Here is a 175,249-nt window from a genome sequence, read left to right as displayed (position 1 = left end):
ATATACCCAAAAAAAAGATACGTAACGACTACTATGTCCTTTCACCATTACAGGAAATGGCCTGATATGATCAATCGTACAAGCCCCATCATGGCCGAACAGGTATGGGTAAGCGACATTACTTATCTAAGAACAGGTAAAGGGTTTATCTATCTTTTCCTGATCACAGATGCCTATTCAAGGAAAATTGTAGGCTATCACCTTAGCCAATCCCTAAAAGCCTCTGGATGCATTTCTGCGCTAAAAAAGGCAATTGGGGCAAGAAAATATAAAAAGAGGCCTTTGATACATCACTCCGACCGTGGAATACAGTATTGTTGTGATGAGTATGTGCAGATCTTACAAAGAAACCACATTGCTATTAGCATGACCCAGTCGGGATCCCCATATGATAATGCAGTCGCCGAAAGGGTAAATGGCATCTTAAAAACAGAATTTGGCCTGTATGATACATTCCAATCTTATTCCAAGGCGGTGGGACCGGTCTGCAAGGCAATAGAAAAATATAACAACGTAAGACCCCACATGAGCTGTGAAATGATGACACCCGACAAAAGACACAACCAGGAATTTAGCCAATACCAAAAAAACAGTGTAAGGGCATATCTGTATGATGAAAATTTGATGTAAGGATATATCAGTATATCTTTTTATAATTGTAAGGATTTAACCGTTTAACTATCCGCTTTTTGTAAGGACAATTCAGTATAAGACAACTCGATCTTCGTTTGATCTGACACCTTTTCAGCTTCGGACCAGCTTCGGGCCAGCTTCGGCTCAGGTTCGGACCACGTTCGGAAAAACCCGTCTGTGAGCCGTCGCTGGCCCGATGGTTGTTGGTTGCCCATCCGCAGGCAGAACCTACACAGATGGAAGACAAATAGAAAACCAATAGAAATTATGGCACGGAAAAATTATCGCTTTGCTGCAGGAGTTTCCTGAGGTATGGAAAGCGCATCGGGACGAAATGAGAAAATTGGCTTTACCTTAACCTTGGTCTTTTCGTTTTTACGTCCTTACTAACCTTCGCATATTTAGTAGGCTTAACAATTTTAACAGGCACCTCTTCTGCGATTTTAACAGTAAGGGTATTCCCTCTGAAAGTAATGTCATTCAATTCTGCTACAGCCTTTTCTGCTTCAAGCTGATTGGTCATTTCTAGAAATGCATATCCCTTAGATTTTGCAGTAGCTTTGTCGCGCACTAACTTCACCGTGCGGACTTCAGCATAAATACTGACGAAGACTACCAAATCCATTTCCGAGACCTCCGGTGATAAACCGCCTACAAAGATTTTAATCATATAATAAGTTAGGATCATAAAATTAAAACAATTTGACCTTATTCGAGTATTTATTTAGAATTAATCTACAAAATATCAAACAATTCCTTGTCTTTACTTACCGCCAGATAGCTTATAGACCTTGCCCATGGTATTTCCAGGTCCTGTATCCGGATTGGTCAGTACGTAGATTTCACCTGCCTGGTCTTCCCCAAAGCCAGTTATTTTGGAGCCTTCAGCGATGTTTTGCAAGGTCACTTTTCCTCTCTGCCATACCGCACCCGCTTTTTGCAAATAAAATACAGGGCCTGTCCAGTCTGCAAACAAATATTTACCTTTTAGTGCAGGTATCTGCCGGCCGTTGTAAACATAGCCGGCCGTAACGGACACGCCTTCTCTATGATTGTATTCGGCGATGGGCATCGTAATCCCGTTCACATCACAGTCTTTAGCGGGATTGTAGCAATGTGTTCCTTCTGTTATCCTCCACCCATAGTTTCCGCCTTTCTTAACAATGTCAATCTCTTCCCATAGGTCCTGACCTACATCTCCGGCAAACAATTGCCCAGAGGCTTTGTCAAAGGAAAACCGGTATGGATTACGGAAGCCATATGCCCATATCTCAGGTTTAGTATTTGCTCTGCCAACAAAAGGATTGTCTTTAGGCACTGCATAAGCGGAATCTGCATTGATGTCAACGCGCAATATTTTACCAAGCCAGGTATTTAAATTTTGTCCGTTGCCAATTTCTCCATGCTTGTCACCTTGTCCGCCGCCATCTCCAAAAGATATGTATAAAAAGCCATCCTTGCCAAACTGCAAGCAGCCTCCATTGTGGTTTCCGTCAGGTTTATCGGCTGCAAGAATGATCCTGCCACTGTTGGGATCGGCTTTGTCAGCACTGGCCAGCTTGTATTCTGCCACCACATCTGTATGGTTAAATTTTCCGCTTGATGGTGTACTGTAAAACACGTAGAATTTTTTATTGACACTAAATTTTGGGTGGAGTGCAATTCCCAGCAGACCGCGTTCTTCGTAACTATTGTTTATTTTCGGCAGTTTGCTTTGCAGGTCAAGCACTGCTGAAGGACTCAGTTTCCCATTCCTGATCAGTCGGATCTTTCCTGTTTGTTCCGTTACCCAAATATCGCCATTGCCCGGGAAAACGATTGCAGTAGGCGCCTGCAGGTTGCCTGCGACCTGTCGTACTTTTAAAGTAATCGGTGCCGGCTCTTTAGCCGGATTAATTTTCCGAATCGCATAGGAAGAAAATAGTACAGCGGTGATGCTCAATCCAAACAATAGCGTCTTGTTCATTTTATGGTTGTATTTGTGTATTTGTTTTAATGTCTTAACTGTTAAGTTCTCACTGAAAATCAAACCATAAGGTACCGCTGACAGGCTCACCACTGGCTTTCACCTTCTGGCTTTGAGGACCCATTTGGGTGGCCGACTGAAACTTGTTACCAATGGCACTTATTGCATTAAGGAAACCAATACTACCTTCCGGAAAAGCAGGCTCTACATTGTTATTTTTCAATGCGGCTTTCTCTCTTTCAGGATGCAGCATTTGAAAAAACAGGTTTTTATCTTCCGTGTACACGGTAAATCCAGCTTCCTTATTTTGTATGGTCACCCAGTTTACTTCTGCATGGTATCCTTTGAACTCAGGATAACCAAAGGTTTCGCCCGTAATGGCGTTGTTGTAAGCTTTATGCCATACGCCGATCTGCTGTCCTTTGAGCCTGTTTTGCCATACCTTGTAAGGGCCTCGACCCAGCCATTTCATACCGGTGATCTTTTCTTCCGGATAATTGAACGTAATGCCCATAAAATCGAAATCGCCTTGCTGACTGTATTTGTATTCTAGTTTAACCCTGCTACCTGGTGTAAAAGTCCATTTTATATGTAAAGAGCCAAGGCCCTGGTAGTCGGCTTCTACAACATGCTGGCCGCTGTTCTTATGGTGCTTAAACTGTTTTAGCTCCGTGTTTATCCCCGCCAGTACAGGTCCGTTTGACAGTGATATGGTAGCCGATGGTTTCACCACCTTTTGGATATAGCCAGTCAGCTTGTCAAAATGGTAGCTGATGCCATCGCAGGTTACGATCAGGTTTTGTTCGGTTTCTTCAACTTTTTGGATCGTCTCACTGATCTTCACCGATCCTCTGACAGGTCTGGGTAACGCTATTTTCGCAATCGATGCCGGGGTACTGACGGCCCAGCTCCACGTAAAAATCTCCTTTTTATCAGGCCCGTATGCTGTTAGGTAGAGGGCATCGCTTTGCGCCCAGGATGCAGGTAGCTTTAAGTTGAGCGTTCCTTTCTCGCCTGGTTTGAGGCTGAGCGCGGCAGGAGTGCCGGTTGCCTTTGTAGTAAGTGCGGTGCTTTTGTCTTTTGCAGTAGGAAACTTAACCAGCTTCCATTTGAAAGTACATTGGTTGAGGTTGGTAAAAGAGTACCTGTTCTCCACAGGAATCTGACCTTTGAAAGCAGCATCAATGGGCTGCGGTTCTATATATACCGGCGACCAGACCTCTTTAATGGTATAGTAGCTGGCTTCTTTTTCGCGGTGCGGGCCGACAATGCCGTCTGCACCGTGGTTGCCATCTGAATCGTAAATACCGTTTTTATCGGTACGGATCACAGCCTCGTCAATAAAGGCCCAGATGAAGCCCCCTGCAAAATGAGGATGTTTGAGCATCAACCGCCAGAAATAATCCAATGCTGCACCAGCACCTCCATCATACAAGCCGTGCATAAATTCTGTAGGAAAATAAACTTCCTGGCCGGTAGCCACAGTCTTTTCTACTGCTTTATAATCCTGATAATGCTTTGTATCGGTACCGTTAAACTTCTCCCATGGGTGGATGACGGTACGTTTTTGAGGATCATATAAAGCATAGTCATTGTCAAGCTCGGTGTTCCAGCCACCCTCATTACCATTGTCCCAAAATACTATAGATGGATGGTTTACGTCTCGTATTACGAGTTCCTTAACCAGTTTACGACCCACTTCGGTATCATATTTTGCCTGCCAGCCGGTAAGCTCGTCCAGTACATAAAGCCCCAGGGAATCACATACATCCAGAAAGTCCACATCTGGCGGATAGTGTGACATCCTTACTGAATTCATATTCATTTCCTTCATCAGTTGCGCATCAAGAACGTGAACTTCATGGCTTAAGGTACGGCCTGTTTCCGGCCAAAAGCTATGGCGGTTGGAGCCTTTCATGATTACTCTGGCTCCATTTACATAGAAACCGTCATTAAGTCGAAGTTCGACGGTGCGGAAGCCGAACTTCTCCTTAATCTTATGAACTGTTCCTTGCTTATTTTTTATGGTTAGGACTACCTGGTAACGATTAGGAAATTCGGCACTCCATAAAAGTGGGTTTGTAAAATTGGCTTTTAGTTGCATCATCCCCTCTCCCGCGCTTGCGGGAACAGCAAAGGGTTTACCTACATTTTCACCGTTCAGCTTTTGCACCTGCCCTTCAATGGTTTCATCGCCCTTTAGTTGCTGTGTGTATACGTCTATCTGAAATGAGCCGTCGGCTTTGGCGTTTACAGCTGTCCGCTCAATGAAAGTATTGGGGACAATCTCCAGGTATACAGGCCTGAAAATCCCTCCGAACACCCAAAAATCGCTCTTGCGCTCGGCAGTATTGACAGAGGTATTGGTAGACATTTTGGATACAGTAACCTCCAGCAGGTTCTTACCGCTTGGCTTCAATAAATCAGTAATATCATATTTAAAACGGTAAAAGCTGCCCTGATGTATTGGGCCGGCCTCTTTGCCGTTAATCATCACCTTGGTATCGGTCATGGACCCTTCAAATACAATAAACACCCTTTTGTTTGTCCAGTTTTCTGAAAGAAACTCGTGTTTGTAAAGACCCTGTTCGGCTGCCTTGTCTTTGTCATGGCCATAATTATAACTTCCGAAGCCTTGCAGCTCCCAGTTGGATGGCACAGCAATCTTTGTCCATTCACCACTTTTTCTGCCTGCGGTACAGTAAAAATCCCATTGTACAGTATGGTCTTTATCTGTTCCTGAAAGGTATTTAATAACTGTTCCCTGCGAGAATGCACTGAAGCAGGCCAGCGATAACAATAATTGTAGTACTATTTTTTTCATCCGTATATTTGGTTTTATTGATGAGGGCTATGACAATAAATTCATCTGCATCCAGGACAAGATTAATTACTCCTGATGGACAAAAAAAGAATAAGCTCAACTAAAACTACGCAATCGTTGCCGAAAATGTATTGTCAGACGATTTTTTATTATACTTGTTTATGTTCCAAGCTGCAACCATTAAGCAAATTGCCGAGGCATTGTCCATCTCCCCTTCTACTGTTTCCAGGGCATTGCGAAACAGTCATGAAATCAGCGCCGAAACAAAAAAACGCGTGATTGAATATGCTAAAAAAATAAACTATCAATCCAATCCCATCGCGGTAAGCTTAAGAAACCGCCGGAGCAATTCAATTGGCGTACTGGTGGCCGATGTTGCAAATAGTTTTTTCTCGCAGACGATCAATGGGATAGAATCTATCGCCTATGAAGCTGGTTATCATGTGATCATCACGCAGAGCCATGACTCTTATGAACGGGAGGTAATCAATATTGGACACCTGGCCAACCGCTCAGTAGACGGAATTTTGATCTCTATGTCTTCACACACCACCGATTACAGGCATATTACCCAATTACATGAAAGGGGGCTTCCCATTGTGTTTTTTGACAGGATCATAGAAGAGATACAAACCTTTAAAGTTACTACCGATAATTTTAAATCCGCTTATGAAGCTACGGCACTGTTGATCGAAAAAGGATTTAAAAAGATCGGGCACCTGGCCAATGCACCGCAGCTTTCGATCACCGTGGAACGCCTGCAGGGTTACCTTTCCGCTCTGGCCGATCACCATATTGAATTTGATGAAAGATTGATAAAATACTGCCATGAAGGAGGCAGAAGCCAACTGGAGATAGAAGAAGCCTTAAACCACTTTTTATCAGATTCGATTGGAGCCGAAGCGCTGTTCATTGCCAGCGACCGGCTAAGTACAGTAACCATGCGCATCTTAAACAATGATCCTGATAAAGCAGAAAAGCTGATGATCATCGGATTTTCAAATTCAGACGTAATTGATATTTTGTCGCCGCGCATTTCTTATATACGGCAAAGCGCATTTGAAATGGGGCAAATTGCCGCTCAAATGCTGATTAAACTGATAGAAAGCAAATATCCGGTATATGAATTTGAAACCAGATTGCTTGAAGGACAGCTGCACTGGAGGGGAAATCCTAAAGGCTAATCCTATTACATGTCGTTTACTGAAAAAATTCATAAATTACCTCCCTTTAAGGAAGTATGGCAGACTATGGATTTCTTACTGACGCGGAACTTGTGGATTTACTCGAATCTGGGGACCGGAGTGCTTTTTCAGAAATCTATAACCGTTATAAATTTGTGCTGCACAACCATGCATGGAATAAAGTAAGAAATAAAGAAGAAGCCCAGGATACCATCCAGGAGGTTTTTACTATGTTGTGGTTAAAGCGGGAAAGCATCAGCATAGGGAACAACCTGCCGGGATATCTGTATAGTTGTGTGCGTAACCACATCCTCAATGTGATTGTTCGCAAAGATGTACAGAATAAATACATTTCTTCCATACAGCAATTTTCCGAATCGGCACCCGTGGTAACAGACCACCGGGTAAGGGAAAGCATGCTGAAAGCACTTATAGACAAAGAAATAGCCGGTTTGCCTCCCCGAATGAGAGAAGTCTTTGAGCTGAGCCGAAACCAGCACCTCAGCCATAAAGAAATTGCTGCCATCATGGGCACTACTGAGCAAACGGTAAAAAAACAGGTCACCAAGGCTTTGAAAATATTGCGGACAAAGCTTGGTCTTTGCCTGATGCTTTCTGTCTTTTAATAGCAATAGGGGCGTCCCAATCATTTTTTCTTTTTTTAAAATCTGCGTACCTCCTTGGCATACGTTGTCTTGTCTTACTATCAGACTAAACAAAAAAAATGAATAAAAGTATAGTAAAGATTGAGCACCTCTCTCATCGCTATCATAAAGACTGGGCAATCAGGGACATCAGTTTTGAGGTGGGTCAGCATGGAATTCTGGGCTTGCTGGGTTCAAACGGTGCAGGCAAATCTACCACCATGAACATTTTGTGCGGCGTTCTGAACCAAACCGAAGGAAATGTCTTTATTGATGGGATCAATATCCGCACAGAAGCAGAAAAGGCAAAAAGAAAATTAGGCTTTCTACCGCAGCATGCACCCCTGCACCTCGATCTTAATGTAGATGAGTATCTGAATTACTGTGCTGCGATACGCGATATCCCTGCCAGAGAGATCCGCTTCGCAGTGGCAGCGGTAAAAGAAAAATGCGGGATTGCGCATTTTAGCAAAAGGCTGCTTAGTAACCTTTCCGGCGGTTACCGTCAGCGGGTGGGCATTGCACAGGCCATTATACACAATCCCATGCTGGTGGTACTTGATGAACCAACAAATGGTCTTGATCCTAACCAAATCCTGGAGGTCCGAAAACTCATCCGCGAGATAGCTGAAGAACGGTCTGTCATCTTCTCTACACACATTCTGTCAGAAGTTCAGGCCACGTGTCAGGATATCAGAATGATTGAAGGCGGAAGAATGGTATTTGCTGATACAATGCAGGCATTTAACAATTACATCATGCCTAATTCGGTCCTCTTGTCGATGAAAAGGCCCCCTGCCCTGGAGGTACTTGCGGCGTTGCCCAACATCAAACGTGCGGAAAATGCCAATGAAGGAAACATCAGGCTACATTTTACAGCGTCGGAAGATATTTCAAAGATGATCATTGAAACCAGTATGAACCAGGGTTGGGAACTGACGGAGATCATGCTGGAAAAAAGCTCGCTTGACGAAATATTTGCACAACTCTCCAATCATAAAAAGCCGGAACAAACGAAATGAGAAAAACCTTAACGATAGCCAGACTTGAACTCAGCATCTTATTTTATTCACCAGTAGCATGGCTGGTGCTCATCATTTTCATCGTACAGAGCGGCACCCGTTTTTTGGGCATGTTTGGCGGTTACCGGGAAGCAATTGCTATGGGCAATAACGTAAATGATCTGACTTTTGCCTTATTTCCGGGTACGGGCGGTTTATTTGAGCAGACACTGCAGCACATCTACCTGTACATACCTTTACTTACAATGGGATTGATGAGCAGGGAGACGAGCAGTGGTTCGATAAAGTTACTATTGTCCTCACCAGTGAAGATAAAAGAGATCATTACAGGAAAATACTTGGCCATCACCACTTATGGATTTCTGCTCATCCTTGTGCTTGGAGCTTATGCCATTGCAGGTATGATGGTGATCAAAAATGCAGATGCCGGACTGATCATCTCCGGATTGACGGGCCTATTTCTGCTTACCTGCACCTATGCTGCTATTGGCTTATTTATGTCCAGCCTTACTCCCTATCAGGTAGTAGCTGCCATCAGTACACTTGCAGTTTTCGCAGGTCTGCAATATGTGGGCACTATCGGTCAGGAAATGGCCTTTATACGGGACATTACTTATTTTTTATCGATAGCGGGGAGAACTGACGACTTGTTGAAAGGTTTGCTGAACAGCAGGGATGTGCTTTATTTTCTCATTATCATCGCATTATTTCTATCGCTTTGCATCCTGCGTTTGGAAGCCGCCCGTTCAGCAAAGCGATGGACGCAGCAGATACCCCGATATGCAGTCGTTGTGACAGCTGCACTCCTGCTGGTATATTTCTCGTCAAGACCCAGATTCATAATTTATAAAGATCTGACAGCCAATAAATCCCAAAGCCTTACCCCGAATAGTCAGTTGGTAGCCAGAAAGATAGACGGGCCACTTACCATTACTACCTACGTCAACCTCTTAGACCAGAATGTTTATACAGGGCTTCCGGCCTCGAGGAATTTGGACCTGTCGCGTTTTGATCAATACCGGCGGTATATCCCCGGTCTTGAAATGAAGTATGTATATTATTATGACATCACCGACTTAAAGAACAATAGAAATATGATCTATCAGGGCGATCTGACAGGACTGAGCATGAAACAAATTGCAGAAAAGGTAGCGGACAATATGGGGGTCGATATGGGCGACTTTATGTCTCCTGCAGAAATACGTAAACTGATCAACCTGCAAACGGAGGACAATAACCTGGTGCGGATACTGGAGTATAAGGGTAAGAAAAGTACGTTAAGGCTTTATGATGAAATCGATGCCTTCCCTTCAGAAGCCGAGGTAACGGCAGCTATAAAGCAGTTGCTGGTACCGGCTTCAAAGATCGCGTTTGTAACCGGCCACAATGAACGGAGCAGCAGTAAAACAGGTGAGCGCAACTACCAGCTAATCACCAATGCAAAAAAAACAAGAAAGTCGCTGATCAACCAGGGATTCGAGGTGGCAGATGTAGATTTAAGCAGCCCCGATAAACTGAAGGATGTTGCTGTATTGCTGCTGGCAGATCCTGCAGAGCACCTGAGCAATGCTGAATTGGATATCTTGAAAAAATACATAGATAGCGGAGGAAATGTGATGGTGACTACTGAACCCGGACATCAATCTGTAATAAACCCCGTACTGGAACTGTTTGGCATGCGACTGAAAGAAGGCACATTGGTCATGCCCAGCAAAGACAATGCACCCACGCAGTTGACGATGAACAATCCTAAAGAAGGAATGCCGGTAGCGATGAGCGGTGCATCTGCTTTAATATACCGCTTTGAGGGTGGATTTAAGGCCGACACATTGCTGCTGAGTCCGCCTACCGGCTGGAACAAATACGGAAACATCGATGCCGCTGCGTCTGAATTGAGCTTTGATCCTTCATCGGGCGACACAAAGGGGAGCTATCCGGCTGCTGTGATTTTAAGCAGATCGATAAAGGGAAAATGGCAAAAGATCTTTATAGCGGGGGATGCTGATTTTATGTCGAACGCCGAACTTTCAAAGGCGATGAACAGCCGCTTTGCAACTGAGATATTTAAATGGCTTAGTAACGGTGAATTTCCGGTCGATACCAGCAGACCTGCTTCAAAAGACGACGATATTCAACTGAAAAAGAAAGAGATTTCAAATTTAAAAATGATATTTCTGGGTTTGGCCCCTATTTTAGTGGCATTATTTGGGGCATACATACTAATCAGCAGAAAAAGAAAATAATTTTTATAAATGGATACCTCCTTACCTGTCCCCAGCTTGTCTAACTGTTAACAAACATCCTATAAGTAATCATGACCGAACTGGAAGTCAGAAACATACTAAAGAAATACAGCGAAGGAACAGCCTCAGAAAGCGAAAAGGCCCTTTTGGAAAGCTGGTACCTGGAGTACAATAGTAGTCAACAGGCCGAGCTGCCGCTCTATGAGCGAATGGCCGCATTGGACGAAGTATGGTCAAAATTGGAATCAGCAAACCCGCGTACAAAAAAAATCAGGCTCTGGCCAAAAATCGCGATTGCCGGTTCTTTGCTGTTTATATTGAGTTTTGGGGGATATCTTCTGCTGCAGCAGCAAGGACACTCAGACATTGACCTGCTGGTTAAAAATGATATCCCCGCAGGGAAGAATGCCGCAACGTTAACCCTTGCCAATGGCAAAAAAATATTGCTGGATCAAACGAAGGAAGGACTGGTAGGTACGGAATCGGGAATAGGCATTAGTAAAAGTAGTGCAGGCAAACTGACTTATGCTGCCGAGCTGATAAATGGGGATAATAGCGAACCCAAATACAATACGCTGGAAACGGCGAAAGGTCAGCAATACCAGGTGGTTCTTCCGGACGGCTCTACGATTTGGCTAAACGCGGCATCATCTGTTTCCTACCCAGTGATATTCAGTAAAAAAGAGCGTTCTGTTGAAATCACCGGGGAAGCATATTTTGAGGTAAAGAAAGACCAAACCAGGCCGTTTATAGTAAAGAGCAAAGGACAGCAGGTAGAGGTGCTGGGCACGCATTTTAATGTCAGCACTTATGCTGACGATCCTGCAATAAAGACGACCTTGCTGGAAGGATCGGTAAGGGTATCAACCAATGGGACCAGACAGACCGCAGTGCTTTTACCAGGACAGCAAGCCAGTTTAAACAACGGAAAACTGGCCATCAGCAGACCAGAAACTGAAGAGGTTATCGCTTGGAAAAATGGTTATTTCATGTTTGAAAGCGAGGATATCCAGTCAATCATGAGAAAGATATCCAGATGGTATAACATCGAGGTGACTTATGAAGGAGAAATACCGCAGGACACTTTTAGCGGCACAGTAGACCGATATGCTAAAGTTTCTCAGATATTAAAGAAGCTGCAGCTTACTGATAAAGTACGTTTTAAAATTGAAGAAAGGAGGATTATCGTAACGAAATAAACCCGATCATACGATGACCCAATGATAAGGGCCAGAAGTGCTTGCTACACAACCGGCCCGGTGACTGGATCATATTCATACAATTTGCGATTCTATTCAACAAACCAGACAAACAAACTTAGGCAATATTGCGGAGTATAGCAATATTGAAGGCCCTTCATCGGCTGCCTCTGTCTTTGTCATAAACCAGATGAAATGTATAAAAACCAATTTGATAAACTATTGCTCATTATGCGATTGACTACTTTAATTTTAATAGCCACCATGATGCAGGTCAGCGCCACAGGCCTTGCCCAAAAGATCACGCTGTCTAAAAAAAATGTAAGCCTGAAAACGCTGTTTAAAGATATCCGCAAACAAAGCGGCTACAATTTTTTGTATACGGACGGTCAGCTTACAGCTACCAAGCCTATCACCATCCAGGTGGCGGAACAAGACCTGGAAGAAGTACTGACCCTGATTTTTAAGAACCAACCACTCACCTATACCATAGACGAAAACACGGTTGTGGTAAAGGAACGCAAAAAATCTTTGCTGGACCAGCTGAGTGATTACCTGCAAGCCATTGATATTACCGGTCAGGTTTTGAACGAGGTCGGGTACCCCATGCTCGGTGCAGTAGTGCGCGTAGAGGGAACGAGAAAAAGTACGGCAACAGATGTTACCGGAAAATTTGCATTTACAAACCTTGATCCTGGCGGCCGACTGATCATTTCATATGTTGGCTATAGAACAGATACAGTGGCGATTAGCGGAAAAAGAGACTTTCTGATTAAAATGGAACCCCAGATCAGTCAAATTCAAGAGGTTAGTATAGTATCAACAGGTTATCAGGACCTGCCAAAGGAAAGGGCAACCGGATCGTTTGAAGTGGTCAGCAAGGAGCAATTACAGCACAGTACCGACCCAAATCTTGTAAGGAGACTGGAGGGCATTACCACATCAATGGATTTCAGGAATGACCTGAGACCTGTCAATTCCAGTAATCCGAATGCACAGCGATCGCCCTTGGTAAACCTGACAATCAGAGGTAAAAATACGCTGAATGAAAATGCCAATGCTGACCTGAACGGAAATTACAGCGGACAGGTACTGGTAGTAATAGACGGGATAGCCACGCCCTATTCTATAGATAAGGTCAACCCAAATGATGTAGAGAGCATTACGATACTCAAAGATGCCGCAGCAAGTTCCATCTGGGGCTCCAGAGCTGCAAATGGCGTAATCGTGATAAAAACTAAAAAAGGCGGCTACAACAGCAAGCTGCGTATTTCATTCAACAGCAATGTAAGCGTTTCAGAAAAAGTAGATCTTTTTTACAATAAGACCATGAGTGTTTCTGAATTGATAGATGCACAAAAATCGCAGTTTTTAAACGCGAACAGGCCATTACCGGCTGTTAGCATTACTACTTTGTATGGACAGGAAACCATTTCACCGGTAGCAGAGATTTTGGATGCCTGGAAGTTTAAGGGTACGCTTACTGAGGCACAGGCCAATGCACAACTGGATGTGCTGAGGGGAAATGACATCAGACGTGATTATACTAATTATTTTCTGCGTAACGGAGTAACTCAGAGCTATTCACTTGGACTGGATGGAGGAACAAACGCATTTAACTACCGGCTCTCAGGAGGGTATGACAGGACAGTAAACAATACCCAGAATTCCGGACTGGACAGAGTGGTACTTACTTACAGCGCTGCAGCCAGACCTCTTAAAAACCTCGAATTGCAGGGAAACATCAGCTACAACGTTCAGAACAATAACGAACAGGCAGAGCAAAACAGGATCACCGGAATCTCTAACGGAACATTCTTTCCCTACTCGCGTCTGAAAGATGAACAGGGAAATGCGCTGGAACTCACGAAAACCTACCGTCCCGGATTTATAGACCTCTTTGAGCAAACGTATGACAAAGGTCAGTTCCTGAGCTGGAGGTACAAACCGCTAGAGGACATCAATGAAGGGTACAACAACCTGAAATCACAAAACCTTAACCTTAATTTTAGCAGTAATTATAAAATTATTGACGGCTTGTCGGTACAGGCTACCTATAACTATAATACAGGAAGAAATGAAGACAATTCGCTTTACCGGCAGAATTCGTTTTACATGCGAAACCTGATCAACTATTTTACCACCTCGCTGGTATCTACCAATCCCATGACGGGCAATTCGGTAACACCGTATGTAAAGCAGTTGCCACCAGGCGGTCAGTACACTACGGGACTTACTAAATCCAGCAACCAGACACTGAGAGGCCAGCTGAACTTTGACAAGAACTGGGCGGAAAAGCACCAGGTATCTGCAATAGCAGGTATGGATGTAGCACAAAATTACAGCATCTCCAAGACAGATGGCTATTATGGCTATGATGAAAATACGCTTAGGAGCAATAATAAACTGGATTATAAAACAATGATCCCAATTGTGTTTCAGGAAGATTTTAGTGGCTACAACGGAGAATACATTCCTAATTTATCCACTGGATTCGTAGACAACAAAATACGGACCTTTAGTTCTTATGCGAATGCGGCCTATACCTACGACCGGAAATATACACTTTCGGCCAGCATACGTAAGGATATATCCAGTGAATTTGGCCGTGGCACCAATGAAAAGGGAACACCTTATTATTCTGTAGGTGGTAGCTGGAATATTGCCAATGAGCCTTTTTACCATTCAGATCTGTTCCCGGTATTGATCTTTAAATCAACATTCGGATACAATGGAAATGTAAACCCATCAGTGCTGGCGCGTCCGCTGATCACGTATTCAGACTTCAATGGCGTAAATGACTTGCCATATGCATATACCAGTTTCGGTACTGGCATCTCCAACAGTAAGCTTCGTCCTGAAAAAACCGGTATATGGAATATCGGGCTGGACTTTGGATTGCGCGGCAATCGTCTTTCAGGAAGTTTACAATATTATAATAAGCAGACTACAGACTTATTGTCGAATGGGGCACTCGATCCAAGTACCGGCTATACCAATATCACTTACAATACAGGCAACCTGAGGGGCCATGGTATCGACTTCAACCTGAACTCCCTGAATGTGCAGGCCGGATCATTCAGATGGAACAGCAATTTTCTTTTTAGCTATAACAAAGTTAAAGTCACTAAACTGTATGCCAACGCTGCCAGTGCAGCGGGAAGTGTGGTAACGAACAGCACAGGTTCGTTTAACGAGGGGTATGATCTATCCAGATTGTTTGGCTATAAATGGGCAGGTCTGGATCCTCAGACAGGTGATCCGAGAGGATACGCAGACGGGGAAATTGTCACAATTGCTAACAATGCCGCCGGAAATACTGCTTACCAAAATATACAAAACGCACCGATTGGCTCATTGAAATATTTTGGTTCAGCAGTTCCTGTATATTTTGGTGCTTTCAGGAATACCTTTAGCTACGGGGACTTCTCTGTTTCCGCTAACCTGATGTACAAGCTTGGGTATTACTTCAGAAGGCCTGCATCGCAGGTAGTCAATTATAGCCAACTGAACAGCACCATACCGGCAATACAGGGGGTAGAATATCAGGATAGGTGGCAAAAACCAGGTGATGAGCAGCGAACAAATGTTCCCTCTGCCATATTTACTTCCAATAACCAGAACAGGGACAATTTTTACCGGTATTCGGAGATTAATGTACTGAAGGGAGACCACATCAGGTTACAGGAGATCAATCTCTCTTATACAATTAAAACAATGGGCAACAGGTTTATCAAGAATCCACGGATTTACGCCAATGTAAATAACCTGGGAATTATCTGGAAAGCAAATGATCAGGGAATAGACCCTGAGGTATTTGATTATCCGAACCCAAGATCGTATAGTTTTGGTTTATCCGCTAACTTTTAACATCTGCATATTATGAAATTACATCAATACATAACGTTATTAATCACACTTTGTCTGGTGTCCTGCCAGAAGTATGTAGACATCAAAAAAAGCGGCTCACAGTCTTTTTTGGAAACGGCGAATGACTGTCAGCTGATCCTGGACAATTATGACCTGTTTAACACAAATTATCCCATTGACGGAGAAATTTCAGCAGATGACTATCGCCTGAATGAAGAAAGGTTTGATTCAGACCAGATCAGCATTGAAGACCGCAATCTGTATTCCTGGAAAGCAGATGCCATACGCGCGGCAGGTCAGCAATGGGTAAGTTCTTACAACAAAATTTACCACACCAACCTGGTATTGGAGACGGTGGGGGATCTGGAAGGAAAAGAAGCAGCAAGCGTGCTGAATCCCATTAAAGGTGCTGCGTTATTTTTACGGGCCTATGCTTTATGGAACCTGGCTCAGTTGTATGCGAAACCGTATAATACAGCTACTGCCCCGCAAGATGCCGGTCTGCCGGTACATTTGATGTCAGACATCAATGACACACCGGGAAGAGGCACCGTAAAGGATACATACGATAGTATTGTCAAAGACCTGATTGAAGCCGCGGACTTAATGAACCCGACTTCTACGGTGGCATCACGTCCCAACCGTGTGGCTGCTCATGCCATGCTGGCAAGGGTATACTTGTCGATGGGAGACTATCCAAATGCGCTGATCAGCGCAAATGCGGCTTTGGAACTTAAAAGCACCCTGATTGATTTTAACACCCTGGACAAACAAAGCTTTGCACCATTCAGGAGATTTAATGCTGAAGTAATTTTTCATTCCACTGTCTTCCATCAAAACGGGACTTTAGAGCCCGGGTACGGATACGAAGACCTGGCGATAATAACACCTGAAATTATTGCAGAATATGCAAACAATGACCTTCGTAAAATTATCCTTGTAAAGGAGAATCTGGACGTTCCGGTTCCTTCTGGCACTTACCGTTTTATTGGAAACTATGAAGGCGCGGTCGGTTCGGCAAAGCTGTTTAACGGCCTGGCTGTAGATGAGCTGTACCTGATTCGTGCGGAATGTAATGCCCGGACCGGCAATGCAGCGACGGCGATGGAAGCCCTGAATACGCTCCTCAGAACGAGATGGTTAAACGGGACTTATGTTAACATCACCATAGCAGATGCAAATGATGCGCTCTCATTAATCCTTAAAGAGAGGAGAAAAGAGCTGTTGATGAGAGGGCTGCGATGGACTGATCTGCGCAGATTAAACCGTGATCCACAGTTTGCGAAAGTGCTGAGCCGTAAAGGCGGCACGGCTACCTATACCCTTCCTCCTAACGACATCAGGTATACTTTACTTATTCCGCAGGAAGTAATCACCAATTCAACACTGATTCAAAACGGACGTTAAGTAAATTAATTTAAGGGGGTCTCTGCTTTAAGTGCCCCCTTAAATTAATAAATTGTGCTGCTTTAATCTTTATGACATCGGAATACGAAACTTCCTTAGCTTTCTTATCTTTGCGATGAATACTGGGGCGTTTATATCCCGGTTACATTAAAAACAGCATTCATACAAGGAAATAACCATGTCAGACGAAAAGATAATTTTCTCAATGGCGGGAGTGAATAAGATTTACCCTCCCCAAAAACAAGTTTTAAAGAATATATATCTGTCCTTTTTTTACGGCGCGAAAATCGGTGTGATTGGATTGAACGGATCAGGAAAATCATCACTACTAAAGATCATTGCCGGACTTGACAAATCATTTCAGGGTGAAGTAGTTTTTTCTCCGGGATATACAGTGGGTTATCTGGCTCAGGAACCAGTGCTGGATGAAAGTAAAACGGTAAGGGAAGTAGTGGAAGAAGGTGTTGCTGAAATTACTGCCATCCTTAAAGAATACGAAGAAGTTAATGAAGCATTCGGTCTGGAAGAAAATTATTCAGATGCTGATAAGATGGACAAACTGATGGCCCGCCAGGGAGAATTACAGGATAAGATCGACGCTGTTAACGCCTGGGAACTGGATGCCAAACTGGAAAGGGCGATGGATGCGCTGCGCTGCCCTGATCCGGAAACCAAAATAGCTGTGCTATCAGGAGGTGAACGCAGACGTGTGGCAATGTGCCGCTTATTGCTGCAGGAACCAGATGTGCTATTGTTGGATGAGCCTACGAATCACCTGGACGCAGAAAGTATTGATTGGCTGGAACAGTTTTTAAAGAACTATAAAGGGACGGTTATAGCGGTAACGCACGACAGGTATTTCCTTGATAACGTAGCGGGATGGATCCTTGAACTTGACCGTGGTGAAGGTATTCCATGGAAAGGGAATTATTCTTCCTGGTTAGACCAAAAGGCAAAACGCCTGTCGCAGGAAGAAAAGACGGAAAGTAAGCGACAGAAAACATTGGAGCGTGAGCTGGAATGGGTGCGCATGGCACCAAAAGCAAGGCATGCAAAATCTAAAGCCCGTTTGGCAAATTACGACAAACTGGCTTCTGAAGATGGTAAAGAACGCGAAGACAAGCTGGAATTGTTTATCCCTGCAGGTCCCCGGCTAGGCAATGTGGTCATCGAAGCCAATGAGGTGACCAAAGCCTATGGTGATAAGCTATTGTTTGAAAACCTGAGTTTTTCATTGCCTCCAGCTGGAATAGTAGGAATTATAGGCCCGAACGGTGCAGGTAAAACTACTTTATTCCGTTTGATAACAGGACAGGAGACACCGGATACAGGAACGTTCAGGGTTGGAGATACGGTAGCCCTTGGTTATGTAGACCAGATGCACAATGACCTGGATAGCGACAAAACTGTTTATGAAAACATTACTGATGGATTAGACAATATACAACTTGGAAACAAAGCAGTAAACGGCAGGGCGTATGTGTCTAAGTTTAACTTTAACGGTGGCGATCAGCAGAAAAAAGTTGGCATTCTATCTGGTGGTGAGCGCAACCGGGTACATCTGGCCATTACCTTGAAAAAAGGCGCCAATGTATTGTTACTGGATGAGCCCACGAATGATATTGACGTAAATACGCTGAGGGCACTGGAAGAAGCGTTGGAAAACTTTGGCGGCTGTGCGGTAGTAATCAGTCACGACCGCTGGTTCCTTGACAGAATCTGTACGCACATCCTTGCTTTTGAGGGAAATTCACAGGTTTATTTCTTTGAAGGGAACTACAGTGATTATGAAGAGAACCGTAAGAAAAGACTGGGTGATGTGACACCGCACAGGATTAAATATAAAAAGCTGAGCTAAATTTTCAAGATCCATAAGCGAGTTATTCATCTTGACCCTGTTCAAGATGAATAACTTATATCCAGCCCTTCGTGATTGCCTGGGCAATAACTTCTGAGGTAGACTTGGATGCTGTTTTATGAAGGATGTTTTTCCGGTGGGAATCAACCGTCGATCTGGCAATAAATAACTCATCAGCAATTTTTTGGCTGCTGTATCCCTTTGCCAGGAGCGTAACGATCTCCTTTTCCCGCTTACTAATTCTTTCCTTACTGATATTAAGCACAGGCTGATGGCCTATATCTATATAAGATGGCTCCCCTTCTAGTCCAATAAAAGAAAGGAGGGGAGTTCCGCTTGGCTTTAGGTAGGTGATGTCTGTATGCACACAGAAACTGTGCACGGGCATACCGCTTTCGTCGGGGATTATGGTCAGCATCTGATGCAATAAGCGCATATATTCACCATTTCCTTTTTTCACCCTGTAATCGTAACGTACTTTATATTTACCAATTTTTTCGTTTGGTAAGTTGTTAAAGAATTGAACCACCTGGCTTTCAAAACTCATAAAATAAGGAATATCGTCAGGATGGATAATACTTAAAAAGAAAGGCATGCTGATCATTTCCATTGGATAGTCCAATATTCCTGGCATTTCTGGGCTTATAAAGGCAAACTCCATCTTCCTAACGTTAAAAAGATAATGGTAAAAATCGCCTGTATGAAAGATGTTGAGCAGCTTTTGGTGCAATTCAAGTTCTTTTATGAATCCTTTAAGCTGTGGCTCTGCAGAAATTCCTTTCCAGATCTTTTCGGCCTCTTTATAAACTTCCAGTCTATTTTCGATTTTTAGCATTGATTTCATATCACAATTAGAAACTGATAAAATACCTAATTATAGGTATTTTATTGTGATTTAACGCATTGTATTTTTGCATTAAACTAATAAATTACCTAAAAAATGAAAATTATTTCCAATTTTAAAGCGGCACCCTTTTTATTTCTCTTCCTTGTTTTGTTCTCATGCAAAAAAGATAAAGACAAAGAAGAAGCAGTTCCGACTGTTGTTGCCAAGTGGAATCTCAGCACTCGTATTTATCAGGATTTAAACACGCCGGTGGAAACCGAAGACTTTACCGGTAAGGGATATTATCTGGATTTGAAAGACAATCGTTCTTATAGCGTACTTTTTGACGGCGAAAATGGTTCGGGTACCTACGTATTAAATAATAATACAATCGCCTTTACTATTGTCTCCGGCGATGACGACATAACAGATGAAGATACCTATACAATAAAAACATTGACTAACACAGAACTCATCCTGGAAGCAACAGCTGCAACCAGCTCTCACCAACTTCGGTTTAAAAAGTAGCACGCCAGATGCATGAAGTATGCCCGGTTTTGCGAAAAAGGGCTGTATTAGTTATCCTGATACAGCCCCTTTTTACCCATACCAATGTGGTATATTTATTCTCTAAAATTACTTATACTGCGCTAATACACGCTCCAGCAATACCTTGGTCTTCCTGATTCCTTCTTCTTCAGAAAGGCTATCGCCTTCCCATTCTATTCCTACAATACCTTTAAAGCCGGCATCATGGATAATCTTGAACATCCTGGTATAGTCAATATCTGGTTCTTCGCCCTTTTCGTCGAACTTAAAAGTCTTGGCACTGATTCCTTTGGCAAAAGGCATCAGGTCTTTTACTCCCTGATACATGTCATAAGAGCGTTCATTGCTGATCTTGAAGTTACCAAAGTCCGGCAAGGTGCCGCAGTAAGGGCTGTTCACACCTTTCATTACGTCTGACAGCCATTTTCCATCAGAAGAATAACTACCATGATTTTCTACAACCACATTGATCTTGTTTTTCTTTCCATATTCAGTAAGTCTACCTAAACCATCAATTACTGCAGTTTTAACATCACTTTCAGAGCCCTGACCAAATGCATTTACGCGGATAGTAAGACATCCCAGTGTTTTGGCAGCATCCACCCATTTATAATGGTTCTCTATTGCTTTGGTTCTTTTCTTTTCGTCCAGGTCGCCCAGGTCTCCTTCCCCATCTATCATGATCAGGTGATTTTGTATGCCTTCATTTTTGGTGATCGTAAGCAGTTCTTTTAAATAAGCTTTATCGGTCTCCTTCTTATTAAAGAAAGGGCTCACGTATTCAACGATATTTATTCCGAAATCATTTTTAGCTTTTAGCGGAAATTCCAGATTAGTCATCTTACCACCAAACAGCGCCTTGTTGAAAGACCATTCGGCCAGTGAAATCTTAAAAAATTCTTTCTTTGCCATGGACATTACATCAAAAGGAATTAAAGAAGAAACGCCTGCAGCGGCGGTTAACATTCCCAGGTCCCTGATAAAACTTCTGCGGTCTTTTGTTTTCATAAAATGTATAGTACTAATTTAATTTCTGATCTATTTTTCTAAAATAGTTAATAATTTGATCAGAATATAATTTGTCTGTTATTTGTTATGCAGGAGCCGATAAAGAGGACTAATCTCTTTGAAAGACGAGGAAATGCTGTATGGGCATAAACTGACCATTTTGAATTAAATGATAGCCGTTGGCCTTGAGCTCTTTGCTGACCTGCTTAACGCTCATTTTATGTTCCTCCTTTATGGCAACCTCGGGGTCTTCCTGTTTATATTCTATCAGCAGTAACTTGCCTTTTGGTTTTAAAGCACGCTTAATGGCCTGCAAAAATTCATGGGGGTACATCAATTCATGATATACATCGACCATGATGGCCAGATCTATGGAACCATCAGGTAGGTTTGGTGATTGTTCCGCACCTTTGATAACCATCACATTTTTTGTATTAAGTTCCCTCGCTTTTTTCTGCAGGTAGGTTATGGCATCATCCTGGATCTCTACCGCATAAACCTTGCCTTCTGATACTTTAGGAGCAATCCGAAAGGTATAAAAACCAGAACCAGCACCGATATCGGCAACCACACTATTCTTGGCAACAGGCAATTTTGAGATGGCGAGATCAGTATTTTCTTCCTTTGACCGGGTATTGCGCTCCAGCCAGGACACACCCTCAAAACTCATGATTTCGGCAATTTCTCTGCCCATATACACCTTTCCTGTCCCATTGGCAGAGGGTTTTTTGTTGGTGTATATGGCATTAGGTTTCTGTGCTGTGGCAGTTACAGCAACGATAAGCAGGCATGACACAGCAATCCATTTAAAACGCTTCATACCTAAAGATAACGAATACCCGCTAAAGTTTTGTTATTTCTTACCGAAGAAGTTGCTAAAATACATGAACTGATAGCCAACAGCATTGCCCCAATACTCCCAGTTGTGTACTCCTGGCCTGATGATAAAATCGTGTGGAATATTACCGTACAACAATTTTTCGTGCAGCTGCATATTGACGTTATAGAAGAAATCATCTCTTCCGCAATCTATAATCAGCGCTAGCTTATTGGGAATCAGCAAATGAGTAAGTTCAATAACAGAATTTGCCTCCCATCTTTCAGGATACTTGTCTTTGGCTCCCAGTCTTTTTGCAATATCCCAGTTTAATGGAAAAGGCTGGATATCCACCCCGCCACTCATACTGCCTGCTGCACCAAATGTATCCTGATGCTTAAAAGCCAGGTATAAAGCACCGTGTCCGCCCATGCTAAGGCCAGTAATGGCCCTGCCCTTTCTGTCCTTAATGGTTTTATATTTTTGATCTACCCAGTTTACCAGCTCAGTACTCACATAAGTTTCGTATTTCCAGGCAGGATCTTCCGGGCTGTCAAAGTACCAGCTGGTTACATTACCATCAGGGCAAACAACGATCATCTGCCGCTCATCAGCATATTTTTTTATCGCGGGAACTTTATTTACCCATTCAGAATAATTACCCCCTGCACCATGCAGAATATAAACAGCAGGATAGGCAGCACCCTTTTCATAATTATCAGGAGTGATGACCACAGCCTTGATATTCTTTTTCATGGAGGCGCTGTAGGTGAGAACGGTGTCTACTTTTGCAGCAAGGGCTACCAGCGAGTATATACATAGGAAAACAATGGTAATTAAATACTTCTTCATAGTGCTTAAATTGGCATAAAGATAATATTCTATATCCAGGTACAAGCCGCACCTACCAGCGCTGCATCTTCCCACATTTCAGTTCTCCTGATCACTACAGACTTGTTAATAATCTTTTCTTCCAGTTGGTCGATGAAATAATCCCATGTTTTTGCAATATTGCCTCCGATGATCAGCACCTCTGGCTGCTCATCTGCAATAAAATCATTTAAAAAGGAAGCCAGATTAGTAGCAAACTCTTCAAACAGCTTATTTTTAGTGTCATTGCATTCAGTACCCAGGAGTTCTTCCACATTCCTGATCTCCTTGCCGGTCAATTCTTTATACCGCTTTAAAAACCATCTTGTTGAGATATACTCTTCGGCTATACTGTCCAGAAAAGGTACAAAAGCACGGTTTACATCGATGGTCTCTCCCTTGCAATTGCTGGTAGAACCCAGTCCTGTGCCAAGTGTAACACCAATGGCCTTATCATAATCTGCCGCCGCTCCGGAAGCAAGTTCACCACGAAGGAAAGCTTCCGCATCGTTGATAAAGATGATGTGCTCACGTGGTATCCCCAGTTTGTCCGAAAGTACTGTACGGATATTCATGCCATACAATGCGTCATATTTCTGCATTCCCTTCATCAGGGAAATCCCTTCTTTGTAATCAAACGGACCGGGCATCGCTATGCCAATCCTTGAGGAATCTTCACCAGACTTCTGTACCAGCGAGGAAAGTGCCGACACCCATGAATTGATAATGACGTCAGCTTCGTCCATAGAAGACACACGCTCACGTTTCATGCTGTCTTCTATTAATGTATGTGTGGTGCAATCAACATGCGCTGCAGTAATATGGGAGCCACCTATGTCAACCCCAATAAAGGGAAGTTCAGCCGATTTTTGGTTCATTGTGGTTTAATTTGATAAAAATAGAATCATTCGATTCTACTAGTCAAATTAAAGTGATTTAAACCGTTTTAGCAAAATATATTTGTAATAATTTATAAACTTTTTTTTACGTGGAACCAAGGGCTTCTTTTATCTATTTTTCGGAGGTCTTGGTCCGCGTTTGTAGATCACCAGTCCATTCAGAAAATTCCTTAAAATCTGGTCTCCGCAAGGTTTAAAATTAGGGTGGTCATCGCTCCTGAATATATCACCAAGCTCGGCTTTTGTCACCTTTAAACCAACCAGTTCTGTAATTTTTATGATATCATCTGTAGTCAGTTCCAGTGCTACCCGCAGTTTCTTAAGTATGTCGTTATTACTCATGTTACATTGCTATTTCTATTTTTACTTTTTTATTTTTTATACGCTCGTTCGCAAGTGCAGAAAGCACCTTGTCTACCAGGGTACGTTTTACTGCAACATAAGAGGTCTGGTCCTTGACTTCAATCATTCCCACCTCTTCTTTTTGCAGTCCGCCTTTTTTGATTAAAAGCCCTACAATATCAATTTTGTTTATTTTGTCCTTTTTACCTGCAGCAATGTATAAAGTTTGCCATTCGCTGTCCTTTGGCAAGTCAAAATTACCTTTAAGGTTCTCTTCAGCAATGTTTTCTTTTAAGAACGGATATTTTTCATCATCAGCTATGACCAGATAAGCTGTGCCTTTAGCGTTCATCCTGGCCGTGCGCCCGTTGCGATGGAGGAATGCGTCTTCGGTGTAGGGCAACTGATAGTGTATGATGCATTCAACTTCAGGGATGTCCAATCCTCTTGAGGCAAGATCGGTAGTAATCAAAATCTTAATGCTACCATTTCTGAATTTCAGTAATGCACGTTCCCTTTCGTCCTGTTCCATACCGCCATGGAAAATATCATGGGCAAGGTCTTTATCTATTAACAGATCACTGATGCGGTCTACCGTTTCCCTGTGGTTGCAAAAAATCAGTGTAGTTTTATACCCAATTTTGCAAATGAGCTGGAATAAGGTATCTAATTTATCAGCTGCGGTAGTGAGTACTTTTTTGAGCTGTAGGTCTGGTTTTACTTTGATGTCTTTCAGAAAATCAATCTCCACCGCATTATTTATTCCTGTAAATTCCGGTATTTCTTGCATTGAAGTGGCAGAAGTAAGGATGCGCTGCCTGAGGGATAAAAGCTGACGTATGATATATGACATATCTTCCTGAAAGCCAAACTCAAGTGCTTTGTCAAATTCATCCAGGACCAGTGTGGTAATCCCGGATTCGTCAAAATTCTGATGACGGAGGTGGTATGCGATACGACCAGGAGTACCTATCAGCACTGCAGGGGCTTGCCCAAAGTTATTGCGTTCTATCTTTACTGGGTGACCACCATAGCAGCAGTTGACCTTATACCCGGTACCCATTTGCTTAAAAACCTGTTCAATCTGCAATGCTAGTTCACGCGACGGAACCAATACCAATGCCTGTACACCTTTTATATCTGCGTTAAGGCTATTCAGTACCGGTATTAAAAAACCTATTGTTTTACCAGATCCTGTAGGTGCCAGTAAAACCACGTCGCTCCCCTTTTTTGCTGCCGCAATGGCTGATTGCTGCATTTCATTTAAGGAAGTGATCTTTAATTTCTCCAGTATTGTATCTACCATCATGGGGTCAAAGATAAGGTAATGTGTTGACAACTAATTAATTGTTAGCAATTAAACAATCTATAATTAACACTACTTTAATTTTATACACTTATTTTTAAGCAAGCTGAATATCAGTTTCTTAGAACCAATATTGTATGATATGGAAAAAATTTAGTGGAGAAGTAATCGGCTCTTCCATTCTCGAAGAAGTAGAAAAAGCGATCATCAGGGAAACTGAAAAAGGCTATCGTCTGAAAGTATGTATTGGTACAGATTCACAGGTAAAAGGTGGTATTATTGATTTTGCGACGGTAATTGTTCTATTACGGGAACACCATGGTGGCTTTATGTATATCCATCAGGAAAAAAATCCTCAACGAATGAGCATCAAAGAGCGTATGCTAGTGGAGGTACAGAAATCTATAGAAACCGCTTATGCCATATGTGACCTGCTGGACCTGTACGATGTGGATCTCGAAGTTCATGCAGACATCAATACCAACCCTATGTTTAAATCAAACAAAGCATTAAACGAGGCGATGGGTTACATCCTTAGCATGGGCTTTATTTTCAAAGCCAAGCCCGAAGCTTTCGCAAGCAGTACTTGCGCAGACAAGATGGTGCATTAAACGATAGATATTACCATTTTGTAGTTGAGACGGCAGCGGGTTTTTCTGCTTCTGGCTTGGAAATAGCTTGAGTAGTGTTCATTGCAGTCTTCAATTTGGCTGAAAGCTTACCGGATTCGGTTATGATATACTTCATATTACCCTCCCATTCACCACGGTTTAGTTTTCCTGGTTTATCCTCAAGCCGGTATTTAGTAGTTGAGGGCACAAAATTTGCATAACGGTCGCGTTCGTAAGGAGTAACAATATAATCAGTAAGGATTAGCCTGTATTTGTTTTCTCTAAGCTCCACTAAAATATTGTAATTTACTTCAGCAGTGGGATGTCCTATACCAGCTGTGCTTTTGGTCAGGATCATCTTGCCTGTTCCTGTAAAAGCTGTATCCCCTTTTGAGGAGCGTAATTTTAATGCTTTGGCATTGCTTTTGAAAAAATGCTTAACATTGGCAGGCATTGTTTCTTTTTTTGCCGCACCGAGTTCTGATATCTCCAAAAAAGTATGTACGCCACGCTCATCTACAGGTAAAGAAGCCGTTTGAGCCGATATTTGCATTGCAAATAACCACAAAGGGAAAAGAAAAATTAGTCTCATCATAGAAAGTAAAAAAACCGTCAGAAATATTTCTGACGGTTCGAATTTAATGAATAATAGTTAAAATCTCTTAGAATGCATAAACAGCGGCTAACGAGAATTGCGCAGCTGATTTAGTTGCGGCACCATTGCTTTTCATAAAGCTCTGGCTTAAATCTTCATCGCTGTCGAAACGGATCTCAGGAATGAACGTTAAGCCACCGGCTTTAAGATTTCCTGAAACAGTGATAGCAGTTAAACTTGCGTCTGCTGCACCTCCGGCACCTTTAATATTAAAATACTCTCCTCTAAGACCAAGCGCAACAGCTGGACTAAACGCATACTGAGGATAGATAGCCGCACCGCTATAACCGCCATTGTCGTTGGCAATTGAATAATCAGCAGCGTTTAAACCCAACTTAAATTTTTCAGTTACCTGATAAGCTGTAGTAAGGTCAATAATGGTACCCGTACCAGGAGAACCAGCAGAAGAACCTGAAAGGAAGTTAATATAAGCTGACCATCCTTCTACCGGAGCAAGCATTAACTGCGCACCGATATGAGAAACACCATTAAGGTCCTGGTAAGCATTCCAGTCGTTGAATAAGCCCACCATTAAGCTGGCTTTACCAGAGAAAGCATATGTTCCTTTAATACCCGCATTCTGAAACGGACCGTAACCAAAAAGATAAGATGTAGAGTAGTTGAAATTCGCTACAGGGGAGATCACTTCATAGCCGACAAATGTACCCATGTAACCTGCCGTCATAGTAAACTTATCTGAAAATGCATAGTTTACATACAGGTTTTGAATATGGAATGATTCACCGTCAGCGCTAGGCGCGATAGATTGCGCCTGACCCCTTGGACCGAAAGACAACTCTCCAACGAATGATGCTTTTCCTGTGGTCTTTTTTAAAGCAAGATCGATCATACCTAAAGAAACAGAGTTGTGCTCGTTTGCAAAATAGGTTTTGATGTTTGGTGCCTTTTCAAAATCGTACTTGAAATAGGTGTCAACAGAGCCTGAGATCTGAAGTGCTTCTGAAGCTTCTTGTCCGTAGGTAAGTGATGCGATCGAGATAGCTGCTATGGTTAATATAGATTTTAATTTCATAATTTGTTTATGGTTTAGGTTGAAATTTATACAATTGAATACGCTCGTTTAACAACTGATTAGATTCTTCCTTAAAAAGTATTTTCTATCTCTGCACCTGTAGAAGCTACAATCAGTGTGCCCTGAGAATATTTTTCATTATGTTGACTAGCATCTAATCCTTCTTCTTCTTCTTCTTCAGATACACGGATAGGCTGTACAAGATTGATCAGTTTGAAAATAATGAATGACATTACAAAACTGAATACTACAACAATCACCACACCTTTTAACTGAGTAATAAAAAATTCAGGGTTTCCGTAGAACAAACCGTCAACACCAGCACCATTTACGGTTTTAGTAGCGAAAACACCAGTTAACAACATACCAACGATACCACCTACACCATGGCAAGGAAATACGTCCAATGTATCATCAAGACTTGTTTTTTGTTTCCATGAAACCACTAGATTAGAAATAACCGCAGCGATAGCACCTATGAATATACTTGAAGGGATACTTACAAATCCGGCACCTGGCGTAATGGCTACCAAACCAACTACTGCACCTATACAAAAACCTAAAACAGAAGGTTTTTTACCTCTTGCTACATCAAAGAACATCCATGCCAGTCCTGCAGCACCCGCAGCTGTATTAGTAGTTAGGAAAGCTGAAACCGCTAAACTATTGGCTCCCAGGGCAGATCCTGCATTGAAACCAAACCATCCAAACCAAAGTAAACCAGTACCGATTAGCACATAAGGAATGTTAGCAGGTGGCACTTCTTTATGTTCAATATGTGATTTTCTGCGTTTCAACACCAAAGCACCAGCTAAAGCAGCCATACCAGCAGAAATGTGTACTACAGTACCACCAGCAAAGTCAAGGACACCCATTTTGAACAGGATTCCTTCCGGATGCCATGACCAGTGTGCAAGCGGTGAATAAACCAGCAGTGCAAACAACAAAATGAATAGAATATAAGAAGTGAAGCGGATACGCTCAGCAACTGCTCCAACAACAAGTCCCGGAGTAATAATCGCGAACATCAGTTGGAAAACAGCAAACAATGAAAGTGGAATAGTTGCCGCCAGGCTCCATGAAGGACTGGAGTTTACCCCCTGGAAGAAAAGAAAGGTCTTAGGATTTCCAATCAACCCGCCGATAGATTCTCCAAAAGCCAAACTAAAGCCACACACAACCCAAAGAACTGTGATTACACCAGCCGCTACCACGCTTTTGATCATTGTAGAAAGAATATTTTTACGGTGAACCATACCACCATAAAAAAATGCAAGCCCTGGAGTCATAATAAATACCAAAGCAGCAGAAATTAATACAAACGCGATATCTGGTCCGCTGTATTTTCCCTCATCAAAATTAGGGAGCAATGGAATAAAGAGCGCTGAAATTGCAATTATCATTAAAACTGCAAATGGGCCCCACTGTTTGAATAAAACTTTTGCCATAATGTTAGATTTACTTGTTTTTAATTATGTGTTATTTGATTTTTTTATAAAACTAGCAATTAATTTCAACTTTTGTCATTTTTTATAAAACATTTTTAAAAATTTAGTGTTTTTCTAGTCGATTTTTGTCTTCAAACATGAATTTATAACAAAATAGCGGTTCATTTTTTGATATTTTATAATAATTAGCAATTAAAAGCCTAGTTTTTTTGTTAAAAAAATAAAAATGAAGTGTTTTCAAAGAAAATCACCTGAACACCGAATAAATCCAAGTAGCGATCGCAAAATGTTTTTACTCGTAACAATCCTGCATGTTTAGCTGTATCTTTATATATATAGTATATATACATGAAATCATATCACCTGACTTTTAATCAAAAAATCCCGCTGCCTCTTTTAAAAACCTGGGATTTTTTCTCTTCACCGGCAAATCTTGCTATAATAACTCCACCATATATGGCTTTTAAGGTTACCTCAGATCCAGGTATATTAAATAAAATGTACCCGGGTATGATCATTACGTATAAAGTATCTCCGATAAAGGGCATAAAATTAGATTGGATGACGGAAATCACCCAAATCGCTCCGGAAAAGTACTTTATTGATGAACAAAGATTTGGGCCATATAAGTTCTGGCACCATCAGCATCATTTTAAAGAAATCGAGGGAGGTACTGAAATGATTGATATATTGACTTATGGGTTACCAATGGGAATATTTGGCAGACTGGCAAACAGTATATTTGTCGATGAGAAACTGCAACAAATTTTTGAATACCGAAAGCAAAAAGTAATTGAATTGTTTGGACCTTATATTGAAGAAGCTAAATAAGCGGATCCTTGTACTACTCCCCTGCGCTCTATTTCTTTATCTATATAAGTTTGTATTGAAGACTTATTCAAGCCCCAGTTGGGCGCTATCAATAAATCCCAGTCAGAAATACCAAACAATCTTTGAATAACAATGTCTGGCCTAAGCAATGGGATCAATTTGCAGAGTAAATCTGTATATTCTTCTAATGAGAACAACTTAAAAGGCTGCTTTTTATACTTAGCACCCATTATTGAACCTTCTACGATATGAAGATGATGAAATTTCACGAATTTAATCTGTGGAAAACGATTGATTTCATGAATATAACCCAGCATCATTGCTTCGGTTTCCCATGGAAAGCCAAAAATGGTGTGAACGCAAAGATCCAGTTTGCTATTTTCTAATAATTTTACAGCTTCTACAAATTCCCCATGGCTGCAGCCCCTATTGATCTGATTGAGTGTTTCGTCATAAATAGATTCCATACCCATTTCAAGATCTACATCAAAACGGTCGCAATAGCTTTCCAACAGCGCAACTTTTTCAGCATCAATGCAATCTGGGCGTGTACCGACTGAAAAGCCAACTACATCTTGAGGATTGATAGAAAGTGCTTCGTCATACATCATTTTTAAATAATGTACAGGCGCATAAGTATTGGTATTTGGCTGAAAATATACAATGAACTTGTCTGCTTTATAAAATCCTTTCCCCCGTTCCATACCCTGCTCCAACTGCTCACGTATGGTGGGAAGCTTGCGGGATAACTCAGGGGTAAATGAATCCACATTGCAATAGGTGCAACCTCCATAACCTTTACTACCATCGCGGTTAGGACAGGTAAAACCACCATCAACAATTACTTTAAATACCCGCTGACCCTTATATTTTTCTTTAAGGTGCGTGCCATAATTGTTATATCCTTTGATTCCCTGATCCAGTAAAGTTCCCATAATGGCTACAAAGATACAGATTTTTATGAGCTATGGCATCTCGGCCTGATCAAAGGAAAGCCGGTAATTGCCAGCGCTAAGTTCAAACAGCTTAAAGCCATCTTTTACTCCCTTAGCTTTTACATACTTCGTATCGCCCGACATCGCTCCCGCTTCTGCAATAGGGATCTGTAGTGTTGCCAAAGAGTTTGGCGGAACCGAAATTGAATAGCTGAGGTTACCCATATCACGTTTCCACATTGCTTTAATCCTACCTGACGGAGAATTCATATCTGCCTTAGCCCACTTCATCTGTGCAGCACTTAAAGATGGCGGGCGTAAAATAAAGCGATAATAACCAGGATAATCCAAATCGCTCTTGATACCTGCCAATCCGTCTATATACCAGGCACCAGGATAAAGATAGGAACTATGTAACAACGAATGTCCGGGAAGATCTTTCTCCCACATTTCCCAGATAGTGGTGGCGTCATTTTCTTTCATATAGCCCCAGCTTGGATAGGTGGTCTGTGAGGTCATAGAATAGATCAAGTCGTCACGTCCAGCATCTCTAAGCACTTTGAACAACATCGCACCACCAGTAATGCCTACGTGGATGTGGCCCTTTCTCACATTAAAAATTTCTTTTTCAAGACGTTGCATAACGGTACGCTTTAAATTTTCAGGCATGATATCACCCAGTAAAGCAGCTGCCAGGTTTCCCATAGACTTGTCTGAATAACTAAAATCCTCCGCATTATAATATTTAGCATGAAGGGCCGCACTGGATAGCTCGGCCTGTCGCTGCCATTTTGCAGCAGCGTCAGGTTTGCCGATTATTTTTGCAATTTTTACTGCTGTACGCAGGTTAAATACCCTGTATGCATTGTTGAGAAAAACTGTCTGTGGCTTATTGTTATTCATACCTTCAGCAGTCGCTCCCGGCCATAACCAATCGCCAAGAAAATCCCAGTCGCCGCCATACCTGACAAGCATATTGTCCTGAGTATGGGTATCAAGAAATTCCAGCCAATCGATCATCATTGGAAAATTTTTCTCCAGTATGGTCTTATCTCCATATTGCTGATAAAAGAGCCATGGCAGGATTACATTAATGCCTCCCCATGCCGGGCCACCACCACCCATATAGGTAGGGGCGGTATGAGGTAATATACCAGGATGCAGGGGTCTGCCGCTCATTATTCCATTACGCGCCCATTTTTGATCATGCATATTGCCTACTATCGTCTCAGTACCTTTCACATCTCTCCAATCCTCCATCCATTTGGTGTAAAATGCACCCAGTTCATAGTTAAGCATACCTGTCTCACAGGTAGCGTGGGCGTCACCTCCATACCCCAGGCGCTCCCGCTGCGGACAGTCTACGACATATCCACCCAATGAGAGATTCTCAAAAGTCCAGTTCACGGTATGGTATATCCAGTTCTGCAAAGGATCAGAACTTTCGAATTTAGTAGCAGTGGAAAAATTAGTCCGCACCATCCAACCTTTTATATTGCTCAACGCCGGTTTAGTTTTTAAGCCCTTGATGGTGATCCACCTTCCGGAACTATAATTGAAACGGTTTTTAAATGTCCCCTTACCTCCTTTACCCAGAATAAAAGCACTATGAAGGGAAAACGTCATGTCATCCTGTGCCCTTTCTGAATATAGGAAGTCAATTCTATCTCCGGGTTTTCCACTTACATTTACAGATGTCCATCCGGCAAAATTAACCCCCATGTCTACTCTGTAACTTCCATCTGATCTTGATTCAATCGAAACTGCCTTAATTTCTTCAAACAACCGGTTTGGTTCTACCTGCTGGGCTGACAATATTAGCTTAGGTTTATAAACTACTGCTTGTGTCCAGGACTTTTCGTCGCAGTCTATTGTATTCCAATTATCCATTTCTTTCCTTGCATCCCAAAGTTCACCGCCCATTTTTCCGAAATCCCATACACCCAAAAGTTTATTGGGGCTATCGTGTGTCTTCCAGGTTTCATCAGTTGCTATAATATTTCCGTTTATTGCTCCTTGTCCAATCACAATAGGGGTGTTTGGTCTGTCTTTTATAATATATGGCCCAAAGATAGACCATGAAGTTCCCAGCCAAATTGCAATCACATTCTTCCCTGGTTTTAGTTCGGGAGCAATGTTGTAAGCCACATATCTTGCACGCTTGCTGTGGTCAGTAACACTTGGCGACAAAACATCGTTACCAATTTTTTTACCGTTTACGTACACCTCATGATAACCAACCGAGGCAACAAAAAATGTAGCACGTGCGGGTTTAGTTTTAATCGTAAAGGATTTCCTTAACCAGGGGTCATTGATATTGCAATCTGGTTGTCCAGGGTCAAATATCTGAGCTGTACCTATCCATTTCGCTTTCCATTCAGCCTGACTGAAAAGACCAGTTGTCCAATATACTGGCTTACTCCAACGTGAAATCTGTCCTTTTTCATCTTTTACTGCTAACTTCCAAAAATAGGTGCGATCAGATAGCAGTTTTTTTCCATTATAGTTAATGAGCTGCATTTGCGATGACTTCTGCCATCCTGAATCCCAAACATCACCTTTATTTACTTTTAAATTTGACGAACTACTCGACACCAAAATCCGATAAGCTGATTGCTTTTGCCCGAATGATGCAGTATCTGTTGCGGCTAATGTCCAGCTTAATCGAGGAAGTGACTCATCAAGTCCTACAGGATTTTCCAGATACTCACATCTCATTTGAACTGGGACGACACTTGCCTTTTGTCCGGAAACATGCAGCGCTGCTGTAATCAACGTCAGGAACAATAGGCACCTACAGATGGCTTTATAATTCATAGTTTGGTTTATTTAGATAAGTCCAAGATAATGACTTTTTATTAAGGGACTGTCCTGTCCCTTCCTGCATGGTTTAAAATCTGCCCGGCCATCTTGCGGTTTCCCCAGTATAAAAAATTTTATACCGATTTATGGATTTTAATTATATTTATCAAATTATCATCCTATAGGTTTGCATTTTGCGACATCTTGTAGCATGTAGGCCGATAAATCCTTTTAAATTTGAAAACTGAAAAATTAACGTTATGAAAAAAGCTCTATTGATCCTGTTTATCGCTTTCAGTGCAGGATTTATTTCCTGTACCAAAAGTCCAATTCCTGTTGATGAGGTGAAAGAACCCGAGCCAGTTATTAAAGCTATTGAATTTGATGTTACCAAGCTTTATGGAAAATGGAAAGCTACAGAAAGCCTTATCGACGCCGGAGACGGAAAGGGAGTATGGAAACCGATAGCAGGCGACTCTTTATACATCAAATTCAACTCAGATGGTACCATAGAAGGGAATGGTTTTAGGGATGACCCCATCAGCTACAAAGTACTGCCAAATTCACGTCTGGAGGTCACGATCAAAGGAAATATCAGTTATACTTTTGGCATAAGTATTTCCGGACAAACGCTGAATCTCAGGCCGAATTGCATTGAAGGCTGCGGCACCCGCTTTGTTAAAGTTGAGTAAGCAGTAAGCTGCGACTATTTCCATAGCGGGTTTCATCAGATGGTAATATGTTGGCATTTAAAATAACTATCTGAGGAAAAACAAACATCATTCACCAACTTTTGTTATTAAAATTATACACCTTTATATTATATTCAGTTATAATTTTAATACCATAAGTAATCAATGACTACAAAACCTACAATTTGGAAACGATTGGGAATTCAGGATTGGTTTTTGTCCGACAACGGCGTAGCAGCCTCGGCCAAACCGAAGCCACTAACACCTAATATTGTATATAAATATATCATCGACAAATTCCGCGAGTCAATAGCTGAATTGTCATTTGCCGAACGCATTGTATTTTATCATGAATTTATTATTTGTCTGAACGCGGAAGATTATCGCGAGTTTTTGGATAATAAAAAAGGAATTTTGGGACTGATTTCACAGGAATCCGTAAAGAATTTTTACGACATACTGAACCAGGAAATTGCGAAGGGTAGAAAAGCAGAACCATCTAGTAATAAATGGGTATTCAGGTTTGTTTCTCACCCGGACTACCGGCCAGGCGACTTGAGCTTTATCGGTAAATTATTGCCTGATAGTGTTCAGAAGGAAGAAAACCTCAGAGTTACTTTTATACCAAGGCAGACAGGAATGGCCCAAACGTTTGATATCAACAATGACATCTTAAAAGACTTTATTTTTTACAGCGAAGGTTATTATGAGATCCCCTATGTAGATAATTTAAAGTATGAAAACAAACCCTTAAAAGACTTGCAAAATGCTGTTCTGGCCCGGTTTGAGACCACCCTTCCAGATCAGGCATACGCGGGAAAAAAAGTAGAGTACTTAATGAAAACTGAAGACATCATCGTCTCCGGAAATGAAGAAACGAGGGAGGAGAAGAATATTTTTAAGGTCCCGTCAGAATGGGTAAATACCCCTCACCTAAAAATAAGGTATGATAAGGATAAAGACAAATTCTATTTGGCATCGTTTGGGGAAAAGACCATAGTAAATGAGATCCTAATTGAAAGAAGCGATATAAACGGGCCAAAATGGTTTGAACTGCCGGTGAATTCAAGAATTATACTAAACGGCATTATTGGTATCAATATATTTAAATCCTGACCTTATGTCGAATGCTTTATCTATCGCGCTATTCGTTATATGTGTGATTCTTTTGATCGCTCATTTTAAAGACATTAAAAATCCAACCAAGTAGCATGGAGAAAAATTATTTTGGAATTACTGATACAGGACGAGTTAGAGACAACAATGAAGACACCTTCATTGCCGAAAAGACAAGTGGCGATCAGTATATCATTGCATGTGTAATAGATGGCGTAGGTGGATATTCTGGCGGTGAGATCGCAGCAGATATTGCTAGAAAATCAATTTTGCAGCACCTAAATGAGCCATCTGGAGATCTCATTTCCCTGATGAGACGGGCAATCGTTGATGCAGACGGAAGGATCATGCTTGAAAAGCAAACAGTAAAGGCTCATGAGAATATGGCCTGTGTAATTACACTTGCATTAATAGACCTAAACAGAAATCAATTCTATTATGCACATGTAGGCGATACCAGATTGTATTTACTACGCGACAATTCTCTGGTAAAAATATCCAAAGACCAATCTTTTGTTGGCTTTATGGAAGATAGCGGCCGCATTACGGAAGATCAGGCGATGCGTCATCCTAAACGAAACGAGATTAATAAAGCCCTTGGATTTGGCGTCAACCTTACCGCTCAGGATGATTATATAGAGACTGGCCAGTCTCCATTTCTACCGGGTGATATGCTGCTATTGTGTAGCGACGGGCTCTCAGACATGTTGAATAAACAGGATATTACTAATATTTTAGTGAAGGAGACTTTATTGGAGAAAAAGGGAGATGAACTAATTGCGGCAGCTAATAAAAACGGGGGGCTTGACAATATAACGGTTGTTTTGGTAACCAATAACAACCCCGCTCTAAAACAAGAAGCATTAAAACCCGCTACGGTTACGCACAGTAAAGTTAGTCCGGTAAGTACATTTGAAAAAGTGTCAGCACCTAAATCAAATGAAACGCCAATAATTGAAAACCACACCATACCAGTTCCGGTTAAATCTGGTAAAGGAACCGGATTAATGATACTTGGGACATTGTGTTTCTTGCTAGTCTGCGCATGCATCTATCTGATCTGGTTGAATAACAAAAATGTAAATCAGGAGAAACAGGAAAAGTTAAGCCCATTTAAGAATCCGCGAAATGCACAGGAGAAAAGACTTCAGGACACCCTGAATAATTTGAAAGGGAATACATTGATACTGACCGATTCTTTATTTCAGTCGCCCATTACCATAAGCGAACCACTACAATTAAATAGGGATACCTTGTTTATCATTGCAAAAAACAACCTGGTCTTTAAAAGTGACACCTTATTTAAAGGAAAGGCCATTGAGATACAGACTGCCTGTAAATATATTTTCCTGGAAAATCTGACCTTTGAAGATTTCAATACCGTAATATCTTCACAAAACAATGCACTACTGTTTAAGAATGTAAGTTTTATTAACAGTCCTAATGCGATAGAAAGCATATATCATTTTCCTCTTAAAAAACACATCAGCGGAAAAATACCAAACAGCAGTTTTAAAACGGACTCTTTACCAACCACATCGAATGATTAAGAAGCATTTTTTTATTATTCTGATAACCGTAGTATTAGGCGCATTATTTTGCACGCTTTATAATACTTTGCAGCGCAATTTCACCGATGTAGCAACCAGGCTTGAAAATGGGACTATGGTAAACATGAACCATAAAAATCCTGGTAACCTTATCAAAACATTGTTAGAAAAGGGGTATTATTTTGAAGATAAAAAAGATATCAGGCTGATAGAAAATACGGTAAGCATTGGGATCAAATCATTTGAAAGGCCGATAGACAATATCGGAGAGCTAAATAAGAGTAAATTCTTTGTTGACGCAGATTATGCCTTCACAAATGGTGGCAAAGATTTTCAAAAACGAGCTGCTGACTCAAGGAAATTGTTGGGCTACACAGGCGAAGACGCGCCACGTTTTGCACAGGAAAGAAGTAATCCTCCCCCCATACCTGCTGAAATCGATCTTGGATTGGGTGAACATAATATTGGCGGAAGGATTGTCGGAAAGGACGAAAAAGCTGCCGCAGGAGTACTCGTACGACTCCAAATGATCCTCCCTCAGGACAGTGCGTATACGGAGGTTGAAAACAATGATGAAGAGGCCGCTATAAAAAAAAGAGGGTTAATTGCGTATACACGTACAGACGCAGACGGAAGTTATCTGTTTAAGCGACTACCAGCTGATAAAGCATTTGCTGTATTGCCTTTGAAACCCGGATTTCAATATGGAAGGTCGCAAGGTGTCCAGGAACTAAGTGACGACGCGGAACTAAATTTTAGACAATCTCCACACACGATCAGGCTCTTTTCTGCCAGGGACTTCAAGATCCTCAAAAAAGAAAAGTCTCTTATTGTGCGTAGTCCGCAAGAGTTTAACCAATGGTTTATCATCATTGCAGGGAGTTTCTTTGCAGGATTTATAGCGCTTCATCTTCTGCTGACGTATAAATATCCTCATGCGGATAAATTGATACTTCCTGTGATTATGTTAATGACGGGATTATCTTTCATTGCTTTGCTGAGCCTCCAGGATCCATTGAGGGACCGCTTCCTGGCTCGGGACACTTTGATGTTTTTTGCAATAGGTATTTTGGGTATGTGTTTTTTACTGACTATAAAGTTTAGAAAATTCACCGTAGATTCCAGCCTGTACCGAATGTTTGTCCTCAACAGCAGTAACGGCAAAGCCAATGGATGGCAATGGGCAGTAATGGCACTGGCCTTGCTGGCATTGACAATCGTTTTTGGCAGCGGACCAGAAGGCAGCGGTGTGAAGGTAAATTTATTTGGGATACAGCCAAGCGAAATTGTCAAGTATGCAATCATATTATTTCTGGCAGGATTTTTTGCAAGCAATGAAAGGTTCATTACAGAATACCGGAGCTGGCACAAACGCTGGTATTTCTTTTCTTTCGCATTGGCGGCGATGATTATTGCTATTTTAATGTACCTGGTACTGGGTGATCTTGGACCTGCCATGGTGGTTTGCTTTACTTTTATCATTCTCTTTTCATTTTCACGAGGAGATTTTATGATGATGCTCATAGCCATAATTATTTATACATTGGCGGTTTGGTTCTTAAATATCTGGATTGCAACGCTGGTTACTGTGGCATTAATTGCGCTTGCAATGCTGCTTAATAAAAAGCAAACCAGCGAATCGGCCATTATGGTAGTGATGGTTATGGCGGGTTTTCTATTGATCGATCAGGTTCCTTATTTGGACAGACTCATACCTGGCCCGGTAAACAGGCTTGCTGAACGTAAATCGATATGGCAGGATCCATGGAACAATGAAGTTTATGGCGGCGATCAGGTGGCCAACGGGATATGGGCCATTTCAGGAGGAGGTGTCAGCGGTCAGGGTGTTGGTGAAGGTTTTGCAAAGAACATTCCTGAGGCACATACAGATATGATATTGCCCGCGATCGGAGAAGAGTTAGGATGGACCGGAATTGTCGGGATATTCATTTTATTTCTCGTTTTCCTAAACAGAGCAATTATTATAGGCCGGCAAACGGGGACACCTTTTTTATTTTATTTATGTGCAGGCATTGGGATAAGTATGTTTGTTCAGTTCCTGCTCATTGCCGGAGGATCGACGGGGGCCCTGCCCCTGTCAGGTGTTGCCCTCCCGTTTATTAGTTACGGGGGATCATCATTAGTAGCAAATATGGTGGCAGCAGGTATCTTGCTTTCAATTTCGACAATCCGGGGCACGCCCCTACAAATGGAGTTTATCACCAAACAGCAGGATAAAAATCTCGTACCGGCATTGTTATCGGCAAGTATCGCAGTTTTGCTGCTTACCTTTACTGTGTCAAAATATATCATCGACAATGACAAATGGGTGGTAAACCCGGCCCTGGTAGCAGATCGAAGCGGTCTGCGTATGTTTAGCTATAATCCCCGTATTGGGATCCTGATGAACAAACTGGAAGCAGGTCAATTGTTTGACAGAAAAGGACGAATATTGGCCACAAGTGACCCAGATCTGATAAGAAGACAAAAAAATACACTTAATATTTCCGGAATAACTTATAATCTGGATTCAGCTGTGCATAAACGCGTGGATCGTTATTATCCATTTGAAGCGCATACTTTCTTCTGGACAGGAGATCAAAATACGGGTGTCTTCAATGGCAGTACCAACGGTTATTTTGCGGAATATGAACATGCTGCTGAACTAAGGGGCTTTTACACGCCTACCCTTTCCTTAACTACCAAAGCAAATAAATACAGTGAAGACCGTTTTCTCCCGAGAGGCGTGAAAGAAATGACAGTCAGCAAAAGGGATTATGCTGCATTGGCCCCATTACTTTTAAAAGGTATAAATAGTTCGGCAGTTGATGCCTTTAAAAAACGAAACAGAGATGTTAAACTAACTATTGACGCCCGCCTGCAAAGTACCATACAACATTCAATGGCACTGGATGATTCACTTAAGAATAGCCGGGTATCCGTAGTGATTATGGATGACGGTACAGGAGACGTGCTTACTTCTGCAGTATATCCCTTGCCTCAGATAAACGACTGGGAAATGCTGACCATGACTACTGCTGAACAAAATAAACTGACCGGCTGGTATACCAATGCAGATCTGGGATTTACTTACGCCACCCAACCCGGTTCTACAGCCAAGATCCTTACTGCAATGGCTGCATTCAATAAAATGGGGGTAGCTGCCGCCAAAAAAACGTTTCATGTAAGCATGGCAGAGAGGATCCGAACCAAGGGTATAGAGCCGGATGAAACCGGAACAATAGGTATGGAGCGTGCAGTGGTCAATTCAAACAATGTGTATTTCATTAAACTGGCAAACGAAGAACAGCTACAGGAAGACATGGCTTCATTATATTTAAAGACAGGTATGTTCCTCAGGGGTGTTGGCGGCTACTATTTTGAAAGTGATACTGCAAACATAAAGCAGGAAAATAAATGGCGTGAACTTTGGCGTAAGACTGAGTTTAATACCAAACCCAAGTATGACCCTACAAGAATACGGAGGACCCGGGCAAAAGGAATATCAGGCATGGCCTGGGGACAAGGTGAACTGATTGCTACCCCCGCCGCAATAGCGAGACTGGCATCTGGTGTCGCCAATAAAGGAGTATTGGTTCCAAACAGGTATGTGTTAAAGATAAGTGATTCTACAACCACGGTGAGGTCAGGAATTAAATTGACCAGTGATCCGCAGTATGCTGCGCTGCTAAAAGATTATATGATCAAACAAAGTGTAAATAAGTCGTATGCATTGAAGTTAAAAGTAGCCGGTAAAACAGGAACACCGGAAAGAATTTGGAAGGGGGAGCGGATAAATGATGGTTGGTACGTTTTTTTCACACCAAATAAATCTGGCAAGGGAAATGTAGTAGTCTGTATAAGAATTGAATCGACAAAGGGATCAAGCAAAGCGGTATTGTTGGCAGGCCAACATGTTGTACCAGCTTTAAAGGCCCTCGGTTATGTGACAAATGAAATAGCTAATTGATATGAGCATGTTTAACCTATTTAATAAAAGTAATGAAGACAATAAACCTCAGGATGTAAAGGCCATCAGAGAGGCTATACTTGGTTTTATTAAACAAGAACTGCAGAAGTTGGAAGGCGGAGAAGGAAAGCATATAAAGGGAGTCCAGCTTTACATTGCCTGCTTGCCGGCTGAACGTTTTATGTACGACTCTGCCATATTCTTTGAAGATGAAAGCCGGTTCAAAAATGAAGTGCAAAGGATCGCAGACGACTTTGCAATAGACCTTCCGGAAAAGTGGGTATTGGAAACGTTTTTTGTAGAAGAACTTCCCGCAACTGGTATCAGAATGGCAAATTTAAATGTTTCACTGGGTATCAGAACTCCCGAACACGCGGTAGTAAACAAATCAAGTACTGCTTATATCAGGATACTTAACGGAGAAGCGGAACAGGCAACCTATACCATCAATTCCACAGATGGTAAAATCAATTTAGGAAGAGAAAGAAAAGCCCAGGATGGAGAAGGATTCATGCGGGAAAATCAAATTGCATTTCCTGATGGCAGCGGCAATGCGGCCAATAAATATATAAGCAGACAACATGCACACATCGAATGGAACAAGGATTCGGCATCGTTTATTCTATTTGCAGATGATGGCGGTGTTCCTCCAAGAAATAAAGTAAAGGTCAGGTCAATCACAGATCACAATCCTGTTAAGCTTACCTTTACAGAGCTTGGTCATATCCTCCATGAGGGTGATCAGATCATTTTGGGTGAGTCGGCAGTTTTAGAGTTTAGTTACCATATGAAATAATCAGAAATGGCAAAGGTATTTACAATAACTGAAGGACTCGAAAATATGGGCGCGCTGCGCACCGGTGGGCAGGGATCTGTTTATAAAGGAAAAAGGATGGGTTTCATCATTTCTGCTGTAAAGTTATTGCCAACACCCATCCATACTGAAAACAAGGATGATAAGAATTTCAGGGATTTTCAGAACGAGGTAGAAAAATTAAAAAAGGTAAATGAAGACCCTAGCCCAAATGTAGTTAAAATACTAAACTCAGGCCTTACAGAGAGTGGCTCTTTTCCATTTATTGAAATGGAATACATAGAAGGCCCAGATCTGGAGGAGCTGCTAAAGCCGCCGCATTCAGCAGTTTTTTCAATACGTGAAGCGATTAAACTGGCAGATCAATTATCAGGTGCCCTTGCGCATTGTCATAAGGTGGGTGTGAAACATGGTGATATTAAAAGCAACAATATAAAGTTCAACCAGTTTACGGGTAACTATGTCTTGCTGGATTTTGGCCTGTCCGTAATGTCAGACGAGCAGCGGCGTACCAGTTTACGTCATGCAGGGGCAGTAGAATTTATGTCCCCGGAACAACATGAGGGAGAGATGCTTTTTCAGAGTGACATCTATAGTTTCGGAATTATTCTCTACGAATTGTTAGCGGGTACGGTTCCCTTTCCATTAATCAATAAGTCTGAAAGTTCACGCAATACAGTGATGTTATCGCATATAGAAAAAGCTTTGCCTGACCTACTTGAACTGCGAAAAGCTCATCTTCCATCAGGCTGGACCGAAGAGAAGAAGGCGCAGGAGATGCTGGCGCCAGCATGGCTGTTGCAAATTATCAGCAAATGTCTGGAGAAAAACCCTGGAAACAGGTTTGCAAATGGAATGGAACTGCATGAAGCAATCTGCAACCATCATCAGGTATTTTTTAGTAATGAAGAGGCAGCAGGTATTATAAATGAACTAAGGAATGAAAATGATCGTTTAAATAAACAGCTAATCCAGCTTAATAATACTGGCAAAGTAAAAATTATTACTATAATTGGTATCGTGTTGGTAGCCACGATGCTGATATTTGGATTGAATGCTGCATTTGATAAAAACGATGATATTAAAAGTGACAGTACGGCCGTTGTAGACGGAGATGGCCGGTCAGCAAAAGACACTGTTGATGCGAAAAAACCTGCTAACGCTACAAATACCAATTCGCAACCTGCAAGCAAACCTAAGAAGGGTAATCAAAAAAAAGCTAAAAAAACAAAAGACGGTCTTGTTGACGATGTACCTGAATTCTAATAAACATATACAACTATGAGCAAAGTATTTACCATAACAGAAGGATTAGAGAACATGGGCGCATTGCGAACCGGTGGGCAGGGCTCTGTTTACAAAGGTAAAAGAATGGGGGCTATTATCACTGCAGTGAAGATTCTACCTACCCCAATTCACACTGAAAATACGGATGATAAAAACTACAGGAATTTTAAAAATGAAGTCGAAAAATTAAAAAAGGTAAATGAGATACCAAATCCAAATGTTGTAAAGATTCTTAATTCGGGGCTGACAGAAAGCGGGTCATTTCCTTTCATCGAGATGCAATATATAGAGGGGCCTGATCTGGAGGATTTGCTTAAACCACCGCACAATCCTGTTTTCACAATCAGGGAGACCATAAAGCTTGCGGATCAATTGGCTAATGCGCTGGCCCATTGCCACAATGTAGGCGTGAAACATGGCGATATCAAAAGCAACAATGTAAAGTTCAATGATGATACTGGCAATTATATCCTGCTTGATTTTGGCCTGGCAATCATGTCTGACGAGCAACGCCGTAGCAGTGTAAGACATGCAGGTGCGGTAGAGTTTATGGCCCCCGAGCAACACGACGGGGAAATGTTCTTTCAGACAGATATTTATAGTTATGGGGTGATCCTATATGAACTACTTGCAGGCACCGTTCCTTTCCCACAGATTAATAAAGGCGAAACCTCGCGCAATGCGGTAATGCTGTCACATATGGAAAAGGAAGTTCCTGATCTCCTGGCGCTCCGCAAAAACCAACTCCCGGCATCATGGAGTGAAGACCTTAAAGCTAGGGAGATGAAAGTTCCTTCATGGCTGCTGGGAATCATTAAGAAATGCCTGGAAAAAAGACCGGAACACAGATTTGCTAATGGAGCTTCGCTACAGGAGGCTATATTAAACAATGTACACGAAGACAGACAGGAAATTCCTTCACCTGTACTACCCCAAAAGCCGCAAGTAAAAGAAATTACTGAACCTGATGGGGCCTTTGTGCAAATATCAAGACCAGTTTTTGCAGTCATGATTTTATTAATCATTGCACTGGCAGGTTTTACAGCCTATTCAATTTTAAGAGGGGATGTTAAACCTCAGGTTGTGTATGAAGAGCCAGTCATTGAAGAAAAGACGGATACCTTGGCGAATGTGACAGATTCATCGCCAGATACTACTGCAATAAAACCAATCATTATGGATACCGCAGTGCAGGATACCAATGTAGATAGTCTGCAAAAAGAATTTGAAAAGCAAACTGGTGCAGAGGCTAAGCCTACGCCGCCAGTGAGCAGTCCTAAAACTACGGAGACTACAGTGGCCAGTGATGGAAAGAAATATAAACTGCCTAAAGGAACCCTATATTTTTATGACGGTCCCGGAACGGAATACCCGCGAAGAGGTGTGTTTGGGTTATGGGTAAACGCCAAATTCACTGTTGTGGACGAACAGAACGGATATATTTACGTAACGCACACCGATAATGACGGCATTGTTACGAAAGGATGGCTGGACAAGAAAGACTTGAAAGAGGCTCAGTAAAAGCGCAAAATATTAGCTGAAAATGAATGCCTTAGCACCTGAAATCTTTAGACCAGCCCTACATACATGCTGTTGCCCACCAATTTGCCGCTTTCATTGCAAAAACTCATATAGCAATGCAAATCTGTGCCAATGAGCTGCTCATCCAGCACCACAGAAAAGCCCAGATCAGCGCGATTAGCTGTAGCTATAAAATAGGATGCATGCTTTTTAGCCGCACTATAGATCAAAAAAGTAGCTTTATCTGAGGCCCTTGTATTTTCATTCTGGCCTTCCGGGAGCCAGGAAAATGACACCTTATTTTCTTCTGATAAAGTAACCGTAGGGCAGTTGACCGTTGATACCGGACCCCTGCTGTATACTATTTTCGGATAGTTGATCTTGTCTTATAGCTTAAAATTCATTTTGATTATTATCGGATAGGAACCTATCCCTGAGTTTTCTGAGCCGTCAGGAACAGTCAAAAATAATTTTATAATTATTTTTAATTAAATAAAACTTTTTCAAACTTCCAGACGTTATAGTGTTGGTTTGTTTGGTTTAGGTTGATCTGTGGTGGATCAACCATCTTTAAAACAGGGATAGCATTAAATGCTTATCCCTGTTTCTATTTTATATCCTTACGTAAATGGCTACGCCCGGCAATACAACAATTAAAGACACCTACGCGAGATCTTTCTGCGCGGCAAACTAAGCCTGTTCCTTGTTTTTGGTTAGATAATACACCGGAATGCCCAGCAACATGATCAGTACACCCCAGCCACAAGTACTTGTCTTGTAGATCAGTAAAAGAATACAGAGTGCTGTTGCCACTACGATATAAAACATGGGTAATATTGGATAACCAAACGCCCTATACGGTCGTTCTGCATTTGGCATTTTCCTCCTTAAAATAAAAATCCCGTAAATGGTGAGTATATAAAAGATCAGCACAATGATCACCACGAAATCCAGCAAAGCCCCATATTTACCTGTCAGGCATAATGCCGAAGCCCAGATTCCCTGGATCCATAAAGCCCATTCAGGCACATCAAAGCGGTTGAGAACAGCAGCTTTCTTAAAGAACAGTCCGTCATTTGCCATGGTGTAATAAACGCGGGCGCCAGCCATGATCAAACCGTTATTGCATGCAAAGGTAGAGATCATGATCATTACTGCGATTATAATAGTGCCTGCCTGACCAAAAATGTATTGGGCTGCGACTACCGCTACACGATCAGATTTTGCGGTGGCGATGGAATCTAAAGGTAAAACGGCCAGATACATCAGATTGGCAAGGATATAGATAATACTAACAATCAAGGTGCCTAAGAAAAGGCTTAACCCTACATTTTTTTGTGGATTTTTAATCTCACCTGCTATGAAGGTAACCCCTGTCCAGGCATCCGCAGAAAAGATAGAGCCTACCATGGCCGCAGCGATACCTGAAAGTAAAGCTGTACCACCTATAGATGTCCAGGTCATGGTATCCAGACTAAATGAGCGCGATCCCCAGACGTCTGCCCAGTTGGCATTCCATATTTCTGCTTTGGCACCAAGTGCAAAGCCAAATATTACCAGGCCTAATAAAGAAAGTATTTTGATGATGGTTAAGAAAGTTTGGAGCAGCTTGCCATTTTTTACTCCCCTGCTGTTTATATAAGTAAGTAAGACAATGGTAACTATAGAAACCAGCTGGGCAGCGTGCAGGGTGAAACTACCAGACTGCCAGAGTATATTATTTTCACTGAAAGGTTCATACAGATAAGCTGCAAACTTTGAAAAAGCAACCCCTACTGCTGCAATGGTACCGGTTTGTATCACAGCAAAAAGACTCCAGCCATATAAAAAAGCAATCAGCTTATTATAAGCTTCTTTAAGGTAGACATATTGACCACCTGCTTTCGGGAACATAGCACTTAATTCTCCGTAGCTAACTGCGGCTATGACTGTGATCACCGCTGTGAGCACCCAAACGAGGATGAGCCAGCCCGCCGAGCCGACCTGTCTGGCGATATCTGAGCTGACGATAAATATTCCCGACCCAATCATAGAGCCTACAACCAGCATGGTGCCGTCCAGCAGCCCCAGCTCTCTTTTAAAAGAACCGTCTTGAATTTCTTCTTTCATTTTTTAGTTTGTTTGGTTTATATCAAACTAAATTTTATTTGGTCTGATAGGCTAATATATTAAAAATATTTCCTGATGCACCACTAGTCCGAATCTCCTGCCTAAATTCTATATAAAACATTGCTTTTTTGCTGGAAAATCATAGTTGAAGTCGGATTAATATGAGCATCGACAGCCTAAAAATACGGGTACACATAATGCTAAATCAGTGCTGACAACGAATTGTTTAGAAAAAAACAACAATCAGTTCATTAAAAATTTGGTAATTACATAAACACGCTTATTTTTGCATCCCCCTCATGTTACTAAATAGTTTACCTATTGTATCAAAAGTAAAATGGGAAAGGCGCTTCAAAACAGTTTAAAACACTATTGAAAAACAAATATTAAACTAAAACGATACGATCAACATATGGAGTTTTTACAAAACAATTTAATCTATTTTATTCCCGTACTGGGCCTGATAGGTATTCTGGTAATGGCCGTTAAGAGTGCCTGGGTAACCAAGCAGGACGCTGGTGACGAAAATATGCAGGAACTGGCCGGCTATATAGCTGACGGTGCAATGGCCTTTTTAAAGGCCGAATGGAAAGTGCTCAGCATATTTGTGGTATTCACAGCTGCTTTACTTGCGTATTCTGGTACCGTCCATGAAGTAAACGGCGTGGAACTTCATTCCAGCTGGATCATTTGTATATCTTTTGTGATCGGAGCCGTGTTGTCGGCATTGGCAGGATATATTGGAATGAGATCAGCTACTAAGGCCAATGTACGTACTACTCAAGCGGCCAGAACGAGTTTAAAACAAGCTCTTAAGGTTTCTTTTACAGGCGGTACGGTAATGGGGCTTGGTGTGGCAGGATTGGCTGTACTTGGACTTGGAAGTCTTTTTATTGTGTTCCTTCATTACTTTGATGTAATCGGAGCTGATGGTGTAAATGCTATCCATATGAAAACTGCGATTGAAGTGCTGACCGGTTTTTCTTTAGGAGCAGAGTCTATTGCATTATTTGCACGTGTAGGTGGGGGTATATATACCAAGGCTGCCGACGTAGGTGCAGACTTAGTGGGTAAGGTAGAAGCCGGTATACCAGAGGATGATGTCCGTAACCCTGCTACCATTGCTGATAACGTGGGTGATAACGTAGGTGACGTGGCAGGTATGGGCGCCGATCTTTTCGGTTCGTATGTAGCAACGATTTTAGCAACCATGGTACTTGGTCAGGAAATTGACGCTAAAGCTGATGCTTTTGGCGGCATGTCCCCTATCTTGTTACCAATGTTAATATGTGGACTAGGAATCATTTTCTCTATCATCGGGACTTGGTTTGTAACTATAAAAGATGAAAAATCTAATGTTCAAACTGCATTAAATTTGGGTAACTGGTCTTCTATTGTTATTACAGGAGTGGCATCTTACTTTATTGTTATGTGGATGCTGCCTGAGACATTAAGTCTTAGGGGATATGAATTTTCGAATATCAATGTGTTCTATGCGATCCTGGTTGGTTTGGTAGTGGGTACGATCATGAGTATCGTAACAGAGTATTATACCGCAATGGGCAAAGCACCTGTTAATTCAATTATACAGCAATCTTCTACTGGTCACGCTACAAATATCATAGCTGGTCTGTCTGTAGGCATGAAATCTACGGTTATTCCAATTCTGGTTTTGGCTGGTGGTATTATGGCTTCTTATTATTTTGCAGGTTTATATGGGGTGGCTATTGCTGCTGCAGGTATGATGGCAACTACAGCTATGCAACTGGCTATTGATGCCTTTGGCCCTATCGCTGATAATGCAGGAGGTATAGCGGAAATGAGCCAACTGCCCCCTGAAGTACGTGAGCGCACGGACAACCTGGATGCGGTAGGAAATACAACTGCAGCTACCGGTAAAGGGTTTGCAATAGCCTCTGCTGCCTTAACTTCCCTGGCTTTATTTGCCGCCTTTGTCGGAATTGCAGGTATATCAGCAATTGATATTTATAAAGCCCCTGTACTGGCTGGCTTGTTCGTCGGCGGTATGATTCCGTTCGTGTTCTCTGCATTATGTATACAGGCGGTTGGTAAAGCTGCAATGGATATGGTACAGGAAGTGCGCAGACAGTTTCGTGAGATTCCTGGAATTATGGAGTATAAAGCGAAACCGGAATATGAAAAATGTGTTGCAATCTCGACCGAAGCATCCATTCGCGAAATGATGCTTCCAGGTGCCATTGCATTGATTACTCCGGTTGTTGTTGGATTTATCTTTGGCCCTGAAGTGCTAGGCGGCTTGCTGGCAGGCGTTACTGTGACAGGCGTATTAATGGGGATTTTCCAGAGTAATGCCGGTGGCGCATGGGACAATGCTAAGAAATCCTTTGAAAAAGGGGTTAATATTAACGGTGAGATGTTTTACAAAAAATCTGAGCCGCATAAAGCTTCGGTAACAGGTGATACTGTTGGTGACCCGTTTAAAGATACTTCAGGACCTTCTATGAACATCCTGATCAAACTGATGTCAATTGTTTCTCTGGTCATCGCACCATACATTGCGGTAGGTGTAGGATCTACAACCTCAGCGGTACAAGGAGAAAAGCCCGTGACCACAGAGATCAGAAAAGAAATTGAGACCAGAAGAACGGTCGACGCAGCAGGAACGGAAACAATTGACACCATTAAAAATGTGACCGATACACTTCAAAACTACTAATTTATTGCTGCTATATAAAAGGGATTTTGAATAAAAATCCCTTTTACTTTTAAAAATATTTTCTTTAGGTTTGACATTCCAATTACAAATTAAACGGCACTATACATATACTTTAAACTAAACTTTAAACTATGAATTTTAGAAAGTCAATTGACTTACTTACAAAAGAAGCTGCAGAGAGTGGAGAAGGGTCCCTTAAACGGACGCTTGGTCCTGTAAATCTTGTAGCTTTAGGTATTGGTGCTATTATCGGGGCTGGATTATTCTCCATAACCGGATCCGCAGCAGCCAATAACGCAGGTCCTGCCATTACGGTCTCTTTCGTTATTGCAGCGCTGGGCTGTGCATTTGCTGGTTTGTGTTATGCAGAATTCGCGTCAATGATCCCTGTAGCTGGGAGCGCTTACACCTATTCTTATGCCACAATGGGCGAATTTATTGCCTGGATTATTGGATGGGACCTTGTGCTTGAATATGCATTAGGTGCGGCAACAGTATCCATTAGCTGGAGCAGGTACCTGGTCAAATTCCTCGCATATTACGACCTTCATCTCCCGGCTGAGATAACGATGTCCCCTTTTGAGCATGCTACACTGGTAGATGGAACCATTGTTTCAGGAATGTTTAATCTTCCAGCTGTATTCATCATTGTATTAATGTCACTTGTATTGATTAGGGGAACCAGCGAATCCGCATTTATTAATGGGCTAATTGTGGCCGTCAAAGTGGTGATCGTTTTCATATTTATTCTTTTAGGTTGGAAATACATTAATTCTGAAAACTATTCGCCTTATTTTATTCCTGCCGACAAGCCTGGTCACGAAAGTGTATTTACACACGGATGGGGGGGAGTCATACGCGCCGCGGGAATTGTTTTCTTTGCCTATATAGGATTTGATGCTGTTTCTACAGCTGCACAGGAAGCGAAAAATCCTAAAAAAGACATGCCCATTGGTATCCTGGTGTCTTTATTTATCTGTACTATTCTCTACATCCTTTTTGCACACGTAATGACAGGTGTGGCCAACTACGACTTATTTAAAGGTCAGGACGGTATTGCTCCTGTAGCTGTTGCCATTGACAACATGGGTGTTAAAGATGCTTCCGGAGTAGTCACTCCCGCTTACCCATGGTTAAATAAGCTAATCATCCTGGCCATTCTGGGAGGATATGCATCGGTTATCCTGGTTATGTTATTGGGACAATCAAGGGTATTCTTCTCGATGAGTAAAGATGGTTTACTACCTAAAGTTTTCTCAAAAGTACACTCCAAATACAGCACACCTGCTAAAAGCAATCTATTGTTCATGGTGTTTGTGAGTTTGTTTGCTGCATTTGTACCAGCCACTGTAGTTGGTGAGATGACAAGTATCGGTACGCTGCTTGCCTTTATCCTGGTATGTATTGGTATTGTTATTTTGAGAAAGCGCATGCCAGACTTACCGAGAGCATTCAAAGTTCCTTTGGTTCCCCTGATCCCTATTTTAGGTGTACTGGTATGTCTGGGTATGATGGTATTCTTACCATTAGATACCTGGGTACGGTTAATAGTATGGATGATTATTGGTATAAATGTTTACTTGTTCTACGGAATGAGAAACAGTTTACTTTCTGACAATCTGCACGCAACCTTAGTGAAAAGTACAAAAACAGTATCTTATGTAGGTATAGGACTTTCCGTTTTGTTAGTTATTGTCGCCATAATACACCATAAAATTACCGATGGTGCCGATACCGGACTGTATTATTTCTCGTTGATATTTGCAGCAGCGCACATGTTGCTTTACCTATACCGCTCTATGACTGCCGGTAATATACATACAAAATAAGTGTAGCGTTAAATCTAACAAAAAAGCCACCCCCTTACAGGAGTGGCTTTTTTGTTAGATTTAACGCTACCTTTGTCTGATAAAGATTAACTGCTATGGAATTCAATTTCAGTCAAATTTTGTCAACTTCAATGGTGCTTTTTGCCATCATAGATATCCTGGGATCAATTCCTATTGTTATTGAACTGAGAAAAAAAGCTGGTCATATCCAATCGGAAAAGGCTACTATAGTCGCCACAGTACTCATGATTATTTTCCTGTTTGCAGGTGAAACGCTCTTAAAAGTAATAGGCTTGGATGTGGCTTCCTTTGCCATTGCTGGTTCTCTGGTGATTTTCTTTATCGCTATGGAGATGGTTTTGGGGCTTGCGATATTCAAGGAAGGCGACGCTCCTGAAACGGTATCCATCGTCCCTTTGGCTTTTCCTTTAATAGCCGGTGCAGGGACCATGACCACCCTATTGTCGCTGAAGACGGAATATGCCACTCAAAATATCATTGTGGGAATACTTATAAATATGCTGTTTGTCTATTTCGTACTTAAGAATACCGAACGACTGGAAAAGCTTTTTGGAAAATCGGGATTAAATGTACTCAGAAAAGCATTTGGTATTATTTTACTTGCCATCGCCATTAAGCTGTTCAGAAACAATACCGGATTATAGAGCTGGTTAAAGCTTAATTAGCCTTGCCGCAAACATAGTGTCTGCATTATTGTTATAGCCTTTTATTACTTCCGCTCTTTCAAGTTTTAATGGCAGTTCTTTTATAAGCCACTCAACAACCTCTTCATTTTCTGCTTTAAATACAGAGCAGGTAATATAAATCAGGGGCTTGCCCTCTTTAAGGTATTTAACTACATTGGCCGCAATAGCTTTCTGTAATTTCGAGAAATAATTGATTTTATGCGTGTCAAAATAATATAACATCTCCGGAGTCCTTCCCCAGGTACCGGAGCCAGTACACGGAGCATCCAGAATAATTCCGTCAAATTCATAATGATGCAGGTCCTGGTCATTATTTTGAAGTAAATCCAATACCTTTTTTTGGTATTTCTTTAATCCGGCATCCCGGAAACGCTCTTCAAGATTGTGCAGGCTATTTTCTCTAACATCGCTAACCAATAATTGCACAGTAGGTTCCACGCTATGCAAAAGCAGGGACTTACCACCTGAAGCAGCACAGCAATCCCACCAATAATCCCATTGCTGCGGCTTAAACAAGCCTCCGGTTGCCTGAGAGGAAAGATCTTGTACCTGGTAATGCCTCTGGTCTGGCACTAATTTTTCTAACTTTGTACCATTAGGAAGGGCTAAGGCAGTAGCACTGATTGCCTCGGCAGTTATGCCTTCCTCTTCTAATTTTTTCTTAAGCTGTTCTAAATAATCAGCCTTAACCCTAATGAACAAATCAGGCTGAGTAAAAAAAGAAGTATAGAAATCCTGGTGTTCAATCTCTGCGCTTAGTTCTTCCTGAAAGTGAAAAACATCCCTCAGTTGAAACTCAGGAAAGTACTTTTTTACTAAATCTAATTTCTCCTTAACAGAATTGGTAATAGCATTTTTTAATAGCGGCAATTCTGTCTCTACAATCAGGCTCAAAGTATCATTGCAAAGAAAATCAGCGATCGCCAGTCTGGTAATCTGAGGCTCCTTAATTAAAGCCTTTCCTAAACGAAAAAAACTATAGATATATCGGGTGGCCCAGCGCCTGTCTGAGGAACCCATTTGCTTATGTTGTTTGAAATAACTGAAAAGAAACCGGTGCAGAGGAACTGCTCCGTCGTAGTTTTCAAAAACCTGTTTAAATGCCCTGAGCTGGTGTTCTACCCTCATTCTATAATTTTTAGCGAAAAATCCCGGTAACGTAACAACATCAGACTTGTATTTATATAACCCAATTTTTCATCATAATAGAAAGAAAAGCTATTGTGCAGCCCCTTATATTTTTCTTTAGTAAGATATTTCAGAAAATCCGCTTTATGTCTGGAGATCAGACTGGCAAAATAATAGCCTACATCAAACCCTTTAAAAGAATATTCTCCAGGTTCAAAATTAAATGCAGCCCTATATTTCTTTATAAATGTATTAACTCCAGGACTTGTATAATCCACTTTATAAGATGAACTTACGGTAGTACTAAGTGCCTGTAATTTATCAATATTGTAATTTTGTTTGATCCAGTCAGGATGTCCGTACAGTACCACATTCAAGCCTGCATTTTTCATCTTAATGAGTTTATCTATCGTCGGCACGACAAAATTTCTGTCAGATGAACTGACAATGATCACATAAGTTTTACCCTTAATGAGACTCATCTCCATCGTAAAAACAGAAGCATACTCCTGAAAAACAAATTCTTTGTGATTAGAAAAATAAGCCTTTATCGGGTCAGCCATTACCTGGTCAGGCCCTTTTGGATTAATAAGTACAATGACCGTTCTGGCAGGATTATAACTCCTGGTAATATAATTACCCACTTTAGCTGCGTGCAGGTCAATGTTATTTACAACGGATATCAAATTGGGATTGTGAAATTCATCAGGATGTGTTGCTGCAAGCGGATTTACAACCGGGATTCCTTTAGCTGCAGCAAAATTTGCAATATGCTTCAACCCCTGTGGAAAAACAGGGCCAATGATTATGTTACTTTCAGCAAGGCCATTGTTTTTCCTGATAAGCTCATCTATGTGTGAGTCATTATCACGCGTATCGAATACATTCAGTTTAAAATTTAATCCTGATGCCGCAGCGGAGTCCATACCAAGTTTAAATCCCTGATAGAAATCTATTGCCATTGCAGATTGTTCTATAGTGGCCTTTGTTGCCGATTTCAATTTTACTTCATTCAATCTGAAAGGAATAAGCAGAGCAACATTGGCCTGTGTAAACTTGGTTTCAGGCTTTTTTTCGACAACTTTTTCTACAACCTCAGGAACAACAGGTTTGGTAACGGTCGGTACAATCTTTGGGGAACACCCCGCTAAAAAAAGAAATATACAGACAATGAACCATTTATTCCCACTCAATTGTAGCTGGTGGTTTTGAGCTAATATCATATACAACGCGGTTAATTCCTTTTACTTTGTTAATTATTTCGTTAGAAATTTTTGCGAGTACGTTATATGGAAGATGGCACCAATCAGCAGTCATACCGTCAACAGATTCAACAGCACGCAGACAAATTACATTTTCATAGGTTCGTTCATCACCCATTACTCCAACGGACTGAACCGGTAGAAATATAGCTCCTGCCTGCCAGACTTGATCGTATAGGCCTGCTTCCTTAAGGTTATTGATATATATTGCATCTGCTTCCTGAAGAATAGCTACCTTCTCTGCGGTAACATCTCCAAGAATTCTTATCGCCAGACCCGGACCAGGAAAAGGATGACGGCCTATGATAAAATCCTCAAGTCCCAGGGACCTTCCTACCCTTCTAACCTCGTCTTTAAAAAGCGTATTTAGCGGCTCAACAACTTTCAATTTCATAAAGTCTGGCAAGCCGCCAACATTATGGTGCGATTTTATAGTTGCAGAAGGTCCTTTGACAGAAACAGATTCTATTACGTCAGGATATATAGTGCCTTGTGCAAGCCACTTTACATCCTGCACTTCATGCGCTTCATCATCGAATACTTCAATGAATACGCGGCCTATCGCTTTACGCTTCAGCTCCGGATCTTTCAGGCCTGCAAGCTGGCTAAGAAAACGGTCTTTGGCATTTACCCCTTTAATATTTAAGCCAAGATGCTTGTATTGCTCAAGTACGGCCTCATACTCATCCTTACGCAATAAACCATTGTCTACAAAAATACAATGAAGGTTTTTGCCGATTGCCTTATGTAGTAATATTGCTGCAACACTTGAGTCTACACCACCCGACAGTGCGAGTACCACTTTGTCATCACCCAGCTTCTCCTGCAGGGCGGCTATGGTAGTTTCGACGAATGCATCAGGAGTCCATTCTTGTTTACATCCGCAAATGTCTACCAGGAAATTCTCTAAAAGTTGTTTGCCATCTGTACTATGTGTTACCTCAGGGTGAAACTGTATGGCGTAAGTCTGAGAGTCTTTGACCTGGAAAGCTGCAACTTTTACGCTGTCAGTACTGGCTATCAGTTCAAAATTTTCAGGTACAACAGTAATGGTATCCCCATGTGACATCCATACCTGGGACCCAATACCTATATTCTTAAAAAGTTTATTATTTGGGTCTACGTAGTTTAAGTTTGCCCTTCCATATTCACGGGTTGAAGAAGGCTGAACTTCTCCACCTGAATGTTGTGCTATATATTGTGCACCATAGCAAACTGCCAAAACAGGATAATTATTATGAAATCTTTTTAAATCTATCTGCGGTGCGTCTTCCTGGCGAACAGAATATGGACTACCTGAAAAAATAATACCTTTTACATCAGAAGTGATCTCAGGAATATTATTGAAGGGATGAATTTCGCAATAAACGTTTAATTCGCGAACCCTGCGGGCAATTAACTGTGTATATTGGGAACCAAAATCGAGAATTATGATTTTTTCTAGCATGGCCAAAGTTAAGAAAATTTAATTACCTCCACACCGAACCTTCTTAAAAAATCAACACCTTCATCACTTGGCAATCCTTTGTATGCTGCATAGGAATCTTTGAAGTAAACTACTTTGATCCCCGAAGACAGAATTAAACGTGCACACGCAATACATGGAGAAAGCGTAGTATACAACGTTGAGCCTGCTATTTTGGACCCATTTTTCACTGCATACAAGATCGCATTCTCTTCAGCATGCAAAGCCAGCGAACAACTGCCTTTTGAATCCCGGGCGCAGCCTGTATCCGGCCATTCCTCATCACAGTTGTGCGTAGCGGCGGGCGGACCATTGTATCCGATAGAAATAATCCGCGTATCTTTTGCTAAAACAGCCCCAACATGGGCACGTACACAATGTGAACGGCTGGCCAGATCAGTAGCCAAATTCATGAATATATGATTGAAACTTGGTTTGCTCATATTTTATAAATAAAAAGCTGCCCGTCAGCATTGACAGACAGCTTTTAAATGATGTGTGATTAATGGCCGCCTTCTGCGGATATTTCTTCTATGTTTATCCCTTGTTTTTTCAATTCATTACTTACTTTCCAGGCAAAGAAAACAAGATAAGCAAAGCCAATTACAGGAACAATATAAGAATTATGAATCCCAAAGCTGCTATCTGCCAACTCACCTTGGATTGGTGGAATAATTGCACCGCCCAAAATCATCATGATCAAAAATGAAGAACCTTGACTGGTATATTTTCCTAATCCGGTGATAGACAGGGCAAAAATTGATGGCCACATAATAGAGCAGCATAATCCGCCGCTTACAAAAGCAAAGATAGCGACGTGTCCGGTTGTGAATAAGCCAACCAGCATAGCTAAAGCGCCTAAAGTACCAAACACAGCCAGTGTCTTTGCTGGCTTTTCCTGTCCGATATAAAATGCTGCAATCATAACTACAATACAGATACCGTAAGCGTATAGGTTGCCCACATCTGTACCGGTAGCATGGTTTACCAACAAAATCACACCAAAAGCCACAAAAGGAACAATCACAGTCAATATATTACGTGTGCTTTTAGTTAAGTTAAATGCACTGATAGCACCCGTCCATCGGCCGATCATCATACTTCCCCAGTATAGAGAGATATAAGGCTTAATGTCAGCATTTGTTAAACTTCCAAATTCCGGCAGATTTAACAATGATCCAAGGTTACTTTGTATGGTCACTTCAGTTCCAACATACATAAAAATAGCCAGCATACCCAAAATCAACTGGGGATATTGCATAGCGCCCCATTTGGCTGAATTAGTATCCTTTTTGGCCAGATACCCATACATTAAAGCGCCAAGAATAATAACAAGGGATGAATAAACGAGTGCCGATGCACTGATCCCTGTCATATTCGCAATTGGTCCGGCAGCAGCGACCATTAAAAATCCTAAGATCATGACTACAAGAGGACCAGTAGGTTTAGGGCTGCTTTCTACAGTTTCATTACTGGTTACATCAGGAAGCTTTGAAAAAGCATAAAATATAGCTACAGCCAGGAAAAGACCAGCTAAAATATAATAAAGATTATTAATGGACGAAATCTCTACTGTTTTTGCGACAGCATCATTTGCGGTACCAAATAACACCACACTTACAATTACAGGGCCCATTAGGCCACCAAGGTTATTGATCCCGCCTGCCAGGTTTAAACGGTGTGCCCCGCCTTCAGGATTACCCAAAGCTACTACAAAAGGATTAGCAGCAGTCTGTTGAAGGGAGAAACCAAGAGCAATCACAAAAAAGGTGATAAGAATAAAAATAAATGATCCTGACTGTACCGCTGGAATCATCAGTAAAGCACCTCCGGCAGAAATTACCAAACCGGCAATAATACCATTCTTATACCCCATTTTATTTAAAATATCCACTTTACTGGCCTGCGAAGCAAAGTACAGAATGAGTGATCCGATAAAATATCCCCCATAAAAAGTAAAGTCAATTAATTGTGACTCAAACTGGGTTAAATTGAAATGAGTTTTACAAAATGGAATAAATATCCCATTTGATGCTGCCACAAAGCCCCAGAAGAAGAACACAGTAATAATTGTGTACAACGCGGTACCGTAATTTTTTTGCGATTGTTTTTCCATATTTTTGGTTAATATAAATTTAGTGTGCTAAACATAAATAAAAAAAACTGTAAGCGAAAGTGTAATATCTATACAGCGTTAGAGTTATGTATATGCAATGAAACTATTGGGAAATACTGTTGTTTTATGTTTAAAATTGCATATTAGCGTTTTATATAGGTTTAGCTGAATGTTTGAAGCAATACTACAAGGGATAGGCGCAGGGATATTATTTTCTTTTTTAACAGGCCCTGTGTTCTTTTCGATGATAAAAACAAGTATAGAAAAAGGCTTCAAGGCCGGGTTTTCTTTAGCTATTGGCGTAGTGTTCAGTGATATAATATTCATTGTGTTAACCCTGTTCAGCTCACAATTTGTAGATTATAACGCTGAATACAATCAATACATTAGCATAATTGGCGGACTCTTTTTATTTGGGATAGGTCTTTATTATATTTTTAATAAAGTCAAGGTGAACTATGATATTTCCGAAACTTTAAAAATCAGAAAACGCGGCTACGTCTTAAAGGGCTTCCTTATGTGTCTTTTATCACCCTCAACACTAATGTTTTGGATCATGGTCGGAGGGATCATATCGGTACAGCTTCATTATAACATGTCAGAAAAAATCGTATTTTTTATGATTGCAATGGCAACTCAGGTATCAGTTGACTGTCTCAAGACCTATTATGCCGCCAAACTACGGTATAGGATTAAGGAAAAAAGCATACAAAACTTAAATAAAATAGCTGGGGTAGTCATCCTGATATTCGCCATCAGACTCTTTATAGAAGTGATTATCAAGAATTACTAATAAAACAGCTGCGTATTTTTAATAGGCTCTTTGATTATTTCCTTCTTTCCAGTTTACAAAAGCTTTATTTACCACTTTGTTTCCTCCGGGTGTAGGATAGTTTCCTGAAAAATACCAATCACCCCTATGATTGGGACATGCTACATGAAGATTATCCAAAGTCTGATAAATTACCTCAACCTCTGCATTGATATTTTCAGGTGTAATAATTTTTGTAATCTGAGCTGAAATCTCTTCTTGCTTAAATGGCCTGTAAATGTCCTTAACGTGATTTACAATTTGCTCTTTTGGCAAAAGTAATGAGGCTTTACACTTTTGGTACACCTCTTCTATGATCTGTTCCATCCCTCTGGCTTTCAGCAATTGTATAGCCGCTTCAAATGCTACAAACTGGCCCATTTTAGACATATCTATACCATAGCAGTCCGGATAGCGGATCTGAGGTGCAGAAGAAACAATGATGATCTTCTTTGGGTGTAACCGGTCTATAATTTTTATAATACTCTGTTTAAGCGTTGTCCCTCTTACAATCGAATCGTCTACAGCAACCAGCGTATCAGTATGGTTTTTGATCACACCATAAGTAGTATCATAAACATGCGCTACCATATCCTGTCTGTCAGCATCCTGGGTAATGAAAGTTCGCAGCTTCACATCCTTTATTGCCAGCTTCTCAACTCTCGGGTTCATTGATAATAATTCTTCCAGCTGATCGTCGTTTAGCAAATCCTTACGGTGTAACAACGTATCTTTCTGCACCTGCCTGATATAGCTGTGCAATCCTTCTACCATTCCATAAAAGGAAACCTCGGCGGTATTAGGTATAAATGAAAATACCGTATTCTTTAGATCGGCATTTACTGCATTCAATATTTGCTTGCATAGTAACGCCCCCAGATGCTTTCTTTCCCTATATATCTCTGCATCACTCCCTCTTGAAAAGTAAATGCGTTCAAAAGAACAGGCTCTCTTTTCTTCTGGCTCTCTAAAGATCTCCTGTGTTACTGTGCCATCTTTTTTAACGATCAGGGCATGTCCAGGTTCAATTTCTTTAACATCTCTGAATGCGATGTTGAAGGCCGTCTGTATGGCAGGTCTTTCAGACGCTGCTACAACAATCTCATCATCCTGATAGTAAAAAGCGGGACGTATCCCTGAAGGATCGCGCAGTATGAACGCATCACCATTACCCACAATACCTGATATCGCATAACCGCCATCCCAATTCTTCGCCGAACGTCTCAATATTTTAGCAATATCCAGATTTTCTGAAATCTTATGTGTGATCTCTACGTTGTCCAGTCCTTCTTTCTTATACTCGTCAAATAGCTCCTGGTTTTCATCGTCAAGAAAATGGCCGATTTTCTCTAAAACAGTCACCGTATCAGCCTGCTCTTTCGGATGCTGACCAAGCTCGTACAACTGTTCAAGCAGCTCATCAACATTGGTCATGTTAAAATTACCTGCAATCACAAGATTACGGGTCATCCAGTTATTCTGACGTAAAAACGGATGACAATTTTCGATGCTATTTTTGCCATGTGTACCATAGCGTAAATGACCTAATAAAACCTCACCGATAAAACTAACATTAGATTTTAGCCATTCCGCATCCAGCATCAATTCAGGAGTTTCATTCTGTATGTCTACAAATTTGTGTTGAACATACCCAAATATATCTGCCACTGCATTTTGTGCCATTGACCGGTATCTACTGATATATCTGTGACCTGGCTTTACATCGAGCTTAATGGTTGCAATACCAGCTCCATCCTGGCCCCTGTTATGCTGCTTTTCCATTAAAAGGTAAAGCTTATTCAATCCATAAAGTGCAGTTCCGTATTTTTGCTGGTAATAAGAGAGCGGTTTTAAAAGACGGATAAAGGCTATTCCACATTCATGTTTTATCGAATCACTCATTGGGCTTCTAATTTGAGCCGCAAATTTAGAGTTAATAATAGTCAGAACCTAGAAAGAAATATAATCATTTCATTGAGATTATAATTGAAGCAATTTTAAGCCTATACGATGCCCGTACGAACAGTTGATGAACAAATCTGTGCGCCAAAAAAAACCGAAGCCTGCCTATCAAATGTAGCGATGTCTCCCGATGTAAAAAACTGCCGCTTCCCTTCCCTGGCCAGCAGCGTTTCAATCTCCGGGTGATTTTCCAGGTAAAGCGCCAGGCTATTGGCTACGATCTCACCTTGACCCAGAACAGTAACATCATCCGGCAGAAAAGATTTTATCTTATCCATCAGTAGTGGATAATGGGTGCAGGCAAGCAACAGACAATCAATATTTAGGTTCCTGCCAAACAATTCGCCAATATACTTTTCTACAAAATAATCTGCACCGGGGTTAACATGCTCATTATTTTCAACCAACGGTACCCACATTGGGCAGCTTTGCTGCAAAACATTAATTTCAGGAAAGAATTTATTGATTTCGATTAGATAAGATTCAGAATTTACAGTGCCCCTTGTCCCCATCACGCCAACGACCTTAGAAGTAGTAAATGCTCCAATTATTTCCGCTGTTGGACGAATGACACCCAAAACCCGGTGATGCGGATATTTGAAAGGCAAGATCTTTTGCTGTATTGACCTCAGTGCTTTGGCAGAGGCCGTATTACAGGCGAGAATAACCAATGGGCATCCCTGGGCAAACAGCCATTCCACACATTCCAATGTATACTGATAAACGGTTTCATAAGAATGATCTCCATAGGGAGATCTGGCGTTATCCCCAAGATATATATAATTATACGCCGGCAGTTTTTCGGCAATGGACTTAAAGACTGTCAGGCCGCCATAACCGGAATCAAAGATACCTATAGAATAATTTGTACTCATAGCAAAAAAAACGGGACCAGGTTCTGTCACCTAATCCCGCAATTTAAGTAAAATTTCTAATTACTTTTTTGGTGCGGCTGCAGCAGTTGCAGCAATACCCAGTTTAGTTTTAACTAAAGCAGTGATATCTTCGCCACCATCCCAATAAACAAGTGCCTGGTTAGCTGTATCAAAAACATAAGCATAACCTTTTTCCTTTGAAACAGCTTTTATAGCTGCATCTGCCTTTATTTGGATCGGATTAAACAATTCCGCATTTTTCTGTTCAATTTCTTGCTGAGCTTTTGCTTTTGCATCTCCGATACGTTTTTCAAGATCCTGCAATGCAGCACCCATTGTTTGCAATTCTTTTCCAACTGCTTCTTTGTTGGCTTCACTTAAAGTTTTTTGTTTCGCTTCTGCAGCCTGAAGTGTTGTTTGATACTCAGTAATCATTTTTTCAATCTCAGCAGTCTTAGTCTTTTGCAGTGCTTCAAGCGTTGCTTTGGCAGTTTTAACTTCAGGCATAGCTTCTATGATCAATGCTGAGTTTAAATGCGCCATTTTTTGTTGTGCATTAGCGATGTTGGCAGTGAACAATAATAATCCTGCTACAAAAAATGCTTTCATTAACTTTCTCATCTCTATTTTTCTTAATAATTGTGTTTAAATTTATATATTTTCTCTTTCTATTTCAATATCGATCCCGGTTTGTATCCTAACCTGACAATGACGTCATTACTTACATCATAATTGCTGCTTGCATAAATCATCATAGTTGCCTCACTGCTCTTGTCAAAGATAAAATCAAAGAATTTAGCTTTCGCAATTTCAGCTATTGTCTTTGTTACTTTTGTCTGGATCGGCTCCAGTAATTTGGATCTGTTCTGAAATAGGTCCCCTTCAGGCCCGAATATTTTGCGCTGAAAATCTTTAGCCAGCTTTTCCTTCTCAATAATTTCATTTTCCCTCCGCTTGCGCATGTCTTCTGTCAGCAAGACCTGATCAGCCTGATAAGCTTTATACATCTTATCCAGATCAGTAAAATTATTATCTACCTGCTGTTGCCATTGCTCAGACAGTACATTCAACTGACTTAATGCAGACTTATATTCCGGCAGATGCTTAAGGATATATTCTGTATCAACATATGCAAATTTTTGAGCAAATGTTCCTAAACATGTAAACACCAGAAAGCAAATTAAAAAATACTTTTTCATAGGTCCTAAAATTAAAATCCTCCAAGTTGTTGGGCTATACTGAAATGGAACTGCCCTTTGTTTGCATCTGGTAATCCAGGAATTTTATCAAACCCATATCCATAATCAATCCCCAACAATCCGAATATCGGTAAAAATATCTTTGCACCCAAACCAACAGAGCGTCTTACGTTAAAAGGATTGAAATCCCCAAACTTATCCCAGGTATTACCTGCCTCACCAAAGGCTACCAAAAAGGCCGTAGCCTGCTGACTCGCAATTACCGGGTATCTAAGTTCCATTACGTATTTAGTAAAGATCGGACTACCTGAATTTTGAGCTATCGTAGGATTGGCCCCCACAGGGATCACCGTATTATTAGCATAACCCCGCATAGCGATCAACTCTGATCCCTGAAGGAAATCAAATCCCTGCATACCATCACCACCTAGTTTAAAGCGTTCAAATGCCGACTGTCCAACAGATGGGTTATAAGTTCCCAGGAATCCAAATTGTGCCTGGGCTTTTATGACGAACTTACCCACTAAGCGCTGGAACCACTGTGATTCAAATTTCCATTTATGGTACTCGGTAAATTTATAACGTTCCTTATCCGGAGCAGTAGCATAGTTCAAGTCATTGAACAAAGAGTAAGGTGGGGTAGCCTGAATAGTAAACCTAAAGTAAGATCCGTCAGTTGGGAATATCGGAGAGTTTCTTGAATCTCTGCTTAACTCCTGCGTTAAGTTAAAATTGTATGAAGTTCCTGAACTAAACAAATATCCGGGATAGTTATTCAAAATATACTGTTGCACGTTAATCGCATGACTCAGTTGGAAGTAGTTGTCCGGAAAGTTCAATCTTCTTCCCAAACTAACTGTAACACCATTCAGACGTATCTTTTGGAACTGTGAATTAGTGATACCTAAACCGTTTGATTGCAATGAAGTAAATGCACTCACCCCAAAGCTGATTGGCTTTCTGCCGCCTAACCATGGCTCAGAAAACGAAAAGCTATATGATTGATAATATTTACCGTTTGTTTGTCCGCGAAGGCTCAGTTTCTGTCCGTCGCCTTTTGGCAGTGGCTTATAAGCTTCCAGATTAAACAGGTTCCTCAATGAGAAATTGTTAAAAGTCAAGCCTAAAGTCCCAATGATATTACCACCTCCAAAACCACCGGACAATTCAATCTGATCAGAAGGTTTCTCTTCTACTATATAGCTAATATCAACAGTACCATCTACAGCATTCGGTTTCACATCCGGAACTGTTTTGGATTCATCAAAGTTCCCCAACTGTCCAATCTCACGAACTGTTCGTATCAATGATGCCTTAGAGAATTTTTCACCTGGTCTGGTACGCACATCGCGCAATACCACCCTGTCATTAGTGATCGTATTACCTTTTACAGAAATACGGTTATTCGTATATTGGGGGCCTTCGTAAATACGCATTTCCAGATCAACCGTATCTCCATGGATCCTGGTTTGCACCGGATCTACATTAAAAGTCAAATATCCGTCGTCCATATAAAGACTGGAAACATCATCTCCGCTCGCGCTGCCTCTTAATTTCTTTTCAAGTTTCTCCTCGCTAAATACTTCACCTGTTTCAATACCCAATACTCTTTCAAGATCTTTCGTAACGTACTTGGCATTTCCAGCCCAGGTGATTTCCCCAAAATAGTATTTAGGACCTTCATAAAGGTCTATATCTATGCTTACAGCTTTATCACTAAACTGATAAACAGTGTCTCTGAGGATGGCAGCATCACGATAACCCTTATCGTGCATCTTGGCTATTAGCGTGAGTTTATCCTCTTCGTATTTTTCCTTATTAAACTTACCCGAACCAAATACTTTATAAAAAGCCTGTTGTTTGGTTTTCTTCAGGTACTTCCTCAGTGTCGCTGCAGAAAAGTTTTTGTTTCCGGTAAAATTGATCTGATTTATTTTTACCTTCCGCCCTTTATCAATCATTACTTTCAATACCATTCCGTTCTCCATGTTGGAATCAGGAACTGCTTCATAGTTTACTGTGGTAAAAAAATAGCCCTTTTCTAGCAAAAACCGTTTTATGGTGTTTGTTGTAGAGCTGTACAGATTATCATTGATCACAGACTTGGCCGTTTTTTCGTTCAGCTTTTCCATGATGTCCTTTTCTTGTGATTTGCTAACACCATTGAGATCAAACGAGGCTAACCTGGGGCGCTCCACTACTTCGATATCAAAGTAAACTGTATCCTCTTCAATCTTTACAATATCCAGCTTTACATCATCAAACAGACCTTGTGCCCATAATATTTTTATAGCATTAGCAGTGGATTCACCAGGAAGTATTATCCGCTCACCTTGCGTCAGTTTGGATAGCCTGATGATCACATCTTTGTCTATATACTTGGTACCGGTTAAGGTAGTACCACCAATTATGTACTCTTTAGGATTAAAATAATCCAGGTCCAGACCATTAACCTTTAAGGTAGGCGGAGTAACGCTGGACTGAGGACGGGTGATCTGTGCCATTGTTGGTAAGCCAATCAATAACAATAATATGAGTTGATATATTCTTTTCATTTACAATCTAAAAATCGATGCTAAGTTAATTTAAACACATGTTAAAAAGTGTTAAAAGTAAAATTAGTTCAATTGTTCACTAATTTTACCAAAGCGGCGTTCGCGTTTCTGGTAGTCTACAATCGCTTCAAAAAGGTCTTCCTTTCTGAAGTCCGGCCAGAGGATATCAGTAAAATAAAGCTCGGAATAGGCCATTTGCCACAGCAAGAAATTACTAATCCGATGCTCTCCACTGGTTCTGATCATTAATTCAGGATCAGGGATATTCAATGTTGTCAATTGCGCTGAGAAACTTGCTTCATTGATACCTTCAATAGCTAGTTTCTCGTCTTTGACGAGTTGTGCCATTTTTTTCACCGCTTCAATAATTTCCCATTTGGCACTATAACTTAGGGCCAGTGTCAGCGTACAATGTGTATTATTGGCAGTTTTTTCCATTGCACTATTTAAATCATCTATACATTTTTGAGGGAGAGAAGCAATATCCCCTATCGCATTAAGCCGGATATTATTTTTGTTAAGCGTTTCAGTTTCATTATTAATTGTTGCCACTAATAATTCCATCAATGCATTCACTTCATCAGCCGGCCTGTTCCAATTTTCTGTTGAAAACGCATACAGCGTAAGGTATTTAATACCTATTTCTACACAACCCTCTACGATATCTTTTACTGATACCACGCCGCTCTCATGTCCAAAATTCCTGAACTTGCCCTGATTCTGTGCCCATCTTCCATTGCCGTCCATAATAACAGCAATATGTTCAGGTAAGCGTGTTAAGTCAATTTGTTCTTTAAATCCCATTGATTTTTTGCAAATATGCCTAAAATGTATAACATTTTTGGGACACAAAGGTATAAGATATGCCAATACCTACAAACATATATGTATCTCTTTTTCTAAAATCGCCCCGTTGGGTGCCAGCAGCCCCTATTAATGCATTAGAAGGATCAGAAAGAAATTCACTTTCCTGTGCCCTGTCCCTACCATCCCAGCTTCCCGGCCCCGGATACCTCAGGCTCACATCATCCAGGTAGTCAGTGTTTGTTATCCTGTATCCTATCTGCGTCATCAATCCCCAGCTTTCTTTCAGTCTAAATTTCATGCCGGCCCCGTAAGGTACTGTTATCGTATAGTTTTTATATGCCTTAGTCTGACCCTCAGTGGCATAAAATCTCAGATCATAGTCATTCCCATTATACGTAGCTGTAGGGTTAAATAGAATCCCCCCGATTCCGGTATAAATGTAAGGGGTAAATTTCTTAGCGCCCCCCCCCGCAAAATATTCCAGAAAATTAAAATCAAGCTGCAATGTCAGCTCGTTTACCGGTGTATGAAAATTCAAATTTCTGGCTTTAAAATGTCCGTTATCAGACACTGCATCATCTGCCTTAATCTTACCGTAATTGTAATGAAGCCCAAGCGCCCAATAAGGGTCCAGATTCATTTTAACAAATGCCCCTGCATTGATCCCGCTTATCTTTGCCGGACTATTTTGGTTCAGATCCCCCAGATAACCAGCACCACCGCCCATCAGCCCCACTTCAAGCGTCTGTGCTTTAAGACCGAGGCCAGATAGAAAAAGTGCAAGAAAACAAAACAGATTCTGTGTGTACCGCATGCTAATAATTACGCGTATCAATGCCCCAAAGCAACTTATTTCTCAATGTTGTTAAATAACTTTCATTGTTAAGCCTGATCAAATTTACATGAAATCCAGCTTTGTTCAATGTTATTTTTACAGATTTGTCTACAGTTTCCGTTCTTGAATCGCAGGAAACCAAAAATTTGGAACTTCTCGCTTCTATTTCAAACGTCAGCGATACATTGTCGGGTATGATAAAAGGCCTTACATTTAGATTGTGCGGAGCAATTGGCGTAATCACAAAATTCTCCGAACTGGGATAGATAATCGGGCCGCCGCAACTCAAAGAATAGGCCGTAGACCCTGTCGGTGTTGCAATGATCAGCCCATCAGCCCAATAAGAATTTACAAATTCATCATTCATATACGCATGGATGATCATCATCGCAGAGTTGTCTCTTCTATGAATGGTTATATCATTCAGGGCAAAATTCTCATCGCCAAACAAGCTGTGTTTAGAGGCGATACTAAGTAACGTTCTTTTATCTAAAGAATATTCCTTGTTTTGCAATGCTTCGATCGCCTTTTTGATCTCCCCCTTATTGATACTCGCCAAAAATCCAAGACGGCCAAAATTGATTCCTATTACCGGAATACCTGAATCGCGAATTAAGGATAAAGTATCCAGCAATGTACCATCTCCTCCCAAACTTACCAGCACATCAGTTTGTCCCAAAAGTTCGCCATGGCCATTAAAAATCCGGATATCCGAGGGCAATTTTATTTTATCTTTTATAAAATCGAAATATTTTTGATAGACGAGCACCGGAGTCTTGTAAGATTCCAGCACATCAAATACTTCCTGCACAAATGGCAATACACTGTCATTAAATTCTCTTCCGTAAATTGCAATCCTCATCTATACATTTAAATAATTCATAAAAGAATTATATCTGTCTTCCGTACCATCATCTGATACCGTACCATTAAAAACGGCCTTGACCTGGTAATTATACCGTTCAAAAGACGCAACAATTCCCGAAAGCTCAGTCTTATTGATTTTTAAGGTAATTTCCAGTTTGGTAGAGTCCGGAAAAGACTGGACATAGGAAGAAAGTATCTGCGCATTATCTGCCTCTACAATCTGGGCCATATGCGCCAATGAATTATTTCTGTTACTGATCTCCAGGACGATTACTCCCCCATATTCTTTAACAGCATAAATATCGGCTATATGTTCCAATACACTATGGATCGAGATCAGCCCCAGGTAGTTTTTCTTGTAATCCAGTACCGGCACTACAGATAAATGCAATTGATTAAACAGCCTTATTACGTCATATATATGGGCATCTTCATACACAAACGGGTTCAGGAGTGTTAGTTGCAGACCACCGATCTGCTCTTCACCATCCCTGATTTCTATCAGTTCATCCTCTGCCAGCAATCCTAAAAACTGCTCTTCGTTAACAATAGGCAAATGATACAATTTGAACTCAGTCATCCTGTCCAACGATTTCTGTACTGTATCAGAAGTCTTTAGCGGGGGGATCGAATTTGATATGAGTTCAGCTGCCAGCATTATTTTAATAAGATTCTGTTCAAAAATTTCTCCAGATAAGTGTTAAAATCTTCAGGACGTTCCATCATTGGGGCATGTCCGCATAAATCTACCCAATTCAGTTCTGAATTTGGCAACAATTCATGAAATTCTTGTGCTACTTCCGGTGGTGTTACCTTATCCTGTTTACCCCATATCAGCGACACAGGTATCGTAATTCTTACCAGGTCTTTTGACATGTTATGCCTTATCGCAGATTTTGCAAGTGCAAGGATCCTGATCACCCTCGACCGTTCATTTACCGTTTTAAAAACCTCGTCAACCAATTCTTTGGTAGCAGTGGCCGGATCGTAAAAAGTAAATGCCACTTTCTCACGTATATAATCATAACTCTCACGCCTTGGGAACGAGCCTCCAAATGCATTTTCATACAGGCCCGAACTTCCTGTCAGTACAAGCGCTTTTACATATTCCTGATGGGCTATGGTAAATACAAGACCTATATGCCCGCCAAGGGAATTTCCTATTAAAACAACCTGATTAAGTTTTTTAAACTTGATAAACCTATGCACAAATTTAGAGAGGCTTTTCACTCCCAGTGTAAGAATTGGAAGTTCATAAATCGGCAGTATAGGAACCAATATATGGTATTGGTCTTTAAAATGGTCAATCACTGCTTCCCAGTTGCTCAGTTCTCCCATCAAACCATGAAGTAATACCAGGGTCTCACCTTTACCGGCTTCTATGTATCTAAACCCATCTTCTTCTATTACTTCGTATTTCATATGAATATGTGTATAAAGGTATTGCTACTAAGTTAGTAGACTAAATTTAATTTAAGGTAAACTATTATAATATTTTTACTAAATATGTTTAAACACTTATGTGTTCAACACAATTTATGCCAATTGTGCTTTTACAAGCTCAGCTATTAACTTCCCATCGGCTTTGCCCGCCAGTTCCTTATTTGCCAGTCCCATTACTTTGCCCATTTCCTTTACAGAATTTACTCCGGAGCTCACAATGATCTGGGCAATAATCTTTTCGATCTCAGCCCTATCCAGTTGCGTCGGCATAAAAGCACTGATTACGGCTATTTCTTCCTCTTCAATGATACTCAGGTCTTCACGCCCCTGTTGTTTATAAATATCTGCCGACTCTTTTCTTTGCTTGATCAGGCGTTGTAAAATTTTCATCTCAGCTTCCTCTGTCATCTCCTCCGCCGATCCCTTTTCTGTTTTTGCCAATAGCAATGCTGCTTTGATGGCCCTCAAGCCTCTCAGTTGCGCCTGATTTTTTGCCAGCATGGCCTGTTTTATTTCCTGATCTATGGTGTTAGCTATCATATCAATGTTAATTATCAATTACTTTCTTTCCACTATTGTCGCTGTTGCCTGGGCTGCAGGCATGATCAGCATATCATTTATATTTACATGGGCAGGTCTGCTTACCGCAAACCATATCGCGTCTGCTATGTCATTGGCTGCCAATGGTTCCAATCCGTCATATACTTTTTTAGCACGGGTCTCATCACCTTTAAACCTGACTTTAGAAAACTCAGTCTCTACCATTCCCGGATTTATTGCGGTTACTTTTATTCCGTGTGGGAGCAAGTCTATCCGCATGCTTTTACTCAGCGCATCTACCGCATATTTAGTAGCGCAATATACATTTCCATTGGGATAAACTTCCTTTCCCGCTATAGACCCTATATTTATAATATGCCCTGACTTTTGTGCAACCATCCAGGCAGAAACAATCCTGGTAACGTACAGGAGTCCTTTTACATTGGTATCGATCATGGTATCCCAATCGTCAGTGTTTCCTTTATCAATCGGATCGAGCCCCTGACTAAGTCCGGCATTATTTATCAAAACATTCACCTTCTTCCATGGAGCAGGCAGCGTTTCCAGTCGGTAAGACAAGTCTTCCTGATCTCTTACGTCTGCCAGTATCCGTTTTACCTCCACCGCATACTTGTCCTCCAGCTGCTTACCAATAGTGGTAAGTAGTTGTTCCCTTCTTCCCAGCAGGATTAAATTGTAGCCCTCCGCGGCAAACAAATGTGCGCATGCTGCTCCGATACCAGACGTAGCCCCTGTAATTAATGCGATCTTTGACATAATGATTTATGTTTATTCAACAAATCTATAATTTTTTTGAAAGGCTACATCATTCAAAAAATAAACTGAATGTTAGGTGACGCAGCATCAATTTGTCAAGCGGGGTAACATAGCGGTTCGTTTCATGTTTCAACACGTCATTCATGGAGTAAGACAGCTTTATTTCGGGCGACATTTTAAAATACTCGAAATAAAGATCTAAGCCCAGGCCCGCTTCATAAGAAAGAAAAGCTTTTTTATTGTTTACGAACTTCTCTGCGGGATCAGTCACCAGATCATTATTGGTTTTCTTTTTTGAGGAAATATCAATCGAATACCTGGCCCCTCCTATCACATATGCCCTAAAATTGCCCCTCCTGTCTGACTTTAATTTCAAGCCTACCGGCAAATCCACCAAAGTACTCTGTATCTTTTTTTCAATGGCATCCCGTCCGGAATATCCGTAAACCAATATCCGGTCACTAAATACGAGCGTAGGGGTAAACCTTAAATCCGTGTGCGAGGTCAGTCGTTTGTTCCCGACAAATCCGATCCCAAATCCTGCTGAAGGTTTTGAATAAATTAAATTCAGGCTGTCATTCGACGAAAAGGAACCGTCCAACTCGGGAACAGGATTACGCCACGTTGCCTTTTTCAGTATTTTAAACTCAGACAAAACATATTGGAAGGTAAAGCCATAATGCAGGTCGTCATCGTCTACGCCACCTCCCCAGTTCTGTGCACGACCCGCCGAGCAGGTCATTGTCAGTAAGCATAAAAAAAACAACCTTGTCCTTAATTTCATTTTATGCCTGTATAAATTGCGCTGATGCCAAATGTAAGCCTTCTTTCTTTAGTGCTTTTAAAACCCACTTTATCCAAAAGCCGAGTAAAAGCTTCACCATCGGGAAATGCCGCTACAGATTCAGGCAGGTAGCTGTATGCCCTTGCATCTTTAGAAAAAAGCCTGCCCAACAATGGAGTGATGTATTTGAAGTAAAAATTATATGCCTGTTTTATAGGAAATTGTCTTGGTTTTGAAAATTCGAGCACCACAATCTTTCCGCCCGGTTTCAACACCCTGAACATATCGGCCAGGCCTTTCTCCAGATTTTCGTAATTGCGCACGCCAAAAGCCACAGTTATTGCATCAAAATGATTATCCTGAAAATGTAAGCCTTCAGAATCACCCGTCTGAACAGAGAAGATATGCTCCAGATTACGTTCATGTATCTTTTTCCTGGCCACATCCAGCATTCCCTCAGAAATATCTACGCCAATTATTTTTTCCGGCTGAAGGATTTTGATCGCCTCAAAAGCAAAGTCCCCGGTACCGGTTGCCACATCCAGCATCACACGGGGTTTTAAAGACCGAAGTTCCCTGATTGCCTTCTTTCGCCATATAATATCTATTCCGAGCGACATAAAATGATTTAAAAAATCATATGTACCCGAAATATTATTAAACATAGTAGCTACCTGGTCTTTCTTAGTTGCAGTTTCAGACTGATATGGTGTGATGTTTTCGTTCATGGTAAGTGGCAAAGATAAGTATTGTTGAAAACTAATTTTCTACCTTTGTCAAATGATTATAAAATCAGCAACTTTTATTTGCAGCAATACTAAGGTTTCTATGCTACCTGTTGCCAATATGCCGGAATACGCATTTATCGGCCGCTCCAATGTAGGCAAGTCATCTTTGATCAATATGCTCGTCAATCAGCATGGCCTGGCCAAAACCTCACAGCGACCGGGCAAAACACAGTTAATCAACCATTTTCTGATCAATGAGAAATGGTATATCGTAGATTTACCGGGATATGGCTATGCCAAAGTTTCCAAAAGCAGCAGAGAAAACTGGGAGAAGTTCATTAGAAATTACATTACCAAGAGAGAAAGCCTGCAATGTGTGTTTGTACTCATAGACAGCAGATTAGAACCGCAGAAAATCGACATCGAATTCTGCTGCTGGATGGGGGAAATACAAATCCCCTTTGCCTTGGTGTTTACCAAGGCCGACAAACAGTCGACCGTAAAGACTGACAAAAACGTGGCAGCCTTCAAAAAAGCATTGAATGATTGGTTTGAAGAGATCCCTCCTACCTTTGTCACCTCTGCAGAAAAGGGTCTTGGTAAGGATAAAATCCTTGATTTCATAGAAGAGGTCAATAAGGATTTCCTGATGCCGATACTTACCCCACAAGAAGATTAATTACATGAAGAAGTATTTTTCATTAGTCCTGTTTGCCCATTCCATATTCGCTTTGCCTTTTGCCATGATCGGCTTTTTTCTGGGTGTTACCGCTACCAGTTCATTCAGCTGGTCATTGTTGGTACTCGTGTTGTTGTGTATGGTTTTTGCCCGCAACTCAGCGATGGCGTTCAACAGGTACCTGGACAGGAATATAGATGCAAAAAACCCGCGCACACAAATGCGCGACATCCCAAGCGGAAAAGTATCTGCCAATGAGGCCCTTATATTTGTGATCATCAACTGTATCCTGTTTGTGGTCACTACTGCTTTCATCAACAACCTGTGTTTTGCGTTATCTCCTGTAGCACTTTTTGTAGTCCTGTTTTACAGCTACACCAAACGGTTTACAGCATTGTGCCACATGGTGCTAGGCCTTGGATTATCACTTGCACCAATCGGGGCCTATATGGCTGTTACCGGTCATTTTAATATTGTACCGTTACTGTATTCCTTAGCTGTATTGTTTTGGGTCAGTGGGTTCGACATCATTTATGCCCTGCAGGATGAAGATTTTGACCGCGATGAAAAATTACATTCCATCCCTGCCGCACTGGGCATAAAGAATGCATTAAAGCTTTCTGTTGCCCTGCATGTTTGTTCAGCCGCCTGTGTAATACTGCCTGTCATATTTGCCAGCTTTAGCTGGGTATATTATATTGGTGTAGCTTTCTTTTGCTTCATGCTGATCTATCAGCATTTACTGGTAAAACCCAATGACATCAGCAAAGTCAACCGGGCTTTTGCCACCACCAATGGGTTTGCTTCTGTAATATTTGCCATCTGCTTTTTACTGGATACCTTTTTAAGAACTAATTTTAACTTCTGATGATAGACCTTACCATACCTAAAAAGAAAAGAATATATATCCCTCAAAATCTGGAGATGAAATGGGACAATCTTGAACCCATCTTAAATGAGCTGACACTCCGCCCTATAGAGAATGTTCAGGAACTGGAACAATGGTTAAAGGACAAAAGCGAATTAGAAGCTGCACTTGAAGAAGATTTTGCATGGAGATACATCAGAATGAGCTGCGACACAGCAAATGAAGAACTGGTTAAAGATTTTCAATATTTCGCGACTGAAATAGAACCAAAAATCTCCCCTATTGCCAATAAGCTCAATCAGAAATTTAACGACAGCCCTCTTATTGAGGAGCTGGACCACGATCAGTTTTTTGTCTACATACGGGCCATCAGAAAAGCGATCGAAATTTACCGTGAGGAGAATGTCGAACTCCTGACGAAACTCCAGGTCACACAACAAAAATATCAGTCTGTCACCGGTGCAATGAGCGTAGTCATCAATGACCAGGAATATACACTTGAGCAGGCTGCCAATTTCATCAAAGATACCGACAGACAAATCAGGCAGCATGCCTGGGAAACCATACAACAAAGGCGCTTGGTAGATAAGGATGACCTCAACATGCTCTTTGATGAGCTGATCGCTATGCGCCATCAGGTGGCACTAAACGCTGGCTTTGAAAATTACAGAGACTATATGTTTCAGGCGCTGGGCAGGTTTGATTATACCCCGCAGGACTGCTATCATTTTCATGAAGCAATAGAAAAGCTAATCGTCCCAATCCTGAAAGAACAGGCGGAAATACGGGCCGGGTTATTGGGAATTGAGGCCCTAAAACCCTGGGACATGGAGGTAAGCACTTCCGGAAAACCAGCCTTAAAACCCTTTAAAAATGGAGAAGACCTGATCAATAAAAGCATTGACTGCTTTAATGCCATCAACCCGCAGTTGGGCCAGATGCTGTCTATCATGAAAGCAAACAACCTGTTTGACGTAGAAAGCCGCAAAGGTAAGGCTCCAGGAGGATACAATTATCCGCTTGCTGAGACAGGCGCACCATTCATATTCATGAATTCTGCCAATTCGCTAAGAGACCTTACCACCATGGTACACGAAGGCGGACATGCCATACATACATTTCTAACGGCCAACCTGGAATTGAATGATTTCAAACATTGCCCTTCTGAAGTAGCCGAATTAGCCTCCATGAGTATGGAACTAATTTCGATGGACAACTGGACACTATATTTCAGCAACGAAGAAGACCTGGTACGGGCTAAAAAAGAACAACTGCTGGACGTACTCAAAACACTTCCATGGGTAGCTGTGATCGATCAGTTCCAGCACTGGATCTACACCAATCCTGACCATAACGCGGCCGACAGGGAAGAAGCCTTTAAGCAGATCTACTCCCGTTTTGGTGCGGGTTTTGCCGACTGGACCGGTATTGACAAGGAATTTGGCAATGTATGGCAAAAGCAGCTGCATTTATTTGAGGTACCATTCTATTACATCGAATATGCCATCGCACAGCTTGGTGCTATAGCGATCTGGAAAAACTATAAGGAAAATCCTGAGAAAGCATTAAAACAATATATAGCAGCCTTATCTCTCGGTTATACCAGACCAATAGATGAGATCTATGAAACGGCGGGGATCAAATTTGATTTCAGCCTGAGCTATATTGAAGAGCTCGCTTCATTTGTGAAAGATGAATTGCACAAATTAGGCTAAGTTTAGAAGTTATTCTTTAAGTTTGAATATCAGAACCACCTAACTTACCATGTATGTTTGAAAAACTTTTCAGAAAGAAATCAATTGCTAAGATTTTAGCAGATGCAGAAAAAGGCTATGGTGATCATGAAAGCTCGTTACATAAAACACTTGGGGTAAGAGACCTTACCGCATTTGGTATTGCGGCTATTATAGGCGCCGGAATTTTCAGCACCATAGGAAAGGCCAGTGCCGACGGCGGTCCGGCAGTTATATTTCTCTTTATATTTACCGCGGTAGCCTGCAGCTTTGCGGCTTTTGCCTATGCAGAATTTGCTTCTATGGTTCCGGTTTCAGGCAGTGCCTACACATATTCCTATGTAGCCTTTGGCGAATTGGTAGCGTGGATCATCGGCTGGTCGCTCATTATGGAATATGCCATTGGAAACATTACAGTGGCCATATCCTGGTCAGACTATTTCACGGGCCTGCTCAGTTCCATTAAAATACCCGCGTTTAATATAAATGGCATCCACCTTCCCGACTGGATGACCATGGACTACCTCACTGCCTTCAAAGGCCATCAGCATGCCGAAGCCATGATCAATGCCGGTAAAAACTATGTCAACTTAGATGAAGCCACCAGGATCGCTAACAATGCCTGGCTCACCGCCCCTAAAATCGGCAGCTTGCACCTCGTAGCAGACCTTCCGGCATTAGGCATCATCATCTTTATTACCTGGCTGGTATACAGAGGAATGAAAGAATCAAGAAACGCGAGCAATGCGATGGTGATTGTAAAACTAGCGGTTATATTACTGGTATTGGCAGTAGGTGTTTTTTATGTGGACACCAAAAATTGGGACCCATTTGCTCCAAACGGTGTTTCTGGCGTATTAAAAGGAGTTTCTGCCGTATTCTTTGCTTATATAGGTTTTGATGCCATTTCCACCACGGCCGAAGAATGTAAAAATCCGCAGCGCGACTTACCAAGAGGGATGATGTGGGCCATCATTATCTGTACCGTTCTGTATGTAGCCATTGCACTGGTACTTACCGGAATCGTGAACTCAAGCCTGCTGGCAGTGGGCGATCCCCTCGCCTTCGTATTTGATCAGATAGACCTTAAACTAATGAGCGGCATCATTGCCGTCAGCGCGGTCTTTGCCATGGCAAGCGTGTTATTGGTTTTTCAGATGGGCCAGCCCCGCATATGGATGAGCATGAGCCGCGATGGCCTGTTGCCCAAATCATTTTCCAGGATACATCCAAAATATAAAACCCCCTCATTCGCTACTATCGTTGTTGGTTTTGTAGTCGCAGTACCATCCCTGTTCATGAACCTTACCATCGTTACAGACCTTTGTTCTATAGGAACCTTATTTGCCTTCGTACTGGTATGTGCAGGTGTCCTGGTATTACAAAACAGGCCCGATGTTCAGCGGGGAAAATTCAGGATCCCCTACCTCAATTCAAAATTCATTGTTCCGCTATTGTTTATCGGTGCCCTAACGCTGGCTTTTACGCTTTACAAAACAGAGACGGTAAACTTCCTGTTGAACAAGCCGAAAACAAATGACCCGGTCACCTTTATCACCTCATTAAGCAATGATGAACTGACCATCGTAAAGGGTGATATTAAAACCGCGCAAAGCAAAGTCAACCTGATTGAAAAAAACACAGATGCAGAAGCTTATTTAAACAAGCTATCACCGGCACAATACGAGCAGTTCATAGCCAGTTCATCCATTGATCAGCAAAAAAAATATGAGAGTGGCTGGAGTTTATTTAAACACAAGATCCCGATGTGGATCTTTCTGATTATTTGTATGGTTGTTATCTATTACTCCATTACAAAAAACCTTTCTCTTATTCCTGTACTCGGTCTTACCAGTTGTCTCTACATGATGTGTGAATTGGGCATATCCAACTGGATAGGATTTGGCATTTGGCTGATTATAGGCCTGATTGTGTACTTTTTGTACGGATACAAGCACAGTAAATTGAATGCGAGCTAATTTTTGGGTAAAATATTCCACACAAATCCCATTATTTTGCCAAATCAACAATTATTTTAAAATAAATTCCACATTTTGAGAATAAATATCTACATTTAAATTAATAAGCAGACAGGCCACGTTTGGCCGTCATAATTGCCCTCCTAATTATCCCTAAAAAATTGTATGGTCGGACGACCCCACAATCAAGGCTCCTCCCCGGAGCCTTACTTATTTGTGTGCTAAATGCCATTTAAGGCCCTTTTGAAACACCGACAGAATCACTGCCAAATTTGATGGAAAATTTCCAGATAGCGATGTAATCCGCTCTTTGACTGCTTCTAGTTCCTGCGATTTTTAGCTGCGGAATAAGTAGCTAGAATATCCGGAACTTCATCTTTAGTGATCACCAGATCGTGGGTATAGACGCGCTTTAAATATTCTTTATCTACCTTAGTTAAATGGCTGGTATGCCATTCCATCCACCAAGACCACATAGAACCCTCTGCCAGGCATTTATCAGGGTCTGGCGGAGTACCGCATTCGTGATAGGCAATCGGAATGCGGTCCCCGACAACTTGTTTAACTGCTTTATACATCCCCGTCTGCGGGCTATCGCCTACGCCATAAGTATCGGGGCCTGCAATATCGACGTATGCATCACCCGGGTACCATGCAGCATCGGGCTTTCCCGTATAGCACAATACCCAGATCAGATTGTTCAGCTTACGAGTTTTAGTATAATAATCATACATTGCGATCCAGAGTCTTTTAAACTGATCAGATCCCTGTTTGCCCCACCAAAACCAGTTACCATTTAACTCGTGAAAAGGTCTCCAGAGCACCGGCACATTCGCCTTTTGCAATTGCTCCAATAAATCACCTTTCTTTTCAAGCTCCGCCCAAAAAACTTCGTATTCTTTTGTTCCTTTTTCAAAACATTTATCAATATCGGCGGATTTCTTACTGCTTTCATAACCCTCACCATTACCCGGAGCACCCATGTGCCACATAATTGTTGGGATTCCTCCTGATTTCCACCATTCAATTGCAGACTTTACTTCATTCTGATTGTCCTTATCAGTGATAAAATCAAATCCATTAATGGCAGGTAGTTTTCCGGTATGATCCTGAATGTATTTGATTTCGTCTACTCCCCAGCTTGAGCTCATCTGGCCTGACAATATTTTCTTTCCGTACATATCATTAAGATAGGCATACAGCGCAAGAGCTTCTTTTGAAGCCTTTGGATTCGAAAGACGATGTTGTCCAATTGCCATTATTGGCAGGACAATTACGAGAGCTAACGACAATTTGATTTGTTTCATGATCTTATATTAATAGTTATATTCCTTACTCACCAGGGTTACATAGCAGTTTCATATCCCTTTCTGTTCAATTTACAATTTTTACTGTGATCTGAAGTCAAAATACAGCACTCCGGATTGTGTATCTAAACCACCGTTGGCAAAGGTCAGGTTCGCCTGGCTCTGCGGTCCCAGATCCTCCTTTTTCTGGGTTTTGGTTCCTATTGCCGTTATTCCATGCATAAAAGAGATCCCGGCCGATTTTGGATATACCGCCATCGAATTGGCTCTTTTCAGGTCTTTGGGTATCGCAGGGTTAAACAGGTGTAAAAAAAGATTCTCCGTCTCGGTAAAAATTTTAAAGTCCGACTCATTTGTATGGAAGTTGACTGCGTAAAAATTACTGTAGTAACCTTTGAATTCAGGATAATTCCAGGATTCGCCGGTAACTGTATTGTTGGACACTTTATTCCATGAATTAAATGTCGTGCCTTTCATCCTGTTTTTATACACCCTGTACGGACCATCACCAATCAGCTGAATGGCTTTCACTTTTTCTTCGGAATAATCGAATGAAATTCCAAGCATGTCGTCGTTATTATCAGGTTTATATTGATATTTTAGCTGGAGAATCCCGGAGGACAAGAGTGTCCAGTTGAATCTGTACTGCTGCTTGCCGGAATAAGCAACTTCAACAATTTGTGCATTTTGCTTGTCCACCTGCTTTACAACTGCATCAGTTGCCTCGCCGGTGATCAGTACTGGTCCATTTTTAAAAGAAATTCCACCTGTTGTATTGTTAACCTTAACCAGCTGCCCAGTCTTCTTGTCAATTTCTACTTTTATGCCACTGGCTTCCATTAGTATATTAGCCGACTGATCAGTCACCTGAACTTTTCCTGAAGATTGACTTATAAACCTTTGAGACATTTCCTGAGGTGTGGTCAGCGACCATGTCCAGGTAAAGATTTCCTGCCCGTAAAGATCCTTTGCAGTAATGTATAATACATCGTAATCGGTCCAATTATTGGGTAATGCAACTTTCAATGTCCCAGTTGTTTGAGGAGAAATATCCGGAGCAACGATTTTACCTGAAACCGCAGCTGTGTCAGCCGGACCAAGCCCTGTGATTTTTTTGAGTTTCCAGCTGAATTTGCACTGATTCAGGTTTGTAAAATCATACCGGTTATCAATTGCAAAATTGCCGTCAAAAGCTCTGGTAAGTGACCTCTTTTGAAAATAAACCGGTGCCCAGATTTCTTTGATCGTGTAGAAACTGCCTTCCTTTTCTCTATAGGGTCCCAGGATGCCATCCGCAGCAGCATTGCCTTTCGTATCTAGTTGACCATTTCTATCCTTATTTGCCACTCCCTGATCACAAAAATCCCAGAGAAAGCCACCGGCTGACAGGGGATTGCTCAACATCAAATTCCAGAAATCATCAAGACCGGCTCCATGACCTCCATCATACAGTCCATGAAGAAATTCAGTGGGAAAGAATACATCCTTGCCCTGAAAGAAGGTATTGATACCGTAGTTCCATGGGATGTAATGTTTGGTATTCATGCCATTTATATTCATCCATGGCTGAATTACCGGGCGGGCCTGGATATCATGCTTTGGATAGTCCGGCAACAATTCAAAATTAAACCCTCCTTCATTTCCGTTCGCCCACATGATTACTGAAGGATGATTGACATCCTTTAAGATGAGCTCCTTTACCAGCTTGCGCCCGACCTCGGTATCATAAGGCGGATATTGCCATCCCGTCAGTTCATCAATCACAAATAAACCGATTGAATCACAAACTTTCAGGAAATGCGCATCCGGCGGATAATGTGACATCCGCACCGCATTCATATTCATCTCCTTGATCAGTTTTGCATCCAGTAAACTCACAGACTCATCGGTTGTTCGGCCACTGGTGGGCCAGAAAGAGCCGCGATTAACACCCTTGAACCGCATTTTTTTGCCGTTCACATAAAATCCATCCTGTTTGCGCAACTCTACAGTACGAAAACCTATGGTCTCTGTGAGTGCATGAAGAACCTTTGTTCCGCTCATCAGGCTCACCTCCAGGGTATATAAGTTCGGGAATTCGGGCGACCAGAGTTTTGGAGATAGTATTTTACCATTGAGCTGCACCATTTCCTGCCCCTGACTGACCGCTTTAGATATAGGTGCTCCGACGGGTTTACCTTGCCTTGTTTTGAGTTGTGCAACGATACGGGTACTACCACTGGTATTAATTGGAAAGGTATTGATCTTTAAGGACCCATCAGCCCTGGCATCAACAGCGATACGCTCCAGATGCACTTTCGGATAAGCTTCCAGGAAAACGGGACGGAAAATGCCCCCGAACACCCAGAAGTCGGCAGACCTTTCCGCTTCATTGACCATTTGGTTGGAAGAGACCTTGCGAACTTTTACTTCAAGCAGGTTTTCTGCATTGTATTTCAACAGGGGGGTGATGTTATACCTGAACCTATAAAATGCGCCCTGATGTATAGGCCCGGCCAACACCCCATTAACCTTAACTTCAGTATCGGTCATTGATCCATCAAAAACAATGAAGATCTCTTTTGCAGCCCAGTTTTTTGACACATTAAATTTATGGCGATAAAGACCGGTTTCCGAAGTGTCCTCCTTTGAGGACCCATAGGTCAGGTTTCCAAAGCCCATTGACTCCCAGTTGGATGGAACAGGTATGGTGGTCCATTTACTGCTATTTGTTCCGGCAGTACATTGGAAATCCCAGTTTACCGTGTGATCTTTACCCGTGCCCGAGAGAAATTTGATCTCGGTTCGTTGTGCAAAGGCACTTGTCGCGGAAAACAATAAAAAAAACAGATATAAGGTGTTCTTCAGCATTTTAGTATATGATTACGATTGTATGAACGAAGATAAATTCGAAGCCGAACTGAATAGGGACATCAGTTCCGGCGTAAAGATGACTATTTGGTCAAAGCAATTATACAAAGAACGGTTTGAAAAAGTGCAGGTCATGACTGATATATTTACGCAATCGTTGCCGTGATGCCACCCTCATTACGGTAAATATCTCTCATTCTGAAGCTTGTTTTTCAAATCACTCCAATACCGTTTAGGTACAGAACTCTCCGTTAAAACCTCAATAACATCGATTACAGAAAAATACCATTTCTTGTCAGTTTCGCTCCATTCCGAGCGGATTCGCTTGCACACCCAGTTCAAAGGAAATCTCTCTGCCAGTCATGGTAGTCTGCGACATATAATCTTCCATAGCCAAAACCATTACATCAAGTCTTCCAGGTTCGCCTGCTTATCCCCCGTTGACCATCAGATCTATTCTTGCTATGAGTGCGGTAAACTCCTCATACAATACAGCCCTGATAGAAGGATAGTCTTTCCCTTCTTCATGCACTACAAAGCCACGAAGCCTTTCCGCTTCGGCCATATGAAAATCTAATAAATAATCCAGCCATTCCACTTTCCTATACCAGGCATAACCCAGCTGCATCAGGATTTCCTTGAAGTTTTCCCGCAGATCTTCTATTATTCCCTTTGTCAGTAAATTACGTCCTTTTCTTAAGTCATTAATCAGCATCCCGATCGCCTGAAATTGATTCTCCAAAATATTCTGATTTTTAATTATTTATTTGTTTATCTTTTTTATATTATTCTTATACAATTTTTTGCTTCTCCGGAAAGAAAAGAAACGGAGAGTGCCATAACAGCAGCTCCCCGCATTCTAACCAATTATTCCTTATTTTTACGCTATCTATTCCCTGACAAAAGAGTAAGATAAAAAACCATTTTTTCATCACTGCCTACCTCCGCCGCGATACACCTGCGTTGAAAGATTCAAGCACCGATAACAGATCCCCCGAAGACACCTTTTCCGGGCGGCTGAAAATAAGCCGAGCTTAAAAAGAAAAAAGCCCTGACATCCATCATGGCTTTTCATTATCATCAATTTTTATAGCGAGGGGTCTGGAATAATCTTTTATACCCATTAACTTAACATAACAGCCGTAAATTTGGCCATGATTGTTTCCAAAATATTCAGCGCGCTTTTGATACTATATACAGTTTCCCTTTCCGCCACTGCTCAGGAGCTCACTCCTGTTAAGGGCGTAACAGCACACCGCGGTTTCTCCGCAGCTTACCCGGAAAACACCCTGACCGCATTCCAGACGGGAATCAATGCCGGCGCAGACTGGGTAGAACTGGACATCCACAAAACCAAAGACGGGCAAATCGTAGTTTCCCACGACGGCGCAACCGGACGGGCAGCAGACAAAAACCTGATCATTACAGAATCCACCTATAAGCAGCTACAAGAATTGGACATAGCAACAGCATTCCGCAAATCAAAAGGCCTGACTGAAACGCAGTGCCCGCCTGAAAAAATGCCCCTGCTCAGCGATGCCATCAAACTGATCTTAAAGCAAAAAGCGGTAAAACTTTCCATCCAACCAAAGGCCGATTGCGTGGCCGATGCCATTAAAATCGTTAGGGAACTGAGTGCTGAACACATGGTGGGCTTCAACGACGCAAGCCTAAAATACATGTCCCAGGTAAAACAGCTCGCCCCAAAAATCCCTGTTTTCTGGGACCGCGGGCCAGAGACCAATATCACTGAAGATATCCTTACAGCCAAGGAAAAAGGCTTTGAGACCCTGGTCATCAATTACAAAGGCATCACAGCAGAAAAAGTACGCCAGGTCAAAGCGGCCGGCCTAAAGGTGGGAACCTGGACAGTTAGTGACAAAGCGACCTTACTGGAAATGATCGACCTGGGTTTAGACAGGATATATACCGATGACCCTGCCTTGCTGATCCGTTTGTACTAAACCAGTCCAGGATAGACCGTACTGGTATTCTCATTGCATGGGCTAACTACATATTGAAGGGAATATCTCACTAGCGGGTATATCGGGATAAGATCGGCTGAGAGTTTCAATCATCGTGTGATTCGTTGTGGTTGATTTTTGACTTTGTATTGGATTTATTAGCTTTTGCAGCTGCTGTAATCGCACTGCTAAATTTCTCAATCCAGTGTGTAGCTTTCTGCTGATTATTTTTGTCCGACCGCCTCCCCGGACTGACCTTTGCTAGCTGATCCTTGCCAGACATGCTATTTCTTGTATTTTATCATCAAGACGTTTCTTCATAAAGCAATATAAGTAAAGATTTACGCAAACTTTCGGAATTTTTTCCACAGCACTTGCCATTTTAAACAGGGGTTTACTGGGCTTTTATGGTTTAGTTTTTGTTACTTAGAAAAAAAACCACCTATGAAAACAAACACTACCCTTGGAGTTTTATTTTTTGCCTTAACCATTACTGCTACGATTACCAGCTGTGGATCTGGGGAAAAGAAAGAAGAAACTAATGCGGACACCCTCGCAACAACAACAGAAATCCCAGCAGATCAACCTGCGGGGAGCACAGAATCATTTAAAGATTTTGACTGGAGTACCGTTCCACAATCCAATGCAGAGATCGGCGCATTTCCATTCCTGACTGCTCCTTCAGGCTTTATCATAACAGATAAAGGAAGATCGAATGAGTCTAAAACCGGTTATTCAGAGATGAAGGACTTCAATAAACTGATCATGTTTACCGGAGCGTCCTTTTACAACGCAGAGGGAAAAGTTGCCAAGCTTGTTTTCAAAATGAAGGAAAGAGAAGGAGACTGGAACCAATACAGTTTTGACAGCAGCGTAGATAAATACATGCAAAGTATCGACGCAAAATTGCTGGGCAAGCTTAAAGTCACTCAAGCCCAGAAGGAATTTTTAAATAAAGAGGACGACATGTCTATTTATAATCATATTGTTGGTGACCCTTACAATGACCCGGTTCGGATGTATGCATTGAACCATTCCAAAGGCAAAATCATGTTCCAGGTGTATTCCAATTCAGCCAGTGGAGAAGTTGGCGTGGTAGAGCTGGCTGCTTTCGAGCAAACCATCAAAGCACCAACAGCAGTTCAAATGAAAAAAGACATCGACGCTAACGGAAAAGCCATCCTGAACATCAACTTTGATATCGATAAATCAACCTTGCAGCCCGAAGGCCAAAAAGTACTGGATGAAATCCTGTCGCTAATGAAAGGTAATGCCGATCTTAAAATTGCCATTGAAGGACACACAGACAATGCAGGTTCTGGCGATCACAATAAAAAGCTATCTACTGATCGGGCAAACACCATTTTGAAATTCTTAACCAGCAATGGCATTTCAGCCAGCAGACTCACCGCCGCAGGATTCGGCGCCGAGCGCCCGCTTGTAGCCAATGACAGCGAAGCCAATATGGCAAAGAACAGAAGAGTAGAACTGGTAAAAGAATAATAAAAATACCCTATGAAAATTAAAGCAACGCTCCTGTCAGCATCCATCTTGCTGCTCAACCTTACCGATTTGGCTTAATAGTTGAATCATATCTTTTAAATATAAAATTGCGAGAATTTTACCGATTAGTGAATAGCTGCGCTTAACCTAACATTTCCCCGCCCGGCGAAAACCAATCATCTCAAAAATGGTTATGGAGTTCTAACCCAATAAGAAAAAACACATTGGATGTGGTACATATTGCCGCAAATCCAGGGATTAGGCTTTTCTGAATCCGCCAGATGTTATGGAATCAAAGACCAGAAAACCCAGCGCATACTCGGGCTGCAAGCCTATGGCCAGTAACGGTCAGCCCAATGGCTAAAACTTGCTCACAAAACTGCCAAAAATGTGTTCAAAATTGACATAATCAACATGCATGGTATTAATTAAAAACAATTTAGGCAAAATTTGCATTGGGGTTAATCGTAGAGGTGATAAAAAATTAGCAGGGATGAATATGAAGAAAACGGATTTGCGATGGAGAAGTTAGCTTCTCATAAGACTTTTGATTTGGAATATTTTTTCCAGATCGCACCTGATCTACTGTGCATCACAGGTTTCGACGGCTATTTTAAAAAAATAAACCCGGCGGTTGCTAAAACGCTCGGGTATACCGACGATGAGCTGTATGCAATTCCTATTGCTAATCTGATACATTCCGATGACCAGGAATTAACCGCTCAAAAGCGGGCTGAACTGACTAAAGGACAATCCCTGCTGAATTTTGAAAACAGGTACCTGGCCAAGGACGGCACCATCGTGTGGCTCTCCTGGACATCTGTACCGGTCATGCGTGATCAGCTCATTTTTGGGATTGCCAAAAACATTACTTTCAGAAAGCATGTGGAGGAATATGACCGCATTTCCTCCATACTTGGAATGATCAACGAAGACCATAAAAAACGATTTAAAAAAGTCACCAAACTCCCCCTTCCATCAAGTTCAACCCGCCCTAAGCTCGATATAAGTGAAAGCCGGGCTGAGGGGCCTACCCTTTCGGATCAAATCTGGCTGGACAATTTTGAGACAATTGTCAGAAAGCGTGCAGGTAAACTGGATCTAAGCCTGAATATCATCAGTGATGAACTCGCATTAAGCCAGCGTCAACTTTTCAGACATGTGGATCGGATTCTGGGTATTACCCCAAACAAGCTGGTGCGTGTGATCCGCCTGCAGCTGGCCTGGGAGGCAATAGCATCCGGGAAATACGGAACGATCAAAGAGATATCCAACATCGCCGGCTACAGCTCCAGAAGCCATTTCAGCAAACTATTCAGGGAGGTATATGGCATCCATGTATCCGATTTGATCTAAAAACTAATGAGGACAATAATTAACTTGTAACAAAACCTAAACACATCAAAAACCAAATGGCGAAACGGATATTAGTGATTGACGATGACCCGGATATCCTGTCTATTTTAGATATCATATTCGTAGAAGAGGGCTACGAAACTATTTTATACCAAAGCGGTACCACAATAGAGCACATAAAAATCCTGCATCCGGACCTGATCCTGCTGGATGTGAGGATTATCGGATTTCCCAAAACAGGTGCGCAGATCTGTGCAGAAATCAAGAACGAGCTGGAATTGGAAGCAATACCCGTCTTACTGGTGTCAGCTGAAATCAATGTTCCTGAACTAGCCGAAAGCTGCGGAGCCAATGGCTACGTCAACAAACCGTTTGACATCGAGAATCTTTTAGCAAAAGTGAAAGAATTCATACCTTAGTGGTACAATAAACCGCCATGACTGAACAACCTGACAAACACCGCTCCTGGAAAAGGATAAAACTAGGTTCTGAAAAGCTAAAAATATTCTTTATCAAACACCTTGACCGCATTTACGGTGCCAAATTGCACCTCGTTTCCAAACTGCCCGGAATTGCTGAAGAGGTTGAATTCGCCGACCTGAAAAATGCGATAATCGAAACTGTAGAGGATGTCGAAAAGCAGATTGCCAGAATGGAGGTTATTTATTCCCTCTTAGATGCAGAGGTATCCAAAGGAAGCATCCATGGACTAACCGGAATGATTCAGGATGCATTTGAAGCCATTAACGAGCAACGGGGAGAAGCCGAGCTCCGCGATCTTTCCATCATTTTTTACCTACAGAACATCGAAAGTGTTGAAATGGCCTCTTTTCAAATACTGCAGATGGCTGCAGTAAGACTGAAAAACAAACACATCAGCCAGCTTCTCAAAGAAAATTACGAAGAAGCAAAAGCAGACCGCACCCTGCTATTATTGATTTCATCCAAATATATCACCAACTAGGTTGACTCTGGCCTGAAATCCAGAGCAGGCCAATGCCGGTAAAAAAAAACACCTGCCAAAAGGCAGGTGTCTATTCAATTATGAAGGAAATCTAATTAGCTGATCTTAACATTAATTGCGTTCAAGCCTTTTTTACCCTGCTCGATGTCATAGCTTACTGAATCATTCTCACGAATGTTATCCATTAAACCAGAAGAATGAACAAAGATTTCGCTATCACCATTCGCTGGTACGATAAATCCAAAACCTTTTGTCTCATTGAAAAATTTTACTGTTCCTAATTGCATTGTATTTTATTTAAATTATATCCAAAGATAATCAAATTTTTAAGATAAAGAATTTTATTTCAAAAAATCCTAAAAATTAGAATTATATTTTACCTAATAAAACACTCTCAAAATATTTTTTTGAGCATTATTCTTCAAGATTCCGGTACTTAAACAATTCCCGCAAGAATCCATCGAAACCAATAGCGAAACGGATGATGTAACATTGGATAAAAAGAATAAACTTTTAACCTCCTCCTGCCGGGGAGGAGCAACCAGGTGGAGGGATGTGTACAGCTTCTCCCATAACAACCTCATTTGGCTAAGCTCAGCCAAACAGCAATAATGCATTCTTGTCAATTGCTGCTGCCAGTTTTCCTCTATTTTGTATTGTGCTGCAAAGGATCCCGTCCTACAAACCGCCCTTTGCCTAACAAGAAATCAATCGCTTTATCTACATTCTTGTTTACACTCTCATCTGTTTTTAAATTGTTGATGTATTTGATTATCTCGTTCTTGAGCGAGGGTGTCAGGCCATCAAATACATCTTTTGCCTGGACGTGTCGCTCAAGTGCTTTTGTTAGCGCGGGATGGGCAGTAAATGCTCTCGCAATCGGGTCATAAGCGATACCAACTTCTATTATTTCGCCTATTCTTTTGGGCGAGTTGTCAAGCATCAATAAATTGATGTACAACCGCCATGCGCCCTGATATCTCACCAGGGTTTGCCTATAAGGTTTACCGTTCACCGTACCACTAACAGGAATCGGACTTTTGTTCCTTCCTGCCTGTATGAAAACTGCTAATAAGATATCTTCAGGAAGAAAAACATATGGATTGATCCCAACAATTTGGAGCTCAGCCTTGAAACTGTATTTATTGAAACCTTCCGTCTGCATATTCAAATATACTTTATCACATTTACTTTCCGTATATTTACTCTTTACATACTCACCTTGAAATTATTCCTCTTATATACCTACAGCGCTATAATGATGGTAGCGGGACTGAATCACATTTTCAACCCACGATTCTACAAATCCTTCATCCCAAAATGGCTACCACTGTTAACTGTAAATTACGTCTTTGGTTTGTTAGAATTTATGATCGGATTTGCGCTATTATTTCCGAAGTATAGAACAAGCTCAGCCATGGTATTATTTGGCTTGATGATCTTCTTTCTCCCCTTCCATTTGTCGGATGTATTCAAAGATAAACCCGCAATAGGCAGTAAATTAATGGCATATATCAGATTGCCTTTGCAATTTGTGCTAATCTGGTGGGCCTGGTATCTAATAAGGGTAGAAATAAAGTAAATCTAAGGTCGTAAAGGGCTGAGGCCGTGGTAGCCTCTGTTACTACTAGGGGCCTCGCAATTTTAATACATAAGAGGTTCAGAAGCTATCCTGTAACTAATCTAAATGCAGGAGACATGGTCTCCTGGTCTGCGCGGGATATCCCTAATTTCGATGCTAATGGCCGCCAGTCCTCGGTTACCCTGACGATTTCATCTAGAATTTTATCCATCTGATCTTTATTAAGCTGGAAAAATTGACCAACACTTTTAGCTAGCTCAAAATCCAGTTCATTATTATCCATATCAACATTTAAAGCCAGTCCGTTTTTATCTATCGAGGGATTAATATCATAGGCGGGGGATAATCTCCAACCCTTTTCCTCTAGCAGAAATCCGTGGTTTCTAAAATGATCATCGGTATTGGAGATCGCCATATGAAACACTATACGCCTCCACAGTTGATGTAAGTCTGCCTCTATGTTTGAACCATATGTTTGTATAAATTCTGCTATTTCAAGGTAACTTGGAGTGACGTCTCTAATGGTATCTTCACTGTTCCTTGTCATGGTCATGGCTGATGCGAAATGAATCCGTTGCTCTGCTTCCCTATCAAACCGTCTTGACAAAAATGTATGATATGGACCCCTTACCTTTTCAAGAGTGCAGATAGCCATATTGATTCCTGCTCTGCAGGCCAGTTCGTATGCCAGGTATTCCCATGCTGCTTTGTCAGTTGTGTCGGCTTTTGAAGGAAACTTTGCAATACATAGGTGACCATCTAAGTCAATAACATTTGCTTTCGGCCGAGCTCCACCCAACGATGATCCCGGTGCAAAAAGAATTGGAATCCATTCATCCCCATTTTTTCCGTCCTCATCCTCTTCATATGCTTTAACACTGGCCTGCAGCTCTCTCAAATTCGTGATTGGTGGGGTTGGATTATCCTTGTTGTCATCTAGAAAAGAACCGTTAGGATCCAATTTGAATCGGAGTGCGCCCATTCTTGAAACATCGTGGACGCCTAACAAGAAGTCAATCTCGTATAGTTTTGGTGTTGACTCTCCTTTTACGAGGACTCTTTGTGCAGCACGGCGAAGCATGAGTTTTCTCCCCCATGTATCGGGCATCGAATCCATAAATACACCAAAATTGTCTTTTTTATCTGGATATTGAGTTCCTGGGTATAATCCAATTTCGGGATCAAGTAAGAAAACCTGATCTGACTTTAGCCAGTCTTTATCGTACTCAAAACCGAATATTCTGCTCCCTTTACTTTGCTGTGCAGATATTACACCTATGCATTTCGGGGCACCCATACCTTTCCAATGAGCATACACCCATATATCTGTTTTCGTTGCTGCCATTAGGTTAACAGATCTAAATCCTGAAGTTTTCTACCAAGTTCATCATCGACAGCAAGTTTAAGGAAATCCTCCTGTAAATTTAATGCCCTGAGCACATTGAAATAAGCCCCCATAGATACGCTAGGATCACCTCTCTCTATTTTGCGAAGGGTTAGCCTTTCAATAGCAGCACGTTCAGCAAGCTGAATGGCAGTGAGTTTCCTACGTTTTCTAGCCAACTTGATATTCTCACCAAGCTGATCCCAAATTTTTTGATACTTGGGAAAGATCACAGCCTTCCTTGATTTCATAATGGATAGTATTATATCCAAATATAACTAAAACTTCTATAAAATATACTAAAAGCATAAGAAAGTCGAAACACAAAATGGATAATATTATATTCATTACTAGATAAAATGGGCATAATATTATCCATTTCAAGCAACTAGTGAATTGTTTTAAATAAATTCCTCTAGATATTTACCTAAAGGCATTCTCTTAAATATACAGCAAAAATAACCGTTGCTGAGTACTAGGGGCCTCACGATTTAGCGACAAAATTTCTTCATTACTCTTTACCAGAACTAATTTTTGTCTGAGTCGAGAGCCGAAAGGTATGTCCATCCTTGAGAAACGCTATTTCTCCAAAAATAGCTAGATATCCACTTGCAGGTAGGGGTACCTCTATCAGATACTCTTTATGAAATTCGCTAACATTTTTTGTCTCCATCGGCTGAGAACTCCATCTTGCCTGGCGAAAATCTTTATTCTTCGACACAGCAGTCCACAAAGACGCCTTAGTCGCAGGAGAATCAGCATTTATTTTCAGTACTATGCTATTTTTATGCTTGATATACTGCCAGCTAAGCGTAGGAAGATTTTTGTGCCCAGCGATAGCTCGAATAAAAGCGAACGCAGTTTGGTTGATTCGCGAATCCGAATAAGCCATCACGTGGTTAGCATTAGGAAGGTATAGCATAGACTTAGGGGCCTTCAATCCATCCCAGTATAAATTCAAAGCATCAGTAGTGAAGAAATCATCATTGGTAGCAGATACGATTAACTTAGGTATCGTCAATTGGTCGCGGTAAGTGTACGGGTCTACCATTTGAATCAAAGTCTGGCCTAGTGGCTGCTTTAGTTCCTGTAGAAAATCCCCCGCGGCTTTAGAAGGAGTACTGTATTCTCCAAAAGTTTCCAGATGGTGTGGCAATTGAACACTGGAATTTAATATATCGATAGCGATTGGAATAATCCCTTTTACACGATTGTCTATTGCCGCCGTCAGCCATGTCGTATGTCCGCGTTTAGAATGCCCAGCGACTACAAAATCATTTACAGCCGATTCGCTTTCTTTGGGTGCTAACAGCTGTACAACATCCATGGCCCTTACTACACTTTTCACCATGGGAAATAGTAATGGCCAGCTCTCATCACCCGTTTTGATGTATTGCGAAAAAGTAAATGCTTGTAAGTCATCTTCCTCTTTGCCATTGAACAAAGGCTGATTTGGAATATCATAAAGCATGGCGGCTGGTGTTCCCGTAGAATCACTGATTATCTTTAAGCTTGTCAAAGCATGATCACGAACATATAGGTGTCCATGCATTAAATTCACCATCATAGTGCCAGGGTACTTTGCATGCTTAGGAAAGTACACGATAAGTCTGTGCTGCCAGGGGATTTCCTGCCAGGTTTGGGAAGTGAGGTTTATCTCATAGTAATTGCCTTCAGTAGTCTTCGACTGCTTATAGTCCTTCCAGTCAAGAGATTTGTCTGGCTTGTTAATATAGTTTTTGAGCGCAGGATTTATTTCCGAACGGAGCTTATTGGTTTGACCATAGCTAATTTGGAATGTGGCTAAAACTGTAAACAAAGCTTTGATGATCAAATAATTGCCTTTCATAATGATTATCTTTCAAGACTTCTTTGACACTACTTCGGGTGGAAGTGTTACAATCAGCCACCATGAACACATAACCGCTATCAGTTGTTCAAACAGTGTACGTAATCTTCACCCTGGTCAAACTCTCCCAAATTTATTCATAAGTCCTTTCCGTAATATCGATTAGCAGATCCGCTCCCTCACGCCACTTGATCCAGCCATCGTAGTTCCTTCCAGTGTCGAAATTAGATTCCCGGCCAAATCCCTTTTTTACTTTAATCCACTCTCCTTTTACTTCTGTCACCGCAAAGGGAAGAAAAGTCTGATCCTTATTGACAAGTAATCATCAGGTAGTTCATGGGGTTAATTAGATGGCCAAATTAATCTTTATTTAGATGAACCAGCCATAATGATCAATTGTTTAAAAATCAACGGCACAATAAATGCCAGAGAATAGTAAAACCAAGATTCATGCTAAATAAATTGCCCTCCGTAATCGCATTCCTGTTCCTGATTCTCCAGGCAAAAGCCCAGCCCTTCTCCCTTAAATCCAGCGGCGGGGCGAAGCCTTTCCTACTCGACATTTACTTCGGCACTGAAGGAAAAGGTGCATTTGTCCAGTACCGGGGACAGCAAGGGATCCTCCCATTAAGGATAAAAACCCGGAGCAGTCAGGGAAAAGCTGCCTTATCAAAAGTCACTTACGTGTGGGACGAAGTCATCGCCGGAAAGATTACCGGCAGCTACGGACTTACCCAGAACGGGGTAAAAATATCAGGAACCTGGTACAAACGAGGTAAAGACTGCAAGTCATTTCCATTGGAGCATATCAAAGCACCCGGAGACGAGGCAAAGTTTGATCAGTACCTTCTTCATGGTATCCTGATCTCCTTCCGGCATACAACCGAAAATACCCTCACCTTCAGCTACCCGGACGGCAACACGGTAACAAACCAGCTACCAGAATTCGACCATCCCGATCCCCAGCGCAATGGCACCATTGCCGATTACAACTTCGATGGTTATGATGACGTTGCATTCTCAATCCCAGACGCAGGAATGGGTGTTTACCGGACTTTCAGCATCTATCTCTACCATCCGGCTTCTAAACGTTTTCACATCCTGGCCGAACCAAATGCAGCCAAAGCCAAATGCTCAGACCTTTGTGATGTAACATTGGATAAAAAGAATAAGCTTCTGATTTCCTCCTGCCGGGGAGGGGCAACCTGGTGGAAGGATATGTACAGCTTCTCCCATAACAACCTCATTTGGCTAAGGTCGGCTAAACAGCAATAGTCCGATGAAACCCCTAATGACGACAATATTGAAAACCATCCATTTTATTCTGTGCCAGGCATCCAAGTTACCAAAATATTGCCGTGACAAAAAACATTGCTGTTAAAACTTTATTTAATCTCATATTTAAATGGTTAAGAATAAAACGGAAGAAACTGGTTTTTTGTTTTATAACTAACCTAGAAAGCAATAAAGCATTTAACACTCCTGATGAAAAACGCTACCTCTGGGGAGTGATCATATTTCTTGAAATGTTGGCATCGTAAACTTAAATCCGGTGCCAACCCCTTGTTGGCTTTCTACGGTAATCGTTCCGCTGTGCTGAGATACAAATTCACTTACCAATAACAAACCTAACCCACTACCTTGCTCGCCAAGGGTACCATGTTCAGATTTGTTACCTTTAAAATCGAGAAAAGTGCGCAAGGTTTCGTCAGACATTCCTATGCCATAGTCTGTAATGCAAATTTCAACTTCCTCTGCTAACTCCGTCGCCGTAATTATAATTGGCTCTCCGCCAACAGCCGTATACTTTAAAGCATTCGTAATTACATTCTGAAGAATAGAGCGGAGCATGTATTCATCAGCTTTAATACAGATTTCCGGCTGCACCCGATTCTCCAAATTCACTTTTTTCTGATTAGCATAGGATCTTAGCAGTTCTAACGACTGGTCAATTTCTTTTCTAAGATCTAACTTGCAAGGATTAAACTTCGATTTTTCCCGTTGCTTCATCGCCCAGTCTACCAAATCGTTCAATTGTTGAAGGATCTCTTTTGCTGTTTTGTGGATAATACCTGATAGGCTAAGCACCTGCTTTTCTGTAATCTTTGCTGCATGCTTATTTATAAACTCTGAGGAAACCAGAATACTGCTTAATGGGTTTCTCAGATCGTGTGAGATGACCGAAAGGAACCTATCTTTAGACAGGTTCAATGCCCTTAATTCTGTATTAAGATCCAGGAGTTCGGCAGTACGCTCGTTAACCCTGTTCTCCAATTCAGCATTTAATATCACCAGTTTTTCATTACTTGCCTTTAATCGCTCTTCCTGTCTTTTAAGTAATTGGTTCTTCCTAAATATCTCTGCGAATACAGCTACCTTCGTTCTTAACATTTCCGGATTAAAAGGTTTACGTATAAAATCTACAGCACCAGCCCTGTAACCTTTAAACATTGCCGCCTCTTCGTAGTCGTGAGCAGTAATAAAAATAATTGGAATATCTTTCAAGCTATCCCGTTCATAAATCAGTTCAGCAGTTTCGTAACCATCCATGATGGGCATCTTCACATCTAAAAGAATTAGAGAGAAATCTTGGTCATGCAACAATACCCTTAATGCCTCACGCCCAGATAGTGCACGCGAAAAGCCATACCCGCCTCCTTCCAGCGCCACTTCAATAGACATGAGGTTGTTTGGGCTATCGTCAACGATTAGTATCTTAATATTCTGATCAAGGCTCATTTCGCTATTACTTTATCAACCATATTTTCATCAACGATTGTAATTGGTCAGTTTTTACTGGTTTAGTGATATAATCCGAAGCCCCAGAATCAATGCATTTCTGTCTATCGCCTATCATTGCCTTTGCCGTAACAGCAATGATTGGGAGATTTTTGTGCTTAGGCTCTTTCCTTATCATTTGAATGGTCTCATAACCATCCATCTCTGGCATCATAATATCCATCAGCACGATATCAATTTTTTTACCACCGTTCAGTATTTCTATGGCTTCTCTACCACTTTCTGCAGTAAGCACCTCAATATTAGATCTTTCAAATGCAGCGGTAAGCGCAAAGAGATTTCTCACATCATCATCCACAACCAGAACCTTTTTAGCACTTAAGATATCACCTCCAATCTGTAACTGATTAAGTAAATTGATTTTTTCTACGCTCAGCTGATTCTTATTTACATGCAACAATGTCACCATCGCTTCTAATAAATCGATTTTCGAATTTGGTGTTTTGGTGATGATCCTATGGTTAAGCCGTTTAAGTTGGGTCAACTCATCATGCGTAAACTCTTTAGCCGAATGGATGATCATAGTGGTTTGCGGGCGTTTCAGTAAGTTAACCTTGTTTAACAACTCCATTCCCTTCACATCTGGCAACATATAGTCTAAGATAATACAGTCGAATATTTCATTTCTAAGCAAGGAAAGTCCCTTTTTTGCTGTACTTGAAGAGGTAATAACTATCCCATCATTTTTTAATAATTCGTTTATACTATTCAATTCCGTTTCGTTGTCATCTATCACTAATACCTTTTTCACCTGTTGCTCATGGAAAGCAATGATACCCGAAATAAGATCATCTAATACTTTATTAGACAATGGTTTGAGGCTAAAACTCTTAGCGCCGAGTTTCAGTGCAATAGCTTTATTGTCTTCGCCAGAGATCAAATGAACCGGAATATGCCTTAACGCAATGTCGCCCTTTAGTAATTTTATTATTTTCCATCCATTGGAATCGGGCATATTTACGTCTAGCGTAATGGCAATCGGATTGTATTTCTGGATACTTTCAAAAACCTCAAAATAGCCCATTGCCACCACCACTTTCAGGTTCATATCATGTGCCTTATCCATCACGATCTTTGTGAACCTTAAGTCATCCTCGATAACAATAATCACCTTATCTTCTGCAACGATATGGTGACGGTCATCTTCGATCTGGTGCTCTGTTGTATCTATTAAATTTGTTCTGGAATAATTTGAGCCGGACATTTCTTTTAGCAAACCTTGCGGAGCTACAGTGATACCTTCTTGGTACTTCATTGGAAGTAGCAGCGTAAATACACTTCCTTTCCCAAGTTCGCTACCAACTGTAATTGTTCCGCCCAATAATTCGGCGAAACCCTTACTAATGGAAAGTCCAAGTCCGGTACCGCCATATTTTCTACTGGTAGAGCCTTCAGCCTGTTGAAAAGCTTCAAAAATAATGCCTTGGGTATTTCTGGAAATACCAATTCCGGTGTCTTCAATTGAAAAAGCTATAACCTCTTCACTTTTCTTCAAAGCACTGTATGCACTAGTACTTTGCTTAAAGATATTTAGCTTAACACTGCCTTTCTCGGTAAACTTAAAAGCATTGGAAAGCAGGTTTTTCAAAATCTGGTTTAAGCGCTGGATATCTGTCTCTATCATTTCAGGCAAACCATTTTCTATATTGATTTCGAACTTCAGATTTTTGGTTTCTGAAATCGGTTTGAAGGTCGACTCAACAAAAGAAGCAATTTCTTTAAAGCTTACGGGTAGCACGTCAGCCGAGATCACCCCAGATTCGATTTTAGAAAGATCAAGGATATCATTGATCAGCTGAATCAGATCGTCGCCGCAAGAATGGATGGTTTTTGCATACTTAATTTGCTTTTCGGTTAAATTCCCCTCATGGTTCTCAAATAGTTGCTGGGCAAGAATCAAGAGACTGTTTAGCGGCGTTCTCAATTCATGAGACATATTGGCCAGGAACTCTGATTTATATTTCGATGTAAGGGTCAACTGTTCTGCTTTCTCTTCTAATGATCTTCCCTTGTCATGCAATTCATCATTTGCCCTTCTAAGTTCTTCCTGTTGTGCAGAAAGCTCTCCTGCTAGGGATTGCGATTGGGTTAACAACTCTTCAGTACGGGTATTGGTTTCGATGTTGTTGAGTACAATCCCAATACTCTCCGTTAACTGATCCAAAAAGTCGATGTGTGTATTACTAAAGGTATCAAAAGAGGCCAATTCGATTACCGCCTTTATATTGTTTTCAAAAAGCACGGGAAGAATTACTAGATCCAGTGGTGTTGCACTTCCGATACCCGAACTAATTTGCAGGTTTTCGTTAGGAAAATTAGTAATCCTGATTTGCTCCTTGTCTATGGCACATTGACCTACCAGCCCTTCGCTTAATGAAAATTCCTGATTAATCTTTTTACTGGTTTTATGGGCATACCCTGCAAACAATTTAAGCTTAGGCTCATCCAATGGCTCTAACTGCTCTAGAATATAAAAAGCACCGTAACGGGCATTTACAAGTTCGGCCAGTTCAGACAATACCTTGTTTGCTACCGCATTCCTGTCACGTTGGCCCTGCAGCATCTGTGCAAATTTAGCCAAGTTAGATTTTAGCCAATCCTGCTCATGGTTTCTCAAGGTAGTACCTTTAAGATTAGCAATCATTTGGTTAATAGTATCCTTTAAAGCTTCCAACTCTCCCTTCGCATCAACCCGAATGGTTCGCGTTAAATCTCCTTTTGTTACCGCTGAGGCCACTTCTGAGATAGAACGCACCTGTGTAGTAAGGTTCTGCGCCAACTGATTTACATTTTCAGTCAGATCTTTCCAGGTTCCCGAAGCACCCGGTACACTGGCCTGCCCACCTAATCTTCCCTGTACACCAACCTCACGTGCTACCGTAGTTACCTGATCGGCAAAAACAGCCAGTGTATCAATCATTTCATTAATGGTGTCTGTTAATTGCGCTACCTCGCCCAGTGCATTAATGGATAAACGTTGTTTCAAATTTCCTTTTGCAATGCCCGTTGCCACTTTTGCTATACCACGGATTTGTCCGGTAAGGTTCGATGCCATTTGATTTACCGAATCTGTTAAATCTTTCCAGGTACCACCTACGCCTTTTACCTGTGCTTGTCCACCCAGCTTTCCTTCTGTACCTACCTCACGTGCCACACGAGTTACCTCTGATGCAAAAGAGTTGAGCTGATCTACCATGGTATTAATGGTATTTTTCAAATCCATCATCTCTCCCTTTACATCGATAATTACGGTTTTAGATAAATCGCCACTAGCTACCGCCTTGGTTACCTCGGCAATATTCCGAACTTGTGAGGTTAGGTTGCTTGACATTTGGTTTACTGAATCTGTTAAATCTTTCCATGTTCCAGCCACCCCAGGTACAAAAGCTTGTCCGCCCAAGTTACCATCGGTACCTACCTCGCGCGCAACACGGGTCACCTCTGAAGCGAAACCCCTCAACTGATCCACCATGGTATTGATGGTTTCTTTTAATTGAAGGATTTCTCCCCTAACATCTACCGTAATCTTTTTAGATAAATCGCCATTTGCTACTGCGATGGCTACATCGGCTATATTTCTCAATTGGGCGGTCAAATTACCCGCCATTTTATTTACGCTATCTGTTAAATCTTTCCAGGTACCATCTACACCCGGTACGTTTGCTTGACCACCAAGTTGTCCTTCCGAACCTACCTCACGAGCAACCCTGGTTACCTCAGATGCAAAGCCCCTCAACTGATCAACCATGGTATTAATGGTATCTTTTAATTCAAGGAGCTCTCCTTTAGCATTTACCGTAATTTTTCGCGACAAATCTCCTTTTGCCACCGCGGTAGTTACCTCTGCAATGTTACGTACCTGAGAGGTCAGGTTATCGGCCATTTTATTAACGGAGTCTGTTAAATCTTTCCAGGTGCCACCTACCCCCGGTACGTTGGCCTGACCACCAAGCTGACCTTCGGACCCCACCTCTCTTGCCACACGGGTTACTTCAGAACCGAAAGAGTTGAGCTGATCTACCATCGTATTGATGGTAATTTTAAGCTCCAACATTTCCCCCTGCACATCAACCGTAATCTTTTTAGATAAATCGCCTTTCGCTACCGCTGTAGTTACTTCGGCTATATTTCTTACCTGCCCGGTGAGGTTACCCGCCATCTGGTTTACCGAATCTGTTAAATCCTTCCACGTTCCACCTACTCCCGGTACGTTGGCCTGCCCACCTAGTTGTCCTTCTGACCCCACCTCTCTTGCCACACGTGTTACTTCGGAGGAGAATGAATTGAGCTGATCTACCATCGTATTGATGGTGTTTTTGAGTTCCAATAATTCTCCCTTAGCATCCACTGTAATCTTTCTCGAAAGATCGCCTTTAGCAACTGCAGTAGTTACTCCCGCAATGTTACGCACCTGATCGGTTAAGTTACTTCCCATTTGGTTTACCGAATCGGTAAGGTCTTTCCAAACCCCTCCCACGCCTTTCACCCTGGCCTGGCCCCCTAATTTACCCTCTGTACCGACTTCTAAAGCCACACGTGTTACCTCTGAGGCAAATGAGTTGAGCTGATCTACCATGGTATTGATGGTTTTCTTTAGCTCGAGCATTTCTCCCTTAACGTCTACCGTAATTTTTTTGGAAAGGTCACCATTAGCTACTGCTGTGGTTACACCCGCTATATTTCTTACTTGGGAGGTAAGGTTACCTGCCATTCTATTTACCGAATCCGTTAAATCTTTCCACGTACCAGCAACACCTGGTACTTCGGCCTGTCCGCCTAGCTTACCTTCCGTACCTACTTCGAGGGCCACACGCGTAACCTCTGAAGAAAACGAATTGAGCTGATCCACCATGGTGTTAATGGTGTTTTTAAGTTCTAAAATCTCTCCCTTTGCCTCTACTGTGATTTTTCTTGATAAATCTCCTTTGGCTACCGCAGTGGTTACTGCTGCTACGTTTCTTACCTGCGCAGTTAAGTTACCTGCCATCTGGTTTACCGAATCAGTAAGCTCTGCCCAAACCCCGGCAACGCCCTTAATTTTGGCCTGTTCTCCAAGTTTCCCTTCCGAACCGACCTGACGGGCTACCCTGGTTACTTCCATCGAAAACAACCTCAGCTTCGAAAGCATCTGGTTCGATTCCTTTGCTATTCTAAGAAACTCCCCTTTAAGCGGTTGACCGCTAATTTCTAATGGAATTTGTTTAGAAAGATCACCATTGGCTACAGAGTTAATCATATTGGCAATCTCCAATGTAGGTGAGGTTAGATCCGTTATCAAGGTGTTTAATGAACTTACGCCGTTGGCCCATTCTCCCTTTGCCTCGGGTAGTTCTATTCTCTTAGAAAGGTTGCCTTTTTTACCAATGGTTTTTTCGGCCGAAGAAAGTTCAGCTACAAATCGCTGATTCATGTCGATGATATCATTCAGCACTTCACAAATTCGACCTTCTATACCTGCTTGGGTAACGGGCATCCTAATGCTCAGTCTTCCACTCTTAACAGAAGAAAGCACATTTAAAAGTTCTTTTAGATCAAGGGAACCATTTATGGTCTCTGCTAAATCTGGGGCTGCAATAGTGAGCTCTGTGGCGTTCATAGATTAATCAAGAAAAAAATTCTTACGGCCGGCAATCTGGATCTTGCCAATCATAAAGGAAAATTATAAAGAAATTTCCATTATATCAATAACCTATCCTTATTTAAGAATGTTATAGGAAAGATAAAATTAACAACGTGCATTAAATGCAATTTCATAAAAGCAGTTGTAAGGTTTTGGGTGGTTATTACTACCAATAAGCGAAACCATAAACATGAAAAGAATATTTACCCTCATTCAACTGATTGTCGTTACCTATTTGCAAAGCCTGGCGCAACAGGCCCCGGATCAAAAAAAATTGACGCAGTACCTTGAAATACAAAATCAACGGATTGGATTCAGCGGGACGGTGTCGATTTCTCGCGATGGAACGCCTATACTCAATGCGAGCGTAGGGATGTCTTCAATCGAACACGATGTTCCAGTCTCCAATAAAACTGTCTTCCCGGTAGCGTCAATAAGCAAGAGCTTTACCGCAACGCTCGTACTATTGGCAGTAGCAGAAGAAAAACTTAGGCTTTCTGACAGTCTCGCTATTTTCTTTCCCCAACTCGTAGACCCCTGGTGGCGAAGTATTACTATTGAACAGCTACTCAGTCACCGTTCGGGAATCCCACATAACGACGGAATTGAAGACTACTGGAAAGAAAAGTTTACTGTCTCTTTCGCACGTATACCGGCCATGAAAGAAATGTTTTCTCTCAAACTCGAATCAATGCCGGGTTCACAAGCGAAGTATTCCAGTCCGGGCTATTTTATGCTGGCTTCCATCCTGGAAAACCTTTATAACAAAGACTATCGCGCCCTCCTCAGCGAAAAAATCAGCATTCCACTGAGACTTACGAAGACCGGCCAAATGGACAACAAGACTATCATTGCCGATATTGCTACCGGCTATCTGCAGGATCCAGATCAAATACGCATAGCCCCTTACAGAAGTTATTCCCTAATGAAGGGGTCGGGCGATATGTATACAAGTGCAGCTGACCTAATCAAATTTCTTGACAGCTTTGAAGACCAGAAATGGCTTAATTCGCTGGAAAAAGAATTGTTCATTGCACATTCCAATCAGCCTGTCGCCCGTGGCGATCATTATGGTTACGGTTGGTTCATCCGCCAGGCCTCAACAGCGCATCCAAAGGCGTATTACCATGGAGGGGGCTCATTTGGCGTATCCGCATTAATGGCCAGATATCCGCAAGAAAAACTTTCTATCGTCATACTTTCAAACGTATCTGTACTTCCGGTCAACGAGATTTGGTCTGACATTGAAAAGATCTGCCTTAATAAGCCCTTTGCTTTACCCGTTATTCGAAATAGCCGGCCCATCACTGCAAAAATGATTGACCAGCACTCAGGAATTTATGCTACCGCCGATGGGATGCAACTGCAGGTTTTTTCTGCGGAGGGAAAGCTGTATGCGAAATTGGGCAACCATTCCCCTTTTGAACTCTTTCAGGAACAACCACTAAATTTTTATGGGAAAAAAGTGTCAATAGAACTTATCTTTGACGTAGCAGCGAGCGGAAAATCAAATACTATTAAAGCAACGGGAATGGGTCAGCGGTACACTTTCACCAGAAAATAGCGATGGAAGAAAAACAGTTTCTACAACTAGTTTCGGAAAACCAGGCCATCATCCATAAGATTTGCGTTCTTTACAGGGATACTCCTCAAGACCGCAAAGATTTATTCCAGGAGATTATATTTCAGTTGTGGAAGTCTATCGATAGCTTCAGAAACCAATCGAAAGTTAGTACATTCATTTACCGTATCGCTTTAAATACCTCCATCGCCACCTTTAGAAACGATAAAACTAAGAAGATTATCCAATTTACAGATCAGTTACCTGAAATCCCTATACAAACTGAAGACGTCAACTTTTCTAAAAGACTAGAAGCACTTACCATAGCGATGAAAAAACTCGAAGAAGCGGACCGGGCGATCATGGCGATGCTGCTCGAGGAAATGAGCTACCGTGAGATTGCCGAGATCATCGGAACAAGTGAAAACAATGTTGCGGTCAAAATCAGCCGTATAAAAAACAGAATCAGAAAACTTTTAATCCCATAATTATGGAACTACAGGAAATGCAGGTGCTGTGGAAAACCAGGTCTACTCCACACATCAATACTACAGAGTTAAAAAAAATGACAAGGGATAGTAATCATCCCGTTATCAAAAGAATTCAGCTTCAGCTCCTGGTTGAAATGATCGTATGGGCTGTTATCCTGTTCCTATACTATGATGCATTTGATGGAGAAAAACGCCCGCGCGCCATAAACCTGGTTTTTATAATCGGATTTCTTCAGGCCATCGCATATAACCTTTCCGGCTACCTCGCTGCCAGAAACCTTGTACATGGAACCGACCTCAATATCTCGATCAGTAATCATATCAAAAAACTGAAAAATCTTCGATTCACAGCTATATGTTCCAGAGCAACACTCATGCTAACGATCCTCCTTTTTTTCTGCTACGGTCTTGAACTAAATGCGAAGAGAACAATTGCTATCTCAATTATTGCTGCTATTTCCTGCGTCGTACTATACTTACTATACTGGTCATGGACTATAAAAATCGAACGAATTAGAAAAATAATGACCGAATTATGAAGTTAGAACCGCTTTCCAGCACTTAAACCAAAGGATGGTGAAAATCCATGTTTATTGAAAATAGGATTGAATCCTACCTTCCATAGAAGATTTTTTGTAGTATGATAACGGTATGCAAGGCTGGGAACAAGATTAACCGGAGCGCTTCTGGTATCTTCGTAGCCTTCTTCGTAATCAATTATACGCATTCTAACGTCCGCTTTAGTATAGGTCATTCCCATTCCGAAACTCAGACTGGCGTGCTGCCCACCTAGACCTAAAATGTAATTCAAACTCACAGGTATGGTCAAAAACGTTTTCTCCGATCCAAAAGCTCCTAACCCTACCCGGAATTCAAGCCCAGGATTTTTGGTGAGCTGTCTAGCAAAATTCAAAGACCCCAAAAGGCCGTTGCCTCCTAGTTCCATGAAAATTTCATTTTTTCTGTTGAGATCCTGCCCTAACGCGAACAAATGTGTTGATGCTAGTCCTAAAATAAGAAAGTATTTGCGCATATATTTTTTGGTTGGTTTAAAAGCTTAATATTTGAAATGACATCAATTCATCCGAGGGCTATTTCCCCGCAGCAATTGGTCACCTTTCATTATCAAGTTAGTTGAGAAATATCTACAAATATTACAGAATGTAAAACTATTTTCAACTCGCTGAAATTGATATTAAGTCGACTTCCTCCCTATTGGCTTCAATACGCGATATACTGTTCTGTAAAGGTGCCATCAGCATAAAGGTCAATCAAGCCATAGCCTGGTGCAGTTTCTCTACGCTGTCCATTCCACCAGGCCCCCGATACCGCTCCATTGCAGAGATAGGTAACCTTGTTGTACTCGACCCGGTCACGCATGTGAAGATGCCCACTGAGACAAAGCTTAACGTTTGAATGGGCAGAAAACAAATTAATGATTTTAGCCGTATCAGTGTGCATATCACCGCCAAGCATCTCCCACCTATTTACAATATTGTCCTGGATCATCAGTAGCGCGGTAAGTATGGGAATGTGGCTCATGATGAGCACTGGCATTTCTTCCGGCGTGTTTTCCAATTCTTGTTTCAGCCAATTATATTGTACATTGCCAAGTTTACCGATATACCAAGTATCATCAATATCCAGATGCGTGCTGTCTAATGTAATGAACTTCCAACCACCTTTCGTGAAACTGTTGTAAGGCTTGACCATCCCCAGTCTTTCCAGCGAATAGCGTTTCCCATAATAGACCTGGCTACGGTCCTTTTCATTCCACCATACATCATGATTGCCAAGGCAGTAGTGTACTGGCAGATCAAGTTCGTCCCGATGGATCTGATCAATCAGCGCCCACTGTGCGTTAATGCTGCTGATGTTTTCCTTATTCATCTCAAACACAATATCCCCTCCATTTAAGATAAAATCTACCCCAGGAACTAGCTGCTGCAAATGATGCAGGCATTTAACGTATTTGCCCGGTGCGCCTAAATCATTTTTCAAATGAATATCGGTTAAATGAGCAATTCTTAATACCGGCTTGGTAACCAAACTCTCCGTTGAATAGGAAAGCGCGGGTAATAAAAGCAAGCCGCCCAATCCTTTAATCGCAGATCTTCTTTCCATTAATGCAGTTTCGAACAAAGATAAGACTCGTAAGTGTGTCCATCACGCTCTTAGCATTAAATAATTAATTTCATGGCGAAATGATAAAGAAAAAAGTGCTAACAGGAACCACCCTGCTAGCACATCACCTAATAGTTCGCCAAAACTATATTTTTATAGAACTCTGCCTGACAATCACCTTAGTTTACGACAGAATAGAACTTTAAAGTTCTTCCTGGTTCTTCCCTAAACTGGTTACCACCATCGGTACTAATTGATGCAATACCTTCTTTGTAGGGCAGTTCATCACTATATGCAAAACCATAGCAGCCCGTAGTAGAAGCTGACCTAACTACGATCACATAGCGCTGACCACGGCTGACGGAAACATTAGGGGCAACTTTCACCTGGTTTGGCGACCATGATACCTTATCAGTCTTCACCTGCATTGTTTTCAAAGCACTTCCCTGAGCTAAGCCTCCGGCGTCTGCAAGGTACAAATCGATCGTAAGATCTGCATTCGGATACCCGGTTTTAAAAGCGGTAAAAACCACTGCTGTCAGGATTCCGCTCCTAGCAGCAATAAATGACTGCCCCCGCTGAAGCTTTCGGCTAATGTCACAATGCCGGATAAACCCGAGAAGGCCTGAATGGTTGTCGAGATTTTTTATCATCACCTGACTTCCGGCAGCACCTTTTGCCAGGTCCAGGGATACTTCTGCCTGGCAAACCATTGGCATTATGCTGCCATCTTCCCTGAATGTAAGCGGAGCCCAGTAGTAATTGGCCAGGGCCTCATTTTTCGCTGCATTGTTCCACAAATCACTTCCGTAAAGATAAATAGTTCCCGAAGTAAGCTCGATCGGGGACACAAACGACGGCTGCCCGCCACATGAGTTATCACTTATTTTTATACCTTCCGACCAGGGTCCCAACACTGAGGTTGCCGTCTTATAACTCGTACCTGTCCCCGAACAATAACCACAGTTGGGATCGGAATAGGTTACATAGTAAAGATCTCCGCGCCTAAACAACGACGGAGCCTCTGTGTTGCCGGCTGTCACAGCCTTAACGTGCTTCCCTGTTCCGGAAAGATAATCACCCGTAAGTTCTTCAATTACAATCGTACCTGTAGTCCGCCAGTCAGTATAGGCGATGTATCCTTTACCGTCTTTGTCGACAAATGTATCGTGATCACCATTATTTAATCCGGCAACAGGTGAGTCACTGTTGACCGCCAGCTTTGGTTCAACTACTTCCCTAAAAGGCCCCGTAGGCGAAGCGCTGGTAAACACCCGGAAACCAACACGATTATCATACACATTAATCCAGAGTACAAAAAGGCGGGTTGTTTTGTTATATACCACATGCGGCCTGAAACAGCCATATGTACTGCCATTGCAGCGGCTTTGCCAAAGTGGTGTGCTTGCGTCAAACAGCATTCCCCTGTCTGTCCAGGTAACCATGTCGGTAGAGGAATAAACTTTGAATCCGCAAAAAGGTGCATCTTTTTTACCCCATTCAAATCCGCAGCCATAACTTGTACCGTACAAATAGTAAACCCCGGCAAAAACAGCAATTTCGCCGTCATGAGCATCCATTGCCTCACCCATATTGTCAAACCGGATGGTCTGTTCGCCTTTTGAATTAAAATTCGTTAATGTGGTAGTATATCGTCGGTTCCCAGGTCCCTTCCCTTTGCTTGTTTGTGCGTAAGCACTTCCTATCGATAGACTTAGGACCATCATTAAAAATGCATTCAGATTTGTCCATATTTTTAATTCCCGTATCATGTTTCGTATTTCCAATATAGCGCGCGGCTTCTTCTAGAGTCCATAGGCGCTGATTTCACCCAATACCATATTATTTTCCGGACCCGTAGTGCCTACAAATTTAAAATACCTGACCTTTGGACTATTTGTAAGAGAATATCTTTGCTCGCCATTCAAATTCCTATCGAAATTAAAAATCCCCTGGCTTTCCCAGGTTATATTATCAGTACTGGTTAACAGCTCAAACTTATCAGGCCCACGTTTGTCTCCTCCGGGCGAGTCAAAATCGGTTCTCCAGACACCAAATTGAGTGAGTATTCTGGGTGCGCTCATATCGATTATTATCCAATGGGGATAACTTGAACAACCCGCGCAACTATGCCAGCGTGTGTGATCGGTGCCGTCGATCATATTCGCAGCGGCATTGGCCCCTCCCGGATGCTGAGAGGAGAAGGATACGACTTTCCAGTCCCTTTTGTCAATTGAAAACAATCCGCCATTAGTATACTCGGTATAAAACCTGTCTATACTGAGTGAGTCAGGTCTAAATATCGTCCTGAACTGGTAGTTGGTATTTGCCAGCATATCTGTTATTTCTGTTGTCTTTACCTCTGTTGTCTTCACAATGACAGGGAATATTTGAGTTTTGACCACACCTGAAACGGCGGTGTATTTAACTTCAGACGCATAAGCACCGTTAGCAACATCAGCTCCTCCCCAGTTTATCGTCAACTTACCTGCTGCATTTATTAAAGTAGAATTGACAGGTCTGGTCAATAACTGCGACTGATATCGGGCTCCGTACGAACCACCATTGATCTCAACGGGAACCGACATATTTCCTTGTGCATCAAAAGTGCGGACCACAAATGTATAGTTTTTCTCATCCAGATCGTTCACCATAACTTTCACGGTATCTCCAGGAATTGATGTAACATCGACAATGATGGAATCAGCGAAACTATTCCAGTAAACCTTGGCTTTTACAACACTTTTGTCCACGCCTTTTGGCCATACAAGTTGTATTCTACTTCGGCCAGACTGGGCAATAGCTATTGCCTTTCCAGGATATACCAGGCCCGCAGGCACCACATATTCCTTGTATGGCGCTTCCATTTTTCTGCAAGCAGAAATCAGACAGATGACTGATGATACTACTAAACTGAAATAAATTATTTTTTTCATAATGCTATGATTTTGTATTGAATGTGAGACGTTTATGGAATTATTTGTCCAAATAATTTTAGCTCCATGATAACTACCTGGCCCGGACTGCTATAGGTCTCCAGCGCCTTTATACGAATATACCGTACAGCTTCAGGTTGCTTATCGAAGTAGAAGTCAGCACCCAGGTTACACGCATAGTTGATATCTTCATTCGTTTTTTGCCCCAGGGGTAAGTTCGAAGGTTTAAGTGTGGTAAATTCGCCTAGCAAAGTCCAGCTTCCCCAGCTGCCATCCGGATTGGGTGAATTTGATCCATATAGCTCAAAGGTCTTTAACCCGGAACCTGTATAACAATGGTCAAATTGCTCCATGTATTGTTTGAATCTACTGAGCAGTACTTTCTTCCCGAGGTCTATGGTAATCCATTGCGGCAGCGATGAAGCATTAGAGGAAGCGTAAAGTCTTCTCTCGTTCAGGCCATTCCACAGATTCTCTATATTATACTGAGGTTCTGCAAGCGTGACCTGGTCTGTAGGCAATACCAATTTTTTATAGGTGTCACTTGGTATTTCAATCTCGGGTTTAGGTGTTAGTTCTTTAATGACCGTGTCCGATTTATTATTCCAGCGGTCCCGAATGTACATCGCAAATTTTTGGGGTGTAGCTTCAAAACCCCGCGCCGCAAAATCCCCGGCAGTTGCTGCAGTATAAAAAGTTCTAACCGTAACCCAGTTGCCGTTTCCGGTGGAGTCTTTCAAAATAACAATCGCCAGATCAGCCTTCACCGGGTTTGATATGGCTACGTTAACTCCGCCAAAGGTCTCTTTAAATATAGCAGACTCGAATACTGATTTAACGGGAGGGGTTTTGGGCTGAAGTTCGACCAGTATGGGCTCAGATGCTTTCTCATTAGCCGCCACACTGTAGATCTTTACAGTATGAACCAGCTCATCGCCAAAACCGACCAGGCGAAGTGTATCTGTGTATTTCGAAGATTTTGCTTCTCTGAATACACCCGGTTGTATTTCATATATTGCCTTTACATATGCCAGGTTTGCATCTGAAGGAAGTTTATAGGTTAATATGCCGCCCCCAGGGGTCGCCTCTACCTTTACATCGCTAACTTGCATGGGGGCCGGCGTACTTTCATCAACGAAATCCAGCCGCCCCTCTTTTGCACAACCGTACCATAAGAGCGCAATAAATACTGTGCCTACAAAATATTTTTTTTTCATTTCTATCTTAATTAAAATCATTAATCCTTAGACGATGCGATTACCAACCCAGGTTTTGCACCAGATTTCTATTGTTGACAATGTAGTTTTCGTCGATCGGCCAGAAGTAGTCTTTTGACCCAAATGACTGATTATACACTACCGTAGTCCTGTAGTAAGAAATCGGCTCTGTTTGCGAAAGATCCCAGCCTAAAATCTGTTTATTTAGTTCTGTAGCTGACTCTTTCCATCTGCGGAGATCCCATAGTCGTTGCGACTCGAATGACAGTTCGATTAACCTTTCCTGACGGATAATGGAACGCATGCCATCCTTGTTTTGAAACTTTACCGGATTGGTTGAAAAATTTGCCCAGGCCACCGCCACCTTAGGTAAACCTGCACGTGCCCTTACTAAATCAACATACTTATTTACTTCTTCGCCTGGCCCTTCGAATTCATTTAAGGCCTCGGCATACAATAAATACAAATCCGACAAACGCATGATCGGGTATGGATAGTTTACCACCGAATAATCTGTATTGGAGTTGACCACATTTTGAAAGTGGATCAGTTTTTTCAGGTTGTATCCCGTTACGGTATTGTATCCATATTTACCTTTGCCATTACGCTGTTTAAATTTACCTTCTAAGTAGAACAGGCCCATAAAATCATTGTCATCATATCGCCCGTGGCCATAGTACACCGCTCCATCAAATCCTAAATCAGCATAAAAGCGGGGTTCCCTGTCAAAATGAATACCCACAGTTGTATATCCTTTATGGATATATAACTTATCAGCATCTCCTGCAACCCGTAAATTATAGCGCCCGGTGTAATCATAAGTTTTATCTTCATTTATAGGTACTCCATTTGAGGAATAGAACAGTTCAGCCATTTTTAACGGCGGCGACAGTTCACCTCTGGTAACTACGCCATCCAGATACCTGGGATCCCACCAGTTGGAGATTAACCGCTGTAAATTGTCGGTGTTGGATTGTGTATTGGCCCAGATAATTTCAGAATTCCATTTTTCAGTAACCGCCCCACTAATACTTAATTGGGTTTTGATGGTATCACTAACGTCGAACTGCTGAAAGGATGGGTTGTACATATATAGCTTCATTCCGACATTGGCACAGGCATCAATGGCTTCTCTACAGGCTATTGCTGCTATATCCCATTTATCCTGGGAAAATGTGGTATTAAACAACTGCGTTCCATCCGAATTCTTTAACGCGGACTGATCGGTATTACCATTGAATAAGGGGCTGGCGGCTGTAACCAGCACTTTCGCTTTTAAAGACAATGCAATTGGCAGTGTTATACGGCCCGCTTCTGTTGCCGGACTTATCACTATAGCTGGAAGCCCTATTGCAGCTTCATCGAGTAAAGTGGAAATATAATTGAAACACGAATCCACCGGATCACGGAATACTTTTACCTGATTTACATCTGAGGAAATAGGCAGATTGGTTCTAATCAATGGTATTGGGCCATACATTCTGACCAGGCAAAAATGGTAATATGCTTTAAGAAATTTGACTTCTGCGATCCAACGGGACTTCTCCTCGGGCAGCATATCCGGAACTTTCCCGATGTTTTCAAGAAAGATGTTACAGTCTCTGATCGCCTGATACATTGACTGCCATCTGTCCCCCAACGGGCCTACCTTGCTTTGAAATCCTTTTGCCATATCCAAATAGGCACCTCTTTCGGGTATTTCCCAAAGCTCGTCTCCACCAACCATTGCAGGATCATCTCCAAGTTGGCCATTTCTAGGCATAAAGGAATAGCAGGTATACAGAAATTTCATAGCCTGCGTACGCATAGTGAAAGCGTTATCTATGGTGGCAACATTATCAGGAACCACATCCAAAAACTTTTTACAAGAGTTAAAGGCGATCAATATCATTGCGGCTTGTACTCCAATTATTATATATTTTCTCATAATTTTACTTCAATGATAGGTTGATACCAAAATTGAACACTCTTTGAATTGGGTACCCAAGACCGTCTCCTCCCATTTCCACATCCCATAAGTCAAACTTGCTAAAATTAAGCAGATTGGTTGCGTTGGCGTAAATCCGAAAACTAGAAGTATGTAATCTTCTCTGAATGCCTTTGGGAATTTTATAGCCAATTTCAACTTGCTTGAGTCTTAGAAATGCCCCGTCCCGCATAAACCAAGTACTTCGTTGGTTATTGTTGTCATTGATGTTCGGGCTTAATCTGGGCCAAAGAGCATGAACATCCCTGGAGTCTTCCGACCAGTGGCTGTCAGCATATGCTTTTAGCAATTGCGTCTCATTATCAAAAGGAGATGTCGCACGGGAATCAATCCAGAATGACTCATTTGACAGCCCCTGGAAGAATGCAGAAAGGTCAAAACTTTTAAATCCTGATGAAAAACCGAAACCATAAACTACTTCCGGCAGCCGGGGGTTACCGATAGGCACCATGTCCGCGCCAGTTATCTGTCCATCGCGATTGACATCGGTGTACTTAATGTCCCCTCCGCCGTAAGGACCGAAATTTTGTCTTGGAGAATTCCGGGCTTCCACATCATCCACAAATAAACGTTCCGCAATCAGACCGTAATCCTGAAAAATGGGATGGCCAATGCGGCTTCTGTATTTTTCGTCGAACACCGGCTCTTCATATACTGTAAACTTACTTCTTGCGTAAGTAAAGTTTCCGGTTCCTGTAATCCAGAAATCCTGACCAACGTTTTGAGTATATTCAAAGGAGAGATCTGTTCCCTTTCCTGAAGCTTCACCCACATTCGCCCTTACGTCTGCTGTTAACCCCATGGTTACTGGGATTGCTGCCCTGGTCATCAGGATGTTTTTACGTTTCTCTGAATAAACCTCAGCAGTAATTTTTAGTCTGTCATAAAGACCTATTTCCAAAGCCAAATTCGTCTTTGTGGATTTTTCCCAGCTAATGTCTTCATTTGCATATCTTGAAATGTTAACTCCATTTAACAAACTACCTGCACCCAATCCATTGCCAAAAAAAGCAGCCCTGTAGTTCGCATTCATATCAACATTGGAAAGGTAAAAAAAGCGGTCTGAAGGTGAGCCGATAGCATCGTTTCCTATTAACCCATAAGTTGCTCTCAATCTAAGGTTGTTTACTACTGATTTTAATTTAGTAAAAAACTTCTCGTTTGATACCGTCCATGCAACACCGGTAGATGGGAAATAACCATATCTTTGTTTAGACGCAAACCTTTCTGAACCATTATAACCAAAGTTATATTCCAGGTAATAACGGCTATCGTAATTGTAGGTCGCCCTGCCTGAAACACCCATGTTCCGGGAAGGAAGAGATTGCTGAAGGTCTCCGCCATTCGCACTCAGATTATTCTGCAACATGGCAACCAATAGGGCGCTAACTCCATGCTTACCAAAACCACGGCTATAATTTAACTGTGATTGTGCGTAAAAAACGGAATTGAGTATTCTGTTACCAGGACTATAATTTAAATATTCAGTCCCTGAATCTTCGTTCATTGCATCGATAGCATAGGTATTGTTTTCAGGATCATATCCAATTAAATTGTAGTAATAAGGATTATAGGCCCGGGTAACATCGAAAAAACTGGTTCGGTTGGTGTTGGCCATCATCTGGAAATTTAGCCCTTTGGTGAAAAAAGAAAGGTCCTGCTTGAGTTCTAACTGTGCAAGCATTAGTGACCTGGAAGAATCTTTATAACCTCTAACTAAGTCTGCGTATGGGTTTGTGTAGCTACGGCCACCAACATCGGAATTTCCAAACATGATGTGTTTTACAAACTGATGTTGTTCATCTAACGGATAATATTGCGGAAATAGCACAGGGTTAGTCCGCACCACTTTCCTGTACATTTCTGCACCGCCGTCAATTGGCCCGGTATACTCGTCAAAATTTCCGCTTAACCTAACCACCATCTCCGTGGTTTTGGTAAGGTTTATGTTGACATTAGAACGAAGTGAATAACTTGTCAAATCAATATTGTTATTAAAGTTATTGCGGGGATCTACCTTCAACAATCCATTATCCTTGTTTAAGGAACCAGATACAAAATATTTTGCGACCTCGCCACCGCCGCTCACGTTTAGATTGTAACGTTGATTTGCTGTGTAATCTTTAAAGACCAAAGCCCTCCAATCATTTGCCGGATAAATAATCGGATTTTCTCCTACACCGGTATTGGCAATTTTTTCATCACTATAAAGTACCTGACCTAAAGGGTTACGTGTTAAGATGGCTTCATTAGCCTGCTTCATAAAGGTAACCGGATCCGCCAGTTCGATGTTCTGAACGGAAGACGATATGGAGCTCTCTGCCCGGAATGAAATTTGGGCTTTCCCTACCGCTCCCTGTTTTGTGGTGATTAAGATTACCCCGTTTGCTCCTCGAGCACCATACAAGGCAGTTGAAGTGGCATCTTTCATTACTGAAAAGCTAGCGATATCATCTGTCTGCAAGCGTGCGAGTTCAGTAGTGCCAACTTCCATGTTGTCAATCAATATTAACGGGTCGTTTTTATACCCAAAAGTAGTGACACCGCGAATGAAGAAATTTGCATTATCGTTCCCTGGTTCGCCACCGCGCTGAAAAGCAATCATACCCGGAATACGGCCTGCCAGGGCAGTGGTCAAATTACTGGACGGTATTTTAAGGTCAGATACCTTTACGGAAACAACTGATCCTACAAGGTCCGATTTCTTTTGAGTACCGAAAGCGACAACGGCAACCTCCTCAAGGGAATTCTTTTCGTCTGAAAGCAGTTTAACATCAAGCGTTTTACTACTACCTGCAGTGATCTTTTGTGTGACGTATCCCACATACGAAAAGACCAGCACTTCTGAATCATTATTGATCTGTATGCTAAACTTTCCTTCAGGATTAGTTGTAGCAGCTCTGTTGGGTACGGCTGATTCAACTTTGATGGTTACATTTGGAACCGGAATTCCTGACTCGTCAAGTACCGTTCCTGTCAGCACCCGCTGAAATGCGCCGGCGTTATTTTTAATTACGTAGAAATCATATCCTCTACTGGACACCCCGGCCTTCCCCAAATTTGCGGCAGATACATCATAAGTATTGCCCAAAATGGAGTATACGAGGAGAATAAGTATTTTTTTCATACTTTTACACCTGGTTAAATGTTAATTGTTTTGCAGCTTCGGAACATGGTTCTAGCCTCAACTCCGACCTGCGTTAGAAAATCATATACATTTGCATTTGTCTTTTAGGTGCTTTTATTCAATGGAAGCGCTTAAAAGACTTTTTTAATAGTAGTTATATCATAAAGTCCTTTCTTTTATAAAATACTTAATTTATTTCTGTTGGGGATTGGTTTGTTCTGAGTTAGACAACGTCATTTTATTAGCGCGTAATAAGGGACATTGAAAAAAAGACAAAAACATGCAATGTGGCGTATAATATTATAGTTGGTTACTTTGTTACTTTCATCACTGCCCTAACCATAGTGAGTCTGATTGTTAACCAAAGATAAACGGTGAAATCCTTTTGCAACTGTAGATTTTGACAAATAAAATATACATTCTGATTAATTTACTACCGCGTATGTTTTCTGAGTATGCTGGTCGCCAGGTGTTCAGCAAACTTGTACAGTCTCGATCTTTAACATCTGGCTCAGTTTCTTGATCTTTGAGGCAATCTTACCTTTCCCGATGGCACAGTGATGTGCGGGCCCATAGCTATTCCAGGCTTCAACGAAATTTCTGGCACCAATAGGGAACCGATATCTGCTGTTTGTATTACCGATTTCTAAAATTTCTCCCGGAACAGATTCGCCTTCGGCGACCAGGAACATCAAGCGTCCCTCTCCTGTTTCTACAACTGAGAGCAAAGTCACGGTTCCATAACTAACAGACATCTCAACAGACAGTCCATTTCCAACTTTCCCATGATAAACCTGCAGTGGTTTGACCTTAATTCTGCCCCGTGCTATTTTAGGGTGGCAGGGTCCGTCATGACCCATTAAGACTACATCCTCTGTAAAGTCCATCGCATAATATTCTGTAAATGATCCTCCTGCGCCGAAACTGTCCATGATTTTCATTGCTTGGGCATTTTTAATTTCATATTCGCCTGCAACAGGAATGTTTTTGCTTGTCAATATTGAATTGCCCAGTATTACAGAGGTGGCAGTATTTTCATTCGCATCATTCCCGGTTCCCTTATGATAATAGGCCAGTGATCCTAGCTGGTGTTTTTCGACGAGTTTATCCAGCGCAACTGCGGTCACCGCAGCCCGATACAGTTCCTGGGAGGAACAGTCCTGCTGAACCTCAAACATCGCATGTATTTCCCGGAGCTTATTTTCGGTTTCCATCTCCGAGACAGATTCGCGAAGGGCCGACAACTCGTCGATTTCTATAATTTCCATGTGGCCCCCAAACGTAGCGCATTGCAGGGTGAGGTCGGTGTATATATCCATCATTCCGCCATAATAGTTGCCCATAATACCGAGACGGTTGTAATACATGATTCTGGCAACTTTAGCCGCCTCTACCCATTCTCCAATTTCTGTCCAGACATGAGGATCATCCTGGAGCATACCTGTGATTTGGAAAAAGGGAATCCTGCTTCGGTTGAGTACATTGGCGATTTCGGGTACTGAACATGCTGAACAATAAGCCAACCATTCTCCCGTCATTTTGGTTCTATTTCCTAATCGATTGAAAGCTTCATAATCGATACTTGCGGTTGGGGATAAATTGAGCACAACAACAGGAACGTTTGCCTTTTTTATTACCGGCAGTATAGTGGCTGAAAGCGCATACGTAGAGACATACAAAAACAAAATATCCACATCTTCTTTTTTGAACCTGTCTCCGCAAATAAATGCCAACCCGGGGGTATCGATTAAACCAAGATTGACAATATCAGCATCAAAACCTCCCAGCTTATTTGCGATATCATCCAAATATCCGGTTAATCGTTCTTTTAGCCCATCAAACTGTTCCCAATATGCGTTCAACCCAACTCCAAATAAGCCTACCTTCACTCTTGTCTTTGTATACATTATAATGCTTCTTTCTATTTTCTGAAAATTTTTACTGGACCGATCAGACCTGACGGTAGTAATGGACTATTCTTATTATATTGCTGTGTAGTGGTAAAAGTAAACCTGCCGCTAGTTCTCGGTAGCCCTTTCAGCAACCATTCTGGCCATTGATCTCCAATAACACCGTCGTAGGGTTTATGCTCATCTCCAATCAGCCTGTTCGCCCACAAGTTTACTACTTCGATCTCAATTTCATTTTTTCCCTTTTTGATGACATTTGATATCTCCAGGCTCCAGGGTGCTGTCCATAACGTGCCCAGCTCTTTTCCGTTTAAGCGAACGCTGGCCATATTTTTGACATCGCCCAAATCGATGAACAGCTTACCTTGACTGCCTCCGTCATACTCAAAGGTTTTACGGTAAGTAGCAGTGCCCGAATAGAATTTGATGCCTTCAACTTTGCTTGTACTCCAGTCAAATAGCGAGTCTGTGACAAGCTCTTCAGGACCACCCCATTTTACATTAAAATTTATTTTCCATTCTTTATTCATGGTAAGTAAAGTTTGCTCCCTGCTAGCGGTTACCTTGCTCGGCTGCCATTGATTCTCCTTTGCGAAAACGATAAATGCACTTTCATAAGGAGCTAATTTAATCGGTATCTTGGTAAATCCGCTGTCAGTTTGAAAGTTTTCAATCTGACTTACCCTGCCATCAATGGCGTTCCACAGTTCGGGTGCACCTATTACGCTGCGAAATCTACCATTTGTAGTTATTGAGTTTGCCGTTGTGTTCGAAATGAAATAAATATCCCAGTTCTTTGAGGTTCGGTGAGTATACCTAACGTTAGCTTCAGCAAGGAAATCACCTTCAATACTCTTAGCCTTTAAAATTTTCGTTGTCAGCTCATAGTTGGGATAGAGCTTGTCTTGTGCTTGAATAAGCGGTTTACCCCAAATAATTGTTCCCAGGCCATATTGTCGATGCTGAAGTAAAGCTGATGTGCTCGAATTTCCCCAGATTTTATTGCAAAGCGCTTTTATCTTTGAATCGCATAGAGGATAATCTTTTAAGCTGGGTGAACGTAATGGTGGATTACCCAGGACTGTTGCCCCAAGTTCTGCCAGTTTTCCCACTTTTTCAAGTAGCTCAGGCGTCATGGTCTCGTAAATAGGCAGTACAAGTATTTCGTAAGAAGCACCGCTGGCAAGTACAACTTTTTTGTTCTTCACTTTAGCGGTCATTAGCTGGCTGGGCGCTATACCATCGAAATTATAACGCTTTCTGTCACCAATGGTATCTCCGAGAATAGCGGATGCAGGTGGTACAAAAACATGTGGAGACCCTTCGGGAACGAGATAAAGGATGTCTGCAACTGTTTTCCCTTGCTGTAAAAGATATTGGCACCTTGTAATATAGTCATGGTAGCTGCCAGCCATCGGCCACCACGTTTGACTACGGTCCCAGTGGACACCGTAGGGGCCCATTGTGGCACCTGGTTTTAAAGAGTCAGGTAAAAACTGATTTTGAAAAGTATGGTAAACAAAACGGTTGATACCGGCAGCAAAAGCCCAGTCCCCCTGATTTTTCATAGCTCCGGGGTGTTGTTTCCAGCCTTCATTATCCTGAGCAGTGAATGCTTCTGCAGGCACTAAAGAACGACCCATTACATGGGCGATCGAGGTTGCTTCGATGACACTGTAGGTAGAATTGAATCCATAGCCCTTGCTCCAAAATTCGGCCATCGGTACGTCTGCAATGCTACCAAGCTCAAGGTCAGAAGTTGGGTTCATGTCATATGGTTCAATCGAAAGTGTGAGGTTTCGTTTTGATGCGTATCGTTTAACGTGACCAGCATGATTCTCTAAAACGAGTTCCTGGCTGGTTTGCCTTAAATCCCAAAGGAAGCGTTCGCTTTCTTCCAGGCTACCGACAATATTTCCAGAGTAGACCGGGTAGTATTTTAGCGGGTCATAGCCACGCCTTTTGATAAATTCATTCCTTAAGTTCGCGGTCCAGTTTTGAGCACCCATTTCCCAGCTATCCATGTGCAAGCGCTTTAAACCTCCAGATTGATTTTTTTCAACCCTGCCTATTTTTTTAAAAATTTTACCCAAATACGCGTCCAGGTGAGCATTTATTGCCGTTGTATCGAATTTGTCGGATTCAAAACCAATACCCGGGAAAGGTGCCGGGCGGGTAATCGCGCCATTATTTCTGCTCCCAAACCTCATGATTTTCCATTTTCCCGGTGGGGGTGTCCAAGTCAGGGTCCCATCAGGAAGCAATTTTCCTGTTAAATCAATTATTTTATTTTTTGCAACCACCGATGTTGGTTTGCTGGCAAGGTCACTAGTTGCAGGCAGGTTCGCCCGTACAGTTCCAGAGCTATATGGTGCCCGCTGATAAAGGGCCTTTTCATCTATATCTGTTATTCGTTCATCAGTATCAGGGGCAGGAAATGCGAGTACTGCGACATCCTCGTAGTATTCGAGCCAGTTCTTCTTGAATTCAGGTGTAAACCCGCCTTCACCAAAAAAAGGTCTTTTAGGGGCTGGAAGGGGTAAAATAATTTTCTTGTGATCGGGTGAAGAAACAAGCACTTCGCTTGACACAAGATGTTGCATGGATTGACTCCCTTTGACCCAAGGGCCACCGCTTCCAGTCCAGCCCGGACCGATGCCAAGCGTGATTTCTATCCCCAACCGCCTGGCTTCCTTCTCGGCATGGGCAAAAAGACTGGTCCATTCTTCACTGAGAAAAGTGACCTTGCCCCGCGGCACTCCGACGTTTACTTCCAAAAAAATGAGGTTACCAAGACCAGCCTTTTTCATTGATTCCAGGTCTTTTGTAATCGTTTCTGCGTTCATATTGCCATCCATAAAATACCAGTAGACGCCTGGTTTATAGCGATTGCCAGGGTTAGTAAATCCGGACTTAATTGGATTAATCTGACTGAATGATACAGCACATATGCAAAAAAGAAGGGTAAGTATAGCACTTGTAGTTTTTACTTTCATAAAAGGGCCGGGTAAGGCGAATTAGGTTTAATATTTGGTGTATCAGAGATTTTCTGTGCGCTCTTTTCGTATTTGGCACTAGTTGTATTTGTTAATCAAATATATTTCAATGCGTTGCCCTCAAAAATACAGTATTTGATAAAAAGCCTGCATAATTTGCCACAGGTTTGAGTTTCAGAATTTGAAAAGCAGCACAGTGCAGGACAGAGAGAAAAAAAAAGTAGCGTAACTTAACTTCATCTAACAAATATAAACGGCTTAAAATTGCGGCTTTTTTTTATAGAAAAACGGATAAATTATGGTCAATTTTTTCAAATATCTTCCAGTAAGTCAGGAGGATGAGAACTGGGGACTTACGGTTTTAAATGCTGGTTGTACCCACATTGAACACACCAGCGAATATCCATTCAGAAGTCATCCGGCCCATCATAATTTTAACTGGAACAGCTGGCGTATACTTGATGAGTACCAGATAATTTATATTACCAATGGGCAGGGTGTTTTCGAGTCGGAGTGTTTTAAAAAAACCCTGGTCAGAGCAGGGACGCTGATAATATTGTTCCCTAATGAAAAACATAGGTACAAACCTGATGAAAATACGGGCTGGGACGAATATTGGGTTGGCGTAAAAGGACCTATTCTTGACAATTTACTTGCCACGGGATATTTCAAGACCGATAGCCCCTGCCTTTTCATAGGATTTAATGATAGCGTTTTTGATCTTTACAACCGAATAATCGACAACACAAAAGAAGAAAAGCCCGGATATCAACCCATGATTTCAGGTGCTGTATTGCATTTGCTTGGAGCCTGTCATGCTGCCATTAAAGGAAGCATAGCTGGTGTTAAGGAAGATGAAAACATCATAAACAAGTCCCGGATGTTATTCCGTGCGAACATATGTAATGCTTATACCGCGCAACTTGCTGCAAGTGAGCTCTGTGTCGGTTATTCCTGGTTTAGAAAAGTGTTTAAAAATTATACCGGACTTTCTCCCGGGCAGTATTACCTACAGCTGAAGATAGAAAAAGCGAAGGATCTGTTGAGTAACTCCAACTTGTCCGTGAAACAAATTTCAACAGAGTTGAATTTTGAATCAAATTTTTATTTTTCAAAGATTTTCAAGGAAAAGACAGGGTTAAGACCAACACAGTATAGACAACAAAGTTGACTTGTTATGTGTCAGCCATCAACAGGTAAATGTTCCTTAACTTTTACGCGCCCTGAACCTTAAAAATCGCTTTATCGATTCATTCACAATTAACGGGACCAATCCCAGAAGGATAGCGACCATCCAACCTTTTGCATCCAGCATCCGTAATTTAAATGCTTCCTGCATAGGAGGTATGGTAATTATTAACAATTGCAGCAGCAGACCAAGCACAATAGCACCGATCAAGTACTTGTTAGAAAGTAACCCAATTTGAAATATGGATTTTTTGCTGTTTCTAACAGCAAGCGAATAAAAGAGCTGACACGCTACCAGCACCATAAATGCCATAGTACGGGCGTACTCCACTATATCAGGGGAGACATTTTTATCAAATGGGCTTGCTTCGTGTTCATAGTAGCCATACCAAAAAGCGAAAATGGTCAAGCCTCCAATCATGAGCCCACCACCAAGCGCTTGCAGCACACCCCCACCAGCAAAAAAACTCTCTTTTGGTTTCCGGGGATGCTCTTTCATTACATCAGGGGTCTCCCCGGTCCATACCAAGCGCAACCGCAGGCAACGAATCGGTAATCAGGTTAATCCACAATAATTGCGTAGCGATCAGGGGTACTTGCCAGCCAATCATCAAAGTGGCCAGCATGGCGACCACTTCGCCGAGATTACAGGTCAGCAGGAAAATTACCGATTTTTTGATATTGTTATAAATGTTCCTCCCCTGCTCAATCGCCTCAACGATTGTCGCAAAGTTATCGTCAGTCAGTATCATATCCGCAGCACCCTTGGCCACATCCGTGCCTGTGATACCCATAGCCACCCCAATATCCGCCGCACTGAGTGAAGGCGCATCGTTTACGCCGTCACCCGTCATCGATACCACATTTCCGCTGGATTTAAGCGCGCGCACAATCCTTACTTTATCCTCTGGTGATACCCGTGCAAACACCCTGAATGATTCCACCCGGGCGGTAAATTCTTCTTCGCTAAAATGATTCATTTCCCGGCTGGTGATGGCCTCATCAAGATGCTGTGCGATGCCCAGCTCCTGCGCAACGGCGAAAGCGGTATGCTTATGGTCACCTGTGATCATGATGGACCGAATCCCCGCAGTTTTTGCTTTAAGCACAGCATCTTTGACCTCCTCACGCGGAGGATCAATCATGCCTAAAAGGCCAACAAGAATAAGGTTTTGCTCCATTTCAGCGGTGGAAACGCGGCCTTCGACAGTTTTAAATGCCAGGCCAAGCGTGCGTAATGCCCTGCCTGACATCGAACTGGTCGCCTCATGAAAAGCTTCCTTATGTGCCTCAGTTATCGGCAAAACCTGTCCGTCAGCTAACACATGTGTGGCCAGGTGCAATAAATTATCAATTGCGCCTTTTGTAAACACAGTATATTTTTCGTCCCCCAGTATTAGCACTGACATCAACTTCCGGTCTGAATCAAAAGCAAACTCTTCCAGACGCTCATAATCGAGACCAAGCTGTCTACGGTCTAAACCAAGGTCATCGGCAAACTGCAGCAAGGCAATTTCTGTCGGATCGCCCGTACCACTGCCAGCCGAAAGGGTCGCATCGGAACACAATACCATACCTTTCGCCAGCAATTTCACATCGTCACTCCCCTCATTAAACAGGCCGCTTACCACTATCCTTTCACCGTCCAGGATAAAATAAGTGGTGACAGTCATCTTGTTCTGGGTTAAGGTGCCCGTCTTATCGGAACAGATGATATTTACAGATCCAAGTGTTTCTACAGCAGGCAGGCGTCTGATGATCGCGTTTCGCCTGGACATGCTGGTCACCCCAATAGAAAGCACAATGGCAACAATCGCCGCCAGCCCTTCTGGTATAGAGGCTACCGCCAGGGACACGGAGATCAAAAACATGTCCACCAGATCCCGGTTTTGGAAATAAGCGACAATGAATATCAGCACACATATGCCAATGGCCATCTTTCCCAGAGATTTGCCCAACTCTTCAAGCCTGCGCTCCAGCGGGGTTTTAGCGGGGGCTTCGTTGTCAATGATGCTGGCGATCTTTCCGACCTCGGTAAGCATGCCTGTCTCCACAACGACACCAACACCTCTTCCATAAGTAACCAGTGTAGACATAAAAGCCGAATTTGCCCGGTCTCCCAAAGCGGTCTCCTCCGGATAAATGGCATGTGCATCTTTGACTGATGGAAGCGATTCGCCGGTAAGGGAAGATTCTTCCACCTGAAGATTGGCTGCTTCTATCAAACGAATATCAGCAGCTATAAACCGTCCTGCATCCAGGATCATGATATCACCCGGCACCAGCTGCGAAGCGTCAATTTCCTGAGTCACACCATCCCTTCTGACCAGCGCCTTAGGGGCAGATATTTTCTGAAGTGCTTCAATAGCATTACCTGCCTTTATCTCCTGGACCACACCCAACACCGCATTAAGCAGGATAACCATCAGGATGATGCCTGAGTCTACATATTCTCCCATGACCAGGGTGACGATTACAGCAACCAGTAAAATGTAAATGAGCCAGTCCTGCAGCTGCCCCAAGAGCAGCTGAAAGATTCCTTTCTTTTTTTTACCCTTAAGCACATTCATCCCGAAACGCTCCTGCCTGCCCTGAACGTCAGCCTGGGAAATTCCTGCCAGAGGGCTTACCCCCAATTCCTCTAGAATATCCTCTACAGAAATAGAAAACCAGGATCGACTCATCGTTTCACCTCACCCAATGGTAGAGATTGCTGCTGATTTTCTTTTTTACCGGCGTTACCGCCACTATTTTGCGCTTCCATACCTAAATCAACAATCTGATCACAAGAAGGTTTAGATTAGATCAGACTGTGCCAGATGCGTTATTCGTCGTTGAAAACTTGCACGATAAAAAAGGGAGGGTAATCTTGCCCTGCGACAATCGGTTCTCTAAAGAAAGAAATACAGAAAGGCGCTTCTAGGCCCGAGCTTTTCTTTTAGCTTCTTAATAAACGCGGCCAACTCGCGAACTTCTATCGCAGTTTCTAAATCTTCATTCAAAACCTCAACAGTCGAAAGTTCAGCGAAAAAACCTTTTCCTACCTTATTGTCCCGAATATAATTGGCAGTTTTAAACTTTACAGCGGTTAAGAGATAAGCCCTGCAATTAACGCCCTAAGTCCTCCCTATTTTGCCAAAACCAGATAAAAATGTCCTGCAATACATCCTTGCAACCTTGCCTGTCTCTCAAAATATTATAAGCAGCTCCATACAATGCATCTGCATGCCGCGTGTACAGCTCAGTAAAGGCAGCGTAATCACTTTTCTTTACTAAGTCAAGCAATACATGATCATTGTGTGAACTGTAAGCAGCCATATATGTTTTGGTATCCCGTTTGGCTAAGGTAACAAATCTCCAGCAAGATTATATATGTCGTGTTTGGGCGTTCGATTTTTTTATGGCTTACATCCCAATGCGCCGCACATTACTGGTCTTATCTGCGGATTCCGCACTATGGGAAACATAAGCAGCTATATTTTGTTCATACCATAGCCCCCAGGGTTTAAATCAATGGAATATGGAAAATGTAGTGCAAAAACAATGGGAAGAAATAGATAAGAAGCTATACAAGGTATTGCTTTTTAAAGATTTTCAGGAAGCTTTTGCTTTTATAGTGAGGGTGGCATTCCTGGCTGAGAAATGCAACCATCATCCAAAATGGACCAATCTCTATAATAAGGTAGAGATCTGGCTAAGTACCCACGACGCAGGTGATGTGGTAACTGAAAAAGACCGTAACCTGGCCAGAGAAATTGACAAGCTGCTGGGGATTGAATAATTACAATCCCCATATGCGATGTTAAGCATTTTCCAAATCCGCAATGATCAGCTTTTTCATCTTCATCAATGCAGCCATTGCTCTTTGTCCCCGTTCAGGGTCTGTCATTAGCCTCCCCAGTATTTTTGGGATGATCTGCCAGCTGATGCCGTATTTGTCCGTAAGCCAGCCGCAGGCAACTTCATAACCCCCATTGGCAGTAAGCTGGTTCCAATAACTATCAATTTCAGCTTGTGTATCGCATTCGACCACGATAGAAATAGCATCGTTAAAAGTAAAACCCTGTTCACCTGAACTATCCATTGCCATCAGTACATAATCGTTTATCGTAAACTGTGCATGCTTTACAAAGTCTGTTTGATCACCTTCCCCTTCACTGTAATTCATAATCCCGGTAATACCCGATTTCGGAAATACGGAAGTATAAAAATGTACTGCTTCTGTAGCCTTGCCGGCTTTGTCGCCCGCAAACATCAAAGTAGGAGAGAATTTTTGTAGCCCTGCTTTATTATCACCCAGATACAACTGCCAACTGACCCCATATTTATCCTGCACCCAGCCATACTTAGGGCTCCAGTCGTAGGTATCCAGCGCCATCAGCACTTCACCTCCATCTGTTAGTGAATTCCAGTATTTTTCGACCTCCTCTTCCGTCTCAATGATCACCATAAATGAAATGGACGCATTTGGTTTGGAACTGGGCCCGTCATTGAGCAGCATAAATTTTTGCCCGCCCAACTGAATCTGGATGACAAAGGGCGAGGTCTGTAAAATCTTTCCATCTCCAAAAGCATTGATATAAAAATCAGCCGCTTCTGCCACCTTACCTTTAAGCGTAAGACAAGGATAAATCGAATTGTTCATAATCAGTAGTTTTATTTGAAGTAAACATACCAAACTTACCAAAAATCCGTAGCGTGCAAACGCGACAATTAAAGGGGCTGATTAAGACAAGCAACTGAAATATAAACTATACAGGAAGCCTGTTGAGCTCTATATCATCCGGGGTTACAAAGATCAGCGGAACTTTTTCTACATCTACATAGCTTGAATCCAGGCCAAAACTCCGCTCTTCTGAAAGGCTGAGCCGCTTTAGTATGAAATAATAATCCATGATGCTCCGCTCATAAAAACTCAGTGTGGAGAATTTTGAAAGATGTTTTTCCAGCAATACAAACCTGAAATCCCCTGCTATTTTATGCTTGTTCAGTGAGGTATACTGACTGGTAATATCTACTTCCCCATTTTTAACCAGTTCCTCAATCACCTTTCTATACAGCAGGTTTACCCTTTGCTCTACCCTGAAACCAAGCTTAAAATCTATACGGATCAATTTGCCCGGAATCAGGAACTCAACCTTATAATCTCTGGTAAAAGGCTCATCTACCACATCCACATGCACCAGCCAGTATACATCGGCCCGCTTTGGTTCTTTTTGTATGATGGAATAAATAATCTTCGATTCAATTTCAGTTTTAAAGTTGGCACTGGTCAGGTAAACCAGTTGCGAGGAGTATTTAGGTACAGAGATGTCGTTGCTCAGCTCGCTGATGATCTGATAATAATCCTCAATCTCCACATACTTAACAAACCTGTTTTTGATCTTCCTCGACACATACCAGCACCACATCACGGTAAACAGTGCCGATCCTATCAACACAGTCATCCAGCCTCCGTGAAAGAATTTTGCCATATTTCCGATAAGGAAAGTACTTTCCAGCACAACATAGACACTCATGAAGATGACAATGCCATACAAAGGCACCTTTTTGCGCTTCATATAAGCTGCTACCAGTATCGTTGTTGCCAAAAAGGTAAGGTTAATGGCAAGTCCGTAAGCCCCCTCCATCTTGGCAGAAGTTTCAAATATCATCACAATGATGAGACATCCGCCCCAGAGTATCCAATTGATGGAAGGAACATAGATCTGCCCCTTCTGGTTACTTGGGTAATTAATCCGCACCTTAGGCCACAGATTGAGCCTAACCGCCTCCGAGATCAGTGTAAACGATCCGGTGATCATGGCCTGACTGGCTATCACCGCCGCTACAGTAGCCAGGGCCACCATTGGCAGCAAATAGGCTGCCGGAACTATTTCAAAAAATGGGTTCAAATTGGTATCATAATTACCATGATGTAAAATCCACACTCCCTGTCCGAGATAATTTAAGATCAGCATGGCCTTAACAAAAATCCAGCTTACCCGGATATTTTTACGGCCGCAATGTCCCATGTCTGAATAGAGCGCCTCGGCACCGGTAGTACACAAAAACACACCTCCTAAAATAAGCAGGGCCTTTGGATTGGTAGCAATCAGTTTAACCGCATAATAAGGGTTTAAAGCCTTAAATATGCTAAAATCCTGAACTACGTATAAAATACCCAACAACCCGAGTGTACCAAACCAGAGGAACATAATCGGGCCAAACAGCTTACCTACCAGATTTGTCCCAAACTGCTGTATGATAAACAACGCCGTAATGATGGAAATAACAATGGGTATCACGCTTACATTCGGAAATTTAAGTTGTAAGCCTTCAATGGCAGAGGTTACCGTAATGCTGGGGGTAATGATACCATCAGCCAGCAAGGCACATCCTCCCACCACTGCGGGGATAACGAGCCATTTGGCATTTTTTCTTACTAAAGAATACAGGGAAAAGATTCCGCCCTCCCCTTTATTATCGGCCCTCAGGGTAATCACCACATATTTGATGGTAGTCTGCAGGGTTAGCGTCCAGACGATACAGGAGAGCGCACCTAGTACCGTATCAGGCGTGATCACCTGCGGATCGGGCATTCCAATAACTGCATTAAAAATAGCTTTGAGCGTATATAAGGGTGAGGTACCAATATCTCCGTATACAATTCCAAGACTTACAAGCAATCCGCCGGCTGTGACCGTGTTTAAATTCTTTTGACTCGACACTTTAAAATAATTTGACCGCAAAATTACGGTATTTATCACCTAATTTCATTATCATTAACTCCTTTTTAAATGTTATATCCCCATATAAAGCGTATAATTCAAGCATAGCAGAACGTCATAAGCTGTTAAATATTGTTAAATAATTTTTAATTCAACAAAATCCTTGATTTTTTTGTTTTATTATTTATATTTTTGCCAGCATCCAGACATGAGCACGAAACACAAAATAGCGCTTCTCCTTAATATCTTTTGCATAATTTGCATAGGCATTTTAAGCAGTGCTAATGTATTTGCTCAAAAACCGGACAGTTCTATCAACAGCATCAGGTCTAAAAGGATCAATAAAACCCCGCAGATTAAAGTGACTGTTCCTACCTACAGACCAAACAGGTACAACATTGGGTTTATTCCCTATAGTGATGTGATTTCCAGCGCTAAGCCAAGTACAGGCACCCCTGTTAAACCTGAAAAGTTACTATACGTATTAAAAGTATACCCAAATCCGGTAGATGACCAGATCAATATCATCCTGCGCGTGGACCGTGAATCGAATCTTAGCGTGAAAATTATGGACCTGCTGGGAAATGAAGTAGTCACGCTCTCCAACGAGCGCATCCCTGCAGGTGAGCAGATTAAAAATTACACCATACCAAACCGCTTGAACGCAGGTATTTATTTTCTGAAAATTGTAGCTGGTACAGAATCCGTGGTAAAACGGATCTCCGTTCTGTAAAGTTATCCGTCATTTATTTCCTATTTTTGCTTGCATGAAGATAATCGCTATAGGACGAAACTATGCAGCTCATGCTAAAGAACTCAACAATCCGGTACCCGACAAGCCGGTCATCTTTCTAAAGCCGGATACAGCTGTATTAAAAGACGACAAACCTTTTTACATCCCTGAATTTTCATCAGAAATTCATTATGAACTGGAAGTAGTACTCAAGATCTGTAAAGAAGGCAAACATATTTCGGAAAAATTTGCAGCAAATTATTACGACGAAATTGGCCTTGGCATAGACTTTACCGCCAGGGATATACAAAACATACATAAAGAACAAGGATTGCCCTGGGAACTGGCCAAGGCTTTTGACCATTCTGCAGCCATTAGCAAATTCATTCCCAAAACAGAATTTACGGACATTAAGGACCTGGATTTTGAACTAAAGATCAACGGGGAAAGCAGACAAATCGGAAATACTAAAAACTTGCTGTTCTCCTTTGAACAGATCATCGCATTTGTATCTCAGTACATTACCCTCAAGAAGGGTGACCTGATCTTTACGGGTACTCCTGAAGGGGTAGGGAAAATAAATAAAACGGACAGATTAGCCGCCTGGCTGGAAAACCGGCAATTACTTGATTTTGATATAAAATAGCTTTAATGATTAAACTGAAATTTATTCTAACAATTATACTTCTTTCGGCTTTGCAGGTGAGCGGGCAGCAAATATTCAGCGGCAATAAATACCCACTCGTGGATTTCAGAACGCCGCTAGATATCGTACCTCCTGCCCTTGCCGGATCATTTGGGGAACTCAGGAGCAATCATTTTCATTCGGGCATGGATTACCGTACCAATCAGCGCGAAGGCTATCCGGTCTACGCAATTGCAGATGGCTACATTTCCAGGTTAAGGGTGCAGAACAGTGGCTTCGGACTGGCCCTGTACATTGACCACCCCAATGGTTATACTTCCGTTTATGGTCATTTGCAGCGCTTCAATCCTAAAATAGCGCAGCAGGTTAAAACCATTCAATATCAAAAGCAAACTTACGAGATCGACGAATTTCCCAATTCATTGCTGATACCTGTACGTAAAGGGGATGTCATTGCCTATACAGGAAATACCGGCAGCTCCGGGGGGCCACACCTGCATTTTGAAATCAGGGATACAAAGACTGAAGCCACCATCAATCCGCAACTGTTCGGACTGGAAATACCGGACAATATCCCGCCAGTGATTTCTGCGATGTATGTATACCGCCTGAACCAAAAACCCTTTAACGAATTTATCCCTAAACAGTATTTTCAAGTAGCCGGAGGCGCAGGAAGTTATCGCCTGAACCAGGTAAATACCATAAATCTGAGCGGAGAGGTTGGATTTGGAATTGTTGCAACCGACAGGCACAATGGCGCCTCAGGACTAAACGGGGTGTATTCAATAGAACTGGAACGGGACGGCAACCTGGTATTTACTTCATCGCTGGAAAAATTCCTGTTTGAAAATAGTAAAGCCATCAATTCCCACATCGACTACCCAACCTATCTGCAGACCAAAAGAAGTATTCAAAAAAGCTTCGTCGACCCCGGCAATCCATTGCAGATCTACAGCAGCCTGGTAAATAACGGAAGAATTTCATTTACAGATGGTAAACTGCATAAATTAAAATATACATTAACCGATGGTAAGGGCAACAAAAGCACCTTATCCTTCAATGTTCAGGCCTATTCAAAAGCCATTATCAATGCACCTGAATCCATTCCGGGTAAGCTGCATTTTCCTTATGCAAATGTCAATGAATTCAATAACGAAGAAGTAAAGGTGATCATACCCAAGGGCAGCTTGTACAATGACCTGGATTTCGTTTACAAACAATTGCCCAAACCTGCTGTCAATGCCTATTCTTCTATTCACCAGGTCCATAACAACCTCACACCACTTCATACCGGATTTGAGATCTGGATCAAAGCCGACAGCGCCCTGATGAAATATAAAGAAAAAGCATTGATCGTAAATACCGGCAGGGGCTCGCAGGGTGGTTATTTTGAAGATGGTTATGTAAAGGCCAAACCACGCACATTTGGAAGTTATTTTATTTCAGTAGACACGATTGCCCCCCTGATCATACCTGTTAATATCAGCGATGGAAAACGCATGACAGGTATCAGCAAAGCTTCTTTCAAGATCAGGGACAATATGTCTGGTATAAAAAGCTTTAACGGATTTATTGACGGCAAATGGGTACTCTTGGAATTTGACACCAAAACCGCCTCTTTGTGGCATAGTTTTGAAAGTACACTGACACCCGGCAAACATACCCTTGAGGTGATTGTTGCTGATATGAAAGACAATAAGAAAACCTATTCCATCACATTTTATAAATAACAATATGAGCGAATTAAAAGCAGGCCAGAAGGCCCCTGAGTTTACTGTCAATGACCAAAACGGCAATACGGTAACCCTTAGTGAATTTGCAGGCAAAAAAGTAGTCCTGTACTTTTATCCAAAAGACGACACCCCGGGATGCACAGCAGAGGCCTGTAACTTCAGGGACAATTACCAAGGATTGACCGCACAGGGTATTGTAGTGCTTGGGGTAAGTGTGGATGATGAAAAATCCCATCAGAAATTTATCACCAAACACAACCTGCCATTTCCATTACTCGCTGATACGGACAAGAAAATTGTAGAAGCCTACGGTATCTGGGGAGAGAAAAACATGTATGGTAAAAAATATATGGGCATCAGCAGAAAGACTTTCCTGATAGATGAAAACGGTGTGATCTCACACATCATTGAAAAAGTTGACACTGCCAATTCAACTGCCCAGGTACTCGACCTGCTTAACAGCTAGTTAGTACATAAAAAAAGGAGGCTTGCAGGGCAGGGCCTCCTTTTTTTATTGAATAAATTCTTACTATACCTTCACTGATAAATTTTTCTTGCCGACTTTGTGTCCGGCTGAAGCAAAGTAAACGATATATAAATAAGCTGGGACCATCGCATATAAAAATGCATGCTGGAAGTCAATGTGCAATTCATCTTTCATATAACCATATACCAAAGGCCAGATTGCCCCACCTGCAATACCCATAATCATAATGGCCGAACCTGTTTTGGTAAACTTGCCCAGGCCTTTAATGCCCAGTGGAAAAATAGCAGGCCACATCAACGAATTAGCCAGACCTAACAAGGCTACAAACCAAAAGGAAACCACTCCAGTTGTAAATACCGAAAGAATAGTGAATACGACACCCACAGAGGTACAAATCCTAAGCGCAGCTTGTTGGGTTATAAATCTGGGAATCGTAATGATACCGATTAAGTAACCTACCAGCATAAATCCTAAAGTAAAGGCAGTAGCGTTATCTCTGAATACCTGAGGCACTGCACCCAGTTCCCTTGCGTAAGTACCTATAATATCTCCTGCCATTACCTCTACAGCCACGCAAAAGAAAATGGCCAGCGCGCCTAAGAATAAATGCGGGTATTCGAATATCGTCTTTTTAGAAGTGTTTGATACGTTATCTGAAACGTCTTCCTCCTCCATATTTACTTCAGGAAGTTTCACGAACTTAAGCCCTATAGCAAACAAGGCCAGTACCACTGCCAATGCAATATATGGTGCATGAAGTTGATCTAGCAACTCATTTAAAATGGTTTGCTTCTCTGCTTCTGAGGCAGCCTGTGCCAATCGTGTTTCAGCTGCATTTGCCCCTTTCAAAAGCAGGCTGCTAAGCACAATCGGCGCTACCATACCAGCAGTCTTATTACAGAAACCGGCTATTGATATCCGCTGTGCAGCACTATCAATTGGCCCGATAATGCTCAAATAAGGATTCACCGCAGTTTGCAACAGCGCCATACCTGAGCCTTGTACAAAAATTGCTGTTAAGAAAAGAATGTAACTGCTTTTTTCCGCTGCCGGAATAAACAGTAATGATCCAACACCTAAAACTACCAGACTTAATACCAAACCATTATGAAAGCCGATCTTCTTAATGATGGAGGAACTTGGAAGTGCCAGGAAAAAATAAGCGATATAAGAGGCAAAGGTGACTAAATATGCCTGCAAATCAGTTTCAAGATCAAATGCTTTCTTTGCAAATGGTATTAGAGAGCCATTTGCCCAGGTTACAAAGCCTAAGATAAAAAACAATGCACAACATATCACCATCGGCATTATGGCTGTTCTGTTTTGAGGTTGAGGTTGATTCATGTGGTTGGTTCGGATTTAATTTGTGTTTATTTATTAGCTTATAGTTCAAAAAAGATATACTCTTTGTCAATACAGCCTAAAGTAAAGAAATTAATGAATCAAAACCGTATTAAATATTTACGCAAACGTTTGTGTAGCTTCATTTATTGATAAACACGCACATAATCTACCTCAAAACGATTTGGAAAAGCTGTATTTGAAGGATCTCCCCCATTTTCACCCCCCATTGCCAGATTCAGCAGCATATAATGCGGCTGTTTAAACGGATTGATGCCTTTGTCATCTCTGTTATGCAACTTGTCCATCTTAACTTTGTTCAGCAATATGCCGTCTACATACAAAGCGATCTCTTTTTCATTCCAGTCCATTCTCCAGACATGAAATTGCTTTGCCCATTCTTTTCCACCCAGTTCGGAAACCGGCTTTATCGTTGTATACCATTTCGCTTTATATCGCTGATCTGTGCCCATGGCTATATTTGCCAGGAGTTTGCCGCGATAATATTCCATAATGTCAATCTCTCCATTTGATGGCCATTCTCCCTGTACCCCCAGTGTCCACCATGCCGGCCAAAGGCCTTCACCTATGTCGATTTTTCCCCGCATCTCAAACCGTCCATACTGCCAGCTATGCTTGCCTGAAGTATTGATACTTGAAGAAGTATATTGAATAGTCTCAGGTTTGCTCCTCCAGTCATTGCTACCGGCTTTGAACCGGGGATTCGGCTTATTTTCTTTCCGCCCTTCAATGATCAGCAATCCCTTTTCACACCAGGCATTGTCCTGCTGATACCACTGCAGTTCCTCATTGCGTACAAATCCATGCTCAAACTTCCATTTCGTTGAATCTGGCTTGCCATCCACATTAAACTCATCGGACCATACCAGTTTATAATTTTCAGGCAGCTTTTGAGCGCTTGCGGATACAGCGCCTAAAATCATCAGGCTGCAAAGGGCGGTGTATATATTGCTAAAATTCATGATCTTTAATAGTTAATTCAGCCCTAATATAGCATTTTAGTCAGGATTTACAGGAAATGACCTGCCCCCAAACTTGGACAGGTTGTAACTTAATCCAAGAAAAAAAACACGGGTAGGTTGTTTGCTGCTACTGTCAATTATGGTATTTCCAGATACGATACGCGAAATATTATTACCCTGATCCAACAGGTCGTTTGCACTGATTGACAGACTGAGTGCTTTATCTTTAAAAAATCGCTTTTCAAAATTCGCACTCAGTAAAAGCGGGTTCGCATTGTCCAGTGCATAGCCGTAGCTATAGCGTTTGGTGGAATATACAGTAAGAAAATAGGACTTCCAGACTGTTAACCGGCTTGATAGATTCAAGTCCACATTGCTGTTATTTCGAAAACGCTGATCGCCCGAACCATCGTTACTTTGCTTATCGTAACGGCCTCCACCCTCCAGGCTAAAATTCTTCAGTCTCAATTCTCCATTCAGGTCCACATTGAAATTGGTAGTGGTAAAAAATGCCGGTGCGCTAATTTGTCCCAATCCGAACTGCTGGATTGCGGAAAATCTGCTCATAGATGCATCGTTATTAGTGCTGGTCGAATAAGCCATGCGCATATCCATGCTGAATTTATTCATCCGGACATCGCTTCTTAATTGCTGTGAAAAATTCACACCCTTACCAAATGCTTTCTGATTATTGAAAATAATTGCACGGTTTGAAACCCCAATACTCCCTGAGTAATTTATACTGTATTTCTTTCCGACTGGAATGTTAACAGAATAGTTGCCTCCCACAGCGTAATTTCCGTTTATATTCTCATATCGGGTGATCTGTTTCAGGCTATTTAGCGTATCGGGAATAAGGGTTACATGACTCACAATTTCTTGTTGGGTAGTGGCCGCATTGATACCTGTCCGCAGCGTTATTCTGGATTTGGCATGCATATAATTGTAACTTGCATTGAGGCGGTGATTGAAGGATGGTTTTAAGTCAGGATTTCCTATGATAATGTTTTGAAGATTCTGTGAATTCCTTGTTGGCTGAAGCTGCTCTATACTGGGATTGATGTTGTCTCCCTGATAATAGGCATTGAATGTCTTCCCTTTGGGAAGGGTCTTGCTGATATTCAGATTGGGGGAATAATTCAATGTATTGTTTACAAACTTCTGCTTCAATCTGAGATCATGATTGGTCATGAAGGCCGGACGAACATTGATCCCAAAGTTATAACGCATACTTTTTGTATTGTAATTGTAGTTTAATCCTAAGGACTGATCAAGCGACCGCGACCGATAGGAAGTACTTAATGAATCCACAAATGACACACCGGAACTGTTATTGTCAATTACAAAAGTGGATACCTCATTCCATGAGCTTCTGGCTGATGCATTGTAGCTGAAATTCAGACTTCGATTTGAAAGGCTGTCTTTTAGTTTCTTTACTCCAATGCTATAATTAAAGCCAAAGGATCCACTCTGGCTGCCGCTTTCGTTGACAAGATTACGGTTCAGCAACGAGTCTTTCTGCAGCAGCCCTGTATTCTTATCATAATAAAGGGTATTGGTATTGATTTGCTGAGTGCCGCTATTATTCGACAGTCCAAAGCCGCCTGAGGCTGAAAGCTGGTTTTTATTATTCTTGAGTTTCCTGGATAAATTAAAGCTGCCGTTGAGATTAGGTGTCGAATTTTTAGTACCGCTGCTGTTTTTGAGGTCTTGCCGCAACAGTCCATATTGATTGCTGAAAGCAGCATTCTGGTTATTTAAATGACCGAATGAACCAGCTAAATTTGAGGTAAGAAATACCTTACCATTGTTGTATTGAATGTTACTGTTGAGGTTATGATTGGCATTGCTATTGTCGCCCTTGCTGTCAGACCTGGTAGTAAAATTACCCTCGGGATATACCGTTTCCAAAACCTGTTTGCGCGCAAATGCGCTACTGGAGCTGCTATAGTTGTACGCAATGCCGCCCTTAGTATTTTTACTGATCTGATCATTGTGATTAAATCCGGCATTCATGGAGCGGCTATTTCCAGCTCCATTGTTTTCAGTATTCATGCCTGCATGAGCAGAACTCTGCTTTTTCCCCTTCCAAAACCTCACATTTCCATCGCCACCTATTTTATCATTGGTACCGGTCCTGCCAGACAATTTTCCGAAAGACCCGTTATCCATACCTGGCTTGGTCACTATATTGAGCATTTTTATGGGTTCACCTATCTTGATACCGGTGAAATTTGCCTGATCACCAAAGTCATCAATTATCTGCAATTTGGACACAATCCCGGCGGGAAGCTGGGCAATAAATTCCTGCACATTATTGGTAAAAAAATCCTTTCCATTGACCCTGAGCTTGACCATATCCTTGCCCATTGTGGTCACTCTGTAATTTTCATCTACCTCCACATCCGGGAGCTGTTTAAGCAAATCTGCAACATTATCTCCTTCCTGTACCAGATAGGCTTCTGCATCGTATTCTACAGTGTCCTGCATAAAGCGTACGGGTTTGGGCTTGCCCTTAATTACTACCTCGTCCAGCATCCGGACGGAAGCTTTCAGCTCCAGCGGGCCCACACGTTTTTGTTTTTCTTTGTCGGCAAAGGTGTAGGCTGCATTCAGTGTATGGTATCCCATCATGGATACTACGAGTGAAAACTGCGTAGCCCTGATCCTAGAAAAGCTAAAATTACCATTCTTGTCTGTGGTTGTTTTTATCGTGTCATTGTCTGCGATAAGCTGTACGATGACACCAGGAAGGGTTGTTTTTGCGGAATCGATTACCGTTCCAAGCACTTGCTTGTTTTGCTGGGCCGATAATTGAAATATTCCACAACAGATAGAAATGACGAGAGCGCAAAGTTTTTTCAAAATTAATCGTTGTAATACAAACTTATAAACTTTTGTCGTCCTTTATACACATGAGAAGAATTTATATTAGAGCCCAATACCCTAAGTGCGTAAAGAAATCAGTACTTTCATCAAATGAACTTTACGATCGATGGCCAGACACTCAAAGACTTGAATATTTTTGATGAACGTGCTGATTCGATCTTCCATATGTTTAAAAGCACCAGAACAATTGGAGCAAGGGAAAGGCTGAGAGAAATGATGCACAAACCCTCATCAGACATCAATGAACTGACTTTAAGAAGGGATGCCATCAAATATTTCTATGACCGGAAGCTAATTCTGGATATCAGAAATGAAGAACTGGACCTCATAGAGTTTTATTTGAAATCTGATAAAAGAAAGTCCAAAAGCAACCTCATTGATGCCCTGGGAGATTACCTCACCAGGAATTCCAGTAATGACTTTTATATCATCAGAACAGGTTTAAAATATCTTATAAAATTAACCAGATACATTTCAGATTTTATTAAAAATAACACCTTAGATGAAACACCGGAATACCTAATTACAATCTTTGAAAAAATTGAGTCAATCATTGAAGAAGGGTTGTTAAAGAAGGTTTTGCTATTTGATGAGAGTAAACTGCAGTTTTTGAAAATCAACCTATTGGATCAGGCCTTTAGGGGTAAGGAAAAGAGAAACATTTATACGCTTCTGCAGCTCGTTTATGAGTTGGATGTTTTTGAAGGACTGGCTTATGTTGCCGCTAAAAAAGATTTATCTTTCCCCGAATATGATGAAAGCGAAACCCTCCGGTTTAGCACTAAAGGCCTGTTCCATCCGGGTATTACAGACGCGGTTAAAAATGACATCGTATTTGACCACGATCAGAATATCTGCTTTTTAACAGGCTCTAATATGGCAGGTAAGTCATCCTTATTGAAGTCTGTCGGATTGGCAATCTATTTGGCACATTTAGGTTTTCCAGTTCCGGCTGAATCCATGAAAACTACTATTTTTAATGGACTCATCACCACCATTAATCTGCCTGACGATATCAACAACGGTCTGAGCCACTACTACAGTGAGGTAAAACGGGTGAAAGAAGTCTCGTTAAAACTATTGGAACAGGACAAAATGTTTGTAATATTTGATGAATTGTTTAGAGGTACTAATGTGAAAGATGCTTTTGATGCTTCATTACTGATCATTTCCGAACTTTCTTTCATTAAACGGTCTGCTTTCTTTATCTCTACACACATCGTGGAACTGGCCGAAGAACTTAAAAAGTATGACAACATAGCCTTCAGTTGCCTGGATACGTTTTTTGAAAATGGCAAGCCTGTTTTTACCTATAAACTTACAGAGGGTGTTTCAAAGGAGCGCCTAGGAATGTTTATCGTATTGGATGAGGGGATTGTGGATGTAATAAGAAAAGCAGCCCAAGGTTAAAAAAAACCTGTACGCTTATCGCAATTATAAAACATACAGGTCTTCAACTTTCTTACATACCATTTTAGCAACAGTATACCTCAAAATTACTTTATGGTTTCTTTTACTTCTCCACAGGTCAGCATACTTTCCCCAAAATAAGGGTTCTTTATTTCTTTTTGGTTACTTAACCACGATGCTCCTTTATCATTGAAAGCCATTGGGCAATACTCAACATATACCTCTCCTGAGTTTAAACCTGAAGCTTTTACGCGTTCTATAAAGTTTGTGCTTAACGCTGCAAATACAACTCTTTGTGCATCAATATCGCCTGCAGAACCGATTTTAGCTACCAACGTTGCCAAAGCTGCGCCATTAGTTAACTCTTTTGAACCTAACTCAATTGCATTGGCAGCAACCTTTGCTTCTGCCACATCACCTTTAACAAGCGCATTGGTTAAGTGAACATAATGCTGATAAACTGCGTTTAATTTATCATCCTTTAAACTTACTGCAGAAGCACTCTTTTCCGTGGCTGCCCCATGTCCTTCTCCAGGTGCATGATTGTGTCCCGCATGAGGGTCTGTTTCCGCCTGTTTCTGTGTGTTTCCACATGCCGCAAATAATGTTACCGCAGCCAGTGTAATTACGAAATTAGTTACTGTTCTCATTTTTTTGTTTTTTAATGTTTACTGATTATTTATTTTAAGTTCTTCATTTGGGTTTTTCCCCTTTTTAAGGATGTACTCGCTATATAAAAGATAGGCCCCTGTCACTACAACCTGATCTCCATTTACCAGACCCGCAGTAATCCCGACCTTGCTATCATTCTCCTCACCAGTTTTAACCAGTCTCGGTTCAAAGCTGTCTTTACCTTTCTTAATCCAGACGTGCATTCCCTTACCATCTCGTATTACCGCGTCAACCGGTAGGGTCAATACATTATTATTACTTGCTGATGGTAAAAAAACATTTGCCTGTAGGCCTGGCTGCCATTGGCCTCCGGGATTTGGTATCGAGCCTCTTATCTGCGTAAGCTGTGTTCCCGATTGAAAGGACGGAGTAATAAAGTCAATACCCACTTCCTGAGGCTGATCTTCCCATCCGGCAATAACTACCTTAACTTTCTGACCCAGCTCAATATTTTTTACCTCATTTGGATAAACATCGGCCTCAACCCATAACCGATCATAACCTTCCAATCTTAAAATCGGACTTCCCTCTGTTACATACTGACCCTGGGTTACTGATAGCTCAGCCACCACACCACCCTCGGGTGCATAGAAAACCACATATGGATCTTTCTTTTGAGCTTTAACAAGCTGCTGTACCTGGTTTTCAGATTGTCCGTACAACAGCAGTTTCTGTTTTGCAGCAGCTACTAGCTGTCGCTCTATTTTATCTCCCTGGAATTGTTTTTCCTGCGCGATTGCCATGAGATATTCCTGCTGAAGTGTAGCCAATTGCTCTGAATAAAGTTTGTATAAAGCTTGCCCTTTACCAACCTTAACCCCGGTTTCCCTTATGTACAACTGCTCTATTCTACCAGCAATTCTGCTCGAGATATAACTGCTTTTCTCAGGATTAACAACAAGTCTTCCATTGAGTTGTTTAGCACTTGAAAGGCTGCTTTCACCTATCAATATGGTAGTAATATTTGCCAGGACCTGTCGCTTTTCATCTATTTTAAGCGCCTTTTCATTGCTGTTTTTTTCAAATGGCACCAGGTCCATTCCGCAAATGGGGCAAGTACCCATCTCATTTTTTATTACCTGCGGGTGCATCGGACAAGTAAACGTTTGCTGTTTTCCTTTTGCCGCTTCCCCATTTGATTGCTGTTCACTACTGCAGGCAGCAATGAACACGGATGGAACCAAAGCCAGTAAGGCCATCTTTTTTATAAATAATTTCCGTTCCATAACCTAATTTCCTTTGTTTTCAGTCATTTTTATAAAGCTTTCGCTATCCACCAGATAAGCTGCATTTTTACTTACCTCCCAGTTATTGATGTCTTCCTTAATCTGTATCATTCCGGCAATGGTTATCCCTGACTTTACAACTTTCGGGATTACAACATTGCCTTCCTTTTTAAAAATCACTGTTTTATTACCGAGTGATATCGCAGCAGATTTGGGAAGCCACCATGAGGCCGAAAAGAACACTGGAATCCTGGCAGTAAGCAACTCACCTACGGTAAAGTTTGGTTTATTAAGGTAAATGCGTGCAAGGGTAAAGTTTACCCCATCTCTAAAAACGGGTTGTATCATACCAACACCAGCATTCTGAATAGTACTTTTATCGGCAGTTTTATAGAATAAAAACCGATCTCCCTTTTTTATAAGTGATGCCATGGCAGGCTTTAAGGAGAATTCAGCGATCAACTGATCAGCATTATAAATGGTGAAAAGTGATTGTCCGGCATTTACATATTGTCCGGCACGTAATAGTACAGGAGAATTTGTAGGGACAACACTTACAGGAGCAGCTGCAGATGAGCTTGCACTACCTCCCATATTGTCCATTCCGTCACCCCCGGATGATGGTGCAGCTACACTTGGGGTAGCAACTGGTGCAGCAGATTTTTCAAGTATGTATCCATCAGCATTGCTATACACCGGAATACGGTAATTTACCTTTCCTGTTCTTATCAGCTGATGAATACTGCCGGCACTCATCCCCAGCAATATCAATCGTTGCTTTGCGCCCTCGAGCATGGTCTGATCAGTCCCTGTTCCCTTTAGAAATAGCAATTCCTGCTGTGCAGCAGCAAGATCAGGCGAATAAACCTCCATAATCAGTTGCCCCTTTTTAACCGGCTGGTGATTATACTTGATCAGCAAGCGCTCTATTCTGCCGCTTACTCTGCTGGCAATGCTGCGCTGATTTCTTGTATCGTAACTGATGATACCCTGAGCCTCTTCAGTGAATATTTTGGTGCCGTATTCCGCCTTAATTACAGGGAGTGCAGATACCACCTGCTCATTTGAAGGTTTCAGCAAATGAGAAAGGTTACTGTCAATTTCCACAACACCCGGATCATCATGATTGGCGTGTTTATTATCCTTATCTCTGTTGCAAGCGTTAATTACCAATGCGCCGATCAGCGCCAATGCAACCCATCCGCAGGTCCGCAGCCTAACGATATAATTCTTTCTCATAATCGGCTATCATTAAATAAAGTTTCAATTTCTCATCCAGGACACTGGTTTGCATCATAGTCAGCGCTTCCCATGAATCAATTACCTCAGGCAGTTCCATTTTATTCTCCCGGTAATTCAAAAAGTTAACATCCAGCGATTTTTGCAGGGTTGGTATGATCTTGCTTTCCATAGCATCAATGCGCTTCAGCATGGATTGGATTTCGAATTGCATACCATACAGCATTCCCTGCGTTTCCTGTAACATGGCAGCCTTTTCTTTATCCATCGCCTGCACTTCATATTCCATTCCCCTTACTTCCGATTTGTACATTTTTGAAGACCATGGGGCAATCGGGATGCTTACCATCCCCATTACACTAAAAGCCTTAGGCATCATCCTGGTTAAAGGCGACATATGATCGAAACGCAGCTTAAAATCGGGTCTGCTTTGCTTTTTCATTGCTTCAATATTCAGCTGCATAGATTGGATATTGTAATCCATCTTCTTAATGTCGTTTCTTGCCAGGGACAAACTCCCGGTATCCATAGCATTTGCCTGTACAAACTTTGGCTGATAATTGGTATCAATCGTTATATCCGCATTTCCAGGTTGGTTCATCAAACTGTTTAACCATGCCCTGGATTTAGCTATATCGCCTTCCTGCATACGGATCATGTTTTTGTTTTCCTCCAGTTTTACGATGGTTTTATACACACTCCCCAATTTCGACTGATTAAAAGGATACCTGATCTCTTCAATCTTCTTCATGGTTTCCATGATTTTCTCATTCTGTTTCAGTACTTCTATTTTTTGAACTGCAACCAGCCAACCGAAATACAGTCGCTTTGCCTGCATTTTGTATTCATTTAAGGTAATTCCACGAGTTTCATTCTCTGCCTTACTCTTCGATTCGATATAGCGCTTATTGGCATTTAATTTACTCAGGTTTGGAATATCCTGTTCCAGCTGTACCATTACAGATCCTTTATCCCTATCGTCCATAAGCATCTGGCTAGGATAAGGCGTCATAAACGTACCCACCCCAATCATGGGTGCCATCCAGGCTGTTGCTGCTTTAGCGGCATGCTTATAGCTCTCGGCCTTTAACCCGTATGATTGCAGAAGCAGGTTGTTTTTATCTATACGGTGCAAAATCGTATCCAGCGAAAGCACCTCTTTTTGTTGTGCTGTCGTATAAAATGGCAGCAGCAACAATACCCATGTTAATTTTTTAATGATGTACATCGTGCACCTCCAGTTTTCCATATTTCCTCAATTCATATTCTTTGGACATTAAAAAGATGAGTGGTGTAACCAGCAGGATGTGTGTAGAAGAAGTCAATACCCCGCCTATCATTGGCAACACTATGGGTTGCATTACATCCACTCCCACTCCACTGGCCCATAACACTGGTATCAATCCGAATAGCGACACACAAACCGTCATCAGCTTGGGTCTTAACCTTTTTGCGGCACCGTGAATTACATATTCCCGTAAATCCTCTTTTGTAATTGTTTCACTTGAATTCCCTTTTAATTTGATCAGTTGCTGCATCCCATCATTGAGGTAAATTACCATCACAATTCCAGTTTCTACTGCAATCCCAAACAGCGCAATAAAACCTACAGCTACCCCTACAGACAGGTTCACTCCCCAGAAATAAATCATATAAGCGCCGCCAATCAGCGCAAAGGGCACAGTGATCAAGCTTAAAAAGGCCTCTCTGACAGAATGAAATGCCAGGTAAAGGGAAAAGAAAATAATTAGTAACACTACGGGAGCAATCCACATCAGGGTTTCCTTGCCGCGGATCAGGTTTTCATACTGGCCGCTCCATTCCAGAAAATAACCTTCTGGCAATACGCCTTGTTCTTTGTTCAACTTCTCCATCGCTTCCTTAACGGTACCGCCCAAATCCCTGTCGCGGACATTAAACATCACCGCACCACGCAAAATGGCATTATCAGAGCTGATCATCGGCGGCCCGTCTTCAAATTTCACATCGGCAACTGCAGACAAAGGAACTTCACCAAAAGAGGACGACTGAACAGGGATACGCTTGATCTGCGCTACACTATTTCTATATTCCTGCGCCAAACGGACACTGATGGAAAAACGTTGCCTGCCCTCAATGGTATTGCCTATGGTGGCCCCACCCAAAGCACTTTCTACTACCTGATTTACATCATCTACATTTAAGCCATATCTGGCCAGCTCTTCTCTTTTAATATCAATAGACAAGTATTTACCCCCTGTAATGGGTTCAACAAACAGATCACTGATGCCTGGCGTACCCTGCAGTGCTGCCTTTACTTTTTCCGATACCGAAGCAATCGTATCCAGGTTCTGGCCAAATACCTTGATGCCCACATCGGTACGGATACCCGTCGCCAGCATATTGATCCTGTTGATGATCGGCTGTGTCCATCCATTTACCACACCGGGAATTTGAAGCTTGGAATCCAGCTCATTTACAATATCTTTTTTAGTGATGCCCTTTCTCCATTCGCTTTTCGGTTTGAGTGTAATGATTGTTTCGATCATACTGATCGGCGAATTATCTGTCGCTGTATTGGCTCTTCCTGCTTTTCCCAATACCTTATCCACCTCAGGAACAGATTTAATGATCTTATCCTGTACTTGTAATATCCGTTTTGCCTCCGCGTTGGATACATCAGGCAAAGTTACCGGCATAAACAAAATACTCTGCTCATCTAATGGAGGGATAAACTCTGTCCCTAAATTTTTAAGGAGGGGAATTGTGATCAATAAAGCAATGACATTGATGGCAATGGTTGTTTTTCTCCATTTCAGTACCGTTCTGATCACGGGTTCATACACCTTTTCCAATACCCTGTTTACCGGATTGGCGCTATCGGGCTTAAACTTTCCTTTCATAAAAAAGGAGATCAGTACCGGTGCCAAGGTAATGACCAGCAAAGCATCCACCATCATGATGAATGTTTTGGTAAAGGCTAATGGGTGAAACAATTTACCCTCCTGTCCGGTTAGCATAAATACTGGTAAAAAAGAGGTTATGATAATCACCGTAGCAAAGAATACACCTCTTGATACCTGCTTGCTGGATCTAGTGATCACCGCAAGGCGGTCTTCTTCAGTAATCCAGTCCGGAGATTTTTTAAATATATTTTTAAACCAGTCTTTCATGATATTGTTGTTTTATTTTGATCCTTTTCCCACAATTCGTATCGTTCAGCCAAATGCTTATAGGCATTTTCACTCATGATGATGCCATTGTCTACAATTACCCCAATGGCCAGTGCTATGCCGGTAAGCGACATGATATTTGATGAAATATCAAATGCATTGAGCAGGATAAAACTGGCGGCTATGGTAATCGGAATTTGTATGATGATGCTTACCGCACTGCGCCAGTGAAACAGAAAAACAAACACAATAATTGATACCACAATCATTTCTTCAATCAGGGTATTCTTTATAGATGCTATAGATTCTTTGATCAGCTCCCCGCGATCGTAAACGATATCAAACTTAACGCCTTTAGGCAAGCCTTTCGAAACCTCTTTCATTTTGGCTTTTACCTGATCAATCACTTCAGCAGCATTTTCTCCGTAGCGCATTACCACAATACCCCCCGCACGCTCGCCCTCCCCATCCTGATCAAATATTCCTAAACGGGTTTCCCCTGTCATCTGAACAGTGGCGAGATCAGATACTTTTACCGGTGTGCCGTTCTGGTTCTTTACAGGAATATTCGAAATTTCATCCAGAGATTTGAGATAACCCGATGTCTTAATGACATAGCCCATGTCGCTCATTTCAAACTTTCGTCCGCCCGACTCGTTATTGTTACTCCTGACAGCGGCTATTACTTGTGGCACAGTAAGTTTATAATACAGCAACTTGTTTGGGTCTATCGAGATTTGGTACTGCTTCTGAAAACCGCCAAATGAAGCGATTTCACTTACTCCCGGAACGGTTTGCAAAGCAAATTTCACATACCAGTCCTGTATGGCCCGCTGTTCGCCAAGATCCATATCCGGTGCATCCAGCGTATACCACAGCACATGACCCACCCCCGTCCCGTCGGGACCAAGTTGCGGAGATACACCTTCTGGTAAGGTTCTGGATATGGTACTGATCCGTTCCAAAACGCGCTCCCTGGCCCAGTAAACATCTACATCATCTTCAAAGATCACATAGATGAAACTCATTCCAAACATGGAAGAACCCCTCACATATTTAATTTTTGGAATTCCCTGCAAATTTGTAACCAGCGGATACGTAACCTGGTCTTCTATGAGTTGTGGTGATCTGCCCATCCATTCAGTAAAGACAATAACCTGATTCTCTGAGAGGTCGGGTATAGCATCTATGGGATTCTTTTTTACGGAGATCACTCCCCATATGAAAAGACCGGTGGCGAGTAACAGTACGATCCAGCGGTTTTTGAGTGACCATTCTATAATTTTATGTACCATTTTGTACAGTATTGATATGGCTTAATGCCCCTTTTCAGGTGCAAAAAATTGAAATAAAAAAATTAACAGAAGTTTTGGCTATAGCGATGCTAATGCCAGTGCACGAACGTGCAGATTGAAGCGTAATCTTAAATTCTATAGGTACAGTTGCGGATAAAGACGGGGATGTCCTGTTCCAGGGGTGGTGCTTTGCTCAGCGCAGCTTTTCCTGTTTCAACAGGTATAGCTATAAAACTAAAAGACCAGAGGGCAGTTGCCTGCAATACAGTCGAAATTTGCTTAAAATGATATACCGCAGCGGCATTTTTTTGAGCTTTATCTGTTTTGGCCTGTTTGTAATCATCTTTACAGCAGTTTTTTTTACATGATTTCTTCGCTGGCTTACAAAAATCACAAAGTGGCTTATCGGGCTGGCTGAGTCCCAATTTTACCAGCTGACCCATGCAGTAATGAAAGTGCACAGTAGCACCGCTGGATACTCCCAGGTAAAAAACAGCCAGAATCGTAAGCAGTGCTCTTTTCATAACAATACAATATTAAGAAAATGAACAGCGTTATTTTTATATAATTCCGAGTTTTTTTTACACTCAGATCTCAATTTTCTTTCATTTTGGGTTTGATCTGACAAATAAGACATTTTCGATTTGCGTTTGATCTGACACCCTCTGAGGTCCGGACAAACCCGCTCGTGAGCCGGACCTGAGCCTGACCTCGTCCAGAGCTGAGCCAGATCAGAGAAGTACACAGACAAAAGGCAGATCATTGGCAAAAGAAGGCCAATTTGAAATTGTTTTTATTAAGAACATAAGTTACACGACATTTTTACATAAGTTTGCCATATTTGTAATATAAATCAACAACCCCAATTAATGAAACATACAATAAAAGAGTTAGAAGATATTGCTTCGCAAGTAAGAAGGGATATCGTTAGAATGGTACACGGCTGCCAGTCAGGTCATCCTGGCGGATCTTTAGGCTGTGCGGATTTTATGACTGCCTTATATTTTGAAATCATGAACCACTCTACTGATTTCACGATGGACGGCAAAGGTGAAGATTTGTTTTTTCTATCAAACGGACACATCTCCCCTGTTTTTTACAGCGTACTGGCCAGATCAGGTTATTTTGAAGTAAGCGAAATGGCTACCTTCAGAAAGCTGAACTCCAGGTTACAAGGCCATCCTACTACTCATGAAGGACTTCCTGGAATCAGGATCGCTTCAGGCTCATTGGGTCAGGGTATGTCTGTAGCCATTGGTGCTGCGCAGGCAAAAAAGCTGAACAAGGATAATTCTATTGTATATACATTGCACGGGGACGGTGAATTGCAGGAAGGTCAGAACTGGGAAGCCATTATGTATGCTCCTTTCAATAAGGTCGACAATTTAATCTCCTCCGTTGACTACAACGGACAACAAATAGACGGCCCTACGGAAAAAGTATTGTCGCTTGACAATTTGCAGGCAAAATTTGAGGCTTTCGGATGGCATGTAATCAATTCTGACGGGAATGATATGGAATCAATTGTTAAAGCATTGCATTACGCGAAAACATTGACGGGTAAAGGAAAACCAATCCTGAACCTGATGAGCACACAAATGGGTAGTGGTGTTGATTTCATGATGGGATCGCACAAATGGCATGGTGTAGCTCCTAATGATGAGCAGCTTGAAGCAGCGTTAGTTCAATTAACCAGTTCCCTAAAAGATTATTAAGAAGAATATTCATGAAGAAGTATACATATACAGAAAAAAAAGATACCCGCTCTGGTTTTGGAGCCGGACTGCTTGAGGCTGGACAGAAAAACCATGAAGTAGTGGCACTTTGTGCAGATCTTGTAGGTTCCTTAAAAATGGATGCCTTTATCAAAGAATTTCCTGAGCGCTTTTTCCAGATCGGAATTGCTGAGGCCAATATGATCGGTATTGCAGCAGGTTTAACCATCGGTGGGAAAATCCCTTTTACAGGAACTTTTGCCAATTTCTCTACTGGCAGGGTTTACGATCAGATCCGTCAGTCGGTAGCCTATTCAGATAAAAACGTTAAAATCTGTGCTTCCCATGCCGGGTTGACTCTTGGAGAAGATGGTGCTACACACCAGATCCTGGAAGACATAGGTTTGATGAAAATGCTTCCGGGCATGACAGTAATCAATACCTGCGATTATAACCAGACTAAAGCCGCTACAATAGCAATAGCTGAGCATCATGGCCCGGTTTACCTGCGTTTTGGCCGTCCTGTGATCCCTGTATTTACTGATCCTGATCAAAAGTTTGAGATTGGCAAGGCATGGATGGTAAATGAAGGTACCGATGTAACCATCATTGCTACCGGACACATGGTATGGAAAGCAATTGAAGCTGGTGAGAAACTGGCTGAGCTTGGTATTGATGCAGAGATCATAAACATCCACACCATCAAACCGCTGGATGAAGCAGCCATTTTGAAATCAGTTAAGAAAACCGGTTGTGTGGTGACTTGCGAAGAGCACAATAAGTATGGCGGACTGGGTGAAAGCGTAGCAAGGTTACTTTCTACCGAATTGCCTACACCTCAGGAATTTGTTGCCGTGAATGACAGCTTTGGTGAAAGCGGAACTCCGGACCAGCTGATGACTAAATATGGTCTGGACAGTGTGAACATTGTTGAAGCTGTACAAAAAGTAATAAAGAGGGCTAAAAAATAGCTCGTTGTAACACGATATAGATGAAGCAGGTTGAAGATTCAGAGATTTTAGAAAAATTCTCTAACGAAAAAACTCGTAATGAAGCCTTTAACCTGCTTCTTTCTAAATACCAACAAAAGATCTACTGGCACATTCGTCGCCTTGTCATAGATCATGACGATGCTGATGACCTGGTACAGGATGTATTTATAAAGGTTTGGAAAAACCTCGAAAAATTCCGAAGTGATTCTCAGCTCTATACCTGGATCTACCGTATAGCAACCAATGAATCCATCACCTTCCTCAACAAAAAGAAACAAAGAAATAATATCCCGCTAGATGAGGTATCCGGCGAACTGAACGAGACCTTAGTGGCATCAGATTATTTTAATGGGGATAAAATCCAAATGAAACTTCAGAAGGCAATGCTTACTTTACCTGAAAAGCAGCGGCTGATATTTAATATGAAGTATTTTGACGAATTAAAATATGAAGAAATCTCGGAGATTACAGGAACCAGTGTAGGGGCTTTAAAGGCTTCTTTTCATATCGCCGTAAAAAAAATTGAAGCTTTTATGCTAAATGACGACATCAACTTTTAAACCTTTTGCCAATTAATGCATCAATATATTTGTAATGGGAGAAAATTTAGAAAATAATGAATGGGTGAAGGGAGATTTCCCGGGGGAGACTGGATTTACAACTCCTGATAATTACTTTGCAGGGTTGACTGAACGTATCAACGCAAGGGTGTTTACGGAGCAAATGAAATCCACTGTTCCTGCAAACGGAGGGTACACGGTTCCAGCCGGCTATTTTGAAAACTTGACATCAGCCATTTTAGCAAAAACAACCAATGAAAATGCCTTACCTCAAAGAAAAATTGTCAGGCTATGGCATTCTAAATTATTGAAGTACGCTTCTGCGGCATGTTTTCTGCTAATCGCGGGTTCAGGTTTGTATTTTAATATTCAGCAACAGCCGGTTAATTATGCAGACCTGGCTGCGGAGCAAATGCTGTATGATATAGATGAACAAGTAATTATAGAACATATTGAAGCTAACCAGGCAACTCAACCGAAATCGTCGGCTGCTGATGCAGAACTGGAAAATTACATTCTCAATAACTATTCACAAAATGACCTTGTTACTGGCTTATAATAATAAAAAACTGATGAAATACTTATTAATCGTAACAATGCTCTTTATTTTTCCATTGTATACTTCGGCCCAGAGGAAGGGCGATAGAGGTGAGGAAATTGAAGCTTATAAAATTGGTTTTCTGACACAAAAACTGGACCTCTCTGCACAGGAAGCAAAGGTATTCTGGCCTATATATAATAATTGGCAAAAAGAGCAGCATGAATTCCGTAAAGAGCGCATGCAAAAGATGATCAGCTTTAAGAAAATCGATGAAATTGAGGAATTATCCGATGCAGAAATCCAAAATTTGATTACCAATGATTTTGACTTTAAGCAGCGTGAGCTAAACCTTGACAAGAAATATTACAATAAACTTAAGTCGAGCCTGCCTATCAAAACTGTAGGTAAATTTTATAGGGCACAGGAAGCTTTTAAGAGGGAATTACTGACAAGATACAGAGGCAACGGAGGCGGAAGACAGCAGTCGAATTAATTCTTATCTTTGCGGATGCTTACACAACGCCAGTTATTTCTTCAGCATAACGCCCAGACTACTTTAGAACCCCTTTTGCTGGAATTTGTTAAAGCCAGCGGAATGTATCTGTATGATACGGAAGGCAAAAAGTATATGGACCTGATAGCAGGTATTGGAGTAAGCAACGTTGGGCACTGCCATCCGGCTGTAGTCCAAGCTGTTAAAGAGCAGGCAGAAAAATATTTGCACATCATGGTGTATGGTGAATTTGTACAAAGTCCGCAGGTAGACTTTGCGAAAGCACTTGCTGATGTGCTGCCTGAAAAGCTGGACTGTACTTATTTTGTAAATTCAGGTACTGAAGCCGTAGAGGGCGCAATGAAATTGGCCAAGCGCTACACACACCGAGCCGAAATCGTTTCCTGCAACAATTCTTATCATGGAAGCACACAAGGTGCCCTGAGCCTGATGGGCAATGAGACCTTCAAACAGGCATACAGGCCTTTGCTTCCAAACATTAAATTCATCAATTATGGTGCTCCTGCGGACCTTGATCTGATCACGGATAGAACCGCAGCGGTCTTTGTAGAAACCATCCAGGGAGAAGCCGGGATAAGAGTGGCCGACAAGGCCTGGTTTAAAGCGCTAAGAGCCAAATGTGATGAGATGGGAACGTTATTGGTGCTTGATGAAATACAATGCGGCTTTGGCCGTACAGGTAAGCTCTTTGGCTTTGAGCATTTTGACATAGTGCCTGACATCCTGCTGCTGGCCAAAGGCATCGGTGGGGGTATGCCTATAGGTGCATTTATAAGTTCCAGGGAGATCATGTTGTCACTGGCAACTAATCCTATCCTGGGGCACATTACTACTTTCGGGGGACATCCGGTAAGCTGTGCCGCCGGATTGGCGACCCTAAAAACCATACTTGCTGAGCATATCCTAGAAGGGGTCAATGAAAAAGGTCAGCTATTTAAATCTTTGTTAGTGCATCCCGCCATCAAAGAAGTACGCGGACAGGGACTAATGATTGCTGTTGAATTTGAAAGTTTTGAGCTTAATAAGCGCATCATAGACGCTTGTATTGAAGACGGCATTATCAGCGACTGGTTTCTGCACTGCAGCAATTCGATGAGGATAGCACCTCCGCTGATCATCACAGAAGAAGAAATCCGTTATGCATGCGGTATTATACTGAAGAATATCAGCTCATTTTCTGCCGCTTAATTAAATAAGCCTGCAGCACCGGATAAAATCCTGAAGCTATATCTGCATCGATCATGTCGATTTTATATTGTATACATTTAAGCTGTATGGCCTCCCTGTGTTTAGTGATCCTGCTCTGGTAATCTTCTTTTACTCTTGAGGTATGGGCTTTTAATGTTGCCCCGGTTTCCATATCAATAAACTGGTATGGGCGGTTTTCAAAATTGAAATCTAGCTCTTTCGACTTGTCGGTCACATTAAATATCACCACTTCATGTTTATTAAACTTCAGGTGCTGCAGGGCAGAAAAAAGCGCATCAGTATTGCTTTCATCCTGAAAAGTGTTTAACATATCACTAAAAATGACTACCATAGAACGCTTATGGATCAATTCTGCTACCTGGTGCAATGCCTGGGCTACGTTGGTCTTAACATCCATTTTTCTTGCATTTAGCGCCTGCTCAAGATGCGTATATAAAAACTTCTGATGGGTAGCCGTCGATTTTGCAGGAGTATTCAGCAAGAGGTGGTCGGTAAAGAGGCTCAGTCCGAATGCATCACGCTGCCTTTTTAACAGGTAGATCAAGGAAGCCACCACCTGCACAGAAAAACTAAGTTTATTGTACTCCTGCTCCGGAAAATACATGGAAGATGATACATCTATGATAAACTGACAACGCAGGTTGGTCTCTTCCTCGTACCTTTTACTAAACAGTTTATCTGTTTTGGCGAACAGCTTCCAGTCTATGTTTTTGACACTGTCGCCCACATTGTACAATCTATGTTCCGCAAACTCAACCGAAAATCCATGAAAGGGGCTTTTATGGAGCCCAGTAATGAATCCCTCTACCACTTGCCGGGCAAGCAGTTCGAGGTTACTGTTAAAGTGTGGTTCGGATTGATCAATAGATTGAGGCATAGCGTAAATATAAAAAAAGCGTTCATAACTATGAACGCTTTTCAAATCGGTATATGTTGAGTTGATTACAACTGCTTATCTAATTTTTGTGCAAGAACCGACTTAGGTACTGCTCCAACTTGCTTATCTACCACTTCACCGTTCTTAAAGTACAATAAAGCAGGAATATTGCGGATTCCAAACTGGGTAGAGATCTGAGGATTGTTGTCTACATTTACTTTACCCACGATTGCTTTTCCTTCATATTCTTTCGAGATCTCATCTACTGAAGGTCCCACCATGCGACATGGACCACACCATTCTGCCCAAAAATCAACCAAAACGGGTTTATCTGATTTTAATACAACTTCCTCGAAGTTTGCATCTGTAATTTCCAAAGCCATAATTCTTATTTTTTATTTTACAAATATATATAATCAATTGTAATGCCATCAAGTTAGGAATGCCAAAATGACATTAGTTCAACTTAGGATTGACATTCAATGTAGTTAACTGATCTAACAGCAAATTGTTTGGATTGATTTTAACTGATTTAGAAGGCATTTTGATATTTACATTCTGTTCACGGTCGTAGATCTCAAACAATAACTGACAATTCTGGTGCTCGGTGGTCGCTTTATTATCTTCCAGTATGTCATGTATCTTACGCATAAAATCTTCCGTGATCTTTTCGATAGGAACCTGTATGGTAATACATTTGGCCAGCTTATCCCTCAGTTCTGAAAGCAGGTTGATAGACGTGATCTTAAACTCCCAGTCGCCCTCTTTTCTAAACCGTTCTGCTACCCTGCCCCTGATCTGCAGAAAATACCCGTCGGTGAGAAACTGTTTGAACTTAATAAAATCGTCGCCAAACAAAGCCAGCTCACAGGTATCGTCATAATCTTCAAATACCAGCGTACCAAAGGGTTTTCCGGTTTTGGTCATGCGCTGTGCGGCAATCACCACCAGTCCGCCCACTACCAGTTCCCTATTTTTGATACTTTCAAATTCCATCAGTACATCTTCATTTGTGTCTCCTGTCCTGATTTTATTTACAATTGCCAGATGCCTTACATTGTGCTGGCAAAATTCTTTTAACTCCAGCCGGTAATTGTCGAGCGGGTGCCCGCTCAGGAAAATTCCAATGGCATCCTTTTCATATTTAAGCCTGTCTATCAGGCTCCACTCCGGTGCCACAGGCAGCGTTGGTTCTGAGATCATATCCGCAACTGACCCTCCAAAGAGTGAGGATTGGGAGGAGGATTCATTGTTCTGAAAATCATTGGCATACTTGATCAGTTTCTCGATCCCGTTCATCTTATCATTCATACCCACAAAGAAGTATTGTGCCCTGTGATGGCCAAAACCGTCAAATGCACCGCTGTAAACAAAACTTTCATAAGCCTTTTTATTTACGGTACGGGTATTGGACCTGCGTGCAAAATCATAAACATCCTTATACATCTGACTGGCTACCCTTTCTTCAATGATGCTTTCTACGGCCTTCTCTCCTACTCCTTTAATCCCTGAAAGGCCAAAGCGTACCTGGCCCTGGGCATTCACAGAAAATTTAATATCAGATTCGTTCACATCCGGGCCGAGTACCTGAACACCCATTTGCTTACATTCTTCCATAAAGAACGCCACCTGCTTAATGTCGCTCATGTTATTGGAAAGTACCGCAGCCATATATTCTGCAGGATAATGTGCTTTCAGATAGGCCGTCTGATAGGCGATCCAGGCGTAACAGGTAGAATGGGATTTATTGAAGGCATAGGATGCAAATGCCTCCCAGTCTTTCCATATTTTTTCCAGAATAACCGGATCATTACCTTTTTCAGCAGCTTTGCCAATGAATTTGGGCTTCATCTTATCCAGCACATCCTTTTGTTTTTTACCCATCGCTTTACGCAATACGTCGGCCTCACCCTTGGTAAATCCTGCGAGTTTTTGCGACAAAAGCATCACCTGCTCCTGGTATACCGTAATCCCGTAAGTCTCTTTCAGATATTCTTCGCAGGCATCCAGGTCATATTTTATTTCTTCTTCCCCGTTCTTTCTTCTTACAAAACTCGGGATATATTCTAACGGGCCCGGTCTGTATAATGCATTCATGGCAATCAAATCCCCAAATACCGTAGGCTTTAATTCCTTCATGTACTTCTGCATTCCGTTACTTTCGTACTGGAAGATCCCGATGGTTTCTCCCCGTTGAAACAGTTCATAGGTCCTTACATCATCAATAGGGAAATTATCGGGATCGAGTTCTATCCCATACCCCTGCTTTACAAGCTTAACAGTATCCTTGATAAGGGTCAATGTCTTCAGACCCAAAAAGTCCATTTTTAACAAGCCCGCACTTTCTACTACCGAGTTGTCAAACTGGGTGACATACAGGTTTGAGTCTTTGGCTGTGGCTACGGGAACAAAATTGGTAATGTCGTCCGGAGTGATAATTACCCCACAGGCATGAATACCGGTATTTCTTAATGATCCTTCAAGGATCTGGGCCTGCAAAATGGTTTCGGCACTGAGGTTTTTAATGGTTGTCAAGGCCTTCAACTCCAGTACTTTCTCATATTCATCGGCTCGCAGTGCTGCTTTGAGGGTCTTTTCATCCAACGTAAAGATCTTGGCCAGTTTCATATTTGGAATCAGCTTGGCAATCTTATCTGCCTCAAACAGCGGAAGATCCAACACCCTTGCGGTATCTCTAATCGAAGATTTAGCCGCCATAGTACCATAGGTGATGATCTGCGCCACCTGATTAGATCCGTATTTATTGATCACGTAATCCATTACCCGGCCACGGCCCTCATCGTCAAAGTCGATGTCAATATCGGGCATTGACACACGGTCCGGGTTAAGAAACCGCTCAAACAGGAGGTCATATTTAATGGGGTCAATATTGGTGATCCACAAACAATATGCGACTACCGATCCTGCGGCAGAACCACGGCCGGGGCCTACCGACACATCAAGCTGCCTTGCCATGGCAATAAAATCCTGCACAATCAGGAAGTAACCCGGATATCCGGTTTTCTCGATGGTCTGTAATTCGAAATCAAGGCGTTCAATGATTTCGGGGGCTAATTCACCATAACGTTTTTTTGCACCTACATAGGTAAGATGGCGCAGGAATTTATTTTCACCACGCTTGCCCCCGTCTTCATTATCTTCTGCTACGAGGAATTCTTCAGGAATATCAAACTTAGGCAACAGTACCTCACGCGCCAGCTTATAGATTTCAATCTTATCTACAATTTCACCGATATTTATTATGGCCTCCGGAAGGTCGGCAAACAATGCCTTCATTTCATCCACCGATTTGAAATAATATTCCTGGTTTGGCAATCCATAACGGTATCCGCGGCCACGGCCTATTTGTGTAGCCTGCTTCTCCCCATCCTTCACACACAGTAAAATATCATGTGCATTGGCATCCTTTTTACTGATGTAATAGGTATTGTTGGTAGCTACCACCTTTACCTCATTTTTTCTGCCCAGTGCTACTAAAGACGCATTTACTATTTTCTCGTCCTCCTGGTTATGGCGCATCAGCTCGATGTAAAAGTCATCGCCAAACTGAGCCTTCCACCATTGTAGGGCTTCTTCGGCCTGACGCTCACCAATATTCAACAATTTGCTCGAAATCTCTCCGTATAGATTTCCGGACAACACGATGATGTCATCCTTATATTTTTCAATGACCGTTTTATCTATTCTGGGAACATAATAGAACCCTTTGGTATAGGCAATAGACGACATCTTTGCCAGGTTATGGTAGCCATTTTTGTTCTTGGCAAGCAACACTACCTGGTACCCGTCGTCTTTACGCTTTTTATCCTCATGGTTTTCACAAACAAAAAACTCACAGCCAACTATTGGTTTTATAATGGTCTCTCCAGGTTCTTCACCTTTCTCTATTGCGGCGGCATTTTTTTCGGCTGCGCCTTTATTATGGTTGAGCACCTGGGCAACGAAATGAAAGGCGCCCATCATATTTGCGTGATCGGTCATGGCTACGGCCGGCATTTTCTGGGCCGCAGTAGCTTTAATAAGGTCGGGTATGTTGATGGTCGACTGAAGTACAGAAAATTGCGTGTGATTGTGCAAATGGGCAAAAGATGCAGCTTTGAGCTCCTGCCTGTCGGCTTGGGAAATCTCTTTGGAAGGCTGCTCACTTGTTTTCTGTAACCTTTTCCTGATTTCCTCTGAAGCGGATTTAAGGTTTACATGATTTAGGCCAATGCGTTCAACTTGCCCCGGATTGCGGGCTTTAAACTCGCGCAGGTATTCTGTATCAGCCTGTAGTTGTTCAGGTTTAAACGCATCTATTTTTAGCAACTGCAGGAAGCACCTGGTTGTTGCCTCGACATCGGCCGTAGCATTATGCGCTTCAGAGAAAGGTTCGCCAAAGAGATATTGATGAAGTTCGGTCAGGTTGGGCAGTTTAAACTTACCACCCCGTCCGCCCGGTAGTTTTAATAACTCTGCAGTGATTTCTGTACAAGTGTCCAAAACCGGCATTTGTGACATCCTGCTTTCTACTCCAAGTCTGTGAAATTCACAGCCCATAATGTTTACATCAAAACCGATATTCTGACCAACGATGAACTTTGATTTTGACAGTGCAATGTTGAACTTCTCCAGCACCTCCTGGAGTGCTGTTCCCTGTTCATCTGCCAGCTCCGTAGAAATACCATGGATCCGTTCAGCATCGTAGGGAATATTGAACCCTTCAGGCTTAACCAGATAATCCTGATGTTCAATGAGATTTCCAAAGTCATCATGAAGCTGCCAGGCTATCTGGATACACCGTGGCCAGTTATCCGTATCGGTAATGGGTGCGTTCCAGTTGCGGGGCAGACCTGTAGTCTCGGTATCAAAAATCAAATACATAGCCAAAAATACGGAATTTTAACTGCGATATGGAGGTGTTGATAAATTTTAGAAAGGCTTAGTGGGTCACCTCTTCGGTAACGTTTATCACATGCTGCTGAGAAACAAGCCTGCTGGTATCGTATCCTTTTTTATTGCAGCGATCGAAGATGCCGGCTAAAAGTTCTTCGGGTAATCCTGGTTTGCGGGACATGATGAAAAGATACTTGTGCTTAGGGTGCCCAATCACTGTGTATGAATGATCATCGGCTAGTTCTATCACCCAGTAATCTATCCTGAACGGCCAGATGAACTGTGCCTTAAACATGGTATTTTTTGTGCCGGCTACTACAAAAAGTTTTGACCTGACAAACCTTCGTTTTTCTTCTTCAGGTATGCGGTAAGTAGTAAATACAGCATAGTAACCGTCGGGATGTATGATATAGGTTTCTGTAGTCTGCCGCCAGTGCTTGTCTACCAGCATGGGTATTGAATATAATGTATACCACTTTCCTGCAAAGGCTAGAATATCTACTTTATTTACCGGCACATTCTCCATAAATCCCGCGTGTTAATCTGTTATTACGCAAATGTAAATTCTTTATGATAAAACCAGTAACATAGAATAAAGTTTTAAAAAGCATTTTTTAAACTGAGCTAAATTTATAACTTCGGCAATAATGCATTGGCCACAAATGTGCTTAATTGAAAGCACATAAAGGCAAACTAAAAAATATAAATTTATGAAGATAACGGTTGTAGGTGCGGGGGCAGTTGGTGCTACCTGTGCAGATAATATCGCCAGGAAAGAACTGGCTGAAGAACTTATTTTATTAGATATTAAAGAAGGTTTTGCTGAAGGTAAATCTATAGATATGATGCAGACCGCTGCATTATTAGGTTTCGACACAAAGATCAAAGGGGTAACCAACGATTATGCCAGCACTGCTGATTCTGAGGTAGTAGTCATTACTTCCGGATTACCGCGCAAACCTGGAATGACGCGTGAAGAGCTGATCGGCACAAATGCAAATATTGTAAAAGGTGTTACAGAAAACATCTTAAAATATTCTCCCAATACCATCATCATTGTTGTATCCAACCCAATGGATACCATGAACTATTTGACCTTAAAAACTTCAGGACTGCCTAAAAATCGAATTATCGGTATGGGTGGCGCATTGGATTCTGCCAGGTTTAAATATTACCTGAGCCAGGAGCTTGGCTGTTCTCCCGCTGATTTGAATGCGGTGGTGATCGGCGGTCATGGTGATACGACCATGATCCCTTTAATCAACCATGCTACATGGAACAGCATCCCCGTTACCCAGCTGCTGAGCCAGGAGCAACAGGACAAGGTTGTAAAATCCACAATGGTCGGCGGAGCTACGTTAACCGGGCTAATCGGCACCTCGGCATGGTATGCACCGGGAGCAGGTACGGCCGCTATGGTTGAAAGTATCGTTCGCGATGAGAAAAAACTAATCACTTCAGGGGTATACCTGGACGGTGAATACGGACAAAAAGACATTTCACTGGTTGTTCCGGTCATCATTGGTAAAAACGGTGTTGAAAAGATCCTTGACCTTAAATTGAGTGATGCTGAACAGGAGAATTTCAACAAAAGCGCAGATGCTGTACGCAGCATGAACGCCGTTTTGCACGACATGAACCTTGTTTAAGCAAAGCAATGCTGAAATAAATACATGAGAACAATCACTGTTCCCCTTACCTTAATAAACTTACAGGACGACGGTTTCCACCTATTGGTGGAAATTGTTGTTTTTGGGCAAAAGCTACTTACTGTGGTAGATACGGGCGCTTCAAGATCCGTATTTGACAAAGTTTTTTTAATGAACCATCTTCCAGAGCTTCAGCACAGCGAAGAAACCCAGGCCACTACACTATTTACTACTTCAAGCACCGTACAGGCTACCATACCCAAACTAAAAATTGGCAGACTGGTTATTAAAGAATATAATACTATTGCGCTTGACCTTGAATCTGTAAACCAAACTTACGAATACCTCGGCCATCCGCCCATCATTGGCATACTTGGCAGCGATATACTCCAACAGTACCAGGCGATTGTTAATTTTAAAAAATTAAAATTGTATCTGTACAACTGACCCGCTTCTTTCATTCCATAGTTACTCCCAACTACCGTAAATTCTCAAAACACCCGACTAAACTTCCTGTATGAGAAGTAAAATTCCTGTCTACAACAAGAAAACAGGAAAATTTCCTAAAAAGCGACAATCGGTATAATTAAACAATTAATCCGCAGAACTTTACCCCATCAAGAAACCCAAATATACCTGATGGAAAACATAAAAAAACACAACTTCGGAGCAGGACCATGTATTTTACCGCAGTCTGTACTGGAGGAAGCTGCAAGTGCGGTAGTTAACTGGAACAACATTGACCTGTCGATACTGGAAGTCTCTCACCGGTCGCCGGAATTTGAATCTGTAATATCCAGAACCGGGTTACTCGTTAGAGAATTACTTAAAGTACCTGAAGATTATACTGTTCTTTTTATGCAGGGTGGGGCCAGTACACAGTTTTCTATGATCCCTCAAAGCTTCCTTAAAACCAAAGGACTGTATCTGGATACTGGTTATTTTGCACAGAAAGCAATAAAGGAAGCCCTCTTTTTTGGTGATACGGAGATCATTGCCTCTTCTGCCGACAAAAACTACAACTATATTCCTGATATTCAGTCGCATCATACCAATGCCGACTATCTTCATATTACCTCAAACAATACCATCGAAGGAACAGAAATATTTAACTGGCCGGATATGGGGGTCCCGCTGATTTGCGATATGTCGTCAGACATTTTCTCCCGTGAAATCCGTATCCGGGATTTTGACCTCATTTATGCAGGTGCGCAGAAAAACATGGGCCCTGCTGGGATGACTATGGTTATCGTAAAAAATAAACTGCTTGATTCCATTGATAAACCCTTGCCCTCGATGTCCGATTACCGCGTTTACCGTGACAATCAAAGTCTTTATAATACACCCCCGGTATTTTCCATCTATGTCTCTATGCTCAACCTGTTGTGGCTGAAAAACAATGGCGGAGTATCCGGTATAGAAAAGCAAAATATTAAAAAAGCAAAGTTGCTGTACGCAGAGATAGACCGCAATACCTTGTTTCGAGGAAATGCGGCTATTGCACACCGCTCCAGGATGAACGTTACTTTTCAGGCTGTTGAGCCTACACATGAGCAAGAGTTTCTGGATTTCGCTGCTAAACGCGGCATGATCGGTATAAAAGGCTACCGCACTGTCGGGGGATTTCGCGCATCGCTATACAATGCACTGTCGCTTCAAAGTGTGCAGGCCCTTGTAAAAACCATGCAGGAATTTGAAATACTGAGACAGCCAAAACCAGTTGGGGCTGAATCAGAAATAGTCTATTAACACTTAAGTTTAATGACATGCGTGAACTAAAGATTCTAAAATCACACACCAACCGAAATGAAGAATCTCTTCACCGGTACCTGAGTGACATCGGCAGGATCAGCCTGATCGATCCAGGTGAAGAAATTCTATTGGCCAGAAAGATAAAGGCCGGAGACAAGGCTGCAGAACATAAACTCATTACCGCAAACCTGCGCTTTGTGGTGTCCTGTGCCAAAAAATACCAGAATCTTGGCTTGAGCCTGGCTGACCTGGTATGCGAAGGCAATTTGGGGCTGATCAAAGCAGCAGGCAATTTTGATGAAACACGGGGTTTCAAATTCATATCTTACGCAGTATGGTGGGTAAGACAGTCCGTCATTACCGCCATTAATGAATATGCCCGCATCATCCGGCTGCCTATGAACCAGCAGTTGGGAATGACCGCTATTAACAACGAAGCAATAAAGCTGGAGCAGACGCTGCAGCGGGAACCAACACTCCACGAACTTTCTGAAGTGATCGGCAAAACAGAGGATCAGCTGGCCGATCATATTCGGGCAAATGCGCGCGCCAGGTATCTTGAAGATCACATTCCAGGCGGTGAATCAGAAGACAATGCCTTAATCAATTTCCTTGCCGATCAAAGCGGAAATCATGCAAATGAATGGATCAAATCTGAACATCTTCGCGAAAGGATCTGCATGCTGCTCAATACTTTAAAAACACGGGAGCGGGAAATTGTGATTCATGCCTATGGATTATTTGGCAATCAACAGTTGGAAAACGAAGATATTGCGATAAAGATGGGCTTGTCTAAAGAGCGGATCAGACAACTGCTCAGCAAGTCTATCAATAAACTCCAAAAATTCCCCCAGACCGGTATGCTTAGGGAGTATGCTTAGTTTTTCGGACATTGGATCTATTTTGCTGCTTCTGCTTGTCATAATATTCATTGTGAGGAACAAAGATCTGCACGTAAAATTCAACACAAGGAAGAGATGATGTGTATTGGTAAGGTATAACGATTGCTACTGTGGGAGCTTTAATTTATAAGCGGTTTCGTGCTTGGATTCTGAGATCACAAATAAACTTTCCACACCACCAATATGCGGCACAAGTGACAGACGCTCCATAATGAACAAATTATAAGCCCCCATATCGCTGACCACTACCTTGAGTAGAAAATCCTTAACTCCACTCATATGGTAACATTCCATCACTTCCTCAAAAGCTACCACATGCTGTTGAAACTCTAATAGTGCTTCCTGCCCGCAATTGCTCAGCTTAATTGCGGTAAATACTGCCAGTTCTTTTCCAACTTTGTTACGGTCCAGCAGGGTGACAAACTTCTTAATAATCCCAATTTCCTGTAGTTTTCTTATCCTGACCTGTATTGCCGAAAGCGACTTATTTGTCTTCCAGGAAATTTCTTTATGTGTAAGCTGTGCATCATTCTGAATAAGGTTCAGAATATTTATATCCGTGGTGTCCAGTCCATTCATAAGTTGATTTGTGTTAGTTAAGGCAAAGCTATACAAGTTCCAGCCTGTTCATCTAAACTCCTCCAAATTATTTTTATGGATGCGGTGAAGAGGTCGCGGTGAATCATAAAAAAAGGCCAGCCTTTGAGGGGCTGACCTTTTTGTCTTTTATTTCATTGACTGATTAAGCATCAATCTTGGCATATTTTGCATTTCTTTCAATAAAGTCCCTTCTAGGAGCTACATCATCGCCCATTAACATAGAGAAAGTATGGTCGCATTCAGCAGCATTTTCAATGGTAGCCTGCATTAAGGTACGTGTAGCAGGATTTAAGGTAGTATCCCATAATTGCTCTGCATTCATCTCACCCAAACCTTTATAACGCTGGATATGCACACTTTCTTCTTTACCTGCACCTTTTAGACGCTGTACCGCAACATCACGCTGCTGATCATTCCAGCAATATTCAAACTCCTTGCCTTTTTTTACCTGGTAAAGCGGCGGTGCAGCAATGTAAACATAACCGGCCTCTATCAATGCCTTCATGTACCGGAAGAAGAAAGTAAGGATCAGGGTAGTGATGTGCGATCCGTCAATATCCGCATCCGTCATAATGACGATCTTATGGTAACGCAGTTTTGCTAAATTTAAAGCCTTGTCATCCTCAGGTGTACCAATACTTACACCAAGGGCTGTAAACATATTCTTGATCTCATCATTTTCATAGATCTTATGCTCCATGGCTTTTTCAACATTCAGGATCTTACCTTTTAATGGCAGGATGGCCTGAAAGTTACGATCCCTGCCCTGTTTGGCAGTACCGCCTGCAGAGTCACCCTCCACTAGGTAAAGCTCACATTTTTCCGGATCACTGTCGGAACAATCCGCAAGTTTACCCGGCAGGCCTGAACCGCCCATTACACTTTTACGCTGTACCATTTCACGCGCTTTACGCGCTGCGGCACGGGCTGTAGCAGCAAGAATAACTTTGTTGACAATAGACCTGGCTTCTTTCGGGTATTCTTCTAAATAGATGCCTAAGGCTTCGCCTACGGCAATATCAACAGCACCCATCACCTCAGTGTTTCCCAGTTTGGTCTTAGTCTGTCCTTCAAACTGTGGTTCCTGAACTTTAACAGAGATTACAGCCGTTAAGCCCTCTCTGAAATCATCGCCGGTAATTTCAAATTTAACATTCTTAAGCAAGCCTGATTTGTCTGCATAAGCTTTTAATGTCCTTGTCAGCCCTCTTCTAAAACCGGCTATGTGTGTACCGCCTTCATGCGTATTGATATTGTTCACATAAGAGTGTACATTTTCTGCATAACTATCATTGTACTGCAATGCCAGCTCTACCGGAATGCCATTTTTGATGCCTTCCACATAAATTGGCTCTGAAATAAGAGAAGGCCGGTTGCCATCCAGAAACTGGACAAACTCTTTTAAACCACCTTCTGAATGGAAAAGTTCTGTAACCGGATTGCCTTCAGTATCCAGTTCGCGATCATCTGTAAGTGTTAATTTTATTCCCTTGTTCAGGAAAGAAAGCTCTCTTAACCTTGAGGCCAACGTATCAAAACGGTACTCTGTAGTCTGGGTAAAAATACTAGGGTCAGGGGTAAAAGTAATTACCGTTCCTCTTTTTTCAGTTTCACCAACTACTTTAACATCATACTGGGGCTTTCCTTTCTCATACTCCTGCTCCCATACTTTGCCTTCACGGTGGACTTCTGCCTTAAGATGGGTAGACAATGCATTCACGCAACTCACACCCACACCGTGCAGACCACCTGAAACTTTATAAGTGTCTTTATCGAATTTACCACCGGCATGCAGTACGGTCATTACAATTTCAAGCGCCGATTTTTGCTCTTTTTGCATGATTCCGGTTGGAATACCGCGGCCATTATCTTCAACCCTGATAGAGTTGTCCTTTAGAATATTTACATATATGGTATCGGCATGTCCTGCCAATGCCTCATCAATTGAGTTGTCTACAACCTCGTAAACTAAGTGGTGTAAGCCCTTTATTCCGGTATCTCCTATATACATCGAAGGGCGCTTACGCACCGCTTCCAAACCTTCTAATACCTGTATATTATCTGCCGAATAATTTGACTTTGAATCCTGTTCTTCGCTCATAATTTTAATTAAAACAATTAGACTCAAAAATAACCATTTATGGCCAATTAACCGCAATTGTGGATAACTATTTGACTAAAAAAACAGGAAAAACAGGCTAAAAAACAGAGTTGCTTAGGATACTTGATTTGAAATTTTATATTTGTGCCGAGGTAGGTATTTTAAGGACTTGCTTTCATTCAAAATAAAGGAAATAAAAAATAGAATAATATCATTAACTGATGAAAAAAACAACAACATTGAGCAGTATTGCTACTGCTGTAGCCATAGTATCTGTAATGGCGTCCTGCCAAAATAAAGAAACTACCAGTACTGCTAAAAAATCTGAGACTGTGGTAGTTTCAAACGAAGAGAAAATCGTTTATGTAAATTCTGATTCCCTGCTTACAAAGTATCAGTATTTCAAAGACATTAAAACCAGGTTGGAGGCTAAAACGAAAACAGCACAACAGGATATGGCAGCGAAAGCCCAGGCTTTTCAGCGTGAAGTGGCACAGTATCAGCAGCAGCAAAATACATTACCTGCAGATCAGAGAGCGGCAACGGAAGAACGATTAGGCCGTAAAGACCAGGAGCTAAAAGCGTATCAGCAAAATGCAGGCGCTGCACTTCAGAACGAACAACAACAGGAAAATGAAAAGCTATATGATAAAGTAGCAGATTACCTGAAAGTATATGCCAAAAAGAAAGGGTTTAAAATGGTTTTGACATACTCTAAGGGCAATAGTTCCATATTATTTGCTGACGAAAGCCTGGATGTGACCAGTGAAGTGATTGTGGGACTAAACGATGCTTATAAAAAATAATCCGGCATTTGCGGAAATTTAAAAAGGCCGGAATAAATTCCAGTAATGGCCGGAAGAAAAATCTTCCGGCCTTTTTATTGAATATATTTATTACAATATTTGACTATGGATTATCAGGAGAAAATAAGGATAGAACTGGAATTCTGGAAAAGGGACATGATGAAAAAACCTTCCTTATTTGACAGGGCGACCAATACTGTCCAGAATAAGATAAATAGTTATATCCCCGATAAAGTACACAACGCGGTCACAGCAGTCATCAAAACCATGGTGCAAGCCGTCCTTTACGGATCCCGCTATACCACTTCAGCAATGCCTTCGAAAGCGCTCAGTCTAATGCATAGAGAGGCGCTTGTCCGTGAAAAGATAGACAGCTATGCCAAAACGGGAGCGGCCGAAGGCGGGGTAACCGGTGCCGGCGGCTTTTTACTGAGTATGGCCGATTTTCCTGTGTTGGTAGGCATAAAGGTTAAACTGCTATTTGAAATAGCAACCCTGTATGGTTTTGATGTAAATAAATTCCATGAGCGCCTATATATTCTCTACATTTTTCAGCTTGCCTTTTCCAGCACAGCAGGAGCGACAAAAGTATATTTGCACATAGCAGACTGGGAGAAAAAACTAAGCATACTACCAGATAATTCGGAGAATTTTGACTGGAAGACGTTTCAGCAGGAATACCGGGACTATATTGATATAGCTAAACTGGCGCAGCTGATCCCGGTAGTCGGCGCTGCCGTGGGAGCGGTAGCCAATTATCAGTTGCTAAAAAAGCTTGGAAAAACAGCCAAAATGGCTTATAGAATGAGGTTGCTTGCTACTTCAGACTAGTCATTTTCATCAAACATCCCCCCTATCAGGTCATCCGTTTCACGCCTGTCCTTTTTAGTAGGCCTGCCCGTGCCCCGATCCCGTTTTAAACTCGGCGCATGAAATATAGATTTAAAAGCATGCGTTTCTTCTACTGGCGTAAGGTCCTTGTATTTTGTTACCGCAACCTTACTTTCTACCCTGTTGTACAACAGTTCAACTACCTCAATTACTTTCTTTTCTATCCCTTTTGAGACCTGATATACATCGCCTGGTTTTACGATCGCCGATGGCTTCAGATTTTGGCCTTTAAATTTTACCCGTCCTGCCTTACACGCATCTGTAGCCAGACTCCTGGTTTTAAACAACCTGATTGCCCAGAGGTATTTATCTATCCGTAATTTCTCCTGTTCTGTCATAAAAAACAAATATATTCTGATGAAAACATAGTTCAATACATAAAATTGATTTATTTTGTCAAAAAAACAAAAAAGATAACATGATAGCAGAATTAAAAAAGTTAGTAGAAGCCGCTTGGGAAGACAGAACTTTATTAGAATACAATGAGCATTGCGAAGCAATTGAAACTGTAATTATGCAGTTGGACAAGGGTGAACTACGTGTTGCAGAGCCTGTGCTGAATTCATGGGGTATAAATGAATGGATCAAAAAAGCTGTGATCCTTTATTTTCCTATCAGACAAATGAAAATTACTGAAGTGGGCCCTTTTGTTTACCATGACAAAATGAAGCTCAAAACGAATTATAAAGAACTGGGTGTAAGGGTTGTACCTGGTGCAAGTGCGCGTTATGGTGCGTATTTAGCTAAAGGAGTGATCATGATGCCTTCTTATGTCAATATCGGCGCATACGTAGATGAAGGTACTATGGTGGACACCTGGGCCACTGTTGGTTCATGCGCACAAATCGGCAAGCATGTACATTTAAGTGGTGGGGTAGGCATCGGCGGGGTACTTGAACCTATCCAGGCTGCTCCGGTAATCATCGAAGACAACTGCTTTTTAGGTTCCCGCGCCATCGTAGTAGAAGGTGTCAGAGTAGAAAAGGAAGCCGTACTTGGTGCAAACGTAGTATTAACCGCTTCTACAAAGATCATTGACGTGACCGGCCCTACGCCTATCGAATACAAAAGCCTTGTGCCTGCCCGTTCTGTAGTAATACCAGGCAGCTATACCAAGAAATTTCCTGCGGGCGATTATCAGGTGCCTTGTGCGCTGATCATTGGCAAACGCAAGGAATCTACTGATAAAAAGACTTCACTTAATGATGCATTGAGAGAAAACAATGTAGCTGTATAATGTAATGAAGATTGGTTTTGATGGAAAAAGAGCAGCAAATAACTTTACGGGCCTCGGAAATTACAGTCGCTCGTTAATTGCTCAGCTTGCATCCTTCTTCCCTCAAAACCAATATTTAGTTTATACCCAAAAAATAAAGGACCGAGCCCAGGTCACCGAATTCTTAAAAGACAAACGGATCAGGGTCTGCAGACCGGAAAACCCCGGACTGTTATGGCGGACTTCCGGAATAAAAAAACAACTCCTTAACGATAAGATCGACCTGTTTCATGGTTTAAGTCACGAAATCCCTCTTGGTATAGGTAAAACGGGGATAGCCAGTATCGTTACCATTCATGACCTCATCTTTTTAAAGTTTCCTCAGTATTTTAACCCGATCGACCGATTCATCTACCGGATGAAATGCAGGTATGCCTGCAGACATGCGGATAGGATTGTTGCCATCAGCGAATGTACAAAACGCGACATCATCAGTGTTTACAAAATCAATCCAGACAAGATCGACGTTGTTTACCAAAGTTGTGACGACAGCTTCAAAGCTGAGCCAGATCATGCATTCAACGAAACTATCCGCATTAAATATTCTTTGCCTCAGCAGTACATTTTAAACGTAGGCACCATTGAAATCCGGAAAAACCTGTTAACCCTCATTAAGGCATTAAAGGATGTTGACCCTGTCTGCAAACTGGTAGTAGTGGGCAGAAAAACCAGCTATATGGACTTGGTGAATAAAGAGATCGATCGTCTGGACTTACGGGAAAGAGTAGTATTCCTTGAGCATGTTCCATTTAAGGACCTCCCCGCGATCTATCAAATGGCGAAAGTTTTTGCATATCCCTCGCTTTATGAAGGATTTGGTATACCAATTATCGAAGCGCTATATAGCAAAGTTCCCGTCGTTGCGGCAAAAGGGTCCTGCCTGGAAGAAGCAGGTGGAAACAATAGCTTTTATATATCCCCCTTAGAACATGCCGCACTGGCATCGGCAATCAATCAGATCATTGCCAGTCCGGAATTACAAAATAAGATGGCTACGGAAGGCCTGGCCTACGTAAAGAGATTCGGAAATGAGGTCATCGCTAAAGACATGATCCATGTTTACAACACCACGTTATCTGCCAAAAACAATTAAAGATGTTAAAACAAGAAATAGAAAAGGCACTTACCATACTTAAAAACGGAGGTGTCATACTGTACCCTACAGATACGGTATGGGGACTAGGTTGCGATGCGACCAATGAGGCCGCCGTGGCTAAAATCAACAAGATCAAAGGACGGGCCGAAGATAAGAGCTTCATCATTCTTTTGGATACTGACAATAAGCTGCAAAGTTATGTAAATGATGTCCCTGATGTAGCGTATGACCTGATCGAATTCGCAGAAAATCCGCTGACCATTATTTTCTCCAATGCGAAGAATCTGTCCAAAAACGTAATCAATGCTGATGGAAGTGTAGGTATCCGTATTGTAAAACACGATTTCTGTCAGCAATTAATCCACCGGTTCAGGAAGCCGATCACCTCCACTTCCGCAAATATATCAGGTCAACCCGCAGCGGCGACATTTGATGATATCAGCGAGGAAATTAAAGAAGCTGTCGATCTTATCGTGAACTGGGAACAAGATCTTCGCGAGCCTAAAAAACCATCTACCATAATGAAATTAGCCCCCGATGGCCAATTTTCCTTTATTAGAAGGTAAGTTTTAGTACTTTTGCAGTTCAGCAATGGAGAAACATCTACAACATCCTGTTTTCAAGGTTCTTGCCGATACTGCCGCTAAGCATAACATCGAAGCATATGTAATTGGCGGATATGTACGTGATATCTTTCTTCAAAGACCTTCAAAGGATATTGATATAGTGGTATTGGGCAATGGGATTGAATTTGCTGAACTGGTTGCTGCACAACTCAAAACCAAGGTTGCGATTTTTAAGAACTTCGGCACAGCAATGCTGAAATTCCTGGATCTTGAGATAGAATTTGTAGGCGCCAGGAAAGAATCTTACCGTTCAGATTCAAGGAAACCAATTGTCGAAAACGGCACAATAAAAGATGATCAGCTAAGAAGGGATTTTACCATCAATGCGCTGGCGGTCTCGTTGAACAAAGATTCTTTTGGAACACTGGTAGATCCATTCAATGGCATTGAAGACCTTCAAAATAAACTCATAAAAACACCTTTAGGTCCTGAGATTACATTTTCAGACGATCCATTGCGCATGATGCGTGCGATCAGGTTTGCTTCGCAGCTTAATTTTTCAATAGATGAGCAGGCACTAAAAGCCATCAGTCAGCAAAAAGCAAGGATCAGCATAGTGTCAAAAGAGCGAATTACTGATGAATTAAATAAAATAATCTTGTCACCCCTCCCATCACTTGGCTTCAAATACTTATTTGATACAGGCTTATTACACCTCATCTTTCCTCAAATGGCAAATCTATATGGGGTGGAAATCATCAATGGGAAAGGGCATAAAGACAACTTCTACCATACCCTGCAGGTATTGGACAATATATGTACGGCTACTGACGACCTTTGGTTAAGGTGGGCAGCAATTCTCCACGACATTGCCAAACCTGCTACAAAACGTTTTGAGGAAGGTCACGGATGGACATTTCACGGTCATGAAGATAAAGGCGCACGAATGGTGCCTCAGATTTTCACTCAGCTTAAATTACCACTGAACGAGAAAATGAAATATGTACAAAAACTTGTTCAGCTTCACCTCCGCCCTATTGTTCTGGCACAGGAGGTAGTCTCTGATTCAGCAGTCAGGCGCTTGTTATTTGATGCAGGTGAGGACATTGACAGTCTGATGATGCTGTGCAATGCTGACGTAACCACAAAAAATGAGTATAAAGTAAAGAAATATCGGAACAACTTTGAACTGGTAAAACAAAAACTCAAAGATGTAGAAGAGCGTGACAAGATCAGGAACTGGCAGCCACCTATATCAGGTAATGAGATTATGAAAACTTTTGATCTGGGTGCAGGCAAAGAAGTTGGCATCATTAAAAATGCCATCAGAGAAGCTATTTTAGAAGGTGAAATCACGAATAGCTATGATGAAGCGTTACAGTATATGCTCAAAAAGGCAAAAGAACTGGGCCTGTCACCAGCAACAAATTAATACAATTATATAAAGTATATTTTATTTTTTAATTTTATAGCTAGAAAATAAGCTCAAATGGCAATTTATAGATTTAGAATAAGTTTCGAAGATTTCGATGAGGTAGTTAGGGAAATAGATATCAAATCAACCCAAACATTTGAAGATTTACATAAAGCAGTTCATCGGTCTACCGGTTATTCTCCTGAAAAATCTTCTTCTTTTTATGTGAGTACTGATCACTGGATAAAAGGTGATGAAATAGCTTACCTGCCAAATCAGCGAAAAACAGAAAGAGGAGTTGCGCTGATGGAAAATTCAAAACTAAGCAGTTTCATTGAAGACCCGCATCAGAAATTCTATTATATCTACAATTTTGAACGTCCATTCGATTTTCATGTAGAACTGATCAAGATCATACTGGAAACTGATCCAAATATTGAATACCCTTTCCTTGCCAAAAGTACAGGCGAAGCACCTAAGATTATTGATAAAAATAATTTTGGTTCTATTGCCGTTTCATCCAACCCTGTATCTACAGAATTCGATTTCTTAAATGAAATGGATTTTGTACCTGAAGACACGGATGAACTTGAAGCCATGGGCGGAAGAGGAATCAACACCCAGGAAAAGAGCGAAGATACTGAAGATGAATCGGAAGATGGAGCAGATGAATTTTCAGACAACGACAACTACGAAGACGAGGCTTACAAAGAAGAAGACTATTAAGGCCGCTCATGGCATCAACTAAAACACTGGTTGTCCTGGTAGGACCAACAGGAATAGGAAAAACTAACCTGGCCATTTCACTGGCCAGGGAATTTTCCACCGAAATTATCTCGGCAGATTCCAGACAGTTTTTTAAAGAAATGGAAATTGGAACCGCCAAGCCTTCTATGGAGGAACTGGCCGCGGCTCCACATCATTTTATAAATTCCCACAACATCAGTACTTTGTTTAGTACCGGTGATTTCGAACTGGAAGCCATCCAGCTGTTAGCTGAACTTTTTGAAAAACATGACCTGCTCATCATGGCCGGGGGCTCAGGCCTCTACGTAGATGCTGTGTGTAAAGGCATGGATAGCCTTCCGGAAACTGATCTGAACATCCGGGAGCGGCTTAATCAGCAATTTGCCCTGGAGGGAATTGAACCCATCAAAAAGCAATTAAGCATTCATGATCCGGAATACTATGAAAAAGTTGATCAGGCCAATCCTCAGCGCCTGATCAGGGGACTGGAATTCTACCTTTCTACAGGCACCAAACTATCCACTCATTTTACCAACAGCAAAAAGATCAGACCTTTTAACATCATCAAAATCGGGCTCAATATGGACCGTGCTGAATTGTATAGCCGGATAAATCAGCGCGTTGATAAAATGATGGAAGCAGGTTTGCTGGATGAGGTTAAGTCACTGCAGGCCTATAGGAGTTACAATGCGCTCAACACGGTAGGGTATTCAGAACTGTTCACCTATCTGGATGGCAAAACTAACCTTGAAGAAGCTGTTGATCAGATCAAACAGAACACCAGACGGTTTGCAAAGCGTCAGCTGACCTGGTTCAGAAGAGATGAAAGCACAGCATGGTTTGAGCCAAACCAGACAGATGCGATCATCAACTATATCAACCAGCACAAATAAACTTAAGCCTGAGCCGCAGGTCCGCCAAAGTTCATAGGAAATCCAGGAGGCTCTTCCTGAGTCTTGATACGCCCGTTAATCGCCTCATACTTCTCAATATTATCCTGCATTGCAGCCAGTAATCGTTTGGCATGTTCAGGTGTCAGGATAATCCTGGATTTCACCCTGGCCTTAGGCACTCCTGGCATTACCCTTATAAAATCCAGTACAAATTCTGTATTAGAATGCGTTATAATGGCCAAATTTGAAAATATACCTTCTGCAATTTCTTCCGAAAGTTCTATGTTTAGTTGATTGTCGTTGTTTTGTTCTTCCATATCACAAACTTATATAACTGGGTTAGCATTAGTGAATATTTTTTGAAAAAAATCACTGCAGATTTAAAGCATAAAAAAATCCCCTAACCTCGTAAGGACAGGGGATTTCTAATGAAATATTTAAATTAAGCTTCTGCTTCTTCTTGTTTAGAAGCTAATAATTTATCGTATTCTTCCTGAGAACCAACAATGATTCGCTCATATCCACGTACACCTGTACCTGAAGGAATTAAGTGTCCAACAATAACGTTTTCTTTTAATCCAAGCATATTATCACGTTTACCGGCAATTGCCGCCTCGTTCAATACTTTTGTTGTTTCCTGGAATGATGCTGCAGAAATAAACGACTTCGTACCCAATGATGCACGTGTAATACCCTGCAATATTGAACTCGCAGTTGCAGGTCTTGCATCACGAACTTCAATCTGTTTCAAATCTTTACGTTTCAACTGAGAATTTTCATCCCTTAGTTTACGCAGAGAAAGAATCTGACCAGGTTTTACAGTATTTGAATCACCAGCTTCTACAACTACTTTTTTGTCATAGATCTCATCATTTTCAATCATAAAGTCCCAACGGTCCACAGAGTTATTTTCTAAGAAAATAGTATCTCCCGGATCTTCAATATGAACTTTTTGCATCATTTGGTGAACAATTACTTCAAAGTGCTTGTCATTGATCTTCACACCCTGCAAACGGTAAACTTCCTGAATACCATTTACCAGGTACTCCTGAACAGCCGCAGGGCCTTTGATTGCAAGAATATCAGCAGGTGAAATAGATCCGTCTGATAAAGGCATACCCGCTTTCACAAAGTCATTATCCTGAACCAGGATGTGTTTAGACAATGGCACAAGGTATTTTTTAACCTCGCCGTCTTTCGACTCGATGGTCATTTCCCTGTTACCACGTTTCACACCACCCAAAGTTACCACACCATCAATTTCAGTTACTACAGCAGGGTTAGACGGGTTACGTGCCTCGAAAAGCTCAGTAACACGCGGCAAACCACCAGTAATATCTCTTGTCTTACCTGTTGCACGAGGAATCTTAACAAGGATCTGACCAGTTTGAACTGCTTCACCTTCATCGATCGCGATGTGTGCACCAACAGGAATGTTGTAACCTCTGATCAGTTCGCCTTTCTTATCAACGATCCTTACAGAAGGGTTTTTAGTCTTATCACGTGTATCGATAATTACTTTTTCACGGTGACCGGTTTGCTCATCTGATTCTTCACGGAAGGTTACCCCTTCAATAATTGCATCAAATTCGATCTTACCGGCAAACTCTGAAATAATAACCGCATTATATGGATCCCATGAACAAATTCTATCTCCCTTAGTAATCTTAGCTCCATCCTCAACATACAAGAATGAACCATAAGGGATGTTATTGGTCATGATGATCTTACCTGTAACAGGCTCAACGATCTTAAATTCACCTGAACGTCCCAATACAATCTGTGTATCACCTTCTTCAGTTTTTGTATCTACTGTACGGACATTTTCAAATTCAATGATACCATCAAATTTAGCCATAATCTGAGACTCAGCTGCAATGTTAGAGGCAGTACCACCCACGTGGAAAGTACGTAGCGTCAACTGTGTACCCGGCTCACCAATGGACTGTGCAGCAATTACGCCGACAGCTTCACCTCTTTGAACACGTTTACCGGTTGCAAGGTTACGACCATAACAAAGGGCACAAACACCTCTTTGATTTTCACAAGTTAATACCGAACGGATTTCTACACCCTCAAGCGGAGATTCTTCGATCGCTTTTGCGATGTCTTCATCAATATCCTCTCCGGCTCCTACCAGCAAAGCCCCATCCAACGGATTGAATACATCGTGAAGAGAAATACGACCTAACAACCTGTCATATAATGGCTCAACAATATCCTCATTATCTTTCAAAGCAATAGTATACATACCCCTCAGTGTACCGCAATCAGGAGAATTAACGATCATATCCTGGGCCACATCGTGCAAACGACGGGTAAGGTAACCAGCATCAGCTGTTTTCAACGCTGTATCCGCCAAACCTTTACGGGCACCGTGAGTAGAAATAAAGTATTCCAATACAGACAGTCCTTCTTTAAAGTTAGACAAGATCGGATTTTCAATAATCTCACCACCTGACCCTGATTTTTGAGGCTTGGCCATCAATCCCCTCATTCCGCAAAGCTGACGAATCTGCTCTTTAGAACCACGGGCTCCTGAATCAAGCATCATGTAAACAGAGTTAAAGCCCTGGTTATCATTTGATAGCTGATTCATAACAAACGATGTTAACCTGTTATTGATCCTGGTCCAGATATCAATAATTTGGTTATAACGCTCATTGTTGGTAATGAATCCCATATTATAGTTATTCCTTACCTCATCAACTTCAGCAGAAGCTTGTTGTAATAATGTATGCTTTTCAACAGGGATGTTTACATCTTGTAAATTAAATGACAATCCACCTCTGAAAGCCATTTGGAATCCTAATTCTTTGATATCATCAAGGAACCTGGATGCACGGGCCATACCGGTAATCTTTACAACATCACCAATGATATCTCTTAAAGATTTTTTGGTTAGCAACTCATTGATATAACCCACTTCTTCCGGAACCATTTGGTTAAACAGCACACGGCCTACCGTAGTATCAATTAATTTATTAACGATCACTCCATCCTCACCTTTTACATTCGTTTTTACTTTAATGAATGCATGAAGATCTATTTGTTTCTCATTGTAAGCAATGATTACCTCTTCTGGAGAATAGAATATGGAATCCTGCCCCTTTACTACACGTCCTTCGTCAGTTCTGCGGCCTTTAGTAATGTAATAAAGACCCAAAACCATATCCTGAGAAGGTACAGTAATCGGAGTTCCGTTTGCCGGATTCAGAATATTGTGTGCAGCAAGCATTAAAACCTGTGCTTCCAATATTGCAGCGTGGCCCAATGGCAAGTGTACTGCCATCTGGTCACCGTCAAAATCCGCGTTAAATGCAGTACACACCAAAGGGTGCAACTGGATCGCTTTACCTTCCACCAGTTTAGGCTGGAAAGATTGTATACCCAACCTGTGCAGCGTAGGCGCACGATTCAGTAGTACCGGGTGTCCTTTCAAAACATTTTCAAGGATGTCCCAAACAAGCGGATCTTTTCTGTCTACAATTTTCTTAGCAGATTTTACAGTTTTAACGATACCTCTTTCTATCATCTTGCGAATGATAAACGGTTTGAACAGCTCAGCTGCCATATCTTTAGGTAAACCACATTCATGCAATTTAAGGCTTGGGCCTACAACAATTACCGAACGGGCCGAGTAATCAACACGTTTACCTAATAAGTTCTGACGGAAACGACCTTGTTTACCTTTCAAAATATCAGAAAGGGATTTCAAAGCACGGTTACCTTCAGTTTTAACTGCGTTTACTTTACGTGAGTTATCAAATAACGAATCTACAGCTTCCTGAAGCATACGCTTTTCATTACGCAAAATTACTTCCGGAGCTTTAATCTCGATCAAACGTTTCAAACGGTTATTACGGATAATCACACGACGGTACAAGTCATTCAAATCTGAAGTCGCAAAACGACCTCCTTCCAATGGTACCAACGGACGCAATTCTGGTGGAATAACCGGAACGATCTTAATGATCATCCACTCAGGGTTATTCTCAATACGTGTTCTTGAACCACGGAAAGCTTCTACAACCTGCAGACGTTTCAGTGCTTCATTTTTACGTTGCTGCGAGGTTTCATTCGCAGCCTGGTGGCGTAAGTTATATGATAAGGTATCCAGATCAATACGTTTCAGCAAATCCTCTAATGCTTCAGCGCCCATTTTAGCGATGAATTTATTAGGGTCTTTATCATCCAGGTATTGATTCTCTTTAGGCAACTTATCAAGAATGTCTAAATATTCCTCTTCAGTAAGGAAATCCATATACTGGATCCCTTCATCAGACATCAAACCAGACTGAATTACTACATAACGCTCGTAGTAAATGATCAGGTCTAATCTTTTAGTAGGCAAACCTAATAAATAGCCAATTTTGTTGGGCAATGAACGGAAATACCAGATGTGCGCTACAGGAACTACCAAATTGATGTGTCCCATACGCTCTCTGCGTACTTTCTTTTCGGTTACTTCCACACCACAACGGTCACAAACAATACCCTTATAACGGATACGTTTATATTTCCCGCAATGAC

At 41.9% G+C, this 175,249-nt stretch carries 143 protein-coding genes (1 of these 143 cut by a window edge); 63 read left to right on the top strand and 80 right to left on the bottom strand.

Features of this window, described 5'->3' with window-relative positions; genetic code table 11:
• The coding region (locus tag EZ437_RS08370; RefSeq protein WP_165500363.1) for an IS3 family transposase at nt 1-630 on the top strand (630 nt) is incomplete at its 5' end.
• 352 nt (nt 631-982) lie between these two features.
• Here EZ437_RS08370 and EZ437_RS08365 read toward each other — a convergent pair.
• The 3 genes from EZ437_RS08365 to EZ437_RS08355 form a co-directional block, all read right to left on the bottom strand.
• Entirely contained in the window at nt 983-1,303 is a 321-nt protein-coding gene (locus EZ437_RS08365) for an RNA recognition motif domain-containing protein (protein ID WP_131595047.1), read from the bottom strand.
• Between the two features lie 93 nt (nt 1,304-1,396).
• A complete protein-coding gene (locus EZ437_RS08360; protein ID WP_131595045.1) occupies nt 1,397-2,599 on the bottom strand; it encodes a PQQ-dependent sugar dehydrogenase in 1,203 nt (400 codons plus the stop codon).
• A 49-nt stretch (nt 2,600-2,648) separates the two neighbouring features.
• Entirely contained in the window at nt 2,649-5,423 is a 2,775-nt protein-coding gene (locus EZ437_RS08355; protein ID WP_131595043.1) for a glycoside hydrolase family 2 TIM barrel-domain containing protein, read from the bottom strand.
• A gap of 161 nt (nt 5,424-5,584) precedes the next feature.
• On the opposite strand from EZ437_RS08355, the gene EZ437_RS08350 reads away from it, so the two are divergent.
• From EZ437_RS08350 to ettA, 8 genes are all read left to right on the top strand, one after another.
• Entirely contained in the window at nt 5,585-6,607 is a 1,023-nt protein-coding gene (locus tag EZ437_RS08350; protein ID WP_131595041.1) for a LacI family DNA-binding transcriptional regulator, read from the top strand.
• Nucleotides 6,608-6,663: 56 nt separating this feature from the next.
• Complete coding sequence (locus EZ437_RS08345; RefSeq protein WP_131595039.1) at nt 6,664-7,233, top strand: RNA polymerase sigma factor; 570 nt, start codon at nt 6,664-6,666, stop codon at nt 7,231-7,233.
• A gap of 98 nt (nt 7,234-7,331) precedes the next feature.
• The gene (locus tag EZ437_RS08340; protein ID WP_131595037.1) at nt 7,332-8,273 is read left to right on the top strand and encodes an ABC transporter ATP-binding protein; all 942 of its coding nucleotides are present in this window, start codon (nt 7,332-7,334) and stop codon (nt 8,271-8,273) included.
• Complete coding sequence (locus EZ437_RS08335; RefSeq protein WP_131595035.1) at nt 8,270-10,516, top strand: Gldg family protein; 2,247 nt, start codon at nt 8,270-8,272, stop codon at nt 10,514-10,516. The genes EZ437_RS08340 and EZ437_RS08335 overlap by 4 nt, the downstream gene beginning before the upstream one ends.
• 71 nt (nt 10,517-10,587) lie before the next feature.
• Nucleotides 10,588-11,715: a FecR family protein gene (locus EZ437_RS08330; RefSeq protein ID WP_131595033.1), complete on the top strand. Its 1,128-nt coding sequence runs from the start codon at nt 10,588-10,590 to the stop codon at nt 11,713-11,715.
• A gap of 195 nt (nt 11,716-11,910) precedes the next feature.
• Nucleotides 11,911-15,585, top strand: coding sequence for a SusC/RagA family TonB-linked outer membrane protein (locus EZ437_RS08325; RefSeq protein ID WP_131595031.1), 3,675 nt, complete (start codon nt 11,911-11,913; stop codon nt 15,583-15,585).
• Between the two features lie 12 nt (nt 15,586-15,597).
• On the top strand, nt 15,598-16,992 hold the full coding sequence (locus EZ437_RS08320) for a RagB/SusD family nutrient uptake outer membrane protein (protein WP_131595029.1): 1,395 nt from the start codon (nt 15,598-15,600) through the stop codon (nt 16,990-16,992).
• A gap of 178 nt (nt 16,993-17,170) precedes the next feature.
• A complete protein-coding gene (gene ettA / locus EZ437_RS08315; RefSeq protein ID WP_131595027.1) occupies nt 17,171-18,850 on the top strand; it encodes an energy-dependent translational throttle protein EttA in 1,680 nt (559 codons plus the stop codon).
• Between the two features lie 55 nt (nt 18,851-18,905).
• Here the strand turns inward: ettA and EZ437_RS08310 are convergent, their stop codons facing one another.
• Nucleotides 18,906-19,685 carry a LuxR C-terminal-related transcriptional regulator gene (locus EZ437_RS08310; protein WP_165500362.1) on the bottom strand — a complete coding sequence of 260 codons (780 nt, stop codon included), beginning with the start codon at nt 19,683-19,685 and terminating at the stop codon, nt 18,906-18,908.
• 105 nt (nt 19,686-19,790) lie between these two features.
• Between EZ437_RS08310 and EZ437_RS08305 the strand changes: the two genes are divergently transcribed.
• Nucleotides 19,791-20,204: a lipocalin family protein gene (locus EZ437_RS08305; RefSeq protein WP_131595023.1), complete on the top strand. Its 414-nt coding sequence runs from the start codon at nt 19,791-19,793 to the stop codon at nt 20,202-20,204.
• Between the two features lie 108 nt (nt 20,205-20,312).
• Here the strand turns inward: EZ437_RS08305 and EZ437_RS08300 are convergent, their stop codons facing one another.
• From EZ437_RS08300 to EZ437_RS08275, 6 genes are all read right to left on the bottom strand, one after another.
• On the bottom strand, nt 20,313-21,233 hold the full coding sequence (locus tag EZ437_RS08300; protein ID WP_131595022.1) for a sugar phosphate isomerase/epimerase family protein: 921 nt from the start codon (nt 21,231-21,233) through the stop codon (nt 20,313-20,315).
• A gap of 109 nt (nt 21,234-21,342) precedes the next feature.
• Nucleotides 21,343-22,053: a class I SAM-dependent methyltransferase gene (locus EZ437_RS08295; RefSeq protein WP_131595020.1), complete on the bottom strand. Its 711-nt coding sequence runs from the start codon at nt 22,051-22,053 to the stop codon at nt 21,343-21,345.
• 33 nt (nt 22,054-22,086) lie between these two features.
• Nucleotides 22,087-22,902, bottom strand: coding sequence for an alpha/beta hydrolase (locus tag EZ437_RS08290; RefSeq protein ID WP_131595018.1), 816 nt, complete (start codon nt 22,900-22,902; stop codon nt 22,087-22,089).
• Between the two features lie 29 nt (nt 22,903-22,931).
• Nucleotides 22,932-23,798 carry an ROK family protein gene (locus EZ437_RS08285; RefSeq protein WP_131595017.1) on the bottom strand — a complete coding sequence of 289 codons (867 nt, stop codon included), beginning with the start codon at nt 23,796-23,798 and terminating at the stop codon, nt 22,932-22,934.
• 129 nt (nt 23,799-23,927) lie between these two features.
• Nucleotides 23,928-24,161, bottom strand: coding sequence for a DUF1456 family protein (locus tag EZ437_RS08280; protein WP_131595015.1), 234 nt, complete (start codon nt 24,159-24,161; stop codon nt 23,928-23,930).
• Between the two features lies 1 nt (nt 24,162).
• Nucleotides 24,163-25,470: a DEAD/DEAH box helicase gene (locus tag EZ437_RS08275; protein ID WP_131595013.1), complete on the bottom strand. Its 1,308-nt coding sequence runs from the start codon at nt 25,468-25,470 to the stop codon at nt 24,163-24,165.
• 134 nt (nt 25,471-25,604) lie between these two features.
• Between EZ437_RS08275 and EZ437_RS08270 the strand changes: the two genes are divergently transcribed.
• Nucleotides 25,605-26,078 (top strand): ribonuclease H-like YkuK family protein, encoded by a 474-nt coding sequence (locus EZ437_RS08270; RefSeq protein WP_131595010.1) that lies wholly within the window; start codon nt 25,605-25,607, stop codon nt 26,076-26,078.
• Nucleotides 26,079-26,088: 10 nt separating this feature from the next.
• Here EZ437_RS08270 and EZ437_RS08265 read toward each other — a convergent pair whose 3' ends face one another.
• From EZ437_RS08265 to EZ437_RS08255, 3 genes are all read right to left on the bottom strand, one after another.
• Nucleotides 26,089-26,673, bottom strand: coding sequence for a hypothetical protein (locus tag EZ437_RS08265; RefSeq protein ID WP_131595008.1), 585 nt, complete (start codon nt 26,671-26,673; stop codon nt 26,089-26,091).
• 67 nt (nt 26,674-26,740) lie between these two features.
• Nucleotides 26,741-27,766, bottom strand: a complete 1,026-nt coding sequence (locus EZ437_RS08260) for a porin (protein WP_131595006.1) — start codon at nt 27,764-27,766, stop codon at nt 26,741-26,743.
• 71 nt (nt 27,767-27,837) lie between these two features.
• Complete coding sequence (locus tag EZ437_RS08255; RefSeq protein ID WP_131595004.1) at nt 27,838-29,214, bottom strand: ammonium transporter; 1,377 nt, start codon at nt 29,212-29,214, stop codon at nt 27,838-27,840.
• 348 nt (nt 29,215-29,562) lie between these two features.
• Here EZ437_RS08255 and EZ437_RS08250 point away from each other — a divergent pair, with 348 nt between their 5' ends.
• Nucleotides 29,563-30,045, top strand: a complete 483-nt coding sequence (locus EZ437_RS08250; protein WP_131595002.1) for an SRPBCC family protein — start codon at nt 29,563-29,565, stop codon at nt 30,043-30,045.
• Here the strand turns inward: EZ437_RS08250 and EZ437_RS08245 are convergent.
• Nucleotides 30,024-30,980, bottom strand: coding sequence for a TIGR01212 family radical SAM protein (locus tag EZ437_RS08245; protein ID WP_131595000.1), 957 nt, complete (start codon nt 30,978-30,980; stop codon nt 30,024-30,026). The genes EZ437_RS08250 and EZ437_RS08245 overlap by 22 nt on opposite strands.
• A 30-nt stretch (nt 30,981-31,010) precedes the next feature.
• Nucleotides 31,011-33,797, bottom strand: coding sequence for a family 78 glycoside hydrolase catalytic domain (locus EZ437_RS08240; RefSeq protein WP_131594998.1), 2,787 nt, complete (start codon nt 33,795-33,797; stop codon nt 31,011-31,013).
• A gap of 245 nt (nt 33,798-34,042) precedes the next feature.
• Here EZ437_RS08240 and EZ437_RS08235 point away from each other — a divergent pair, with 245 nt between their 5' ends.
• The 7 genes from EZ437_RS08235 (at nt 34,043) to EZ437_RS08205 (ending at nt 44,732) form a co-directional block, all read left to right on the top strand.
• Nucleotides 34,043-34,474, top strand: coding sequence for a hypothetical protein (locus EZ437_RS08235; protein WP_131594996.1), 432 nt, complete (start codon nt 34,043-34,045; stop codon nt 34,472-34,474).
• A gap of 165 nt (nt 34,475-34,639) precedes the next feature.
• A complete protein-coding gene (locus tag EZ437_RS08230) occupies nt 34,640-35,590 on the top strand; it encodes a hypothetical protein (RefSeq protein WP_131594994.1) in 951 nt (316 codons plus the stop codon).
• 95 nt (nt 35,591-35,685) lie between these two features.
• A complete protein-coding gene (locus EZ437_RS08225) occupies nt 35,686-37,140 on the top strand; it encodes a PP2C family protein-serine/threonine phosphatase (RefSeq protein ID WP_131594992.1) in 1,455 nt (484 codons plus the stop codon).
• Entirely contained in the window at nt 37,133-41,110 is a 3,978-nt protein-coding gene (locus EZ437_RS08220) for an FtsW/RodA/SpoVE family cell cycle protein (protein WP_131594990.1), read from the top strand. The genes EZ437_RS08225 and EZ437_RS08220 overlap by 8 nt, the downstream gene beginning before the upstream one ends.
• Before the next feature lie 7 nt (nt 41,111-41,117).
• On the top strand, nt 41,118-41,906 hold the full coding sequence (locus EZ437_RS08215) for an FHA domain-containing protein (RefSeq protein WP_131594988.1): 789 nt from the start codon (nt 41,118-41,120) through the stop codon (nt 41,904-41,906).
• A gap of 6 nt (nt 41,907-41,912) precedes the next feature.
• Complete coding sequence (locus EZ437_RS08210; protein WP_131594986.1) at nt 41,913-43,190, top strand: serine/threonine protein kinase; 1,278 nt, start codon at nt 41,913-41,915, stop codon at nt 43,188-43,190.
• A 15-nt stretch (nt 43,191-43,205) separates the two neighbouring features.
• Nucleotides 43,206-44,732 (top strand): serine/threonine protein kinase, encoded by a 1,527-nt coding sequence (locus EZ437_RS08205; protein WP_131594984.1) that lies wholly within the window; start codon nt 43,206-43,208, stop codon nt 44,730-44,732.
• Nucleotides 44,733-44,779: 47 nt separating this feature from the next.
• Here EZ437_RS08205 and EZ437_RS08200 read toward each other — a convergent pair whose 3' ends face one another.
• Together EZ437_RS08200 and EZ437_RS08195 are read right to left on the bottom strand one after the other, a co-directional pair.
• Complete coding sequence (locus EZ437_RS08200) at nt 44,780-45,112, bottom strand: DUF6266 family protein (protein WP_262708913.1); 333 nt, start codon at nt 45,110-45,112, stop codon at nt 44,780-44,782.
• 310 nt (nt 45,113-45,422) lie between these two features.
• Nucleotides 45,423-46,841 (bottom strand): APC family permease, encoded by a 1,419-nt coding sequence (locus tag EZ437_RS08195; protein ID WP_131594980.1) that lies wholly within the window; start codon nt 46,839-46,841, stop codon nt 45,423-45,425.
• 412 nt (nt 46,842-47,253) lie between these two features.
• Here EZ437_RS08195 and EZ437_RS08190 point away from each other — a divergent pair, with 412 nt between their 5' ends.
• The 3 genes from EZ437_RS08190 (at nt 47,254) to EZ437_RS08180 (ending at nt 52,033) form a co-directional block, all read left to right on the top strand.
• Nucleotides 47,254-49,539: a sodium-translocating pyrophosphatase gene (locus EZ437_RS08190; RefSeq protein WP_131594978.1), complete on the top strand. Its 2,286-nt coding sequence runs from the start codon at nt 47,254-47,256 to the stop codon at nt 49,537-49,539.
• Between the two features lie 131 nt (nt 49,540-49,670).
• Nucleotides 49,671-51,368 (top strand): amino acid permease, encoded by a 1,698-nt coding sequence (locus EZ437_RS08185; protein ID WP_131594976.1) that lies wholly within the window; start codon nt 49,671-49,673, stop codon nt 51,366-51,368.
• Between the two features lie 95 nt (nt 51,369-51,463).
• On the top strand, nt 51,464-52,033 hold the full coding sequence (locus EZ437_RS08180; RefSeq protein ID WP_131594974.1) for a MarC family protein: 570 nt from the start codon (nt 51,464-51,466) through the stop codon (nt 52,031-52,033).
• Nucleotides 52,034-52,039: 6 nt separating this feature from the next.
• Here EZ437_RS08180 and EZ437_RS08175 read toward each other — a convergent pair whose 3' ends face one another.
• From EZ437_RS08175 to EZ437_RS08155, 5 genes are read right to left on the bottom strand one after another with little or no spacing between them, the layout of a single operon-like run.
• Entirely contained in the window at nt 52,040-53,203 is a 1,164-nt protein-coding gene (locus EZ437_RS08175; protein ID WP_131594972.1) for an RsmB/NOP family class I SAM-dependent RNA methyltransferase, read from the bottom strand.
• On the bottom strand, nt 53,200-54,426 hold the full coding sequence (locus EZ437_RS08170) for an ABC transporter substrate-binding protein (RefSeq protein ID WP_131594970.1): 1,227 nt from the start codon (nt 54,424-54,426) through the stop codon (nt 53,200-53,202). The genes EZ437_RS08175 and EZ437_RS08170 overlap by 4 nt, the downstream gene beginning before the upstream one ends.
• Nucleotides 54,383-55,912: a glutamine-hydrolyzing GMP synthase gene (gene guaA / locus EZ437_RS08165; protein WP_131594968.1), complete on the bottom strand. Its 1,530-nt coding sequence runs from the start codon at nt 55,910-55,912 to the stop codon at nt 54,383-54,385. Before guaA ends, EZ437_RS08170 begins: the two co-directional genes overlap by 44 nt.
• Before the next feature lie 8 nt (nt 55,913-55,920).
• Complete coding sequence (locus tag EZ437_RS08160) at nt 55,921-56,373, bottom strand: deoxycytidylate deaminase (RefSeq protein ID WP_131594966.1); 453 nt, start codon at nt 56,371-56,373, stop codon at nt 55,921-55,923.
• Nucleotides 56,374-56,432: 59 nt separating this feature from the next.
• Nucleotides 56,433-58,046 (bottom strand): MFS transporter, encoded by a 1,614-nt coding sequence (locus EZ437_RS08155; protein WP_131594964.1) that lies wholly within the window; start codon nt 58,044-58,046, stop codon nt 56,433-56,435.
• A 169-nt stretch (nt 58,047-58,215) separates the two neighbouring features.
• On the opposite strand from EZ437_RS08155, the gene EZ437_RS08150 reads away from it, so the two are divergent.
• On the top strand, nt 58,216-58,839 hold the full coding sequence (locus tag EZ437_RS08150) for a LysE family translocator (protein ID WP_131594962.1): 624 nt from the start codon (nt 58,216-58,218) through the stop codon (nt 58,837-58,839).
• Nucleotides 58,840-58,857: 18 nt separating this feature from the next.
• Here the strand turns inward: EZ437_RS08150 and EZ437_RS08145 are convergent, their stop codons facing one another.
• From EZ437_RS08145 to ubiE, 14 genes are all read right to left on the bottom strand, one after another.
• Nucleotides 58,858-60,759, bottom strand: coding sequence for an amidophosphoribosyltransferase (locus EZ437_RS08145; RefSeq protein ID WP_131594960.1), 1,902 nt, complete (start codon nt 60,757-60,759; stop codon nt 58,858-58,860).
• A 101-nt stretch (nt 60,760-60,860) separates the two neighbouring features.
• Nucleotides 60,861-61,694 (bottom strand): glutamate racemase, encoded by an 834-nt coding sequence (gene murI, locus EZ437_RS08140; protein WP_131594958.1) that lies wholly within the window; start codon nt 61,692-61,694, stop codon nt 60,861-60,863.
• Nucleotides 61,695-61,754: 60 nt separating this feature from the next.
• Complete coding sequence (locus tag EZ437_RS08135) at nt 61,755-62,315, bottom strand: OmpH family outer membrane protein (RefSeq protein WP_131594956.1); 561 nt, start codon at nt 62,313-62,315, stop codon at nt 61,755-61,757.
• 47 nt (nt 62,316-62,362) lie between these two features.
• Nucleotides 62,363-62,893, bottom strand: coding sequence for an OmpH family outer membrane protein (locus EZ437_RS08130; protein WP_131594954.1), 531 nt, complete (start codon nt 62,891-62,893; stop codon nt 62,363-62,365).
• An 11-nt stretch (nt 62,894-62,904) separates the two neighbouring features.
• Nucleotides 62,905-65,448, bottom strand: coding sequence for an outer membrane protein assembly factor BamA (gene bamA / locus EZ437_RS08125; protein ID WP_225869525.1), 2,544 nt, complete (start codon nt 65,446-65,448; stop codon nt 62,905-62,907).
• A gap of 63 nt (nt 65,449-65,511) precedes the next feature.
• Nucleotides 65,512-66,252, bottom strand: coding sequence for an isoprenyl transferase (locus EZ437_RS08120; RefSeq protein WP_131594952.1), 741 nt, complete (start codon nt 66,250-66,252; stop codon nt 65,512-65,514).
• A gap of 19 nt (nt 66,253-66,271) precedes the next feature.
• Nucleotides 66,272-67,069, bottom strand: coding sequence for a type IX secretion system protein PorG (gene porG / locus EZ437_RS08115; protein WP_131594950.1), 798 nt, complete (start codon nt 67,067-67,069; stop codon nt 66,272-66,274).
• A gap of 1 nt (nt 67,070) precedes the next feature.
• The gene (locus EZ437_RS08110; RefSeq protein WP_131594948.1) at nt 67,071-67,952 is read right to left on the bottom strand and encodes an NAD kinase; all 882 of its coding nucleotides are present in this window, start codon (nt 67,950-67,952) and stop codon (nt 67,071-67,073) included.
• Nucleotides 67,953-68,615 carry a CBS domain-containing protein gene (locus EZ437_RS08105; RefSeq protein ID WP_131594946.1) on the bottom strand — a complete coding sequence of 221 codons (663 nt, stop codon included), beginning with the start codon at nt 68,613-68,615 and terminating at the stop codon, nt 67,953-67,955.
• Nucleotides 68,615-69,379, bottom strand: a complete 765-nt coding sequence (locus EZ437_RS08100) for an alpha/beta fold hydrolase (RefSeq protein WP_131594944.1) — start codon at nt 69,377-69,379, stop codon at nt 68,615-68,617. The genes EZ437_RS08105 and EZ437_RS08100 overlap by 1 nt, the downstream gene beginning before the upstream one ends.
• Before the next feature lie 114 nt (nt 69,380-69,493).
• The gene (locus EZ437_RS08095) at nt 69,494-69,940 is read right to left on the bottom strand and encodes a GatB/YqeY domain-containing protein (RefSeq protein WP_131594942.1); all 447 of its coding nucleotides are present in this window, start codon (nt 69,938-69,940) and stop codon (nt 69,494-69,496) included.
• An 18-nt stretch (nt 69,941-69,958) separates the two neighbouring features.
• Nucleotides 69,959-70,717, bottom strand: a complete 759-nt coding sequence (locus EZ437_RS08090) for an SDR family NAD(P)-dependent oxidoreductase (protein ID WP_131594940.1) — start codon at nt 70,715-70,717, stop codon at nt 69,959-69,961.
• Between the two features lie 49 nt (nt 70,718-70,766).
• On the bottom strand, nt 70,767-71,501 hold the full coding sequence (porT, locus tag EZ437_RS08085; RefSeq protein ID WP_225869524.1) for a type IX secretion/gliding motility protein PorT/SprT: 735 nt from the start codon (nt 71,499-71,501) through the stop codon (nt 70,767-70,769).
• On the bottom strand, nt 71,498-72,229 hold the full coding sequence (gene ubiE, locus EZ437_RS08080) for a bifunctional demethylmenaquinone methyltransferase/2-methoxy-6-polyprenyl-1,4-benzoquinol methylase UbiE (RefSeq protein WP_131594938.1): 732 nt from the start codon (nt 72,227-72,229) through the stop codon (nt 71,498-71,500). Before ubiE ends, porT begins: the two co-directional genes overlap by 4 nt.
• Nucleotides 72,230-72,281: 52 nt before the next feature.
• Here ubiE and yihA point away from each other — a divergent pair, with 52 nt between their 5' ends.
• Genes yihA through EZ437_RS08060 form a run of 4 tightly spaced genes read left to right on the top strand, consistent with a single transcriptional unit; the run spans nt 72,282 to nt 77,488 of the window.
• Nucleotides 72,282-72,908: a ribosome biogenesis GTP-binding protein YihA/YsxC gene (gene yihA, locus EZ437_RS08075; protein ID WP_131594936.1), complete on the top strand. Its 627-nt coding sequence runs from the start codon at nt 72,282-72,284 to the stop codon at nt 72,906-72,908.
• Between the two features lie 4 nt (nt 72,909-72,912).
• A complete protein-coding gene (locus tag EZ437_RS08070) occupies nt 72,913-73,776 on the top strand; it encodes a 4-hydroxybenzoate octaprenyltransferase (RefSeq protein ID WP_131594935.1) in 864 nt (287 codons plus the stop codon).
• On the top strand, nt 73,776-75,491 hold the full coding sequence (locus tag EZ437_RS08065; RefSeq protein WP_131594933.1) for a M3 family oligoendopeptidase: 1,716 nt from the start codon (nt 73,776-73,778) through the stop codon (nt 75,489-75,491). Before EZ437_RS08070 ends, EZ437_RS08065 begins: the two co-directional genes overlap by 1 nt.
• 53 nt (nt 75,492-75,544) lie before the next feature.
• Complete coding sequence (locus EZ437_RS08060; protein WP_131594931.1) at nt 75,545-77,488, top strand: amino acid permease; 1,944 nt, start codon at nt 75,545-75,547, stop codon at nt 77,486-77,488.
• Nucleotides 77,489-77,808: 320 nt separating this feature from the next.
• Here EZ437_RS08060 and EZ437_RS08055 read toward each other — a convergent pair whose 3' ends face one another.
• Together EZ437_RS08055 and EZ437_RS08050 are read right to left on the bottom strand one after the other, a co-directional pair.
• Nucleotides 77,809-78,795 (bottom strand): glycosyl hydrolase, encoded by a 987-nt coding sequence (locus EZ437_RS08055; RefSeq protein ID WP_131594929.1) that lies wholly within the window; start codon nt 78,793-78,795, stop codon nt 77,809-77,811.
• Nucleotides 78,796-78,876: 81 nt separating this feature from the next.
• Nucleotides 78,877-81,645 (bottom strand): glycoside hydrolase family 2 protein, encoded by a 2,769-nt coding sequence (locus EZ437_RS08050; RefSeq protein WP_131594927.1) that lies wholly within the window; start codon nt 81,643-81,645, stop codon nt 78,877-78,879.
• Between the two features lie 22 nt (nt 81,646-81,667).
• Here EZ437_RS08050 and EZ437_RS21545 point away from each other — a divergent pair, with 22 nt between their 5' ends.
• Entirely contained in the window at nt 81,668-81,811 is a 144-nt protein-coding gene (locus EZ437_RS21545) for a hypothetical protein (protein WP_165500361.1), read from the top strand.
• 264 nt (nt 81,812-82,075) lie between these two features.
• Here the strand turns inward: EZ437_RS21545 and EZ437_RS08045 are convergent, their stop codons facing one another.
• Complete coding sequence (locus EZ437_RS08045) at nt 82,076-82,387, bottom strand: hypothetical protein (RefSeq protein WP_131594925.1); 312 nt, start codon at nt 82,385-82,387, stop codon at nt 82,076-82,078.
• 442 nt (nt 82,388-82,829) lie between these two features.
• Here EZ437_RS08045 and EZ437_RS08040 point away from each other — a divergent pair, with 442 nt between their 5' ends.
• The 6 genes from EZ437_RS08040 (at nt 82,830) to EZ437_RS08015 (ending at nt 87,432) form a co-directional block, all read left to right on the top strand.
• Nucleotides 82,830-83,609, top strand: coding sequence for a glycerophosphodiester phosphodiesterase (locus tag EZ437_RS08040; RefSeq protein WP_205942664.1), 780 nt, complete (start codon nt 82,830-82,832; stop codon nt 83,607-83,609).
• A 444-nt stretch (nt 83,610-84,053) separates the two neighbouring features.
• Nucleotides 84,054-85,112 (top strand): OmpA family protein, encoded by a 1,059-nt coding sequence (locus tag EZ437_RS08035; RefSeq protein ID WP_131594921.1) that lies wholly within the window; start codon nt 84,054-84,056, stop codon nt 85,110-85,112.
• A 228-nt stretch (nt 85,113-85,340) separates the two neighbouring features.
• Nucleotides 85,341-85,457 (top strand): DUF1810 family protein, encoded by a 117-nt coding sequence (locus EZ437_RS22045; protein ID WP_131594919.1) that lies wholly within the window; start codon nt 85,341-85,343, stop codon nt 85,455-85,457.
• A 174-nt stretch (nt 85,458-85,631) separates the two neighbouring features.
• Nucleotides 85,632-86,468: a helix-turn-helix domain-containing protein gene (locus EZ437_RS08025; protein WP_131594916.1), complete on the top strand. Its 837-nt coding sequence runs from the start codon at nt 85,632-85,634 to the stop codon at nt 86,466-86,468.
• A gap of 56 nt (nt 86,469-86,524) precedes the next feature.
• A complete protein-coding gene (locus tag EZ437_RS08020) occupies nt 86,525-86,887 on the top strand; it encodes a response regulator (RefSeq protein ID WP_131594914.1) in 363 nt (120 codons plus the stop codon).
• A gap of 17 nt (nt 86,888-86,904) precedes the next feature.
• Entirely contained in the window at nt 86,905-87,432 is a 528-nt protein-coding gene (locus EZ437_RS08015) for a DUF892 family protein (protein ID WP_131594912.1), read from the top strand.
• Between the two features lie 95 nt (nt 87,433-87,527).
• On the opposite strand, the gene EZ437_RS08010 is transcribed toward EZ437_RS08015, so the two are convergent.
• The 6 genes from EZ437_RS08010 to EZ437_RS21540 all read right to left on the bottom strand — a co-directional run bounded on the left by EZ437_RS08010 (nt 87,528) and on the right by EZ437_RS21540 (nt 92,530).
• On the bottom strand, nt 87,528-87,719 hold the full coding sequence (locus EZ437_RS08010) for a cold-shock protein (RefSeq protein ID WP_131594910.1): 192 nt from the start codon (nt 87,717-87,719) through the stop codon (nt 87,528-87,530).
• 359 nt (nt 87,720-88,078) lie between these two features.
• A complete protein-coding gene (locus tag EZ437_RS08005; protein ID WP_131594908.1) occupies nt 88,079-88,597 on the bottom strand; it encodes a YdeI/OmpD-associated family protein in 519 nt (172 codons plus the stop codon).
• A gap of 502 nt (nt 88,598-89,099) precedes the next feature.
• Nucleotides 89,100-90,359 (bottom strand): type II toxin-antitoxin system HipA family toxin, encoded by a 1,260-nt coding sequence (locus EZ437_RS07995; protein WP_131594906.1) that lies wholly within the window; start codon nt 90,357-90,359, stop codon nt 89,100-89,102.
• Nucleotides 90,359-90,649: a helix-turn-helix domain-containing protein gene (locus EZ437_RS07990; RefSeq protein WP_084288559.1), complete on the bottom strand. Its 291-nt coding sequence runs from the start codon at nt 90,647-90,649 to the stop codon at nt 90,359-90,361. Before EZ437_RS07990 ends, EZ437_RS07995 begins: the two co-directional genes overlap by 1 nt.
• A 260-nt stretch (nt 90,650-90,909) precedes the next feature.
• Nucleotides 90,910-92,247: a PhoPQ-activated protein PqaA family protein gene (locus tag EZ437_RS07985; protein ID WP_131594904.1), complete on the bottom strand. Its 1,338-nt coding sequence runs from the start codon at nt 92,245-92,247 to the stop codon at nt 90,910-90,912.
• Nucleotides 92,248-92,380: 133 nt separating this feature from the next.
• Nucleotides 92,381-92,530 carry a hypothetical protein gene (locus EZ437_RS21540; RefSeq protein ID WP_165500360.1) on the bottom strand — a complete coding sequence of 50 codons (150 nt, stop codon included), beginning with the start codon at nt 92,528-92,530 and terminating at the stop codon, nt 92,381-92,383.
• 167 nt (nt 92,531-92,697) lie between these two features.
• Between EZ437_RS21540 and EZ437_RS07980 the strand changes: the two genes are divergently transcribed.
• Nucleotides 92,698-93,522 carry an XAC2610-related protein gene (locus EZ437_RS07980; protein WP_131594902.1) on the top strand — a complete coding sequence of 275 codons (825 nt, stop codon included), beginning with the start codon at nt 92,698-92,700 and terminating at the stop codon, nt 93,520-93,522.
• Nucleotides 93,523-93,759: 237 nt separating this feature from the next.
• Here EZ437_RS07980 and EZ437_RS07975 read toward each other — a convergent pair whose 3' ends face one another.
• Together EZ437_RS07975 and EZ437_RS07970 are read right to left on the bottom strand one after the other, a co-directional pair.
• Nucleotides 93,760-94,986, bottom strand: a complete 1,227-nt coding sequence (locus EZ437_RS07975; RefSeq protein WP_131594900.1) for a hybrid sensor histidine kinase/response regulator — start codon at nt 94,984-94,986, stop codon at nt 93,760-93,762.
• Nucleotides 94,987-94,993: 7 nt separating this feature from the next.
• Nucleotides 94,994-100,642 (bottom strand): HAMP domain-containing protein, encoded by a 5,649-nt coding sequence (locus EZ437_RS07970; protein WP_131594898.1) that lies wholly within the window; start codon nt 100,640-100,642, stop codon nt 94,994-94,996.
• A gap of 214 nt (nt 100,643-100,856) precedes the next feature.
• On the opposite strand from EZ437_RS07970, the gene EZ437_RS07965 reads away from it, so the two are divergent.
• From EZ437_RS07965 to EZ437_RS07955, 3 genes are read left to right on the top strand one after another with little or no spacing between them, the layout of a single operon-like run.
• Entirely contained in the window at nt 100,857-102,230 is a 1,374-nt protein-coding gene (locus tag EZ437_RS07965) for a serine hydrolase domain-containing protein (protein WP_131594896.1), read from the top strand.
• Between the two features lie 2 nt (nt 102,231-102,232).
• Complete coding sequence (locus EZ437_RS07960) at nt 102,233-102,715, top strand: RNA polymerase sigma factor (RefSeq protein ID WP_131594894.1); 483 nt, start codon at nt 102,233-102,235, stop codon at nt 102,713-102,715.
• A gap of 2 nt (nt 102,716-102,717) precedes the next feature.
• Complete coding sequence (locus tag EZ437_RS07955; protein ID WP_131594892.1) at nt 102,718-103,257, top strand: hypothetical protein; 540 nt, start codon at nt 102,718-102,720, stop codon at nt 103,255-103,257.
• A gap of 2 nt (nt 103,258-103,259) precedes the next feature.
• Here EZ437_RS07955 and EZ437_RS07950 read toward each other — a convergent pair whose 3' ends face one another.
• The 9 genes from EZ437_RS07950 to EZ437_RS07910 form a co-directional block, all read right to left on the bottom strand.
• Nucleotides 103,260-103,664, bottom strand: coding sequence for a hypothetical protein (locus tag EZ437_RS07950; RefSeq protein ID WP_131594890.1), 405 nt, complete (start codon nt 103,662-103,664; stop codon nt 103,260-103,262).
• A 275-nt stretch (nt 103,665-103,939) separates the two neighbouring features.
• Complete coding sequence (locus EZ437_RS07945; RefSeq protein WP_131594888.1) at nt 103,940-104,842, bottom strand: metallophosphoesterase family protein; 903 nt, start codon at nt 104,840-104,842, stop codon at nt 103,940-103,942.
• Between the two features lie 179 nt (nt 104,843-105,021).
• Nucleotides 105,022-106,614, bottom strand: a complete 1,593-nt coding sequence (locus EZ437_RS07940; RefSeq protein ID WP_131594886.1) for a family 43 glycosylhydrolase — start codon at nt 106,612-106,614, stop codon at nt 105,022-105,024.
• Between the two features lie 33 nt (nt 106,615-106,647).
• Nucleotides 106,648-107,778 (bottom strand): DUF4998 domain-containing protein, encoded by a 1,131-nt coding sequence (locus EZ437_RS07935; protein ID WP_131594884.1) that lies wholly within the window; start codon nt 107,776-107,778, stop codon nt 106,648-106,650.
• 32 nt (nt 107,779-107,810) lie between these two features.
• The gene (locus EZ437_RS07930; protein ID WP_225869523.1) at nt 107,811-108,995 is read right to left on the bottom strand and encodes a DUF5000 domain-containing lipoprotein; all 1,185 of its coding nucleotides are present in this window, start codon (nt 108,993-108,995) and stop codon (nt 107,811-107,813) included.
• Between the two features lie 40 nt (nt 108,996-109,035).
• Nucleotides 109,036-110,922 (bottom strand): RagB/SusD family nutrient uptake outer membrane protein, encoded by a 1,887-nt coding sequence (locus EZ437_RS07925; protein ID WP_165500359.1) that lies wholly within the window; start codon nt 110,920-110,922, stop codon nt 109,036-109,038.
• A gap of 4 nt (nt 110,923-110,926) precedes the next feature.
• Nucleotides 110,927-114,109 carry a SusC/RagA family TonB-linked outer membrane protein gene (locus tag EZ437_RS07920; protein WP_131594878.1) on the bottom strand — a complete coding sequence of 1,061 codons (3,183 nt, stop codon included), beginning with the start codon at nt 114,107-114,109 and terminating at the stop codon, nt 110,927-110,929.
• 473 nt (nt 114,110-114,582) lie between these two features.
• Entirely contained in the window at nt 114,583-116,016 is a 1,434-nt protein-coding gene (locus EZ437_RS07915; RefSeq protein WP_131594876.1) for an arabinose isomerase, read from the bottom strand.
• Between the two features lie 14 nt (nt 116,017-116,030).
• Entirely contained in the window at nt 116,031-119,015 is a 2,985-nt protein-coding gene (locus tag EZ437_RS07910; protein ID WP_131594874.1) for a glycosyl hydrolase, read from the bottom strand.
• A 298-nt stretch (nt 119,016-119,313) separates the two neighbouring features.
• On the opposite strand from EZ437_RS07910, the gene EZ437_RS07905 reads away from it, so the two are divergent.
• Complete coding sequence (locus EZ437_RS07905) at nt 119,314-120,186, top strand: AraC family transcriptional regulator (protein ID WP_131594872.1); 873 nt, start codon at nt 119,314-119,316, stop codon at nt 120,184-120,186.
• A 36-nt stretch (nt 120,187-120,222) separates the two neighbouring features.
• On the opposite strand, the gene EZ437_RS21940 is transcribed toward EZ437_RS07905, so the two are convergent.
• The 3 genes from EZ437_RS21940 to EZ437_RS07895 form a co-directional block, all read right to left on the bottom strand.
• Entirely contained in the window at nt 120,223-120,702 is a 480-nt protein-coding gene (locus EZ437_RS21940) for a cation transporting ATPase C-terminal domain-containing protein (RefSeq protein WP_205942663.1), read from the bottom strand.
• A 4-nt stretch (nt 120,703-120,706) separates the two neighbouring features.
• The gene (locus EZ437_RS07900; RefSeq protein ID WP_205942662.1) at nt 120,707-122,887 is read right to left on the bottom strand and encodes a cation-translocating P-type ATPase; all 2,181 of its coding nucleotides are present in this window, start codon (nt 122,885-122,887) and stop codon (nt 120,707-120,709) included.
• 424 nt (nt 122,888-123,311) lie between these two features.
• Complete coding sequence (locus tag EZ437_RS07895; protein ID WP_131594870.1) at nt 123,312-123,521, bottom strand: RNA polymerase sigma factor; 210 nt, start codon at nt 123,519-123,521, stop codon at nt 123,312-123,314.
• 202 nt (nt 123,522-123,723) lie between these two features.
• Here EZ437_RS07895 and EZ437_RS07890 point away from each other — a divergent pair, with 202 nt between their 5' ends.
• Entirely contained in the window at nt 123,724-123,984 is a 261-nt protein-coding gene (locus tag EZ437_RS07890; RefSeq protein WP_131594868.1) for a 4a-hydroxytetrahydrobiopterin dehydratase, read from the top strand.
• A 21-nt stretch (nt 123,985-124,005) separates the two neighbouring features.
• Here EZ437_RS07890 and EZ437_RS07885 read toward each other — a convergent pair whose 3' ends face one another.
• Nucleotides 124,006-124,848: a VOC family protein gene (locus EZ437_RS07885; protein ID WP_131594866.1), complete on the bottom strand. Its 843-nt coding sequence runs from the start codon at nt 124,846-124,848 to the stop codon at nt 124,006-124,008.
• Between the two features lie 106 nt (nt 124,849-124,954).
• Nucleotides 124,955-126,913 carry a KUP/HAK/KT family potassium transporter gene (locus tag EZ437_RS07880; RefSeq protein WP_131595236.1) on the bottom strand — a complete coding sequence of 653 codons (1,959 nt, stop codon included), beginning with the start codon at nt 126,911-126,913 and terminating at the stop codon, nt 124,955-124,957.
• 208 nt (nt 126,914-127,121) lie between these two features.
• Between EZ437_RS07880 and EZ437_RS07875 the strand changes: the two genes are divergently transcribed.
• From EZ437_RS07875 to bcp, 4 genes are read left to right on the top strand one after another with little or no spacing between them, the layout of a single operon-like run.
• Entirely contained in the window at nt 127,122-127,646 is a 525-nt protein-coding gene (locus EZ437_RS07875) for a T9SS type A sorting domain-containing protein (protein WP_225869522.1), read from the top strand.
• Between the two features lie 34 nt (nt 127,647-127,680).
• The gene (locus EZ437_RS07870) at nt 127,681-128,292 is read left to right on the top strand and encodes a fumarylacetoacetate hydrolase family protein (protein ID WP_131594864.1); all 612 of its coding nucleotides are present in this window, start codon (nt 127,681-127,683) and stop codon (nt 128,290-128,292) included.
• 5 nt (nt 128,293-128,297) lie between these two features.
• Nucleotides 128,298-130,022, top strand: coding sequence for a M23 family metallopeptidase (locus EZ437_RS07865; RefSeq protein WP_131594862.1), 1,725 nt, complete (start codon nt 128,298-128,300; stop codon nt 130,020-130,022).
• 4 nt (nt 130,023-130,026) lie between these two features.
• Nucleotides 130,027-130,491 carry a thioredoxin-dependent thiol peroxidase gene (gene bcp, locus EZ437_RS07860; protein WP_131594860.1) on the top strand — a complete coding sequence of 155 codons (465 nt, stop codon included), beginning with the start codon at nt 130,027-130,029 and terminating at the stop codon, nt 130,489-130,491.
• 63 nt (nt 130,492-130,554) lie between these two features.
• On the opposite strand, the gene EZ437_RS07855 is transcribed toward bcp, so the two are convergent.
• From EZ437_RS07855 to EZ437_RS07845, 3 genes are all read right to left on the bottom strand, one after another.
• A complete protein-coding gene (locus EZ437_RS07855) occupies nt 130,555-131,856 on the bottom strand; it encodes a sugar MFS transporter (protein WP_225869521.1) in 1,302 nt (433 codons plus the stop codon).
• A gap of 143 nt (nt 131,857-131,999) precedes the next feature.
• Nucleotides 132,000-132,836: a glycoside hydrolase family 16 protein gene (locus tag EZ437_RS07850; protein ID WP_131594858.1), complete on the bottom strand. Its 837-nt coding sequence runs from the start codon at nt 132,834-132,836 to the stop codon at nt 132,000-132,002.
• Nucleotides 132,837-132,872: 36 nt separating this feature from the next.
• Nucleotides 132,873-135,701, bottom strand: a complete 2,829-nt coding sequence (locus EZ437_RS07845) for an outer membrane beta-barrel protein (protein WP_131594856.1) — start codon at nt 135,699-135,701, stop codon at nt 132,873-132,875.
• A 114-nt stretch (nt 135,702-135,815) separates the two neighbouring features.
• Here EZ437_RS07845 and EZ437_RS07840 point away from each other — a divergent pair, with 114 nt between their 5' ends.
• Nucleotides 135,816-137,135: a MutS-related protein gene (locus tag EZ437_RS07840; RefSeq protein WP_131594854.1), complete on the top strand. Its 1,320-nt coding sequence runs from the start codon at nt 135,816-135,818 to the stop codon at nt 137,133-137,135.
• A gap of 86 nt (nt 137,136-137,221) precedes the next feature.
• On the opposite strand, the gene EZ437_RS07835 is transcribed toward EZ437_RS07840, so the two are convergent.
• The 7 genes from EZ437_RS07835 to EZ437_RS07805 all read right to left on the bottom strand — a co-directional run bounded on the left by EZ437_RS07835 (nt 137,222) and on the right by EZ437_RS07805 (nt 145,243).
• Entirely contained in the window at nt 137,222-137,785 is a 564-nt protein-coding gene (locus EZ437_RS07835; protein ID WP_131594852.1) for a DUF3347 domain-containing protein, read from the bottom strand.
• An 18-nt stretch (nt 137,786-137,803) separates the two neighbouring features.
• Nucleotides 137,804-139,033 carry an efflux RND transporter periplasmic adaptor subunit gene (locus EZ437_RS07830; RefSeq protein ID WP_131594850.1) on the bottom strand — a complete coding sequence of 410 codons (1,230 nt, stop codon included), beginning with the start codon at nt 139,031-139,033 and terminating at the stop codon, nt 137,804-137,806.
• Nucleotides 139,034-139,036: 3 nt separating this feature from the next.
• Complete coding sequence (locus EZ437_RS07825) at nt 139,037-140,272, bottom strand: efflux RND transporter periplasmic adaptor subunit (protein WP_131594848.1); 1,236 nt, start codon at nt 140,270-140,272, stop codon at nt 139,037-139,039.
• Nucleotides 140,250-141,521 carry a TolC family protein gene (locus tag EZ437_RS07820; RefSeq protein WP_225869520.1) on the bottom strand — a complete coding sequence of 424 codons (1,272 nt, stop codon included), beginning with the start codon at nt 141,519-141,521 and terminating at the stop codon, nt 140,250-140,252. Before EZ437_RS07820 ends, EZ437_RS07825 begins: the two co-directional genes overlap by 23 nt.
• On the bottom strand, nt 141,487-143,424 hold the full coding sequence (locus tag EZ437_RS21935; protein ID WP_131594846.1) for an efflux RND transporter permease subunit: 1,938 nt from the start codon (nt 143,422-143,424) through the stop codon (nt 141,487-141,489). The genes EZ437_RS07820 and EZ437_RS21935 overlap by 35 nt, the downstream gene beginning before the upstream one ends.
• Complete coding sequence (locus EZ437_RS21930; protein WP_131594844.1) at nt 143,421-144,719, bottom strand: efflux RND transporter permease subunit; 1,299 nt, start codon at nt 144,717-144,719, stop codon at nt 143,421-143,423. The genes EZ437_RS21935 and EZ437_RS21930 overlap by 4 nt, the downstream gene beginning before the upstream one ends.
• 128 nt (nt 144,720-144,847) lie before the next feature.
• Nucleotides 144,848-145,243 carry an HYC_CC_PP family protein gene (locus EZ437_RS07805; protein ID WP_131594842.1) on the bottom strand — a complete coding sequence of 132 codons (396 nt, stop codon included), beginning with the start codon at nt 145,241-145,243 and terminating at the stop codon, nt 144,848-144,850.
• A 324-nt stretch (nt 145,244-145,567) separates the two neighbouring features.
• Between EZ437_RS07805 and EZ437_RS07800 the strand changes: the two genes are divergently transcribed.
• The 6 genes from EZ437_RS07800 to EZ437_RS07775 are packed head-to-tail and all read left to right on the top strand — an operon-like array spanning nt 145,568 to nt 150,229.
• Nucleotides 145,568-146,434, top strand: coding sequence for a transketolase (locus EZ437_RS07800; RefSeq protein WP_262708912.1), 867 nt, complete (start codon nt 145,568-145,570; stop codon nt 146,432-146,434).
• Nucleotides 146,435-146,445: 11 nt separating this feature from the next.
• A complete protein-coding gene (locus EZ437_RS07795; protein ID WP_131594839.1) occupies nt 146,446-147,405 on the top strand; it encodes a transketolase family protein in 960 nt (319 codons plus the stop codon).
• Nucleotides 147,406-147,425: 20 nt separating this feature from the next.
• Nucleotides 147,426-147,986: an RNA polymerase sigma factor gene (locus EZ437_RS07790; RefSeq protein ID WP_131594837.1), complete on the top strand. Its 561-nt coding sequence runs from the start codon at nt 147,426-147,428 to the stop codon at nt 147,984-147,986.
• Nucleotides 147,987-148,020: 34 nt separating this feature from the next.
• Nucleotides 148,021-148,545, top strand: a complete 525-nt coding sequence (locus tag EZ437_RS07785) for a hypothetical protein (protein WP_131594835.1) — start codon at nt 148,021-148,023, stop codon at nt 148,543-148,545.
• Nucleotides 148,546-148,558: 13 nt separating this feature from the next.
• Nucleotides 148,559-149,020: a hypothetical protein gene (locus EZ437_RS07780; RefSeq protein ID WP_131594833.1), complete on the top strand. Its 462-nt coding sequence runs from the start codon at nt 148,559-148,561 to the stop codon at nt 149,018-149,020.
• Nucleotides 149,021-149,035: 15 nt separating this feature from the next.
• Nucleotides 149,036-150,229, top strand: coding sequence for an aspartate aminotransferase family protein (locus tag EZ437_RS07775; RefSeq protein ID WP_131594831.1), 1,194 nt, complete (start codon nt 149,036-149,038; stop codon nt 150,227-150,229).
• On the opposite strand, the gene EZ437_RS07770 is transcribed toward EZ437_RS07775, so the two are convergent.
• From EZ437_RS07770 to EZ437_RS07755, 4 genes are all read right to left on the bottom strand, one after another.
• Nucleotides 150,207-151,127, bottom strand: a complete 921-nt coding sequence (locus tag EZ437_RS07770) for a DUF58 domain-containing protein (protein ID WP_131594829.1) — start codon at nt 151,125-151,127, stop codon at nt 150,207-150,209. The genes EZ437_RS07775 and EZ437_RS07770 overlap by 23 nt on opposite strands.
• 65 nt (nt 151,128-151,192) lie before the next feature.
• Nucleotides 151,193-151,510 (bottom strand): thioredoxin, encoded by a 318-nt coding sequence (trxA, locus tag EZ437_RS07765; RefSeq protein WP_131594827.1) that lies wholly within the window; start codon nt 151,508-151,510, stop codon nt 151,193-151,195.
• Nucleotides 151,511-151,583: 73 nt separating this feature from the next.
• Nucleotides 151,584-156,011, bottom strand: a complete 4,428-nt coding sequence (gene dnaE, locus EZ437_RS07760) for a DNA polymerase III subunit alpha (RefSeq protein WP_131594825.1) — start codon at nt 156,009-156,011, stop codon at nt 151,584-151,586.
• Nucleotides 156,012-156,069: 58 nt separating this feature from the next.
• Nucleotides 156,070-156,549 (bottom strand): lipocalin family protein, encoded by a 480-nt coding sequence (locus tag EZ437_RS07755; RefSeq protein ID WP_131594823.1) that lies wholly within the window; start codon nt 156,547-156,549, stop codon nt 156,070-156,072.
• Nucleotides 156,550-156,733: 184 nt separating this feature from the next.
• On the opposite strand from EZ437_RS07755, the gene mdh reads away from it, so the two are divergent.
• From mdh to EZ437_RS07735, 4 genes are all read left to right on the top strand, one after another.
• The gene (mdh, locus tag EZ437_RS07750; protein WP_131594821.1) at nt 156,734-157,672 is read left to right on the top strand and encodes a malate dehydrogenase; all 939 of its coding nucleotides are present in this window, start codon (nt 156,734-156,736) and stop codon (nt 157,670-157,672) included.
• Nucleotides 157,673-157,696: 24 nt separating this feature from the next.
• Nucleotides 157,697-158,119, top strand: a complete 423-nt coding sequence (locus EZ437_RS07745) for a retropepsin-like aspartic protease (protein ID WP_131594819.1) — start codon at nt 157,697-157,699, stop codon at nt 158,117-158,119.
• A 192-nt stretch (nt 158,120-158,311) separates the two neighbouring features.
• Nucleotides 158,312-159,421: a 3-phosphoserine/phosphohydroxythreonine transaminase gene (gene serC / locus EZ437_RS07740; protein WP_131594817.1), complete on the top strand. Its 1,110-nt coding sequence runs from the start codon at nt 158,312-158,314 to the stop codon at nt 159,419-159,421.
• Nucleotides 159,422-159,438: 17 nt separating this feature from the next.
• Nucleotides 159,439-160,305 carry a sigma-70 family RNA polymerase sigma factor gene (locus EZ437_RS07735; RefSeq protein ID WP_131594815.1) on the top strand — a complete coding sequence of 289 codons (867 nt, stop codon included), beginning with the start codon at nt 159,439-159,441 and terminating at the stop codon, nt 160,303-160,305.
• 126 nt (nt 160,306-160,431) lie between these two features.
• Here EZ437_RS07735 and EZ437_RS07730 read toward each other — a convergent pair whose 3' ends face one another.
• Nucleotides 160,432-160,905 carry an Lrp/AsnC family transcriptional regulator gene (locus EZ437_RS07730; protein WP_131594813.1) on the bottom strand — a complete coding sequence of 158 codons (474 nt, stop codon included), beginning with the start codon at nt 160,903-160,905 and terminating at the stop codon, nt 160,432-160,434.
• A 163-nt stretch (nt 160,906-161,068) separates the two neighbouring features.
• Nucleotides 161,069-163,027 (bottom strand): DNA topoisomerase (ATP-hydrolyzing) subunit B, encoded by a 1,959-nt coding sequence (gyrB, locus tag EZ437_RS07725; RefSeq protein WP_131594811.1) that lies wholly within the window; start codon nt 163,025-163,027, stop codon nt 161,069-161,071.
• A 221-nt stretch (nt 163,028-163,248) separates the two neighbouring features.
• Between gyrB and EZ437_RS07720 the strand changes: the two genes are divergently transcribed.
• Both EZ437_RS07720 and EZ437_RS07715 read left to right on the top strand, forming a co-directional pair.
• Complete coding sequence (locus EZ437_RS07720) at nt 163,249-163,833, top strand: OmpH family outer membrane protein (RefSeq protein WP_131594809.1); 585 nt, start codon at nt 163,249-163,251, stop codon at nt 163,831-163,833.
• A gap of 105 nt (nt 163,834-163,938) precedes the next feature.
• The gene (locus EZ437_RS07715; RefSeq protein ID WP_131594807.1) at nt 163,939-164,664 is read left to right on the top strand and encodes an EcsC family protein; all 726 of its coding nucleotides are present in this window, start codon (nt 163,939-163,941) and stop codon (nt 164,662-164,664) included.
• Here the strand turns inward: EZ437_RS07715 and EZ437_RS07710 are convergent.
• Nucleotides 164,661-165,062, bottom strand: a complete 402-nt coding sequence (locus tag EZ437_RS07710; protein WP_131594805.1) for an RNA-binding S4 domain-containing protein — start codon at nt 165,060-165,062, stop codon at nt 164,661-164,663. The two genes, EZ437_RS07715 and EZ437_RS07710, sit on opposite strands and share 4 nt — an antisense overlap.
• An 80-nt stretch (nt 165,063-165,142) precedes the next feature.
• On the opposite strand from EZ437_RS07710, the gene EZ437_RS07705 reads away from it, so the two are divergent.
• Genes EZ437_RS07705 through miaA form a run of 6 tightly spaced genes read left to right on the top strand, consistent with a single transcriptional unit; the run spans nt 165,143 to nt 170,716 of the window.
• Nucleotides 165,143-165,961, top strand: coding sequence for a 2,3,4,5-tetrahydropyridine-2,6-dicarboxylate N-succinyltransferase (locus EZ437_RS07705; RefSeq protein ID WP_131594803.1), 819 nt, complete (start codon nt 165,143-165,145; stop codon nt 165,959-165,961).
• A gap of 4 nt (nt 165,962-165,965) precedes the next feature.
• Nucleotides 165,966-167,093: a glycosyltransferase family 4 protein gene (locus EZ437_RS07700; RefSeq protein ID WP_131594801.1), complete on the top strand. Its 1,128-nt coding sequence runs from the start codon at nt 165,966-165,968 to the stop codon at nt 167,091-167,093.
• 2 nt (nt 167,094-167,095) lie between these two features.
• Entirely contained in the window at nt 167,096-167,662 is a 567-nt protein-coding gene (locus EZ437_RS07695) for an L-threonylcarbamoyladenylate synthase (RefSeq protein WP_131594799.1), read from the top strand.
• A gap of 25 nt (nt 167,663-167,687) precedes the next feature.
• The gene (locus tag EZ437_RS07690; protein ID WP_131594797.1) at nt 167,688-169,094 is read left to right on the top strand and encodes a CCA tRNA nucleotidyltransferase; all 1,407 of its coding nucleotides are present in this window, start codon (nt 167,688-167,690) and stop codon (nt 169,092-169,094) included.
• Nucleotides 169,095-169,151: 57 nt separating this feature from the next.
• Nucleotides 169,152-169,802 (top strand): IS1096 element passenger TnpR family protein, encoded by a 651-nt coding sequence (locus tag EZ437_RS07685; RefSeq protein ID WP_131594795.1) that lies wholly within the window; start codon nt 169,152-169,154, stop codon nt 169,800-169,802.
• 8 nt (nt 169,803-169,810) lie between these two features.
• Nucleotides 169,811-170,716: a tRNA (adenosine(37)-N6)-dimethylallyltransferase MiaA gene (miaA, locus tag EZ437_RS07680; protein ID WP_131594793.1), complete on the top strand. Its 906-nt coding sequence runs from the start codon at nt 169,811-169,813 to the stop codon at nt 170,714-170,716.
• 2 nt (nt 170,717-170,718) lie between these two features.
• Here miaA and EZ437_RS07675 read toward each other — a convergent pair whose 3' ends face one another.
• Nucleotides 170,719-171,033 carry a DUF3467 domain-containing protein gene (locus EZ437_RS07675; protein ID WP_131594791.1) on the bottom strand — a complete coding sequence of 105 codons (315 nt, stop codon included), beginning with the start codon at nt 171,031-171,033 and terminating at the stop codon, nt 170,719-170,721.
• 125 nt (nt 171,034-171,158) lie between these two features.
• Nucleotides 171,159-175,249, bottom strand: partial view of a DNA-directed RNA polymerase subunit beta' gene (rpoC, locus tag EZ437_RS07670; protein WP_131594789.1) — the 3' portion only. It continues 196 nt past the right edge of the window; only the last 4,091 of its 4,287 coding nucleotides appear in the window; its start codon lies off the right edge, out of view — the gene reads right to left on this strand; the stop codon is at nt 171,159-171,161.

The organism is Pedobacter psychroterrae (assembly GCF_004331695.1).
Lineage (GTDB): Bacteria > Bacteroidota > Bacteroidia > Sphingobacteriales > Sphingobacteriaceae > Pedobacter > Pedobacter psychroterrae.
The sequence above is the reverse complement of the archived record's forward strand: the minus strand, read 5'-3'. Positions and strand labels throughout refer to the sequence as shown.

Excerpts from the sequence above, each read along its gene's own strand:
- EZ437_RS08365 (WP_131595047.1), bottom strand. The coding sequence starts at position 1,303 with ATGATTAAAATCTTTGTAGGCGGTTTATCACCGGAGGTCTCGGAAATG.
- EZ437_RS08360 (WP_131595045.1), bottom strand. The coding sequence starts at position 2,599 with ATGAACAAGACGCTATTGTTTGGATTGAGCATCACCGCTGTACTATTT.
- EZ437_RS08355 (WP_131595043.1), bottom strand. The coding sequence starts at position 5,423 with ATGAAAAAAATAGTACTACAATTATTGTTATCGCTGGCCTGCTTCAGT.
- EZ437_RS08350 (WP_131595041.1), top strand. The coding sequence starts at position 5,585 with ATGTTCCAAGCTGCAACCATTAAGCAAATTGCCGAGGCATTGTCCATC.
- EZ437_RS08345 (WP_131595039.1), top strand. The coding sequence starts at position 6,664 with ATGGCAGACTATGGATTTCTTACTGACGCGGAACTTGTGGATTTACTC.
- EZ437_RS08340 (WP_131595037.1), top strand. The coding sequence starts at position 7,332 with ATGAATAAAAGTATAGTAAAGATTGAGCACCTCTCTCATCGCTATCAT.
- EZ437_RS08335 (WP_131595035.1), top strand. The coding sequence starts at position 8,270 with ATGAGAAAAACCTTAACGATAGCCAGACTTGAACTCAGCATCTTATTT.
- EZ437_RS08330 (WP_131595033.1), top strand. The coding sequence starts at position 10,588 with ATGACCGAACTGGAAGTCAGAAACATACTAAAGAAATACAGCGAAGGA.
- EZ437_RS08325 (WP_131595031.1), top strand. The coding sequence starts at position 11,911 with ATGTATAAAAACCAATTTGATAAACTATTGCTCATTATGCGATTGACT.
- EZ437_RS08320 (WP_131595029.1), top strand. The coding sequence starts at position 15,598 with ATGAAATTACATCAATACATAACGTTATTAATCACACTTTGTCTGGTG.
- ettA (WP_131595027.1), top strand. The coding sequence starts at position 17,171 with ATGTCAGACGAAAAGATAATTTTCTCAATGGCGGGAGTGAATAAGATT.
- EZ437_RS08310 (WP_165500362.1), bottom strand. The coding sequence starts at position 19,685 with ATGCTAAAAATCGAAAATAGACTGGAAGTTTATAAAGAGGCCGAAAAG.
- EZ437_RS08305 (WP_131595023.1), top strand. The coding sequence starts at position 19,791 with ATGAAAATTATTTCCAATTTTAAAGCGGCACCCTTTTTATTTCTCTTC.
- EZ437_RS08300 (WP_131595022.1), bottom strand. The coding sequence starts at position 21,233 with ATGAAAACAAAAGACCGCAGAAGTTTTATCAGGGACCTGGGAATGTTA.
- EZ437_RS08295 (WP_131595020.1), bottom strand. The coding sequence starts at position 22,053 with ATGAAGCGTTTTAAATGGATTGCTGTGTCATGCCTGCTTATCGTTGCT.
- EZ437_RS08290 (WP_131595018.1), bottom strand. The coding sequence starts at position 22,902 with ATGAAGAAGTATTTAATTACCATTGTTTTCCTATGTATATACTCGCTG.
- EZ437_RS08285 (WP_131595017.1), bottom strand. The coding sequence starts at position 23,798 with ATGAACCAAAAATCGGCTGAACTTCCCTTTATTGGGGTTGACATAGGT.
- EZ437_RS08280 (WP_131595015.1), bottom strand. The coding sequence starts at position 24,161 with ATGAGTAATAACGACATACTTAAGAAACTGCGGGTAGCACTGGAACTG.
- EZ437_RS08275 (WP_131595013.1), bottom strand. The coding sequence starts at position 25,470 with ATGATGGTAGATACAATACTGGAGAAATTAAAGATCACTTCCTTAAAT.
- EZ437_RS08270 (WP_131595010.1), top strand. The coding sequence starts at position 25,605 with ATGATATGGAAAAAATTTAGTGGAGAAGTAATCGGCTCTTCCATTCTC.
- EZ437_RS08265 (WP_131595008.1), bottom strand. The coding sequence starts at position 26,673 with ATGATGAGACTAATTTTTCTTTTCCCTTTGTGGTTATTTGCAATGCAA.
- EZ437_RS08260 (WP_131595006.1), bottom strand. The coding sequence starts at position 27,766 with ATGAAATTAAAATCTATATTAACCATAGCAGCTATCTCGATCGCATCA.
- EZ437_RS08255 (WP_131595004.1), bottom strand. The coding sequence starts at position 29,214 with ATGGCAAAAGTTTTATTCAAACAGTGGGGCCCATTTGCAGTTTTAATG.
- EZ437_RS08250 (WP_131595002.1), top strand. The coding sequence starts at position 29,563 with ATGAAATCATATCACCTGACTTTTAATCAAAAAATCCCGCTGCCTCTT.
- EZ437_RS08245 (WP_131595000.1), bottom strand. The coding sequence starts at position 30,980 with ATGGGAACTTTACTGGATCAGGGAATCAAAGGATATAACAATTATGGC.
- EZ437_RS08240 (WP_131594998.1), bottom strand. The coding sequence starts at position 33,797 with ATGAATTATAAAGCCATCTGTAGGTGCCTATTGTTCCTGACGTTGATT.
- EZ437_RS08235 (WP_131594996.1), top strand. The coding sequence starts at position 34,043 with ATGAAAAAAGCTCTATTGATCCTGTTTATCGCTTTCAGTGCAGGATTT.
- EZ437_RS08230 (WP_131594994.1), top strand. The coding sequence starts at position 34,640 with ATGACTACAAAACCTACAATTTGGAAACGATTGGGAATTCAGGATTGG.
- EZ437_RS08225 (WP_131594992.1), top strand. The coding sequence starts at position 35,686 with ATGGAGAAAAATTATTTTGGAATTACTGATACAGGACGAGTTAGAGAC.
- EZ437_RS08220 (WP_131594990.1), top strand. The coding sequence starts at position 37,133 with ATGATTAAGAAGCATTTTTTTATTATTCTGATAACCGTAGTATTAGGC.
- EZ437_RS08215 (WP_131594988.1), top strand. The coding sequence starts at position 41,118 with ATGTTTAACCTATTTAATAAAAGTAATGAAGACAATAAACCTCAGGAT.
- EZ437_RS08210 (WP_131594986.1), top strand. The coding sequence starts at position 41,913 with ATGGCAAAGGTATTTACAATAACTGAAGGACTCGAAAATATGGGCGCG.
- EZ437_RS08205 (WP_131594984.1), top strand. The coding sequence starts at position 43,206 with ATGAGCAAAGTATTTACCATAACAGAAGGATTAGAGAACATGGGCGCA.
- EZ437_RS08195 (WP_131594980.1), bottom strand. The coding sequence starts at position 46,841 with ATGAAAGAAGAAATTCAAGACGGTTCTTTTAAAAGAGAGCTGGGGCTG.
- EZ437_RS08190 (WP_131594978.1), top strand. The coding sequence starts at position 47,254 with ATGGAGTTTTTACAAAACAATTTAATCTATTTTATTCCCGTACTGGGC.
- EZ437_RS08185 (WP_131594976.1), top strand. The coding sequence starts at position 49,671 with ATGAATTTTAGAAAGTCAATTGACTTACTTACAAAAGAAGCTGCAGAG.
- EZ437_RS08180 (WP_131594974.1), top strand. The coding sequence starts at position 51,464 with ATGGAATTCAATTTCAGTCAAATTTTGTCAACTTCAATGGTGCTTTTT.
- EZ437_RS08175 (WP_131594972.1), bottom strand. The coding sequence starts at position 53,203 with ATGAGGGTAGAACACCAGCTCAGGGCATTTAAACAGGTTTTTGAAAAC.
- EZ437_RS08170 (WP_131594970.1), bottom strand. The coding sequence starts at position 54,426 with ATGATATTAGCTCAAAACCACCAGCTACAATTGAGTGGGAATAAATGG.
- guaA (WP_131594968.1), bottom strand. The coding sequence starts at position 55,912 with ATGCTAGAAAAAATCATAATTCTCGATTTTGGTTCCCAATATACACAG.
- EZ437_RS08160 (WP_131594966.1), bottom strand. The coding sequence starts at position 56,373 with ATGAGCAAACCAAGTTTCAATCATATATTCATGAATTTGGCTACTGAT.
- EZ437_RS08155 (WP_131594964.1), bottom strand. The coding sequence starts at position 58,046 with ATGGAAAAACAATCGCAAAAAAATTACGGTACCGCGTTGTACACAATT.
- EZ437_RS08150 (WP_131594962.1), top strand. The coding sequence starts at position 58,216 with ATGTTTGAAGCAATACTACAAGGGATAGGCGCAGGGATATTATTTTCT.
- EZ437_RS08145 (WP_131594960.1), bottom strand. The coding sequence starts at position 60,759 with ATGAGTGATTCGATAAAACATGAATGTGGAATAGCCTTTATCCGTCTT.
- murI (WP_131594958.1), bottom strand. The coding sequence starts at position 61,694 with ATGAGTACAAATTATTCTATAGGTATCTTTGATTCCGGTTATGGCGGC.
- EZ437_RS08135 (WP_131594956.1), bottom strand. The coding sequence starts at position 62,315 with ATGAGAAAGTTAATGAAAGCATTTTTTGTAGCAGGATTATTATTGTTC.
- EZ437_RS08130 (WP_131594954.1), bottom strand. The coding sequence starts at position 62,893 with ATGAAAAAGTATTTTTTAATTTGCTTTCTGGTGTTTACATGTTTAGGA.
- bamA (WP_225869525.1), bottom strand. The coding sequence starts at position 65,448 with ATGAAAAGAATATATCAACTCATATTATTGTTATTGATTGGCTTACCA.
- EZ437_RS08120 (WP_131594952.1), bottom strand. The coding sequence starts at position 66,252 with ATGGGATTTAAAGAACAAATTGACTTAACACGCTTACCTGAACATATT.
- porG (WP_131594950.1), bottom strand. The coding sequence starts at position 67,069 with ATGCGGTACACACAGAATCTGTTTTGTTTTCTTGCACTTTTTCTATCT.
- EZ437_RS08110 (WP_131594948.1), bottom strand. The coding sequence starts at position 67,952 with ATGAGGATTGCAATTTACGGAAGAGAATTTAATGACAGTGTATTGCCA.
- EZ437_RS08105 (WP_131594946.1), bottom strand. The coding sequence starts at position 68,615 with ATGCTGGCAGCTGAACTCATATCAAATTCGATCCCCCCGCTAAAGACT.
- EZ437_RS08100 (WP_131594944.1), bottom strand. The coding sequence starts at position 69,379 with ATGAAATACGAAGTAATAGAAGAAGATGGGTTTAGATACATAGAAGCC.
- EZ437_RS08095 (WP_131594942.1), bottom strand. The coding sequence starts at position 69,940 with ATGATAGCTAACACCATAGATCAGGAAATAAAACAGGCCATGCTGGCA.
- EZ437_RS08090 (WP_131594940.1), bottom strand. The coding sequence starts at position 70,717 with ATGTCAAAGATCGCATTAATTACAGGGGCTACGTCTGGTATCGGAGCA.
- porT (WP_225869524.1), bottom strand. The coding sequence starts at position 71,501 with ATGAAATTAAGGACAAGGTTGTTTTTTTTATGCTTACTGACAATGACC.
- ubiE (WP_131594938.1), bottom strand. The coding sequence starts at position 72,229 with ATGAACGAAAACATCACACCATATCAGTCTGAAACTGCAACTAAGAAA.
- yihA (WP_131594936.1), top strand. The coding sequence starts at position 72,282 with ATGATTATAAAATCAGCAACTTTTATTTGCAGCAATACTAAGGTTTCT.
- EZ437_RS08070 (WP_131594935.1), top strand. The coding sequence starts at position 72,913 with ATGAAGAAGTATTTTTCATTAGTCCTGTTTGCCCATTCCATATTCGCT.
- EZ437_RS08065 (WP_131594933.1), top strand. The coding sequence starts at position 73,776 with ATGATAGACCTTACCATACCTAAAAAGAAAAGAATATATATCCCTCAA.
- EZ437_RS08060 (WP_131594931.1), top strand. The coding sequence starts at position 75,545 with ATGTTTGAAAAACTTTTCAGAAAGAAATCAATTGCTAAGATTTTAGCA.
- EZ437_RS08055 (WP_131594929.1), bottom strand. The coding sequence starts at position 78,795 with ATGAAACAAATCAAATTGTCGTTAGCTCTCGTAATTGTCCTGCCAATA.
- EZ437_RS08050 (WP_131594927.1), bottom strand. The coding sequence starts at position 81,645 with ATGCTGAAGAACACCTTATATCTGTTTTTTTTATTGTTTTCCGCGACA.
- EZ437_RS21545 (WP_165500361.1), top strand. The coding sequence starts at position 81,668 with ATGAACGAAGATAAATTCGAAGCCGAACTGAATAGGGACATCAGTTCC.
- EZ437_RS08035 (WP_131594921.1), top strand. The coding sequence starts at position 84,054 with ATGAAAACAAACACTACCCTTGGAGTTTTATTTTTTGCCTTAACCATT.
- EZ437_RS22045 (WP_131594919.1), top strand. The coding sequence starts at position 85,341 with ATGTGGTACATATTGCCGCAAATCCAGGGATTAGGCTTTTCTGAATCC.
- EZ437_RS08025 (WP_131594916.1), top strand. The coding sequence starts at position 85,632 with ATGGAGAAGTTAGCTTCTCATAAGACTTTTGATTTGGAATATTTTTTC.
- EZ437_RS08020 (WP_131594914.1), top strand. The coding sequence starts at position 86,525 with ATGGCGAAACGGATATTAGTGATTGACGATGACCCGGATATCCTGTCT.
- EZ437_RS08015 (WP_131594912.1), top strand. The coding sequence starts at position 86,905 with ATGACTGAACAACCTGACAAACACCGCTCCTGGAAAAGGATAAAACTA.
- EZ437_RS08010 (WP_131594910.1), bottom strand. The coding sequence starts at position 87,719 with ATGCAATTAGGAACAGTAAAATTTTTCAATGAGACAAAAGGTTTTGGA.
- EZ437_RS08005 (WP_131594908.1), bottom strand. The coding sequence starts at position 88,597 with ATGCAGACGGAAGGTTTCAATAAATACAGTTTCAAGGCTGAGCTCCAA.
- EZ437_RS07995 (WP_131594906.1), bottom strand. The coding sequence starts at position 90,359 with ATGGCAGCAACGAAAACAGATATATGGGTGTATGCTCATTGGAAAGGT.
- EZ437_RS07990 (WP_084288559.1), bottom strand. The coding sequence starts at position 90,649 with ATGAAATCAAGGAAGGCTGTGATCTTTCCCAAGTATCAAAAAATTTGG.
- EZ437_RS07985 (WP_131594904.1), bottom strand. The coding sequence starts at position 92,247 with ATGAAAGGCAATTATTTGATCATCAAAGCTTTGTTTACAGTTTTAGCC.
- EZ437_RS07980 (WP_131594902.1), top strand. The coding sequence starts at position 92,698 with ATGCTAAATAAATTGCCCTCCGTAATCGCATTCCTGTTCCTGATTCTC.
- EZ437_RS07975 (WP_131594900.1), bottom strand. The coding sequence starts at position 94,986 with ATGAGCCTTGATCAGAATATTAAGATACTAATCGTTGACGATAGCCCA.
- EZ437_RS07970 (WP_131594898.1), bottom strand. The coding sequence starts at position 100,642 with ATGAACGCCACAGAGCTCACTATTGCAGCCCCAGATTTAGCAGAGACC.
- EZ437_RS07965 (WP_131594896.1), top strand. The coding sequence starts at position 100,857 with ATGAAAAGAATATTTACCCTCATTCAACTGATTGTCGTTACCTATTTG.
- EZ437_RS07960 (WP_131594894.1), top strand. The coding sequence starts at position 102,233 with ATGGAAGAAAAACAGTTTCTACAACTAGTTTCGGAAAACCAGGCCATC.
- EZ437_RS07955 (WP_131594892.1), top strand. The coding sequence starts at position 102,718 with ATGGAACTACAGGAAATGCAGGTGCTGTGGAAAACCAGGTCTACTCCA.
- EZ437_RS07950 (WP_131594890.1), bottom strand. The coding sequence starts at position 103,664 with ATGGAACTAGGAGGCAACGGCCTTTTGGGGTCTTTGAATTTTGCTAGA.
- EZ437_RS07945 (WP_131594888.1), bottom strand. The coding sequence starts at position 104,842 with ATGGAAAGAAGATCTGCGATTAAAGGATTGGGCGGCTTGCTTTTATTA.
- EZ437_RS07940 (WP_131594886.1), bottom strand. The coding sequence starts at position 106,614 with ATGATACGGGAATTAAAAATATGGACAAATCTGAATGCATTTTTAATG.
- EZ437_RS07935 (WP_131594884.1), bottom strand. The coding sequence starts at position 107,778 with ATGAAAAAAATAATTTATTTCAGTTTAGTAGTATCATCAGTCATCTGT.
- EZ437_RS07930 (WP_225869523.1), bottom strand. The coding sequence starts at position 108,995 with ATGAAAAAAAAATATTTTGTAGGCACAGTATTTATTGCGCTCTTATGG.
- EZ437_RS07925 (WP_165500359.1), bottom strand. The coding sequence starts at position 110,922 with ATGAGAAAATATATAATAATTGGAGTACAAGCCGCAATGATATTGATC.
- EZ437_RS07920 (WP_131594878.1), bottom strand. The coding sequence starts at position 114,109 with ATGAAAAAAATACTTATTCTCCTCGTATACTCCATTTTGGGCAATACT.
- EZ437_RS07915 (WP_131594876.1), bottom strand. The coding sequence starts at position 116,016 with ATGTATACAAAGACAAGAGTGAAGGTAGGCTTATTTGGAGTTGGGTTG.
- EZ437_RS07910 (WP_131594874.1), bottom strand. The coding sequence starts at position 119,015 with ATGAAAGTAAAAACTACAAGTGCTATACTTACCCTTCTTTTTTGCATA.
- EZ437_RS07905 (WP_131594872.1), top strand. The coding sequence starts at position 119,314 with ATGGTCAATTTTTTCAAATATCTTCCAGTAAGTCAGGAGGATGAGAAC.
- EZ437_RS21940 (WP_205942663.1), bottom strand. The coding sequence starts at position 120,702 with ATGAAAGAGCATCCCCGGAAACCAAAAGAGAGTTTTTTTGCTGGTGGG.
- EZ437_RS07900 (WP_205942662.1), bottom strand. The coding sequence starts at position 122,887 with ATGAGTCGATCCTGGTTTTCTATTTCTGTAGAGGATATTCTAGAGGAA.
- EZ437_RS07895 (WP_131594870.1), bottom strand. The coding sequence starts at position 123,521 with ATGGCTGCTTACAGTTCACACAATGATCATGTATTGCTTGACTTAGTA.
- EZ437_RS07890 (WP_131594868.1), top strand. The coding sequence starts at position 123,724 with ATGGAAAATGTAGTGCAAAAACAATGGGAAGAAATAGATAAGAAGCTA.
- EZ437_RS07885 (WP_131594866.1), bottom strand. The coding sequence starts at position 124,848 with ATGAACAATTCGATTTATCCTTGTCTTACGCTTAAAGGTAAGGTGGCA.
- EZ437_RS07875 (WP_225869522.1), top strand. The coding sequence starts at position 127,122 with ATGAGCACGAAACACAAAATAGCGCTTCTCCTTAATATCTTTTGCATA.
- EZ437_RS07870 (WP_131594864.1), top strand. The coding sequence starts at position 127,681 with ATGAAGATAATCGCTATAGGACGAAACTATGCAGCTCATGCTAAAGAA.
- EZ437_RS07865 (WP_131594862.1), top strand. The coding sequence starts at position 128,298 with ATGATTAAACTGAAATTTATTCTAACAATTATACTTCTTTCGGCTTTG.
- bcp (WP_131594860.1), top strand. The coding sequence starts at position 130,027 with ATGAGCGAATTAAAAGCAGGCCAGAAGGCCCCTGAGTTTACTGTCAAT.
- EZ437_RS07855 (WP_225869521.1), bottom strand. The coding sequence starts at position 131,856 with ATGAATCAACCTCAACCTCAAAACAGAACAGCCATAATGCCGATGGTG.
- EZ437_RS07850 (WP_131594858.1), bottom strand. The coding sequence starts at position 132,836 with ATGAATTTTAGCAATATATACACCGCCCTTTGCAGCCTGATGATTTTA.
- EZ437_RS07840 (WP_131594854.1), top strand. The coding sequence starts at position 135,816 with ATGAACTTTACGATCGATGGCCAGACACTCAAAGACTTGAATATTTTT.
- EZ437_RS07835 (WP_131594852.1), bottom strand. The coding sequence starts at position 137,785 with ATGAGAACAGTAACTAATTTCGTAATTACACTGGCTGCGGTAACATTA.
- EZ437_RS07830 (WP_131594850.1), bottom strand. The coding sequence starts at position 139,033 with ATGGAACGGAAATTATTTATAAAAAAGATGGCCTTACTGGCTTTGGTT.
- EZ437_RS07825 (WP_131594848.1), bottom strand. The coding sequence starts at position 140,272 with ATGAGAAAGAATTATATCGTTAGGCTGCGGACCTGCGGATGGGTTGCA.
- EZ437_RS07820 (WP_225869520.1), bottom strand. The coding sequence starts at position 141,521 with ATGGAAAACTGGAGGTGCACGATGTACATCATTAAAAAATTAACATGG.
- EZ437_RS21935 (WP_131594846.1), bottom strand. The coding sequence starts at position 143,424 with ATGAAAGACTGGTTTAAAAATATATTTAAAAAATCTCCGGACTGGATT.
- EZ437_RS21930 (WP_131594844.1), bottom strand. The coding sequence starts at position 144,719 with ATGGTACATAAAATTATAGAATGGTCACTCAAAAACCGCTGGATCGTA.
- EZ437_RS07805 (WP_131594842.1), bottom strand. The coding sequence starts at position 145,243 with ATGAAAAGAGCACTGCTTACGATTCTGGCTGTTTTTTACCTGGGAGTA.
- EZ437_RS07795 (WP_131594839.1), top strand. The coding sequence starts at position 146,446 with ATGAAGAAGTATACATATACAGAAAAAAAAGATACCCGCTCTGGTTTT.
- EZ437_RS07790 (WP_131594837.1), top strand. The coding sequence starts at position 147,426 with ATGAAGCAGGTTGAAGATTCAGAGATTTTAGAAAAATTCTCTAACGAA.
- EZ437_RS07785 (WP_131594835.1), top strand. The coding sequence starts at position 148,021 with ATGGGAGAAAATTTAGAAAATAATGAATGGGTGAAGGGAGATTTCCCG.
- EZ437_RS07780 (WP_131594833.1), top strand. The coding sequence starts at position 148,559 with ATGAAATACTTATTAATCGTAACAATGCTCTTTATTTTTCCATTGTAT.
- EZ437_RS07775 (WP_131594831.1), top strand. The coding sequence starts at position 149,036 with ATGCTTACACAACGCCAGTTATTTCTTCAGCATAACGCCCAGACTACT.
- EZ437_RS07770 (WP_131594829.1), bottom strand. The coding sequence starts at position 151,127 with ATGCCTCAATCTATTGATCAATCCGAACCACACTTTAACAGTAACCTC.
- trxA (WP_131594827.1), bottom strand. The coding sequence starts at position 151,510 with ATGGCTTTGGAAATTACAGATGCAAACTTCGAGGAAGTTGTATTAAAA.
- dnaE (WP_131594825.1), bottom strand. The coding sequence starts at position 156,011 with ATGTATTTGATTTTTGATACCGAGACTACAGGTCTGCCCCGCAACTGG.
- EZ437_RS07755 (WP_131594823.1), bottom strand. The coding sequence starts at position 156,549 with ATGGAGAATGTGCCGGTAAATAAAGTAGATATTCTAGCCTTTGCAGGA.
- mdh (WP_131594821.1), top strand. The coding sequence starts at position 156,734 with ATGAAGATAACGGTTGTAGGTGCGGGGGCAGTTGGTGCTACCTGTGCA.
- EZ437_RS07745 (WP_131594819.1), top strand. The coding sequence starts at position 157,697 with ATGAGAACAATCACTGTTCCCCTTACCTTAATAAACTTACAGGACGAC.
- serC (WP_131594817.1), top strand. The coding sequence starts at position 158,312 with ATGGAAAACATAAAAAAACACAACTTCGGAGCAGGACCATGTATTTTA.
- EZ437_RS07735 (WP_131594815.1), top strand. The coding sequence starts at position 159,439 with ATGCGTGAACTAAAGATTCTAAAATCACACACCAACCGAAATGAAGAA.
- EZ437_RS07730 (WP_131594813.1), bottom strand. The coding sequence starts at position 160,905 with ATGAATGGACTGGACACCACGGATATAAATATTCTGAACCTTATTCAG.
- gyrB (WP_131594811.1), bottom strand. The coding sequence starts at position 163,027 with ATGAGCGAAGAACAGGATTCAAAGTCAAATTATTCGGCAGATAATATA.
- EZ437_RS07720 (WP_131594809.1), top strand. The coding sequence starts at position 163,249 with ATGAAAAAAACAACAACATTGAGCAGTATTGCTACTGCTGTAGCCATA.
- EZ437_RS07715 (WP_131594807.1), top strand. The coding sequence starts at position 163,939 with ATGGATTATCAGGAGAAAATAAGGATAGAACTGGAATTCTGGAAAAGG.
- EZ437_RS07710 (WP_131594805.1), bottom strand. The coding sequence starts at position 165,062 with ATGACAGAACAGGAGAAATTACGGATAGATAAATACCTCTGGGCAATC.
- EZ437_RS07705 (WP_131594803.1), top strand. The coding sequence starts at position 165,143 with ATGATAGCAGAATTAAAAAAGTTAGTAGAAGCCGCTTGGGAAGACAGA.
- EZ437_RS07700 (WP_131594801.1), top strand. The coding sequence starts at position 165,966 with ATGAAGATTGGTTTTGATGGAAAAAGAGCAGCAAATAACTTTACGGGC.
- EZ437_RS07695 (WP_131594799.1), top strand. The coding sequence starts at position 167,096 with ATGTTAAAACAAGAAATAGAAAAGGCACTTACCATACTTAAAAACGGA.
- EZ437_RS07690 (WP_131594797.1), top strand. The coding sequence starts at position 167,688 with ATGGAGAAACATCTACAACATCCTGTTTTCAAGGTTCTTGCCGATACT.
- EZ437_RS07685 (WP_131594795.1), top strand. The coding sequence starts at position 169,152 with ATGGCAATTTATAGATTTAGAATAAGTTTCGAAGATTTCGATGAGGTA.
- miaA (WP_131594793.1), top strand. The coding sequence starts at position 169,811 with ATGGCATCAACTAAAACACTGGTTGTCCTGGTAGGACCAACAGGAATA.
- EZ437_RS07675 (WP_131594791.1), bottom strand. The coding sequence starts at position 171,033 with ATGGAAGAACAAAACAACGACAATCAACTAAACATAGAACTTTCGGAA.